This is a genomic window from Burkholderia sp. Bp9004 (genome assembly GCF_003858025.1).
GTDB lineage: Bacteria > Pseudomonadota > Gammaproteobacteria > Burkholderiales > Burkholderiaceae > Burkholderia > Burkholderia diffusa.
Window position 1 is genome coordinate 56,767 of the sequence record NZ_QTQD01000002.1, and the last position, 224,659, is coordinate 281,425.

Consider the following 224,659-nt stretch of genomic DNA (forward strand, 5'->3'; position numbering starts at 1 on the left):
TCCGTTCTTCCCGGTCTACCAGACGCCTGCCGTGCTCGCCGAACTGGTGAAGCAGGGCGCGCTCGGCCAGAAGACGGGCGGCGGCTTCTACAAGAAGGAAGGCAAGGCGATCAAGGTGCTCGACGCGAAGACGGGCACTTACGTCGATTCGGGTGCGAAGGCGGACGAAACCGTCGGCCGCATCCTGAAGCGCCCGCCGGCGGAACGCCTGAAGCTGCTGCGCGAGACGGACCATCCGCACGCGCAGTTCCTGTGGTCGATCTTCCGCGACGTGTTCCACTACATCGGCGTGCATCTGGAGTCGATCGCCGACAATGCGCGTGACGTCGACCTCGCGATCCGCTGGGGCTTCGGCTGGAACGAAGGCCCGTTCGAAGGCTGGCAGGCTGCCGGCTGGAAGCAGGTTGCCGAGTGGGTGCAGGAAGACATCGCGGCCGGCAAGGCACTCGCGAACGTGCCGCTGCCGTCGTGGGTGCTCGAAGGCGCGGTTGCCGAGAAGGGCGGCGTGCACACGGCCGAAGGCTCGTGGGCGCCTGCTTCGAAGCGCTTCGTGCCGCGTTCCGACCTCGCCGTCTACGGCAAGCAGGTGTTCCGCGCGCCGCTCGTCGGCGAAGCCGGCGCCGATCCGAAGACGTACGGCAAGACGCTGTTCGAAACCGACGCGGTGCGTGCATGGGTCGACGACCGTGCGGGCGAGGACGACGTCGTGATCGTGTCGTTCAAGTCGAAGATGAACACGATCGGGCCGAGCGTGATCGACGGCCTCGTGCAGGCGATCGAGCTCGCGGAGAAGGACTACAAGGGCGTGGTGATCTGGCAGCCGACGTCGCTGAAGCTCGGCACGCCGGGTGGCCCGTTCTCGGCCGGTGCGAACCTCGAAGAGGCGATGCCCGCGTTCATGATGGGCGGCGCGAAGGGCATCGAGCCGTTCGTGAAGAAGTTCCAGGAAGGCATGCTGCGCGTGAAGTACGCGAACGTGCCGGTCGTTGCGGCCGTGTCGGGCATCGCGCTCGGCGGCGGGTGCGAACTGATGCTGCACAGCGCGAAGCGCGTCGTGCACGTCGAGAGCTACATCGGTCTCGTCGAAGTGGGCGTCGGCCTCGTGCCGGCCGGCGGCGGCCTGAAGGAAGCGGCGCTGCGCGCGGCGGATGCGGCAACGGCCGCGAACGCGACCACCGACATCCTGAAGTTCGTCACGAAGTCGTTCGAGAACGCGGCGATGGCCAAGGTTTCGTCGTCGGCGCACGATGCACGCGCGATGGGCTACCTGAAGCCGTCCGACACGATCATCTTCAACGTGTTCGAGCTACTCGACACCGCGAAGAAGGAAGCACGCGCGCTGGCGGCCGTCGGCTACCGTGCGCCGCTGCGCGCGAAGGACGTGCCGGTCGCAGGCCGCTCGGCGATCGCGACGATCAAGGCATCGCTCGTCAACATGCGTGACGGCCGCTTCATCAGCGACCACGACTACCTGATCGCGAGCCGTATCGCCGAAGCCGTGTGTGGCGGCGACGTCGAAGCCGGCAGCCTCGTCGACGAGCAGTGGCTGCTCGCACTCGAGCGCCGCGCGTTCGTCGAGCTGCTCGGCACGCAGAAGACGCAGGAACGGATCATGGGCATGTTGCAGACCGGCAAGCCGGTGCGTAACTGAGCGAGCGACAAGGCAAGGAGTCTGAAATGAGCAAACAACTGCAAGACGCATACATCGTCGCCGCAAGCCGCACCCCGATCGGCAAGGCTCCGCGCGGTGTCTTCAAGAACACGCGCCCCGACGAGCTGCTGGTTCACGCGATCAAGTCGGCGGTCGCGCAGGTGCCCGGCCTCGACACGAAGGTGATCGAGGACGCGATCATCGGCTGCGCGATTCCGGAAGCCGAGCAGGGCCTGAACGTCGCCCGCATGGGCGCGCTGCTCGCGGGGCTGCCGCAGACGGTCGGCGGCGTGACGGTCAACCGCTTCTGCGCGTCGGGCATCACGGCGCTGGCGATGGCGGCGGACCGCATCCGCGTTGGCGAATCGGACGCGCTGCTCGCGGGCGGCTGCGAATCGATGAGCATGGTGCCGATGATGGGTAACAAGCCGTCGATGTCGCCGCACATCTTCGATCGCAGCGAGGATTTCGGCATTGCATACGGGATGGGCCTGACCGCCGAGCGCGTCGCCGAGCAGTGGAAGGTGAGCCGCGAAGACCAGGACGCGTTCTCGGTCGAATCGCACCGCAAGGCGCTCGCCGCCCAGCAGGCCGGCGAGTTCGGCGACGAAATCGCCGCGTACACGATCACCGAGCGTTTCCCGAACCTGGCGACGGGCGAAGTCGACGTGAAGACGCGCGAGATCAAGCTCGACGAAGGTCCGCGTGCGGATACGTCGATCGAAGGCCTCGCGAAGCTGCGCACGGTGTTCGCGAACAAGGGCTCGGTCACGGCCGGCAACAGCTCGCAGACGTCGGATGGCGCGGGTGCGCTGCTCGTCGTGTCGGAGAAGGTGCTGAAGGAGTTCAACCTGACGCCGCTCGCGCGCTTCGTGAGCTTCGCGGTGCGTGGCGTGCCGCCGGAAATCATGGGCATCGGCCCGAAGGAAGCGATTCCGGCCGCGCTGAAGGCCGCAGGCCTGAAGCAGGACGATCTCGACTGGATCGAGCTGAACGAAGCGTTCGCCGCGCAATCGCTGGCGGTGATGCGCGATCTCGGCCTCGACCCGTCGAAGGTCAACCCGATGGGCGGTGCGATCGCACTCGGCCACCCGCTCGGCGCGACCGGCGCGATCCGCGCGGCGACCGTCGTGCACGGCCTGCGTCGCCGTAACCTGAAGTACGGGATGGTCACGATGTGCGTCGGCACCGGCATGGGCGCCGCGGGCATCATCGAACGCCTGTAAGCGGGGCGGGACAAGAGCGACGACGGTGCGCGGGCCACGAGCTCGCGCACCGTTTTTTCATTCCGATAGAGGAAAGTCAAAGGAGACGGTTGTGGCCGAAATTCAAGTGGAACGCGCCGACGGCGTGATGACGATCACGATCGCGCGCCCGGCGAAGAAGAACGCGCTGACGGCGGCGATGTACCAGACGATGGCCGATGCGCTCGCCGACGCGCAGGAAGACAAGGCGGTCCGCGTGATCCTGCTGCGCGGCAGCGACGGCAACTTCAGCGCGGGGAACGATCTCGAGGATTTCCTGAAGGCGCCGCCGAAGGACGAAAACGCGTCGGTATTCCAGTTTCTCGCGCGGATCAGCAGCGCGACCAAGCCGATCGTCGCGGCGGTGCCGGGCATCGCCGTTGGCGTCGGCGTGACGATGCTGCTGCACTGCGATCTCGTCTACGCGGCCGACACCGCGGCGTTCTCGCTGCCGTTCGCGCAGCTCGGGCTGTGCCCGGAAGCCGCGTCGAGCGTGCTGCTGCCGCGCCTGGCCGGCCATCAGGTCGCCGCTGAAAAGCTGCTGCTCGGCGAAGCCTTCGACGCGCTGGAAGCGCACCGCATCGGCATCGTCAATCGCGTGCTGCCGGTCGCGGAGCTCGACGCATTCGCGGCGAAGCAGGCCGCGAAACTCGCGGCGCTGCCGGCGTCGTCGCTGCGCGTGACGAAGGCGCTGTTGAAGGAGACGGGAGGCGTGGCCGTTGCCGCGCGGATGAGCGAGGAGGCCGGCCATTTCTCCGCGATGCTGCGCGCGCCGGAGGCACGCGAGGCGATGACGGCGTTCTTCGAGAAGCGCAAGCCGGATTTCCGTCAGTTCGACTGACGGCACGGCCCGACGGCATCAGGCCGTGCCGTAATCGACGTGGCCGGTTTCGCGGCAGAAGCAGAGCAGCCGGAGGCCGGCCGCCTTCGCGATCTCGATCGCGAGCGACGACGGCGCTGAGATCGTCGCGACCATCGGGATCCCGACCCGCGCCGACTTGCGCACGAGCTCGTAGCTCGCGCGGCTCGACAGGAACACGAAGCCGTCGGTCGCGTCGGCGCGCGACAGCACGAGCGAGCCGATCAGCTTGTCGAGCGCGTTGTGGCGTCCGACATCCTCGAACGCCATCCGGATCGCGCCTGTTGCGTCGCACCACGCGGCCGCATGCAGGCCACCGGTGAGTCTCGTGAGCGCCTGGTGCGCCGGCAGCGCGTGGGCCGCGCGCGCGAGCGCGTCGGGCGCGAGGCGCGCGAGAAAGCCGGTATCGGGCACCCGTTCGGGCGCGAGGTCGAGCAGGTCGATGCTCTCGATCCCGCACACGCCGCAGCCGGTGCGCCCCGCGAGCGCGCGGCGGCGGTCCTTCAGCGCGGCGAACGCCTGCTGGACGACCTCCAGATGCACCTCCGCGTGCGGCAGCGACGCGTCGGCGTGGAGGATCACCTCGATGTCCTTGATGTCGCTGCCGCGTTCGACGATCCCTTCCGAGATCGCGAAGCCGACCGCGAACGCCTCGAGGTCGCGCGGCGTGCACATCATCACCGCGTGCGAGATGCCGTTGAAGACCAGCGCGACCGGCCATTCCTGGCCGACGTAGTCGTGCGCGGTTTCGACGGCGCCGCCGCGCGTGCGGCGCACGGACAGCTCGATTGCGCCGCGCGGTTCTTCTGTTTCAGTCGGATTCACGAGCACTCCCGTTGATTCGAGGCAGGGCGGCGACGATCGTGTCCGCCGCTCGCGCGCAGAGGTTCTAAAATACCTCAGGCAGGCCGGCCGCGCCGGCATCCGCCACTCAGGTAACGACCATGGGACTCAGCGACGCTCCGCTGCTATTCAATTTCGAACACGATTCGTCGGAAAACCTGACGTACATCCCGATGATCGTGCGTTTCAATCTCGACCGTTTCGGTCTGCGGATTTCGCTGGAGCAGTGGCAACTGCTGCCGCTCGAGGACCGCAAACTGCTCGCGCGCTTTCCGGCCGACGACGACACCGCGATCGAGCCCAATTTCGATCACGCGCTGTTCGAAATGCTGCGCACGCACGCCGACCTCGAACCGTCGTGGTTCCAGCCGGACGAGCAGCCGAGCTGGCGCGCGACCGATTCGGTGCCGGACGCGCTTGTGCAGCAGAGCGCGCTTGCCGGGCTGCCGGCGCCCGCGCTCGCGCAGTGGCAGCGGCTCGCGCCGTTCCAGCGCTACGTGCTGATGAAGCTGTCGCGCAAGCCGAAGCTGAACCACGATTTCCTGCCCGCGATGCGGGAGTTCGGGCTGACGGCCACGCACTGAGGCGGCCGCGGGCCGGTGGAGGGCGCCGTCGCACGGCGCTCCGCCCGTCAGAGCGGCGGCAGTTGGCGCGGCTTGCGGTCAGTGCCGGTCGCGACGTAGGTGAGGGTTGCTTCGGTGACCTTCACGATTTCACCCATCAGGCGCATGCGCTGCGCGTACACCTCGACGTCGACCGTGATCGACGTGTTGCCGGTGCGCATGATGGTCGCGTAGAAGCTGAGCAGATCGCCGACGAACACCGGCTGCTTGAACACGAACGAGTTGACCGCGACCGTCGCGACGCGACCGTTGGCGCGCTGGCTCGCGGGGATCGAGCCGGCGATGTCGACCTGCGACATGATCCAGCCGCCGAACACGTCGCCGTGGACGTTCGCGTCGTGCGGTTGCGGGACGACGCGCAGCGCGGGTTGCTTTTGCGGGAGTTCGAGGGTCGAATCGGTCATGGCGGGGGCTTTCATCCTGTAATAAACATGCCGCCGCGCGCAGGCCGGCCGGCGAGGGCGCCGGCAGCGGCGCGAAGCGGCTTCTGCGACAATACAACGTTCGCAAATTGTACGAGAAAGTGACCAAGCCGGCCGCCGATGCACGCGCCCGGCGCCGCCGCCGATCCTTCCCCCATGCGCCGATTTCCTGCTTCCGGCGAGCCCGCGCCGGCTTCGACCGGGCCCCGCAACGACTGGCAGACCATCCGGTCGTTGCTGCCGTACCTGACCACCTACAAATGGCGCGTCGCGCTCGCGCTCGGCTGCCTGATCGGTGCAAAGGTCGCCAACCTCGGCGTGCCGGTCGTGATGAAGCGCATCGTCGACCACCTGTCCTACGTCCAGCAGATCACCGCGCTCGGCCGCGCCGAACAGTCGGCCGGCATCGTGCTCGCGGGCGGCGTGGGGCTGCTGGTCGTCGCGTATGCGCTCGTGCGGCTGTCGACGTCGCTGTTCACCGAGCTGCGTGAGATCCTGTTCTCGAAGGTCACCGAGAGCGCGGTGCGCCAGCTCGCGCTGCAGGTGTTCCGGCATCTGCACGGGCTGTCGCTGCGGTTTCACCTGGAGCGCCAGACGGGCGGCATGTCGCGCGACATCGAGCGCGGCACGCGCGGCATCCAGCAGCTGATTTCGTATTCGCTGTACAGCATCCTGCCGACGCTCGTCGAGGTCGGGCTCGTGCTCGGCTTCTTCGTGGTCAAGTACGAGGCCTATTACGCCTACGTGACGTTCGCGGCGCTGGTCACCTACATCGTGTTCACGGTGAAGGTCACCAACTGGCGCACGCATTTCCGCCGCACGATGAACGAACTCGATTCGCGCGCCAACTCGCGGGCGATCGATTCGCTGATCAACTACGAGACGGTGAAGTACTTCGGCAACGAGGAGTGGGAAGCGCAGCGCTACGACGAGAACCTGAAGCGCTACCGGAAGGCCGCGATTCGTTCGCAGAATTCGCTGTCGGTGCTGAACTTCGGCCAGCAGGCGATCATCGGCACGGGGCTCGTGTTCATCCTGTGGCGCGCGACGCAGGGCGTGCTCGCGGGCAAGCTGACGCTCGGCGATCTCGTACTGATCAACACGTTCATGCTGCAGCTGTACATTCCGCTGAACTTTCTCGGCGTCGTCTATCGCGAACTGAAGCAGAGCCTCACCGACATGGACCGCATGTTCGGGCTGCTGTCGGCGGCGAAGGAAGTGGCCGACCTGCCCGATGCGCGGCCGCTCGCGGTGGCCGGCGCGCAGGTGCGTTTCGAGCACGTAAATTTCGCGTACGAGCCGGCGCGGCAGATCCTGCACGACGTGACGTTTACGATCGACGCGGGCACGACGACCGCGGTGGTCGGCCACAGCGGCTCCGGGAAGTCGACGCTGTCGCGGCTGCTGTTCCGCTTCTACGATCTCGACCGGCAGACGGGCGGTGCGATCCGGATCGACGGCCAGGACATTCGCGACGTCACGCAGGACTCGCTGCGTGCATCGATCGGGATCGTGCCGCAGGACACCGTGCTGTTCAACGACTCGATCTACTACAACATCGCCTATGGCCGGCCGACCGCGACCCGAGACGAAGTGATCGCGGCCGCGCGCGCCGCGCACATCCACGACTTCATCGAGAGCTTGCCGAAGGGCTATGACACGCCGGTCGGCGAGCGCGGGCTCAAGCTGTCGGGCGGCGAGAAGCAGCGCGTCGCGATCGCGCGCACGCTGCTGAAGAATCCGCCGGTGCTGCTGTTCGACGAGGCGACGTCGGCGCTCGATTCGCGCTCGGAGCGTGCGATCCAGCACGAACTCGACCAGATCGCGCGGCACCGCACGACGCTCGTGATCGCGCACCGGCTGTCGACGGTCGTGCATGCGCAGCAGATTCTCGTGATGGACCACGGGCGGATCGTCGAGCGCGGCACGCACGACGAACTCGTGCGCGCGGACGGGCTGTATGCGCAGATGTGGGCGCTGCAGCAGCAGCGCGCGGCGGCGGGCGGGGAAGCGGCCGAGGCCGCGTGAGCGTGGATGTTGCGCCGGGCGGTGCGGGAACGGTCCGTTCGCCGGCCGTTCGGCATCGGGCGGCGTTGCGCCGTCACGGCCCGGCGCTGCGGTGCAGCGTTCGCGGCATTTGATCCAGGCGCGGCCTGCCGGCGATCGGCCGGGCCGTCATCGGCCTTTCGGGCCCTTGGCCGCCACGCCGGGTGGCCCGACGGTCAGCCGCGAATCAGCTCAGCCCGCGGCGGCACGCAGCCGCGCATCCAGTTCGCCGAGCTGCGCGGGCGTGCCGACGTTCTCCCAGATACCTTCATACAATTCGCCGCTCGCGCGGCCGGCCTCGATGGTCGCCTTGAAGTACGGCGTCAGCGGCCGGTGCGTGCCGGGCACGATGTCGCGGAACATCCGCGTGTCGTACACGCCGATGCTGCCGAACGTGACACGCGGCGCGCCGGCGAGTGCCAGCCGGCCGTCGTCGCGGAGCACGAAATCGCCGTCCGGATGGAACGGCGGGTTCGGCACCATCACGAGATGCATCGCGGGCGCGTCGAGCGCGGCCATCCGCGCGGCGTGGGCGGCGAGCGTCCGGTAGTCGAATGCGCAGTACACGTCACCCGCGACCGCCGCGAACACCGTCGGCTGGCCGTCGCGCTCGAGCAGCGGCAGCGCCTGCGCGATGCCGCCGGCGGTTTCCAGCGCGTCGCCTTCGGCCGAATACGCGAGCCGCACGCCCCAGCGCGAGCCGTCGCCGAGCGTTGCCTCGAGCTGTTCGCCGAGCCACGCGTGGTTGATCACGATCGTCTCGATGCCCGCGCGCGCGAGCGCCTCGATCTGCCAGACGATCAGCGGCTTGCCGCCGACTTCGAGCAGCGGCTTCGGGCGGGTGTCGGTCAGCGGGCGCATCCGTTCGCCGCGTCCGGCGGCGAAGATCATCGCCGTGGTCAGGGTAGTGCTCATGTTCGGCTGAATGTGAGGGCGGTCAGAACGTATAGCCGACGTCGGCCGCGCCCTTGCCCTCGAGCTCGTCGAGCAGCTTCGCGAACGGCACGAGCGGGCGGTAGCGCAGCGCGACCTTGCGCGCATACGCGAGGAAGCGCGGCAGGTCGTTCAGGTAATGCGGCTTGCCGTCGCGGTAGTTGATCCGTGCGAACAGGCCGAGGATCTTGATGTGGCGCTGCAGCCCCATCCACTCGAGCTGGCGGTAGAACTCGCCGAAGTCCGGATCGACCGGCAGGCCGGCCTTCTTCGCCTTTTCCCAGTAATACGCGAAGCAGTCGAGCTCGAACTCCTCGTCCCAGCTGATGAACGCGTCGCGCAGCAGCGACACGACGTCGTACGTCAGCGGACCGTACACGGCGTCCTGGAAGTCGAGCACGCCGGGGTTCGGCTCGCAGACCATCAGGTTGCGCGGCATGAAATCGCGCAGCATGAAGCCCTGCGGCTGCGCATGGGCGCTCGCGACCAGCAGCGCGAAGGTGCGGTCGAGCGTGCCGCGCATCGCGTCGGTGACGGGCTTGCCGAGGTGCCGGCCGACGAACCATTCGGGCAGCAGCTCCATCTCGCGGCGCAGGAATGCCTCGTCGAACGGCGGCAGCACGTCGGGCTTCGAGCTCAACTGGAAGCGGATCAGTGCGTCGAGCGCGTCGCGCATCAGCGGGCGCGCCGCGACCGGGTCGGCCGGATCGAGCACCGAGATGTACGACGTGCGGCCGAGGTCGGTCACGAGCATGAAGCCCGCGTCGAAATCGTGGACCAGCACGTCCGGCACGTGGTCGCCGGCCGCGGCGAGCAACCGCGCGACCTGAACGAATTCGCGACACTTCTCGGGCGGCGGCGCGTCGACCGCGACCAGCGAGCCGCCGGGGCTCGTGGCCGACGCGACGCGGAAATAGCGGCGGAAACTGGCGTCCGACGACGCGGGTGCGAGGGTCGACAGGTCGAGGGCGAAGCGCTCGGCGAGCGGGCGCAGCCACGCGGTCAGTGCGTCGAGACGGGCGTCGGGCTGGGATGCGGCGGATGGGGGTGTCATGAAACTCGGCGGAGGGGGGAACGTCTTGCCATATAATACCCCACGACTTTTTTGACGCGCCCCGCGTCAGCTTCCGCCGTGCAGGCCCGCCGCCTGTCGCGCCGTCCGTCCGCCCGCTCGCCTCCCCGGTTTGCGCTCAGCCGCAGTCGCGGTGCGACGGCGCGGCCCGCCGTGCGCGAATGTGCCGTGCAGGTGCGGTTGACAAGGGGCGATTCGCCAAACGATAGATGCCGCCCAAACCGCTATTCCCGAATGTCTTCCCCGGTGACGGGGCGCCGCGCAAAAGGCGGCTCGCGCTCGCGCTCCTGGCCGTGCCCGGCCTCGTGCCGGCCGTGTCGTACGCGCAGCTGTCGGGTGCGGCCGCGCAGCCGCAGCCGCTCGACTCGCCGTGGGACCTGCGTCTCGCCCCGCAACTCGAGGATCATCCGCTGAAGGACGGCGCGAAGCCGGCCACCTTCGTGATTGCCGACCATACGAGCGGCACGGCCGATCAGGACCTCGCCGCGAAGGGTTCGGCCGAGCTGCGCCGCGGCGACGCGGTCGTGAAGGCCGACGCGATCCACTACGATCAGGATACCGACATGGCCGATGCGTACGGCCAGGTCAAGGTGATCAACGGCGGCACGTCGTTCGCGGGCCCCGAGGCGCATCTGAAGGTCGAGGCGAACCAGGGCTTCATGACGGCGCCGAAGTACCACTTCAACGTGACGGGCGGGTCCGGCAGCGCGGAGCGCGTCGACCTGCTCGACAGCGAGCGCTCGGTGTTCGTCAACGGCACCTACACCGCGTGCCAGTGCTCGACGAACCCCGCGTGGTACATCAAGGGCAGCCGTTTCGACTTCGACACGGGTGCCGACGAAGGCACCGCGCGCAACGGCGTGCTGTTCTTCCAGGGCGTGCCGATCTTCGCGAGCCCGTGGATGACGTTCCCGCTGTCGGGCGAGCGGCGCAGCGGCCTCTTGCCGCCGACGTTCTCGATGAACTCGAACAACGGGTTCGAGCTGACGCTGCCGTACTACTTCAACATCGCGCCGAACCGCGACCTGACGCTCACGCCGCGCATCATCTCGCGGCGCGGCGTGCAGACCGAAGCGACGTTCCGCTATCTGTCGCCGACGTATTCGGGCACGTTTACGGCCAATTACCTGCCGGATGACCGGCTCGCTCACCGCGACCGCTACGCGATCTACTGGCAGCACCAGCAGAACTTCGGCGGCGGTTTCGGCGGCTACGTCTACTTCAACAAGGTCTCGGACAACACGTATCCCGAAGACCTTGGGTCGATGAACCAGTTCGTCAACGGGACGCAGACGCTGTACCAGCAGGAAGCCGGGCTCACGTACAACAACGGCCCGTGGTCGGTGCTCGCGCGCTACCAGCACTGGCAGACGCTGCCGCCGTCGATCGCGCCGTACAGCCGCGAACCGCAGTTGAACGTGAAGTACACGAAGTACAACGTCGGCGGCTTCGACTTCGGCGCGGAAGCCGACTATTCGCGGTTCCGCATCACGACCGCTGATGCGACCGAAGGCGACCGGATCGTCTTCAACCCGTACATCGCGTACGGCGTGTACGGCCCCGGCTACTTCGTCGTGCCGAAGGTCCAGTATCACTTCGCGTCGTACGACCTGAACTACCTGTCGTCGAGCACGCCGAACAACCCGAAGCGCTTCACCGAGTCGATCCCGACCGTGAGCTTCGACACGGGCCTGATCTTCGACCGCTCGGTGCGCCTGTTCGGCCAGGACTTCATCCAGACCCTCGAGCCGCGCCTGTACTACGTGTACACGCCGTATCGCGACCAGTCGAACGCGCCGCTGTTCGACACGGCGGAATCGGACTTCGGCCTCGCGGAGATCTACCAGCCGAACACGTTCGTCGGGAACGACCGGATCGCGGACGCGAACCGGATCACGGCCGGCCTGACGTCGCGCTTCATCGATCCGCGCACCGGTGACGAACGCGCGCGCTTCGTGGTCGCGCAGCAGTACTATTTCGCCGACCAGCGCGTCACGCTGAACTCCGGCCAGAGCGCCGTGCTGGCGCGCCACTCGGACTTGATCGTCGGCGCCGCGCTGAAACTCGGCTCCGGCTTCATGTCGGAGACGGCGTTCCAGTACAACCAGAACAACAACCAGCTCGTGAAGTCGAGCGTCGGTTTCGGTTTCAGCCCGGGCGAGCGCCGCGTGATCAACGTCGGCTACCGCTATACGCGTGCGAACACGACGCTCGACAACCAGCCGATCAACCAGTTCCTGGTGTCCGCGCAATGGCCGCTCACGCGACGCCTGTATGCGATCGGCCGCTTCAACTACGACCTGGCCGCCGACCGGATCGTCGACGGTCTGCTCGGCTTACAATACGACGCGGATTGCTGGGCGCTCGGGGTCGGTGTCCAGCGGTACGCAAACGGCGTGAACACATCGGGGCAGCAGAATTCGTCGACGCGAGTCATGATGCAGCTGACGTTGAAGGGGCTCTCGAGCGTCGACAATGGTCTCGTGGCCGCATTCCGCGCCGGGGTGCCGGGCTACACGCCGCTGCCGTCCACGCCGCCGCCGATGTCCCGCTTCAGCAACTACGAGTAACGCCGGCTTGTCTGCACCGGTCAGCACGATTTCAATGGAGTATCAGTGGCAATGAAGAAAACCCTTCGTTTCGCGGCAGTCGTGTCCAGCCTCGCCGCGTCCGCCGCGCTGCTCGCCGCCGCGCCGGCCGCGGCGCAGGCGCTCGGTTCGCAAGGTGCGCAGCTCGCCGACGAAGTCGTCGCGGTCGTCAACAACGACGTGATCACGGGCCGCGAACTCGACCAGCGCGTCGGCCTGATCTCGCGCCGGCTGCAGCAGCAGAACGCGCCCGTGCCGCCGGCCGACCAGCTGCGCGCGCAGGTGCTGAACCAGATGGTGCTCGAACGCATCCAGGTGCAGAAGGCCAAGGACGACGGGATCCGCATCGACGACGCGACCGTGCAGTCCACGTTGCAGCGCCTCGCGCAGGCGAACGGGATGACGCTCGAGCAGTACCGCGCGCGGATCGTGGCGCAAGGCGTGCCCTGGAGCGTGTTCACGAGCGATGCCCGCACCGAGCTGATGCTGTCGAAGCTGCGCGAGCGCGAGGTCGACGGCAAGATCACCGTGTCGGACGCCGAGGTCGCGAACTACATCGCGAGCCAGCGCGGGCCGAACGCATCGCAGCAGCAGGACCTGCGCTTCCAGCACATCTTCATCAAGGCACCGACCAACGCGCCGCAGGCCGACATCGAAGTCGCACAGAAGAAGGCTGAGGCGCTGCTGCAGCAGGCCACGTCGGGCGCCGATTTCGAGAAGCTCGCGAAGAACAATTCGGAAGCGAATGACGCGAAGAAGGGCGGCGACCTCGGCTTCAAGGCGCCGGGCGCGCTGCCGGCCGACGTCGTCGAAGCCGCATCGAAGCTGCGCCCGGGCCAGGTCAACCCGACGCTGATCCGCGTGCCGGACGGCTTCGAGATCGTGCGCCTCGTCGACCGCCGCCAGAGCCAGGGCGCGACCGCCGCGGCACCGAAGATCGTCCAGACGCACGTGCGCCACATCCTGTTGCGTGTCGGCGAAGGCAAGTCGGAAGGCCAGGCGCGCCAGCAGCTGCAGGACATCCGCCGCCAGGTCGAGGCGGGCGGCGATTTCGCGAAGTTCGCACGCACTTACTCGCAGGACGGTTCGGCGTCGCAGGGCGGCGATCTCGGCTGGATCAGCCCGGGCGAGACCGTGCCGGAATTCGAGCGCGCGATGAACAATCTGCAGGACGGCCAGATCAGCCAGCCGATTCGTACCGAATACGGCTACCACTTGATCCAGGTGATGGAGCGCCGCGAGGCGGAAGGCTCGGTGCAGCAGCAGATGGATATCGCGCGCCAGGCGATCGGCCAGCGCAAGGCCGAGCAGGCGTACGCCGACTGGCTGCGCGAACTGCGCGATTCGTCGTACGTGCAGTACAAGATCGGCGGCGTCGGACCGGCGAACTGAGCGAGCTTCACATGACGGCATCCGCGCTGCAGATCGCGATCACGACCGGCGAACCCGCGGGTGTCGGCCCGGAGCTGACCGTGCAGGCGTTGCAGGATGCCGCGCGGCGCTGGCCGGGCGCGCATTTCACCGTGCTCGGCGATGCCGCGCTGCTCGACGCGCGCGCGGCGGCGGTCAATGCCGACCGTGCGCTGCTTGCCGCCGGCGGTCCGGTGTCGGTCGAGCATCATCCGCTCGCCGTGCCCGCGCAGGCCGGCAAGCTCGATGCGGCCAACGGCCGCTACGTGCTCGCGCTGCTCGATGCCGCGATCGACGGCGCGATGGCGGGCCGGTTCGACGCGATCGTCACCGCGCCGCTGCAGAAGAGCACGATCAACGATGCCGGCGTGCCGTTCACCGGCCATACCGAATACCTTGCGGAACGCACGCACACGCCACGCGTCGTGATGATGCTGGCGGGCACGGGCGAGCGGCCGCTGCGCGTCGCGCTCGCGACCACGCACCTGCCGCTGAAGGACGTGTCGGCCGCGCTGACGATCGACGGGCTCGTCGAGACGCTGGCGATCGTCGATCGCGACCTGCGGCGCGACTTCGGCCTCGCGGCGCCGCGCATCCTTGTGACGGGGCTGAACCCGCACGCGGGCGAGAACGGCTATCTCGGGCGCGAGGAGATCGACGTGATCTCGCCGGCGCTCGCGCGCGCGCAAGCGCGGGGCATCGACGCGCGCGGCCCGTATCCGGCCGACACGCTGTTCCAGCCGCGCCATCTCGAGGATGCCGATTGCGTGCTCGCGATGTTCCACGATCAGGGCTTGCCCGTGCTGAAGTATGCGACCTTCGGCGAGGGCATCAACGTCACGCTCGGGCTGCCGATCATCCGCACGTCGGTCGATCACGGCACCGCGCTGGATCTGGCCGGCACGGGCCGCGCGGATCCGGGCAGCATGGTCGCCGCGCTCGATACGGCCGTCACGATGGCGCGCCATCGCCGCGCGGCCTGACGCGCACGGCCCCACGCCTCACTTCATTCGTCGTATTTTTCGTTTTTCTCAGTCGATGTCGAACAGCAGACAGCACCAAGGCCACTTCGCGCGCAAGCGCTTCGGGCAGAACTTCCTCGTCGATCACGGCGTGATCGACTCGATCGTCGCGACGATCGGTCCCACGCGCGGCCAGCGAATGGTCGAGATCGGCCCCGGCCTCGGTGCGCTGACCGAGCCCCTGATCGCGCGTCTCGCGACGCCCGAGTCGCCGCTGCATGCGGTCGAGCTCGACCGCGACCTGATCGGTCGTCTGCAGCAGCGCTTCGGTGCGCTGCTGGAGCTGCACGCGGGCGATGCGCTCGCGTTCGACTTCGGCTCGCTCGCGGCACCCGGCGACAAGCCGTCGCTGCGGATCGTCGGCAACCTGCCGTACAACATTTCCAGCCCGCTGCTGTTTCACCTGATGACGTTTGCCGGTGTGGTCATCGACCAGCATTTCATGCTGCAGAACGAGGTCGTCGAACGGATGGTCGCGGAGCCGGGCACGAAGGCGTTCTCGCGGCTGTCGGTGATGCTGCAGTACCGCTACGTGATGGAGAAGATGCTCGACGTGCCGCCGGAGTCGTTCCAGCCGCCGCCGAAGGTTGATTCGGCGATCGTCCGGATGATTCCGTACGAGCCGCACGAACTGCCGGACGTCGATCCCGTGCTGCTCGGCGAAGTGGTCACGGCTGCGTTCTCGCAGCGTCGGAAGATGCTGCGCAACACGCTCGGCGACTACCGCGAGACGATCGATTTCGACGGGCTCGGCTTCGACCTCGCGCGACGCGCGGAGGATGTGAGCGTGGCCGAATATGTTGGCGTCGCGCAGGCGCTTGCGAAGGTGCGCAAGGCCGCGGAGTAGCAGGATCACGCGGGCAACGCGCGTGGTGCCCGCCGGCTCGAGATTCATGAGGCTGCCCTGACGGGCGGCCTTTTTGTTTTTCCGTGCCGCTCTCGTCGAGGCCGGACCGCGCCCGGGCGGCGTTACGCGCGCCCGCGCGGCGGCGCGTTGACGAGCGCGATCCCGGTCAGCACCAGCGCGGCCGCGGACATGAAGCGCCAGCCGACCGACTCGCCGAGCAGCAGCACGCCGAACGCGACGCCGAACAATGGCGACAGGAACGTGAACACCGACAGCCGCGACGCGCTGTAGCGCGTCAGCAGCCAGAACCACGACAGATAGCTGACGAACGCGACGATCACCGACTGATACGCGAGGCTTGCGAGCGCGATCGGCGTGACCTGAGCGAACGACGTCTGGCCGAGCAGCGCGGCGAGCGCGATCAGCACGACGGCCGACACTGTGAGCTGGTAGAACAGCGTCTTGCTCGCGCTGGTCCGCGCGAGCGACGTCGAGCGCACGACGACCGTCGTGGCAGCCCACATCGCGCCGCCGAGGATGCCGAGCGCGTCACCGGCCAGCCCTGCCAGCACCGATGCGCCGGGCGCGCGCGGCTTGAGGAAGCCGTCCGCGAACGCGAGCGCGATGCCGGCGAACGCGAGGCCGACACCGGCCCACTGGACGCGCTGCAGCCGCTCGCCCGGCGCGAACAGGTGCAGGCCGAGCGCCGTGAAGCACGGTGCCGTGTAAAGAAAGATCGCCATGTGCGACGCGCTCGTCAGCGTCAGCCCCAGGAAAACGCAGACGAACTCGCCGGCGAACAGCGCACCGGCCGCGATGCCCGCGCCGAGCGTGCCGTCCGCGCGGAACAGCGGCGTGCCGCGCGAGCGGGCCCAGCCCCACAGCAGGAGCGCGGCGATCACCGAGCGCAGCCCGGCCTGGAACATCGGCGGGATCGCAGCGTTCGTGCTCTTGATCGCGACCTGCTGGAAGCCCCAGATCGCGCACAGCAGCAGCATTACACCGATGGCGCGCGTGTCGAGCGCGCGGCGCGCGTGTGTGCCGGCGAGCGCGGTCATCGGCGGACCTCGCCGATGCGGCGGGAAGGGGGCACGGGCATGGGCAGCGGCGGACGGATGTCGCGTCCGGCGCGCTCGATTCGGCGGTTTCGCACGGCAGGCTGTGTGGCTGAATGAGGGGGTGGTCGCGTTCAAGCGGCGGACGGCATGCCCGCTTTTGGTGCGAGGTGAGAGGATGTTACCCGATCGGTGGACTTGCCGGGGGCCGTCGGATCCGGTGATCACTGCCGCCGCACGGGCATCGGGCTCGCCGTCCGGAAGCCCGGTATCGGCCGAGGGCGGACGGGGCCGCCGGCGGCGGGATTCACCCGACTCCGGTAGAATTTCCGCTTCTGGAAAGTCCCCACAGGAGTACAACACATGCGTTTGCTGCATACGATGCTGCGAGTCGGCGATCTCGACCGCTCGATCAAGTTCTACACCGAATTGCTCGGCATGAAGCTGCTGCGTCGCGAGGATTATCCGGAAGGCAAGTTCACGCTCGCGTTCGTCGGCTATGAAGCCGAAAGCACGGGCACCGTGATCGAGCTGACCCATAACTGGGATACGCCGTCCTACGATCTCGGCAACGGCTTCGGCCACCTGGCGGTGGAAGTCGACGATGCGTACGCGGCCTGCGACAAGATCAAGGCGCAAGGCGGCAAGGTGACTCGCGAAGCGGGCCCGATGAAGCACGGCACGACCGTGATCGCATTCGTCGAGGATCCGGACGGCTACAAGATCGAGTTCATCCAGAAGAAGGCGCACTGAGCGCGGGATGAGCGGCGCGCGACGCACGATGGGCGTGGCGGGCAAGGAAAACGGGCGATGCGGAGGGATCCGCATCGCCCGTTCGTATTTTCGGTGCGGCCGATCGCGTTACAGCGACGGCAGCAGCTCGGGCGGGTGATGCTTGAGCGTGTGCCGCGCTTCGCGGAATTCCGGGAAGATCGATTCGACGGTGTGCCAGAAGGCCGGGCTGTGGTTCATTTCGCGCAGGTGCGACAGCTCGTGCGCGACGACGTAGTCGATGATCGACATCGGGAAGTGGATCAGCCGCCAGTTCAGCCGGATCTTGCCGTCGCTCGAGCAACTGCCCCAGCGCGTCGCGGCCGACGACAGCGCGTACATCGAATACGTGACGCCGAGCTTTTCCGCATAGACGACGAGGCGTTCGCCGAAGATTCGCTTCGCTTCGCCCTGCAGCCAGCCCTGCACGCGATCCTTGATCTGCTGCATGTCGGCTTGTGCGGGCAGCGGCAGCGACAGCCGCTGCGCATCGGCATCGAATGCGGCCGCACCGGCGCCGAGCGCGATCGTGATCGTCTTGCCGAGATACGGGAGTTGCGCGCCGTCGCGCCAGTCGATCTGCGGCAGCGCGCGCTGCTCGGTGCGGGTTTTCCACTCCGCGAGCTTCGCGAAGATCCAGCGCTGCTTCTCGGCGATGGCGGCTTCGATGTCGGCGAGCGTGACCCAGCGCGGCGCGGTGATCGACAGCCCGCTGCCGTCGATCGTGAAGCCGATCGTGCGGCGCGCGGAGCGTTTCAGCCGATATTCGAGCACACGGCTGTCGAGTGCGAACGTGCGGACGCGGGAGCGATCGGGCGCGGGGCCCGGATCGAGCGGCGCCGTGGGCACCGCGGGAGCCGCAGCCGCTTCAGGCGACGAGGGTGGTGCGGCGGGCGCCGACGGTGCCGGCGATGCCGCCGGCCCGTCGAAGAGCGGCAGGTCCATCTGGCGATGATCGAGGGCCACGACGGCAGGCCGTGGCCGCGGACGCTTTTTCATCAGTTCGCTTCGTTTCGTCGTTCGCAACGGCTGCAATCCGGGTGATTCAGACGCGCGCGGCATCGCGCGCGCCGGCACTGCCCGACTGGCGATAGGCTTCGGGATCGATGCGGCGCATTTCCGCTTCGATCCATGCTTCCACCTGCGAGTTCAATACGTCGGGCGTCTTGCCGTCGACGGGAATCGGCTTGCCGATCGACACGGTGACGACGCCCGGGAATTTCGTGAACGAATTGCGCGGCCACACGCGACCTGCATTGTGCGCGATCGGCACGACCGGCGTGCCGGTTTCGATCGCGAAGCGCGCGCCGCCCGTCTTGTACTTGCCCTGCTTGCCGACCGGCGTGCGCGTGCCTTCCGGAAACATGATCATCCAGGCGCCTTCCGACAGGCGCTTCTTGCCCTGGCGGATCACCGACGTGAACGCGTTCTTGCCTTCCTTGCGGTTGATGTTGACCATGTGCAGCAGCCCGAGCGCCCAGCCGAAGAACGGCACGTACAGCAGTTCGCGCTTGAACACATAGCAGAGCGGCTTCGGCATCAGCGCCGGAAACGCGAGCGTCTCCCACGCGGACTGGTGCTTCGACAGCAGCACGGCCGGGCCGTCCGGCAGGTTTTCCATCCCTTCGATCCGGTAGCGGATGCCGTTCAGCCAGCGCACGACCCACAGCGTCGATTTGCACCAGCCGGCCGCCATCCAGTAGCGTGCGTCGGGACGCATGAACGGGAACGCGATGAAGCACGCGGTGGCGTAAGGCACCGTGTACACGATGAAGTAGATCAGCAGCAGCAGGGAGCGGACGAAGCGCATCGGCGTGGGTCTGACAGTAGGGAGGATGCGCGCGGCAGCCGCATCACTCGTGTTCGTGTGAAAGGAAGTCGAGCGCGAATGCGCGCAGGTCGTCGTGGACCTTCGTGCCGTCCGGCAGATTCCCCGCGGCGAGCGTCTTCTTGCCCTTGCCGGTCAGCACGAGGTGCGGCTTGAAGCCGACCGCGACGCCGGCCTGCAGGTCGCGCAGGGAATCGCCGACGGTCGGCGTGTGACCGGGGTCGACCTCGAAGCGCTCCGCGATCATCTGCATCATGCCGGGCTTTGGCTTGCGGCAGTCGCAGTGGTCTTCCGACACGTGCGGGCAGAAGAACACCGCGTCGATGCGCGCGCCGACGGCGGCCGCCGCGCGATGCATCTTCAGGTGCATCGCGTTGAGCGCGGCCATGTCGAACAGCCCGCGGCCGATGCCGGACTGGTTGGTCGCGACGACCACGCGATAGCCTGCGTGGTTGAGTCGTGCGATCGCCTCGAGGCTGCCGGGCAGCGCGATCCACTCGTCGGGCGTCTTGATGAACGCGTCCGAATCGACGTTGATCACGCCGTCCCGGTCGAGGACGACGAGCTTGCGGTTGGGGCTGGTCGGCATCGTTCGGCCCTTATGCGGCGAGCTTCGAGATGTCGGCGACGCAGTTCATCTGCTGATGCAGCGCGGACAGCAGCGCGAGACGGTTCGCGCGCAGCGCGGGATCCTCGGCGTTGACCATCACGTCGTTGAAGAACGTGTCGACCGGCGCGCGCAGTGCCGCGAGCGCCGACAGCGCGCCCGTGTATTCACGCGCCTCGAGCTGCGACTGCACGCGCGGCGTCACGGCCGCGAGCTGTTCGTGCAGCGCCTTTTCGGCGGCCTCGACGAGCAGCGTCGGCTGCACCGCACCGTTCGCGCCGCCTTCCGACTTCTTCAGGATGTTCGAGATCCGCTTGTTCGCGGCCGCGAGCGCTTCGGCTTCCGCGAGGCGCGTGAATTCGCGCACCGCGTCGAGGCGCGCGACGAGATCGTCGACGCGCGTCGGGTTCAGGCTCAGCACCGCGTCGACTTCGCCTGCCGAGTAGCCGCGTTCGCGCAGCAGGCCGCGCAGGCGGTCCATGAAGAACGCGAAGATCGCATCGGTCGATTCGGCGACGCCCGGCACGCCTTCGAAGCGTGCGTGCGCCGTGCGCAGCAGCGAGACGAGATCGAGCGGCAGTTGCTTCTCGACCAGCAGGCGCAGCACGCCGAGCGCGTGACGGCGCAGCGCGAACGGATCCTTCTCGCCGGTCGGCGCGAGGCCGATGCCCCAGATGCCGACGATCGTCTCGAGCTTGTCGGCCAGCGCGACGGCGGTGGACACCGGCGTGGTCGGCAGCGCGTCGCCGGAGAAGCGCGGCTGGTAGTGCTCGGCGCAGGCGAGCGCGACGTCGTCGGCTTCGCCGTCGTGGCGCGCGTAGTACGTGCCCATCGTGCCCTGCAGTTCCGGGAACTCGCCGACCATGTCGGTCAGCAGGTCGGCCTTCGCGAGGCGCGCGGCGCGCTTCGCGTGCGTGGCGTCGGCACCGATCGCGGGCGCGATCTCGCCGGCCAGCACTTCGAGGCGCTCGACGCGCGCGAGCGCCGAACCGAGCTTGTTGTGATAGACGACGTTCGCGAGCAGCGGCACGCGCTCGGCGAGCGGCTTCTTCTTGTCCTGCTCGAAGAAGAATTTCGCGTCGGCGAGGCGCGGGCGCACGACGCGCTCGTTGCCTTCGACGATCTCGCCCGGCGTGTTCGTCTCGATGTTCGACACGATCAGGAAGCGCGAGCGCAGCTTGCCGGCGATGTCGGTCAGCGCGAAATACTTCTGGTTCGTCTGCATCGTGAGGATCAGGCATTCCTGCGGAACCTGCAGGAATTCGTCCTCGAAGCGGCATGGGTAGACGACCGGCCATTCGACCAGCGACGTCACTTCGTCGAGCAGCGATTCGGGCATCACGACGGTGTCGCCGTTCGCGTGCTCGTTCAGCTGCGTGCGGATCGTTTCGCGGCGATCGGCGAAGTGCGCGATCACGCGGCCCTTGTCGCGCAGCGTGTCGGCGTAGGCGCGCGCATGCTGGATCGCGACGAGGCCGTCGGACAGGAAGCGGTGGCCGAGCGTGGTGTCGCCGGCGTCGACGCCGAACGCGGTGACGGGCACGATGCGATCGTCGTGCAGCACGGTCAGGCGGTGCACCGGGCGTACGAACTTCACGTCGGAGCCGTCCGGGCGCTGATAGGTCATGACCTTCGGGATCGGCAGCTTCTCGAGCGTTTCGTCGAGCGCGGCCTGCAGCCCGTCGGCGAGCGTCGCGCCGGCGGCCGAGTAGTTGACGAAGAATGCTTCGGCCTTGCCGTCCTGCGCGCGCTCGAGATCGGCGATCGACAGGTTCGGATGGCCGAGCGCCGCGAGCTTCTTCGCGAGCGGGGCGGTCGGCTTGCCTTCGGCGTCCAGCGCGACCGCCACGGGCAGGACCTTTTCGCGGACCTGCTTTTCAGGCGCGACGGCGCGCACGTTCTGCACGACGACCGCGAGGCGGCGCGGCGTGGCGTAGCGTTCGAATACGAGTTCGCCTTCGACGAGGTCGCGCGCCGCGAGGCGTTGCGCGAGACCTTCGGCGAATGCGTCACCGAGGCGCGCGAGGGCCTTCGGCGGCAGCTCTTCGGTCAGCAATTCGACGAGCAGGGGGGCGGGATGATTGTGCGTCATGTCTGGAATAAATCTCGTCTCGTCAGTCCTGATCGATCTTGCGTTCGACCTTGAGCGGCGGCGCCCATGCCGGCTGGGCGGCGTCCTGGGCGTCGGTGGTGAGGCCCGGCACGCCCGGCGGGTTGCCGAGCATCGGGAAGCCGAGCTTCTCGCGCGAGTCGTAGTAAGCCTGCGCGACGAGACGCGACAGCGCGCGGATGCGGCCGATGTACGCCGCGCGCTCGGTGACTGAGATCGCGCCGCGCGCATCGAGCAGGTTGAACGTGTGGCCGGCCTTCAGCACGAGTTCGTACGCGGGCAGCGCGAGCTGCGCGTCGATCATCTTCTTCGCTTCCGCTTCGTAGCTGTTGAAGAACGTGAACAGCAGGTCGACGTTCGCGTGCTCGAAGTTGTAGGTCGACTGCTCGACCTCGTTCTGGTGGTAGACGTCGCCGTACGACAGGCGGCGCAGCTCGGGGCCGTTCGGGCCGTGCTCTTCCCACTCGGTCCACACGAGGTCGTACACGTTCTCGACCTTTTGCAGGTACATCGCGAGGCGCTCGAGGCCGTACGTGATTTCGCCGAGCACCGGCTTGCAGTCGAGGCCGCCGACCTGCTGGAAATACGTGAACTGCGTGACTTCCATCCCGTTCAGCCACACTTCCCAGCCGAGGCCCCACGCGCCGAGCGTCGGGTTTTCCCAGTCGTCCTCGACGAAGCGCACGTCGTTCTGCTGCAGGTCGAAGCCGAGCGCTTCCAGCGAGCCGAGGTACAGGTCGAGGATGTTTTCCGGCGCCGGCTTGAGCACGACCTGGTACTGGTAGTAATGCTGCAGGCGGTTCGGGTTCTCGCCATAGCGGCCGTCCTTCGGGCGGCGCGACGGCTGCACGTAAGCGGCGCGCCACGGCTCGGGGCCGACCGCGCGCAGGAACGTGTGAACGTGCGACGTGCCCGCGCCGACTTCCATGTCGATGGGCTGGAGCAGGGCGCAACCCTGCTTGTCCCAGTAGGACTGCAGCGTCAGGATGATTTGCTGAAACGTAAGCATGAAGAGCCTTCGTGGCGCTGGCGCTCCGTTGCGGGCGGCGCTCCGGGCGGGGCCCGGAGGGTCGGCTCGCGCGGCGGCGCGGCTTGTTAGTGTGCTGAAACGTGCAATTTTACCGGATCGGCGGGCGGATGCGGCTGGAACGCGGACGAAGGTGCCGCCGGCGGTGTTCCGGCGAGCCGTGCGCAGCCTGTGCGCGGCTCGCCCGTATGCGCGGTGCGCGCGCGCGTGCGGCGTCGCGATGCGCTTGTTGCACCGCGTGCCGCGCCGCTTTGCGCGGGCGTTAAGATGCGCGTATCGCGGTGCGTGCGACGCCTGTCGCGCGACCGATTTTCCACTCCGGACCGCATGGACGATTCGAACGATCTCCTCATTCCACTGATGCCGCCGCTGCTCGCGCTGCTCGGGCAGGCCGCCGACGCGCAAGCGCGCGGCGAGCACGACGCATACGCACGCTGGCTCGCCGCCGCCGGCCATCTGCACGCAGTCGACATGGCAGCGCTCTCGCTGCTCACAGTGACGCTCGTGGCGCGGCAGCGCACGGCCGACGCGCTCGCGCTGGCCGAGTGCGCGGCGCGCATTCATCCGGACGCCGGTGGCCATTTCAATCATGGCTACGCATTGCAGATGCTCGGTCGTCACGCGGATGCCGTCGCGCCTTACCGCGCCGCCTATGTGCTCGATCCACGCTGGCCGTCGCTGCGCAACAACCTGGCGATCGCGCTGCGGCTGTCGGGCGGCGACCGCCGCGAGGAAATCGCGCTGCTCGACGCGGCCGTGGAAGCCGACCCGCACGACGTGCAGGCGTGGATCAACCTGATCGTCGCGCGGCTTGCGACGCTCGACCTCGATGGCGCGCTCGCCTGTGCGGCACGGCTTGCGGAGATCGCGCCCGACAATGCGCTCGCGTCGAACAACATCGCGATGGCGATGAAGGAGGCGCAGCGCTGGGACGACGCCGAGCGCTACGCGGCGCGCGCGTGCGAGCTGGCGCCCGACGACGCGTCGTTCCGTTTCAACCTCGCGATCATCCAGCTCGTGCGCGGTAATTACGCGGCGGGCTGGCGCGGCCACGAAGCACGCTGGGACGGCGCCGGCGAGCTGCGCGGCCAGCGGCCGGTGCTGCCCGGCCCGCGCTGGCAGGGCGAGCCGCTCGCGGGCAAGACGCTGCTCGTCTGGGGCGAGCAGGGGCTCGGCGACGTGCTGCAGTTCGCGCGCTTCGTCGCGCCGCTCGCCGAGCGCGTGCACCGCGAGGGCGGCCGGCTCGCGTGGAACACGTTTCCGCAGGTGGGCACGCTGATGCGGCGCAGTCTCGGCGCACATGCGGACGCGTTCAGCGCGGGCGGCGGCGTCGACGCGCTGCCTGCCTTCGACTATGAAGTGCCGCTCATCGGCCTGCCGCTGATGCTCGGGATGGAGACGTCGACGCTCGGCGCATCGGTGCCGTACCTGCATGCCGATCCGCACGCGCGCGACGCATGGCGGGCGCGGCTCGCGGGCGACGGCCGGCTGAAAGTCGGGCTCGTGTGGACGGGCAGCGCGGGGCACCAGCGCAATCCGTTCCGGCGCGTCGGGCTCGAGCGCTATGCCGATGCGTTTCGCGGCATCGACGGCGTTGCGTTCCACTCGCTGCAGCCGGGTGCGGAAGCGGATGTCGCCGCGGCGCGCGCAGCCGGTTTCGCGATCGAGGACTTTACCGCCGAACTGAAGAGTTTCGATGATACGGCCGCCTTCATCGGCGCGCTGGATCTGGTGATCACGGTGTGCACGTCAGTCGCGCACCTGTCGGGCGCGCTCGGCGCGCGCACCTGGGTGTTGCTCGACGTGAATCCGCACTGGCCGTGGCTGCTCGAGCGCACCGACAGCCCGTGGTATCCGACCGCGACGCTGTACCGGCAGCCGACGTTCGGCGCATGGGCGCCGGTGATGGAGACACTCGGGCGGGATCTCCGCGCCCTGGCCGCGGACGCGAAGCGCAGGGGCTGAGCGGCCGCCGCACCGCGTGCGACGGCCGCCCGATGCGTCAGGCGTTCCGGTCGTCGCCGGCCTTCGCGCCGTTGCGGCGGCGCAGGCCCGGCCCGAACGTGAAGCCGAACGCGAGCAGCACCAGCGACACAGCGAGCACGATGTTGTTGCCGCTCGTCACGTAAGGCGTGAAGCCGCTCGTGCCTTCGATGCGCACGTCGAGCGAGCCGATCGTGAACGGCTTGAGCTGGCCGAGCACGCGGCCGTGCGCGTCGATCGCGGCCGTCATCCCCGTGTTGGTCGAGCGCAGCATCGGCCGGCCCGTTTCGAGCGCGCGCATCCGAGCAATCTGCAGATGCTGGTCGAGCGCGATCGTGTCGCCGAACCACGCGAGGTTCGTCACGTTGACGAGCACACCGGGCGGCTGCGGGTTGTCGCGGATCGTCGCGGCGATTTCCTCGCCGAACAAGTCCTCGTAGCAGATGTCGGCCATCACCGGCTGGTTGTGCACGAGGAACGGCTTCTGCACCGGCGCGCCGCGCGCGAAGTCGCCGAGCGGCATCTTCATCAGGTCGACGAACCACCGGAAGCCCCACGGGATGAATTCGCCGAAGGGCACGAGATGGTGCTTGTCGTAGTGATAGATGTCGCGCGAATGCGGCGTCACGCCGTACAGGCTGTTCGTGTAGTCGACGTAATGACCGTCCGGCGTCACCGACGCGCCGACCGCGCCGAACAGCACGGCCGAGCCCGTCGTGTCGCTGAACTTGCGGATCGCGACGGCGAACGGCTCGGGCAGCTCCTGGATCATCACCGCGATCGCGGTCTCCGGCGTGACGATCAGGTCGGCGGGCTTCTCGACGATCATCTGCGTGTACATCTTGATCGCCGCGTCGATGCCTTCCTGCTCGAACTTGATGTCCTGTTTCACGTTGCCCTGCAGCAGCCGCACCGTGAGCGGCGCGTTGGCGGGCACGGTCCACGTCGCCTGCGACAGCCCGAGGCCGGCCGCGACGAGCGCGACGGCGATGCCGACCGGCGCGACGACGCGCACGCGCGCGTTGCCGGCACCGCCGGATTCCGATTCGAATTCGGGCGACCGGCGGCCGGCGACGAGCGCCTGCACGACCAGCGCGGCGAACAGCGCGAGCACCCAGGCGACCCCGTACACGCCGACGACCGGCGCGAAGCCCGCGAACGGGCCGTCGACCTGCGGATAGCCGCTCGCGAGCCACGGAAAGCCGGTAAACACGGTGCCGCGTAGCCATTCGCCGAGCGCCCATGCGCTCGCGAAGGCGAACGCGCCGTGCCAGCTCGGCGAGAACGGCCGCGGATCGGGTGCGCGGCGATGCCACGCATGGCCGGCGCAGAACGACCAGAGCCCCGCCGAGAACGCCGGGTACAGCGACAGGTAGAGCGAGAACAGCACCAGCGCGCCGCCCGCGAGCGGCGCGGCCATCTCGCCGTACACGTGCATGCTGATGTACAGCCACCAGATGCCGCTGATGAAGTTGCCGAAGCCGAACGCGCCGCCGGTGAGCGCGGCGCCGCGCCAGCTCGACGTGCGCGTCAGCTGCGCGAAAAACCAGACGAATACGGCGAGCTGCAGCCAGCCGCCGTGCGGGGTCGGTGCGAAGCTGAGCGTATTGGCCGCGCCGGCGAGCAGTGCGGCCGGATAGTGCCAGCGCGGCAGCGTGCGGCCGGGGGCCGGCGCGAAAAGGCCGCCAGCCGGGCGGGACGGGATCGGATCGTCCATGTGAAGCGAAAGAGGGCGAGCGGTTGAAGGAGACGCGGCCGGCGCGAGACGGTCAGTCCTCGTGCGAGGTTTCGGCGCGGCGGCTCGCGAGCGGGTTGCGGCGCACCAGCAGCACGTGGACCTGGCGCGCATCGCCGCGCTGGATCTCGAACACGAGGTTGCCGAGTTGCAGCTTCTCGCCGCGGTGCGGCACGCGGCCGAAGTGATGGGTGATCAGCCCGCCGATCGTGTCGACCTCGTCGTCGGGGAAGTCGGTGCCGAACGTCTCGTTGAACTGCTGGATCTCGGTGAGCGCGCGCACGCGGTAGCGGCCGTCCGGCCCAGAGATGATGTTGCCGGCTTCCTCGTCGAAGTCGTATTCGTCCTCGATGTCGCCGACGATCTGTTCGAGCACGTCCTCGATCGTGATGAGGCCAGCGACGCCGCCGTATTCGTCGACGACGATCGCGAGATGGTTGCGGTTCACTCGGAAGTCGTGCAGCAGCACGTTCAGGCGCTTCGATTCGGGAATGAACACGGCGGGGCGCAGCATCCCGCGCACGTCGAATTCATCTTCGGCATAGAAGCGCAGCAGGTCCTTCGCGAGCAGCACGCCGATCACGTTGTCGCGGTTCTCCTCGAACACGGGGTAGCGCGAGTGCGCCTTCTCGAGGACGAACGGGATGAAGTCTTCGGGCTTGTCGGCGATATTGATCGCGTCCATCTGCGCGCGCGGCACCATGATGTCGCGGGCGCACAGGTCGGACACCTGGAACACGCCTTCGATCATCGACAGCGAATCGGCGTCGATCAGGTTGCGTTCGTGGGCGTCCTGGAGAATTTCCAGCAACTCGGTCCGGGATTCCGGCTCGGGCGAGATGAAGTCGGTCAGGCGCTCGAGCAGCGAGCGCTTTTCTTGCGGTTTGTCGGTGAGCTTACGACTGGGATACGAATCGTTCATGGTGGTGCGCCCGGGTCATGCCGGAGCGCGCGGTCACGGAGTAGGCAAGGATACACCAAGGACATGGCGCGGCCGTGTCGCCCCGGCCGTCCGGCCAAGGGCATGCGGCGCGCGCGAGCCCCGCTCGGGAACAGCCGCGCCGGGCGCGGCGCCGTCCTTCGTCTCCATCCTATCTCAGAAAGGGGCGGCGGGGCAGCGATGGCAAAAAAGCGGGCGGCCGACCTGTCGGTGTCGGCGGCATTTCGTCGCGAGCGCGACAAGCCGAGCCGACGTTCGGGCCCTCAGAAGCGCATGCCGGCAGAGCAGCCGCCGGCAGCCGCGCCGTTGGTCGCGGCGCCGCCGCAGCCGAGGATGCCGCAGCCGGACAGCGCGACGCTCGCAGCGACGAGCAGCGCGGCCAGCGTCATGCGCGATTTGCGTGCCGGTTTCATGGGCGTCGTGCCGCCTTCGCGTGCACGGGCGGTGCGGCCGGCCCTGTCGAGCGTCACCGGCATCGCGCGAGCAGCCCTTCCAGCGCGCGATCGGGGATGCCGCTCGCACGCAGCGCGTCCACGGTGCGGCTCACGTAGTCGAGCGTCGTGCCGTAGCGGCCGGCCGCGCAGCTGAACACTTCCTTGACGACGGGGTCGGTAAGCTTGCCGGTGTAAGTGGGCACGTCGCGGCGCATCACGAATGCGAGTGCGCGCACGCGTTCGCCGGTTTCGAGCGAGCACGGCAGCCACGCGGGCCGGTACGACCCCATCGGCATTTCGCGTTTCCACAACGTCTCGAGATGCGGCTGCGCCGTCGGGCCCGCGAGCCGGAATGCGATGCCCGAGCACGAGCCGCCGCGATCGAGCGCGAGCACGAGGCCCGGACGTTCGGGCGTGCCGCGGTTCACGCGCGACCACAGGTAGAGCCCACGATGATAGCCGTGCACCTTGCCGCGCACGGCGGAGACGGTCGGCAGCCCGGGGTTCCAGATCAGCGAGCCATAGCCGAACAGCCAGAGATCCTGCCGGCCATCCCAGTCGCGCATCGTGTGCGCGAGCGACGCGGCGAGCTCATCTTCCGTCAGCAGCCGCCCCTCGCCGATCGACGGCGGGTAGGCAGGCGACATCATCGCGGCGTGGTGCATGGTGCGGACGGCTTTACTGGTACGGGTTCGGAAAGCCCAGTTTCGCGAGGATGTCGACTTCGAGCGCTTCCATTTCGGCGGCGTCCTCGTCGCTCGTTTCGTGATCGTAGCCCTGCGCGTGCAGCGCGCCATGCACCAGCAGGTGCGCGTAGTGGGCGGCGAGCGGCTTGCCCTGGTCGTGTGCTTCCTTCTCGACGACCGGGCAGCACAGCACGAGGTCGCCGATCACGGTGCCGTCGGGCGCCGGGTCGTACGCGAAGGTCAGCACGTTGGTCGGGTAGTCCTTGTGGCGGTAGCCGGCGTTCAGCGTGCGGCCCTCTTCCTCGCCGACGAAGCGCACGGTGAGCTGCGCGCTCGCGAACAGCGCCGGCTCGATCCATTCGGCGATCAGCTTGCGCTTGGGAAGCGTCTTGCGGATGTCGCCGGTGATTTCGTCACCGTACTGCACGGACAGGTCGAGCTCCAGCTCGCGCACCTCGTTCGCCATTTCCGCGATTTCCTCGTCGCGCGGCGCGGGTTCGGCACCCACGTGCAGCGTGACGCTGTCGTAGTGCTCGGGCTGCAGCGCAAGCTTCGCGCGCATCGCAGGATCGTGGTGCTGCGCAACGATCGCAACGGCCGCCTCGCCCGAACTGCCCGACAGGTCGAACATCAGGCTGCGGCCGTCGGGGAAGTCGATTCGAAGCCCTTGCGCGCTGACGGTCCGGGCCTTGCCCTTCGCATCGAACAGCGAGAGACGGGGGAAATCGGGCGCGGCGGACTGGTCGCGCCCGGACTTGCGGGAACGGGAAGATTTCATGACGGGTGCGGCGATTGGAACGCGTTGAGGATACACCAAACGGCCGATCGCTCCCGAATTCGAAACGGCCGCGCGCGGGTGAAAAAAAGCCCGGCGCGCCGTCGGGCGGGCCGGGCCGGCAGGCCGGGGCAGCGCGTGGGCACCGCCGGTCAGCCGTCCTGATGCTGCGCGTGGAACTCGTCGTACGCCTCGACGATGCGCGCGACGAGCGGATGGCGCACGACGTCCGCGCTCGTGAAGCGCGTGAGCGCGATGCCGCGCACGCCGCCGAGCACCTGCTGCGCCTCGACGAGGCCGCTCTTGTGCCCGCGCGGCAGGTCGACCTGGCTCGTGTCGCCGGTGACGACGGCCTTCGAGCCGAAGCCGATCCGCGTGAGGAACATCTTCATCTGCTCGGGCGTCGTGTTCTGCGCCTCGTCGAGGATGATGAACGCGTGGTTCAGCGTGCGGCCGCGCATATAGGCGAGCGGCGCGATCTCGATCATCTGGCGCTCGAACATCTTCGCGGTCTTGTCGAAGCCGAGCAGGTCGTACAGCGCGTCGTACAACGGCCGCAGGTACGGGTCGACCTTCTGCGCGAGATCGCCCGGCAGGAAGCCAAGCCGCTCGCCGGCCTCGACGGCCGGGCGCGTCAGCACGATCCGCTTGACCTGGTCGCGCTCCAGTGCGTCGACCGCGCATGCGACCGCGAGGTAGGTCTTGCCGGTGCCGGCCGGCCCGATGCCGAACGTCACGTCGTGCGACAGGATCTGCTTCAGGTATTCGCGCTGCGCGGGCGTGCGACCGCGCAGGTCGGCGCGCCGCGTATAGAGCTTCGGCGCGGGCTCTTCGTCCGGCGTGTCCGCGTCGAGCTGCACGACGGGCTCGTCGAACGGATGGTCGGGGTCGCCGCGAAAGCGCACGTCGATCGTGTCCTGGCGGCCGTTGCCGGACGTGTGGCGCACTTCGACCAGCGCGAGCTGGATATCGTCGACCGACAGCGGATCGCGCGCGCGGTTGTAGAAGTTCTCGAGCGCCGCGAGCGCGAGCTTCGCGCCGCGCCCGCGGATCGTGATCCGGTGGCCGCGCCGCGCGAGCGTGACGTCGAGCGCCTGTTCGATCTGCCGCAGGTTCTCGTCGAGCGGGCCGCAGAGGTTGGCGAGGCGCGCGTTGTCGTCGCGCGGCGCGGTGAATTCCAGTGCTTGGACGGTCTTCAAAGTAGCGTCGGGCTCCTGTTGAACGTCAGTCGGTCAGGTCAGTGGGTGGCCGCGCTCGCGTCGTCGCTCACGAGCAGGAGCTCGCCGCGCAGCGAGTGCGGGTACGCATGGTTGATCTTCACGTCGATCATCTGGCCGATCAGGCGCGGGTGCGACGCGAGCGGCGCCGGGAAGTTCACGACCCGGTTGTTCTCGGTGCGGCCCGACAGTTCGTTCGGGTCCTTGCGCGACGGGCCCTCGACGAGGATCCGCTCGACCTTCCCGACCATCGACTGGCTGATGCGCGCGACGTTTTCCTCGATGGTCGCCTGCAGATGTTGCAGGCGTTTGAGCTTGACCTCGCGCGGCGTGTCGTCGTGCAGGTTCGCGGCCGGCGTGCCGGGGCGCGGGCTGTAGATGAACGAGAAGCTGGTGTCGTAGCTCATCTCGTGCACGAGCGCCATCATCTTGTCGAAATCTTCCTCGGTCTCGCCGGGGAAGCCGACGATCATGTCGGTCGACAGCGACAGGTCCGGGCGGATCGCGCGCAGCTTGCGGATCACCGACTTGTATTCGAGCACGGTGTAGCCGCGCTTCATCGCCATCAGGATGCGGTCGGAGCCGTGCTGGACCGGCAGGTGCAGGTGGCTCACGAGCTTCGGCACCTTCGCATAGGTGTCGATCAGGCGCTGCGTGAATTCCTTCGGATGCGACGTCGTGTAGCGGATTCGCTCGATGCCGGGGATGTCGGCGACGTATTCGATCAGCGTCGCGAAATCGGCGATCTCGGTCGAACCGGCCGTCAGCGCGCCGCGATACGCGTTCACGTTCTGGCCGAGCAGCGTGACTTCGCGCACGCCCTGGTCGGCGAGGCCGGCCACTTCGGTCAGCACGTCGTCGAGCGGACGCGACACTTCGTCGCCGCGCGTGTACGGCACGACGCAGTAGCTGCAGTACTTCGAGCAGCCTTCCATGATCGACACGAACGCGCTCGGCCCCTCGACGCGCGCGGGCGGCAGGTGGTCGAACTTCTCGATCTCGGGGAACGTGATGTCGACCTGCGCGCGGCCGCTTTGGCGGCGCGCGTCGATCATCTGCGGCAGGCGGTGCAACGTCTGCGGGCCGAACACGAGGTCGACGTACGGCGCGCGCGACACGATCGACGCGCCTTCCTGGCTGGCGACGCAGCCGCCGACGCCGATCAGCAGGCCCGGCTTCGCTTCCTTCAGCTCGCGCACGCGGCCGAGGTCGGAGAACACCTTTTCCTGCGCCTTCTCACGCACCGAGCACGTGTTGAACAGGATGATGTCCGCGTCTTCCGGGGTATCGGTCTTTTCGAGGCCTTCGGCCGCATTGAGCACGTCCACCATCTTGTCCGAGTCGTACTCGTTCATCTGGCAGCCGAAGGTCTTTACGTAAACTTTCTTGGTCATGGGGATTCGCCGTTCGCAGTGGTTGACCTGGGGGCGTCGTCAAGGGTGAATCGGGACGGCTGCTGCCGGTGCAGCGTGGCGGACCGGGGCGCGCGGTGCGCGTCGAGCGAGCATGTCGCGAATACTCGCGCATGCATGAAGAGCCGTCGGGAAAGCTTTCCATTATAGCTTTACGCGCTGCTCCGGGCGGGCGGCAGGTTGCTGCCGCGCGACGCCTTTCATTGAACTCCGACCCCGATATGGCGGCGCGGCAACCTTCAGCGGCACGCGTTCAGCAGGTCGTCGAGCGCCGCTTCCTCGCGCGCGAAGCGTTCGGCGAGGAAGTCGAGCAGCACGCGCACGCGCGGCGCCATGTAGCGCTTGCCGTGATAGAGCGCGTGCAGCGGCGCGTCCTGGTGTCGCCAGTCGGGCAGTAGCACGCGCAGCCGGCCGGCGCGCACGTCGTCGGCGATGTCCCAGAGCGACTTCAGCGCGATGCCGTGGCCGCGCAGCGTCCATTCGCGGGTGAGGCCGCCGTCGTTGGTCTCGAAAGCCGTCGACACCGGCACCGTGTGGGTCTGTACCTCGTCGCCGCGCGTGAAGCGCCACGTGTTCATCGGGCCCGACGCGATCGTGATCACGTTGCAAGGAAAGCGGGCCAGATCGTGCGGATCGGCCGGCACGCCGTGGCGCTCGACGAACGACGGCGCCGCGCACAGCACGCGCCGGTTCGCGGCGAGCCGGCGTGCGATCAGCGCGCCGTCGGGCGGGGCGGCGAAGCGGATCGCGAGGTCGATTTCGTCCTGCCACAGGTTCGACGACGAATCGGACGCCGTCAGCGAGAACGTGACGCCCGGATGCAGCGTGGTGAATTCGTCGAGCCAGTCGAGCAGCTGATTGCGGCCGAAATCGGACGTCGACGACAGCCGCACCTTGCCGGCCACCACGTTGCGGCCTTCCTGCAGTAGCGCGTGCGCGTCGTCGAGCGCCTGCAGCGCCTGCCGGCAGCAGTTCAGGTAGAGCCGGCCTTCGTCGGTGAGGCGCAGCTGCCGCGTCGAGCGCTCGAACAGCCGCGTCGCGACCTTCGCCTCGAGCTTCGCGAGGCGCGCGCTCGCGGCGGCCGGCGTGAGGTTCAGCTTGCGCCCTGCCGCGGACAGGCTGCCCAGTTCCGCCGCCTCGACAAACAGCCGGATGTCGCCCAGTCGATCCATTGGATTTTCCACAATCTTTTGAAAATGGTTCAAATGCCGCGCCAATTATCAAAGATAGGCGTATTCGGGACAATGCGCGCACATCCCGCTTTTTGTGCGGTGCGGTACCGACCGGATGCCGCGTCCGCCGCCTTTTCGGAGAACGTCATGCCCATACCGTTACTGGCGCTCGCGATCAGCGCCTTCGCCATCGGCACCACCGAATTCATCATCATGGGACTCCTGCCCGAAGTCGCGCACGACCTCGCCGTGTCGCTGCCGTCGGCCGGCCTGCTGGTCACGGGCTACGCGCTCGGCGTCGCGGTCGGCGCGCCGCTGCTCGCGGTGCTGACGAGCCGCATGCCGCGCAAGGCCGCGCTGCAGCTGCTGATGGCGATCTTCATCGTCGGCAACGTGTTGTGCGCGACCGCGTCCGGCTACGCGATGCTGATGGTCGCGCGCGTCGTCACGTCGTTCGCGCACGGCTCGTTCTTCGGGATCGGCGCGGTGGTGGCCGCGTCGCTCGTGCCGGCCGACAAGCGCGCGAGCGCGATCGCGCTGATGTTCACGGGCCTCACGCTGTCGAACGTGCTCGGCGTGCCGTTCGGCACGTTCGTCGGCCAGCTGCTCGGCTGGCGCGCGTCGTTCTGGATCGTCGCCGCGCTCGGTGTGCTGTCGCTCGGCGGCGTCGCCCTGCTGGTGCCGAACCGCCACGACAGCGGGCCCGTCGGCCTCGGCCACGAAGTGCGGGTGCTGAAGGAGCCGCAGGTGTGGCTCGCGCTCCTGATGACCGTGCTCGGCTTCGGCGGCGTGTTCGTCGTGTTCACGTACATCGCGCCGATCCTCGAAACCGTCACCGGTTATTCGCCGCGTGCGGTCGCGTTGATCCTCGTGCTGTTCGGCGCGGGGCTGACGGTCGGCAACATGCTCGGCGGCAGGCTCGCCGACCGCGCGCTGATGCCGTCGCTGATCGCGATCCTGGTAGCGCTGATGGCCGTGATGGCCGTATTCGCGAAGACGAGCCACCTGCCGGTCGCGGCCGCGGTGACCGTATTCGTCTGGGGGATCGCCGCGTTCGCGACGGTGCCGCCGCTGCAGGCCCGCGTAGTCGAAAAGGCCGCGAGCGCGCCGCATCTCGCGTCGACGCTGAACATCGGCGCGTTCAACGTCGGCAACGCGGGCGGCGCGTGGCTCGGCGGTCTCGCGCTGGGGCACGGCTTCGCGCTCGATGCGTTGCCGTGGGTCGCTGTCGCGGTGACGTTCGCGGCGCTCGTCGTCACGTGGCTCGCGATGCGGCTCGATGCCCGCGCACCGGCGCGCTGCGCGGCACCGGCCGCGCATTGAGCGGTGCACCGGGCGGCGGCGTGCCGGCGCTATGGCGACACGAAAAGGTTCGCGAGAAACGCTTTCCTCCGCGATGCTGATAACGGTGTGAAGATAACTTCGTTTGCCGGGTCGGGGCCGGGTGATAGCGTCTCGATACGCGCCGTTCGTGGCGCAACCCGATTCCGGCTAACCCCATTCGCAGGGCCGCGCGGCGGCCCGGAGGCCATGTTATGTCTTCACCCCTGGCGCTGGTGCGCGGCGTGTCTTCCTTCGAGTCCGGCAATGCCGCCGACGCGCGGACGTCCGCGTCGCTCGACGTCCTCGAGCAGGTCGTCGGCGTGAATCTCGCGCGCTTGCGCGCCGAGCGGCAGCTGTCGCTCGATGCGCTCGCGCGGCTGTCCGGCGTGTCGCGCGCGATGCTCGCGCAGATCGAATCCGCGCGCAGCGTGCCGTCGATCAAGGTGCTCTGCAAGATCGCCGCGGCGCTGAAGGTATCGGTCGCCGCGTTCCTGCGCCGTCATGCGGTGAACGGCTTCGAGCATCTGGCGGCCGAGCGCGCGGCGCGCGTCGTCAGCTCGAACGGCCGCTTCTCGGCGCGCGCGCTGTATCCGGAAGGCGAGCCTGCCGCGGCCGAATTCCACGAGCTGCGGATCGCGCCGCTGCACACGGAACCCGGCACGCGCCGCGCGCCCGGCACGACGGTCAACCTGGTCGTCAGCGAAGGCACGCTCGAAGTCGGCGTGCACGATCGGCGCCAGCTGCTCGCGACCGGCGACGCGATCGTGTTCGACGCCGACCAGCCGTACAGCCTGCGCAATCCGGGCGACAGCGAGGCGCGCGCGTTCCGCGTGACGGTGAGCCCCGAGGTGCCGCCGCGCTGGCTCGTGCCCGACGCCGCGCACGCGGCCGGCTGAACGCGCGGCTCGCAGGGCCGGCGCCGGTTCCGTTCAGGACGGCGTGCAGGCCCGGTGTCGGCCGTTCGGACGATGCCGTTAGACGGAGTCGTCAGTAAGGTTTTAAGTGTGGTTCGCTGCGCCGCGTGCGCAGCTGATGTATGCTTGGCCCGCCGGTTTCGGGGTAGACCCCGGCCGGTAATCAGTGCGTCTTCAGGGCGGGGCGAAATTCCCCACCGGCGGTAGGCTGGCGTTAGCCGGCGAGCCCGCGAGCGCTCGCGCATCCGCGCGGGGTCAGCAGATCTGGTCGAATGCCAGAGCCGACGGTCACAGTCCGGATGAGAGAAGATGTGCAGATAGTCATGTCCGTCAGGGCCGCTTTGCCATGCGTGCGAAGCGGGTTGTCGTTCTGTCTGTTTGCAATGCCCTGAAACGTTTTTCGCCCAAATCGTAATTGCGAGGAGCGTTTCACATGTCCTTCATGTCCGTTTCGTCGGCACCCGCCGACGCCTTTGCCGATCTCCCGTTGCTCGATTCCGAACCGGTGCCGCCGCGCATCGCCGCCGCGCTCGACGCGTTGCGCGCGGGCCGCGCGGTCGTGTTGCAGGACGATCACGACCGTGAAAACGAGGCCGACCTGATCGTCGCCGCCGAGCGCATCACGCCCGAGACGATGGCGCTCCTGATCCGCGAGTGCAGCGGCATCGTGTGCCTGTGCCTGACCGACGACAAGGTCCGCGCGCTCGAGCTGCCGCCGATGGTGCAGACCAACGAGAGCCGCAACGGCACCGCGTTCACCGTGTCGATCGAGGCGCGCGAAGGCGTGCATACCGGCGTGTCCGCGGCCGATCGCGTGACGACGATCCGCGCGGCGATCGCCGACGATGCGAAGCCGTACGACATCGTGCGCCCCGGCCACGTGTTTCCGCTGCGTGCGCAACCGGGCGGCGTTCTGGCGCGCCGCGGTCACACCGAAGGGACCGTCGACCTGTCGATCCTCGCTGGCCTGAAGCCGGCGGGCGTGCTGTGCGAGCTGATGAATCCGGACGGCACGATGACGCGCGGCGAGGATGTCGAGCGTTTCGCGCAGCAGCATGGGTTGCCGATGTTGACGATCGCGGAACTCGTCGAATTCCGCGAGGCGCTGGCGGCCGCGCGCGAGCGCTGCTGCGAGCCGGCCTGAGCGAGGAGGGAGCGGGCGCGTTCGCGCGCTCCTCTCCGATACGGCGTGCGTGAACCGGCGCACGCCGGGCCGGGCTGATCCGGCCTGTATGAAAGTCAGGACTGCACGTCGCCGAATTCGCCGCGCAGGCCGGCTTCGACGAGCGCCGGCAGTTCATTCATCCTGCGCATGATCCGCGTGATGCCCATCGCGCGCAGCGCATCCGCGTAGTTGTCGGGGATGTGGCTCGCGCCGACGAACGCGATCGTCTTCATCCCCGCCGCACGCGCGGCATTCAACCCCGATACGCTGTCCTCGACGACGACGCAGCGCGCCGGCGCCACACCGAGCGTCTGCGCCGCATGCAGGTAGACGTCGGGGTAGGGTTTCGGCCGTGCGACCTGCTCGGAGCTGAACACGCGATCGCCGAAGATTTCGGTGAGCGACGCGCGCTTTAGCGAGTTGCGCACACGCACGAGCCGGCTGTTCGACACGACGGCGGCCGGCAGGCTGACCTTCAGCAGCGCGTCGCGCACGCCGGTGATCGGCGCGAGCGATTGCGCCAGCGCGATCTCGATGTTGCGCTCGATGGTCTCGATGAAGTCGTCGGGCATCTCGACCCCGAAGCGGGATTCGAGCCCCGTGAGGAAACGCGACGTCTGCTGGCCGAACGCCGACTTCGCGGCGGCTTCGAAATCGATGTGCGGAAAGGTGGCGGTGAGCGTGTCGAGCAGCACGCGGTCGGCGATGACTTCGCTGTCGACGAGCACGCCGTCGCAGTCGCAGATGAGGTGATCGAGCATGATGGTGAAAAAGCGGGATATCGGCGACGCCGATCGATTCGCCATGATACGTGCTTTCACGCGCATGCCGCGCGACGTTTCGGCAAATCTGCCCGATGCGGCCGTGCCGTCGCAGTATTTCGTACAGGTGTGCTGCCGATCATGCGACGATGGCGGCCCGCTTGCACGGGCCGCTATCGCTTGCGTCACATCTCGATCACGCGCCCCGTTTTCCACGACGTCATCGCGGCCTCGGCGAGCTCGAGCGCGGCGAGCCCGTCGTCGATCGTCGTCCTGACCGGCGTGCAGTCGCGCAGCGCGTCGACGAAGTGCGCGATCTCGGCCGCATACGCATGCCGGTAGCGCTCGAGGAAGAACGGCTCCGGCACGTCCGACGCGATGCCGCCGGCCAGCCATGCGCCCACCTCGGTCGGCCGCACGTTGCCGGCCTGCAGCATCCCGTTGCTGCCGAGCAGCTCGAAGCGCTGGTCGTAGCCGTAGGCCGCGCGCCGCGACGTGTTGATCTGGCACAGCAGCCCGCGCCGCGTGCGGATCGTCACGGCGGTCGAATCGATGTCGCCGGCATCGAGCACGGCAGGGTCGGTCAGGCAACTGCCCGTCGCGTGCAGCGTCTGCGCTTCGTCGCCGAGAATCCAGCGGAACACGTCGAAATCGTGGATCAGCATGTCCTTGAAGATGCCGCCCGAGCTGCGGATGTAGTCGACGGGCGGTGCGCCCGGGTCGCGGCTCGTGACGATCAGCATCTCCGGTGCGCCGATCTCGCCGCGTTCGACACGCGCCTTCAGCGCCGCGAAGGTCGGGTCGAAACGGCGCTGGAAGCCGATCATGCAGGTCACGCCGGTGCGCCGCACGACGTCCGCGCATGCGCGCGAGCGCTCGACGGTCAGATCGACCGGCTTCTCGCAGAACACGGCCTTGCCCGCGTTCGCCGTCGCGACGATCAGGTCCGCATGCGTGTCGGTGCTCGACGCGATCACGACCGCCTGCACGGCCGAGTCGCCGAGCGCTCGCTCGATATCGGCGACCTGCGCGCCGTGCGCATGCGCCAGCGCTTCGGCCGACGGCGCATGCCGGTCGACCACATACTTCAGCTTCGCGCCCCGATGGCGCGCCAGATTCGCCGCATGGATCTTGCCGATTCTTCCCGCGCCGAACAAAGCGAATTCGATCATTCTGTTCTCCTCTTCCCTTGAGTTCGTTGTCTTCTTCCTGTCAGGCCCGCGCCTGGCGCGCACATCGAGTGCATGGCTGCACGCGTCGTCGCGTGTACGGGTCGTCACGCCGGCCGCGCACCGCGGCGACGCTCAGCAATCCGCCAGTTCGCGCCGCACATAGTCGATGCTTGCCCGCAGCCGGTCTTCGATGTCGTCGGCTTCGGCGATTTCGTTCGCGAACGGCTCGAACGAGAACGCGCCGCGGTAGCCGCGCGCGAGCAGTTCGCGCAACTGCCGGATGTTGCCGAGCCGGTCGGCGCCGCCGACCAGCACGCGATGGCCGTCGCGCATCCGGTCGACCGGCAGGTCGTCTTCGTCTTCGTCGACGCCCGAGATGTGCACGAGGCCCGTCAGGTTCGGGAAGAAGATGTCCTCGCCCGACAGATGATGATGGAACGTGTCGTGCACGAGCCGGAAGACCTGTTCGCCGGCCGCGTCGTAAATGCCTTTCACCGCGTCGGACTTGCGGCGCAGCGCGCACTCCTCGAAGCCGAGCGGCTCGATGAAGCCGAGCAGGCCGCGCGCTTCGAGGATCGGCTTGAGCGCCTTCAGTGCTTTCACGAGATCCGCATGGCGCGCGTCCGCGCCGCGCGTGTCGCCGCGGCTGTTGGTCGGGCACAGCACCAGCGCACGCGCGCCGCACCGCGCCGCGTAGTCGGCCAGCACGGTCGCTTCGTCCGCGCGCTCGGCAGTCCATTGCTCGAAGCGCTGCAGCGCGTTGATCGTCAGGATCGTCGCGCCGCCGGCTTCGGCCGTCGCGCGCACGGCGGCGGCCGGTGTGCCGTCGGCGATCTCGACGCCGTCGAGATCGTTGCGGATCTCGATCGTGTCGATGCCGAGGCGCCGGCACAGCGCGACATAGCGGTCGAGCGGCAGGCGCGGCGCGCTCATCCTGTTCAGCGAAAAGTGGAATGCTTGTGTCATCGTTCTGTCCTTGCGTGTCGAGTGGGGGCGGGGGCCGGATCAGGTGCCGGTGCGAGCGGTGCCGCCGGCCGGCGGGTTTGCCGGCGGCGCGGCGAGTGCGTGCCACGTGTCGCGCAGCCAGTGCGCGCACGCGACGTTGTTGTCGAAGATCGAATAGCGTGCGCCGCCGCCGTAGTCGGGAAACGGGATGAACTCGCAACTGATCTGCTCGAGCCGCGCCGGCCAAGCGTGAGCCTGCGATTGCAGCAACTGGCGCAGTGCGGTTTTCCACGTGTCGAGCAGTGCCGCGCGCCATTCGCCGTGATAGGCGCCCGTTGCCGGCGCGACGAACGGATACTGGATGCCGCGGCCGGACCGGCCGTCCGCGCGGCGCATCCAGCGGTTCTCGGGATTGTTCGGAATCACGCTGCGCGCATGCGCGTGCCGAACCCAGCCGCGCGCGATCCAGTCGGCGTAGATGGCGGCCGGCGACGCAGGGTCGAGCACGAGGCTGCCGCTGTCGACCCGTTCGCGAATGCCCGATGCGTCGAGTTCGGCGCGATTGCCGATCTTGAACAGCAGGTGCGAATGATCGAGCGTGATCCGGAACGGCGCACCGGCCTGCTCGACATGCTGCGCGACCCGCGCGACGCGCGTGAAGTCCTCGCTCCACATGTCGACGTGTACTTCGAGGCTCGGCAGGCAGCCGACCGGCTCGCCGTGTTCGTACGTACGCAGGTAAAAATCGGCGACTTCGCGGTCCGACAGCGGATGGCCGTCCGCGTGATGCGCGTACAGCTGGCAGTTGAGCACCGTGCTGCCGAACCGCGCGCCGGCATCGACGATTTCGGCGGCATGCGCTTCGTCGCGGCCCGCGCACCAGATGCCGCCGATCACGCGAATCGGCAGCGCGTGGCGTTCGACCAGCGCGAAATATGGCGACAGATCTTCGCCGCGCGCCGGGTTCTTTTCGACGTAGTCGAACACGCCGGCGCCGGCGACCATCCGGAAGCGTTCGGCTGGCGCGGGCAGCGGCAGGCCGTCGTGTTCGAGCACGCCGTCGAGGTTCACGCCGATGAGGATCGGTTTAGCCATCGTCTCCTGTCCGTTGTTGTGCTGGGGATGGCTGTCCAATGTACGGATGCGCCGCGCGGGCTGCATGACAAACGTTGACGAAAAATCGCCAATGCGCCGGTCGATTTTTTTCGCCACGCGCATGCATCGCGATGCGCGGCGACATTCAGGGCTGCAAGTAGGCGCTCGTCCTCACGTTCGCTGCACAGAACACGCGGAATTCGACCGGGTCGCGCGGCGGCGGCTGTTCGACGATCCCGCATGCATGTAACACGTGCTGCAGCGCGGAAATCGCCTGTCCGTCCGGATCCTGGTCGATCGCGAGATCCATCGCGCCGGCGTCGATGAAGGTGCGGTGCTCGTCGAGCATCTCGTGCCCGATCCAGACCACGCGGCCGGTCGCGCCGGCCTTGCGCAGCGCCGCTTCGATGCCGGCCGAGCCGGCGCCGCTGTTGTAGATCGCGACCACGTCGTCGTGTGCCTGCAGTGCCTTCGTCACCGCGCGGTAGCAGCGGTCGTCCTGGTCGAGCGTCTCGACCGGCTCGCCGTCGCAGCGCAGCGTGGCGAACGCGTCGGCGAGCTGGTCCCGGCAGCCGGCCATCCGGTCGGCATGCGCGCGGTAGCCCATGCGGCCGCCGAGCAGCAGCACGCGGCCGGGGCGTGCCGCCAGGCGGCCGACGTAGTAGCCGGCCGTGCGCCCGGCGCGGTAGTTGTCGATGCCCGCGTAGTGCACGCGATCGATGCCGCCGATGTCGGTGACCATCGTAACGACAGTTTCGCCGCGCGCGATCGCGCCGGCCAGTGCATCGCGCACGCGGGCGGTGTCGCGTGCCGTGACGATCAGCGCCGCGCGCCGGTATGCGGGCCGTTCGATCAGCGCGGCGGCGCGTTCGTCGTCCGCGGCGGGCAGGATCGTCCGGTGCACGACCACGCGCCGGTCGAGCATCTGCAGCGAGCGCTGCAGCGCCTGCTGCAGCCGCCGGAAGAACGGCGCGTCGGTGTCCGGCAGCAGCACGTCGACGTGGATCAGCCCGTGCCGCGTGTCGGGCAGTTGCCGCGGCACGCCGAGCTGCCGCGCCGCCGCGACCACGCGCTCGCGGGCCTGCGCCGACACGCTGCCGCGCTCGTTCAGCACGCGGTCGACGGTGGTCGTGCTGACGCCCGCGAGCGCCGCGATCTCGTCGAAGCGCGCGGTGCGCTTGCGCCAGCGCGGCCCGGATTCACCTGCCATGGTCGTCTCCAACGTCGTGGTCGCCATCATCGGGTGCGTGGCGCTGCCAGGAACGCTAAAACGATGGCGAAATTTCGTCAACGTTTCGATTGAGCGGGGGCGGCCGGTCGCCTAATTTTGGTTCCATGGGGGACGCGCTTGCAGCGCTTCCCGCGCACAGGCAAACCAGGAGACACGAGTGGCCCATACCGACGACCAGGCGCGCGATCGCACGGCGGCGCGCCGTCAGGAATACCGAATGATCGGCGGCGCCAGCGAGCGCGCGCACGCGGCGGGTCTCGTCAACGCCGAGTGGTACCGGTGCGCGATGCCGCGGCCGCTGATGAAGCAGTTGATGCAGCGCAGCGACGCGCGTGCGATCCGCGACACGCTGATCTGGTATGCGGCGATCGCGGCCAGCGGCGTGCTCGCGTGGCTGGCCTGGCGCGCGCATTCGGCGTGGGCGATCCCCGCGTTCTTCGTATACGGCACGCTCTACTGCAGCCCGGCCGACTCGCGCTGGCACGAATGCGGGCACGGCACTGCGTTTCGCACGCGCTGGATGAACGACGCGCTGTACCAGGTCGCGTCGTTCCAGGTGTTCCGCCGTGCGACGGCGTGGCGCTGGAGCCATGCGCGCCATCACACCGACACGCTGGTCGTCGGGCGCGATCCGGAAATCGCCGCGCCGAAGCCGACCGACTGGCTCGCGCTCGCGCTGAACGTCGTCGCGCTGAAGCATGTGGCCGGCGAACTGCGCAAGATGATTGCGGCCGCGTTCACCGGCCGGCTTGACGACGAGGAGCGCACCTACGTGCCCGAGTCGGAATGGCCGAAGGTCGTGCGCGAGGCGCGCATCCATATGGCGGTCTATGCGCTCGTGGCCGGTGCGTCGCTGTACTGGCACACGCTCCTGCCGCTGCTCTACATCGGCTTGCCGAGCCTCTACGGCGCGTGGCTGTACCTGTACTTCGGCCTCACGCAGCACGCAGGCATGCCCGAGAACGTGCTCGATCACCGGCGCAATTGCCGCACCGTGATGATGAATCCGGTGTTCCGCTTCCTGTACTGGAACATGAACTACCACGTCGAGCACCACATGTTCCCGATGGTGCCGTTCCACGCGCTGCCGAAGCTGCACGAGGCCGTGAAGGCCGACATGCCGCCGCCGTACCGCAGCACGCTCGCCGCGTATGCTGAGATCGTGCCGGCGCTGGTCCGGCAGACGCGCGACCCGTCCCATTACGTCGTGCGGCCGGTGCCGGACGCGGCGCGCGCGTGATCGACATCGAACAACCCAATCAAGGAGACACGCATCATGACGCAATGGATCGACACAGGCGCGCTCGACGACATCGACGACGAGGACGTCGCGCGCTTCGATCACGCAGGCCACACATACGCGATCTACCGGATCGACGGCCAGGTTTATGCAAGCGACGGCCTGTGCACGCACGAGAACGTGCATCTCGCGGACGGGCTTGTGATCGACCACGTGATCGAATGCCCGAAGCACAACGGCCGCTTCGATGTGCGCGACGGCCGGCCGCTGTCCGCGCCCGCATGCGAGAAGCTGCGCACGTACCGTGCGAAGATCGAGGGCGGCCGCGTCCTGATCGAGGTGTGATGCGATGACGAACCATCGTGTGATGGCGATCGTCGGTGCGGGCCATGCGGGCGGCCGCGCGGCGCAGGTGCTGCGCGAGTCCGGCTGGCACGGGCGCATCGTGCTGATCGGCGCGGAGTCGCACCTGCCGTACGAGCGGCCGCCGTTGTCGAAGGGCGTGCTGACGGGCGAGCGCAGCGCGGCGCAGTGCCGGTTGCGCGATCCGGACGCATGGGCGGCCGACGGCATCGAGCTGGTCGTCGCGACGGTCGAGCGCATCGATCCGCACGCACGCGAAGTGCGCGTATCCGGCGACCGGGTGTTCTTCTACGACGCGCTGCTGCTCGCGACCGGCGCTCGCGCGCGCCGCCTCGCGATTCCGGGCGCGGCGCTCGACGGCGTGTTTGCATTGCGTACGCTCGACGACGCGGCGGCACTCGGCACGCGTCTCGTGCCCGACGCACGGATCGTGCTGATCGGCGGCGGCTTCATCGGTCTCGAAGTCGCGGCGTCGGCGCGGCTGCGCGGCTGCCGCGTGACCGTGCTCGACGCGGCGCCGCGCCTGCTCGGGCGCGCGGTGCCGGAGTCAATCGCCGCGCGCGTGCAGGCGCTTCACGAGGAGCAGGGCGTGGCGATCCGCGTGAACCGGAAACCCGTTGCGATCGAGCGGACCTCGGGCGGCGCGCTGGCCGTCGTGCTCGACGACGGCGACACGCTGATTGCCGATACGGTCGTGGCGGGCATCGGCATCGAAGCGGCCGACGAGCTGGCGCGCGACGCGGGCCTCGCGGTCGATCGCGGCATCGTCGTGAACGCTCGGCTCGAGACGTCGGCGCCCGGCATCTATGCGGCCGGCGACGTCGCGGTGTTTCCGAGCGCGTTGTCGGGGCGATCGGTCCGGCAGGAGACATGGCACGGCGCCGAGACCCAGGCACGCGCCGCCGCGCGCAACATGCTCGGCGCCGACGAACCGTATCGAGCGATGGCATGGTTCTGGTCGGATCAATACGATGCGCAGTTGCAGGTGGCAGGGGAGCCGGCGCTCGGTGAACGGTCGGTTGCGCGCGTGCTCGGCGACGATGCGGAAATCCACTTTCATTTCGACGCGGGCGGACGGCTCGTCGCAGCGAGCGGTTTCGGCCGCGCGTCAGGATTCGTCAAGGAGATGAAGCTGGCGAGGATGCTGGTCGAACGCGGCGCCGCGGTGGTGCCCGCGGTGGTCGCCGACGCGAACCTGAAGCTGAAATCGCTGTTGCCGGCGTCGGCCTGCGGGTAGGCGGAACGTGCAATGAAAAACAGCCCGCGGCCTTCCGGCACGCGGCCTTCCGGCACGCGGGCTGTGTTGCTTCGTCGATGGACGGGCCGCGTCAGTGCGGCACGTGCAGTTGCAGATAGAGCACGGCTGCGAGCGAGCCGCCGATCAGCGGGCCGACCACCGGGATCCACGCATAGCGCCAGTCGCTGTCGCGCTTGCCGGGAATCGGCAGCAGCGCGTGCATGAGGCGCGGCGCGAGGTCGCGCGCGGGGCTCATCGCATAGCCGGTCGGGCCGCCGAGGGAGATGCCGATGCCGAGCACGAGCAGGCCGACGGGCAGCGCGTCGAGTGCGCCGAGGCCGACCTGCGGCGATGCGAGATACAGCACGCCGAGGATCAGCACGAACGTGCAGATCGCCTCGGTCAGCACGTTGTGCCGGACGCTGCGAATCGCGGGCGCCGTGCAGAACACCGCGAGCTTCAGGTCCGCATCGGCTTCCTTCGCGAAGTGCTGGCGATACGCGAGCCACACGAGCAGTGCGCCCGCCATCCCGCCGAGCATCTGCGCGAGAATGTAGCCGCCGACTTTCGACCACGCGAACTTGCCCGCGAGCGCGAGGCTGATCGTCACGATCGGGTTCAGGTGCGCGCCGCTGAACGACGCGGTCACGTAGACGGCGACGAATACGGCCATCGCCCAGCCCCACACGATCACGATCAGGTCCGCGCCCTTGCCCTTGGTCTTGGCAAGCAGCACGTTGGCGACCGCGCCGTTGCCGAGCAGCACGAGGATCGCCGTGCCGATGAATTCTGCAATATAAGGTGACATGCTTGTCTCTCGTATGTCGCGGCGGACTCGCGCGTCGCGCGGTCCGCCGGTGTTGTTTTAATTCGTTCGGATTGCTTCTGGTTGCCGCGGGTTACTGCTTGTCGTCGGCCCACGCCTTGGCGGCGCGCACCGCGCGTTGCCAGCCGGCCATGCAGCGCTCGACCTGCTCCTTCGGCATCGACGGGGAGAAGCGGCGATCGAGCTGCCACTGGCTGCGCACTTCGTCGAGGTTCTTCCAGTAGCCGATCGCGAGGCCCGCGAGGTAGGCCGCGCCGAGCGCGGTCGTCTCGGTGATCTGCGGTCGCACCGCGTCGACGCCGAGCAGGTCGGCCTGGAACTGCATCAGCAGATTGTTCGCGCTCGCGCCGCCGTCGACGCGCAGCTCGCCGATGCTGATGCCGGAGTCGGCTTCCATCGCGGCCAGCACGTCGAGCGACTGGTAAGCGATCGCGTCGAGCGCCGCGCGCGCGAGGTGCGCGGACGTCGTGCCGCGCGTGACGCCGAACACCGAACCGCGCGCCCGTGCGTTCCAGTGCGGCGCGCCGAGGCCCGCGAACGCCGGCACGAGATAGACGCCGTCGGTATGCGGCACGCTCGCGGCGAGCGCTTCGATCTCGGCGGCCGACTTGATGATGCCGACACCGTCGCGCAGCCACTGCACGACCGCGCCCGCGATGAAGATGCTGCCTTCGAGCGCGTACTGCACGTCGTCGCCGATCTGCCAGGCGATCGTCGTGACGAGGTTGTTCTTCGACTCGATCGGCTTGTCGCCGGTGTTCATCATCAGGAAGCAGCCGGTGCCGTAGGTGTTCTTCACCATGCCCGACGTCGTGCACATCTGGCCGAACAGCGCCGCGTGCTGGTCGCCGGCGATGCCCGCGAGCGGGATCTTCGACGCGAACACCGTGGTTTTCGTATGGCCGTAGATTTCCGACGACGCCTTCACTTCCGGCAGCATGCTGCGCGGGATGTCGAGCAGTTCCAGCAGCTCGCTGTCCCACTCGCGCGTGTGGATGTTGAACAGCATCGTGCGCGATGCGTTGGTCACGTCGGTCACGTGCAGTTCGTGCTTCGTGAAGTTCCACACGAGCCAGCTGTCGACGGTGCCGAACGCGAGCTTGCCCTGGCGCGCCTTGTCGCGCGCACCCGGCACGTTGTCGAGGATCCAGCGGATCTTGGTCGCGGAGAAGTACGAGTCGATCGGCAGGCCGGTCTTCGCGCGCACCTTCGCTTCGAGGCCCTGCTTCTTCAGCGCATCGCAGAAGTCGGCGGTGCGGCGGTCCTGCCACACGATCGCGTTGTAGACGGGCTGGCCCGTCTCGCGATCCCAGACGATCGTCGTCTCGCGCTGGTTGGTGATCCCGATCGCGGCGATCGACGTGCCGTTCAGGCCCGTGCGCGTGACCGCTTCGGCGGCGACGCCCGCTTGCGTCGACCAGATTTCCTGCGGGTCGTGCTCGACCCAGCCGGGTTGCGGGTAGATCTGTTCGAATTCCTTCTGGGCGATCGATACGATGTTGCCCTGGCGATCGAACAGCATCGCGCGGGAGCTCGTCGTGCCCTGGTCAAGCGCGAGGATGTACTGATCCTGCATGTCTCTCATCTCCATCCGTGGATTGGCGTAGTTGTGATGCGCGCCGCATGTTACGCGGCGCGTCGGTGAATCAACATCGGTCAGGCAAATGCAACTGCAAACGAATCATGCGTGCGGCGCATGTACGGCGGCGAACCACGCGTCGACCGCGGCCGTCACTGCGTCGAGCGTGCCCGGCGCGACGTGCAGGCCGAGCTTGGAGCGGCGCCACAGCACGTCCTGCGCGCAGGTCGCCCATTCGGCGTCGCGCAGGTAGCGCAGTTCGGCATCGTGGATGCCCGGCGCGATCTCGGCGCCGAGGTCGGCGAGCGACGTCGCGCCCTCGACCACGCGTTCCGCGCGCGTGCCGTACGCGCGCGCGTAGCGGCGTGCGAGTGCGGCGGGCAGCCACGGATGGCGCTTCGCGAACTGCGCGGCGAACGCGTCGAACTTCGCATCGGCGATGTCGCCGCCCGGCAGCGCGACGCCGGCCGTCCAGGTCTTCGCGTCGCGGCCGAGCGCGCGGCACAGCATGTCGCCGGCTTCTTCCGCGAGCTTGCGGAACGTCGTGATCTTGCCGCCGAACACCGACAGCAGCGGGGCGCCCGCGCCGTCGTCCAGCTCGAGGCGGTAGTCGCGCGTGACGGCCGATGCGTTCGCGGCGTTCTCGTCTTCCAGCAGCGGACGCACGCCCGAGTAGGTCCAGTGCACGTCGGCCGGCGAGATCTTGCGCTTGAAGTAGCGGTTGATCGAGTCGCACAGGTACTGCGTCTCGTCGCGATCGATCGCGACCTTCGCGGGATCGTTCGTGTATTCGACGTCGGTCGTGCCGATCAGCGTGAAATCGTGTTCGTACGGAATCGCGAAGATGATTCGCTTGTCCGGGTTCTGGAAGATGTACGCGTGGTCGTGATCGAACAGGCGGCGCGTGATGATGTGGCTGCCCTTCACGAGCCGCACGCTGTGCTGCGCGCCGCGGCCGAGCGCGCCGTGCAGCACTTCGCCGACCCACGGGCCGGCCGCGTTCGCGATCGCGCGCGCATGCACGACGCGGATCGACCCGTCGGCGTGCTGCAGCCGCGCTTCCCATTCGTCGCCGCGGCGTTCGGCGGACACCAGCTTCGTGCGCGTCAGGATCTCGGCGCCGCGCTCCTTCGCATCCATCGCGTTCAGCACGACGAGGCGCGCGTCGTCGACCCAGCCGTCCGAATAGACGAAGCCGCGCTTGATCGAGTCGATCAGCGGTGCGCCGGCCGCATGGCGGCGCATGTCGATGCCGCGCGAGCCGGGCAGCAGTTCGCGTTTCGCGAGGTGATCGTAAAGGAACAGGCCGATGCGGATCAGCCAGGCCGGACGCAGGTTCGGCATGTGCGGCATCACGAAGCGCAGCGGCCACATGATGTGCGGCGCCGCGCGCAGCAGCGTCTCGCGCTCCTGCAGCGCCTTGCGCACGAGCCCGAACTCGTTGTATTCGAGGTAGCGCAGGCCGCCGTGAATCAGCTTCGTGCTGGACGACGACGTGTGCGACGCGAGATCGTCCTGCTCGCAGAGCATGACCGACAGGCCGCGGCCGGCCGCATCGCGCGCGATGCCAGCGCCGTTGATGCCGCCGCCGACGACGAGCAGATCGTAGCGATTCGGTTGGGTCACCTGCTGTCCTTATCGTCTGAGGGAAATGGGCGAACAAGAAATGTTCGAATTCGAAATTTAACGAACGAAATCGAAAAAGTAAAGTTCGAAAAAGCGGGGCCAGTAGCGCGCGACACGATCCCGGACGATACTGGCGGAATCGACCGTTTCACGAGGTGAATCATGCGTATTGGGATGTGGGCCGGCGTGTGCGCCGTCCTTCTGGCGGGGTGCAGTGCCGGCATGCCGCCGCTCGTCGGCAACTGGCGCACGCCGTCGTTCGTCGACCTGCAGACGTCGTGCGGCGGCACGGCGCGCGACTGGGGCGCGGACGCGCAGCCGGTCTACGCGACGCTGTACGACGCGTATGTGGCGAAACGGTATCGTGGGCTGACCGAAGCGAACTATTGTGCGTTCGTAAACGAACTTTCGACGTACTATGCGGCGCCTGATGCGGCGGCGCGTGCCGGCTGGATTGCGTATTTCAACGGCGCGCGTGCGCAGGCCATCAGCTGGCGGGCGGCGGTCGATCCGACGTTGCGCGGCGGCTGAAGCAGGCCGCGGCGGGCTGGCGGCGGGTGCGGGAACGGCCGCGCGGCCCGGAATCCGGGCCGCGCGGTCAGGTCAGGAACGGTGTGGTTTTACGAATATCGGTATTTGATGGATCGCAGCGCGGCGTCGCCGGTTTCGGTCACGCAGTATTTGCGCCCCGATCCGAGTGCTTCCAGGCGAACGAGCTGCTGTTCGAGCAGTGCGTCGATCTCGTCCCGATCCATGTTGGTTTGATCGGGGGCGTCTTTCACAAGCAATAGCGTGGCGAATTCATGCGGACTCAGCATCGTTCTCTCCATGGCGACCAGTCAGCCCGCGCGGCCGGCGTAAAAGCCGACGCGCGATACCCATCGGGATATGGCTTGGGGGGAAAGCTGTATTCGCCGGCCATGCCATTCGTCCGCGCCTTGGCACAGGCGGAACGGTCGAACGGGCCGGGGAACTGGAGTCTAGTCGAGCGCGCGGGCAACGACAAATCGTGCCCCGTTAATTTTCCCTTTGACAGCCGGGCCGCGCGCAAGCGGTTTGCTTGCGACGCCAACTTCTTGATTTCACTTGAAGTTTCGGGTGCGGTGCAGCATCGGCGCGGTCATTCCGCGACGTACACCTGGGTGCCGGCGGCCGCCACCGTATCGGCCATCTCGGGGGGTAGCGGCTTGTCGGTGAAGAGCGCGTGCACCTGGCTCAGATGGCCCTGGCGCACCAGCGCGGGGCGGCCGACCTTCGAATGGTCGGCCACGAGGTAGACCGTGCGCGCATGCTGCATGATCGCCTCGGCCACGCGCACCTCGCGGGTGTCGAAGTCGCGCAGCGTGCCGTCGGCCTCGATCGCCGACGTGCCGATGATCGCGTAGTCGACCTTGAACTGGCGGATGAAGTCGATCGCGAGTTCGCCGACGATCCCCTTGTCCCACGGCCGCACGATGCCGCCCGTGATCAGCACCTCGCAGTCGGGGTAGCCGCTCATCATCGACGCAACGTTCAGGTTGTTCGTGATCACGTGCAGCCCATGGTGGCGGTTCAGCGCGCGCGCAACTTCCTCGGTGGTGGTGCCGAGGTTGATGAACAGCGATGCCTGGTCGGGTATGTGCGACGCGGCGAGCGCCGCGATGCGCCGCTTCTCGTCGTGGAACATCCGCTGGCGCGCGGTGTACGACACGTTCTCCGAGCTGGTCGGCAGGCTCGCGCCGCCGTGGTAGCGGCGCAGCAGGTTCAGGTCGGCGAGCCAGTTCACGTCGCGGCGGATCGTCTGCGGCGTGACCGCGAAGTGCGCGGCGAGATCGTCGACGGTCACGAAGCCGTCACGCTGCACCCATTCGAGCAGTTCCTGCTGGCGCGCGTTGAGGGTGAGGCGGGGATCTCGGGTCATGGCTCGGCGGTCATCGTGAGGCGGAGCGGGTATTGTAAGGGCGGGAAGCGCGTTCGACCGGCTTCCGGCATATCACTGTGCGGAATTCATGCGTAAAGCACATGTATTCATGTGACAAATGAATTTGTGCGATCGCGCGGATCGCGCTGCAATGGCGGACTGTCCGCGCGCACCGGTCGTGCGTCCGGCGCGTTCATTCAGCTTTCGACGAGGTGCAACCGATGACTGGCTTCAACTGGCACAACCCGTATCCGACGACCCGCATTCCGGTGTTCGCGCGCAACGTCGTGTCGACGTCGCACCCGCTCGCGGCGCAGGCCGGTCTGCGGATGCTGTGGAAGGGCGGCAATGCCGTGGATGCGGCGCTGGCCGCGGCGGCCGCGATCACGGTGGTCGAGCCCGTGTCGTGCGGGCTCGGAGGCGATGCGTTCGCGCTCGTGTGGGACGGCGAGCGGCTGTCGGGGTTGAATGCATCGGGCGTCGCGCCGGCCGCGTGGAACCCCGAATACTTCCGCCAGCGCCACGGCGAGGACGCACGCGGCATCGCGAACAAGCCGACGCGCGGCTGGGACACCGTCACGGTGCCGGGCGTGATCGCGGGCTGGGAAGCGCTGCACGCGAAGTTCGGTTCGCTGCCGTTCGCGGACCTGCTCGAGCCGGCGATCGAGATCGCCGAGCGCGGCTACTCGGTGTCGCCGATCGTCGCGCACAAGTGGGCGGCCGCGGTGCCCGAGCTGCAGGCGCTGCCGGGCTTCGCCGATACCTTCATGCCGCGCGGGCGCGCGCCGCTCGTCGGCGAGCGCATGTGCCTGCCGGGCCACGCGCGGACGCTGCGCACCCTCGCGAAGGACGGTCCGCGCGCGTTCTACGAGGGCGCGCTCGCCGGGCAGATCGCGGCATTCGCGCGCGAAGGCGGCGGCGCGCTGACCGAAGCCGACCTGCGTGCGTACCGGCCGGAATGGGTCGAGCCGATCGGCAAGCGCTTCGGCCGCCACACGATTCACGAGATTCCGCCGAACGGGCAGGGCATCGCGGCGCTGATCGCGCTCGGGATCGCCGAACATGCGGGCGTGGCCGAATGGCCGGTCGATTCGGCCGACTCGCAGCACCTGCAGATCGAGGCGATGAAGCTCGCGTTCGCGGACGTCTATCGCTACGTCGCCGATCCGCGCGCGATGGACGTGACGCCCGCGCAGATGCTCGACGACGCGTATCTCGCGGAACGCGCGAAGCTGATCGATCGCGCGCGCGCGACGCACTTCGCTGCCGGCCGGCCGCATTCGGGCGGCACGATCTATCTGTCGGCGGCGGACGAGCGCGGGATGATGGTGAGCTTCATTCAGTCGAACTACATGGGTTTCGGTTCGGGGCTCGTCGTGCCGGGTACCGGCATTGCGTTGCAGAACCGCGGGCACGGCTTCTCGATGGACCCGGCGTCGCCGAACGTGGTCGCGGGCGGCAAGCGGCCGTTTCATACGATCATCCCGGCGTTCGTCACCGAGGAAGTCGATGGCCGCACCGAGGCGGCGATGAGTTTCGGCGTAATGGGCGGCGACATGCAGCCGCAGGGCCACCTGCAGACCGTCGTGCGGATGTTGGGCTACGGGCAGCAGCCGCAGGCCGCCTGCGACGCGCCGCGCTGGAAGGTCAATCGCGACTTCACGCTCGACGTCGAGTCGACGATGAATCGCGAGACGGTCGATGCGCTCGCCGCGCGCGGTCATACAATCAAGTCGATCGACGATCCTTACATGGATTTCGGCTCGGGGCAGTTCGTGTGGCGGCTCGATCGCGACGATCCCGAGCGCGGCTACGTGGCCGCGAGCGACAGCCGCCGCGACGGTCTCGCGGCCGGTTTCTGACGGAACGCTTCCGGTCTTGCGCTCGACGGGCGGCCGGATGGCCGCCCGTTTTGCTTGACGCAGCGCATCTCATCGAACGCGCGCACCCGGTTCGAACAACTCATCTAACGAACCGCAGCATGCGCGGTGGAACTGCGCCCGTCGGCTATGGTCAGTGCTTTGAAGCACGAACATAAAAGTCCGGCTAAGATGCCAGAATGGTTCGGCCGGACCAACTCACTAAAAATGCAAGCAAAACGTCGCCTGCGGGCGCGCCGGGCCTGTGCCGAAGATCGGGGCCGGCCGGCCGCGCGACGACTGGGAGCGCACCACCATGCCTACTGAAACGACGCATGTCATGCCGTGGCGTATCGAGGACATCGACCTGAACCGGATCGATCGTCAGCGCGCCGCCGCGAATGAGGATCTGCTGCTGTTGCTGTGCGCGTCGTCGTTCATCGAAAGCGGCTCGGATCTCTACACGAGCAACCTGAGCGAGTTCTTCAACGACGATCCGGAAGTGTCCGCGTGGCTCAACAATGCGTGGGAGCACGAGGAACTGCAGCACGGGCGCGCGCTGAAGGCGTACATCGCGCACGTGTGGCCCGAGTTCGACTGGGATACCGCTTTCGCGAATTTCTTCGCCGAGTATTCGAAGACCTGCTCGGTTGACGCGTTCGAGAAGACCCGTGCGCTCGAGATGGTCGCGCGCTGCGTGGTCGAGACGGGCACGGCCACGCTCTATCGCGCGATCAACGAATGCTCGGACGAGCCGGTGCTGAAGGAAATCACCGACAACATCCGCACGGACGAAGTGCGTCACTACAAGCACTTCTTCAAGTTCTTCAAGAAGTACAACAAGCTCGAAGGCAACGGCCGGCTCGCGGTGCTCGGCGCGCTGATGCGCCGTGTGATGGAAATCAAGAACGAGGATTCCGAGATCGCGCTGCGCCACGTATTCGCGATCCGCTACCCGGATCGTGTCGGCGACAATCAATACAACCGCGAGCGCGCTGCGCGCATCAGCTCGCTCGTGCGTCGCAACCTGTCGGCCGACATGTGCGTGAAGATGCTGCTCAAGCCGCTCGACCTGCCCGCGAAGATCCAGCCGAGTGTCCACTATCCGCTGACGAAGATCACGCGGCACGTGTTCATGCGCTGAGTGTCACCGCGCGGTCCGGCGGCGCGCGTATGCTTCGGCATCATCGTCTGCTTCTCACCGGGGCCGCCATCATGACCGATACCCATCGCCACGCGCTCGAACAATGGACGTTCGACGCGTGGCCGCCGGCCGTCGTTGCGCTGTTCGACGGCACCGCGCTCGAACGCCATGCCGACTTCGCCGCATCGCTGATCGTCGCGACCGACGATGGCCAGTTGCGCACGACGCTGCTCAGCGTCGGCGAGATTCATGCACGCGACGCGCGCACGCTGCTGCTTGCGCTATGGCCGCAATCGCGCGCGGCGCGCGCGCTGGCGCAACGGCGCGCGGCCGCGTTGACGCTCGTCGCGGACGGCGCATTCTTTCAGGCACAACTGAGCATCGAGCCGCTCGAAGGAGACTTCGGCGGACTGGCCGGGTTCGCCGCGACGATCGCGCATGGCGATGCGCAGCGGGTCGGCTATGCGCGTCTCGCGACGGGTATCACGTTCGCGCTGGAAGGGGAGGCGCGCGCCGAGGTGCTCGCGCGCTGGCAGCGCCAGGTCGAGCACCTGCGGCGCGCGGCCGCGCGGCTTCAGTGACCGCGCTGGCCGCTGCGCGACGAACGGTTGCGGTTCGCGTGCGCGGCATTGCCGGTCGCCGGACGCGCGCCGTTGCCGCCTGACGGGCGACCGCCGGCGCCGGCGTTGCCGCTCGCGCCGCCGGCCGTGCGCGGCTTGGCCGCCTTCGCGGCCTTCGGCTGCGCATTGCCTTCGCGCTTCGCGGCCGGCTGGCCGGAGCCGCCTGCACGCGGCTGGCGATTGCCGCCACCACCACCACCGCCGCGCGGCTGCTGCTGTCCGCGGCGTTGCTGGATCGGCTCCGGCTTCACGTTCGGATCGGGTTCGAAGCCCGCGATCACCTCCTGCGGAATCTCGCGCTTGATCAGCCGCTCGATGTCGCGCAGCAGCTGCTTCTCGTCGACGCATACGAGCGACACGGCTTCGCCCGTCGCGCCCGCGCGGCCCGTGCGGCCGATCCGGTGCACGTAATCTTCCGGCACGTTCGGCAGGTCGAAGTTGACGACGTGCGGCAGCTGGTCGATGTCGATCCCGCGTGCGGCGATGTCGGTCGCGACCAGCACCTGCAGCGTGCTGTTCTTGAATTCCGCAAGCGCGCGCGTGCGGGCCGACTGGCTCTTGTTGCCGTGGATCGCCATCGCGCTGATGCCGTCCTTCGTCAGCTGTTCCGCGAGCCGGTTCGCACCATGCTTGGTGCGCGTAAACACGAGCACCTGGAACCAGTTGTGTTCGCGGATCAGGTGCGTGAGCAACTCGCGCTTGCGATCGCGGTCGACCGGGTGGATCTTCTGCGCGATGCTTTCGGCGGTGGTATTGCGGCGCGCGACCTCGATCAGTGCCGGCGAATCGAGCAGGCTGTCGGCGAGCGACTTGATCTCGTCGGAGAAGGTGGCCGAGAACAGCAGGTTCTGGCGTTGCGGCGGCAGCTTCGCGAGCACGCGCTTGATGTCGTGGATGAAGCCCATGTCGAGCATCCGGTCGGCTTCGTCGAGCACGAGGATGTCGAGATCCGACAGGTCGATCGTCTTCTGCTGCATGTGGTCGAGCAGACGGCCCGGCGTCGCGACGACGATGTCGACGCCGCGCTTGAGCGCATCGATCTGAGGATTGATGCTGACGCCGCCGAACATCACGGTCGAGCGCAGCTTCAGGTACTTGCTGTACGCGCGCACGCTTTCCTCGACCTGGGCGGCGAGTTCGCGCGTCGGCGTGAGGATCAGCGCACGCACCGCGCGCTTCGCGCCGCGATGCTCGGCGTAGAAGGTGTGCAGGCGCTGCAGGATCGGCAGCGTGAAACCGGCGGTCTTGCCTGTGCCGGTCTGTGCGCCGGCGAGCAGGTCGCCGCCGCCGAGGACGGCCGGGATCGCCTGCTGCTGGATGGGAGTCGGCGACGTGTAGCCGAGCTCGTTGACTGCCCTGACGAGCGGTTCGGCCAGGCCGAGAGATTCGAAAGACATAGATACCACTCTTGAGTTTTATGATCGGCGACGCCTCGCGCGGCCCGCGCGGGGACTGGCGTCGCAAAAAGCAAAGGGGCGCGGAACGCAGGTCACTCACCTGTTGCGGCGAGATCGGCGTACCGTTGTTGCCCCAGGACATCCGGATATACGTTACAACGGCTGCGACTTCCTGGTTCGACAGCGATTGCGCGAACGGCGGCATGCCGTACGGACGCGGATTCTTGAACGTGCTCGGCGGATAGCCGCCATTCAGCACCATGCGGATCGGGTTGACTGCCGATTCCATCACGATCGAATGGTTGCCCGCGAGCGGCGGATACGCCGGCGGCTTGCCCGCACCGGTTTCGGCGTGGCAGGTCGCGCAGTTGTCCGCGTAGATCTTCTTGCCCTGGTCGAACAGCGCGTTGCCGAATTGCTTCGACGGCTCGTACTGCATGTTCTTCGGCGCTTCAGCCTTCTGCGGGATCGACTTCAGGTACGTCGACATCGCGCGCGTATCTTCGTCGCTCATGTACTGCAGGCTGTTGTGAACGACGTCGGCCATCGGGCCGAACACCGCACCCTTGTTCGACACGCCGGCCTGCAGCAGGTCCGACAGCTCCTGCACGTGCCAGTCGCCGAGGCCGAGTTCCTTGTCGTTCGTCAGCGACGGCGCATACCAGTTCTGCAGCGGGATCAGGCCGCCCGCGAAGGCCGCCGAGCTCACCGGGCCGCCCATCATGTTGATCGACGTGTGGCACATCGAGCAGTGGCCGAGGCCTTCGACGAGGTACGCGCCGCGGTTCCATTCGACCGACTTGGTCGGATCCGGCTTGTATTCGCCTTCCTTGAAGAACAGCGTGCGCCAGCCGATCAGCAGGTTGCGGTTGTTGAACGGGAACTTCAGTTCATGCGGACGGCTCGGCACCGAGACCGGCGGGACCGAGCGCAGGTACGCGTAGATCGCGTCCGAGTCGGCGCGCGTGACCTTCGTGTAGCTCGCGAACGGGAAGCCCGGGTAGAGCAGGCTGCCGTCCTTCGAACGGCCGGTGTGCATCGCGCGGTAGAAGTCGTCCGACGTCCACTTGCCGATACCGTCCTTGTCGTCCGGCGTGATGTTCGGCGTGTACATCGTGCCGAACGGCGTCGCCATCGGCAGGCCGCCCGCGAACGACTTGCCGCCGCGCACGGTGTGGCACGCGATACAGTCGCCGACGCGCGCGAGGTATTCGCCCTTCTTGATCAGCGCGGCCTGGTCGGCCGGCGTGGCCGCGACGGCAGCGTTGCCGTGCAGCGTGTCGTTGCCCGGCCACAGGACCGGCACGAGGGCGGCAGCCGCGACGATCGCGACGGCCGAGAGTGCAAACAGGGACTTGCGTTTCATTGTGTCTGTCTCCCTTGCCTTATTGCGGTTCGCTGCCGCAGGCGAGCGGAGTCTTCATCGAACGCGCCGGGGCCGGCACGGGGTTGGCGGGCGCCGGTTGCGCGGCGAGCCATGCGGTCACGGCCGTCACGTCTTCGTCGGACAGCTTCGACGCGATTTCGTGCATGCAATCCGGTGCCTTCGCGTGGCGGTTGCCCGAGCGCCATGCGCCGAGCTGTGCGCTCAGGTAATCGGCGTGCAGGCCGACGAGGCCCGGGATCGCCGGCTGCATGCCGGTCAGGCCCGCGCCGTGGCAGGCCACGCAGGCCGGCAGCTTGCGCGACGGATCGCCTTGCGTGACGAGCTGTTTGCCGCGCGCGAGCGTGGCAGCCGGCAGCGTCGGCTTGGCCGGCGTCGGGTACGGCGGGCGCTCGGCCGAGAAGTGCTCGGCGATCTCTTTCAGGTAATCGTCGTTCAGGTACGTCAGCAGATAGTTCATCGGCGGGTACTTGCGCCGGCCATCACGGAAGTTGACGAGCTGGTTGTACAGGTACTCCGCCGGCTTGCCGGCAAGCCGCGGGAAATAGTCGTTGTCCGTACCCTGGCCGTGAACGCCATGGCATGCGGTACAGCCGCGCACACGCTCGGCCATGGTATCGGGTGCCTTGAGCGGCGCCTGCTGGGCGTGCGCTTGCTCCGTGGGCTTGGTCTGCGCTTGGGCAGCGCTCGTAAGGCCCGCGCCACCGATCAGGAGAACGGCAAGCAACGGACGGAAGAGGCGTCTTGAAGACACACGAGACTCCATGTTTATTCGTCGGGGACCTGTCCGGGCTACGATCGGCTCGGCGCATGGACGGCAGGACAGCCGGGCTGCTGCGACGCGGCATTCTATCATCGATGGGTAATGACGGCTATTTGGCAAAAGGACATCGGTTCCTGCCTGATTGCGACTTGCGACAATTTGACGCGCTTTGTGCGCGGGTTGTGTGAACCGGCGTGCGCTTTGACCATCGAAGACCTACACTCGCGGGTCGCGCGGCGCCGCCTTCGCCGCAGACCCAGTCATTTCTCCCGTTTCCGGATTCATCGATGACGTTCCCTACCATGCCGTTGCCGTCTTCCCGCTGTCGTTCCATTTGCCGCCGCACCGCAGGCCGGCCGTTCCCGGGAGGGCGCGCGCGATGAGGATCGACAGCTTGTGGATCGGGCAGGTCGCGTTGGCGGCATTGATGGACGCGACGTTCGCGATGGCCGTCGGCTCGGCGCTGCTCAAGGCGTGGCTCGGCAAGGACGGCGCGCGGCCGGTCGTCGCGCCGGCGCATCCCGCGTGGCTGCGCGCGCAACATTCGCTGGTCGCGGCGGCGCTGGCACTCGTGCTCGCCGATCTCGGCTGGCTGGTGTACGAAGCCGCGTCGATGAGCGGCGCGGGGCTCGGCGGCGCGTTCGCCGCGATTCCCGTCATGCTCGCGCAGACGCACACGGGCTTCGCATGGAGCGTCGCGTTCGCCGGCGCCGTCGTGCTCGCGATCGTCGCGCTGGCGAAGCCGGAGGGCCCGGTCGCGCACGCGGTGCTGTGGTTCGCGGTGATCGTGGTCGCGGCCGGCAAGGCGTCGCTCGGCCATGCGGCCGATACCGGCCCGCTGTCCGCGGCGGTCGGCGTGCAGACGCTGCACCTGCTCGCCACCGCGGTGTGGGGCGGCCTCGTGCTCGCGGGCGGGCTCGCGGTGCTGCCGGTGCTCGGCTCGTCGGTCGCGCGCGGCGCGCTGATCCGGATCGGCCAGCAACTGTCGCGCACGTCGGCGATCGCGGTCGTGTTCGTGCTCGGCACGGGCGTGCTCAACGCGCTGCGCGGGCTCGGCGGCTCGCTCGCGCCGCTCGACGGCAGCACGTGGGGGCGCGTGCTGTTGCTCAAGCTGCTGCTCGTCGCGCTCGCGCTCGTGCTCGGCGGGTTGAACCGCTTCTCCGCGCTGCCGCGCCTGCGCCGTACCGCGTCGACCGAAGACGCGCACACGTTCCGCAACATCCTGCACCTCGAGGCGCTGACGATGGTCGGCGTATTCGTCGCGGCCGCCGTGCTGTCGTTCAGCGTACCGGGGTTCGCGGCGCTCGGCTGACGGCCGGGGCGGCGCGGTGCCGGGCCGGATGCCCGCGCGTCGCGTGCGTCAGATGCACAAACGGCCGCCTGTCGGGCGGCCGTCTCGAAGCCGTGCGCGGCATGCGCGCCGCGCAACGCACCTCATCTCACGCCCTCATCACCACTCGGCGACGCTGCCGTCCGCGTGACGCCACACCGGGTTGCGCCAGCGATGTCCCGTCTTCGCCATCTCGCGCACTTTCTCCTCATTGACGTCGATGCCGAGCCCCGGGCCCTGCGGGATCGCGACGAAGCCGTCTTCGTAGCGGAATACCTCGGGGTTGCGCAGGTAGTCGAGCAGGTCGTTGCCCTGGTTGTAGTGGATGCCGAGGCTCTGTTCCTGGATGAACGCGTTGTAGCTGACTGCATCGAGCTGCAGGCACGCGGCCAGTGCGATCGGGCCGAGCGGGCAGTGCAGCGCGAGCGCGACGTCGTAGCTTTCCGCGAGCGTCGCGATCTTGCGGCACTCGGTGATGCCGCCCGCGTGCGACGCATCGGGCTGGATGATGTCGACGTAGCCGCCCGCGAGGATGTGCTTGAAATCCCAGCGCGAGTAGAGCCGCTCGCCGAGCGCGATCGGCGTGTTGGTCTGGTTGACGATGTCGCGCAGCGCCTCGGCGTTTTCCGACAGCACCGGCTCCTCGATGAACATCAGCTTGTACGGATCGAGCTCCTTCGCGAGCACCTTCGCCATCGGCTTGTGCACGCGGCCGTGGAAGTCGACGCCGATCCCGACGTGCGGGCCGACCGCGTCGCGCACCGCCGCGACGTTCGCGATCACCTGCTCGACCTTGTCGTACGTGTCGACAATCTGCAACTCCTCGGAGCCGTTCATCTTCACGGCCTTGAAGCCGCGCTCGACCACCGCGCGCGCGTTGTTCGCGACGTCGCTCGGTCGGTCGCCGCCAATCCACGAATACACCTTGATGCGGTCGCGCACCTGGCCGCCGAGCAGCGCGTGCACGGGCACGCCGTGATGCTTGCCCTTGATGTCCCACAACGCCTGGTCGACACCCGCGATCGCGCTCATCGTGATCGGGCCGCCGCGGTAGAAGCCGGCGCGGTACATCACCTGCCAGTGATCCTCGATCAGCAGCGGATCCTTGCCGACCAGATAGTCGGCGAGTTCGTGCACGGCGGCTTCGACCGTGTGCGCGCGGCCCTCGACGACCGGTTCGCCCCAGCCGACAATCCCTTCGTCGGTTTCGATCTTGAGGAACAGCCAGCGCGGCGGGACGACGAAGGTTTCGAGGCGGGTGATTTTCATGTCGCGAGTCTCCAGGGTTGACCGGCGCGGACATGCAGATGCGGCGCCGGTCGAATGCGTGACGGTTATCCTAGCGTAGCCCGATAAAAAATAGTATTAATAGCACTATTGTGCAGATAGTGGGCAGCCGCCCGCGCACCCGGCCACCGGAGAACGATCATTCAACGCGACCTGCATGGACAGACGGCCTTCCGGCTGGCGACGGCGATCCTGCGCGGCGACTATCCGCCCGAGTCGCTGCTGCCGCGGGAGCCGGACCTGATGGAGATGTTCGGTGTGAGCCGTACGGTGATGCGCGAGGCGCTGCGCACGCTGACGTCGAAGGGGCTGGTCGAATCGCGGCCGAAGGTCGGCACGCGCGTGCGGCCGCGCCGCGCATGGAACCTGCTCGACGCCGACCTGCTCGACTGGTACGCGCGCGTCGCGCCGCCGCTCGCGTTCGCGCTGAAGCTGCAGGAGATGCGCGAGATGATCGAGCCGCATGCGGCCGCGCTGGCCGCGCGCGCGCACGGGCCGGGCGCCTTTGACGCGATCGAGGACGCGGTGCGCGCGATGGCCGCCGCCCGCAACATAGACGAATGGGTGCGCGCGGACCTGCGCTTTCACCTGAGCGTGCTGGAGGCCGGCGGCAACGAGCTGCTGGTGCCGCTCGGCGCACTGATCGATCGGACGCTCGAGGCACAGCTGCATCTGAACGCGCGCCGGGCGCATGTGTTCAACGCGTCGCTCGCGGAGCACGTGGCCGTCAGCGATGCGATTCGCGTGCGCGACGAGGACGGCGCGCGCCGCGCGATGGCGTCGCTGCTCGCGGTGACGCGCGCGCGGATCGAGATGTCTTGACGGGGAGGGCGGTGCAGGCCTTCAGTGGTTCGCGCAGCCGCCAGGTTTCAGCACGCGTTGCGTCGACGCCGGATATTTCGCGAGCAGGCTCGCCGGGCGGCGCGGCCGCACCACCAGATCGCCGCCGCAGTTCGGGCAGCGGCCCTTCAGCACGTCGTCCGCGCAGGTCGCGCAGAACGTGCATTCGAAGGTGCAAATGCGTGCGTCCGGCGAATCGGGCGGCAGGTCCTTGTCGCAGCATTCGCAGCCGGGGCGCAGTTCGAGCATGGCGGTTTTCCTCGTGGTCGGCGTGGGTGGGGCGGGCGCTGTCGCACAATGCGCGCGACGCGGTGCGCGCTACTGTACGCGCTTGAATCGGCCGCGCCAATGGTGTCCGGTCAGGACATCGCCGACGCGCGCGCCGCCCTCAGGACGGCTCGACCGGCGCGGCCTGCGGCGCCGGCGTTTCCGCCTGCGGCGCCGGGCCCGTCGTGCGCGTGCCGGCCGTGACGGGACGCTCGATCAGCGGCGCGAGCGCCGGCGCCATCGACTTCAGCAACTGCACGGCCATCGCGCTCGTGAAGTCGTAGCGTGCAGCGTACGGTTCGTGTGCGGTCGCCGTCAGCACACCGAAGAAGCGGTCGCCGAGCACGAACACGAACGTGCCGCTGCGATTGACCTTGCGCGATTCGATCAGCCGCGCGCCGCGCGCGTAGACATTGAAGCGCTGGTCGCCCGTCCCGGTCTTGCCGTACACCTGGAGCGTCTTGCCGTCGGGCAGCGTGAAGCCGCCCGCGAGACGCCGCGCGGTGCCGTTGAGCACGACGTCGCGCAGCAGCGTGCGCGCCACGTTGACGATCTCCGGTGACAGCATCGGCTGCGGCTGCGCGACCGCGCGCACGAAGCGCGTTTCGTACGGCGTGCCCTTCGCGAAGTCGAGGCGCGTGATCGTCTCGGTCGGCGCTTTCTGGCCGCCGTTCGCGATCAGGCCGATCAGTTTCGCGAGCGCGTCGGGCTGGTCGCCCGATGCGCCGATCGCGGCCGCGTATGACGGCGTGACTTCCGCGAACGGGTAGCCGAGCGCACGCCACGCTTTCGTGATCTCCCCGTACGCGCGCAGCTCGACCATGTGGCGAATGCGCCGGTCCTGGGTCGCGTGGTAGCGCGTCTTGTACAGCCACGAGTACGTGTAGAAGCGCGCATCGCGGCTTTCGCGCTGAACTTCGCCGAGCGGCGCGTTCGGGTGCGCGCGCAGATAGTTGAGCGTCCACAGCGCGAGCGGGTGGACGCTCGCGATATAGCCGCGATCGTTGAGGTTGAACCGCTCGATCGCGTACTTCGCGTAGAGCGCGGCGAGATCGTCGTCCGAAAGCGTCGCGGCCGGCGTGCCCTTCAGATGCGCGCGCATCTGCGCGCTGAACCACGCGAGCGATTCGTTCGGCGCGACGCTGCGCAGCACCGTCGCGATCTTCGGCGGCGACTTGCGCACGTCCTGCAGCATCAGCGCGAGCGCGTCGTCGGGCGCCTTGCCCGCATAGCGCGTGTAGTAACGCTTCACGTAGACCTTGCTTTCGCCGTCGACGAACTGCTCGAGGTAATGCTTGCGCTGCTCCGGATCGCCGAGCCACGACGACGACGGGCCGGCTGCCTGCAGCATCTCGTAATGGACGATGTCGCGCATCAGCCGCACGAACACGAGGTTGACCGAGTGCTCGAACGCCGCATGCAGCGTCAGGATGCGGCCGTTGTCCGACTTCTCGAAGTTCGAGAACACCTGCGCGCCGCCTCCCGTGTAGAACACGTCGGGGCTCGCCGAGTACTTGCGTTCGACCGCCGCGTCGAGCATCGCCTGCAGCGAGCGATCGCGCGTATGCGACAGGTAATCGAGCGCCCAGCGCGACAGCCCGTCGATCGGGTCGGGCTTCACCTTCGCGAGTTGCGCGTTCGACAGGTCGCCGTAGCGCGCATGCAGGTCGGAGACGATCTGCAGGTAGGTGATCAGCGTGCGCAGCTTCGCGGTCGAGCCGAGGTTGATGCGGCCGCCGCGGTTCACGTCGAACGGCTGGTTCACGCTGTCGGTCTGCACGCGCAGCATGTTCGCGCCGTTGCGGTGCTCGTACAACGTGAAGCTGTACGTGAGGTGCGATGGGTCGTCCTTCGGGGCGAGCATCTCGAAGCCGTACAGGCCGGCGGCCTGCGCGCCGTCGCGGGTCGACGCCTGCGCGAGCCGTTCGGCGACCGCCTGCTGCACGCCGTTGTCGAGCGTGCTGGTTGCTTCGAGGTCGAGCTGGTCGAGCTGGTACAGGTCGCTGATCCCCAGTGCCGACAGCAGCGACGCGCGCGCGGACGATATGGCCTTGCGCGACACGAACGACTGCACGTGCGCGGCGGCCGGCGGCGCGCTGCGCTCGATCTGCGCGGCGAGCGCCGCATCGCGCAGCGCGGGCGAGATCACGCCGCCGTTCGACAGGAGCCGCAGATAGCTGTCGGTCAGCTTCTGCAGCGCCGGATAGCCGCGATTCAGGAAGTACGACGGCGCGCGCTGCGCGATGATCAGCGACAGCACCTCGCGGAACGTCTTGCCCTGTTCGTCGACGTTGTCGCCGCTCGTCGGCGCGGACAGAATCCGGTTCACGTCGTTGAAGTCGCGGCCGTACCACGCGGCGAGACCGTCGCCGATGCCGGTGATTTCACCCACGTGCGGCCGCGCGGCGAGCGGCACCGAGTTCAGGTAGCGCACCAGGATCGCGCGCCGCGCGAGCATCGTCTGCGGACCATTCAGGTACGCGAGGACCGACGCGGACGCGATCTGTCGCAGCTTCTCCGGCGGCGTCGCGGTGCGGCCGTCGGGCGAATGGCGGAACTTCTCGATCTGCGTCGCGAGCGTGCTGCCGCCCGGACGCGCCTGGTGATGGTTGACGACGTGCATCGCCTGGTCGGCGAGCGCGCGGCTGAAGCGTCCCCAGTCGATCGCCGGGTTGCGGTTCGGCTGGTTCGCGTCGAGCAGGTAGCGATCCTCGATGAACAGCAGCGAATCCGCGATCACGCGCGGCACCGTGTCGAAGTCGGCATAGACGCGCTGCGGGAACACGGTCGCGAACAGCGGCGCGCCGGTCGAATCGAACAGCATCAGCCCGGCCTGGTCTTTCTCTTCGTAAGGCAGGAACAGGCCGTGATCGGCGAGCGACAGCATGCGTTGCGAATCGCGCGCCTGCTTGCCGACGACGAAGCCGCGCGCGAGCAGATGCTGCTGGAACGCGGGAATCATCGAGTAGCCGAGGCGCTGGTCGTACGGCCCGTTGGCGGGGAAGCGGATGTGGTCGCTTGCGCCGGCCTCGACGGTGTAGCCGACGTCTCGGGTGAGCTCGGACAGGTAGTGCGCCTGCAGGCGCGACGTCTCGATCTCGGTCATCACGAGTCGCGCGATGATCGCGATCGCGATCACCAGCGCGGCCAGCAAGGACCACTTGATCCACGTCCAGACCGAGGCACTCCCGGTCACACGCGGCAGGATGCGATTCAGCGGCCGATTCATGGCGGCGTCTCCCTGAAGGCGCAGGCTCCGGCCGCACCTCATTAAGGATTAGTGTAGTCCTCCGCAGCGGGCTGCCAAGGGCGGTTCAATACCGAGATGCGTCGACGCAACGCACATGCCCGTGACATGCGGCATCGGCGTTGCGGTGCGGTGGCATGTGTCGCCGTGGAGTAACGTTTGCGCGCACCGCTGGCACGCCACGAGCGACGGCGGCAGGCCGCGCCGGCCGCTCACGCACCGGGTTTGTGCATTGCTGCCGTATCGATCGCAATTCGGGTCCGATCCTCTCCGTGGCCGGTGCGTGAGGACGGTACGGGTTTCCGCGATAGCCGGGTGCACCGGCTGCAGGTACGATCGGCGGATGTGCGGCGCGTGACCGCTCTCACCGGGGGTGCCATGTCGATCCATCCCGTCGCGCTCGTTTGCACGACGATCCTGGGATTGCTGCTGTTCGGGCTCGGCCTGATCGTGTCCGTTACGCGCTTCCGGCACACCACCGGTTCCGGGTGTGCGTCCGATCCGACCGACGGGTTGCACAAGATCGTGCGCGCGCACGGCAACACGGCCGAATACGCGCCGTTTCTCGCAGTGCTGTTTCTCTATTTCGGCGCACACGACCCGTCGCGCGCGATCGTCTCGTTGATCGTCGCGGCAACCGCGTGCCGCTGTCTGCTCGTGATCGGACTGCTTGCGTGGCCGACGATGGGCAAGCCGAACCCCCTGCGTTTCATCGGCGCGCTCGGCACGTATCTGTGCGGCGCCGCGCTTTGCGTCGCGTTGTTCGTTTGAGCGCGTCGCTATCGCCCTGGCCGCTTCGTGCGATCGTGCCGGCGCACGGCTTCGACGAAGCAGTGAATCCGGTAGTCGCACGCGATCGTGTTCAGCGCATTGCGCCGCGTGAGCACGCCGGCCGACAAGGCCGGGATCGACTCCTTCACGTCGATCGTGACCATCCGCTCGCGCATCCAGTCGATCTCCATGAAGTGCTTCCGCGCGCACGACACGGTGTCGGTGCATAGAGACAGTGCGAACGCCGCGCTGAACGACGTGCATTCGACGATCGGCTGCGCGGTGATATCCTCGCGAAACGCCCGCGACCGACGGGCGGATACCGACTGCCCGCGCGCGGCCTGACGCCGCGCTGCGCGGCGTTTCCGAGGGAGAGCCGAAGCATGAGCCGCAAATTCATCCTGAAGGGCGACACGACCGACCATGGCGGTGTCGTGCTCGACGGAATCGCCAATTCGTCGTTCGACGGCCGCGAACTCGCCTATCTCGGCGCGCCGGTGTTCTGCGCCGCGTGCAAGACGCAGGGCGTGATCGTGTCCGACGGCGGCGAGCGGACGATGACCGTGATGGGCAAGGTCGTCGCGCTCGAACACGACCTGTGCCAGTGCCTGTGCACGCCGCAGCCGAAGCTGATCCCGTCGCAGGGGACGGGCACCATCGCGGGCTGAGGCCCGTCGTCAGTCGCTGCCCTCGGTCTCGATCACGAGGATGCGCGCTTCGCCGAGCGGGTGTGCGACGTGTTCGGTGCCGATCGTCGCGTGAAATACGTCTCCCGTTTCGAGCACCGTCGCGTGCTCGATACCTGCTGCGCGGTAGCGCATCTCGACGCGGCCGTCGAGCACCGCGAAAACTTCCTCGCCGTCGTTCACATGCCAATGGTATGGCCGATCGGTCCAGTGCAGGCGGACCGTGATGCCGTTCAGGTTCGCGATGTCCAGCGCGCCCCACGGGCATTGCGCGGTGAATGCGGTGCTGCGGATGATGTTCATCGGTAGGTCCGGTCCGTCAATGCGCTACGGAGGTCGGGCAGGCTGCGTGGCCGTGCGGCTCGCCCACCCTTCGGTTTTCGTGTGCCCGTTTTCAGCGCGACATCGCGCGCAACGCCGCGTCGATCGTCTGCCTGCGCTTCTCCAGCCCTGCCGCCGAGCGCTCGGTCACGCGCTTCAGCACCGACGCCGGCGCGGTATCCGGCGAGCCCGCATCGAACGGCGGCGCGGGCGCATATTCGAGCGCCAGCTGGATCGACTGCGCCTCTTCGTCGCCGACGAGTTCGGCGGCGATCGTCAACGCGAAGTCGATGCCGGCCGTCACGCCGCCGCCGGTGATCAGGTTGCCGTCGCGCACCACGCGCTCGCGCACGGGCACCGCCCCGAGCGGCGCGAGCAGCGAATGAAATGCCCAGTGCGTCGTCGCGCGGCGGCCGCGCAGCAGGCCGGCCACGCCGAGCAGCAGCGCACCCGTGCAGACCGACGTCACGTAGCGCGCGGCGGCCGCGCGCTGCTGCACGAACGCGATCGTTTCGGCATCGAGCAGCAGGTCGTTGATGCCGATCCCGCCGGGCACGCAGATCACGTCGAGCGGCGGGCAATCGTCGAACGTGCAGGTTGGCGCGAGCGCGAGGCCGCTGCTCGACGCGACGGTGCCGCGCGATTTCCAGACCAGATGGACGGTCACGTCGGGCAACGACGCGAACACGTCGTGCGGGCCGGTGAGATCGAGTTGCTGGACGCCCGGAAACACGAGAAGGCCGATATGCAGGGTCATGCGAACGCTCCGAAGGGAAGGGGATGCGCCACGGTCGGCGCACGATGGACAGATCGATTCTAGGCGCGTAGTGTTTGGCGAAATTGCCATATCGCCCACGTTTTCAGCCAATCGCCATGCCTGCCGCTCCGCGCTCGATCCTCGTCCTCGCGTTTCCCCGTGCGCAGTTGCTCGACGTGTCCGGGCCGCTGCAGGTGTTCGCATCCGTCAACGAACTCGCGCAGGAGCGCGGGCGACCCGCACCGTACGCGCCACGTGTCGTCGCCGCGGAGGCGGGGCCGGTCGAGACGTCCTCCGGCCTCGTGGTGATGGCCGACTCGCTGCGCTCGGCCGGGTGGCCCGATACGCTGATCGTGGCCGGCGGCAAGGGCGTGCACGCCGCGTCGCAGGATGCGCGGATGGTGCGGTGGGTCCGGCAGCAGGCGCAGCGCGCGCGACGCGTGGCATCGGTCTGCACCGGCGCGTTCCTGCTCGCCGAGGCCGGCCTGCTCGACGGGCGGCGCGCGGTCACGCACTGGGCGCGCTGCGACGAATTCTCGGCGCGCTATCCGAACGTGCGCGTCGAGCCCGATCCGATCTTCATCCGCGAAGGCGCGCTGTGGACGTCGGCCGGCGTGACGGCCGGCATCGATCTCGCGCTCGCGCTGGTCGAGGAGGATCTCGGGCGGGCGGTCGCGCTCGACGCCGCGCGCGAGCTCGTCGTGTTCCTGAAGCGGCCGGGCGGGCAGGCGCAGTTCAGCACGATGTTATCGATGCAGCGTACCGACGACCGCTTCGGTGAACTCCATGCTTGGATCGCTGAGCACCTGACGGCCGACCTGTCGGTGCCGGCGCTCGCCGAGCGCGTCAGCATGAGCGAGCGCAGCTTCGTGCGTCACTATCGTGCGGAAACCGGCCGCACGCCCGCGCGCGCGGTCGAGCAGATTCGTGTCGAGGCCGCGCAGCGTCTGCTCGGCGAAACCGCGTGGCCCGTCAAGCGGATCGCCACTCGGTGCGGATTCGGCTCGGAAGAGACGCTGCGGCGCAGTTTCGTGCGCGTGCTCGGCGTGTCGCCGCAGGGCTATCGCGAGCGGTTCGTGCGGTAACGTGCCGGCGAACGGCGAACGGCGAACGGCGAACGGCGAACGGCGAACGGCGAACGGCGAACGGCGAACGGCGAACGGCGAACGCGCCGCGCATGGCGACCGGGGACGGAGCTGCCGCGTCTGGAACTGCACGAATCCGTATCACTTTTCAGTCCGAAACGCTTCAACTATTCAGGCGGGGCAAACAATAGACGGGGGCTTGTGCCGCGCGGGTTGCGCGCTCTATTCTGTTCCGTTGGCGATTCGAAGGGGGCGCAGCATGGACCGCATTCAGGCAATGGAAGTTTTCACCCGCGTGGTCGACGCGAACAGCTTCACGCGCGCGGCCGACACGCTCGCGATGCCGCGCGCGTCGGTGACGACCATCATCCAGAATCTCGAGGCGCTGCTCGGAGTGCGTCTGATGCACCGGACGACGCGCCGGCTGTCGCTGACGCCGGAGGGCGCCGCGTATTACGAGCATTGCATGAAGATCATCTCGGAGATCGCGGAAGCCGACGCGAGTTTCCAGACCGGCAACCGCAAGCCGAGCGGCGTGCTGCGCGTCCACATGCCGAGTTCGCTCGGGCGGCGCGTCGTGTTGCCGGCGCTGTCGGTCTTCCGGCAGCGTTATCCGGACATCACGCTCGACCTCGGCTTGTCGGACCGCTACGTGGATCCGGTCGAGGAGGGCATCGACTGCATGATCCGGGTCGGGCCGCTCGAGGATTCGTCGATGGTCGCGCGGCGGATCGGGATGCTCAAGCGCGTGACCTGCGCGTCGCCCGACTATCTGGCGCGTCGCGGCGAGCCTCAGGAGATCGCCGACCTGGCCGACCATCATGCGGTGAATTTCCGCGCGAGCCACGGCGCACGGGCGATTCCGTGGGTGTTCATGATCGAGGGCAAGCCGGTCGAGGTGCGGATGAACGGCAGCGTCACCGTCAACGATTCGGATGCGTACGTGACGTGCGGGCTCGAAGGGTTCGGGATGATCCAGCCGACGCTGTTCATGGTGCTGCCGCACCTGCGCGACGGCTCGCTGGTCGAGGTGCTGCCCGACTGCAATCCGAAGCCCAAGCCGATCTCGATCGTGTATCCGCACAATCGGCATCTGTCGCAGAAGGTGCGCGTGTTCGCGGACTGGATCGCGGAGCTGTTCGAGTCGACGCCGGCGCTGGAGGGCGGGGAGAACTGGCGGGGGCGGGTGGGGGCGCAGGCGGCGAAGCTGCAGCGAGGGGCGGTGGCGGTGTGAAGTGCCGGGGCGCGGCCGGGGTAGCCGTGTCGCCGGCCATCACAGTTTTGGCGTCCCGGAAAAGCCGAGCGTCGATACCGCGGCTTCAATTGCGGGATTGATCCGGTGCAGTGCCTCGCGTCGCGCGATCGCGCAACGCGGCGGGCAATTTCCACAGCATCAGTTCGCGCGTGCCGATGGCCCACAGCGCTGAACCGTTCCACGAAAAGGCCAGCGCTTCGATCTCGCTGTCTTTGGGTAGCGACGATGCGTCGAGCTGCACGGGCGTGCGGCCCTGTGCGACGTCCCAGAGCGCCACGTGATGCTTCCTGCCGCCTGTCGTGTAGGTCGTGCCCATCGCTAGGAGGCGTCCGTTTGCCGAACGGGCGGCGGCCTTGAATGTATCGGCCTTGCCCAGCAGTGCCGACAGCACGTGCCCGTTCTTTAGATCCACCACGTGCATGCCGACGAAGCGCGCCCGTTTCGGGCCAGGGTACTTCACCGGAGGAGGCATGCTGCCGTCGTCGTCGAGCAGCAGCACGAAGCCTGTCGCGATCCATTGACCCTGCGGGGAGCCTAGCGGTTTGGGCACCCATTGCGCGATGCCGGCGGCGTTGACGGAGTCCGGGGTGCCGAAGCGCTGGGGTAAGGCGATCGTACGCAGCGCGCGGCCGGTGCGGGCGTCCAGCTCGGCGAGCCCTTGCGAATCCTCAGTCCAGTAGGTTCCGGAAGGCCGCCAGCGTACCGGCCAGATCAGCGCATTGCTGCCGTTGCTGATCTCGTCCATCAGCGACTGTCGTACCGACGACAGCGTGGTGACGAACGGCCATGGATCGTCGGCGCCCGGCGGCGGCGACGCCGGGCGCTGCACGGTCAGGAACTGGGAGCCGACCGGATTCGCGTCCTGCTCGCCATGCCGGAGGTCGTGCCAGAAATTGGCCGGCAGATCGTCGTCGAGGATCCAGTACATATCGCTCATCTGATGATCTCGCCAATCGATCTCGACCGGCCAGACGATTTCATGACGATCGACCTTGCGGCTCGCGATGTCATATCGGTACAGGCATGGCTTGCTCTTGGCGTCCGGCTGGCCGTCGAACCAGACGGCACTGCCGTCGCCGTTGATCATCATCCGTCGCGGGCCGTCCTTGCCATGCCAGACCTCGTCCGCCTGCAACGCGCCGTTGGCCGCGTGCAGCCACCACACGTACTCGTTCCAGCCACGGTTGTCGGCCATCTGGGCGCTGAACAGCAGGCTGCCGTCCGGCAGGCCGAGGATGTCGTGCGGATATAGCAACGTGCGTTGCGACGGGGCGGTCACGAACTTGTCCCAGCGGATGATCGAGGGCTTGATTACCGGGGCACTCTGGTCGGGCACAACCAGCTTGATTGCGGGGGGCGGCATCGATGGTGTCGAGGGTAACTGCCATGCAGCGGGCGACGTGGCGATTTCCAGCTTGGCCGGCAGTGCGGATAACGCGTCGGTCAATGCCGTGAATACGTCGCCCGGGACGACGGAGATGCCTGTCCTGCGGGATTGGGTCCGGTTGCCGCTGAACAGGTCCAGGTCCTGAAGTGTCAGTGCTTTCCACAGGCTGTAGTCAGGATTGGGTCGGGAGTCGACGCGACCGAACTGAACGACCGTCGACGGGTGTCCGAATATGGCGCTGACGTCCTGCACCCTGACGAACAGCGCGCTCCGGTACTGACCGGTGATGCCATCGGTGTGGTCCTGGCGTGCCTCCCAGAATGCATAGGTGGTCTGCAGCGCTGGCAGGCCGGAGCCCTGGAACAGCCGGTCGACGCGTGCCCGAGCCTGATCCATGCGCCAGTCCAGTTCCTGCCGGGTGATCGCGCCTTGTTGCAGCGCCTGCTGCAGTTTCGGCAGCGACGCGTGGTCGGCGATGGCCGCGCGCAGGTCCGGCCGTCGCGACAACAGCACGGCGCTCCAGGGATCCGGCAAATTCTGCAGTTGCCAGCTATTGGCACTGGCATTCACCGGACTCGTCCGTTGCAGCACCCGCTGCACCAGCGGCTGCACCTGATCGTAGGGAGCAGAGACCAGCATGAACACGGCTTGCGCATAAGCTTGCCGGTTCTTGTCGTTGTCCCAGACCAGGACCTGTTCGCCTCGGCGGGCGGCGACTTCGTAATCGTCGTCGTGTCCGGTATCGTGCAGCCGCTCGAATCTCCAATGCAGGCCCTCGACGGTGGTGTCGGGCAGAGGGGCGGCCTGGCAGGCGAGCGAAATTGCGATGCCGATCAGAATCGGCAGGAAGCATGCGAGGCGTTTTTTCATCGACGTTATGCCCGGACGCAGCAGAAATTTGGACGTACCGATTCTAAGTGCGGTGTAGCACTCATGCCGCGATGAACCGGGTGCCATTGCGCGAGGTATCAATTTTTGCGCCGTTCGGCATCGCCGCATACGGACATCGGCGAGAACCGCGGCCGTTTGGCGCGACCGCTCGCGTCGGCGAATTCAAGTCGCAGATCGACTTCGATCGGAAGTTTGCAATTGACGATAGCCGAATGATTGTCGCGTTCGACCGGGGTTGGGGGCTCGCTGGGTCGACGCGATGTGACGGCGTATGTTTTGGACGGAACAAATGAAAAAGCCGCTGTTTCTCTCGAAACAGCGGCTCTCGCATTTGGTGGCGAATCAGGGACTCGAACCCCGGACCTGCGGATTATGATTCCGTCGCTCTAACCGACTGAGCTAATTCGCCGAAGACTTGAATTATGTAGATGTACCGCCGGGCTGTCAACACCTTTTTTCACTTTCCTGAAAAAAAGTGCCGGGGCCGGCGCCGGCCCCGGTTGCGGGCGGGGATGCCGCCCGCGCCCGACCTACCTCAATCCTGCGCGTAGATGTTCGAGTCCTTCGTCTCCTTGACGAACAGCAGGCCGATCACGAACGTGGCCAGCGCGATCACGATCGGATACCAGAGCCCCGAGTAGATGTCGCCCTTCGCCGCGACGATCGCGAACGCGGTCGCCGGCAGGAAGCCGCCGAACCAGCCGTTGCCGATGTGATAGGGCAGCGACATCGACGTGTAGCGGATCCGCGTCGGGAACATCTCGACCAGCATCGCGGCGATCGGGCCGTAGACCATCGTCACGTAGATCACGAGGATCGTCAGGATCACGATCGTCATCGGCCAGTTGAGCTGCGCCGGGTCGGCCTTCGCCGGGTAGCCGGCCGCCTTCAGCGTTGACGCGAGCGTCTTGTCGAACGCCGCGCCCTGCGCCTTCGCGTCGGCCGCCTTGCCGTCATACGCGGGGATCACCGTATCGCCGACCTTGATCTGCGCGGTCGCGCCAGCCGGCGCCGCGACGTTCTCGTAGTTCAGGCCGGCCTTCGCGAGCGCGCTCTTCACGATGTCGCACGAGCTCGTGAACTTCGACGTGCCCACCGGGTTGAACTGGAACGAGCAGGTGGCCGGATCGGCGAGGACCGTGATCGGCGCCTTCTGCGTCGCGAGTTCGAGCTGCGGGTTCGCGTAGTGCGTGAGCGCCTTGAACAGCGGGAAGTAGGTGAGCGCCGCGATCAGGCAGCCCGCGAGGATGATCGGCTTGCGGCCGATCTTGTCCGACAGCGAACCGAAGAACAGGAAGAACGGTGTGCCGATCAGGAGTGCGATCGCGATCAGGATGTTCGCGCTGGCACCGTCGACCTTCAGCGTCTGCGTGAGGAAGAACAGTGCATAGAACTGGCCCGTGTACCACACGACGGCCTGGCCGGCCGTCAGGCCGATGAGCGCGAGGATCACGATCTTCAGGTTCTTCCACTGGCCGAACGCTTCGGTCAGCGGCGCCTTCGACGTCTTGCCTTCCGCCTTGATGCGCAGGAACACCGGCGATTCGTTCAGCTGCATCCGGATCCACACCGACACCGCGAGCAGCAGGATCGACGCGACGAACGGCACGCGCCAGCCCCAGCTGCCGAACGCTTCCTCGCCGATGAACGTGCGCACGCCGAGGATCACGAGCAGCGACAGGAACAGGCCGAGGGTCGCGGTCGTCTGGATCCACGCGGTATAGAAGCCCCGACGGTTCGCCGGCGCATGCTCGGCGACGTAGGTCGCTGCGCCGCCGTACTCGCCGCCGAGCGCGAGGCCCTGCAGCAGCCGCATCGCGATGAAGATCACGGGCGCCGCGATGCCGATCGATGTGTAGCCGGGCAGGAAGCCGACCACGAAGGTCGAGATGCCCATGATCACGATCGTCACGAGGAACGTGTGCTTGCGGCCGACGAGGTCGCCGAGCCGGCCGAACACGATCGCGCCGAACGGACGCACGGCGAAGCCCGCCGCGAAGCCGAGCAGCGTGAAGATGAATGCGGCGGTCGGATTGACCCCGGAGAAGAAGCTCTTGCTGATGTAGGCCGCGAGTGATCCGGCCAGGTAAAAGTCGTACCACTCGAACACGGTGCCGAGCGACGACGCGAAGATCACCTTCTTCTCTTCGCCCGTCATCGGCGAGTGCGAAATTTGCTCGCCTAACGTTGCCATGAATCGTCTCCAAGTCCCTTGATATAGATATGCGGCCGCCTTGGGTGGGCGGGCCTGTCGACGATTATTGGCACGGAAACTTACGGCGCACTGACTCGCGGGCACAAATCGACTGCGCGTTAACCCGCGCCGAATCGGTCGTTTCGCGTTCCGATCGTGTCGCGATCGGGTGGTAAAGCGCCGGTTTCGATGCGATCGCGGCGCGGTACGGACTCGCGCGTATCAGGATTGGTCCGGCGCGGTGTCCGACAGCGGCAGGCTGATGCGCACGAGCGTGCCCGCGAGGCGAGGTGCGCTTTGGTAGACGTGATCGTCGAGCGTCAGCGTGCCGCCGTGCTGGGCGGCGATCTCGCGCACGATCGCAAGTCCGAGCCCGCTGCCGTCGCCTTCGCGGCCGAGGATCCGGTAGAAGCGTTCGACCACGCGGTCGCGTTCCGCGGCCGGGATGCCGGGCCCGGTGTCCTCGACTTCGAGATGCACGCGCCGCGCCGCACGCTCGGCCCGCACGCGCACGGTGATGCGGCCGCCTTCGGGCGTGTAGCGGATTGCGTTGTCGACCAGGTTGCCGAGCATCTCGCGCAGCATCACGGGATTGCCGTCGACCTCGAGCGGTGCGTCGTCCTCCGGACCTTCGTAGCCGAGGTCCATGCGCTTCGCGAGCGCGGCCTGCACCCAGTCGCGCACCGTGCGGCGTGCCAGCGCGGCGATCTCGACCGGCTCGAACGTCAGCCCGCTCGCGCGGTTCTCGGCGCGCGCGAGCGCGAGCAGTTGCGTGACGAGTCGCCCGGCCTGCTCGGAGCTCGTCGCGATCTGTTCGAGCGAACGCTGCACGTCGGGCGGCACGGGGTGGCGCAACGCGAACTCGGCCTGGGTGCGCAGCCCCGCGAGCGGCGTCTTCATCTGGTGCGCGGCATCGGCGATGAAGCGCTTCTGCAGCGCCATGCTCTGTTCGAGACGCGCGAGCAGGTCGTTGAACGACGTGACGAGCGGCTCGATCTCGGGCGGCGCGCGCTGCGCCTCGACGGGCGACAGGTCGTCGGGCCGCCGTGCACGGATGTGCGCCTGCAGCGCGTTGAGCGGCGCGAGCCCTCGCGACAGCCCGAACCAGACGAGCAGGATCGCGAGCGGCAGGATCACGAACTGCGGCAGGATCACGCCCTTGATGATGTCGTTCGCGAGCGCGTTGCGCTTGTCGAGCGTCTCGCCGACCTGCACGAGCACGGGCTGTGCGCTGTTCGACTCGGGCAGCGCGACGGTCGTATACGCGACGCGCACGTCGTTGCCGCGCAGCAGGTCGTCGCGAAATACGACGACGCCCGGCGGCGGGCGGTCCTCGTCGCGCGGCAGCGGCATGTCGGCCTCGCCCGCGACCAGCTCGCCGCGCGTGCCGAGCACCTGGAAGTAAACGCTGTCGACGTTGTCCGCGCGCAGGAAGTCGCGCGTCTGCTGCGGCAGCGTCAGCTCGGCGACGCCGTTGACCGGATGGATCTGCCGCGCGAGCACGTACGCGTTGGTCTCGAGCGCGCGGTCGAACGGGCCGTTCGCGATCGTCTTCGCGACGAGATAGGTGACGGCGATGCTCATCGGCCACAGCAGCAGGAGCGGCGCGAGCATCCAGTCGAGGATTTCGCCGAACAGCGAGCGCGGACGCGCGGCCTCGGACGTGTCGGTTTCGTCGGGCGGCGCGAACGGGTTCTCGTAGCGCGCGTCGCGCGCGACGTCGGCGGCGGACGGTTGATCGCCGGTCGGATGGCGGGAATGGGCCGGCGTGGCCATCGCGGCGACGGCCTGGGTCAGCGCAGCGGCGTGCCGGCCGCCGCGGACTGGGGCGCGGCCGAGTCGGCCGGCGCCGCGGGCGCGACTTTCTCGAGGCAGTAGCCGAGGCCGCGCACGGTGGAAATCCGCACACCGCTCGGCTCGATCTTCTTGCGCAGCCGGTGCACGTACACTTCGATCGCGTTGTTGCTGACTTCCTCGCCCCATTCGCACAGATGGTCGACGAGCTGCTCCTTCGACACGAGCCGGCCGATGCGCTGCAGCAGCACTTCGAGCAGCCCGAGCTCGCGCGCGGACAGATCGAGCACGCGGTCGTTCGCATAGGCGATGCGGCCGACCTGGTCGAACGCGAGCGAGCCGTGGCGCACGACGGTCGGACCGCCGCCCGCGCCGCGCCGGGTCAGCGCGCGCACGCGCGCCTCGAGCTCGTTGAGCGCGAACGGCTTGGCCATGTAGTCGTCCGCGCCGAGGTCGAGCCCCTTCACGCGCTCGTCGACGCTGTCGGCGGCGGTCAGGATCAGCACGGGGAGATTGGAATTGCGCGCGCGCAGGCGCTTGAGCACGTCGAGCCCGGACATCTTGGGCAGCCCGAGATCGAGGATCAGCAGGTCGAAGGACTGCATCGACAGCGCGGTATCGGCCTCGACGCCGCTCTTCACGTGGTCGACGGCATAGCCCGATTGGCGGAGTGACCGGGTGAGGCCGTCCGCGAGTATGCTGTCGTCTTCGGCGATGAGAATTCGCATGTTGCTGACCGATGGCCGGCGGGGCGTTCGCGCCGGCGCGGCTGTCTCCGAAGTTATCCGTGTACAACGCAGCCTGCATTGCGGGCTTGCATAAAACACTGTTTTTTTATACAGTGTCTGCATTCGTGGGCAGCGCTTGAAAGCGGGCGCGCCTCTGACAGACGCTGCTCATCATAGCAAAGGACGATTCATGGAAGATAGCAAGAAGGGCTCCGGGATGACCGCCGAGAAGAGCAAGGCGCTGGCGGCCGCGCTCGCGCAGATCGAGAAGCAGTTCGGCAAGGGGTCGATCATGCGGATGGGCGACGGCGAAGCGGCCGAAGACATCCAGGTCGTCTCCACGGGCTCGCTGGGTCTCGATATCGCGCTCGGCGTCGGCGGCCTGCCGCGCGGCCGGGTGGTCGAGATCTACGGTCCGGAATCGTCCGGTAAAACCACGCTCACGCTGCAGGTCATCGCCGAACTGCAGAAGCTGGGCGGCACGGCAGCCTTCATCGACGCCGAGCACGCGCTCGACGTTCAATATGCAGCGAAGCTCGGCGTGAACGTGCCGGAGCTGCTGATCTCGCAGCCGGACACCGGCGAGCAGGCGCTTGAAATCACCGACGCGCTGGTACGCTCGGGCTCGATCGACATGATCGTCATCGACTCGGTCGCGGCGCTCGTGCCGAAGGCCGAAATCGAAGGCGAGATGGGCGATTCGCTGCCGGGCCTGCAGGCTCGCCTGATGTCGCAGGCACTGCGCAAGCTGACGGGCACGATCAAGCGCACGAACTGCCTCGTGATCTTCATCAACCAGATCCGGATGAAGATCGGCGTGATGTTCGGCAACCCGGAAACCACGACGGGCGGCAACGCGCTCAAGTTCTATTCGTCGGTGCGTCTGGATATCCGCCGGATCGGTTCGATCAAGAAGAACGACGAGGTGATCGGCAACGAAACCCGCGTGAAGGTCGTCAAGAACAAGGTGTCGCCGCCGTTCCGCGAAGCGATCTTCGACATCCTGTACGGCGAAGGCATTTCGCGTCAGGGCGAGATCATCGATCTCGGCGTGCAGGCGAAGATCGTCGACAAGGCGGGTGCCTGGTACAGCTACAACGGCGAGAAGATCGGCCAGGGCAAGGACAACGCGCGTGAATTCCTGCGCGAGAATCCGGAAATCGCGCGCGAGATCGAAAACCGCATTCGCGAATCGCTCGGCGTTGCCGCCATGCCCGATGGTGCAAGGGTCGACGAAGCCGAGGCGATGGACGAAGAAGAGTGATGGTCGGGCGCCGAGGTCAGGCTGGCGAACCGGAACCGAGCGACGCGTCCGACACGGCGGGTCGCTCCGGCCGGCAAGCCGAATCCTCGGGGGCCAACCGGCGGAGCGCGGGCAGTCATGCCGCGAGCCGCACCGCGACGAGGGCATCCGAGGATGCCCTCGTTTCGTTTGAGATGACCGTGCCGGTCGATCCGTTCGACGACGACGAATCGTTCGACGCGCACGACCGGTCGCGCCGTCGCGTGTCCGGTGTCAACTTTCCGGGCGAGCGCGCGGCTGATGTGTCTGCGTCGGTCAAGGAAGATGTGTATACGCGCAGCAGCCAGCATCCGCGTCGCACGCGCCGTGCGTCCAGCGGTTCAGCCGACGCTGCTTCCGGCGACGAATCCGGTGCCACCGAGCGCAAGTCGTCGAAACCGCCGCGTTCGCTGAAGGGCCGCGCGCTCGGCTATTTGTCCCGGCGCGAGTACAGCCGGGCCGAACTCGCGCGCAAGCTCGCGCCGTACGTCGGTGAGGACGAATCCGTCGAGCCGGTGCTCGATGCACTGGAAAAGGAAGGCTGGCTGTCCGACGCACGCTTTGCCGAGAGCCTCGTGCATCGCCGCGCATCGCGCGTCGGCGTCGCGCGCATCGTCAGCGAACTGAAGCGTCATGCGGTTGGCGACAGTCTCGTCGAGGAAGTGAACGCGCAATTGCGCGAGACCGAGTGGGCACGCGCGCAGGCCGTCTGGCGCAAGAAATTCGGTGCACTGCCGCAAACGCCCGCCGAGCGCGCGAAGCAGGCGCGCTTCCTTGCCGCGCGCGGCTTCTCGAGCTCGACCATCGTGAAGTTGCTGAAGGTCGGCGACGATTTCTCGATCGACGACTGACCGGTCCGGTCGCGCGCGCTGCGCGCGATTTTGCTGCAATGCAACCGTTTCCGGACAGGCGGGAATACCCGCCGTCGCGGCCGGATGCCTCAAATACCCAATATGCTAAAATCCACGGGTTTTCCTCTTCGGCCTCAACCTCCAGCATGCCGCTATCCGAGCCCGTGCCCCGTCAGTTGCGACATCGACGCGCAATCCGAGCGGAAGCCTACGAGCGCGGCGACGGCTTGTGGGACATCGAAGCCTGCCTGACCGACCACAAGCCGCGCGATGTCGCGCTTGCGTCGGGCATCCGGCCCCAAGGCCTGCCGATCCACGAACTCTGGCTGCGCGTGACTATCGATCGTGACCTCAACGTCGTCGACGCCGAAGCGTCTTCGGAGTGGGTTCCCTATCCCGGTCACTGTCAATCCGCCCCTCCCGCCTATCGGGCCCTCATCGGGCTCAATCTCTTCCGCAATTTCCGCCGCAACGCGAACCGGCTGCTCGCCGGCGTCGCAGGCTGTTCCCATCTCACCGAACTGTGTGCCGTGCTGCCGACGGCAGCGATCCAGGCGTTCGCCGGTGACGTGTGGAACGTGCGCGAGGAGGGAGGCGAAGGACCGGACCATGACGGCGAGCACGCCGAACCGCCTTTCCAGCTCGGTCGCTGCCGGGCATTGCGGTTCGACGGCGAGGTCGTGCGGCAGTACTACCCGCGCTGGTATGGCACGAACCGGCCGGACTTGCCCGGTGAGGGCAGCACGAAGGAATGAACGGAAATCATTCGAAGAAGCGTCTTAAGCGACATTTCATCCAACTCTCAGACTGAAGGGAATCACGCATGAAGATTCACGAGTACCAGGGTAAGGAAATCCTGCGGAAATTCGGAGTCGCGGTACCGCGCGGCAAGCCGGCGTTCTCGGTTGAAGAGGCCGTCAAGGTGGCAGAAGAGCTGGGCGGCCCGGTGTGGGTCGTGAAGGCTCAGATTCACGCGGGTGGCCGTGGCAAGGGCGGTGGCGTGAAGGTGGCGAAGTCGATCGAGCAGGTTCGCGAATACGCGAACCAGATCCTCGGCATGCAGCTCGTCACGCACCAGACCGGTCCGGAAGGCCAGAAGGTCAACCGTCTGATGATCGAAGAAGGCGCCGACATCAAGCAGGAACTGTACGTCAGCCTCGTCGTTGATCGCGTGTCGCAAAAGATCGTTCTGATGGGTTCGAGCGAAGGCGGCATGGACATCGAAGAAGTTGCCGAAAAGCACCCGGAACTGATCCACAAGGTCATCGTCGAGCCGTCGACGGGCCTGCTCGACACGCAGGCCGACGACCTCGCCGCGAAGATCGGCGTGCCGGCTGCTTCGATTCCGCAAGCGCGCGCCATCCTGCAAGGCCTGTACAAGGCATTCTGGGAAACCGACGCGTCGCTGGCTGAAATCAACCCGCTGAACGTCTCGGGCGACGGCAAGGTCATCGCACTCGACGCGAAGTTCAACTTCGACTCGAACGCGCTGTTCCGCCACCCGGAAATCGTCGCGTACCGCGATCTGGACGAAGAAGATCCGGCTGAAATCGAAGCGTCGAAGTTCGATCTCGCGTACATCTCGCTCGACGGCAACATCGGCTGTCTCGTGAACGGCGCGGGCCTCGCGATGGCGACTATGGACACCATCAAGCTGTTCGGCGGCGAACCGGCGAACTTCCTGGACGTCGGCGGTGGTGCGACGACCGAGAAGGTCACGGAAGCGTTCAAGCTGATGCTGAAGAACCCGGACCTGAAGGCGATTCTCGTGAACATCTTCGGCGGCATCATGCGCTGCGACGTGATCGCGGAAGGCGTGATCGCCGGTTCGAAGGCCGTGAACCTGAACGTGCCGCTCGTCGTGCGCATGAAGGGCACGAACGAGGACCTCGGCAAGAAGATGCTGGCCGATTCGGGCCTGCCGATCATCTCGGCGGACAGCATGGAAGAGGCTGCGCAGAAGGTCGTCGCGGCTGCCGAAGGCAAGTAACGCTATCGAATACGCATGGCGGCGCGGCAGATACGCGACGCCAATCGAACAGAGGTCAAAATACATGTCGATTCTGATCAACAAGGACACGAAGGTCATCACGCAGGGCATTACCGGCAAAACCGGTCAGTTCCATACGCGCGCCTGCCGTGAATATGCAAACGGCCGCGAAGCATTCGTCGCGGGCGTGAACCCGAAGAAGGCCGGCGAAGACTTCGAAGGCATTCCGATCTACGCGAGCGTCAAGGAAGCGAAGGCAGAAACCGGCGCGACCGTGTCGGTCATCTACGTTCCGCCGGCAGGCGCAGCCGCTGCGATCTGGGAAGCGGTCGAAGCCGACCTCGATCTCGCGATCTGCATCACGGAAGGCATTCCCGTCCGTGACATGATCGAAGTGAAGGACCGCATGCGTCGTGAAGGCCGCAAGACGCTGCTGCTCGGGCCGAACTGCCCGGGCACGATCACGCCGGACGAGCTGAAGATCGGCATCATGCCGGGTCACATCCACCGCAAGGGCCGCATCGGCGTCGTGTCGCGTTCGGGCACGCTGACGTATGAAGCCGTTGCACAGCTGACGGCGCTGGGCCTCGGCCAGTCGTCGGCAGTCGGCATCGGCGGCGACCCGATCAACGGTCTGAAGCACATCGACGTCATGAAGATGTTCAACGACGATCCGGATACGGACGCGGTCGTGATGATCGGTGAGATCGGCGGTCCGGACGAAGCCAACGCCGCTCAGTGGATCAAGGACAACATGAAGAAGCCGGTCGTCGGCTTCATCGCTGGCGTCACGGCGCCTCCGGGCAAGCGCATGGGCCACGCCGGCGCGCTGATCTCGGGCGGTGCGGATACGGCCGAAGCGAAGCTGGAAATCATGGAAGCGTGCGGCATCACCGTCACGCGCAACCCGTCGGAAATGGGCCGCCTGCTCAAGAAGGCGCTGTAATTTCCGCGTGGTTCGTCCTGCAAAAAACGCCGGCCTTGCCGGCGTTTTTTGTTATGCTCTCGCAATGAATTTGTAAGCCCCCGGCATGCGCGATGCATGTCCCGGCGTTCACCCGGCACGTCTGTCCGACAGCCGTTACCCCGCACCCGATACCGCTCATGCTTGAATTCCTGACCTCGCTCCACTGGGGCGCGGTGTTTCAGATCGTCATCATCGACATCCTCCTCGGCGGCGACAACGCGGTCGTGATCGCGCTCGCGTGCCGCAACCTGCCGGCCAACCAGCGGCTGCGCGGCGTCGTGTGGGGCACGGCCGGCGCGATCCTGCTGCGGGTCGCGCTGATCGCGTTCGCGGTCGTGCTGCTCGACGTCCCGTTCCTGAAGTTCGGCGGCGGCCTGCTGCTGTTGTGGATCGGCGTCAAGCTGATGGCGCCCGACGCCGACGCGCACGACAACGTGAAGCCGGCCGACCGGCTGTGGGACGCGGTGAAGACGATCGTGATCGCCGACGCCGTGATGAGCCTCGACAACGTGATCGCGATCGCCGGCGCGGCCGAGCAGGCCGATCCGTCGCACCGGCTGGCGCTGGTGATCTTCGGGCTCGTCGTCAGCGTGCCGATCATCGTGTGGGGCAGCACGCTGGTGCTCAAGCTGCTCGATCGGTTCCCGATCGTCGTGGCGCTCGGCGCCGGGCTGCTGGGCTGGATCGCCGGCGGGCTGATGGTGCACGACCCGGTCGGCGACCGCTGGCCGGTGCTCGATACGCCGGCGGCGATCTACGGCGCGAGCATCGCCGGCGCGCTGTTCGTCGTCGCCACCGGTTACGCGCTCCGGCGACGCCGCAGCGCCACGCACGCGTGACATTGGCCGTCCGGCCGACTGCCGGGGCCGCGGCCCGCTGGCTACGATCGAAACGCCTGCCTGATTCGGCAGGCGTTTTTCGTTTCCGGAGCCAGTCATGTTCGAAGCCTTTTCCGTTTCCCTGTTCCGTCGCATCGCCGCCGATCTGCGGCGCGCGAGCCGGCCGTTGCCGCGCTGCCGGCCCGCCGGCTTCACGCTGATCGAGCTGATGATCGTGCTCGCGATCGTCGGCGTGATCGCGGCCTATGCGATTCCCGCGTACCAGGATTACCTCGCGCGGTCGCGTGTCGGCGAGGGGCTCGCGCTTGCTTCGTCCGCGCGGCTCGCAGTGGCCGACAACGCGGCGAGCGGCGCGGGCTTCGACGGCGGCTACAGCCCGCCGGCCGCTACCCGCAACGTCGAATCCGTCGCCATCGACGGCGACACCGGCCAGATCACGGTGGCGTTCACCGCCCGCGTCGCCGCGGCCGGCGCGAATACGCTCGTCCTGGTGCCGTCCGCCCCGGACAAGGCCGACACGCCAACCGCGCGCGTGCCGCTGAAAAAGGGCGCGATGCAGGCGGGTGCGATCGCGTGGGAATGCTTTGCCGCCGGCAAGTCTGCGTCGTCGCTTCCGGCGCCGGGCGCGGGCCCGTTGCCGGCGGAGGCCGCGACTTTGCCCGCGCAATATGCGCCCGCGGAGTGCCGCGCGTAGTGTCGGGGGCATGCCGGCAAGTCCGTGGCCGCGTGCGCGGCGCGGCGCCCGCGGGCCGGCTGCGCCCGCCCCGGCGCGTGGGCGATGGCACGACGGGCCCGCACAGAGGGGGGAAAGTTTTGTATAGTGCGCCGGTTGCTGACATCCGGTTCGCTCATGCCTTCTACTTTTTCCCGTTCGTTGCCGCTCGTTGCGCTGGCTGTCGCCCTGATCGTGCCGTACTCGATCACGAATCACACGTATCCGATCCCGACCTTCTATTCAGAGTTTGCCGCGCTGGTGCTGTATCTGCTGGTGGGGCTCTCCGTCGTGCTGCTCGCACGCACGGGCCGCCCGGCCGAGCCGTTCGCCGCGCCGGCCGCGTTCGTCGCGCCGCTCGGGTTCGCGGCGGTGCTGATCGCGCAGGTCGCGCTCATGCCGCTCAAGGTGCCGTCGATGAACTGGCTGGCGGTCGGCTACCTGGCCGCCGCGCTGGTCGCGATGCAGGCCGGCTACACGCTCGCGCGCGAGGGGCTCGCCGAAGCCGCCGCGCAAATGATGTCCGGCGCGCTGCTGCTCGGCGGGATGCTCGCGGTCGCGAGCCAGGTCGTGCAGTTGTTCCATCTCGAATCCGCGGTGTCGCCGTTCGTCGTGGTCTACAACATCGCGGTCGATCGCCGTCCGTACGGCAACATGGCACAGGCGAACCACCTGGCGACCTACATCGCGTTCGCGCTCGCGGGCGCGCTGTATCTGGTGCAGACGCGCCGGCTGGCGGTATGGGCCTGGCTCGCGCTGTCGATCGTGCTGTCGGCCGGGCTCGCGCTGACGGTGTCGCGCGGCCCGTGGCTGCAGGTTGCGGTGCTGGTCGTCGCGGGCTTCTGGATGGCGTGGCTCGAGTCGCGCCGCGCGCCGGGCAACCGCCGCGCATGGGTGATGCCGGTCGCGCTCGCGGTGGCCTTCGTCGCGGTGAACGTTGCGGTGCGCTGGGCCAACGTGCATTTCCATCTGGGGCTCGCCGAGTCGGCGGCCGACCGGATGCGCGACGCGGGGCAGATCGCGCCGCGCCTCGCGCTCTGGAAGTACGGGCTCGCGATGTTCCGCGAGCATCCGGTGCTCGGCGTTGGCTGGGGCGAGTTCCCGTCGCACCAGTTCGCGCTCGTGCGCACGCTCGGCGGTGTCGAGATCGCGAACAACTCGCACGACATCTTCATCGACCTGCTCGCGAAGTCCGGCCTCGTCGGCCTCGGCGTGCTCGTCGTCGCGCTCGTGACGTGGTTCGTGCGCGCGGTGCGCGCGCCGCAGTCGAGCTCGCGCGTGTTCGGCCTCGCGCTGATCGGCATCCTGTTGATGCATGCGCTCGTCGAATATCCGCAGCAGTACATGTTCTTCCTGCTGCCGGCGATGTTCGTGATCGGCCTGCTTGAGGTGAAGCCGTTGCGCATCCTGCCGGGGCGCGCGGCGTTCGGGCTGTTCGCGGTGCTGTCGTTCGGCGGCGTGCTGGCGGCGGTGCCTGTGCTGCGCGACTACCAGCGCGCGGAAGTGCTGTATTACGGCAGCGATCCGGCCGCACAGTACCGCGATGCGCCGTCGCTGTTGTTCGGCGCGTGGGGCGATTACGGGGCGGCCACGCTGCTGGCAATTTCGCCGGACAACCTGCCGCTCAAGCTCGTCGCGCATGAGCGCGCGATCGCGCTGCTGCCCGGCGAGACGGTGCTGCGCCGCTATGCGGTGCTGCAGGCGCTGGCCGGTCGCGAAGCCGACGCCCTCGATACAGTCGCGCGCCTGCATGTGTTTGCGAAGGAGTTGAAGGACTGGCCGCAGCAGCTCGCGTCGTTGTACAAGCTGTGCGACCAGCAGCCGGAGCTGAAAGCGTTCAAGGCGGCCGTCGTCGCGAAGTACGGGGAAGTCCCGGCCGAAGCGGACGACGACTCGGACGACGATTCCGAGTGATGCCGCGCCGCGCCGGGCGGGGAATCCCGGTGCTGGTCGGATCGCGGTGAGGCAGGCAAGCGGCGGCGGCCCGGGACGGTGCGGCGATTGCTTCCCGCAGAGAATGGATGCGCACCGAATCCGGCGCGATTCGCGTCAACCATTGTCAAATCACCGCCACGCGCGAGGCGGCGCGTGCACAATGCGCGAAAGCGTTCGCATGCAAGGTCGCCCGGTGTGGGCCGCCGGCGCGAACGCAGCCCCCGGGTCTCCGGGAACCAGCCACGCAGGATCGCGACCTGGCAGCCCCCCGTCGCGCGGCCGTAACGGGGCGCCGGTCCGATGGCCGCGGCGCGGGGGCAATGCCTGCGATCCGGCCGGACGATATCGGCCGGCGTGCGGCGCTCGGCGCTCCTCCAGAACAGTGTTCAAGAACGATATTCGACCATGGCTATTCGCTCGACCTACCTGATCCTGCCCGCCGTCGCCATGCTGTTTTCCGGCTGCGCGATGATGTCGTCCTCGCAGGACAGCAAGCTGACGTGCCACATTCCGCGTGCCGTCTACCCCGATACCGCGAAACCGCTCACGCGTCCCGTCACCGTGCTCGTGCGCGCGCTGATGACGACGTCGGGCGAAGCGCAGAACGTCACCGTGACGACGAGCAGCCGCAATGCGGCGGCAGACCGCGCGGCCGTCGACGCAATGACGCACGCGACCTGCGCGCAGACCGGCGCCACCGCGAATCCGTTCCTGCTCACGCAACCGTTCGTGTTCGAGCCGCGACGCGGCGAGTGACGCGAGGCATCGTGGCCGGTGATGCGGCCGAGGCCGTCGTGCGCGGGACAGGTCGCTGCGGTCACGCGATCGTCACGATCGCGAACCGCAGCGAGAGCCGGCCACCGAGGCGTCCGGCGCGCCGTCAGAAGGTCCGTTTCTTCAGCGTATAGGCATGCAGCCAGTACAGCGTGTTGGTCTGCGCGTCGAAGTAGCCGCCCTGTGCGGTCTTGTCGGTCGATTTATTCCACGATTTGCCGGCGTCGGTGCTGCTGAACGTCAGGTCGATCGGTGCGCCGCCGCCGGTGCCGCCGCTTCCGGAGTTCGGATCGGTTGCATAGACGAGCAGGAGGCCGTTGCGACCGATGCTCATGCTGTCGAGTGTGAGCTTCTCGTCGAACGTGCGCAGTTGCTGCACGGCCTCGGGATGGTCGTTCGTCCACGTGAAAATGGCGCCCGTCCGGCGGCCGTTGTCGCGACCCTCGCCGTTTTGCGGCTTGTCGAGATGCGTCAGCGCGTACAGCGAATAACGTGATCCCGATTCCGGCGTGGTGTCGAGCGCAGTGACGACCTGACCTGGCAGCACGGTATCTGTCACGAATGCGTGCTGCCCCCAGTCGAGCCGGTCGACCACGCTGTGAGCGGGTGCTTCGGCAGTCTGTGCGACATGGTAGGCGATCCGCAGAACACCGTCCGGGCCGAGGCTGATTGCATTGAAATCCTGGCGCGTCTCGCTGCCGACGTGTGCATCGGCCGGCACGTCGATCGCTTGCCACGTGTTTCCGCCGTCGGAAGTTCGCCATACGCGGGGCCCCCAGCCGGCTGCGTAGCCGCGCTGCGGATCGAGAAAGAGCAGGCGGCCGATGTTCTGGCTTTCGGGCCATTGAAGTTGCGACCATGTCTGGCCGCCATTACTCGATTTCCACAGCTTGGTGGTTTGCGGCGCGTCGCCACCTTGCGCTTCGGGAGCCTTGTAGTTCATCCATGACGTGCTGATGAACTGAACGGTCCAGTCTGGCGAGTACCACCAGGCGGCATTCTGGCCGACCTGTTGGAATTGGCGCTTCATCCCGCCGTCGATGGTGCCGCGGAAGAAGCCGATCGTCATGCGGTTCAGCAACTCGCCGGTGTCGTTCATCCATGCTTCGGTCGGCTCGGGCCGCTGCGGCTCGTTCGATTCGGGCTGGGGCTTGAACGTTACGACGGGATTGGCGAGCTTGACGCTCATCACGTCATTGCCCTTGATGCGGAAGCTGCCGCCGCCGTATGGCGTGTCGTCCCGCATGAAGTGTGTCGAAATCGTCTCCCGATCCATCGTGGCGCGGATATAACTCAATGTCGCCACGACCAGGACGGCGAGGCTCACGACGAATCCTATCCGGCGAGTGTGTTTTTGCATGTCATTGGATGCGCGGTCACCCCGAGACATGACCGACCCGGCAGGACCGGTATCCGACGGTTCTGGCAGGCGTCGCGTCGCGATTGTGCGGTCGGGCCCCGCATTGCCCGGCCATTTCGGATCGGCCGCAGGCCGCGGAGCCGACGCCCGAATCGCGACGGGGGCCCCGCGGTAATCGCATCGGAACCGTCAGAACTGCCGCTTCTTGAGCGTATAGGCAACCAGCGAATACAGCGTGTTCGTCTGGGCGTTGAAATATCCGCCCTGAGTCGTCTTCTCTCTGCTCGAGTTCCAGGTCTTTCCCCCGTCGCTGCTGACGAACGTGAGATCGAGCGGTGTGCCGTTGCGGCTGGCGTCGGTTGCGTAGACGAGAAGCAACCCGTCCCGGCCGACGCTCAGGCTATCGAGCGTCAGCGTGTCGTCAAACGAATGCAATTGCCGCACCTGCTCGGGTGCGCCGTTCGTCCAGGTCGAAATGGCGCCGACGCGTTTTCCCTTGTCGGCGGGATTATCGAAATTGCGCGGTTCGCCGAGGCGCGACAGCGCGTAAAGCGCATAGTGATCCGACGCGGTCGGTGACGAGGACAGGCTGACGATCACTTGTTCGGGCAACACGGCGTCCAGGGCGAACCCGGATTGTTCCCAGCCGAGCCGATAGACGACGCTTCCGGCGGAAGCATGCTCGGATTTCTCGACGTGGTATGCCACGCGCAAGGTACCGTCCGGGCCCATGTCGATGCCGTCAAAGGTGCGGTGGGGTTTGCCGGCGTCGGCGGCACCCGGCGGCAGTTCGATTTCCCGCCACGACTGACCGCCGTCGGACGTGCGCCACACGTGCGGGCCCCAACCGATCGCATAGCCGCGCTGCGGATCCAGAAAGAGCAGGCGACCGATGTTCCGGTCTTCGGGCCACGCGAGCTGCACCCAGTCGCGTCCGCCGTTGGACGACTTCCAGAGCTTGGTCACTTGCGGCGTCAGCCCGTCGGCAGGCTGAGGCGACTTGTAGTCCATCCAGCCGGTGCTGATGAATTCGACCGTCCAGTCCTTGGCGTGCCACCAGGCGGCGGTCTGGCCCACCTGCTTGAAATGGCGCGTCATGTCTCCGTTCACCGGGCCGCGCCAGAATTCGACCGACGTCCGGTTCAGCGTTTCGCGACTGTCGTTCATCCACGCTTCGGCCGGCTCGGCTTTTTCCTTGTCCTTCCATTCGGCATATGGCTTGAACGTGATTTCAGGATCGCTGATCTTCAGCGTGATCGCCTCGTTTCCCGATATCACGAAGTCGCCTCCGCCGTAAGGCTTGCTGTTCTTCATGAAAGTGTTGGAAACGACCTGCCAGTCATTCGACATATACGAGAACCCGACAATCAAAACAATGAGCACGACTGCCGCAGCCAGCGACAGCTTCAGGAATTTTTTCGTCATTTCATTTCGGCATCAGTTTTTCGAGTGCCTGTGCAACAGGGTCGATGACATGTTCGTTGACGGCATCACCGGCCTTTTTCGCATATTCCACGGTATTGTCGACGTACTGTTTGCCCACGCCGACACCGCTGTCGAATGCCTGGGAGAATGTCCTGAGATCCCCCCATTCCTGGGCGTTGGGTTGCTTCAGGATGTAATACATATCGACAGGCCCGAGCCCGGCCAGACCGCCGTCGAGATAGGCGAGAGGGTGGGTCTTGAACGCGTACGTCTTGAAGGTGTCGTCATCCAGTTCGAGCGCGTACTGCGGCACGTTCATCACGCAGCTGCCGCTGTTCGGCTTCTTGCCCCTGATCGAAATGGTGTCGCCGCGCATGTTCTGCTGCAAACCCTGTTCCAGATAATGCTGCAGGAACCAGCGTGCGCTCGCAAGCCACGCTTTGCCCTTGTCGCTCAATTCCGGCAGCAGGTATTTGCCGTAATTCGAGCAGTAGTAGTAACCGTAGCTGACGTAATATCCCGGCGGCTTATGCCCGCACCCGATATGACGCATCATGAAATTGCCGTGGCGGGACCAGTCGGAATCGGTGCTTTCCGCTTGTATCAGGTTTTCCCGCCGATGCAGCAGTTCACGGGCAACTTTCGTGTCTTTCCACGGATCCCATGACGTCGCGAATTTCTTGACGGTCGTCCAGATACTCGACGTGCTGACTTTTTCGACCGTTTCCCAGTACTCGCCGTGCAGCGGCCGGTAGTAGTACGGGCACGTTCCGATAATGGAATCCGCCGCCGGCGTCACATGCTTGTCGCAGATGTTGATCTCCACCTTCGGCCGATCCTTGTACCCTGTCGGCGTCAGCATCCCCGCGCCGATGCCGAGCACCTTGTCCTGTTGTCCGTCAGCCATTCGATTTCCCTAGAAACTTGACGACGACGTCGTGCGGCACGTGGCTCTGCGTGAGCCCCGTCTCACCTGCCGCATTGGTGACGCCTTCCGAGAGCAGCTTGCCGTTCGAGAACATCTGGTATCGCGTGTTCGCTACCGGAATGTCGGTGCCGGCCCAGTGCGCGATGAACGCCTGATCGTAGTTGCCGGTCGAGTTCGGCAGGGTCGGTATCGTCTGCGACAGGTGCGTGGGGCCGCTGAACGCGTGCTGCGCCCCCTTGATGTCGATCTTGCCGGGTGCGTGCACTTCGATGTTGCCGTTCGCGATGCGGATGTACGCGCCGCCGGAGGTCAGCAGGATTTCCTTCGCCGCGGCGCCTTCGATCGACTCGGTTACCGCCATCAGCTTCAGCGCCTTCTGGGCCGTCAGCTCGATGTTGTCCGCGTGCGCCTGCACTTCGACCTTGCCCTTGCCGGCGAATAGCTTGATCCCGGAGTTCTGCGCGAACAGGCTGATCCGGTCGAGGACGCTCGCGATCAGCGACTTTCCGGCGGCCACGTGCGTGCTTTGCCCGCTGACGAGGTTGACGTGCTGGTCCGCGGCAAGCTGCACGGACTGTTGCGTGGACATCCCGATACCGGCCGGGCTGCCGAACAGCATCACCGGCTCCTTGAACGCGTTGGCCGTGCCGGTTCCGCCGCCCGCGGTCCTGCCGCCCGACGTGCCGCCGCTCACGCTGTTCTGCGTCGCGTCGGTGAACTGCTTCAGCGCCGAGTGGCCGTGGTCGAGCGGTTCGGCCTGATGCTGCGCGCCGACCTCCGACATGGCCTCCATCAGGCCTTCTGCACGGACGAGCTGCTGTTGCGTTTCCTGAACGTCGAGCGGCTGGCTCGCCGGCTGCTTCGGGTGCGTCGTGACGTACAGCCCGCGGCTCGCGCGTACGGCGCCGTACGCGTCCGAGCGCAGGTCGAAGCCGCTGCCGAGATAGCTGCCGCGGTTGTTGCCCGCATGGTCGATCAGGTAACCGAGATGCAAGTGCGCGTTGGTCTGGCTGCTGTAGAGGTGCACGCGGTTCTGCGAGGTCGCGTCGTCGAGCACGAGCTGGTTGTAGCCGGCGCCCGCATATTCCTTGGACCGGTATCCGGACAGGATCCCGTTGCTGTGCCACTGCGGGCTCGTCGCGCCGTTGTACAGCTTGCCGACGATGATCGGGCGATCGCAGTCGCCGCCGAGGAAATCGACCAGCACCTCCTCGCCGCTGCGGTGCGGGTGAACGGCCCCATAACCCTTGCCCGAATCCGACGCGGTGGCACGCAGCCAGCACGACGCCTTTTCGTCGCCGTCGTTCAGGCGGTCCCAATGGAAGCGAACCTTGACCCGGTTGAGCGCGTCGGTGTGGATTTCCTCGCCTTTCGGTGCGACGACGATCGCCGATTGCAGGTGCATCGGCGGCTTCGCGTGCTCGAACGGGCTGCGGAACGGTACGGTCGTGCGCTGGGCTTCGACGCGGATCTGAAAGAAGCCTTCGCTGCCGTCGGGATGACGCACGCGCGACTGGGCCGTATCGGTTGCCTGCACGATGCTGCCGACCTCGGCGCGCAGGCTGTGCGGGAAAACCGCCTGTTCGTCGGCAACGGGCAGATTGTTGACGATGACCCACGCCGTCTCGATCACGGTGAATTCGCGCTGCCCGGCATCGTCCTTGTCGTGTTCGGGGTGATCCGCCAGCTCGAAGGTCCGCCCGGCATCCATGCGCCGCACGCCGCCGACGCCATGAAAGCGTTTCGCGCGCGACTCCTGTTCCTCCATCCATATCTTCGACAGATGGTCACCACGGGACTGTTCGAGGTACGTGTACGCACCGGTGTATTCGTAGACCTCGAGCTGCGGCGGCAGGTCACCCTGATTGGCGATCGTCGGCGTATGGGTCGCCTTCGGATTCGCCGCGCTCGGCGGCTGCTTGTAGTCGAACGTGCGTGTGGCGCGGGCGACACTTCGCAGCGTGCGCGTGCCGGAGAACTGGACGAACGTGTCGGCCTCGTCACCCGTGCCCGCATGATGAAAGCGCACCGTTCGCGGCGACAGCGCGGGCAACGCGTCGACGCGGTCGACGACGACGAGCCGGTGCGACTTGCCGTCCTGGTCCTGTTCCCAGAAGCCATACAGGCCTTCCGATTCCATCAGGCGATGCACGAAATTCCAGTCATCCTCGTACTGCATGCAGAACGAGCGGAGCGGCAGCGGCTGGTGGAGCTTGAAGGTGAAGCGACCCTTGGCCTGCGGATGCTGGTTCAGCACGTCGGCAATGATGTCGTCCGCGGACTGGTCCTGCCAGATTCGCTGGTCGCGGCGGAACTTGAGAAAGTGCAGGAACGAAGCGAAGGCGATCTGGTAGTGCGTGACGCCGCTGTCCGAGCCGAGCCGGCGGGCGCAATGCACGTAGCCGTGGTGAGGCGCATAAGACTGATCGGCCTGCAGGATCCACAGCGTCACCGGCTGCGCGATCAGCTTCTTGAGCTCGAGGTTATCGGACACCGACACGGTATCGGCCGTGAACTCGAAGTGACGTCCGAGCCGCGATCGGCCGATGACGCGATGCGGCAGCAGCACGTCGGGGCCCAGCGGCGTATCCAGTTTGACAAGGCGCTCGTGCTGAACCGGTCCGGCCAGCAATGCGCTTCTTAACATTTGCGAATTCATCACCCGTGCTCGCTTTTTTTGTGCTGGGTCGCACGCTCTCCCGTGCGGAATCCGGTAATTGTATGAGATAAACGGGCGATATCCCGAATTTACCGGCCGACAGAGTGCCGACCGGTCAGCCGGCGGTGTCCTCCGCCTTCCAGTCCCCCGACTTCCCGCCACGCTTCTCCCTCACGCTCACCTCGGTGATCACCATCCCCCGGTCGACCGCCTTGCACATGTCGTACACGGTCAGCAGCCCGACCTGCACGGCGGTCAGCGCTTCCATCTCGACACCGGTGCGCCCGAACGTCTCGACCTGCGCGACGCAGTGCACGCCCGGCAGCGCGTCGTCGAGTTCGAAGTCGACGGCCACGCGCGTCAGCGCGAGCGGATGACACAGCGGAATGAGGTCGGCGGTGCGCTTGGCACCCTGGATCGCGGCGATGCGCGCGACGCCGAGCACGTCGCCTTTCTTCGCCTTGCCGTCGCGGATCAGCGCGAACGTCGCCGGCAGCATCCGGATCGTGCCGCGCGCGATCGCGATGCGTTGCGTTTCCTGCTTGCCGCCGACGTCGACCATGTGCGCGTGGCCGGCGGCGTCGAAATGGGTAAGTCCTGACATGTCCTGCTCCGATCTCTTGTGTCGCGGCCGGTCGATCCACCGCGTCGGGCACCGTGCCGCAACCATCTGCAACGTTTCAACGGGCGCCTATCATAGCAGCGGCCTGCACGACGCCGGGCGTGCAGACGGCGCATCCGCCGCAGCGAACAGTCGCGATCCCGCCGGTACAATGACCAGGATCTTCAGACCAAACGCCGCGATGCGCGCCCGGCGCGCGGGACGCGTCGTCCTCATCCTGCCATGCGTGTCAAACAGTTGCTTGCCGTGTTGCTGTCGACGGCGCTCGTGCTGCCGCCGAGCGGCCATGCACAGCGCCTGTCCGCGCTGCCGCTCGAGCCGGCGGCCGGCGCTTCGCCGTCGATTTCCACGGTGCCTTCCGGCATCGCGACCGGCGTATTCGGCACCTACGGCGGCGCGGAAAGCCGGTTCTCCGGCGGCGACGGCGCGTCCGCGCCGGTCGCGAGCCTGCGTGCACCGCTGCGCGCGCTGGAACTGCCCGACCTCGGCGACGGCTCTGGCGGTTCGCTTACGCCGCAGGCCGAGCGCCGTCTCGGCGAGCGCGTGATGCGCGAGGTGCGGCGCGACCCGGACTACCTCGACGACTGGCTCGCGCGCGACTACCTGAACGCGATCGCGAAGCGGCTCGCGGCTGCCGCCGCGGCGCGCTACATCGGCGGCTACACGCCGGACTTCGAGCTGTTCCCGGTGCGCGATCCGCAGATCAACGCATTCTCGATGCCGGGCGGTTTCATCGGGATCAACAGCGGGCTGGTCGTCACGACGCAAACGGAATCCGAACTCGCATCGGTGGTCGGCCACGAGATGGGCCACGTGCTGCAGCGGCACATCGCGCGGATGATCGGCGCGAACGAGAAGACGGGCTACACCGCGCTCGCGACGATGCTGCTCGGGGTGCTGGCGGGCGTGCTCGCGCGCAGCGGCGATCTCGGCAGCGCGATCGCGATGGGCGGGCAGGCGTTTGCGGTCGACAACCAGCTGCGCTTCTCTCGCTCGGCCGAGCGCGAGGCCGATCGCGTCGGTTTCCAGCTGCTCGCGGGCGCCGGCTACGATCCGTACGGGATGCCGGGCTTCTTCGAGCGGCTCGAGCGCGCGTCGATGGGCGACGCGGGCGTGCCGGCCTATGCGCGCACGCACCCGCTGACGGGTGAACGGATCGCCGACATGGAGGATCGCGCGCGCCGCGCGCCGTACCGGCAGCCGCGCCAGTCGGCCGAATACGGCTTCGTGCGCGCGCGGCTGCGCATTCTGCAGAACCGTGCGCCGAACGACATCGCGGCCGAGGCGCGCCGGATGCAGCTCGAGATCGACGATCGCACGGCGCCGAACGTCGCGGCGAACGAGTACGGGATCGCGCTCGCGAACACGCTGCTCGGCCAGTACGACGCGGCCGACAAGGCGCTCGCGTCGGCCCGCGCCGCCTTCGACGCGCGCGAGCGGCGCGCGGACGATCCGCAGACGAGTTCGCCGAGCCTCGACGTGCTCGCCGCCGACCTCGCCCGCCGCGCGGGCCGGACCGACGACGCGGTGCGGCTCGCGGCGCTCGCGCAGCGGCGCTGGCCGGCGTCGCACGCGGCGATCGTCGCGCACCTGCAGGCGCTGATCGCCGCGCGCCGCTTCGCCGAAGCACAGACGCTCGCGCGCACGGAGGCGCAAACGGATCCCGAGCAGCCGGACTGGTGGGACTATCTCGCGAAGGCGAGCGACGGCCGGGGCGACGTGCTCGCGCGGCGCCGCGCGCTCGCGGAGAAGTTGGCGCTCGACGGCGCGTGGCCGTCGGCGATACGTCAGCTGAAGGAGGCGCGCGACGCGAAGGACGTGTCGTTCTACGACCAGTCGATCATCGGCGCGCGGCTGCTGGAATTCGAGGCGCGCTACAAGGAAGAGCGCGAGGAGGAGAAGAACGGCCGCGGATAACGGTCGTCAGGCGGGCAGGGTGAGTTGCGCGTCAGCCCTCGACGCTGCCGTCGCCGCCATCCGATGCGGCGCGGCGAGCCCGCTGCGCGGGACTCGAGACGAAGCCGAACGTCGCCGGCACGTCGGCGCAGGCGAGATTGCCGAGCGACAGCGTGCGCCCGTCGCGCCAGCGCAGCGCGGGTGGCGTCGCGTCGAAGTCCGCGTGATCGGCGAACAGGCCCAGGTCGTGGTCGTGCAGTGCCGCGACGCGCGGCGGCGAGCCGGCTGCGCGAAACAGCACGCCGCCGGCGTCGTCGAGCCACGCGGCGTCCGGTTCGAACGGTGCGCCGGTCTGGTCGGCCAGCGCGAGTTGCCCGTCGCGTTCGGCCAGGCGAACGACCCACGGCGTATAGGCGAGCTCGACGTACACGCGCTGCGGCCCGTTCTGGAAGAACCACTGGCCGTGCGCATCGCAGTCGTAGTTGCGCCCGATGAACGCGTTCAGTGCCGCATGCCGGACCGGCGAGCCGAGTTCGCCCGCGGCCTGCGCGGCCTCGTCGCGCAGCCGCCACTCGCCGCGCCGGTCGAGCAGCAGCCAGCCGGTGCAGTGCGGCACGTTCGGCCATTTGGCGAGGGCCTGCCTGACGATGTCATCCATGGTCGACGAATTTCGAGCAATAGCCGAACACCCGCGCCGACAGCCAGTCGAGGCGGCCGGGGAACGGCCCGGTCATGAATCCCGCGTGGCCGCCGTCCGCGGGCTGGTCGAGCTCGACGGCCGGCGACACGTCGGCGGCGCTGGGCAGCGCGGATTCGGGCAGGAACGGATCGTTGCGGGCGTTGAGGATCAGCGTCGGCACGTCGATCGCGGGCAGCAGCGGGCGCGTCGTGGCCTGGGTCCAGTAGTCGTCGGCGTCCGCGAAGCCGTGCAGCGGCGCGGTCACGACTTCGTCGAAGTCGCGCATCGTCACGGCCCGGAGCATTGCGTCGCGGTCGAACAACCCCGGATATTGGTCGAGCTTCGCGAGCGCCTTGCGCTTCAGCGTCTTCAGGAAGCTGCGCGTGTAGACCATCGCGAAGCCCTGCGACAGCGCGCGGCCGCCCGCATGCACGTCGATCGGCGTCGAGATCGCGGCGGCCGCGTGCACGATCGACGTGTCGCTGCGGTGCTCGCCGAGCCAGCGCAGCAGCACGTTGCCGCCGAGCGACACGCCGGCCGCGACGACCGGCCCGCGATGCTGCGCGGCGAGCCGGCGCAGGATCCAGTCGACCTCGGCGCTGTCGGCGAGATGGTAGAAGCGCGGCTGCCGGTTGAGCTCGCCGCTGCAACTGCGAAAGTGCGGGACGACCGCGTGCCAGCCCTTCGCGCGCGCGGCGGCCATCATCGCCAGCGCGTAATGCGAGCCGGAACTGCCTTCGAGGCCGTGGAACAGCACGAAAAGCGGTGCGTCGGGCGGCGGTGCGGCACTGTCGAGATGCGCGACCCAGTCGAGATCGATGAAGTCGTGGTCGGGGGTTTCCCATCGCTCTCGTCGGTACGCGACCGCCGGACGCCGTGCGAACAGCGCGGGCACGATGGTTTGGGCATGGCTGTTCGGCAGCCAGCGCGGTGCGCGATAGCGCAATGAATCGTCGTCGGGGGCCGGGGCCCCGGTCAGCGGCGAGGTGGGCGGAGAAGCCGTACTCATGATCGCCCCGCTAATGCGTTGCTTCGTTCTTCGTCAGTGCAGCGGACCCTGCCCGTGACGGATCTTCGCGGCGAATTGTCCGGCCGCTTGTTCGGGAATCGGGCTCGCGTGAATATGCGCGATGCGCCACTCGCCGCGTTCGTGAATCATCACGTACGTGGCGAAAACCATGTCCGGTTCGGCCGTCAGGTCGGCCTGCTGATGCGCTTCGGCGATCGTGTAGACGACGGTGCCGAGACTGTCGTATACGCGGATGTCGAGCGGTTCGATCGTCACGGGACGCGTCGCGAGGCGGTTCGCCAGCCCGCTGCGGATCTGGTCGAGGCCGTGCAGATGCTCACCGTCGGCCCAGACGCAGCTGGCGAAGTCCTCGTCGATCCACAACCCCAGCAGCGCGTCGAGATTGGCATCGGCGACGGCCTGGTAGTAAGCGTTCAGCGTATCGGCAGCGGCTTCGAAAAGGCGGGCAAAACGTGGCATCGGGGTTATCTCTCGCGCGCGTCGCGCGCCGTATTCAGCACGGCGGCCCGGATGGAGCCGCCGTACACCGGTGAATCGGATTGCCCGGCGCGTCGTGCGACGCTGCCGGTCAGGGTCAGCGCTGCCCGACGAGCATGCCGCGCAAATCGCCGAATACCTGCTCGGGACCGAGTTCGCGCAGGCAGTTCAGATGGCCGAGCGGGCACTCGCGTTCGAAGCAGGGACTGCATTCGAGATGCAACCATTGTACCTTCGCCAGCTCCGACAGCGGAGGGGTGTGGCGCGGATCCGTCGAGCCGTACAGCGCGACGAGCGGCCGGCGCAAGGCGGCCGCGACGTGCATCAGCCCCGAATCGTTGGTCACGACCGCGTTCGCGCGCGCGATCAGCGCGCACGCCTCTGACAGCGACGTCTGCCCGCACAGGTTACGCACGTTCGGCGCGTGGTCGGCGATCGCCTGCGCGGCGGCGGCGTCCTTCTGCGAGCCGAGCGCGACGATCTGCGTGTACGGGAACGACTGGTGGACGATCGTCGCGAGCGTCGCGAAGTGCTCGGGCGGCCAGCGCTTGGCCGGGCCGTATTCCGCGCCGGGGCAGAACACGACGAGCGGCTTGCGCGTATCGAGATTGAAACGTGCGGACACGCGCGCCGTCTCGTTCAGGTCGGCGTCGAGGCGCGGGGCGGGCAGCGTCTTCATCGACTCGGGCAGCTTCGCGCCCGGCGCATATGCGAGCGCCGCGTAGTGGGTCGTCATCGGCGGACGCTCGGCCGACTTGTCGGGGTTCGCGTGCCGCACGTTCAGCAGGCCGTAGCGGTGCTCGCCCGTGTAGCCGATCCGCAGCGGGATGTTCGCGAGCCACGGGATCACCGCGGACTTCAGCGAATTCGGCAGCACGTACGCCGCGTCGTAGCCGACGTCACGCAGGTCGGTCGCGAGCTGCCAGCGGCGCAGCGGCTGCAGCTTGCCGTGCGCGAGGTCGGTCGCGTAGACATCGTGGATCTCGGGCATCCGCTCGAGCACGGGCGCGACCCAGGTGGGCGCGACGGCATCGATCGCGATGCGGGGATGGAGCTTTTTCAGCAGCGCAAAAAGCGGCTGCGCCATCAATGCGTCACCGATCCAATTCGGTGCGATAACCAGCGCTCGACGCATCAGGTCGACTTCCGATGTCGTAATGAAGCACGGCGCGCATGCGCCGCGTTCGGGTTGTCAGAACAGGAAAAGGGCGGCGCACCGGGTTCCGGCTGCGCCGCCTCGTGTGCGGCGGGCCCGCGGGCCCGGCCGGCCGGGGCTCAGTGGCCCTTGACCACCTCGCCGTCGCGCAGCTTGTAGCGCGTGCCGCAGTACGGGCAGCGTGCCTCGCCGTGCGACACGTCGATGAAGACGCGCGGGTGCGCACTCCAGCGCGCCATGGCCGGGTTCGGGCAGTAGGCGGGGAGATCCTTGGCCGTCAGCTCGACCAGCGGCATTTCCTTGATTTCACTCATGAGACTTTCTCTTATCACTCTTTTGTGGGGCGGTCGGTGGCGCGGCGCGCTCAGACTTTCGTCAGCCAGTGCGCGTACTTCGCGTTCTTGCCCGACACGATATCGAAAAATGCCGACTGGAGCTTTTCCGTGACCGGGCCGCGGGCGCCGCTGCCGATCGTGCGGTTGTCGAGCTCGCGGATCGGCGTGACTTCGGCGGCCGTGCCCGTGAAGAACGCTTCGTCGGCCGTGTAGACCTCGTCGCGCGTGATGCGCTTCTCGATCACCTCGATGCCGGCGTCCTTCGCGAGCGTGATGATCGTGTCGCGCGTGATGCCGTCGAGGCACGACGACAGGTCCGGCGTGTACAGCTTGCCGTTGTTCACCAGGAAGAAGTTCTCGCCGGAGCCTTCCGACACGTAGCCGTCAACGTCGAGCAGCAGCGCTTCGTCGTAGCCGTCGGCGGTCGCTTCCTGGTTCGCGAGGATCGAGTTCACGTACCAGCCCGACGCCTTCGCGCGCACCATGGACACGTTCACGTGGTGGCGCGTGAACGACGAGGTCTTCACGCGGATACCCTTCGCGAGGCCGTCCTCGCCGAGATATGCGCCCCACGGCCATGCGGCGATCGCGACGTGGATCGTGTTGCCCTTCGCCGACACGCCGAGCTTTTCCGAGCCGACCCAGATGATCGGGCGCAGGTAGCACGACTCGAGCTTGTTCTCGCGCACGACTTCGAGCTGCGCGGCTTCGAGCGTTTCGCGGTCGAACGGCACGTCCATCTGGAAGATCTTCGCCGAATTCAGCAGACGTTTGGTGTGCTCGCGCAGACGGAAGATCGCGGTGCTGCCGTCGGCCGTCTTGTACGCACGCACGCCCTCGAAGACGCCCATGCCGTAGTGCAGCGTATGGGTCAGGACGTGGATCTTGGCGTCGCGCCAGTCGATCAGCTTGCCGTCCATCCAGATCTTGCCGTCGCGGTCGGCCATTGACATAGGATTCTCCTGGGAAGCGGTTGTACAGCGGGTTGTGTGCAGCATTGAGCCGGAAAGACGCTTATTTTAGCGTCATTTGAAGGCGATCCGGTCGGTCGGCACAGGGCCGGCGCTATAATCGCCCGGTACCGATTCCAATAACGACGGGTCGTACCGGCAGGAGGCGCCGGCGGCCCGACGAACCGCCCGCCGCGGCCCGTTTCCCATGCTCGCTCGATTCTCCGCCACCGACCGCTTCGCGCTGATCCAGGGCGCGCGCGACTATTCCCCGACACTGATGGCGATCCTGTCCTGGGGGCTCGTCACCGGGGTCGCGATGAGCAAGTCGGTGATGACGCTCGGGCAGGCGAGCGCGATGTCGATCTTCGTCTACGCGGGCTCGTCGCAGCTCGCGGTGCTGCCGCTCCTCGTCGCGAAGCTGCCGATCTGGACGATCCTGCTCACGGCCACGATGGTCAACATGCGCTTCGTGATCTTCAGCGCCGGGCTTGCGCCCCATTTTTCCTACCTGCCGCTGTGGCGGCGCCTCGCGATCGGCTATTTCAACGGCGACGTGATCTACCTGCTGTTCCAGAAACAGGGCTTCGCGTACGGCCACGTGCCGGGCAAGGAGGCCTATTTCTGGGGGATGGCGCTCGCCAGCTGGGCGTCGTGGCAGGTGTCGTCGCTCGCCGGCATCCTGCTCGCGAGCTTCTTTCCCGCGAGCTGGGGGCTGGAGCTGGCCGGCACGCTCGCGCTGCTCCCGATCATGGTGTCGGCGGTCGCGAACCGCTCGACGCTCGCGGCCGTCGTGGTGGCGGGCATCGTGTCGCTGATCGCGTTCGACCTGCCGTACCGGCTCGCGCTGCCGATCGCGGTGCTGGCCGCGCTCGCGGCCGGGTGCACGGCCGATTTCTTCGTCGAACGCGCCGACTGGCGCCGCATCCGTACCGAAACCGTGCACGAAAAGGAAATCGAATGAGCGCGACGGAAATCTGGATCGTGATCGTCGGGATGACGATCGTCACGGCCGTCACGCGCGCGCTGTTCCTGATCGGCGGCGAACGCACCGTGCTGCCCGAGCGCGCGCAGCGCGCGCTGCGCTACGCGCCGGCCGCCGCGCTCGTCGCGGTCGTGCTGCCCGACGTGCTCGAAACGCCCGCCGGGCTGTCGTTCGCGCTGTCCAACCATCCGTTCTACGCCGCGCTCGCGGGTCTCGGCTGGTTTTTGTGGCGGCGCAGCATGCTCGGCACGATCATCGTCGGGATGCTCGTCTTCACCGTGCTGCGGCTGATCTTCTGACGAATCTCCGTGCCCGCCCACCGGGTGCCGGCCGCTGGCGAGCACCTATTGTTGCGTTGCGGAAACGTGTTGACGGCCGTGCGCGATCCCAAATAGGCGGAATTCGCCGCCGCACGGGTCAGTCTGCCGGGTGGATCGGCTAGAATGCCCGTTCGAGATTTTTTACCCGTGCGCGTCATGCGAACCGCCAGCCACGGCCGCATCCGGCGCCCTTTCGCGGCAGCCCGCGCACGTCCAGCGTGAACCCCCTTTCCCCATCCACTACTTCAATCTGTTCAACATGAGCCAAGTCAAGCGTCTTACCGACCTGATCGCCGCCGGCCAGCTCGCCGGCAAGCGGGTGTTCATCCGCGCCGACCTGAACGTCCCGCAGGACGATCACGGCAACATCACCGAAGACACGCGCGTGCGCGCGTCCGTGCCGGCCATCCAGGCCGCGCTCGACGCCGGCGCGGCCGTGATGGTCACGTCGCACCTCGGTCGTCCGACCGAAGGCGAATTCAAGCCGGAAGATTCGCTCGCGCCGGTCGCGAAGCGCCTCGCCGAGTTGCTCGGCCGCGACGTGCCGCTCGTCTCGAACTGGGTCGAGAACGGCGTGAACGTCGCGCCGGGCCAGGTCGTGCTGCTCGAGAACTGCCGCGTGAACAAGGGCGAGAAGAAGAATTCGGACGAGCTCGCGCAAAAGATGGCGAAGCTCTGCGACGTCTACGTGAACGACGCGTTCGGCACCGCGCACCGCGCGGAAGCGACCACCCACGGGATCGCGAAGTATGCGCCGGTCGCGTGCGCGGGCCCGCTGCTGGCCGCCGAACTCGACGCACTGGGCAAGGCGCTCGGCAACCCGGCTCGCCCGCTGGTGGCGATCGTCGCCGGTTCGAAGGTGTCGACCAAGCTGACGATTCTCAAGTCGCTGGCCGGCAAGGTCGACCAGCTGATCGTCGGCGGCGGCATCGCGAACACGTTCATGCTCGCGGCCGGCCTGTCGATCGGCAAGTCGCTCGCGGAAGCCGATCTCGTCGCCGAGGCGAAGGCGATCATCGACGAAGCGCGCGAGCGCGGCGCGTCGGTGCCGATCCCGACCGACGTCGTGACGGCCAAGGAATTCTCGCCGACGGCCGCGGCCACGGTGAAGCAGGTCGCCGACATCGAAGCGGACGACATGATCCTCGACATCGGCCCCGATACGGCCAAGGCGCTCGCGAGCCAGCTCGAGAAGGCCGGCACGATCGTGTGGAACGGCCCGGTCGGCGTGTTCGAGTTCGACCAGTTCGGCAACGGCACCAAGACGCTCGCGGAAGCGATCGCGAAATCGTCCGCGTTCTCGATCGCGGGCGGCGGCGACACGCTCGCGGCCATCGCGAAGTACGGCATCCATGACCAGGTCAGCTACATCTCGACGGGCGGCGGCGCCTTCCTCGAGTTCCTCGAGGGGAAGAAGCTGCCGGCGGTGGAAGTGCTGGAAACGCGGGCGGCCTGAGCGTGGCGGCGCGCGCAGGGGTGACGAGGGCCGCGCGCTCCGCGAAAGCGGAGCAGCCGGCCGGCGCGGGCAAGCGCAAACGCGCGCCCGCGCGGGCGAACTCGACCCCGCGCGCTCCGGCGGCCGCCGGCGACGCGGCCGTGCAGCACCACGAAATTCAGAACAAAGCGATGCCGGGCGCAAGCACCGGCACGCCCCCCGGAACGGCCGCCGCTGGGCCCGCCGATTCCGGCTCTCGCAGCGTTTCACCCAGCGCATCCACCTTGATCCAGATGAGGAGTTTCATGCAGCGCGCCACCAAGATAGTCGCCACGATCGGCCCGGCTTCCAGTTCGCCGGAGATTCTGCTGCAGATGATGCAGGCGGGCCTCGACGTCGTGCGGCTCAACTTTTCGCACGGCACGGCCGACGATCACCGCCAGCGCGCCGAGATGGTGCGCGAGGCCGCCCGCAAGGTCGGCCGCGAGATCGCGATCATGGCCGACCTCCAGGGCCCGAAGATCCGCGTCGGCAAGTTCGAGAACGGCAAGACGACCCTCGTGCCGGGCCAGGCCTTCATCCTCGACGCGGGCTGTGAGCTCGGCAACGACGAGCGCGTCGGCCTCGACTACAAGGAACTGCCGCGCGACCTGAAGCCGGGCGACCTGCTGCTGCTGAACGACGGCCTGATCGTGCTGACCGTCGAGCGCGTGCTCGGCGAAGAGATCCACACGATCGTCAAGGTGGGCGGCGAGCTGTCGAACAACAAGGGGATCAACCGCCAGGGCGGCGGCCTGTCGGCACCAGCGCTGACCGCGAAGGACATGGAGGACATCCGCACGGCGATGTCGCTCGGCGCGGATCTGGTCGCGGTGTCGTTCCCGAAGAACGCCACCGACATGGAAATGGCGCGCCAGCTCGCGAACATCGCGGGCGCGCCTTACGGCATCAAGCCGAAGATGATCGCGAAGATCGAGCGCGCCGAGGCGATTCCGGCGCTGCAGAGCATTCTCGACGCGTCCGACGGCATCATGGTCGCGCGCGGCGACCTCGCGGTGGAAGTCGGCAACGCGGCCGTGCCGGCGCTGCAGAAGCGGATGATTCGGATGGCGCGCGAGTCGAACAAGCTCGTGATCACCGCGACGCAAATGATGGAGTCGATGATCCACGCGCCGGTGCCGACCCGCGCGGAAGTGTCGGACGTCGCGAACGCGGTGCTCGACGGCACCGACGCGGTGATGCTGTCGGCTGAGACGGCCGCCGGCAAGTACCCGGTCGTCACGATCGAGACGATGGCGGCCGTGTGTGTCGAGGCGGAAAAGTCGGAACACGTCGAGCTGGACAAGGATTTCCTCGACCGCACGTTCACGCGGATCGACCAGTCGATCGCGATGGGCGCGCTGTTCACCGCGTATCACCTGGGCGCGAAGGCGATCATCGCGCTGACCGAATCGGGCGCGACCGCGCTGTGGATGTCGCGCCACTACACGCACGTGCCGATCTTCGCGCTGACGCCGCGTGTCGGCAGCGAGCGCACGATGGCGCTGTACCGCAACGTGACGCCGCTGCACGTCGACTTCAACAGCGATCGCGATTCGGCGCTGCAGGCGGCGCTGGAGCTCGTCGTCAAGCAGGGCTACGTGCAGCACGGCGACATGGTCGTGCTGACCGTCGGCGAGCCGATGGGTCAGGCGGGCGGCACCAACACGCTGAAGATCGTGCGGGTCGGCGAGCATTATTGAGCGCCGGCATGCATCGGGCCGGTCCGTTGGCCGGCCCACCGGCCGCCCGAGCCGATCGGGCACCATTTTTTTTGACGAAAGCCGCGCGGGGTCCGATGCCCCGCGCGGCTTTTTTTCTGTTTTTTGCCCGGATTGTGCCGTGCGAAGGTAACAAATTGCGAGTACGCGCCACCGGCCGGTCGGAATCGGAGGCGCTTCGCGATAAAATGCGGCTATTCGACGCTCAGCCGCGCCGTGCCGCCCCGGTTTCGACGGGGAGCGAGCGCCGCGCCGGCGTCAGGGCGCACCGGTTTTCATTCCAAGGAGTTCCACAATGCCTCTCGTATCAATGCGTCAATTGCTGGACCACGCGGCAGAGCACGGTTACGGCCTGCCGGCCTTCAACGTGAACAACCTGGAGCAGGTCCAGGCGATCATGGCGGCGGCGGATCAGGTCGGCGCGCCCGTGATCATGCAGGCATCGGCCGGCGCGCGTAAGTACGCTGGCGAGCCGTTCCTGCGCCACCTGATCGAAGCGGCGGTCGAGTCGTACCCGCACATCCCGGTCGTGATGCACCAGGACCACGGCCAGTCGCCGGCCGTGTGCATGGGCGCGATCCGCAGCGGCTTCACCAGCGTGATGATGGACGGTTCGCTCGAAGCCGACGGCAAGACGGTCGCCTCGTACGAATACAACGTCGACGTGTCGCGCAAGGTCGTCGAGATGGCGCACTCGATCGGCGTGACGGTCGAAGCCGAACTCGGCGTGCTCGGCTCGCTCGAGACGATGAAGGGCGACAAGGAAGACGGCCATGGCGCGGAAGGCACGATGACCCGCGAGCAACTGCTGACCGATCCGGAGCAGGCCGCCGACTTCGTGAAGCTCACGCAGTGCGACGCGCTCGCGATCGCGATCGGCACGTCGCACGGCGCGTACAAGTTCTCGAAGAAGCCGACGGGCGACATCCTGTCGATCCAGCGCATCAAGGAAATTCACGCACGCATCCCGAACACGCACCTGGTGATGCACGGTTCGTCGTCGGTGCCGCAGGAACTGCTGGCCGAGATCCGAGAATTCGGCGGCGACATGAAGGAAACCTACGGCGTGCCGGTCGAGGAAATCCAGGAAGGCATCAAGCACGGCGTGCGCAAGATCAACATCGACACCGACCTGCGTCTCGCGATCACCGGCGCGATCCGCCGCTACCTGTTCGAGAACCCGGGCAAGTTCGATCCGCGCGACTACCTGAAGCCCGCGCGTGAAGCGGCGAAGCAGGTGTGTGTCGACCGCTACCTCGCGTTCGGCTGCGAAGGCCAGGCCGCGAAGATCAAGCCGGTGTCGCTCGACAAGATCGCCGAGCAGTACAAGTCCGGCGCGCTCGCGCAGGTCGTGCGCTGAGATGTAGTACGATTGCCGCGCCGAAAGGCTGAGGCAAGGCTGTCCGGCCGGATTTGATCCGGCCCCGCAGCCGCTCCGTCCGGCCGAACGAGGGCCGGCCGGCAACCGCCCGGGCGCTGTCGCCCGCCGGTTCGCCGACGCATTGCAAGACCGCCGTTCCCGCCTGCCGCGGGGAACGGCGTTTCCCTTTTTGTTTGGCTCCTTATCTGCGAAAAGACGATGTCTACCCTTTACGAATCCACGCTCCGCTCGCTGCCGCTCCTCGGTCGCGGCAAGGTCCGCGACAACTACGCGGTCGGCAACGACAAGCTCCTGATCGTCACGACGGATCGCCTGTCGGCATTCGACGTGATCATGGGTGAGCCGATTCCGAACAAGGGTCGCGTGTTGAACCAGATGGCGAACTTCTGGTTCGACAAGCTCGCGCACATCGTGCCGAACCACCTGACGGGCGACGCGCCGGAAGCGGTTGTCTCGGCGGACGAGGTCGAGCAGGTCAAGGGGCGTGGCGTGGTCGTCAAGCGCCTTGAGCCGATCATGATCGAGGCGGTCGTGCGCGGCTACCTGGCCGGCAGCGGCTGGAAGGAATACCAGGCGTCGGGCGCCGTGTGCGGCGTGAAGCTGCCGGAAGGCCTGCAGAACGCGCAGAAGCTGCCCGAGCCGATCTTCACGCCGGCCGCGAAGGCCGAGATGGGCGAGCACGACGAGAACATCACGTTCGAGGAAACCGAGCGCCGCATCGGCACCGAGCTGGCCGCGACGATCCGCGACATCTCGATCCGCCTGTACAAGGAAGCGGCCGATTACGCGGCGACGCGCGGCATCATCATCGCCGACACGAAGTTCGAATTCGGCCTCGACAATCACGGCAAGCTGTACCTGATGGACGAGGTGCTGACGGCCGATTCGTCGCGCTTCTGGCCGGCCGACCAGTACCAGGTCGGCACCAACCCGCCGTCGTTCGACAAGCAGTTCGTGCGCGACTGGCTCGAGGCGCAGCCGTGGGGCAAGACCGCGCCGGCACCGGCACTGCCGGCCGACGTCGTCGAGAAGACGGCCGCGAAGTACCAGGAAGCGCTCGAGCGCATCACCGGCCAGCCGCTCGCCTGAAGGAAGGAACGCACGAAATGAGTCAAGTCCAGACTGCCCACACGCACAGCGCGCCGCTCGTCGGCGTGCTGATGGGTTCGAGTTCCGACTGGGACGTGATGAAGAACGCGGTCGCGATCCTGCAGGAATTCGGCGTACCGTACGAAGCGAAGGTCGTGTCCGCGCACCGGATGCCCGACGAGATGTTCGACTATGCGGAGAAGGCGCGCGAGCGCGGACTGCGCGCGATCATCGCGGGCGCCGGCGGTGCCGCGCACCTGCCCGGCATGCTGGCCGCGAAAACCACGGTGCCGGTGCTCGGCGTACCGGTCGCGAGCAAGTACCTGAAGGGCGTCGATTCGCTGCACTCGATCGTGCAGATGCCGAAGGGCGTGCCGGTCGCGACGTTCGCGATCGGCGAGGCCGGCGCTGCGAATGCCGCTCTGTTCGCGGTGTCGATCCTGTCCGGCACGTCGGTCGACTACGCGAACCGGCTCGCCGCGTTCCGCGTGCGACAGAACGAAGCCGCGCACGCGATGGTGCTGCCGCCGCTCGCATGACGGCGCACCGGCGGCCGCACTGCCATTCGCGCGGCCGCCTGATCCTCATCACTGCGGCGGGCGGCGCCCGCCGCGACCGAACACTGACATGACCGCAACTCCTGATTCCGTTTCCCCGATCCTGCCCGGCGCGTGGCTGGGCATGGTCGGCGGTGGCCAGCTCGGCCGCATGTTCTGCTTTGCCGCCCAGTCGATGGGCTATCGCGTCGCCGTGCTCGATCCCGATCCGACGAGCCCCGCCGGCGCGGTCGCCGACCGTCACCTGCGCGCGGCCTACGACGACGAAGCGGCGCTCGTCGAACTGGCCGCGCTGTGCGCGGCCGTGTCGACGGAATTCGAGAACGTGCCGGCCGCGAGCCTCGAGTTCCTCGCGCGCACGACGTTCGTTGCGCCGGCCGGCCGCTGCGTCGCGGTCGCGCAGGACCGGATCGCGGAGAAGCGTTTCATCGAGGCGTCGGGCGTGCCGGTCGCACCGCACGTCGTGATCGAATCGGCGGCGGCGCTCGCCGCGCTCGACGACGCCGCGCTCGACGCGGTGCTGCCGGGCATCCTGAAGACGGCGCGTCTCGGTTACGACGGCAAGGGCCAGGTGCGCGTGAGCACCGCGCGGGAAGCGCGCGACGCGCATGCGTCGCTCGGCGGCGTGCCGTGCGTGCTCGAAAAGCGCCTGCCGCTGAAATACGAAGTGTCCGCGCTGATCGCGCGCGGCGCGGACGGCCGCTCGGCCGCATTCCCGCTCGCGCAGAACGTGCATCACAACGGCATCCTCGCGCTGACCGTCGTGCCGGCTCCGGCCGCCGATGCCGCACGCGTCGAGGAGGCGCAGCAGGCAGCCGTCCGGATCGCCGATACGCTCGGCTACGTCGGCGTGCTCTGCGTCGAATTCTTCGTGCTGGAAGACGGCTCGTTCGTCGCGAACGAAATGGCGCCACGCCCGCACAACTCCGGCCACTATACGGTCGATGCGTGCGCAACGAGCCAGTTCGAGCAGCAGGTGCGCGCAATGACGCGCATGCCGCTCGGCAACCCGCGCCAGCATTCGCCGGCCGCGATGCTGAACATCCTCGGCGACGTGTGGTTCCCGAACGGTGGCGCAGCCGAGGCCGTCACGCCGCCGTGGGACACGGTCGCCGCCATGCCGGCCGCGCACCTGCACCTGTACGGCAAGGAAGAAGCGCGCGTCGGGCGCAAGATGGGCCACGTGAACTTCACGGCCGAGACGCGCGACGAAGCCGTCGCTGCCGCCACCGCGTGCGCGCAGCTGCTGCGCGTGCCGCTCGACTGAGGCGCCAGCCGATGTCCATCGATCTCCCGACCTCCGTGACGCCCGCGCAGATCGACGCGGCTGCCGCGCTGCTCGACGCGGGGCAACTCGTCGCATTCCCGACCGAAACCGTGTACGGGCTCGGCGGCGACGCGGCGAATCCCGAGGCCGTCGCGCGCATCTACGCGGCGAAGGGGCGCCCGGCGAACCATCCGGTGATCGTGCACCTGCCGCCCGGCGGCGATCCCGGTTACTGGGCCGAAGACCTGCCGGCCGATGCGCAGGCGCTGATCGATGCATTCTGGCCGGGCCCGCTGACGCTGATCCTGAAGCGCCATGCGCGCATTCCGGACGCCGTGAGCGGCGGCCAGGATTCGGTCGGCCTGCGCTGTCCGTCGCATCCGGTCGCGCAGGCGCTGCTGGCCGCGTTCAGCGCGCGGCGCGGCGGCCACGGCGGCGTCGCCGCACCGTCCGCGAACCGCTTCGGCCACGTGAGCCCGACCACCGCTCAACACGTGCGCGACGAATTCGGCGACACCGTGCACGTGCTCGATGGCGGCCCGTCGGAAGTCGGCATCGAATCGACGATCCTCGACCTGTCGCGCGGCTTCCCGGCGCTGCTGCGCCCGGGCCACGTGACGCCGCAGCAGATTGCCGACGTGCTCGGCCGCGCGCCGCGCCTGCCCGACGGCAGCGACGCGACCGCGCCGCGCGCGTCGGGCACGCTGAAGGCCCATTACGCGCCGCGCACGCCGCTCGCGCTGCTGCCGTTCGATGCACTCGAGCCGCTGCTCGCTGCCGCGCAGACCGACGGCGAACGTGTCGCGCTCGTCGCACGCGCGTCGCGCGCGGGACGCTGGGCGCACGCCGACGGCGTGCATTTCGTCGCGGCGCCGGAAGATCCGCAGGCGTATGCGCGCGACCTGTACGGCATGCTGCGCGCGCTCGACCGCGCGCAGGTCGCACGTATCCTCGTCGAGAAACTGCCCGAGACCGTCGAATGGATCGCGGTCAACGATCGCCTCGGTCGTGCGGCCGCCGCGTTCGAAGCGCGCGACTGACGCAGCCGTTCGTATCCGCTCGTGAAATGAAAAACGCCCGACCGGCGAACCGGTCGGGCGTTTTCGTTTGTGCGCGTGGCGCTCGGCTTACTTGCCGACGCCCGAGGCCGCGATCTGCTGCTCGACGTACTGCGCGAACAGCGCGTGCAAGCGCGTCGTCGGGTGGACCAAGTCGGCGAACATGTAAGTCTGGTCCGCGTTGGCGGTCGTGTAGGTCTGCGGCGAGCAGAACAGCGACGAGCCGAAGGCGGTTGCATCCGCGACGCCGTACTGGGTCGCCGCCGCGACCATCGCCTTCAGGTTGCATGCGGTGTCGGTGTTCGACACGCTGAAGCCGTTCGCCTGGTAGTTGGCCGCGATGCCGTCCTGCCACTTGAACGCGTCGACCACGGCGTACTTCGTCGTGTCGACCTTCAGCGCGGCGAGCGTGCCGACCAGCGTCTGGTTGAACAGCCCCGACAGTTGCGTGAATGCGGCCTGCGTCTGCGCGCCGCCCTGCAGCGCGAGCGGCGTGCCGCCGATGTCCGGCACCGTCGCGACGAACACGTGCGACGCGCCCGCCGCGACGATCTGCTGGACGATGCCGCCGAGCTGCTGCGCGGCGAGGCCGATCGCCTGCGCGGCCGCGAGCTGCGCGGCCGGCGTGTTGCCCTGCGCCTGCGCGACCTGTGCCTGATAGAAGATGTCGTTGGCGCCGCCGTTGACCAGCACGATCTGGCCCGCGTTGAAGCTGCCGTGCTGCGTCAGGTATTGCTTGACCTGGTCGGCGATCGGCGTCGTCGTGGCTTGTGCGTAGTCGGCGTTCGGCACGCTCGAGGCCGCGTGGCCGAGACCCGGTTGCTGCGTCACGCGCGAGCCGCCCTGCGCGTAGCCGAGGCCGCCCGTGGCCTGCAGCGGAATGCCGAAGCCACCCTGGTTCGCGGGCTGCAGCGTGTCGCCGTAATACTGCGCGACGTTCTGCGTCCACACCTGGCCGGGGTTGGTCGTGAAGCGGCCGCCGCCGAAGCCGAGCTTGATCTGCGAGTAGGTGCCGGCGTCCGACAGGCTGTCGCCGAACGACACGACCTGCATCTTCACGCCGGACGGCGGCGTGTTCGACGCGCTGCTGTTGTTGTCGTCACCGCCGCCGCACGCGGCGAGCAGGGCGAGCGCTGCGCCCGCGATCGCGACCTGCACGGTGCGCAGCAGGCGTTGACGGTTGCGCGACGGGAATTGTCGTTGTGACTGCATCGTTCGATCTCCTCGTAGATATGGCCCGATGTGTTTCTCATCTGCCGCGCGCCTGCCCGGATCCGGGCTGCGCGGCGGCCGTTGGCTGAAACGGTTATTGGTCGCGCACGGCCGCAAGCGGCACGGTGCGCGGATCGTGGTTTGCGGCCTCGGCAATCTGCGCATGATAAGCGCTCGCCCATTCGGGCGGGCCGAAAATCGCGCGCAGCTTGTTGCGCCATCCGTGGACGCGCAACGCGTCGGCCGCCATCGACACCCACTCGTGAAACGTCGCGACGAGCGGGTTGTTCGAGCCGAGCGGCTCGACGATTCCGTATTGCGGCGGATCGTCGGGCGACTCCTCGACGTAGCTGCCGAACAGGCGGTCCCAGATCACGAGCACACCTGCATAATTGCGGTCGATGTAGCGGGGGTTGCGTGCATGGTGCGCGCGATGGATCGACGGCGTGTTGAGCACGTATTCGAGCCAGCCGAGCTTGCCGATCGCCTGCGTGTGCACGAAGAACTGGAACGCGAGGTTGATCAGCACGATGCCGACGATCTGCTGCGGCGGAAAGCCGACGAACGCGAGCGGCAGCCAGAACGCCCACATGCCTGCGACGGGATACATCAGGCTCTGCCGGAACGCGGTCGAGAAATTCATCCGCTCGGACGAGTGATGCACGACGTGCGCGGCCCACAGCCAGCGCACGCGATGGCTCGCGCGATGGAACACGTAGTAGAGGAAGTCCTGGCCGACGAACAGCACGGCGAACGACAGCCAGCCGTCGTGCCACGTGAACAGCCGGAAATGTGCGTAGCAGTACGCATAAACGGGAATCACGAACAGCCACGCGAGCTTGTCGGCGCCCTGGTGCATCAGTGCGAGCGCCGCGTTGCACAGCGTGTCGCGCCACGCATAGACATGGTCCTGCGCACGCGTGCGGGCGAGGTGCCAGGCTTCCCACGCGATGCAGAGCAGGAAGACGGGCGCCAGCGCGAGCAGAAGCAATTCGACGTCGAATCGCATGGACGTGTCTCCTCCTTTCCCCTGCAAGCCGTGAGGCCGGGCGTACGGCCCGTTGTAGATATCGGTCAGGCCAACAGCCTACGCAATCGCCACGCGCTAGGCGAGGGGGCAGCGTAGAGGGTTCCCTCTGAGGACAGGGTTTCTACGGAAGTCATGCGGAACGGGGCCTCGCGGTGCGGCCCCGTTTTGCGGGCACATCCGGCGGGCCGTGCGCGGCGCGCCGGCGGCCGAGGCCGTTTCAAACCGCACAGGGCGAAATCCCCGAGGACGGGGCGCCCGATGCACGGTGTCTCCCCGCGATCGACGCAAGCCGACGCCGTGGCATGCGTGCGCCGCGCCGCGGCGAGTGCGTCGTCAGTGCGCGCCCGCGTAGATCCATTCGAGCAGCGTGTCGTGCGCGGCGCGCGCGGCTTCCGCGTGATCGTCGTTGATGAAACTGACGACGACGTAGCTCTGGCCGTCGGCGCCCGCGACGTAGCCCGCGATCGCGCGCACGTCGCGCAGCGTGCCGGTCTTGATGTGCGCGTTGCCGAGCACGCCGGCGTTGGTCAGGCGGTTCTTCATCGTGCCGTCGATGCCGGCGATCGGCAGCGAATCGATGAACGCCTGCGCGACGGGGCTCGCGTTCGCGGCCTGCAGCAGCGCAGCGAGCGACTGCGCGCTGACGTGCTCCTCGCGCGACAGGCCCGAGCCGTTCTCGAGGTCGAGGTCGGGCATCGCGATTCCGCTCTTCTGCAGGAACGCGTGAATCGCGTGGCTCGACTGCTCGGGGTTCGCGGGCGGCTTGCCGGCGGCCGCGCCGATCGTCAGGAACAGGTTGCGCGCCATCACGTTGTTGCTGAACTTGTTGATGTCGTAGACGATGCTGCCGAGCACGGGGCTGTGATGGACGGCGAGCGGGCGCGCGGTGGTCGGCACCTTGCCTTCGCTGACGGGGCCCGCGATCGTGCCGCCGTCCTGCTGCCACAGCGCGAGGAAGCCGCGCGCGAAGAACGTCGTGTGATCGAGGATCGCGAGGTTGGTCGTGTGCGCGCCGCAGCGCAGCGGATAGTCGCCGGCGAACGACGCGGTCATGATCCCGCCGCCGGCCGACAGCGTCGGACGCGCGGCGGCCGCCGCCGCACCGCACGACCCGTTGCCTTCGACCAGCTGGTTGTCGATCGAAAGGTTCGCGAGCGGCGGCAGCACGTCGACGGCGACCTTGCCGTCGTCGCCCGGCGTGACCGTGAACGACACGGCCTTGAACGCGTACAGCAGCGGATCGGGGCCGACGTTGTACGGTGCGCTCGCGTCGTCGTCGAACGACGGCAGGTCGCGCGTCGACGCGGCGAAATAGCTCTTGTCGAGCACGAGGCCGCCGGCCACGCGCTTGATGCCGGCCTTGCGGATCTTGTCGACGAGGTCGATCAGTTCCTCCGGTACGAGCTTCGGATCGCCGGTGCCCTTGATGTACAGGTTGCCCTGCAGCGTGCCGTCCGGATCGACCGGGCCGTCCGCGTACGCGGTGGTGCGCCAGCGGTAGTCGGGGCCGAGGATCGACAGGCCCGAGAAGGTCGTGACGAGCTTCATCGTCGACGCCGGCATCATCGGCCGGTTCGCATTCCATGCGATCAGCGGCTCGGGATCGCCGACGCGCTCGACCACAACGCTCATCGCCGAGGCCGGCACCTTCGCGCGCTGCAGCGCCACGAGCACGGACGCCGGCAGGCCGGCCGCCCGCGCGGCGGGCGACACGACGGCGGTCTTGCGCGCCTCCTTGTGGGACTTCTTGCGGGCCTGCGCGGACGGTGCGAACGCAAGGGCCGTGCAGGTGGCGACGACGGCGGCCGCGCGCAGGAAGGGGCGGGCGCGGGGGGCGAACCGGGCGGAAAGATCGGAAATCGGCATGGGCGAATACGGGAAAAGCACGGGATTCGGGCAGAGCGCGCGCGGCGCCGGAGCGCACATTGTAGAGACAAGTGCGGACACGCTCCCGGCGATCTGTCTTTCTGTTGCATTGCACGGGGCGCACGCGATTCGCGGCGCTACAATGGTCGCCATGTTTCACTCGCCCGATGGGTTCCAGCTCCGATGCGGATTCTGCTTGTTGAAGACGATCGAATGATTGCCGAGGGCGTACGCAAGGCGTTGCGCGCCGACGGCTTCGCAGTCGACTGGGTGCAGGACGGCGACGCCGCGCTCACGGCGCTCGGCGGCGAGACGTACGACCTGCTGCTGCTCGACCTCGGCCTGCCGAAGCGCGACGGCATCGACGTGCTGCGCACGCTGCGCGCGCGCGGGCTGTCGCTGCCGGTGCTGATCGTCACCGCGCGCGATGCGGTGGCCGATCGCGTGAAGGGGCTCGACGCGGGCGCCGACGACTACCTCGTCAAGCCGTTCGACCTCGACGAACTGGGCGCGCGGATGCGCGCGCTGATCCGCCGCCACGCGGGGCGCAGCGAGTCGCTGATCCGTCACGGCGCGCTGACGCTCGATCCCGCGGCGCACCAGGTGACGCTCGACGGCGCGCCCGTCGCGCTGTCCGCGCGCGAGTTCGCGCTGCTCGAGGCGCTGCTCGCGCGGCCCGGTGCGGTGCTGTCGAAGAGTCAGCTCGAGGAAAAGATGTACGGCTGGGGCGAGGAGATCGGCAGCAACACGGTCGAGGTCTACATCCACGCGCTGCGCAAGAAGCTCGGCTCGGACCTGATCCGCAACGTGCGCGGGCTCGGCTACATGGTCGTCAAGGAAAGCTGACGCGTGAGGTCGATTCGTCATCAATTGCTGATCTGGCTGCTCGCGATCGTCGTCGCGGGCGTGGGCGCCGCGGGCTGGCTCATCTACCGGCAGGCGCTCGCCGAGGCGAACGAATTGTTCGACTACCAGCTGCAGGAAATCGCCGCGGCGCTGCCGTCCGAGCCGTTCTCGCAGGTGTTCGGTTCGCGCACCAACGGCGACGAAGGCATCGTGATCCAGATCTGGAACCGCAACGGCGTGCTGATGTACTTCTCGCATCCGCGTGCGCCGATCGCGCCGCGCGCGGAGCTCGGCTTCTCGACCGAGCGCACCGATCGCGGCGAATGGCGCGTGTACGGCGCGATCGTCGGCGACAACGTCGTGCAGCTCGCGCAGCCGCTGTCGGTGCGCAACCGGCTCGCGGCGAACGTGGCGCTGCGCACGCTGTGGCCGCTGATCGTGCTGCTGCCGTTCCTCGGCGCGGCGGTCTGGGTGATCGTCGGGCGCGGGCTCGCGCCGCTCGGCCGCGTGACGCGCGCGGTCGAGACGCGCCGGCCCGAAGCGCTCGATCCGCTACCCGATGCGCGCCTGCCGCTCGAGGTGCAGCCGCTCGTGCGTGCGCTGAACGGGCTGCTTGCGCGGCTGTCGGCGGCGCTCGACACGCAGAAGGCCTTCGTCGCCGATGCCGCGCACGAACTGCGCACGCCACTCGCGGCCGTGCAGATCCAGGCGCAGCTCGTCGCGCGCGCGAAGGACGATACGTCGCGCCGCGAGGCGGTCGCCGATCTGCAGGACGGCGTCACGCGCGCGACGCGCCTCGCCGAGCAGTTGCTCGCGCTGGCGCGTGCCGAACCGGACGGCGCCACGATGCGCGAGCCGGTCGACCTGCAGGCGCTGCTCGTCGAATGCGTGGCCGCGCATGCACCGCTCGCGCAACGGCACAGCATCGATCTCGGCTTCGAGGAGAGCTGCGCGGCGACCGTCGTCGCGGATGTCGGCGCGCTGCGCGTGATGTTCGGCAACCTGCTCGACAACGCGGTGAAGTACACGCCGGACGGCGGCCGCATCGACGTGTCGCTGACCCGCGACGCGGCCGGCCGCGTATGCGTGCAGATCGGCGACAGCGGCCCCGGCATCCCGGCAGACGAGCGCGAGCGCGTGTTCGACCGCTTCTACCGGGACAGCTCCGCGCGGGCGCGCGCCGACGTGTCGGGCAGCGGGCTCGGGCTGGCGATCGTCAAGCGCGTCGCGGCGCAGCAGGGCGCGACGGTGACGCTCGGCGACGCGGCCGCGGGCGGCCTGCTCGTGAGCGTCGTGTTCCGAGACGCCGAGATGCCGGCGCAGGCGCCGCAGGTGTCCGAATCCGTATGACGAACCACGCGGGTGGCGGCCTAAGCCCCGTTTAAGGTCGATTAAGCCTCCTTTAAGTCAGGGTCGTTACGCTGCGTCCTAACAACGAGGAGGTCCTACGATGAACACCCGATTCCTTGCGCGCGGCGCCGTCGCGGTCGCCGTGGCGGCTGCCCTGTCTGCCGGCTATGTCGCAGGCACCCGCCGCGCCGATCCGCAGATCATCACGCCCGCGCAGGCCGCCGCGCTCATGCCGGCCGAGGCCGCGGCGAAGACCGGCATTCCCGATTTCTCCGGGCTGGTCGAAACTTACGGCCCGGCCGTCGTGAACATCAGCGCGAAGCACGTCGTGAAGCAGGTGTCGCGGCGTGTGCCACAGCCGCAGCTGCCGATCGATCCGAGCGATCCGTTCTACCAGTTCTTCAAGCACTTCTACGGCCAGGTGCCGGGCATGGGCGGCGACACGCAGCCGGACGACCAGCCGAGCGCGAGCCTCGGTTCGGGATTCATCGTCAGCGCGGACGGGTACATCCTCACCAACGCGCACGTGATCGACGGCGCGAACGTCGTCACGGTCAAGCTGACCGACAAGCGCGAGTACAAGGCGAAGGTCGTCGGCGCCGACAAGCAATCCGACGTCGCGGTGCTGAAGATCGACGCGAGCGGCCTGCCGACCGTGAAGATCGGCGACCCGGCGCAGAGCAAGGTCGGCCAGTGGGTCGTCGCGATCGGTTCGCCGTACGGCTTCGACAACACGGTCACGTCCGGCATCATCAGCGCGAAATCGCGCTCGCTGCCCGACGAGAACTACACGCCGTTCATCCAGACCGACGTGCCGGTGAACCCCGGCAACTCGGGCGGCCCGCTGTTCAACCTGCAGGGCGAGGTGATCGGCATCAACTCGATGATCTACTCGCAGACGGGCGGCTTCCAGGGCCTGTCGTTCGCGATTCCGATCAACGAGGCGATCAAGGTCAAGGACGAGCTCGTGAAGACGGGGCACGTGAGCCGGGGCCGCCTCGGGGTCGCCGTGCAGGGGCTGAACCAGACGCTCGCGAGCTCGTTCGGACTGCAGAAGCCGGACGGCGCGCTCGTCAGTTCGGTCGACCCGAACGGCCCGGCCGCGAAGGCGGGCTTGCAGCCGGGCGACGTGATCCTCGCGGTCAACGGCTCGCCGGTCGCCGACTCCACGTCGCTGCCCGCGCAGATCGCGAACCTGAAGCCGGGCTCGAAGGCCGATCTGCAGGTGTGGCGTGACAAGTCGAGGAAGTCGATCAGCGTGACGCTCGGCGCGATGACCGATGCGAAGCTGGCCTCGAACGACGGCGGCCCCGTCGAGCAGGGGCGCCTCGGCGTCGCGGTGCGTCCGCTCACGCCGCAGGAGCGCAGCGCAACCAGCTTGTCGCACGGGCTGATCGTGCAGCAGGCCGGCGGCCCGGCGGCCAGCGCGGGCATCCAGCCCGGCGACGTGATCCTCGCGGTGAACGGCCGCCCGGTCACGAGCCCCGAGCAGTTGCGCGACGCGGTCAAGGGAGCGGGCAACAGTCTTGCTCTCCTGATCCAGCGCGATAATGCACAGATCTTCGTGCCGGTCGACCTGAGCTGACCGGCGGCCGCTGCGGGCCGGCCTCGCCGGCCTTGGCGGGCGCCGCCGGCGTTCGGCCCGTGGTGCTGTGTTCCGACCCGAAAGGAGGGAGCCATGCAATATCTACGCAACGTGTCCCGATTTGCCGCCGCCGCGGCGCTGGCCGCCGGCTGCGCCGTCGCCGCGTCCGGCGCGTACGCACAATCGGACGGCTTGCCCGCGGCGAGCCAGCAGGGCGATGTCAGCTACGTGTCAGGCGGCATCGGCAAGGATCAATCGACGGCATTCGAGCAGAACGAGGCGGCGTGGCCGCTCGCACTGCGCTTCACCGGCAAGGGCGGCGAATACCTGGCCGACGTCCATGTGCGGATCGTCGACAGCAAGGGCACCGAGCTGCTGACGACGGATGCGCGCGGGCCGTACATGCTCGTCAAGCTGCCGCCTGGGCGCTACACCGTGCATGCGGCGTACCAGGGCAGCGACGAATCGCGCGCGGTCACGGTCGGTGCGAAGGGCGGGGCGAAGGCCGCGTTCCAGTGGAGTGCGCAGTAGCGCATCGCGCGCGGGCGCGGTCAGGCCGCGCAATCGGAGGCGGTTTCGCCCATAATGAGAGCCACGGCACCTGTGCCGTGGCTTTTTCGTTTCCTGCGCCCGGCTTGCCCGCCGGGGCCGCCGTCCGGAGGAGAAACGATGTCCGATGCTGCCGACCCTCGCCTGGAAATCGTACCGAACCGCCATCGCGTGCGCGTGATCCATCGCGGCATCACGTATGCCGATTCACACGGCGCGCTGACCGTGCGCGAAACGGGCCTGCCGGACATCCATTACCTGCCGCGCGGCGACGTCAACATGCACAGGCTCGTGATGTCGAGCGTCACGACGGATTGTCCGCTGAGGGGCCGTGCCGTGTATTTCAACCTGCAGACGGAAGACGGCGTGATCGAGAACGCCGCATGGAGTTACGAGGAACCGGGGGAGACCGCGTCCGCGCTTGCGCACTACGTCGCCTTCGATGTCGCGCGGGTCGACAGTCTCATCGAGACGTCCTGATGCGGCGCGTGTTCATCGGGGAGGCATCATGGAACTGAACGACACGTTGCGCGTACCGCTCGCGCCGACCGTCGTGCGGGAGGCACTCGAGGATCTCGCGTTGCTGCGGGCGAGCTTCGACCATTGCGAATCGTTCGTGAAGCACGCGCACGGCGAGTTCGCGCTGACCATCACGGTGCCGCTCGGCCCGCTGCGTGCCCGCTACGACGTGCGTGCGCATCTGGCGAGCGAGCAGGGCGACGCGGAAGGCCAGCCGCGCCGCGTGCTCAACTTCAAGGCGCGGGCCGACGGCCTCGGCGCGGTGCGCGGGCAGGTCGAGCTGGTGCTGCGGCCGGACGATGACGACGCGGCCGCGACCCGTATCGAATACGTGGTGTGGGCGACGGCGAGCGGCCCGCTTGCCGAACTGCCGGCGCGGCAGATCGAGAATGCGCTGTTCGCGTGGACCGACGATTTCTTCCGCGAATTCTGCGCGGTCGTGCAGGCGAAGCACGGTCTCGTGCCGAACCGCGCGCGTTCGCGCCCGCAGCGTCGCCAGCATGTGTTCCTGCGGCCCGCGTCGCTGATGGCCGCGGCGAAGCGTCCGCTGCCGCCGCACCTTGGCGGCGCGCTGAGCGGCCGCGTCGCGAGCGCCGTGCATCATCGCGAATCCGGCCCGCTGCCCGTCTGGGCGTGGGCGGCGATCGTCGTGTTCGTCGCGCTGCTGCTGTATGCGGCGCGCTGGATCAACGGCGTCTGAGCGGCCGGCGTGCCACCGCGTTACCCGGCCGGACGCCGGCGGCGCGGCGGCCATTAGCGCCGCGCATCGGGCCCGGCGCCGCGAAATTCCCTCCGATAGGCCGATGGCGACGTGCCGAGCGAGCCCGCGAAATGCTGGCGCAGCGATACGCTCGAGCCGTAGCCGGCCGCCTGTGCGATCGCGTCGATCGATTGTCCCGTGGTTTCCAGCAGATGCTGCGCGCGCGTGAGCCGCTCGGCCTGCAGCCACGCGGTGACGGTCGTGCCCGTCGCCTGGCGGAAGTGGCGCGTGAACGTGCGCCGGCTCATCAGCACGCGTTCGGCGAGCGAATCCACACTGTGCGCGATGTCCAGATGCGCGCGCACCCAGTCGAGCAGGCCCGCGAGCCGCGCATCGCGCGGGTGCGCGGCAACCGGCTGCGGCACGTATTGCGCCTGCCCGCCCTGGCGGTGCGGCGGGATCACGAGGCGGCGCGCGATCCGGTTCGCGGCGTCCGAGCCGAAGCGCCGCCGCACGACGTGCAGGCAGCAGTCGAGCCCCGCGGCCGTGCCGGCCGACGTCATCAGGTTGCCGTCGTCGACGTACAGCACATCGGGGTCGAGCTTCACGCGTGGAAAGCGCTGCGCGAAGTCGTCGGCCCACGCCCAGTGCGTCGTGGCCGGGCGTCCGTCGAGCAGCCCGGCCGCGGCGAGCACGTACGCGCCGAGGCACAGGCCGACGACCTGCGCGCCGCGCGCGGCGGCCGCGCGCACTGCATCGACCAGCACGTCAGGCGGTGCTTCGTCAGGATCGCGCCATGCCGGCACGATGACGATGTCCGCGTCGTCGAGCGCATCGAGCCCGTACGGCGCGGTGATCGTGAAGCCGCCCGTCGTCGACAGCGGGCCGCGCTCGGCCGAGCACACGCGAAACTCGAACGCGGGCATCGCGGCCGCATCGCGTTCCTTGCCGAACACGACGGACGGCACCGACAGGTGGAACGGGCTGATGCCGTCGTACGCGATCACGGCGACGACGGTCGGGGCAGGGGCAACGGACGACGCGGCGGCGCGCATGACGGGCTCCGGAATGGCGATGGCCCGATTCTATCGAAGAATGGCTATCGGGCCACTGTCCGTCTGCGCGATGCGATCCGACAATGCATCGCATCGCGCTGCTGGCCGCCCCGTTCCGGAGCGGGGCGGCGCTGCCGAAACCGGAGCCTGCCATGTCGAATGCCATATTGCCTTCCGCTTCCCGCCGCGCGCTGATCGTGATCGATGTCCAGAACGAATACGTAACGGGCAACCTGCCGATCGAATATCCGCCCGTCGACGCATCGCTGGCGAACATCGGCCGTGCGATCGACGCCGCGCACGCGGCGGGCGTGCCCGTGATCGTCGTCCAGCACGTCGCGCCGGCGGGTGCGCCGATCTTCGCGCCGGGCACGGACGGCGTCGCGCTGCATCCGGTCGTCGCCGACCGGCCGTATGCGCACCTGATCGTGAAGGCGCAGGCCAGTTCGTTCGCCGGCACCGATCTCGCCGCATGGCTCGACACGCACGGCATCGACACGCTCGCGGTCGCCGGCTACATGACGCACAACTGCAATGCGTCGACCGTCTATCACGCGGCGCACGCGGGGCTCGTCGTCGAGTATCTGGCGGACGCGACCGGCGCGTTGCCGTACGTGAATGGCGCGGGTGCGGCGAGTGCCGAAGAGATTCACCGCGCGTACACGGTGGTGTTTCAGTCGAATTTCGCGGCCGTGATGTCGACCGATGAATGGATCGCGGGACTCGGCGGCGCGGCGATGCCGGCGCGCGATTCGGTGGCCGCGTCGAACCGGCGGGCCCGCGCGCAACGCGCGAAGGCCGCCTGAGCGAATCGGGGAGGGCAGGGGGCGACCGGGCGGAGCGGCGCCGCCGTCTGCGCGTGGCCGGATCGACCGGCCGGTCGCGATGACACGGCCTGCGGCGCGCCGGCGGAGGGGCCGTCGGTCAGTCGCTCGTCTTCAGCATCGCCGGGCTGTAACGCATCATGTCGAAGCAGCCGTCGACGAGCTGTTCCGCATGCTGCTCGGCATCGATCTCGTCGGGCAGCATCAGCATGTCACGCACGAAACCGCTGACGAGCGTGTGCAGCATCAGGGTCGCGCGCCATGTGTCGAGCCGCTCGGGCAGCAGCTTGAGCCGCACGGCGCCCGCGAGATCGGCATCGATCGCGTGCAGCGCCTCGCTCATCCCCGCACGGTTGCGCTGCAGCAGCGGCTCCATGTCCGCGACGTACTCGCACTTCATGAACAGGATGCTGAACACGCGCCGCAACTGCGAGTCGCGCTGTACACCGAGCAGGCACCAGATCAGGATCTTGCGGATTTTCTCCAGCGGATTGCCGCCGGGCGCGTCGAGCGGCATCCGCTTGAGCTCGTCGATCGGCAGGAACACGCGGTCGAACATCGCGTCGAACAGCTCGCTCTTGTTCGCGAAATGCCAGTAGATCGCGCCGCGCGTCACGCCGGCGTGCTGGGCGATGTCGGCGAGCGACGTGTGCGACACGCCCTTCTCGAAGAACACGTGTTCGGCGGCGTCGAGAATGCGGTTGCGCGTCTCGAGCGCCTCCTCCTTGGTGCGTCTGACCATGTGCAGGCCTGAATGGATCGATCGTAGGTGAATATAGGGTCGGCAACCCTCGTCGTCGCTGTGCGGACGGGCTATGCTTGCGACTGGTAATAATTCGTAAGACCTAGCGGTTGGCGACGGGCGAGCGGGCTTTTTACATACATTCGTGAATGTATATACAATACCACCCTACGATCGAATGACCAAAGTGGCAATCAGTTAATATCCCACTCTGCTGATTCCCGCCAAAGTACCAGTCCGCAGTTCGCGGCATCTCGTCGGCATGGAGGTCTCGTGCCGACTTGCTGTATCCAGTAGTCCAGTAATTCAGGTGTTCGATCTGCGCCGCGAGGCGCATCCGTGTTGCGCTCCCGTCGGGTGCTGCACTTATTCCATTGGTTATACACAGAGGTCGCTCCATGCGCGTCGAACGGGTTCCATACCGCTTGATCACTGTCGCGGCAGCCGCGGTTTTTCTGGCTGCATGCGGAAAAAAAGAATCGGCACCGCCGCCGCAAACGCCGGAAGTCGGCGTCGTCACCGTCCAGCCGCAAGCCGTGCCGGTCTTCAGCGAACTGCCGGGCCGTACCAGCGCATTCCTCGTCGCGCAGGTCCGCGCACGGGTCGACGGCATCGTGCTGCGTCGTGAGTTCACCGAAGGCACCGACGTCAAGGCTGGCCAGCGTCTGTACAAGATTGATCCGGCGCCGTACATCGCGGCATTGAACAGCGCGAAGGCGACGCTCGCGAAGGCGCAGGCGAACCTCGTCACGCAGAACGCGCTGGTCGCGCGCTACAAGGTGCTCGTGGCCGCGAACGCGGTCAGCAAGCAGGACTACGACAACGCGGTGGCCACCCAGGGGCAGGCCGCGGCGGACGTCGCGGCCGGCAAGGCGGCGGTCGATACCGCACAGATCAACCTCGGCTACACGGACGTGGTCTCGCCGATCACGGGCCGCGTCGGCATTTCGCAAGTGACGCCGGGCGCCTACGTGCAGGCGAGCCAGGCGACGCTGATGTCGACGGTGCAGCAACTCGACCCCGTGTACGTGGACCTCACGCAATCGAGCCTCGAGGGCCTGAAGCTGCGCCAGGACGTGCAGAGCGGCCGCCTGAAGACGAGCGGCCCGGGCGCGGCGAAGGTGTCGCTGATCCTCGAGGACGGCAAGACGTATTCGGAAGTCGGCAAGCTGCAGTTTTCCGACGTGACGGTCGACCAGGCAACCGGCTCGGTGACGATCCGCGCGGTCTTCCCGAACCCGGGCCGCGTGCTGCTGCCGGGGATGTTCGTGCGTGCGCGTATCGAGGAAGGCGTGAACGAGAACGCGTTCCTGGTGCCGCAGATCGGCGTCACGCATGACCAGAAGGGCCAGGCGATCGCGATGGTGGTGAACGCGAGCAACAAGGTCGAGCCGCGTACGCTGAAGACGTCGGGCATGCGCGGCCAGGACTGGATCGTCGAAGGCGGTCTGCAGGCGGGCGACCACGTGATCGTGCAGGGCGGCGAGAAGGTGCGTCCGGGCGCGACCGTGAAGTCGGTGGCGGCACAACTCGCCCCGGCGGCCGGTGCCGCATCGGGTGTCGCCGCTGCCACCGCCGCGCCGGCTGCCGCCGGTTCCGGCGCCGCCGCCGCGTCCGGTGCCGCCGCATCGGGCGCCGCGCCGGCGAGTGCCGCCGCTGCTTCGAGCGCGCAATAACAGGGAGCCTGTTTCATGGCAAAGTTTTTTATCGATCGCCCGATCTTCGCGTGGGTGATCGCCATCATCCTGATGCTGGCCGGGGTCGCGGCGATCTTCACGCTGCCGATCTCGCAGTATCCGACGATCGCGCCGCCATCGATCCAGATCACCGCGAACTACCCGGGCGCTTCCGCGAAGACGGTGGAAGACACGGTGACGCAGGTGATCGAGCAGCAGATGAGCGGTCTCGACAACTTCCTGTACATGTCGTCGACCAGTGACGACTCGGGCAACGCGACGATCACGCTGACGTTCGCGCCGGGCACCAACGCCGACATCGCGCAGGTCCAGGTGCAGAACAAGCTGTCGCTCGCGACGCCGGTTCTGCCCCAGGTCGTGCAGCAGCTCGGCCTGTCGGTGACGAAGTCGAGCAGCAGCTTCCTGCTGGTGCTCGCCTTCAACTCCGAAGACGGCAGCATGAACAAGTACGACCTCGCGAACTTCGTGGCGTCGCACGTGAAGGATCCGATCAGCCGGCTGAACGGCGTCGGCACCGTCACGCTGTTCGGCTCGCAGTACGCGATGCGGATCTGGCTCGACCCGACCCGCCTGACGAACTACGGCCTCACGCCGGTCGACGTGAGCTCGGCGATCACCGCGCAGAACGTGCAGATCGCGGGCGGCCAGATCGGCGGCACGCCGGCCAAGCCGGGCACCATGCTGCAGGCGACGATCACCGAATCGACGCTGCTGCAGACGCCCGAGCAGTTCGGCAACATCCTGCTGAAGGTCAACCAGGACGGCTCGCAGGTTCGCCTGAAGGACGTCGCGCAGATCGGCCTCGGCGGCGAAAACTACAACTTCGACACGAAGTACAACGGTCAGCCGACCGCGGCACTCGGTATCCAGCTCGCGACCAACGCGAACGCGCTCGCGACCGCGAAGGCCGTGCGCGCGAAGATCGACGAGCTCGCACCGTTCTTCCCGCACGGCCTCGTCGTGAAGTATCCGTACGACACGACGCCGTTCGTGAAGCTGTCGATCGAGGAAGTGGTCAAGACGCTGCTCGAAGGTATCGTGCTCGTGTTCCTCGTGATGTATCTGTTCCTGCAGAACCTGCGGGCGACGATCATCCCGACGATCGCGGTGCCGGTGGTGCTGCTCGGCACGTTCGCGATCATGTCGCTCGTGGGCTTCTCGATCAACACGCTGTCGATGTTCGGCCTCGTGCTCGCGATCGGCCTGCTGGTGGACGATGCGATCGTGGTGGTCGAAAACGTCGAGCGCGTGATGGCGGAAGAGGGCCTGTCACCGAAGGAGGCGACCCGCAAGGCGATGGGCCAGATCACCGGCGCACTCGTCGGCGTGGCGCTGGTGCTGTCGGCGGTGTTCGTGCCGGTCGCGTTCTCCGGCGGTTCGGTCGGCGCGATCTATCGTCAGTTCTCGCTGACGATCGTGTCGGCGATGGTGCTGTCGGTGCTGGTCGCGTTGATTCTGACGCCCGCACTGTGCGCGACGATCCTGAAGCCGATCCCGCAAGGGCATCACGAAGAGAAGAAGGGCTTCTTCGGCTGGTTCAACCGCACGTTCAACAACAGCCGCGACAAGTACCACGTCGGCGTGCACCACGTGATCAAGCGTTCGGGCCGCTGGCTCATCATCTACCTGGTCGTGATCGTCGCGGTCGGCCTGCTGTTCGTGCGCCTGCCGAAGTCGTTCCTGCCGGATGAAGACCAGGGCCTGATGTTCGTGATCGTGCAGACGCCGTCGGGCTCGACGCAGGAAACGACCGCGAAGACGCTCGCGAACATTTCCGACTACCTGCTGAAGGACGAGAAGGAAATCGTCGAATCGGCGTTCACGGTCAACGGCTTCAGCTTCGCGGGTCGCGGCCAGAACTCGGGTCTCGTGTTCGTGCGACTGAAGGACTACTCGCAGCGTCAGCATGCGAACCAGAAGGTGCAGGCGCTGATCGGCCGGATGTTCGGGCGCTACGCGGGCTACAAGGACGCGATCGTGATCCCGTTCAACCCGCCGTCGATTCCCGAACTCGGCACGGCCGCGGGCTTCGACTTCGAGCTGACGGACAACGCCGGTCTCGGCCACGACGCGCTGATGGCCGCGCGTAACCAGCTGCTCGGGATGGCCTCGAAGGATCCGACGCTGCAGGGCGTGCGCCCGAACGGCCTGAACGACACGCCGCAGTACAAGGTCGACATCGACCGCGAGAAGGCGAATGCGCTCGGCGTGACGGCGGATGCGATCGACCAGACGTTCTCGATCGCGTGGGCATCGAAGTACGTGAACAACTTCCTCGACACCGACGGCCGGATCAAGAAGGTGTACGTGCAGGCCGACGCGCCGTTCCGGATGACGCCGGAGGACATGAACATCTGGTACGTGCGCAACGGGTCGGGCGGGATGGTGCCGTTCAGCGCGTTCGCGACCGGTCACTGGACGTACGGTTCGCCGAAGCTCGAGCGCTACAACGGCGTGTCGGCGATGGAAATCCAGGGTCAGGCCGCGCCGGGCAAGTCGACCGGCCAGGCGATGACCGCGATGGAAGGGCTCGCGAAGAAGCTGCCGGTCGGTATCGGCTATTCGTGGACCGGTCTGTCGTTCCAGGAAATCCAGTCGGGTTCGCAGGCGCCGATTCTGTACGCAATCTCGATCCTCGTCGTGTTCCTGTGTCTCGCGGCGCTGTATGAAAGTTGGTCGATCCCGTTCTCGGTGATCATGGTGGTGCCGCTCGGCGTGATCGGTGCACTGCTCGCGGCGACGATGCGCGGCCTCGAGAACGACGTGTTCTTCCAGGTCGGCCTGCTGACCACCGTGGGCTTGTCCGCGAAGAACGCGATTCTGATCGTGGAATTCGCGCGCGAACTGCAGATGACGGAGAAGATGGGGCCGATCGAGGCCGCGCTGGAAGCAGCGCGCCTGCGGCTGCGTCCGATCCTGATGACGTCGCTCGCGTTCATTCTCGGCGTGATGCCGCTCGCGATCAGCAACGGCGCGGGTTCGGCGAGCCAGCACGCGATCGGCACGGGCGTGATCGGCGGGATGATCACGGCGACGTTCCTCGCGATCTTCATGATCCCGATGTTCTTCGTGAAGATCCGCGCGATCTTCAGCGGCGAGAAGGAAGACGTCGACCAGGCGCTGCGCCTCGCTCAGGAGCACTCGCACCACGAAGAGAAGCCGGGCAACGGCGACGAAGGCAACAAGGGACAGTGATGATGCAAAAACACGCTTTGACTGCAATCGCGGTCGCGCTCTTTGCCACGGGCTGCACGATGGCGCCGCATTACAAGCGGCCCGACGCGCCCGTCGCACAGGCGTACCCGGCCGGCGGCGTCTATGCGACGCAGCCGGGCGCTGCCGGCGCGCGCAGCGCGAACGGCCAGGCGGCGACCGCCATCGGCTGGCGCGAATTCTTCGTCGATCCGCGCCTGCAGCGGCTGATCGAGATCGCGCTGAAGAACAACCGCGACCTGCGCGTGTCGGTGCTGAACATCGAGGCGGCGCGCGCGCAGTACCAGATCACGCGCGCGGGCCTGTTCCCGACGCTCGACGGCACGGGCACGGGCAGCATCCAGCGCGTGCCGCAGGGCCTGTCGCAGACGGGTGCGCCGTATATCTCGCGCGCCTACAACGTCGGCGTTTCGGCGTCGTGGGAACTCGACCTGTTCGGCCGCGTGCAGAGCCTGAAGGACCAGGCGCTCGCGCAGTACCTGTCGACGTCGTATGCGCGGCAGGCTGCCGAGATCTCGCTCGTGTCGCAGGTCGCGGACCAGTACCTGACGCTGCTGTCCACCGATGACCTGTTGCAGGTCACGGAGAACACGCTGAAGACGGCACAGGCGTCGTACGACCTGACGAAGCTGCAGTTCGACAACGGCACGGGCTCCGAGCTCGAGCTGCGTCAGGCGCAGACGGTCGTCGAGACGGCGCTCGCGAACCAGCAGGCGCAGGCGCGTGCGCGTGCGCAGGCGCTGAACGCGCTGGTGCTGCTGATCGGCGAGCCGCTGCCGGACGATCTGCCGGCGGGCATGCCACTCGATGCGCAGAACCTGCTGACGGACGTGCCGGCCGGTCTGCCGTCCGACCTGCTGACGCGTCGTCCTGACGTGATGCAGGCCGAGCAGACGCTCCTGGCCGCGAACGCGAACATCGGCGCGGCACGCGCGGCGTTCTTCCCGCGTATCTCGCTGACGGGCGCGTTCGGCACCGGCAGCCCGACGCTCGGCGGCCTGTTCAAGGCAGGCACGGCGGCGTGGTCGTTCGCGCCGCAGATCACGATGCCGATCTTCGAAGGCGGGCAGAACATCGCGAACCTGAACCTCGCGAACGTGCAGAAGCGTATCGAGATCGCCAACTACGAGAAGGCGATCCAGTCGGCGTTCCGCGAAGTGTCGGACGGGCTGGCTGCACGCGGCACGTACGATCAGCAGATCGCCGCGCTCGAGCGAAACGAGCACGCGCAGCAGCGTCGCTTCGACCTGTCGGACCTGCGCTACAAGAATGGCGTCGACAGCTACCTGTCGGTGCTGACTGCGCAGACCGACCTGTACTCGGCGCAGCAGTCGCTGATCAGCGCGCGTCTGGCACGCTGGACGAACCTGGTCACGCTTTACCGCGCATTGGGCGGCGGCTGGATCCAGCGCGCCGGCGAGACGCCGCGCGCACCGGACGAAACGGTCGACTACGACAAGGCGGCCGCACCGGCGCCCGCGTCGGCAGCGGCGACGAACGGGTAAGCACGAAGGCGGGCAGGGGCGGGCGACCGCGCCGGTTCGCCGAGGTCGCGGTTCCCGGAATGCGACAACGCCACGGACGAAAGTCCGTGGCGTTTTTTTGCGGCCAGTTTGGTTTGCAGCGACCGCGGATCGTCATCACCGGCACCGCCGGCACCACCGCTGTCGTCGCCCAACCACTCGCCACAAAGCAAAACGCCACGGCAAGCCGTGGCGTTTTTCCTCTACCGTATCGCGCCATGTTCCGGCGCATCCCGGGCGGATCGATCAGTGATGCACGTCGGCCGGGCGTCCGTCGAAGTCGTGCCCTGCGCGGCGAATCTCGCAACGTGCGTCCTTCTCTGCCTTCACGCCGTTGAACACGATGTTCAGGATCACGGCGGTGGCGGACGCGAGCAGGATGCCGCTGTGCAGGATCGGCGCGAGCGCGGGCGGCAGCTTCGAGAAGAAGTGCGGCGACACGACCGGCACGAGGCCCATCCCGACGCTGACGGCGACGATGAACAGGTTGTGCGAGTTGTCGACGAAGTCGACCTTCGACAGCACCTTGATGCCGTTCGCGGCCACCATCCCGAACATCACGATGCCCGCGCCGCCGAGCACGAACGGCGGCACCGATGCGACGACCTGCGCCATCTTCGGGAACAGGCCGAGCAGCACCAGGATCACGCCGCCCGTCGCGCAGACGAACCGGCTCTTCACGCCCGTCACGCCGATCAGGCCGACGTTCTGCGAGAACGACGTATGCGGAAACGAGTTGAAGATGCCGCCGATCAGCGTGCCGAGGCCGTCGACGCGCAGGCCGCGCACGAGACGCTCCTGGTTGACCGGGCGATCGACCATGTCGCCGACCGCGAGGAACATGCCGGTCGATTCGATGAACGTGACGAACATCACCGTGACCATCGTCGCGATCGACAGCGGGTCGAAGTGCGGCAGGCCGAAGTGGAACGGCATCACGAAACCAACCCACGGTGCGTGCGCGACGCCGTCGGTATTCACGCGACCGATCGCGAATGCGATCACGAAGCCGGCGACGATGCCGAGCAGCACCGAGATGTTCGCGATGAAGCCGCGGCCGAACTTGTTGATCAGCAGGATCAGCGTGAGCACGAGCAGCGACAGGCCGAGGTAGACGGGGCTGCCGTATTCGGGGTTGCCGACGCCGCCCGCTGCCCAGTTGATCCCGACTTCCATCAGCGACAGCCCGATCACCGCGATCACGGTGCCGACGACGACCGGCGGAAAGAACCGCAACAGCTTGCCGATCATCGGCGCGAGCACGATGCCGATGATGCCGGCCGCGATGGTCGAGCCGAAGACGTCGAGAATGCCGAGGCCGGGGTTGGTGCCGATCGCGATCATCGGGCCGACGGCCGCGAACGTGCAGCCCATGATGACGGGCAGGCGGATCCCGAAGATCCACAGGCCGAGCGTCTGGATCAGCGTGGCGATACCGCACGAAAACAGATCGGCGCTGATCAGGAACGCGATCTGGTCTTTCGGCAGCTTCAGCGCGCCGCCGACGATAAGCGGCACGGCTACGGCGCCGGCGTACATGACGAGGACGTGCTGCAGACCAAGCGTTACAAGCTTGCCGGTCGGCAGCACCTCATCGCACGGATGGACCGTGTTCGATTGCATCTGTCTCACTCCATGATCTTGTTTTCGGGGTGATACGAAGTTATGCGGAATGGAACATTGCAACAAGAGCACTGCGTTCTATTCCGTTCTTTGCTGGTTCGATATGCCATTTCGGCATGAAACAGGGTGTCGATCATCGGGAAACTGCCGCTGGAGTGAGGTTCCCCGGTTTTATAGCCCTTCAAAATAGTGCATGCCGCCATGTCAAATATCGGCGGCTTTATGGTGTGTATCGCGACCGTGGCATAGTGGAAAAAACGACCGGTGGAAAATCGCGCCGGGTTAACCCGCTGGCGGCAGTTCTGGCGCGTAACGCGTGGCCGGGTGAAACCGATGGTGCGCGGCTGCGTTTTCACGTCGCCAGGGTGTCAAAAGCGCCGAGCAAGTCGGGCCGCATGTCGCGATCCCGCTATCATCGATATCCGTTCACTCGAATACGCCAACCCGTCATGCGCCTGCTCGGAATCGACCTCGGTACCGGCTCCGTCAAACTCGTCACGCTCGATGCCGATGGCGTCGAGCGCGCGGTTGCGAGCCAACCCTATGCATTGTCGTCGCCGCAGCCGGGCTGGGCCGAAATTGCCCCCGACGTGTGGTGGCAGGCGCTCGTGCGCGCCGCTGCGCGGCTGCCGGCCGGTGAGCGCGCGCAGGTCGCGGCGATCGGCTTCTCCGGCCAGATGCATGGCGTCGTGCTGATCGACGCGGCCGGGCAGCCGGTGCGGCCCGCGCTGTTGTGGCCCGATACGCGCGCGGTGCGCGAAGCGGACGCGGCCGACTGGCCGGACGCGCCGAATCCCGTCGCGCCCGGCATGGCGGGCCCCCTGTTGCGCTGGCTGGCCGCACACGAACCGCACGTGTTGCGGGACGCACGCTGGGCCGTGCAGCCGAAGGACTGGCTGCGCGTCGCGCTGGGCGGCGAGATCGCGGCCGATCCGAGCGATGCATGCGCGACGGCGCTCGCGACGCCGGACGGCGCGTGGGATACGGCGCTGATCGACGCGCTGGGCTTGCCCGTCGACCGGTTCGCACCCGAGCGGGCGTCGGGTGCGCGCTGCGGTGTGCTCGATGCGACGGCGGCGGCGGCACTCGGGCTGCCGGCCGGCGTGCCGCTCGCGACGGGGGCGGCCGATACGGCGTGCGCGGCGCTCGGCAGCGGGCTCGTCGCGGCCGGCGACGCGCTGCTGACCACCGGCAGCGGTGGCCAGATCGTCGTGCTCGCGGACAGGTTGCCGCCCGCACGGCGCGGGCTGCATCGTTATCGCACGGCGGCGGGCGGCGGCTATTACACGATGGCCGCGATGCAGAACGTCGGGCTCGCGCTCGAAGCCGTGCGCGGCTGGCTCGGCTATCCGGGCTGGCCGGATGCGTACGACGACGCGTTCGCCCGGCCGGCGTCGGAGCGGCTCTGCTTCCTGCCGTACCTGACGGGCGAGCGTTCGCCGTGGATGAATCCCGACGCGCGCGGCGGCTGGCTCGGTCTCGGGCTCGGCGACACGCGCGGCGCGATGATGCGCGCCGCGTTCGAGGGCGTCGCATTCGCGTTGCGCGCGGGGCTCGATGCGATTCGCGATGCGAACCGGGTCGATCCGGTGACGACGCTGCGCCTTGCCGGTGGCGGCTCGGTCGATCCGCGCTGGCGTCAGTTGCTCGCGGATGCGCTCGGCGCGTCGCTCGACGCGGTCGATTGCCCGAACGCCGCGACGCGCGGCGCCGCGCTGCTCGCGGGCGTCGCGATCGGACACTGGCGCGAAGACGCGCTGCGCACGCTGGCGCCGACCGCGTCGCCGGTCGCCGCACCGCACGACGATCGCGCGCTGGCCGCACGCCATGCGCGTTTCGTCGATCTGTATGCGCGAACGGATGCGTGGTTCACGACCGGCGTTTAAACTCGGGCACGTGTCCTGTCGCGCCAGCGGTGACGCGTCGCGGCAAGCCGGCGGCTGTTTCCCGCACGCGACGGGCGGCGGGATCGGGGATCATGACGGGCACGCTCCGGTATCGCCGTGTCGCGCGGCACGGCCCGACCTGATCACGCACGCGCTGCCGCTCGAGACGCTCCGCGGCGGCGCCGACCCGATGAAGACGGGCGAATCGATTCGCCCGATCGTGCTGTATTGAACGGAAGGGAACCCCATGCTCGAACTCGTTACTTCGCATGCTTGCCACGGTGGCGAGCAACGCTTCTATCGCCACGATTCGAAGGCGATCGGCCTGCCGATGAAGTTCTCGGTGTACCTGCCGCCGCAGGCCGCGCACGGTCGCGTGCCGGCGCTGTTCTATCTCGCGGGGCTCACGTGCACCGAGGAGACGTTCGCGATCAAGGGCGGCGCGCAGCAGTACGCGGCGCAGCACGGCCTCGCGCTCGTGATGCCCGATACGAGCCCGCGCGGCGCGGGCGTGCCGGGCGAGGCCGAAGCATGGGATTTCGGCGTCGGCGCGGGTTTCTATGTCGACGCGACGCACGCTCCGTGGTCGACGCATTACCGGATGGAATCGTACGTGACGGGCGAGTTGCGCGAGCTTGTCGCGGCCGAGTTGCCGATCGACGGCACGCGGCTCGGGATCTTCGGCCACTCGATGGGTGGGCACGGCGCGCTGACGCTCGCGCTGCGTCATCCCGACCTGTACCGATCGGTGTCGGCGTTCGCGCCGATTGCCGCGCCGACGCGTTGCCCGTGGGGCGAGAAGGCGTTCTCGGGCTACCTCGGCGACGATCGCGACGCGTGGAAGCAGCACGACGCGAGCGAACTCGTCGCGCGCGCGGATGCGCCGAAGTTCGCGGACGGCATCCTCGTCGACCAGGGCCTCGCCGATCAATTCCTCGCGAACCAGCTGAACCCGGACGTATTCGAAGCCGCGTGCGCGAAGGCCGGCCAGCCGCTGACGCTGCGCCGCCATGCGGGCTACGACCACGGTTACTACTTCATCTCGACGTTCATCGCCGATCACATCGCGCATCACGCACGCGTGCTCTCACTGTGAGCGGGGTGCGGCACGCGTGACCCGCGGTGCGCGCCGCACGTCGCGCGCGCATGCAAAAACGCCGGCGGCCTTTCGGCTACGCCGGCGTTTTGGTTTTCGCCGCTCGACGATCAGTGGCGCCGCAACAGGCTCGCGCCATATACGAGCGCGGACAGCGCGGTGATCCAGAAGCTCGTCGGCCAGTCGGTGTGATACGCGAGCGCGATCCCGGCCCACGCTTCGAACAGCGCGAACAGCGCGGCGAGCAGCACACCGGTCGACAGCCGCGTCGACACGTTTTGCGCGGCCGCGGCCGGCCCGACCAGCAGCGTGAACACGAGCAGCACGCCGACGATCTGTGTTGCCGCCGCCACCGCGAGCGCGCACACCGCGAGGAACAGTACCGACACCGTGCGCAGCGACACGCCCTTGGCTTCGGCCAGCTCAGGCTGCAGCGACGCGAACAGCAGCGGCCGCGCGATCAGCGCGAGCGCGACGAGGCTCACCGCGCCGATGCCGGCCAGCACCGCGAGCGTGTCGCGGCTGACCGCGAGCACGTTGCCGAACAGCAATGCGGTGACCTGCGTTGCGAACGACGTATAGAAGTGCAGGAACAGCAGGCCGAAGCCGAGCGCGCCGGACAGGATCACGCCGATCGCGACGTCGCGGCCCGCGAGTTTTTCGCCGAGCGCACCCATGCCGATCCCGGCCGCGAGCGTGAAGCCGACCATCCCCCAGATCGGCGAGATGCCGAGCAGCACCGCGCCCGTCGCGCCGGTAAAGCCGACGTGCGACAGCGCATGGCCGGCGAAGGTTTGTCCGCGCAGCACCAGGAAGTAGCCGACGATGCCCGCGAGCACCGCGACGATTCCCGATGCGGCGAACGCGTTGATCATGAAGTCGTATTCAAACATCGTGCGAATGCCCGGGATGAGCGTGTCCGTGGTGGTGATGGCCGTGTCCGCCGCCACCGCCGTGCGAGTGGCCGTCGTCGTCCTCGTGTTCGTGGTCGTGGTCGTGCTTCTCGATCTCGACGTCGCCCGACATCACGAAGATCTTGCCGTTCACGCGCATCACGTCGATCGGCGAGCCGTAGAGCCGCGACAGCACCGGCCTGGTGATGACCTCGTCGACGGTCCCGAGCGCCGCGACGCCGTTGCCGAGATACAGCACGCGGTCGAGCGCGTTCAGCAGCGGATTCAGTTCGTGCGCGGAGAACAGCACGGTGATGCCGAGCTCGCGCTGCACGTTGCGCACGAGTTCGACGACGCCGCGCTGGTGGTTCGGGTCGAGGCTGATCAGCGGTTCGTCGAGCAGCAGCAGTTGCGGATTGCCGAGCAGGCATTGCGCGAGCAGCAGGCGCTGCCGCTCGCCGCCCGACAGCTCCGACAGCGGCCGGCGCGCGAGCGTCTGGCCGCCGACGAGGTCGAGCACGCGGTCGACGTCGCGCCGCGTCGCGGCGTTCGTGTGCGGCAGCCCCCAGCGGTGGCCGTCGGCGGCCATCGCGACGAAGTCGTAGCCGCGCATCCGGCGATTCGCGAGGCCGCTTCTGATCTGCGGCATGTAGCCGATCGACGCGTTGCCGCGCGCGACCGGCACGCCGCCGACCGACAGCGTGCCGCCCGTGACGGGCACGAGACCGAGCACCGCGCGCATCAGCGTCGTCTTGCCCGCGCCGTTCGGCCCGAGCACGCCGACGAATTCGCCGGGCTCGATCGAGAAACTCACGTCGCGAAGGATCGTGCGTCCGCCCAGTTCGAGCGTGACGCGATCGAGTGCGAGTGCGTGGGGAGTGTCGGTCATGGTGTTGACTGGGTCACTTCTTGCTGGCGGAAAGCGCGGCCGCGAGCGCGTCGAGCTGGCCGGCCATCCATTGCTGGAAGGTCTTGCCGGCCGGCTGCGTCTCGGTGACGCTCACGCCCGGCACACCGCTGTCGCGCGCGATCTTCAGCAGGCGCTTGGTCATCGGCGCTTCGGCCTGGCTGTTGTAGATCAGCACGCGCACCTGTTTCTTGCGCAGGTCGTTCTCGAACGCGGCGACGTCCTGCGCGCTGGCTTCGGTGTCGTTCATCGTCGCAAGCTGGAAGCGCTGGTTGCGCATGTCGAGGCCGATCGCGTCGGACATGTAGCCGAACACCGGCTCGGTGGCCGTCACCGGCACGCCCTTGTATTGCGCGCGCAGCGCGGCGACCTTGTCGTCGACGGGCTTCAGCGACGCGACGAACTTCTGCAGGTTCGCGTCGTAGTCGGCCTTGTTCGCCGGATCGGCACGGCCGAGCTCGGCCGCGATCGCGCGCGCGGCGGCCGGCATGGTCGCCGGGTCGTACCACAGGTGCGGGTTGTCGCCGGCCTTCTTGCCGACGAGATCCGCCACGACGATCGTCGCGCGCTTCGCCTGCTTCGATGCGCCGAGCAGTTTGCCCATCCACGGATCGTAGTCCGCGCCGTTGTAGATCACGACCTGCGCGTGCTGCAGCGCGCGCGCGGTCTTCGGGCTCGCTTCGAACAGGTGCGGATCCTGGTCGGGATTGCTGAGGATGCTGGTCACCGCGACATGGCGGCCGCCGATCTGCGATGCGACGTCGCCATAGAAATTCTCGGCGGCGACCACATTGACGGTCGCGGCCTGCACGAAGGCGGGTGAGGCGATCGACAGCGCGGCGGCCGCGGCGGCGAACAGACGAGCAAGCGGCAGGGCACGCCGCGGCGCGCGCTTCAGGGCAATGGACATGAAACTCCTCGTTGGAAGGGGCGGCGCGTGCGCCGCGCGTGTGCGGTGTCAGCGTTGCGCGGGCTTGCCCTTGCAGTGCCCGCACAGGCCGTTCAGCTCGACGACCTGGTGGTGGACTTCGAACCCGTGCGCGGGCGCGCTCGCGGACAGCTGTTTCGCGAGGTCGCTACCCGGAATCTCGACGGTCTCGCCGCACGAGTCGCAGATCAGGAACTGGCCTTCGTGCGGCACGCCGATCTCGCAGCACGCGAAGAACGCGTTCTTCGATTCGATCCGATGGATGAAGCCGTGCTCGACGAGGAAATCCAGCGCGCGATAGACGGTCGTCGGCGGCACGCGGCCGCGCTGCGGCTCGAGCTCGGCGAGCAGGTCGTACGCGCCGATCGGGCGCTGCGCGGCCAGCACGCGTTCGTAGACCTGGCGGCGCAGCGGCGTCCACGCGAGCCCGTGCTCGGCGGCGAATGCGTCGGCCCGGGACAGCCGGGCGTCGATGTGCGATGAGGTGGCCATGGCGTGGAGCTGGCAATGAGACGAAGTATCGCGATGATATAACGTATCTTCTCGTCGTGCAGCCCGAATTCTGCCCCGCGCACCGGCTGTGTCCCCTTCATCGCCGTTTCAGCCGCGCCGCACCCAGCGCGCCGCGCCTTGCCGGGCGCGGTTCTCCGCGCGCCGCTCGGCGCAGTCGTGCCGCAGCGCATCATCGAAAGCCGCCGTGTCGCCTTGACAGCGTGAATCGCGTATCCGATCATTCGACCAACAAGAGAGCAATTGATCGGTCGGCGAGCGTTCGCTCACCTCGCGGCCTTCGTGCAGCAGAACGAACCGGAGACAACCAGTGAGACTGGAAGACAAGGTCGCGATCCTGACGGGTGCGGCCAGCGGCATCGGCGAAGCGGTCGCGCAACGCTATCTGGACGAGGGCGCGCGCTGCGTGCTGGTCGACGTGAAGCCCGCGGGCGGTTCGCTCGCACGGCTGATCGAGGCGAACCCCGGCCGCGCGGTGGCCGTCACCGCGGACGTCACGCGACGCGACGATATCGCGCGGATCGTCGCCACCGCCGTCGAGCGGTTCGGCGGCGTCGACATCCTGTTCAACAACGCGGCGCTGTTCGACATGCGCCCGATCCTCGACGAATCCTGGGACGTGTTCGACCGGCTGTTCGAGGTCAACGTGAAAGGGCTGTTCTTCCTGATGCAGGCCGTCGCGCAGCGGATGGTCGAACAGGGGCGCGGCGGCAAGATCGTCAACATGTCGTCGCAGGCCGGGCGTCGCGGCGAGGCGCTCGTTTCGCACTACTGCGCGACCAAGGCCGCGGTGATCAGCTACACGCAGTCGGCCGCGCTCGCGCTCGCGCCGCACCGGATCAACGTGAACGGCATCGCGCCGGGCGTGGTCGACACACCGATGTGGGAGCAGGTCGATGCGCTGTTCGCGCGCTACGAGAACCGGCCGCTCGGCGAGAAGAAGCGGCTCGTTGGCGAAGCCGTGCCGCTCGGCCGGATGGGCGTGCCGGGCGACCTGACGGGCGCCGCGCTGTTCCTCGCGTCGGCCGACGCCGACTACATCACCGCCCAGACGCTGAACGTCGACGGCGGCAACTGGATGAGCTGACATGACGACGCTCGCACGCGCAACCTGGGCGTCCGCGCCGCGTGCGGCCGCCGCCGCACGAGGGCACGCATGATGGCCGAGATCGTCGTGGCCGGCGAACTGCTGGCCGAATTCGTCGCCGCCGAGCGTGGCCAGGGTTTCGACACGCCGGGCCTGTTCGCGGGCCCGTTTCCGAGCGGTGCGCCGGCGATCTTCGCCGACCAGGCCGCGCGGCTCGGCGCGCGCGTCGCGTATGCGGGCTGCGTCGGCCGCGATGCGTTCGGCGACGCGATCGTCGCGCGGCTCGAGCGCGACGGCGTCGACGTCGCGCGCATCCGTCGTGTCGCGCGTCCGACCGGCACCGCGTTCGTCGCGTATCGCGACGATGGTTCACGCAGCTTCGTGTTCAGCCTGTCGACCAGCGCGGCCGCGTGCGTCGACGCATCCGACGTCGACACCGCGATGTTCGACGGTTGCCGCTACTTCCATGTGATGGGCTCGTCGCTGACGAGCGAATCGGCGATCGCGGCCGTCCAGCGCGGCGTGATCGAAGCGGCGCGCGTCGGCGCGAAGGTGTCGTTCGACCCGAACGTGCGGCCCGAGATGCTGAGCTTCCGTCCGATGCGCGCGGCGCTCGACACGATGCTCGCCGCTTGCCATCTGTTTCTGCCGAGCGAGGCCGACCTGCCGTTCTTCTGCGGGCCGCAGCCGGCCGAGCGCGCGATCGCCGGGCTGCTCGCGACGCATCCGCTGCTCGAGCGCGTCGTGCTCAAGCGTGGCGCGGCCGGCAGCGCCGCGTTCGACCGTGCGAGCCGTGTGGACGTGCCGGCCTGGCCGGTCGACGAACTCGATCCGACCGGTGCCGGCGACTGCTTCGGCGGCACGTTGGTCGCGAGCCTCGTCGCCGGCCTGCCGATCGACGTCGCGCTGCGCCGCGCGAACGCGGCCGGCGCGATCGCGCGGCGCAGCGCGGCCCGATGGAGGGCAACAGCAGCGCGACTGAAATCGACCGTTTCCTGACCGAACGAGGTATCGCATGTCCGGCCTGACCCCCGTCGCCGAACGCCCGCGCAACGCGCACGCCGACGCCGTGCTGCGGATGATCTTCGATGCGAACCGCGCGGATGCGCAGCGCGGCATCTATTCGATCTGCAGCGCGCACCGGCTCGTGCTGGAGGCCGCATGCGAGGCCGCGCGCGCGGACGGCTCGCCGCTCCTGATCGAGGCGACCTGCAACCAGGTGAACCATCTCGGCGGCTACACGGGCATGACGCCCGCCGATTTCCGGCGCGACGTCGATGCGATCGCGCAGCGCTGCGGGCTCGCGCCGTCGGCGCTCGTGCTCGGCGGCGACCATCTGGGCCCGAACCCGTGGCGGCACCGTCGCGCGGCCGATGCGATGCGCGAAGCGGCCGCGATGGTCGCCGCGTATGTCGAAGCCGGGTTCGAGAAGATCCACCTGGACGCGAGCATGGCGTGCGCGGACGATCCGGAGCGGCTCGACGACCGGACGATTGCCGCCCGCGCGGCCGAGCTGTGCCGCGCGGCCGAAGACGCGGCGGCGCGCGCCGGCGTTGCGCCCGTCTACGTGATCGGCACCGAGGTGCCGACGCCGGGCGGCGAAGTGGCCGGCGACACGGGCGGCGATGGGATCGCGCGGATCGCGGTCACGCGCAGCGACAGCATCGCCGCGACGCTGGACGCGCATCGCGGCGCATTCGCGGCGACCGGGCTCGACGACGCATGGACGCGCGTGGTCGCGATTGTCGCGCAGCCGGGCGTCGATTTCGACGATCGCCACGTGCTCGACTACGACAGCGCGAAGGCCGCGTCGCTTGGCGCGAGCATCCTGCGCACGCCGCGCCTCGTGTTCGAAGCGCATTCGACCGACTACCAGACCGAAGGCGCACTCGCCGCGCTCGTGCGCGACCACTTCGCGGTGCTGAAGGTTGGGCCCGCGCTGACCTTCGCGTTGCGCGAGGCGCTGTTCGCGCTCACCTTCATCGAGGACGCGCTGATCGTCGACGTCGCGCAGCGCTCGCGGTTGCGCGACGTGGTCGACGCCGCGATGCGCGCGCAACCCGAGCACTGGGCGCCGTATTACCGCGGCGACGAAACCGAGCAGCGGCTCGCGCGCCAGTTCAGCTACAGCGACCGGATCCGCTACTACTGGCTGCAGCCGGCCGTCGCGGCGGCGGTCGAGCAGTTGTTCGACAACCTTGCGCGGCAGCCCGTGCCCGAGACGCTCGTCGCGCAGTGGCTGCCGGACGTGTACGCGGCTTGCCGCGCGGGCGGCCTCGCGAGAGAGCCGCGCGCATGGGTGCGCCACCGGATACGCGACGTGATCGCGCACTATGCGCGCGCGTGCGGGATGCAGCGGCCGTCGTGACGGGCCGCGAAGGAAACACGGCAACACGAAACAAGCAACACGCAATACGCAACACCGACGACAGTTCGAACAATCACAGGAGACATGCCATGCAACGAAAGATGCTCGATGCCGCCGCACGCTGCTTCGCCGGAGCCGCGCTCGCGACGGCCGCCTGCGCGGCGTCGGCCGGCGCGCTGACGATCGCGACGCTGAACAACCCGGACATGATCGAGTTGAAGAAGCTGTCGCCGGCGTTCGAGAAGGCGAACCCGGACATCAAGCTGAACTGGGTGATCCTCGAGGAAAACGTGCTGCGCCAGCGCGCGACCACCGACATCACGACCGGAAGCGGCCAGTTCGACGTGATGGCGATCGGCACGTATGAAACGCCGCAGTGGGGCAAGCGCGGCTGGCTCGCGCCGATGACCGGACTGCCCGCCGACTACGACCTGAACGACATCGTGAAGACCGCGCGCGACAGCCTGTCGTACAACGGCCAGCTGTATGCGCTGCCGTTCTACGTCGAAAGCTCGATGACGTTCTACCGCAAGGACCTGTTCGCGGCGAAGGGGCTGAAGATGCCCGACCAGCCGACCTACGACCAGATCGCCGAATTCGCGGACAAGCTCACCGACAAGTCGAAGGGCACCTACGGCATCTGCCTGCGCGGCAAGGCCGGGTGGGGCGAGAACATGGCGTACGTGTCGACGGTCGTGAACACGTTCGGCGGGCGCTGGTTCGACGAGAACTGGAACGCGCAACTGACGTCGCCGGAATGGAAGAAGGCGATCAATTTCTACGTGAACCTGCTGAAGAAGGACGGCCCGCCGGGAGCGAGCTCGAACGGCTTCAACGAGAACCTGACCCTGACCGCATCGGGCAAGTGTGCGATGTGGATCGACGCGACGGTCGCGGCCGGGATGCTCTATAACAAACAGCAGTCGCAGGTCGCCGACAAGGTCGGCTTCGCGGCCGCGCCGGTCGCCGCCACGCCGAAGGGCTCGCACTGGCTGTGGGCGTGGGCACTGGCCGTGCCGAAGACGTCGAAGCAGCAAGATGCCGCGCGCAAGTTCATCGCATGGGCGACGTCGAAGCAGTACATCGAGATGGTCGGCAAGGACGAAGGCTGGGCGTCGGTGCCGCCGGGTACGCGCGCGTCGACCTACCAGCGCCCCGAGTACAAGGCCGCCGCGCCGTTCTCGGACTTCGTGCTGAAGGCGATCGAGACGGCCGACCCGAACGATCCGTCGCTGAAGAAGGTGCCGTACACGGGCGTGCAGTACGTCGGGATTCCTGAATTCCAGTCGTTCGGCACGGTGGTCGGGCAGGCGATCGCGGGTGCGGTGGCCGGCCAGATGACGGTCGACCAGGCGCTCGCCGCCGGGCAGGCCGCCGCCGATCGCGCGGTGCGCCAGGCCGGCTACAAGAAGTAACGCGGCCCCCGCCGTGCGCGCCGCCGCGCACGGTGCACGTCGCCGAAGCAGACAGGGCGGGCGGCCATTCGCGCCCGCGCCTCAACCGGAGGGACTCCGATCATGCGTCATTTGCGTCTTCCCCTGAGCCACGCGCCGTCGGTCGGCGATGCGTCGTCGCCGCCGGGCGCGCCGCGCCGCGCGCGCGGCGGCGCCAGCTGGCTGGTGTCACCGTCCGTCGCGGTGCTGCTGCTGTGGATGTCGATCCCGCTTGCGATGACGATCTGGTATTCGTTCTCGCGCTACAACCTGCTGAACCCGGACGTGAAGGGCTTCGCCGGGTTCGACAACTACCGCTTCCTCGCGACCGATCCGTCGTTCCTGCCCGCGATCTGGCACACGCTCGTGCTGATCGGCGCGGTGCTCGCGATCACCGTGGTCGGCGGCGTGCTGATGGCCGTGCTGTTCGACCGCAAGTTCTACGGGCAGGGCGTGGCGCGCCTGCTCGTGATCGCGCCGTTCTTCGTGATGCCAACGGTCGCCGCGCTGATCTGGAAGAACATGATCCTTCATCCGGTGTACGGGCTCGTCGCGAACGCGATGCGTGCGTTCGGGATGACGCCGATCGACTGGTTCGCCGACTACCCGCTCACCGCCGTGATCATCATCGTCGCGTGGCAGTGGCTGCCGTTCGCATTCCTGATCCTGTTCACCGCGATCCAGTCGCTCGACCAGGAGCAGAAGGAAGCCGCGCGCATCGACGGCGCGGGCCCGATCGCGATGTTCTTCTACATCACGCTGCCGCACCTGAAGCGCGCGATCGCCGTGGTCGTGATGATGGAGACGATCTTCCTGCTGTCGATCTTCGCGGAGATCTACACGACGACGGGCGGCGGCCCCGGCAACGCGACGACCAACCTGTCGTACCTGATCTATGCGCTTGGCCTGCAGCAGTTCGACGTCGGCCTCGCATCCGCGGGCGGGATCATCGCCGTCGTGGTTGCGAACGTCGTGTCGTTCTTCCTGGTGCGGATGCTCGCGCGCAACCTGAAGGGAGAGTACGAGAAATGAGTGACCTGACCTTCGAAGGCCGGCGCGCGCCGGCCCCGTTCGACCGCGTGCGGCGCGCGCTGCCCGGCGCGCTCGCGTGGCTGCTCGCGCTGCTGCTGTTCTTTCCGATCTTCTGGATGGCGATCACCGCATTCAAGACCGAGCAGCAGGCGTATGCGTCGACGCTGTTCTTCATGCCGACGCTCGACAGCTTCCGCGAGGTGTTCGCGCGCAGCAACTACTTCGCGTTCGCGTGGAATTCGGTGCTGATTTCGGCCGGCGTCACGGTGATCTCGCTGCTGTTCGCGGTGCCGGCGGCCTACGCGATGGCGTTCTTCCCGAACCACCGCACGCAGAAGGTGCTGCTGTGGATGCTGTCGACGAAGATGATGCCGTCGGTCGGCGTGCTCGTGCCGATCTACCTGCTGTGGAAGAACGCGGGGCTGCTCGATACCGTGTCGGGCCTCGTGATCGTCTACACGCTGATCAACCTGCCGATCGCGGTCTGGATGACCTTCACGTACTTCAACGAAATCCCCAAGGACATCCTCGAAGCGGGGCGTATCGACGGCGCGTCGACGTGGCAGGAGATCGTCTACCTGCTGATGCCGATGGCGCTGCCGGGTCTCGCGTCCACCTCGCTCCTGCTCGTGATCCTGTCGTGGAACGAGGCGTTCTGGAGCATCAACCTGTCGAGCTCGAACGCCGCGCCGCTGACCGTGTTCATCGCGTCGTATTCGAGTCCGGAGGGGCTGTTCTGGGCGAAGCTGTCCGCAGCTTCGTTGCTGGCCGTCGCGCCGATCCTGATCGTCGGCTGGCTGTCGCAGAAGCAGCTCGTGCGCGGGCTCACGTTCGGGGCGGTCAAATGAGCGCGGCCGGCGAAGGCATGGGCGGAAAAGGCGCGGTCGGCCACGGGATGAACGTGTTGATCTGCGATTGCGACGGCGTGCTGATCGACAGCGAGGCCGTCGCCGCCGATGTGATCGTGCGCGAGCTGGACGCGCGCTGGCCGGGCGTCGACGCGCGGCCGGCCGTGATGCCGCTGCTCGGGCTGCGCATCGAGCGCGTGCTGGCCGGCGCGAGCGAGGCGGTCGGCCGCACGCTGACGGCGGGCGACGTCGACGCGATCCGCCGCGCGGTCGAGGCGGCGGCCGTCAACGCGCCGATGGTCGACGGCATCGATGCGGCACTCGCCGCGATCGGTCTGACGACGGCATGCGCGAGCAACAGCTACCGCGCATACGTCGAGGCGGCGCTCACCCGCACCGGCCTCGCGCGCTTCTTCGGCGACCGGCTGTTCTGCGCGGACGCCGTCGCCAGGCCGAAGCCCGCGCCCGACGTGTATCTCGCGGCCGCACACGCGCTCGGCGCGGTGCCCGCGCAATGCCTCGTCGTCGAGGACAGCGTGACCGGCATCACCGCGGCCGCCGCGGCCGGCATGACCGTGCTCGGCTTCATCGGCGGCGGGCATGCGTCGGCCGCGCAGATCGACGCGCTGCGCGGGATCGGCGCGCGTCACGTATTCGACGACATGCACGAGCTGCCCGGCTACGTCGCGCGCTGGCAGGCGACGGGTGCCGTGCTGCCGAACTAACCTGGCAAGATTGCGCGCCGCGTCGAACGCGGCGCATCACGAACGAACGGAGACAGATCATGGCAAGCGTGCTCCTGCGCAACATCGCGAAGCGCTACGACGACACCGAAGTGCTGCGCAACGTGAACCTCGACATCGCCGACGGCGAATTCGTCGTGTTCGTCGGGCCGAGCGGCTGCGGCAAATCCACGCTGATGCGGATGATCGCCGGCCTCGAGGACATCTCGAGCGGCGATCTGCTGATCGACGGCGCGAAGGTCAACGACGTGCCGAGCGCGAAGCGCGGCATCGCGATGGTGTTCCAGTCGTATGCGCTGTACCCGCACATGACGCTGTACGACAACATGGCGTTCGGCCTGAAGCTCGCGGGCGCGAAGAAGCCCGAGATCGACCAGGCGGTGAAGCAGGCCGCGAAGATCCTGCACATCGATCACCTGCTCGACCGCAAGCCGAAGCAGCTGTCGGGCGGCCAGCGACAGCGCGTCGCGATCGGCCGCGCGATCACGCGCAAGCCGAAGGTGTTCCTGTTCGACGAGCCGCTGTCGAACCTCGACGCGGCGCTGCGCGTGAAGATGCGGCTGGAATTCGCGCGGCTGCACGACGAGCTGAAGACGACGATGATCTACGTGACGCACGACCAGGTCGAGGCGATGACGCTCGCCGACAAGATCGTCGTGCTGTCGGGCGGCGCGGTGCAGCAGGTCGGCACGCCGAACGCGCTGTATCACGCGCCGGCGAACCTGTTCGTCGCGGGCTTCATCGGCTCGCCGAAGATGAACTTCCTGAAGGGCACTGTCGAGTCGGTCGATGCGACGGGCGTGCTCGTGCGTTTCGACAGCGGCGAGACGCAGCGCGTCGCGGTCGATGCGGCCGGGTTGCAGCGCGGTGCGGCAGTGACGGTCGGCGTGCGGCCCGAGCACCTTCTGGTGGGCACGGCGGCCGCGGGCGTTGCCGCGCGGACGATGGCCGTCGAGTCGCTCGGCGATGCCGCGTATCTGTACGCGGAGTCGGCTGTCGCGCCGGACGGGCTGATCGCGCGGATTCCGCCGCTCGACACGTACCGCACCGGCGAGGCGCTGCACGTGCACGCGCAGGCCGAGCACTGCCATCTGTTCGACGAGCACGGGCAGGCGTTGCGCCGGCTGAGCGCGCACGCGAAGGCGGCGTGACGGTCGACTTCGGTCAGAGGTGCAGGTGCGCGGCCATGTAATCGACGAATGCGCGCAGCTTCGGCGTCGGATGGCGGCCTGACGGCCACAGCGCGTAGAACGGCGTGCGGCTCGCGACGTGTCCGTCGAGCACCGCGCGCAGCGCGCCGTCGTCAAACCGCGCATGAAGAATTCGGGCAGGCATGCGTTTCTGGCGCCGCGCGCGGCCTGAACGTTCGACCGCGGCGTCAGTCCGCCTTCGCGTCGAGCGCCGCGCGCGCGCAGGTCTCGTCGGTGACGAGCCCCGACAGCCAGCCGCCACGCAACGCGGCGATCACGGCGTCGCGCTTCTTCGGGCCGCCGGCGAACGCGATCGTCGGGCGCTTCGGCGGCGTGTCGAGCGCGACGCTCGTGACGCGCGCGCTGGTCGACACGTCGACCAGCTTGCCCTGCGCATCGATCGGCACGCCGAGCAGTTCGGCCACCGCGCCGCGCGCGGTCATCTCGTCGCGTTCCTGTTCGGTGATGAAGCCGTCCTCGTAGAGCGGGCAGTGCGGGCCGATGTTGCCGATCCCGACGAACGCGACGTCGGCCTGCGCCGACAGCGCGTCGACGATCCGGTACAGCCGGTGATTGCACCATTGCGCGCGCTCGGCGTCGCTGTCGGCGAACAGCGGCGCGGGCAGCAGGAAGTGCTTGCCGCCGGTTTTTTCGGAAATGTACTGCGCGACGTCGTAGCGGTTCGACGAACCGTCGGCCGCGATCGCGCCGACCATCGACACGAGCCGGTGCTGCGGCCGCTCGATCTGCGCGATCTGCGCGACTACGGCCTTCAGCGTCCGGCCGCTGCTGACGGCGATCACCATCGGTCGCGTCTCGTTCAGGTAGCGCTCCATCACCTGCGCGCCGGCGACCGCGAGCTTGCGGTCGATCGCTTCCGGCGCGTCGGCATCGACGGGCACGACTTCGCACATCGCGAGCCCGTAGCGCTTCGACAGCTGCGCGCCGAGGTCGAGACAGTCGGCGAGCTGATGATCGACGCGCACGCGGATCAGATTCTTCTCGACCGCGAACGCGACGAGGCGCTGCGCGACCGGGCGCGACACCTGCAGCTTCTCGGCGATTTCGTTCTGCGTGTCGCCCGAGACGTAGTAGAGCCACGCGGCACGCGTGGCGAGATCGAGTTTTTCTGAGGACTTGGACACGATAGCGGTTCGGTTCGGATCTGGGCCGGCCGTCGGGCGGCGCAACGGGCATCCACTGTAACGCATGCCGGGTGCGCGGCCGACGGCCGCTGCGCGTCGCCGCTTACGCGAGCCGCGCGCGCGACGGTTCGTAAAGCGGGCGCACGTGGCGATACAGCGCGCGGAACGCGTCGAGGCGCTCGCGCAGCAGCGTATGACGGCCGGCATCGGGCGCGTATTCGGCGCGCACCGGCGGCTTGGTCAGCACGGCATGCGGATCGCCGCCGACGGCGAGCCAGCCCAGGCGTGCAGCGCCGAGCGCCGCACCGGTTTCACCGCCACCGTGCTGGCACGTCCGTACGTTCAGTGCGTCGGCGATCAGCTGCGCCCAGAACGCGCTGCGCGCGCCGCCGCCGATCAGCGACAGACGGTCGGTTTCGACGCCGGCCGCATGCAGCGCGTCGAGGCCGTCCGCGAGGCCGAGCGTCACGCCTTCGAGCACCGCGTAACCGAGGTGCGCGCGTTCGGTTGCATGCGTCATCCCGAAGAACACGCCCTGCGCATAAGGATCGTTGTGCGGCGTGCGTTCGCCGGACAGGTAGGGCAGGAACAGCGGCGCCGTCGCGAGCGCGTCCGCGTCGAGCGCCTCGATTTCGGCGAGCAGCGCCGGCTCGTCCGTGCCCGTCAGCTTGCAGACCCAGCGCAGGCAGCTCGCGGCCGACAGCACGACGCTCATCAGCTGCCAGCGATCGGGAATCGCGTGGCAGAACGCATGCACGGCCGATGCGGAGTTCGGCATGAAGCGGTCGCCGACCACGCTCAGCACGCCCGACGTGCCGAGCGACACGAAGCCGTCGCCCGCGTGGATCGCGCCGATGCCGAGCGCGCTGGTCGCGTTGTCGCCGCCGCCGCCTGCCACCACGACGGCCTCCGACAGCCCAAGCTCGCGCGCGAGATCCGCGCGCAGCGTGCCGGACGGCGCGTTGCCTTCGACGATGCGCGGCATCTGCCCGCGCGTCATGTCGCACGCGGCAAGCAGCGCGTCGGACCAGTCGCGGCGCGCGACGTCGAGCCACAGCGTGCCGGCCGCGTCGGACGGGTCGGACACCTTCGCGCCGGTCAGACGGAAACGCAGGTAGTCCTTCGGCATCAGCACGCACGCGGTCGCCGCGAACACGTCGGGCTCGTGCTTCGCGACCCACAGCAGTTTCGGCGCGGTGAAGCCGGGCATCGCCAGGTTGCCGGCCAGTGCATGCAGATCGGGGGCGCGTTCGGTGAGCAGCGCGCATTCGTCGGCGCTGCGCATGTCGTTCCACAGGATCGCGGGGCGCAGCACGCGGTCGTCGCGGCCGAGCAGCACCGCGCCGTGCATCTGGCCCGACAGGCCGATCCCGCGCACCTGCGCGAATGCCTGCGGATGCCGTTCGCGCAGCGCCGCGAGCGCGGCGAGCGTGCCTCGCCACCAGTCCTCCGGATGCTGTTCCGCCCAGCGCGGGTGCGGCCGCGACACGCTGAACGGCGTGCCCGCGGTGCCGACCACCGTACCGTCCGGGGCAAGCAGCAACACCTTCACTTCCGAGGTGCCGAGGTCGATGCCGAGATACATGAGCGATCCGTTCCGTCAGTGGGGAGCCGCTACTTTAGCCGCACGCATGCGTACCTGCCAACGCAGGTTCGCCCGGATGCGCGGCCGCGGGCCGTCGCGCTTCAGCGCTGCGCGAGCCATGCGTCGACGCGGGCGAGCCCGGCGCGCAGTGCTTCGAACAGCGCCGCGTTGCCGGCGAGCGAGCCCCACAGCGCGCGGCTTGCGCACAGCGCGACGACCGGGTCGTCGGCTTCGACGATCGCGCGCGCGGCGCCGTCGTCCATCACGCCGTCCTGGTACGCATACGGCAGCAAGCCTCGCGCCCAGCGTTCGAGAAAGCGCAGGAACAGCGCCGGCAACACGGCGGTGGCGACCGGCGCCGCGCCGCGTGCGAGCGATTCGACGAACGTCGGCGCGATGAAGCCGGGAATCTTCGAGAAGCCGTCGGCCGCGACGCGCTGGTTCGTGTCGAGCACGTACGAATTGCCGAAGCGTTCGAGCACGACGTCGCGGTAGCGTTCGAGATCGAGCGGGCTCGGGCTGAGACACGGGATCACGTCCTGCGTCACGTAGTCGTGCGCGAACCGGCGGATCGCCGCGTCGTGCGTGCCCTCGTGGATGTACGTGTAGCCCGCGAGCGTGCCGGCCCACGCGATGCAACTGTGCGTCGCGTTGAGGATGCGGATCTTCGCTTCCTCGTACGGGTGCACGTCGTCCACCAGCTCCGCGCCGGCCAGCTCCCAGCGCGGCCGGCCGGCCGCGAAGCGGTCCTCGATCACCCACTGGATGAACGATTCGCCCATCACCGGGCATGCGTCGTCGACGCCGGTGGCCGCGCGCACGCGCTCGCGCACGTCGGCGGTCGGGCGCGGCGTGATGCGGTCGACCATCGCGCTCGGCGTCGCGACGTGCGCATCGAACCACGCGAGCAGGCCGTCCTCGCCGCGCCGTTCGAGGAATTCGCGCATGCCCGCGCGAAAGCGCGCGCCGTTGTTGCGCAGGTTGTCGCAGCTCTGCAGCGTGAGCGGGCCCGCGCCGCGCTTCACGCGCTCGGCAAGCAGCGCCGCGAGCGCGCCGTACAGCGTCGTGCGCGCGCCCTGCAGGTCGGCCGCGAGATCGGCGTTCGCGAGGTCGAGCCGGTTGTGTTCGTCGAGGTAGTAGCCGCCTTCGGTCACGGTGAACGACACGATCCGGCATGCCGGGTCGGCGCCGGCGTCGATCAGCGCGGCGAGGTCGATCGACCACGGCAGCACGCGCGAGATCGCGCGGACCGTCTCGTATGCGCGCTCGCCCTGCGGCGTGACGGTTTCGAGCGTGTACGCGCCGTGCTGCGCGGCGAGCGCGTCCATCGTCGCGCGCATGTCGTCGCGGATGTTGCCGACGGTCAGCGACCAGCGTTCGTCGGCCGGCACGGCCGCGTTCACGCGATGCAGATACCACGCCTGGTGCGCGCGGTGGAAAGAGCCCGCGCCGATGTGCAGCAGCACGGGCGCGCGGGCGGAGGACGATTCGCTCATCCGGTGTCTCCTGTTCGTGCCAGTCTTTCCTGTTGAATACGATCATTTGCTCTTTGTGTGAGCGAATGATCGTATTCGGGCGAACGAAAGTCAAGGCGGGACACGGCATTTCGATGGTGCGCTGCGGCGGCGCGCGCGGCGCGAAAGGGGGAGCGGGATCAGCGCCCTTCGCGTGTGAGCGCGACGAGTTCGTCGAGCAGCTTGCCGGCCGGCCCCGGCAGGATCCCGTGGCGGCGCCGGAACGCGGTGAGCGTGCGCACCGCGACGACCTCGCGCACCGGCAGCGTGTCGATTGTGCCGGCGCGCTGTTCGGCGCCGTACATCGGTTCGGCCATCCAGCTCAGGAAGCCCGCATGCGCGACGAGGCTCTTCAGCGTCGTGACCGAGCGTGTCTCGACCGCGATGTCGGGCAGGGCAAGCCCGTGCGCGTCGAAGGTTGCGCGCATGTGGTCGAACGGCGCGGTGCCGCGCGGCGGAATCGCCCAGCGCGCGTGCAGCGTGTCGGCGAGCGTCGGCGCGCGGCCGAGCGCGCGCAGCGGATGGTGCGGCGCCGCAACGATATGGCTGCGATCTTCCCAGCGGCACTCGGGAATCGCGACGATCTCGTCGGTGTCGGGCCCGTGCGCGGACAGCGCGAGATCGATCTCATGCTTGTTCAACCCTTCCGCGAGCCGATCCCACACGCCTTCGAGAATCTCGACACGCAGGTTCGGCCAGCGGTCGAGCACGCGGCCGACCGCGACCGGCAGCACGAGGCTCGCGATGCTGCCCACCGCGCCGACCTTGATCGTGCCCTTCGCGAAGCCGCGCATCGCGTCGAGCTCCTCGCGCGCATGCTCGGCCTCGTGCTGGAGCAGCGTCGCGTGCGGCAGCAGCGCCTCGCCGAACGCCGTCAGCTGCACGCCTTTCGAATGGCGCTCGAACAGGGGCGCGCCGACCTGGTCCTCGAGCCGCTTCAGGATCCGGCTCAGCGCCGGCTGGGTCACGTGCAGCGCGTCGGCCGCGCGGCCGAGGCTGCCGCACGCGACGATGGTCGTGAATGCCCGCAATTGCCGGAGATCGAAAGTCATGCCGAACCGTAATGGCTTTTCGCAAAAAATACAGTATCCGTGAATGGCTCGCGCTTCGATACTGTGGAAACCGCCAAGCCACCGAGGAGACGCCCGAGCATGTCCGGCACCCCGTCACATTCCGCCACACCGGCCGCCCCGATCACCGTCCGCGATGCCGTCATCGACCTGTTTCGCCAGTTCGGCATCGATTGCGTGTTCGGCAATCCTGGCTCGACCGAGCTGCCGATGTTCCGCGATTTCCCCGCCGATTTCCGCTACGTGCTCGGCTTGCAGGAGGCCGTCGTGGTCGGGATGGCGGACGGTCATGCGCAGGCCACCGGCAATGCGGCGGTCGTCAACCTGCATTCGGCGGCCGGCGTCGGCAACGCGATGGGCAACCTGTTCACCGCGTTCAGGAACCGCACGCCGCTGATCGTCACCGCGGGCCAACAGGCACGCGCGATCCTGCCGTTCGATCCGTTTCTCGGTGCGACGCAGGCCGCCGAGCTGCCGAAGCCGTACGTGAAATGGAGCATCGAGCCCGCGCGTGCGCAGGACGTGCCGGCCGCGATCGCGCGGGCGTACCGGATCGCGATGCAGGAGCCGCGCGGGCCGGTGTTCGTGTCGATCCCGGTCGACGACTGGGACCAACCGGCCGAGCTGCTGCCGCGCCGTGACGTGAGCAGCGTCGTGCGGCCCGATCCCGATGCGCTCGCGCGGCTCGGCGACGCGCTCGATGCCGCGCGGCGTCCCGCGCTGGTGGTCGGCGCGGCCGTCGATCGGGCCGGTGCGTGGGACGACGTCGTGCGGCTCGCCGAGCGGCACCGGGTCAGCGTGTACGTCGCGCCGATGTCGGGGCGCTGCAGCTTTCCCGAGGATCATCCGCTGTTCGCCGGCTTCCTGCCCGCGATCCGCGAGAAGATCGTCGCGCGGCTCGACGGGCACGACCTCGTGTTCGCGTTCGGCGCGCCCGCGTTCACCTATCACATCGAGGGCTGCGGCCCGCACATGCCACCGGGCGCCAAGCTCGTGCAGCTCGTCGACGATCCCGGCATCGCCGCATGGACGCCGTCGGGCGACGCGGTCGTCGGCAACCTGCGGCTCGCGGCACGCGATCTGCTGGCCCGGCCGGCGCCGCGCGAGCGGCCGATGCCCGCGCAGCGGCCGATGCGCCCGCGCGCCGAAGCGCCGGCCGCCGGCGAGCGGATGTCGGTGGCATTCGCGCTGCAGACGCTCGACGACGTGCGCGACGCACACGACATCGTCGTCGAGGAAGCGCCGAGCGCGCGGCCGGTGATGCAGGCGCACCTGCCATTCACGCGCAGCGGCACGTTCTACACGATGGACAGCGGCGGGCTCGGTTACGGGATGCCGGCCGCGGTTGGCGTCGCGCTCGCGCGGCCGGGGCGGCGCGTGATCGGGCTGATCGGCGACGGGTCGAGCCTCTATTCGATCCAGGCATTGTGGAGCGCCGCGCAGCTGAAGCTGCCGATCACGTTCGTGATCCTGAATAATCGGCGCTATGCGGCGCTGCAGGATTTCGCGCCGGTGTTCGGCTTCGGTCCTGACGATCCGGTGCAGGGCACCGATCTGCCCGACCTGGATTTCGTCGCGCTCGCGCAAGGGATGGGGTGCCGCGGCATCCGCGTCGCCGATGCCGCTCGCCTGCACGAAACGCTGACCGACGCGCTGCGGGCCGATACGCCGGTCGTCGTCGACGTCGAAGTTGCCTGACGCGCGTTGCGCGTCCTTCCGGAGAATCCATGCAAACCGTATCGATGCTGATCGGCGGCGAACGCCGCCAGTCGTCCAGCGGCGCGACCTTCGTGCGCCGTAACCCACTCGACGGCGAAGTCGCGTCGGTCGCGCCCGCGGGCACGGTCGACGATGCGCGCGCGGCGGCCGACGCGGCCGCTCGCGCGTTTCCTGAATGGGCCGCGCTCGGCCCCGGCGCGCGCCGCGCGCTGCTGCTGAAGGCTGCCGCCGCGCTCGAGGCGAAGCACGAGCAGTTCGTCGCCGCGATGGCGGCGGAAACCGGCGCGTCGGCGCTGTGGGCAGGCTTCAACGTGCACCTTGCCGCGAGCGGGCTCGTCGAGGCCGCGTCGCTGACCACGCAGACCGGCGGCGAGCTGATCCCGTCCGACGTGCCCGGCTCGCTGGCGATGGGCGTGCGGCAGCCGGCCGGCGTGGTGCTGGGCATCGCACCGTGGAACGCGCCGGTGATCCTCGCGGCCCGTGCGCTCGCGCTGCCGCTCGCTTGCGGCAACACGGTCGTGCTGAAGGGCTCCGAGCTGTGCCCCGTCACGCACGGGCTGATCGTCGAGGCGCTGCAGGAGGCCGGGCTGCCGCCGGGCGTCGTCAACTTCGTGACGAACGCGCCCGAAGACGCGGGTGCCGTCGTCGATGCGCTGATCGCACATCCGGCCGTGCGCCGCGTGAATTTCACCGGCTCGACGCGCGTTGGGCGAATCGTCGCCGAAGCGTGCGCGCGTCATCTGAAACCGTCGGTGCTCGAACTCGGCGGCAAGGCGCCGTTCGTCGTGCTCGACGATGCGGATCTCGATGCGGCGGTCGCGGCGGCGGCATTCGGCGCATTCGCGAATTCCGGACAGATCTGCATGTCGACCGAGCGGATCGTCGTCGATGCGTCGATCGCCGACGCATTCGTCGCGAAGCTCGCCGCCAAGGCCGCGTCGCTGCCGCTCGGCGATCCGCGCCAAGGGCCGGTCGTGCTCGGTTCGCTGATCGACATGAAGGCCGTCGAGCGCTGCAACGCGCTGATCGACGATGCGCTCGCGCACGGCGCGACGCTGCTGTGCGGCGGCAAGTCGGACAGCACGCTGTTCCCGGCGACGCTGCTCGATCACGTGACGCCCGCGATGCGGATCTACGCGGAGGAGTCGTTCGGGCCGGTGAAGGGCATCGTCCGGGTCGACGGCGAGGCGGCCGCGATCCGCTGCGCGAACGACAACGCGTTCGGGCTGGCTTCGGCCGTGTTCAGCCGCGACGTCGCCCGCGCGATGCGGGTCGCGGCGCGCATCGAATCGGGCATCTGCCACGTGAACGGCCCGACCGTGCACGACGAGGCGCAAATGCCGTTCGGCGGCGTGAAGGACAGCGGCTTCGGCCACTTCGGCGGCAAGGCCGGCATTGCCGCGTTCACGGACCTGCGCTGGATCACCGTGCAGACCGCGCAGCGCCAGTATCCATTCTGAGAGGCCGCCGACGATGAAGATTGCGATTCTCGGTGCCGGTGCGATGGGCTCGCTGTTCGGGGCGCTGCTGGCGGAGCACGGCGAGGCCGTCACGCTGATCGACGTGAACGATGCGCATCTCGATGCGATCCGTCGCGACGGGCTGCGCATCGACGACGATCGCGGCGAACGCAGCATCCGCGCGCTGCAGGCCGTCCGGCCAGAAACGGCGAATGCGCAGGCAAGTGCATCGCCCGACATACCGTTCGATCTGCTGATCGTTTTCACGAAATCGCTGCACACGCGTGCGGCGCTCGAAGGCGTGCGCGCATTACTGACCTCACGTACGTACGTGCTGACGCTGCAGAACGGCCTCGGCAACGTCGAGACGCTGAACGCGTTCGTGCCGCTCGAACGGATTCTGGTCGGCGTCACGACGTGGCCGGCCGACTTCGCCGGCGCCGGACACGTGCGCTCGCACGGTGCCGGCGCGATCCGCATGATGACGGCCGACGGCGCGGCGCGCCCGTTCGCGGCGGCCGTGGCCGACACGCTGTCGCGCGCCGGGCTCGCGTGTTCGCTCGATGCCGACGTGTGGGCCGCGATCTGGGAAAAGGTCGCGTTCAACGCGGCGCTCAACACGCTGTGTGCGGCGACGGGCTGCACGGTCGACCAGCTCGGCCGTGAACCTGACGGCCCACGGCTCGCGCTCGCGATCGCGGCGGAGACGGCCGCCGTCGCGCGTGCGAAAGGCATCGCGGTGGACGGCGAACGCATCGCGCGCAACGTCGAGCACGCGATCCACGCGCATCGCGGCCATCGACCGTCGATGCTGCAGGACGTGCTCGCGGGCCGCCGCACCGAGATCGATGCGATCAGCGGCAAGGTCGTCGCAGCCGCGCGCGAGACGGGCATCGCGGTACCGCATACCGATACGCTGCTCGCACTCGTCAGGCTGATCGACGCGCGGCGCGACTGAGCATCACGCCGGCGGCGGGCTTGCGCCGCATGACGATACGGCCGCGCCGCATGCAGCCGATGTCGCCGGATCGGGTTGGATTGGACAAGACGCGGGGGCGGCGCCGATGCACGGACGCCGACTGACCCTGCAGCACGAGATCCGGGCACGCGCAAGCGCCAGCCCGGGCAACTGGAGACGCCATGAAAGTCATCGAATGCCGTTGCCTTGCCGCGCGCCGTGCGCGCCCCTTGCCGCCGACGCGTGGCGCACGGGAGGCCGCATGAGCATGCGCGACGGATTGCAACCGCCCCCGGTCGACATCGGCGCGACGCTTGACGACGGACCGTTCACGACGATGCAGCGTTGCGTGGTGCTGCTCGCCGCGCTTGCGATCGTGCTCGACGGCTTCGACGGGCAGTTGATCGGTTTCGCGATTCCGGTGCTGATCCGCGAATGGGGGATCACGCGCGGCGCGTTCGCGCCGGCGGTGGCCGCCGGGCTGATCGGGATGGGCATCGGGAGCGCGTGCGCGGGCATCGTCGCGGACCGTTTCGGGCGCCGCCAGGCCGTGATCGGCAGCGTGTTCCTGTTCGGCATCGCGACCTGCGCGATCGGCTTCGCGCCGGATGTCGCGACGATCGCGATGTTGCGCTTCTGCGCGGGGCTCGGGATCGGCGGCGCGCTGCCGACGGCCACGACGATGACGGCCGAATACACGCCTGCGCGGCGCCGCACGATGATGGTGACGGCGACGATCGTCTGCGTGCCGCTCGGCGGCATGCTGGCCGGGCTGTTCGCGCACGAGGTGCTGCCGCGCTATGGCTGGCGCGGGCTGTTCTTCGCCGGCGGCGCGCTGCCGCTCGTGCTCGGCTTCGTGCTCGTGCGTGCGTTGCCCGAATCGCCGCGCTTCCTGGCACGCCGCCCCGCGCGCTGGCCGGAACTCGGCGCGCTGCTCGCGCGCATGCAGCGGCCGGTCGCGCCCGACGCCACGTTCACCGATCTGCGCGATGCACGCGCGCCCGGCGCACGAGGCGGGTTCGGCGCGCTGTTTGCCGCCGGCCAGGCGCGCGACACGATCGCGCTGTGGTGCGCGTTCTTCATGTGCCTGCTCGCCGTGTATGCGGCGTTCAGCTGGCTGCCGACGATGCTGGCCGCGAGCGGGCTGAGCGTGTCGGTCGCGGGCTCTGGGCTCACCGCGTACAACCTTGGCGGCGTGATCGGCGCGCTGCTGTGCGCATGGGCGATCACGCATGCGGGTTCGCGCTGGCCGCTCGCGCTATGCAGCATCGGCGGCGCGGCGAGCGCGGTGTGGCTGATGGGGGTCGATGCGGGGCGCCACACGGGCTGGCTGATCGTCGGGCTCGGTCTGCACGGGCTGTTCGTCAACGCGGTGCAGTCGACGATGTATGCGCTGTGCGCGTACATCTACCCGACGGCGGTTCGCGCGACCGGCACCGCGAGCGCGCTCGCATTCGGCCGGCTTGGCGCGATCCTCAGCGCGTTCGCGGGCGCGATGGTGATCACCGCGGGCGGTGCGACGGCGTACCTGACGATGCTGGCCGCCGCGATGAGTGTGGTGTGCGTCGCGCTGCTCGCGATGCGGCGGCACATTCCGCGGCTCACGCGCGAACGCGCGTTGCCGCGCGAAGGGGAGGAACTGGCCCGCACGTCGTCGTGACGCGCGGGCGCATGACGCACGCGTACGTTACAGCGTGGTGCGTACGTGCCAGAGCTCGGGGAACAGCACGACGTCGAGCATCTTGCGCAGGTACGGCGCGCCGCTCGTGCCGCCGGTGCCCTGCTTGAAGCCGATGATGCGCTCGACGGTCGTCACGTGACGGAAGCGCCACTGGCGGAACGCGTCCTCGAGATCGACGAGTTCCTCGGCCATCTCGTAGAGCTCCCAGTGCTGCTGCGGGTGACGGTAGACCTCGAGCCACGCAGCCTCGACGGTCTCGTCGTGCCGCATCGGCTGCGTCCAGTCGCGCTCGAGCCGCTCGGGTGCGATCGGGAAACCGCGCCGCGCGAGCAGGCGCACGACCTCGTCATAGAACGACGGCGCCTCAAGCGTCGCGCGCACCTGTTCGAGGATGTCGGGCCGGTGCGCATGCGGCTGCAGCATCTGCACGTTCTTGTTGCCGAGCAGGAATTCGAGCTGCCGGTACTGATACGACTGGAAGCCCGACGACTGGCCGAGGTACGGCCGCATCGCCGAATACTCGGACGGCGTCATCGTCGACAGCACGTTCCACGCCTGCACGAGTTGCTCGAGAATGCGCGACACGCGCGCGAGCATCTTGAATGCGGGCGGCAGCGCGTCGCCACGCACCGCGTCGAGCGCGCCGCGCAATTCGAACAGCGCGAGCTTCATCCACAGCTCGCTCGTCTGATGCTGGATGATGAACAGCATCTCGTTGTGATCGGGCGACAGCGGATGCTGCGCGTCGAGGATCGAATTCAGCGACAGGTAGTCGCCGTAGCTCATCGACTTCGAAAAATCGAGCTGCGCGTTGTGCCAGCCGGCATCGCCCGAGGCATCGCCCGGCACGTGCGGTGCTTCGTGTGCCGGTTGGGCCGCGCGCGCGCCCGAGAACGGGCAGCCCGCCGGCGCATCGTCGCCGGGTGGCTGCATGTGACCAGAATTCACGACTCTCTCCAGAATTGAATGACGGGGGGCGCGGCGCGCAATCCGCATGGAACCGCGGCGCGCGCCGGGCAAAAAGCCGATCAGGTCACCGCGCCGCGCTCGGCGAACTCGGGTGCCTTCCACGCATCGGTGGCCAGGATGTCGCGCAGCGTCTCGACGGCATCCCACACGTCGACGAAGCGCGTATAGAGCGGCGTGAAGCCGAAGCGCAGCACGTACGGCTCGCGGTAGTCGCCGATCACGCCGCGCGCGATCAGCGCCTGCATCACCTCGTAGCCGTGCGGGTGCTCGAAGCTCGCTTGCGAGCCGCGCTGGTGATGCGCGCGCGGCGTGACGAGCTTCAGCGACAGGCCCGCGCAGCGTGCCTCGACGAGTGCGATGAACGCATCGGTCAGCGCGAGCGACTTGCGGCGGATCGCGTGCATGTCGGTCTGCAGGAACACGTCGAGCCCGCATTCGACCATCGACATCGACACGATCGGCTGCGTGCCGCACAGGAAGCGCGCGATGCCCGGATCGGGCGCGAAGCCCGGCTGCATCGCGAACGGCGCACGGTGGCCCCACCAGCCCGACAGCGGCTGGGAGAAGTGCGCGTGATGACGGTGTGGCACCCACACGAACGCCGGCGAACCGGGGCCGCCGTTCAGGTACTTGTACGTGCAGCCGACCGCGCCGTCCGCATGCGCGCCGTTCAGGTCGACCGGCACCGCGCCGGCCGAATGCGCGAGATCCCACAGCATCAGCGCGCCCGCGTCGTGCGCGAGCTGCGTGACGGCCGGCATGTCGTGCATATAGCCGGTGCGATAGTTCACGTGCGTGATCATCGCGACGGCCGTGTCCGCGCCGAGCGCGTCGGGCAGGTCCGCCGGATCGTCGATCAGGCGCAGCTCATAGCCGCCGCCGAGCTGTTCGATCAGCCCTTGCGCGATGTACAGGTCGGTCGGGAAGTTCGAGCGCTCCGACACGATCACGCGGCGTTCCGGCGCGCGCTCGGCCTGATGGCGCAGCATCGCCGACAGCAGCTTGAACAGGTTGATCGAGATGGTGTCGGTCACGACGGTCTCGCCTGGGGCGCCGCCGATCAGCGTCGCGAGCTTGTCGCCGAGGCGGCGCGGCAGCGCGAACCAGCCGGCGGTGTTCCAGCTGCGGATCAGACCTTCGCCCCATTCGGCGCCGATCACCTGTTGCGCGCGGGCGGCCGACGCGCGCGGCTGCGCGCCGAGCGAGTTGCCGTCGAGATAGATCACGCCGTCGGGCAGCGCGAACTGGTCGCGCAGCAGGGCGAGCGGGTCGTCGCGGTCGAGGGCGAGCGCGTCTTCACGGGTCTTGATCATGATGTCGGGTCAGTGGTTCTCGGGTCAGTGGTTCGGTGAATCAGGAAGATCGGCCGGGCAGCGCACGCAGCACCGCACGCACGGGGCTCGCGTCGAGCGTCGCGAACTTCAGCGGCAGCGCGATCAGTTCGTAGTCGCCGGGCGGCACGTCGTCGAGCACGATCCCTTCGAGGATCGCCATCCGGTGCGCGCGCACGCGGTGATGCGCATCCATGGTCTTCGATTCCTGTGGGTCGAGCGACGGCGTGTCGATGCCGATCAGCTTCACGCCGCGCGCGGCGAGCAGGTCGACGGTTTCGGGCGCGACCGCGCAGAAGCCGCTGTCCCATTGCTCGACGCTGGCACGCGCATAGGTGCGCAGCAGCACGCGCGGTGGCACGCCGTCCAGCGCGGCCTCGATGTCGGCCGGGCGCACGACCGGCGAGGCGCCGATGCAGTGGATCACGCGGCACGGGCCGAGATAGGTGTCGAGCGGCACCGCGCCGATCGGCGCGCCGTCGGCGTCATAGTGGAGCGGCGCGTCGCAGTGCGCGCCCGTGTGCGGCGACAGCGTCAGGCGCGCTACGTTGACCGGTGAGCCGGCCTCCATCCGCCAGACGCGTTCGACGGAAACCGCCGTGTCGCCCGGCCATACGGGGGTGGAGGGGCTGACGGGCGGCGAGATGTCCCAGAGTGTGTCCATGGCATGACGAATCGGTGAATCGATGCTTCGAATGATAGGCGGACGCTCGCAGAAAGTGCTTGCGAAATAAACATGGACAATCCGCCGGATTGGCAGATAATTCGACTCAGAGGGAAAACGGGGACCAAAAATGCACGCGATCACGCTTGATGCCACCGACTGCCGGATTCTGGCGGTACTGCAGGAGGAGGGCAGAATCAGCAATCTCGACCTGGCGGAACGGATCTCGCTTTCGCCGTCCGCCTGTCTGCGCCGGATGCGCCTGCTCGAGGAGCAGGGCGTGATCGAGCACTATCGCGCGTGCCTGAGTCGCGAGAAGCTCGGCTTCGAGCTCGAGGCGTTCGTGCAGGTGTCGATGCGCAACGAAGAGAATCAATGGCACGAGCGCTTCGCGGAAGCGCTGCGCGAATGGCCGGAGGTGGTCGGCGCGTTCGTCGTGACGGGCGAGAGCCACTATCTGCTCCGGGTGCTCGCGCACAACCTCAAGCACTATTCGGATTTCGTGCTGAACCGGCTCTACAAGGCGCCGGGCGTGATGGACATCCGTTCGAACATCGTGCTGCAGACGCTGAAGGACGAAGCGGGCGCGCCGGTCGGGCTGGCGCGCATGGGGTCGATCAAAGCGGTGTGAGGCCGTGGAAGCCGCCGCCGTGGAACACGAGCGGCGCTGCGGCATCCGATGCGGCACGCACGCCGCAGCGTTCCACTTCGCCGACGAAGATCACATGGTCGCCTTCGTCGTAGCGGCTGCGGTTGTGGCATTCGAACCACGCGAGCGCGCCGTCGAGCACCGGCATGCCCGAGTTGCCGGCCGCGTGCGCGATCCCTTCGAAGCGGTCGCCCTTGTAGGTCGAGAAGCGCTTGCACAGGTCGAGCTGCGACGCCGCGAGTACGTTCACCACGTAATGGCTGTTGTTGCGGAACACCGGGGTCGACGCCGATTTGTGCGCGAGGCTCCACAGCACGAGCGGCGGGTCGAGCGACACCGAGTTGAACGAGCTCGCGGTGATGCCGATCAGTTGCCCGGACGGCGCACGCGTCGTGATGACCGTGACGCCGGTCGCGAACTGCCCGAGCGCCTGGCGAAAGGCGGCCGAGTCGAAATCCGGCGGGGTGGCGTGGTTCATCGGGCGGCCATCCGGAACGAAACGGACGGGCGCGGCGCGCGGCGGCTGCAACGGGCGCGGCGGACGAAAGGCGACAAGGCCAGGGCGGTCGATTGGGAAGTGGTGCGCATGGCCCGATTTTAGCGGAATCGCGACCGCCGGACCCGTGCGGACGGCGCATCGCGGGGCTAGCGTGAGGTAGCGAACACTGTCGCGCGGCACCGGCGTCGTGCTGGAACGGTCGTTCTCGCGTCTTTCGTTGCGCGCCGTCCGAGGCCGCTCCGCGAGCCGGGCGCTATCGCGCCGCCGCCAGGCTGAGCGACAGCGCGCCCGTCAGGATCAGGCTGGACGCCCACACCGCATCGAGATTGAACCAGCTCCGCGCGACGAACTTCAGCCCGAGATAGCGGTACACGAGCCACGCGAGCACGCCGCCCGCGCCGAACATCGCGGCTGCGTGCGCGGTCGCGACGACGAGTGCCATCCCGAGATGCGCATCGACGAGCGTGGTCGCCGCGCGATGGCCGGCGTCCCGGTCGAACCCGCAGAGCCCGAGGTAGATCGGCACCAGCATCAGCCCCGCGCCGTGCGCGAGCGCAACCGCGAACGACCATAGTCCGAGCCGCGCGGGCGGTATCCGCGCGAGCGCACGCGGATGCCGCCGCCGGATCAGCAGCACCACGCCGAAGCCGATCACGAGCACGCTCGCGCCGATCCGGATCGCCGACTGCCACGCAAGCAGCGCGGCAAGCAGCCCGAACGGCAGCATCACCATGAATACCGCGAGCGCATGGCCGAGCGCGAGATAGCCGAGCGCCGCAACGAGCGCGCCGCCGCGGCGCGTCATCAGCGCGTTCGACACCGCGAGCGGCCAGCCCATCGCCGGATTGAGCCCGTGATAGACGCCGCTCGCGAGCACGGCCGCCCACAGCGCGAGCGGCGCGGAGAGGCCGGCGGTCAACGCTTGACCGACGGATAGCAGAACGAGTCGGTCGAGCAGTCGCCGCCATCGAGCCGGATCTGGTGCGCGCGATAGCCGTCGGGGAAGTCGACCCAGTAGTCGTCGGCGAGCGTCAGCCCGCCGTCCGGCCCCGCATGCGCGAGCACCTGCGCGGCCGGCACGCCGTCCGGATAGAACTGGTCGTCCCACGTCGAGTAAAGCGAGTTGGTCCAGTACACGCGCCGGCCGTCGCGGCTGATTTCCACCATCTGCGGGCCGCCGGCGAACGCGCGGCCGTTCGTGTGCGGCGCGCGGCGCACGATCCCGCCGATACGCACCGACCCCGCGAGCACCGGATGATGCGGATCCGACACGTCGTACTGGCGCATCTCGCCGGTGCCCCAGCACGACACGTACAGAAAGCGGTCGTCGAGCGACAGGTCGATGTCGGTCACGAGCGGCGGCACCGCGCCGAAACCCTGGAGCAGCGGCGGCAGTTCGTCGGCCGCGGCCGGCTCGGGCGGAATCGTCGCGGTCTTCTTCACATGAAACTGGCCGCCTTCGCGCCACCAGGTCCAGATCGAGCCTTCGAGATTGGTCGTGTCGACCACGACGCCGACGAACCCGTATTCGCGCACCGGATCGTGCGCGGGCCGCACCTCGAGCGCCATCTGGTGCTGCGCGCCGAGATCGATCGTCTGCACGTTGCGCCGCGCGCGCAGGTCCCAGAAATGCAGCCGGTGCCCGTACTTGTTCGCGAGCAAGTCCTCCGGCACGATGCCGTTCTCGAATTGCGGCGGCAGCGCCCATTCGCTCGACACCATGTAGTCGCGCGGCAGGTTCCACCAGAAGTCGTAATGCTTGTCCTGCGAGCCGCGGTCGATCTCCCAGCGGCCGAGCACGTCGAAGGTCTCGCAGTCCATGATGAAGATGCCGGGCGCGCCGTCGGTGCCGTCCTTGCCCGCGCCGCCGAGCGTGCTCACGTAGATGCCTTCGGGGCCGCAATGAACCGTATGCGGCCGCGAATAGCCGGTCTTGGCGAACACCTCGTCGGGCTCGATGATCTTGTGGATGCGCGCCTGAGTCGGGTGCGGCTTCGTGTCGATCACGTAGATCCGCGACGAACGCAGACCCGGGATGATCAGGAAGCGGCGTTCGAGAAATGCGTGGCCGGTCAGCGGCGACAGCGACGACGAACACGCATTCCAGCCGAAGTGGTGGAATTCGTCTCCGGTGTTCGGCATCGTCACCGTGTGCACGATCTTGCCGTAGGTCGCCGAGCCGGGTTTCACGTCGATCACGGCGAGCGCGTCGGGTCTGGAAAAATCGGGGCTCAGCAACAACGTATAGGCAAATTCCTCCGCCGGCGCCTGCATCGCAAGTTCCGGCGAAGCGTGAAATGTCGGGTCAGGCCGCATGCTCATCGTAGTGCCTCTCTCGGTCGTATCGGATCACGGGTGCACGGACGTTCGCTGCGAACGTGCGGGTCGAACAGGTTGCGTGACGGCAATGCTCTGGCGGCCGCGCGATGGAGGACGCGCGGTGCGGTGCATCAGGTCGGGAAAGCAGGGAAACGCGGTGCGCCGGATCGCCGCGCATGCGGCGCAATGGGCGCACGGCGGCGCGAGGGTGCGGTGAAAGCGACGGCGGTCGGGCCCGCAATGCGGGCGCTTTCTGCTGAGGCGTGCATATCGATGTTCCGGCAGATGATGTTGGCATCAGGACGGGCATGCATCGGACGCTGCGCGCAGCCGGACGGTGTGCCGTTGCGGCGAGGCGTGCCTAAGTGTAGACGAGAAACGCGCGGCCGGTGGTGCGCGGCACGCATGCGGTTCTGCCGGATTTGCGCACGAGTGAGATACTTGGACGCTGCCGCTGCGCGCCGGGTAACCGGGCCGCGGCGATACGGACCGGCGACGCCGCCGCGTGCCCGCGTGCCGGCCGTTGTCATCAACGAGGTAATGATTTCATGGTGAACGAGATGCTTGAAACCGCGACTGTAGGCGGCGGGTGCTTCTGGTGCACGGAGGCCGTGTTTCTCGACGTCGACGGCGTGACGGCCGTCCAGTCGGGCTATGCAGGCGGCCACACGCGCAATCCCGGCTATCGCGACGTATGCGACGGCGATACCGGTCACGCGGAGGTCGTGAACGTGACGTTCGATCCGGCGCGCATCGGTTATCGCGAGATCCTCGAGATCTTCTTCGCAACGCACGATCCGACCCAGCTGAACCGGCAGGGCAACGACGTCGGCACGCAATACCGTTCGGTCGTGTTCACGCATTCGGACGCGCAGCGCGACGTCGCGCTCGACGTGATCCGCGAACTGGAGCGCGAGCAGGTGTTCGGGCAGCCGATCGTCACGCAGGTCGTGCCGCTCGACGATAACTACTGGCCGGCCGAGGACTATCACCAGAACTATTACGCGCGCAATCCGGGGCAGGGCTACTGCTCGGTCGTGATCGGGCCGAAGCTCGCGAAATTCCGCCAGAAGTTCTCGCACCGGCTGAAGTCGCTGCGCGGCGCGTAACCGGTTCGCCGACGCGCAAGCGGCGCCCGCGCCGCGATGCTTACGCCGCCTCGCTGCGCCACTGCGCGCACGCTGCGGCGATCTCGCGCGCGAGCGCGAGGCACGACAGCGGCGCGGAGCCTTCCGCCTTGTTGTTGATCGTGATGATCACGGGCTGTCCGGCCAGCGCGTAGCGCGCGGCCAGTTCGGCGAGCGCCGAGCGTGTGGCCGGATCTTCGTCGACGAGCTTGTCGAACGGCTCGTATTTCGCTTTTGCCTGTTCGTACTTGAAGCCGCCATGCAGGCTCCAGCGCACGATCAGCGGGCCCGGTGCATCGCCGTCGAGCAGCGCGAGCGCGGCTGCCTGGCGCAGCGGGTCGGGCATCCGCGCATGCAGGCCGACGCAATAGCGCACGCCGAGCGTCGCGAGCGCGCGGATGAAGCGCGGCGTGAGCAGGCTCGCGTCGCGGATCTCGATCGCGTAGCGCGTGCCGTCGGCGTCCGGCGGCAGCGTCGGCAGCGCCGCGAAGAATGCCGACAGCCGGTCGATCAGCGCGGCCGGTTCGGCGAGCAGTTGATCGGGCATCGGAGAAAACTGGAACACCAGCACGCCGGCCTTCCTGCCGAGCCCTTCGAGGCACGGTTGCACGAATTCGCGAGTGGCGAGCTGCGCGTCGAGAAAGGTCGGGTTCGGGCCCGACGGCTCGCCGCGCCGGCCGCGCACGACCGCATCGGTGACGGACGCGGGCGCCTTCACGACGAAGCGGAAGTCGTCCGGCACCTGTTGCGCGTAGCGCAGGTAGTCGGCCACCGACAGCGGCCCGTAGAACGACCGGTCGAGGCTCACGCTCTTCAGCAGCGGATGCGCGCCGTACGCCTCGAGCCCCTCGCGAGACAGCTTCGTCTGCGCGAAATCGCCATCGTAGACGATGCCGTCCCAGCCGGGGAAATACCACGACGATGTGCCGAGGCGCACGTTCGGCGGCAGCGCGGCCGCCGCGTCGGCGACTTCCGCGGAAACCGGTGCTGGCGGCACGCCGCGCCGACGCCGGGCCTTCTTCGGCGGCGCGGTCGGCGGCGACGGTTCGTCCCACAGCAGGCCGGAAGCAGGGGACGGTTCCGGTTCCTGGTCGGCGCCAGCGCCGGGCGATGCGCGGCCGGTGCGCGCGGGCGACTTTGCCGGTCGCGCAGCGTCGTGTTCGTCCGGCGTCGCGCGTTCGCCGGCGCCTGCAGGGTCGTCGTCGTTTGCGGGCGCGGCCGCGCGCGCGTCGTCGGGCGACGCGCCGAACAGGTCGAACTGCCCGTCGGCGTGCGACCCGTCCGCTTCGTCGCGCTGTTGTCGTTGCGGCGGCGTGCTGCGCCGCGTCCTGCCGTCACCCATGCATGCCCAGCGTGAAGTGCCGCCTAGCGCGGCAGCGTGTGTTCGTACATGTAGCGCCTCGACCACGGCAGCGTTTTCGCGCTGCGTCCGGCCTTGCGGCACACGATCTGAAAGATCGACACGTCGTCGTGCTCGAACGCATACGCGCAACCGGCGAGATACACGCGCCAGATGCGGAATTTTTCGTCGTCGACTAGCGTGCGCGCCTCTTCCGCCTTCGCCTCGAAGTTCTCGGTCCAGATTTCGAGCGTGCGCGCATAGTGCCGCCGCAGGCTTTCGACGTCAATCGCCTCGAGCCCGCCGCGCTGCGCCGCTTCGAGCGCGAGGCTGATGTGCGGCAGCTCGCCGTCCGGGAACACATAGCGGTCGATGAATTCGCCGCCGCCGAGCGCCGTTTCGCCGCTTTCCGCGTCGGTCGACGTGATCCCGTGGTTCATCGCGATGCCGTCGTCGGTCAGCAGGTCGCGCACGCGCGAGAAATAGAGGGGCAGGTTCTTGCGGCCGACGTGCTCGAACATCCCGACGCTCGTGATGCGGTCGAACTGTCCCTCGATCTCGCGGTAGTCCTGCAGGCGGATCTCGATCTTGTCCTCGAGCCCGGCGGCTTTCACGCGCGCGGTCGCGAGATCGAACTGGTTCTGCGACAGCGTCACGCCCAGGCACGTCGCGCCGAACTTCTGCGCGGCGCGCAGCACGAGCGCGCCCCAGCCGCAACCGATGTCGAGCAGGCGCTGGCCGGGTTCGAGCCGGATCTTGGTCAGGATATGGTCGATCTTCTTGATTTGTGCGGTCGCGAGATCCTCGTCGCCGTTCTCGAAGTACGCGCACGAGTACACCATGTTTTCGTCCAGCCACAGCTGGTAGAACGCGTTCGAGACGTCGTAGTGATACTGGATCGCCTTCTTGTCGGTGTTTTTCGTGTGATTGAAGTAGCGCTTCACGCGCGCGAGCTTGCTCGCACTGGTGACCGTGCTGCGCGCGAGCGAGTAGCTGATGTTGATGATGTCCGACAGCCTGCCCTCGATGTCGATCTTGCCCTTCACGTACGCCTCGCCGAGATTGTCGAGGCTCGGTTCGAGCAGGAGCGGCAATGCCGACGCGCTGTTGACCTTGAGCGTGACCTGCGGCGCGCTGAAGGTGCCGAAATCGAGTTGATCGCCGTTCCACAGCACGAGTCGCGCCGGTATGTTCGCTTTCGCCCGTACTTCGTCCGCCCACTGTGCCAGCTTCTTTTCCCAGAACATTTGGATTCTCCGTTTGTTCGTTGAATCGAATACAGCCAAGTATCTTGACCGGCGCACGCCCCTTGCGAGGCGGGCGCCCGGATGCAACACGAGACACGGCCGGCGCGCGCCGGCACCACGGCAGCCGCGCTTACGGCGACAGGCGCGAGATCGTCCAGCCCGACCCTGCCGCGTCGTCGCGCGTATAGAGCAGGCGGTCGTGCAGCCGCGACGGGCGGCCCTGCCAGAACTCGATCGCGTCGGGCACGACGCGGTAACCGCCCCAGTGCGGCGGGCGCGGCGGGTTCTCGCCGTAGCGTTCGGTCACGGCCTTTTCACGCGCTTCGAGCGTCGCGCGGCTGTCGATCACGGCGCTCTGATCGGACGCCCACGCGCCGATGCGCGAGCCGAGCGGGCGCGACGCGAAATAGCGGTCGCTTTCGTCGGCGCTGGTTTTCTCGATCCGGCCTTCGATGCGCACCTGGCGCTCCAGCTCGATCCAGTAGAACAGCAGCGCCGCGTGTGGATTGGCGGCGAGATCGCGGCCCTTGCGGCTTTCGTAATTGGTAAAGAAGACGAACCCGCGTTCGTCGACACCCTTGATGAGCACGATGCGGGCCGACGGCCGGCCGTCGTCGCCGACGGTGGCGAGCGTCATCGTGTTGGGCTCGGGGAGCTTGGCGGCGAGCGCCTCCTTGAACCAGCGATCGAACTGGGCGAAGGGGTTCGGGGCGGCGTCGGCTTCGTCGAGCGAAGCACGCGAGTAATTGATGCGGAGATCGGCGAGAGTCGTCATGTTATGCAAACGCTTCAATCTGGGGCCAGTATAGCGAACGCGCGAGAATCGTGCGTGCACAGGGGCGCGTGCCGGCGGGGAGTTCAGGCAAAATAGAGGGCTGCACGACTTACGTTTTCCTTGCTGCCATGCCCGCTGCCGACACTGCCCCGCACAGTTCTTCTGATCTTACCCCGAGCCCGACAATCCAGCTTGACGTGGATCGCGAGCGCCGCTTCGGCGGCATCGCGCGCTTGTACGGCGCGCCCGCGCTCGCGGCGTTCGAACGCGCGCACGTCGCCGTGATCGGCATCGGCGGCGTCGGGTCGTGGACGGCCGAGGCGCTCGCACGCAGCGCGATCGGCACGCTCACGCTGATCGATCTCGACAACGTCGCGGAAAGCAATACGAACAGGCAGATCCACGCGCTCGACGGCAATTACGGCAAGCCGAAGGTCGACGCGATGGCCGAGCGGATCGCGCTGATCGATCCCGCTTGCCGTGTGAACCGGATCGAGGATTTCGCGGAACCCGACAACTTCGACGCACTGCTCGGCGGCGGCTTCGACTACGTGGTCGACGCGATCGACAGCGTACGCACGAAGGTCGCGCTGATCGCGTGGTGCATCGCAAAAGGGCAGCCGCTCGTCACGGTCGGCGGCGCGGGCGGGCAGCTCGACCCGACACGCATCCGCATCGACGATCTCGCGCTGACGATCCAGGATCCGCTGTTGTCGAAGGTGCGCGCGCAGCTGCGCAAGCAGCACGGCTTTCCGCGCGGGCCGAAGGCGCGCTTCAAGGTCAGCGCCGTGTATTCGGACGAGCCGCTGATCTATCCGGAAGCGGCCGCGTGCGACATCGAGGACGGCGCGGAGCCGTCCGCCGCCGCGCATGTCGCGGGGCTCAACTGCGCGGGGTTCGGTTCGAGCGTATGCGTGACCGCGAGCTTCGGCTTCGCGGCCGCCGCGCATGCGCTGCGCGCGATCGCGGCGCGGGCCGCGGGCTGATCGGGGAACCGGTCGACGCGCAAGGCAATGTCGCGGCGCGGCAGACCTGCCGCGCGCGGCAACGCGATTCGGCCAGGCCATCGCGGCCCGGCCGGTCGTTCGTTCGTCAGTTGAGCGCCATGCTCAGCTTCCGCCGCCATGCGGCGACGAGTTCGGGGCGATCGCCCGCCAGCTCGAACACCGAGATCATCGTGCGGCGGCCGAGGTCGTCGCCATACGCGCGGTCGCGCAACACGATTTCCAGCAACTGCTCGAGCGCACCTTCGTATGCGCGTCGCGCGATCAGGCTCTGCGCGAGGTCGAAGCGTGCCTCGAGATCGGCGGGGTCCGCCGCGATGCGCGCTTCGAGCGCGTCGGTCGGCGGCAGGTCGGCCGTCGCGTCGAGCGCATCGAAACGGGTCTTGATCGCCTGATAGCGCGGATCGGCGCTTTGTACCGTCTGCGGCGACAGGCGCTCGGCCTCGGCGCGCGCGGTGTCCACCTGGTTGTTCGCGAGCAGCAGTTCGATCAGGTCGAGCCGTGCGTCGTCGAAGCCGGGGTTCAGCGCGAGCGCCGCTTCGAGGTGGGTGAGCGCATCGTCGTAGCGCGATTCGGCGATCGCATATTGCGCGGCGCGGCGTTCGGCTTCGTCGGGCGCCGGCAGCAGCCGGTCGAGGAACGCGCGCAACTGGCCTTCCGGCAGCACGCCGATGAACTGGTCGACGGGACGCCCGTCGGCGAACGCGATCACGTGCGGGATGCTGCGCGTCTGGAAGTGCGCGGCGAGTTCCTGGTTTTCGTCGACGTTCACCTTCACGAGCTTCCAGCGGCCTTCGTAGTCGGCTTCGAGCTTTTCGAGCAACGGACCGAGCGTCTTGCAGGGGCCGCACCACGGCGCCCAGAAGTCGACCAGCACGGGCGTGTCCAGCGACGCCTCGATGACGTCTTTCTCGAAAGTGGCAAGCGTGGTGTCCATGTCGTTCTCTTCCGTTCGAATGTCGTCAGGATGGGGGCAGCGTGCCCCTTTTTCAACGCGGCTTCGATTCGGGCAGCGGAATCCACTCGGTTTCGCCGGGCACCTTGCCCATTTCCTGGTTCGTCCACGCCCGTTTCGCGCGCTCGATCGCGTCGCGGCTGCTGGCGACGAAGTTCCATTCGATGAAGCGCTCGCCGTCGATCTTCTCGCCGCCCAGCAGCATCGCGCGCGCGCCGCTGCCGCTCGCGAGTGTGACGGTGGCGCCGGGCGCGAGCACGGCCATCTGTTCGGCCGGCACCGGCGTGCCGTCAATCGAGAGGTCGCCGTCGACCACGTAGACCGCGCGCTCCTCGTGCGACGCGTCGAGTTCGAGGCGGCCGCCGGCCGCGAATTCGGCGGCCACGTACAGCGTGCGCGAGAACGTCTTGACGGGCGAGCGCAGGCCGAACGCGTCGCCGGCGATCACCGTCAGCGACACGCCGTTCTCGTCGCGCTTGGGCAGCGTGTCGGCCGCATGGTGCTCGAACGACGGCTCGGTGGTCTCGTGGGCGACGGGCAGCGCGACCCAGGTCTGGATCCCGTGCACCGTGTGGCCGCTCGCACGCTGAGCGTCGGGCGTGCGCTCCGAATGGACGATGCCGCGACCGGCCGTCATCCAGTTCACGTCGCCCGGCACGATCTCCTGCAGCGAGCCGAGGCTGTCGCGGTGCAGGATCGCGCCGTCGAACAGGTAGGTGACGGTGGCGAGCCCGATGTGCGGGTGCGGGCGCACGTCGAGCCCGGTGCCGGCCGGCAGCGTCGCGGGCCCCATGTGATCGAAGAAGATGAACGGACCGACGAGGCGCGCGGCGAGCGCGGGCAGCGTGCGGCGCACCTGAAGGTTGCCGATGTCGCGGATGTGCGGCTTGAGCAGGGCTCTGATCGAATCGGTCATGGCGGCCTCGTGGGCAACGGCTGGAATGCCGGTCATTGTACTGGCGGCGCGGTGGCGACGCGCGTGTCGAGGGCGCGTGCGAAATGATTCCCGCGTGATGCTGACGTGCGGGCACGAGTCGTGCGAGCGCCATGTCGTTGTGCCCGTCGCCGATTCCATGCGCGCCGCGCGGGTATCGGGCCGCACGGCGAAATTCGGTAGACTGATCGGCTTCAGGAAACCATCCGACAATTGAGGAGACGCCGATGATGGCCACGAAGGACTTGCTGCTCGCGCTGGTCGTGATCCTGGCGTGGGGCGTGAACTTCGTCGTGATCAAGGTCGGCCTGCACGGCATGCCGCCCATGCTGCTCGGCGCGCTGCGCTTCACGCTCGCGGCGGTGCCCGCGGTGTTCTTCGTGCGCCGGCCGCAGATTCCGTGGCGGATGCTGATCCTGTATGGCGCGACGATCCAGCTCGGCCAGTTCGTGTTCCTGTTCACCGGCATGTACGTCGGTATGCCGGCCGGCCTCGCGTCGCTCGTGCTGCAGTCGCAGGCATTCTTCACGCTCGTGTTCGCGATGCTGTTCCTCGGCGAGCGGCTGCGTGTGCAGAACCTGATCGGGCTCGCGATCGCCGCGGGCGGGCTCGTCGTGATCGCGGCGCAGGGCGGCCGCGCGATGACGCTCGCGGGCTTCCTGCTGACCATCTGCTCGGCCGCGATGTGGGCGTTCGGCAATATCGTCACGAAGAAAGTCGGCAAGGCCAATCTGGTGTCGCTCGTCGTGTGGGCGAGCCTCGTGCCGCCCGTGCCGTTCTTCCTGCTGTCGCTCTGGTTCGAGGGGCCGCAGCGGATCGGGGCCGCGCTGGCCGGGCTCGACGGCGCGTCGATCTTCGCGGTCGTCTATCTCGCGTTCGTCGCGACGCTCGTCGGCTACGGCTTGTGGAGCCGCCTGATGTCGCGCTATCCGGCCGCGCAGGTCGCGCAGTTCTCGCTGCTGGTGCCGATCGTCGGGCTGGCGTCGTCGGCGCTGCTGCTCGACGAGCATCTGACGCACGCGCAACTGATCGGTGCCGCGCTCGTGATGGGCGGGCTCGCGGTGAACGTGTTCGGGGCAAAGCTGGTGCGCCGCTTCGCGGCGTCGTGACGCGCCGGCACGCAGCGCGTGCCGGCGGCGGGGAAGGCAGCCGGGTCAGGCCATCCGGTTCTTCGCGAGCGGCGGATTCGCGGCGAAGTAACGTTTGATGCCGCGGAAGATCGCGTCGGCCATCTCGTCGCGATAGCTGTCGTCGTTGAGCCTGCGTTCTTCGTCAGGGTTGCTGATGAACGCGGTCTCGACGAGGATCGACGGAATGTCGGGCGCCTTCAGCACCGCGAACCCGGCCTGCTCGACCGAGCCCTTGTGCAGCTTGTTGATGCCGCCGACTTCCTTCAGCACGTAATTGCCGTAGCGCAGCGAATCGCGGATCTGCGCGGTCGTCGACATGTCGAACAGCGCGCGGCTGACGGCCGCGTCCTGTGTCTTGATGTTGATGCCGCCGATCAGGTCGGACGAGTTCTCCTTGTTCGCGAGCCAGCGTGCCGCGGCGCTCGACGCGCCGTGGTCGGACAGCGCGAACACCGACGAGCCGCGCGCGGACGGCGTCGTGAACGCATCCGCGTGGATCGACACGAACAGGTCGGCGCCGACGCGGCGCGCCTTCTGCACGCGCACGTTCAGCGGCACGAAGAAGTCGGCGTCGCGCGTCATCATCGCGCGCATGTTCGGCGCGCCGTCGATCTTCGCGCGCAGCTTCTTCGCGATGTCGAGCGCGATGTGTTTCTCGTACGTGCCGCCGCCGCCGATCGCGCCCGGATCCTCGCCGCCGTGGCCCGGATCGATCGCGACCGTCAGCAGGCGCACGGTGCCGCCCTTGCCCGATTTCGGCGCGGTGAACTTGTAGGTGTCGCCGTCGTCTTCGCTGTCGTCGCGGCGTGCCATGACGGGCGGCGGCTTGATGGCCGGCTTCGCGGGCGTGGAAGGCGTCGCGGCGGCCGGCGGCGTGCGCGGCGTGGCCGGCGTGTTCTGCGCGAAGCGCTGGAAGAACGCGTCGCTGTTGTCGTTGCCCGCGACGGGCGGCGTCGCCGGCCCGTTCAGCGCGCTCGGCGCCTGCATCTGCTGCGCGCGCGCCGTGTCGTTGAGCGCCTGCTCCTTGCGCTCCGTCTGCGCGATCAGGTCGGTCAGCGGATCGGGCGCGACGGCCGGATACAGGTCGAACACGAGCCGGTACTTGTAGGTGCCGACCGGCGGCAGCGTGAACACCTGCGGCTTCACCGAACCTTTCAGGTCGAACACCATCCGCACGACGTGCGGCTGATACTGGCCGACGCGCACCGACTGGATCTGCGGATCGTTCGGCGCGATCTTCGACACGAGGTCGCGCAGCGCCTGGTCGAGATCGAGCCCGTTCAGGTCGACGACGAGCCGGTCGGGACCCTGCAGCAGCTGTTGGCTATTCTGCAGCGGCTGGTCGGATTCGATCGTGACGCGCGTGTAATCGCGCGCGGGCCACACGCGCACGCCGAGCACCGACGATGCGTGCGCGAGCCGCGGCGCGACGAGACCGAGCACGAGCGTCGACGCACCCGCGCGCAGGATCTGGCGGCGCCGCCAGTTGTGCGTCGCGGTGGCCGCCGATTCGATCGAGCGGAACGGTTTGATCAACATCTTTCGAGACATGCCTTTCCTGAAGCGCTGAACGCCCGGACGGTGAGGGCGCGGCCGTCGCCATCCACGTCGAGCGAGAAAACCAGATCGGGCACGCCGAGCAGGGTGCCCGCCTGTTGCGGCCATTCGACGAGGCAAATCGCGCTGGAATTGAAATACTCGCGAAAGCCGGCGTCGGACCATTCGGCCGGATCGTTGAATCGATACAGATCGAAGTGATAGACCTCAAGTTCCCCATCGTCGCGTGCGAATGCGTAAGGTTCGACGAGCGTGTAGGTCGGGCTGCGCACGCGCCCCGGGTGGCCGAGGCCGCGCAGGATCGCGCGCACGAGGGTCGTTTTGCCCGCGCCGAGGTCGCCGATCAGCTGGATTTGCAGCCCGTCGAACGCGTGTGCATGGGAAAGTTCGCTGCGTGCCGCGTCGAGCGCGTGCGCGAAGCGGGTGCCGAAGGCCTCGGTCGCCGCTTCGTCGGCGAGTGCGATCACGCGCTCCGCGAGCGGGACGGGCAGCGTGTCGGCATGAGGCGTATGGGACGTGGCTGGCATTCTCGTAAAATAGTGCGATGAACCGATTACCGGAACTCGCCGCATCCGACAGGCCTTCGACACGTGCCGAAGGCGCGGCACCGTGCGCGCTCGATGATGCGACGTTGACAGCGCTCGCCGCTCGCATCAGGGCGTGGGGGCGCGAATTGGGTTTCGGGGCGATCGGCATCAGCGATACCGATCTCTCGGATGCCGAAGCAGGCCTCGCCGCCTGGCTGGAAGCCGGGTACCACGGCGAAATGGATTATATGGCGAAACACGGGATGAAACGCGCGCGGCCGGCCGAACTTGTGGCCGGTACGCGACGCGTGATCTCCGCGCGGCTCGCCTATCTGCCGGCCGAAACGCTTGCCGCCGACGCGCCCGATGCGTCATTTGGCGCGCTCGTGCCGCACGACTGGCGCGCACGCGAGCGTGCGCGTCTCGACGATCCGCAGGCGGCCGTCGTGTCGATCTATGCACGCGGCCGCGACTATCACAAGGTACTGCGCAACCGGCTGCAGACGCTCGCGGAGCGCATCGAGCAGGAGATCGGCGCGTTCGGCTACCGCGTGTTCACCGATTCGGCGCCGGTACTCGAGGTCGAGCTCGCGCAGAAGGCCGGCGTCGGCTGGCGCGGCAAGCACACGCTGCTGCTGCAGCGCGACGCGGGTTCGCTGTTCTTCCTCGGCGAGATCTATGTCGACGTTCCGCTGCCGACCGACGCGCAAACCGCGCCCGACGTCGCGCCCGAGACACCCGGCGCGCACTGCGGCAGTTGCACGCGCTGCATCGGCGCGTGCCCGACCGGCGCGATCGTGGAACCGTATCGCGTCGACGCGCGCCGTTGCATTTCCTACCTGACGATCGAACTGAAAGGCAGCATTCCGGAGCCGCTGAGGCCGATGATCGGCAACCGCGTATACGGCTGCGACGACTGCCAGCTCGTGTGCCCGTGGAACAAGTTCGCGCAGGCCGCACCCGTCGCCGATTTCGACGTGCGGCACGGTCTCGACCGCGCGACGCTCGTCGAGCTGTTCGGCTGGGATGCCGAATCGTTCGACACGCGGATGCAGGGGAGCGCGATCCGGCGCATCGGTTACGAAAGCTGGCTGCGCAATCTCGCGGTCGGGCTCGGCAATGCGCTGCGCGCGCCGGCCGACCGGCTCACGCCCGATGCGCGCGACGCGATCGTCGCCGCGTTGCGTGCACGGGCCGACGATCCGTCGCCGGTCGTGCGCGAGCATGTCGAATGGGCGCTGCGTGCCGCGTGAAGGCGGCGTAAAGTGTCGGCGGCGCGCGGCGGCGCCGCGCGTTTCACCGGTGAGGAGAAGCTCATGTTCAACGCAGTCATCGACGCACCGTTCGGCAAGGTCGGCATTCGCACCGATGCCGCGGTGGTGCGCGAGATCGTCTATCTGCCAGAGTCGGTCAGATCGGTCGATCCGGACTCGCCACTCGCGAAGCGCGCGGTCGAGCAGATCGAACGTTATTTCGAGCGCGCGTCGGCGCGTTTCGACCTGCCGCTCGCCGACGTCGGCAGTGCTTTCCAGCATCGCGTGTGGAACGTGATCAGCGACATTCCGCCGGGCGCGGTGCTGACCTACGGGCAGGTCGCGAAGCGGATCGGCAGCGCGCCACGCGCGGTCGGTCAGGCGTGCGGCGCGAACTATTTCCCGCTCGTGATTCCGTGTCATCGCGTCGTGGCGGCAGGCGGCCTCGGCGGCTTCGCGAACCACGACGACAATGGTTATTACCAAAAAGTGAAGCGCTGGCTGCTGGCGCACGAAGGCGTGCCGTACTGATGAGTGAACCCTTGCTTTCCCCCGACCCCGCGCCCGGCGCCGACAGCGATGAGGCCGCGGCATCGCCCGCGCTGCTCGCGAGCCGCGCGTCGATCGACGTGTTCTGCGACGCGCTGTGGCTCGAGCACGGGCTCGCGCGCAACACGCTCGATGCGTACCGGCGCGATCTGATGCTGTTTTCGCAATGGCTGGCCGCGACCCACGACGCGTCGCTCGACTCGGTCGACGAAGCGATGGTGACCGGCTACATCGCCGCGCGCAGCGACGGCAAGGCGACATCGTCGAACCGGCGGTTGTCGGTGTTCCGTCGCTATTACGGCTGGGCCGTGCGCGAGCATCGCGCGAGCGCGGACCCGACGCTGCGCATCACGTCGGCGAAACAGGCCGCACGGTTTCCGTCGACGCTGTCCGAGGCGCAGGTCGAAGCGCTGCTCGGCGCGCCCGACATCGGCACGCCGCTCGGCCTGCGCGATCGCACGATGCTGGAGCTGATGTACGCGAGCGGCCTGCGCGTGAGCGAACTCGTCACGCTGAAGACCGTCGAGGTCGGGCTCAACGAGGGTGTCGTGCGCGTGATGGGCAAGGGCTCGAAGGAACGGCTCGTGCCGTTCGGCGAAGTTGCGCACGGCTGGATCGAGCGTTACCTGCGCGACGCGCGGCCCGTGCTGCTCGGCGCGCGCGCGGCCGACGCGCTGTTCGTGACCGGACGCGGCGACGGGATGACGCGCCAGCAGTTCTGGAACATCATCAAGCGCCACGCGCAGCAGGCCGACGTTCGCGCGCACCTGTCGCCGCATACGCTGCGGCACGCGTTCGCGACGCATCTGCTGAACCACGGCGCCGACCTGCGCGTCGTGCAGCTGCTGCTCGGCCACAGCGACATCTCGACCACGCAGATCTACACGCACGTCGCGCGCGAGCGGCTGAAGACGCTGCACGCGCAGCACCACCCGCGCGGCTAGCGCGGCGCGCGTCGGCCACATGCGGGATGCGGCCCGCACCCGCGCGTCACGCGAGTTCGCGCAGCTTGTGCTTCAGCACCTTGCCCGTCGATGCGGCGGGCAGCGCATCGAGCACGCGGATGCGCGCGGGCCGCTTGTAAGGCGCGAGCCGTTGTGCGCACCATGCCTGCAGCGCGTCCTCGGTCGCGGTCGCGCCCGGCACCAGCTCGACGAACGCGAGCACTTCCTCGTTGCCCTCGACCGCGCGGCCGACGACGGCTGCCTGCACGACGTCCGGGTGCGCGTTCAGCACCTGTTCGACTTCGACCGGATAGACGTTGAAGCCCGAGCGGATGATCAGCTCCTTGCTGCGACCCGCGATCGTCACCGAGCCGTCGGCTTCCTGGCGCGCGAAATCGCCGGTGCTCAGCCAGCCGTCCGGAGACACGGCCGCGCGCGTGGCGTCCGCGTTGCGGTAGTAGCCGAGCATCACGTTCGGCCCGCGCACGCGGATTTCACCCACTTCACCCTGCGGCACGTCCGTGCCGTCCGGCGCGACGATCCGCATCTCGACGCCCGGGATCGGCACGCCGACCGAGCAGTCGGCACGCGGCGCGTCGAGCGGCGTCTGCGTGATCGTCGGGCTGCTCTCGGTCATTCCGTAGCCGTTGTGCAGCGGCACCCCGTACATGCGCTCGACGCGCGCCTTCAGGTTGGCGTCGAGCGGCGAGCCGCCCGAATACGCGAAACGCAGCCGCGGCGCGTGCCACGCGTGCGCGTGCGTGTGCAGGTGCTCGAGGAGCTTCGCGTGCATCGCGGGTACACCCTGGAAGATCGTCACGCCTTCGTCGGCGAGCGCGATGCGCACGGCCTCCGGCGAGAAGCGCGGTGCAAGCCGCAGCGTCGCCCCCGCGTACAGGCTGCCGAGGCAGACCGACGCGAGCCCGTACACGTGCGACACCGGCAGCACCGTATAGACGACGTCGTCCGGCGACACGCGGCGCAGCGCGCTTGACGTCGCCGCGATGAACAGCAGGTTGCGGTGCGACAGCATCACGCCTTTCGGCGCACCCGTCGTGCCGGTCGTGTAGATCAGCGCCGCGCATTGCGCGGCGCCATCGGCCGCCACCGGTTCGTCGGGCGCGCTCGTGTCGACGCGGTACGACCACGCGCCGATGTCGACCGGCAGCGTGTCAGCCGGTGTCGCGTCGTGGCGTGCCGCGTGTGCGCGCGCATCGGGCGACGCCTCGGTCGCGAATGCGATCAGCTTCGGCCGCGCATGCGCGGCGATCGCATCGAGTTCGCCGGCCGACAGCCGGGCGTTCGACACGAGCGCCCATGCGTCGACGCGCGCGGCCGCGAACAGCAGCACGATCTGCGCGACGCTGTTTTCCGCGACGATCATCACGCGATCGCCGCCATGCACGCCGAGGCGCGCGAGCCGCTCGGCGGCCGCATCGACCGCTCGCGACAGCTCGCCGTACGACAGGCGGCGCGCGTCCTCGATCAGCGCCGGATGCGCTGGCGCTTGCGCGGCCCAGCGGGCGGGCACGTCGGCGATGCGGCCGGGCAAGGCGGCGAGCAACGCCGGGACGTCGAGCGGCGCGGATGAACGGACAGGCGAGGACATGGCGTCTCCAGAAGAAGGGCCGGGCGGCGGCGCGGCCAGTTTTGCGAACGATCGTGCCATGACGGCGGGCGCGCCACAATCGGTCAATCGGGCAATAGCGCTTCGCGATGTCCGCAATGATGACGGGCGGACGGACTGACGGACAGGCGCGCCGCGGTGACGGGTGCTCGCCCCGGATACCGGTGCAAAAGGGCCGCGAGTATACCGCCGGTGCGCGGCACGCCGCCGCGAAGACGAGACAGGGCGATCGTGGGTTGACGCCCGCCCGCCGGTCGTTCGCCATTAAAATGCCGCCATGAGCAAATCCAGACACGTGTCCGAGACACCCGCGACCCAGCTGCTGCGCCGCCACGGCGTCGCCTTCGGCGAGCATCCGTACGATTACGTCGAGCATGGTGGCACCGGCGAGTCGGCGCGCCAGCTCGGCGTCGACGAGCACTGTGTCGTGAAGACGCTGGTGATGGAGGACGAGCACGCGAAGCCGCTGATCGTGCTGATGCACGGCGACCGCACGGTGTCGACCAAGAACCTCGCGCGGCAGATCGGCGCGAAACGCGTCGAGCCGTGCAAGCCCGACGTCGCGAACCGCCATTCCGGCTATCTGGTCGGCGGCACGTCGCCGTTCGGCACGCGCAAGACGATGCCCGTGTACGTCGAGTCGACCATCCTCGAATTGCCGACGATCTACCTGAACGGCGGCCGCCGCGGCTATCTCGTCAGCCTCGCGCCGGCGGTGGTCACGACGCTGCTCGGCGCGACGCCCGTGCAGTGCGCGAGCGTCGACTGAGGGTTTCACCTTCGTGGCAGGCCGTGCTCGTTCGGTAGAATGGGCGCCGTTTCGGCCGGTCGGACCGCACGACCGGCCGAAACGGCCTCCCGGCGGTTCGCCGCGACGGCGCCCGCCGCAACCGGCCGGCATGCCGCGTCCGGCCGCCAATTCACCGATACGTTGAAAGAAGAGTTCTCCGCATGCAGATCCTGCTCGCCGCACTTGTTGCCTACCTGATCGGTTCGGTGTCGTTCGCCGTCGTCGTCAGCGCCGCGATGGGCCTGGCCGATCCCCGTTCGTACGGGTCGAAGAATCCCGGCGCGACCAACGTGCTGCGCAGCGGCAACAAGAAGGCCGCGATCCTGACACTCGTCGGCGATGCATTCAAGGGCTGGCTCGCCGTCTGGCTCGCGCGGCACTTCGGGTTGCCCGACGTCGCCGTTGCGTGGGTCGCGATCGCCGTGTTCCTCGGCCACCTGTATCCGGTGTTCTTCCGCTTCCAGGGCGGCAAGGGCGTGGCGACCGCGGCCGGCGTGCTGCTCGCCGTGCATCCGGTGCTCGGCCTGGCGACCGCGCTGACCTGGCTGATCGTCGCGTTCTTCTTCCGCTATTCGTCGCTCGCGGCGCTGGTGGCGGCCGTGTTCGCACCGGTGTTCGACGTGTTCCTGTTCGGCACCGGCCACAACCCGGTCGCGTGGGCCGTGCTCGCGATGAGCGTGCTGCTCGTGTGGCGTCACCGCGGCAACATCTCGAAGCTGCTGGCGGGGCAGGAAAGCCGGATCGGCGAGAAGAAGAAGGCCGCGTCCGACGGCGGCGCGCAGGACGGCGGGAAGGCCTGAGGAAGGGGGGGCTGCCGCCGCCCGCAGGGGTGCCCGGCATGCGGGGCCCGGCGGCGCGGCGTGACCGGCGACGCTGCCGTCGGTGGCGTCGATCAGTCGCGGAAGTTGTTGAAGTCGAGCGGGGTGTCGGTCACGTCCTTGCGCAGCATCGCGATCACGCTCTGCAGGTCGTCGCGCTTCGTGCCGGCCACGCGCACCGCGTCGCCCTGAATGCTCGCCTGTACCTTGATCTTGCTGTCTTTCACGAGCCTGACGATCTTCTTCGCGAGGTCGCCCGTCACGCCCTTCTTCACGGTGACGATCTGCTTGACCTTGTCGCCGCCGATCTTCTCGACCTTGCCATAGTCGAGGAAGCGCACATCGACGTTGCGCTTCGCGAGCTTGTTGATCAGCACGTCCTTGACCTGGCCGAGCTTGAAATCGTCGTCGGCGAACAGCGTCAGCTCGCGCTCCTTCTGTTCGACGCGCGCGTCGGAGCCCTTGAAGTCGAAGCGCGTCGAAATTTCCTTGTTCGACTGCTCGATGGCGTTCTTCACTTCGATCATGTTCGCTTCGGAAACGACGTCGAACGATGGCATGGCATTCTCCCTTGAGATGCGTGCGCCCGGCTCGCGCGCGGGCACTCGCTATAATTGCGGACTGTTTGCCATTTTACCGATGCCCTTCCGTTTGCCCAAGGCCGGCCGTAAGGCCGCCCGGCGGACGTGACCGCGAATGCCGATGCCTCCTGACGATTCCGCCCTGTCGCTGCTCCCCGACCATCCGCTTGCTGCGCACAATACGTTCGGCATCGCCGCGAAGGCGCGCTTTGCCGCGCGCATCACGCAGGCGGCGCAGTTCGAGGCGCTGCACCGCGACCAGCGCGTCGCGTCGCTGCCGCAGCTCGTGCTCGGCGGCGGCAGCAACGTCGTGTTCACGCGCGATTTCGACGGCGTCGTGCTGCTCGACGAGATCGCCGGCCGCCGCGTCGTGCGCGAGGACGACGACGCGTGGTACGTCGAGGCCGGCGGCGGCGAGACCTGGCACGCGTTCGTCGCGTGGACGCTCGAGCATGGGATGCCGGGCCTGGAGAACCTTGCGTTGATTCCGGGCACCGTCGGCGCCGCGCCGATCCAGAACATCGGCGCGTACGGCCTCGAGATGAAGACCTGTTTCGACTCGCTGGTCGCCGTCGAGCTCGCGACGGGGCGCAGCGAGCGCTTCGACGCCGCGCGCTGCGCGTTCGGCTATCGCGACAGTTTCTTCAAGCGGGAAGGGCGCGGCCGCTTCGCGATCGTATCGGTGACGTTCCGGCTGCCCAAGCGCTGGACGCCGCGGCTCGGCTACGCGGACGTCACGCGCGAGCTCGACGCGCGCGGCATCGCGCCGGACGCGGCAACGCCGCGCGACGTGTTCGATGCAGTCGTCGCGATCCGCCGCGCGAAGCTGCCCGATCCGCTCGTGCTCGGCAACGCGGGCAGTTTCTTCAAGAATCCGGTGATCGATGCCGCGCAGTTCGACGCGCTGCGCGCGCGCGTGCCGGACGTGGTGTCGTATCCGCAGCCGGACGGGCAGGTGAAGCTCGCGGCCGGCTGGTTGATCGACCGCTGCGGCTGGAAAGGGCGCGCGCTGGGGGCGGCGGCCGTGCACGACCGGCAGGCGCTCGTGCTGGTGAATCACGGCGGCGCGACGGGTGTCGAGGTCCTCGCGCTGGCGCGTGCGATCCAGGACGACGTGCGCGAGCGGTTCGGTGTCGAGCTCGAACCCGAGCCGGTGTGCCTGTAACGCGGTCTTTCGTACCGCGCATTTCATTCGCTTCCGCCGCGTACAAACAAAAAGCGCCGATCGACGATCAGCGCTTTTTTTGCATGCCGCCGGATGCCGGCGGCGCTCGGGTGCTGCGGGGTGCTGCGATCAGTGCTTGAGCCGGCCGAGCAGCAGGAACTCCATCAGCGCCTTCTGCACGTGCAGGCGGTTTTCCGCCTCGTCCCACACGACGCTCTGCGGGCCGTCGATCACGCCGGCCGTCACTTCCTCGCCGCGGTGCGCGGGCAGGCAGTGCATGAAGAGCGCGTCCGCGTTCGCATGGCCCATCATTTCCTCGTCGACGCACCAGTCGGCAAATGCCTGCTTGCGCGCTTCGTTCTCGGCTTCGAAGCCCATGCTCGTCCACACGTCGGTCGTCACGAGATCGGCGCCCTTGCACGCTTCGTTCGGATCGTCGAACACCTCGTAGAACGGCGCGCTGTCCGGCGACACGAGCTTCATGTCGAGCGCATAGCCCGGCGGCGTCGACAGGCGCAGCTTGAAGCCGAGGATCTGCGCGGCCTCGATCCACGTATAGAGCATGTTGTTCGCATCGCCGACCCACGCGACCGTCTTGCCGGCGATCGGGCCGCGGTGCTCGTAGTACGTGAAGATGTCGGCGAGCACCTGGCACGGGTGGTATTCGTTGGTCAGGCCGTTGATCACCGGCACGCGGGAGTTCTCCGCGAAGCGCTTGATGACCTCCTGCTCGAACGTGCGGATCATGATGATGTCAACCATCCGCGAGATGACCTGCGCGGAATCCTCGACCGGCTCGCCGCGGCCGAGCTGCGTGTCGCGCGTGCTCATGAACACCGCGTGGCCGCCGAGCTGGAAGATGCCGGCTTCGAACGACAGGCGCGTGCGCGTCGAGCTCTTCTCGAAGATCATCGCGAGCGTGCGGTCGTGCAGCGGGTGATAGGTCTCGTAGTTCTTGAACTTGCGCTTCAGGATACCCGTGCGTTCGAGCACGTACTCGTAGTCTTCCAGCGAGAAATCCTTGAACTGCAGGTAGTGACGAATGGTTTTGGCGGTCATGAAACGAAATACGGCGGATTGCACCCGGCAGCAAGGCCGGACGGCGCCGCCGTCGGGTGTGGATAACTCAAAGCAGCATAAAGGATTTTCTGTGCTTTGACGAGCCGCGCCGAAAACCGGGGCGCGATCGTGGCGCACACTGGAGGATGCCGGAAGAGGGGGCGCGAGACGACGCGCGATGTCGCGCTGCGGTATAATTCAAAAGTTTTCTCCAGCCCGGCAGGCAAGGCTCTTCGCGCTCTGCCGGACACAAGCCATGCGCTGCACAAATCCGGTGCGGCGCGTCGGCGGCACGCAGCGACGGCCTGTTTTCGGGATATCGGAGCGCGTCTGTCGTCGTCCACTCCAGCTTTGTGTTCGCGTATCCAGGCGCCGTCGCCTGGACATCGCCGGGCCGTCACTTGGGTAACCACATGGCTGAAACCCCTCCGACCGAATTCTTCATCCAGGGCATCACGAAAGACGGGAAAAAGTTTCGCCCGAGCGACTGGTCGGAGCGTCTGGCCGGCGTGATGGCCTGTTTCGGGCCGGGTGCGAGCGGGCCGAACGCGCGCCTGAAATATTCGCTGTACGTGCGCCCGACGATGCTCGGCGACCTGAAATGCGTGATCCTCGATTCCCGGCTGCGCGACATCGAGCCGATGGCGTTCGATTTCGTGCTGAACTTCGCGAAGGACAACAACCTCGTCGTCACCGAGGCGTGCGAGTTGCCGGACTACAACGAGAAGAAGTGAATTCGGCGGGCGAGGGGGCATCCCGCGCCCGCGCCTGACGGTCGCCCGGCGCGATGCGCAGGCGACGCGCAACAAAAAAGCCCGCCTAGGCGGGCTTTTTCGTGATCGCAGGAAACAGGAACGCCCGCGAGAGCGGGCGCGCCGGATTTACGCTGCTGCCTGCAGGCCCTTGACGGCTGCGGCGAGGCGGCTCTTGCTGCGAGCGGCCTTGTTCTTGTGAACGATCTTCTTGTCGGCGATCGTGTCGATCGTCTTCACGGCAGCCTTGAACAGCTCGGCAGCCTTTGCCTGGTCGCCGGCTTCAACAGCCTTGCGAACCGACTTGATCGCGGTACGGAATTTCGAGCGCAGCGCCGAGTTGTGCGAATTTGCCTTCGCGGCTTGGCGGGCGCGCTTGCGTGCTTGTGCGGAGTTAGCCATGACGGTTCCTTATCCTGTCCTGTTTCCAGAGCTTGGAGCCTGACGGCCAAGCGCTGCTTTTCGATCCGTCCCCTGAGAGCGATTGCCCAGGGGCGCATAAAAAACGGTGATTTTAACCGAGGCCGAGACATGAAAACGACAGGCGCCGTGCATGTAACAGGCTCAGAAACCGGCGATTATAGCAACAAAATCAAGCGCGTGGCAAGGTCAACGTGATGTCGGACGGACGGGGGCGCCGGCGACATGGGCCCTTTTCGGCATCCGTCCGTGCCGGGACACGCAACGTCCGTATAATAAGCGCCCCATGAATCTATTCCGAGCCCTGCTGACGGTCAGCGGCTTCACGCTGCTGTCGCGCGTGACCGGACTGGCCCGCGAGACGCTGATCGCCCGTGCGTTCGGCGCCAGTCAATACACCGACGCGTTCTACGTCGCTTTCCGCATCCCGAACCTGCTGCGCCGCCTGTCCGCCGAAGGCGCGTTCTCGCAGGCGTTCGTGCCGATCCTGGCCGAATTCAAGAACCAGCAGGGGCACGATGCGACCAAGGCGCTCGTCGACGCGATGTCGACCGTGCTCGCCTGGGCGCTCGCCGTGCTGTCGGTCCTCGGGATCGCCGGCGCGTCGTGGGTCGTGTTCGCGGTCGCGTCCGGCCTGCATACCGACGGACAGGCGTTCCCGCTCGCGGTCACGATGACGCGGATCATGTTCCCGTACATCGTGTTCATCTCGCTGACGACGCTCGCGTCCGGCGTGCTGAATACCTACAAGAGCTTCTCGCTGCCGGCGTTCGCGCCGGTGCTGCTCAACGTCGCGTTCATCGCCGCGGCCGTGTTCGTCGCGCCGCACCTGAAGGTGCCGGTCTATGCGCTCGCATGGGCCGTCATCGTGGGCGGCGTGCTGCAGTTCATCGTGCAGCTGCCGGGGCTGAAGAAGATCGACATGGTGCCGCTGATCGGCCTCAACCCGGTGCGCGCGCTGCGTCATCCCGGCGTGAAGCGCGTGCTCGCGAAGATGGTGCCCGCGACGTTCGCGGTGTCGGTCGCGCAACTGTCGCTGATCATCAACACCAACATCGCGTCGCGGCTCGGGCAGGGTGCCGTGTCGTGGATCAACTACGCCGACCGCCTGATGGAATTCCCGACCGCGCTGCTCGGCGTCGCGCTCGGCACGATCCTGCTGCCGAGCCTGTCGAAGGCGCACGTCGACGCCGATTCGACCGAATATTCGGCGTTGCTCGACTGGGGGCTGCGCGTCACGTTCCTGCTCGCGGCGCCGAGCGCGCTCGCACTGTTCTTCTTCGCGACGCCGCTCACCGCGACGCTGTTCAACTACGGCAAGTTCGACGCGCACACGGTCACGATGGTCGCACGCGCGCTCGCGACCTACGGGATCGGCCTCGTCGGCATCATCCTGATCAAGATCCTCGCGCCGGGCTTCTATGCGAAGCAGGACATCAAGACGCCCGTGAAGATCGCGATCGGCGTGCTGATCGTCACGCAGATCTCGAACTACGTGTTCGTGCCGCTGATCGGCGCTGCGGGCCTCACGCTGAGCATCGGCGTCGGCGCATGCCTGAACTCGCTGCTGCTGTTCCTCGGGCTGCGCAAGCGCGGCATCTACCAGCCGTCGCCAGGCTGGCTGCGCTTCTTCGTGCAACTGATCGGCGCGGCGCTCGTGCTCGCGGGTCTGATGCACTGGTGCGCGATCAGCTTCGACTGGACCGGCATGCGCGCGCAGCCGCTCGATCGCATCGCGCTGATGGCGGCATGCCTGGTGCTGTTCGCTGCACTATATTTCGGTATGTTGTGGGTGATGGGCTTCAAATACGCTTACTTCAGAAGGCGCGCCAAGTGATGACCGCAATGACCCGCGTCCTCGACTACTTCAGCACGCTCGTGGCGGACGACGACAGTCTGCCCGTCACGGAAGCCGCGCTGTCGCTGGCGCAGGACGCGTATCCCGACCTCGACCTGCAGGGCACGCTGGCCGAACTCGACATGCTGGCGGCGCGGCTGCGCCGGCGGCTCGCCGACGATGCGGACCTGAAGGGCCGCGTCGCCGCGCTGAACGACTTCTTCTTCCGCGAGCTCGGCTTCGCCTGCAATCACAACGATTACTACGACCCCGATAACAGCCACCTGAACGCCGTGCTCAAACGGCGGCGCGGGATCCCGATCTCGCTGTCGGTGCTGTACCTGGAACTCGCCGAGCAGATCGGCGTGCCGGCGCGCGGCGTGTCGTTCCCCGGCCACTTCCTGCTGCGCGTGACGCTGCCGGATGGCGACCTGATCATCGATCCGACCAACGGCCATTCGCTGTCCGAAGCCGAAATGGTCGAGATGCTCGAGCCGTACGTCGCGCGTGCGGCGGGCGCGGTCGACAGCGCGTTGCGCGCGCTGCTGCAGCCGGCCACGAGCCGCGAGATCATCGCGCGGATGCTGCGCAATCTGAAGACGATCTACCTGCAGACGGAACGCTGGCAGCGGCTGCTTGCCGTGCAGCAGCGGCTCGTGATCCTGCTGCCGGAACAACTCGACGAGGTGCGCGACCGCGGCTTCGCCTATGCGCGGCTCGACTATCTGCGCCCAGCACTCGAGGATCTCGAGCAGTATCTCGGCGAGCGGCCCGATGCGGACGACGCGACCGTCGTCGAATCGCAGGTGACCGAGTTGCGGCAGCGGATGCAGCGCGACGGCGAGGACTGAGCCGTCACGTCTCCCCGGAGCCCCGAACGTAAAAACGCCCGCATCGCGGGCGTTTTTCATTTGCAATTGCGTGGCCCTTACTTCGGCTGCATCCGGATCGCGCCGTCGAGGCGGATCACTTCGCCGTTGAGCATCGGATTCTCGACGATCTGGCGCACCAGCATCGCGTACTCGTCCGGTTTGCCGAGCCGCGGCGGGAACGGCACCATCGCGCCGAGCGCATCCTGCACGTCCTTCGGCATGCCGAGCAGCATCGGCGTCTCGAACAGCCCGGGCGCGATCGTCATCACGCGGATGCCGTGGCGCGACAGATCGCGTGCGATCGGCAGCGTCATGCCTGCGACGCCGGCCTTCGACGCCGCGTATGCGGCCTGGCCGATCTGGCCGTCGTAAGCGGCGACCGACGCGGTGCTGACGATCACGCCGCGCTCGCCGCCGTCGTTCGGCGCGGTCGCAGCCATCGCAGCGGCCGCGAGCCGGATCATGTTGAAGGTGCCGACCAGGTTCACGTTGATCGTTTTCGCGAATACGTCGAGCGGATGCGCACCGTCCTTGCCGACGGTCTTCGCGGCGGGCGCGATGCCCGCGCAGTTCACGAGGCCGCGCAGCGTGCCCGCGCGCGTCGCGGCGTCGACGGCCGCCTGCGCATCGGCCTCGCTCGACACGTCGCAGCGCACGAACACGCCGCCCAGCTCGCTCGCGAGCGCCGTGCCGGCCGCCTCGTTCAGGTCGGCGAGCACGACCTTGCCGCCGGCACGCGCGAGCATGCGGGCCGTCCCGGCGCCGAGGCCCGATGCGCCGCCCGTGATCAGAAAGACGTTGCCGCGAATCTCCATCACTGTCTCCTTGGTTGGGTCCGATGCCGGTCGATCGGAGGAAAGGCGGTGCGCCGGCCCACGCGGCGCACGCGTTCGATCGATTGTACGGGGCGCCGTCGTACGCCGGCCAGTGCGGCACGGTCGTGCGAATCCAGGTCAGACGAAACGGTCGCGGCAGACGAAAAAAAAGCCGCCCGGAAGGGCGGCTTGCGGTGCACGACGCGGTGCTTACTTCAGTGCGTCGAACGCACGCTCGCGGATTTCATCGACGCTGCCGAGGCCCGAGATCTTGCGATACTGCGGGGCTTTCAGGCCGTTTTCCTCGCCGCGCTGCGCCCAGTCGCCGTAATACTTGATCAGCGGCTTGGTCTGCGCTTCGTACACTTCGAGACGCTTCTTGACGGTTTCTTCCTTGTCGTCGTCGCGCTGGATCAGCGGTTCGCCCGTCACGTCGTCCACACCCTCGACCTTCGGCGGGTTGAACTTGACGTGGTACGTGCGGCCCGACGCCGGGTGCGTGCGGCGGCCGCTCATGCGCTCGACGATCTCCGAGAACGGGACGTCGATTTCGAGCACGTAATCGATCGCGACGCCAGCTTCCTTCATCGCGTCAGCCTGCGCGATCGTGCGCGGGAAGCCATCGAACAGATAGCCGTTCGCGCAATCGGCTTCCTTCAGGCGCTCCTTCACGAGACCGATGATCAGGTCGTCCGTCACGAGCTTGCCTTCGTCCATGAAGCGCTTCGCCTCGATGCCGAGCGGCGTGCCGGCCTTGACGGCCGCGCGCAGCATGTCACCCGTCGAGATTTGCGGGATGCCGAACTTTTCCTTGATGAAGTTTGCCTGGGTGCCCTTTCCCGCGCCGGGCGCGCCCAACAGGATCAAACGCATGGTGATATCTCCAGTATGTAGATTCGTGTGGCGAGACGCAAAAGCGTCGGCGACAACGTACGCGGGGCTTGCCTTGCACGCGGCGGGCCGGTCTGATGCGGCGCGTCGGCGAAAAGCGACGCGCGGCTGCCGGGGCGGGCCGTGGCGGGGTCAAGCGAGGACGCGCGGGTCGCGGACGGCTCGCACAATCGCCTGATTATGCCACGGGTTATTTTGAACCCGGCCGAAAAAGGGCCTGCACGCGTGCAAGATCGGCCGGCGTGTCGATGCCGGCTTCGGGCGCATGCTCGGTGATCAGCACTGCGATGCGCTCGCCGTGCCACATCGCGCGCAGCTGTTCGAGCTGCTCGGCCTGCTCGATCGGCGCCTGCGCGAGCGACGGATAGGTGCGCAGAAAACGCGCACGATACGCGTACAGGCCGATGTGACGATGGACCGGAAAGGCCGGCGCCGGCATGGCCGCGACGTCGGGCCAGTGCGGCTGGTACGCATCGCGGCTCCACGGAATCGGCGCGCGCGAGAAGTACATCGCGACGTTGCGCGCGTCGAGCGCGACCTTCACGATGTTCGGGTTGAACACATCGGCGGCGGCGTGGATCGGATGCGCCGCGGTCGCGATCGCGCAGTCCGGATGCGCGGCGAGGTGCGACGCTACGTCGCGCACGAGTGCCGGGTCGATCAGCGGTTCGTCGCCCTGCACGTTGACGACTACGGTGTCGTCGCTCCACCCGAACGTCGCGGCGACTTCCGCGAGCCGGTCGGTGCCGGACGGATGATCGGCACGCGTCAGCACGGCTTCGAAACCGTGCTCGCGGGCCGCGTCGAGCACGCTCTGTGCATCGGACGCGACGAGCACCTGCTGCGCGCCCGCTTCGCGCGCGCGCTCGGCGACGCGCACGACCATCGGCTTGCCGCCGAGATCGGCGAGCGGCTTGTTCGGCAGGCGCGTCGACGCGAGCCGGGCAGGAATGACGGCGATGAAGGGCTGCGGATGAGTCATCGGGGCTGGGCGGTGAGGAGGGCGGGGCGGGCGGCGCGTCGAAGGCAGGCCGCCCGGGGCAGGGGCCGGCACGCGGCCGCAGCGAACCGCGGCCAGGCGCCGGCGCAGCGGTGCGGCGTCAGCTGCCGGCCGGGCCGGCGGGGTCGACCGGCGTGCCTTCGACGGTCTGGCGTGCTTCGTCGACGAGCATCACGGGGATGCCGTCGCGGATCGGGTAGGCGAGCTTGTCCGCGTTGCAGATCAGCTCCTGCGCGGCGCGGTCATAGTGGAGCGGGCCTTTGCAGATAGGGCACACAAGGATTTCAAGCAGGCGAGCGTCCACGGAGTTTCTCCACAACGAGGGCAATGAGGCGAGGATCGAGCGCGGCTTCGACGGGGACGACCCACAGCCGAGCGTCGCGCCAGGAAGCGCCCAATTTTACTGCATCCTTCTCGGTGATCAGGATCGCATCGACCGCGTCGTCGACGAACGGATTGTCGGGGAACGCGTAGTGGTCGGGCAGCGCGCGCGTCGCCGGCGCGAGGCCGGCCGCGCGCAGCGTCGCGAAGAAGCGTTCCGGCGCGCCGATGCCGGCCGCGGCGAGCACGCGCTCGTTCGCGAACTGCGACAGCGGACGGCGCAGCGCCGGCTGGTCGAGGTGCCACGCGGCGCCCGGCGTGAGCGCGAGCGCATAGGTGTCGGGCCACGGCGGCAGCGCGCCGCTGTACGGATCGTTGACGAGCGTCGCGTCGCGGTGGCGCGACAGCGGCTCGCGCAGCGGCCCGGCCGGCAGCAGGAAGCCGTTGCCGCCGAGGCGGTGGTCGAACACGACGAGCTCGACCGTCCGTGCGAGACGGTAGTGCTGGAGGCCGTCGTCGCTGACGATCACGTCGACGTTCGGGTGCGCGGCGCGCAGCGCCTGCGCGGCCGCGACGCGGTCGGGGCACACCCAAACGGGCGCGCCGGTGCGGCGCGCGATCAGGAGCGGTTCGTCGCCGGCCGCGCTCGCGCGCGATGCGGGCGTGACCGCGATGGGGGCCTTCACGTTCGCGCCGTAGCCGCGCGACACGACGCCCGGCGTGAACCCGGCCGCGCGCAGCGCGTCGACGAGCGCGATCACGGTCGGCGTCTTGCCGGTGCCGCCGACGGTCACGTTGCCGACCACGACGACGGGCACACCGACGTCGACCGGTTGCTTCCAGCCCTGCGCGTAGGCCGTGCGGCGCAGCGCCGCGCACAGGCCGAACACGCAGGCGAACGGCGTGAGCGCCCAGGCGAGGGCGCCGCGTCGCTGCCATTCGCGCGTGAGGCGTGCTTCGAGCCGCGCGAGCGGGCCGCCGGGCGCGCTCATCGGGCCGGACGCGGCGCGTCGTGCGCCGCGGCGTGGGACGGATTCATCAAGACGGATTCTCCGTTGGGCGGCGCATGCCGCAAGGTCTTCGGAAGGCGGCACTCTAGCGCGCCGCACGCGGGCGCGGCAAGCGCGGCCGGGCGACGCATCCGATGGGGGCGGATCGGAGCGGGTTGTGGATAACTCTGTGAAAAACTCCCCGCCCGTTCGCGTCAAACGCCCGTCGGATGGACATCGAATCGGCGTCGAATCAAACTGCAAGGTTTAAAAATATATAAAAATCAATGCGTTATACGGAATTGTCTGGTTTTTTCCGAGGTTTTCAAGTGTTTTTGGCGGACGATTACCAGAGTGTGGACACCTTCAGCGTGTTGCAGTGCGGGCGGGCGGTGCTGGACGCCGCGCGCGTGTCGGACTATCGTGTCGCCGCCAGCATTCATCCGACCGCCCATGCTTTCCGACTCTCCTTTTTCCGCTCCCGGCGCGACTCGCGGCGGCGACGAAGTGATTCCCGTTTCGGCGCTTAATCGCGCGATTTCGACGATGCTCGAGCGCTCGTTCCCGCTGCTGTGGATCTCGGGCGAAGTGTCGAATTTCACGCGCGCCGCCAGCGGCCACTGGTATTTCTCGATCAAGGACCAGCAGGCGCAGATGCGCTGCGTGATGTTTCGCGGTCGCGCGCAGTACGCGGAATTCACGCCGCGCGAAGGCGACCGGATCGAGGTGCGCGCGGTCGTCACGATGTACGAGCCGCGCGGCGAAGTGCAGCTCAACGTCGAAGCCGTGCGGCGCACGGGCCAAGGGCGTCTTTACGAGGCATTCCTGCTGCTGAAGGCGCAGCTCGAGGCCGAAGGGCTGTTCGCAGCCGAGCGCAAGCGGCCGCTGCCGGCGCACCCTCGCGCGATCGGCATCGTCACGTCGCTGCAGGCCGCCGCGCTGCGCGACGTGCTGACCACGCTCGCGCGCCGCGCGCCGCACATTCCGGTGATCGTCTATCCGGCGCCCGTGCAGGGGGCCGGTTCCGCCGAAAAGCTCGTCGCGGCCGTGCAGACCGCGAACGCGCGGCGCGAGGTCGACGTGCTGCTCGTGTGCCGCGGCGGCGGGTCGATCGAGGATCTGTGGTCGTTCAACGACGAAGCGCTCGCACGGGCGATCGCGGCGAGCGAACTGCCGGTCGTCAGCGGCGTCGGCCACGAAACCGATTTCACGATCGCGGACTTCGCGGCCGACCTGCGCGCGCCGACGGCGACCGGCGCGGCCGAACTCGCGAGTCCGCAGCGCGCGTTGCTGTTGCGCGAGGTCGCCGACCGGCAGCGCGCGCTTGCGCGCAGCCTGGAGCGCGGGCTCGAGCAGCGTGCGCAGCAGCTCGACTGGCTCGCGCGCCGGCTCGTCAGCCCGGCCGAACGGCTGCAGCGGCAACGTACCCACGTCGAACAGCTGGCGGTGCGGCTCGCATCGGCGGCGTCGCGGCCGGTGCGCGACGCGCGTGCGCGTTTCGCGCTCGCGCAATTGCGCTGGCAGCGCGCGCGGCCCGACCCGGCGCAGGCGCGTCAGGCCCTTGCCGGACTGTCGCAACGTCTCGCGGTGGCGATGCAGCGCCGTCACGAGCGCGATACCGCGCGCGTGTCGGCCTGCGCGGCGCGGCTCGAGGTGCTGAGCCCGCAGCGCACGCTCGAGCGCGGCTATGCGGCGCTGATCGACGCGCAGACCGGCCGCGCGGTGCGGGCGCCGAGCGCGCTGAAGCCGCAGCGCCGACTCACCGTGCATCTCGCCGAAGGCTCGGCCGACGTGTCGCTCGCCGACGTGCAGCCGCGGCTGACCGACACGATCTGACGACGACTGCGTAAGCAAAACGAAGGTCGCGCGCCCGGCGTTCCGGATGTATCGAACGCCGGGCGCGGGAACGGATGCTGCGCATCGCCGTCTCGTCCTGCCGGATGAAGCGCCAGCGGCGATTTTCTGCATACCGCGGATAAATGCCCGTGAGTTTGCGGGGATATTCGGACTCGCCTACAATCGGACGCTCGGCAGCATTCAACACAGCCTCCCTACATACTCAACGAAGGAATCGCCATGGCTCATACGCTCCCGCCGCTCCCGTACGCTGAAGACGCACTCGCGCCGACCATCTCGAAAGAGACGATCGAGTACCACTACGGCAAGCATCACCAGGCATATGTGACGAACCTGAACAATCTGATCCCGGGCACGGAATTCGAAAACCTGTCGCTGGAAGAGATCGTGAAGAAGTCGTCGGGCGGCATCTTCAACAACGCCGCGCAAATCTGGAACCACACGTTCTTCTGGAACAGCCTGTCGCCGAACGGCGGCGGCGCACCGTCGGGCGCGCTCGGCGACGCGATCAATGCGAAGTGGGGTTCGTACGACGCATTCAAGGAAGCGTTCACGAAGGCCGCGGTCGGCACGTTCGGTTCGGGCTGGGCATGGCTCGTGAAGAAGGCCGACGGTTCGCTCGACATCGTCTCGACGAGCAACGCCGCCACGCCGCTGACGACGGCCGACAAGCCGCTGCTGACGATCGACGTGTGGGAGCACGCGTACTACATCGACTACCGCAACGCACGTCCGAAGTTCGTTGAAGCGTTCTGGAACATCGTGAACTGGGACTTCGCAGCGAAGAACTTCGCGTAAGTCCGGGCATCCCGCGCCTCTGCGGCGCGCGGCATCCCCCAAAAAAAGCCCTCGTCACGAGGGCTTTTTTGTTTTGATCGGGCATGAATCGACGCGCGGCATTCGCCCGATCAGACGATCATCCCCGACAACCAGCCGAGCGCCGCGCTCGCGATCACGACGGCCCACGGCGGCACGCGCCAGAACACGAGCGCGACGAACGCGACGAGCGCGGCAGCGAAGTCGCGCGGCGACACGATCGTGTCGCTCCACACCGGATGATAGAGCGCGGCAAGCAGCAGCCCGACGACCGCCGCGTTCACGCCCGCGAGCGCGGCCTGCATACGCGTGCTGCGACGCAGGCGTTCCCAGAACGGGGCGGTGCCCGCGACAAGCAGGAACGACGGCGCGAAGATCGACACCAGCGCGATCGTCCCGCCGAGCCAGCCGTTCGGCGCGTCGCGCAGCAACGCACCGAGGAAGGCCGAGAACGTGAAGAGCGGCCCCGGTACGGCCTGCGCGACGCCATAGCCGGCCAGGAATGCCGAGTCGCCGACCCAGCCCGGCGCGACGACCGCCGCTTGCAGCAGCGGCAGCACCACGTGGCCGCCGCCGAACACCAGCGCGCCGGTGCGGAAGAATGCATCGACGACGGCGAGTGTGTTCGAGTGGAGCGCGCTTGCCGCGACCGGCAACACGACGATCAGCGCGACGAACAGTACCAGCCACAGCAGCCCCGCGCGGCGCGACACGTGCAGCGGCAACGGCTCGTGGGCGCCGCGCTCGGGCTGCGGCAGCAGCATGAGACCGGCGGCGCCTGCCGCGACGATCACGACCACCTGCAGCCACGCGGCCGGGACGAGCAGCGCGATGCAGGTCGCGATCGCCATCAGCGTGACGCGGCGCGCATCCGGGCAAAGCGTGCGCGCCATGCCCCACACCGCCTGCGCGATTACCGCGACCGACACGATGCGCAACCCGTGCAGGGCGCCTGCCGCGACCGGCATGCCCGTCGCGTGGACGCCGAGCGCGAACAGCATCATCAGCAGCGCGGACGGCAGCGTGAAGCCGAGCCATGCGGCGAACATCCCCGCATAGCCTGCGCGCGACAGACCGATCGCCATCCCGACCTGGCTGCTCGCCGGCCCCGGCAGGAACTGGCACAGGCCGACGAGATCCGCATAGGCGCGCTCGGTCAGCCAGCCGCGTCGCGTGACGAACGCGTCACGGAAGTAGCCGAGATGCGCGACGGGGCCGCCGAACGACGTGAGGCCGAGCCGCAGGAATGCGACGAATACGGGCCACGCATGACGGGACGGAGTAGTGACGGTGGACGTGTTCAAGAGCGGATGCGGGGAGGGCGAACGAGCCGCCACGATAGCGCAATGCCATGACGGCGGGAATGCGGCGTTGCGACGATTTCGCGGCGGCGTCAGGGCGCCGTCACGGCGTACCGCCGGGCAGGCCGCTCGCGCGGCGCAGCGCGTCGACGTCGACGAGTTCGATTTCGCCGACATGCAGCCGCACGATGCCGTCGGCCTGCAGCGCCTTCAGCAGCTGGTTGGTGGTCTGCCGCGTGAGCGAGAGCATTGCCGCGAGCTTTTCCTGCGACATCCGGATGCGCGTGCGGCCGGCGCTGATCCCGCCGTAGCCGTCGGCGATCATCAGCAGTCGCGCGGCAAGCCGCTGCGCGGCCGGCATCACGCTCATCGATTCGACGGTCAGGAAGCTCAGCCGGAGCTTTTGCGCCATCAACAGCGCGAACTGCCGCCAGTATTGCGGTGTCGCGTCGAGCATCGCGACGAGCGCGGCCTGCGGGACGTGCAGCAGCAGCGTGTCGTCGAGCGCGATCGCGTCGTGCGTGCGCGGTTGGCCGTCGAACAGCGCGATCTCGCCGAACCACGTGACGGGGTCGGCGACCGTCAGCAGCGCTTCCTTGCCCTGCGGATCGACCGCGCCTATGGTGAGGGAACCGGCCAGCACCGCATAAAGCCCGCACGGCGGGTCGCCGCGGCGGAACAGCGCCTGGCCGGTCGGCAGGTGCCGCAACGCGGCGCGGGCGAGCAGCGCCTCGCGCAACGCGGGCGGCAGCGCGGCGAACCACGGGTGCGCTTCGATCTGCGGCAGGTACGGGGCGAGCGGCGAGGGCATGGGCACGCGATGTCGGGTAGCTGACAGAGGTTGTCGGGCGTGACGCGCATCATAGCGCTCGATGATCGTTCAGGAGACACCATGAAGACGCTCGAGGATCACCTTTCCCAGTATGCGGCCTACCATCGCGACGTGCGCAACATTGCGACGCATCTGGTCGGCATTCCGATGATCGTGTTCGCGGTCGAGGTGCTGCTGTCACGGCCGGCGATCGGCGCGCTGGCGGGCGTCGCGCTGTCGCCGGCGCTGCTGCTCGCCGTGGCGTTCGCGGCGTTCTACCTGCGTCTCGACCTGCGCTTCGGGTTGGCGATGACCGCGCTGTTTGCGCTCGGCCTGTGGGCTGCGCAGACGCTCGCGTTGCTGCCGACCGCGCAATGGCTCGGGATCGGCGTCGGCGCGTTCGTGGTCGGCTGGATCGTGCAGTTCGTCGGGCACTGGTTCGAAGGGCGCAAGCCCGCGTTCGTCGACGACCTGGTCGGCCTGATGGTCGGGCCGCTGTTCGTCGTCGCCGAAGTCGCGTTCTTCGTGGGCCTGCGCGGCGACGTGCGCCGTGAAGTCGAGCGGCGCGCGGGACCGGTCCACGGCGGCGTGCACTCGCATGTCTGACACGTCGGCCGCGCCGGTCTGCGTGTTCGGCGCGGGCGCGGTCGGCTGCTATCTCGGCGGCCGGCTCGCGGCGGCGGGGACGCCCGTCACGCTCGTCGGCCGCGCACGGATCGGCGACGCGATTCGCGCAAACGGGCTGACCCTGACAGACCGGCGCGGCCATCGCGCGACGCTCGCGCCGTCCGAGGTCGCATTCTCGACCGATCCGGCCGCCGCGGCCGCCGCGCGGCTCGTGCTTGTCGCGGTGAAGTCGGCCGCGACGCAGGACACCGCGGCGCAACTGGCCGACGTGCTGCGGCCCGGCACGGTCGTCGTCAGTTTCCAGAACGGTCTCTACAACGCCGACGTGTTGCGCGATGCGCTGCCGCAAGCGACCGTGCTGGCCGGCATGGTGCCGTTCAACGTGATCGAACGCGGGCCCGGCGCGTTTCACCAGGGCTCGGCCGGCGTGCTCGCGGCCGACGCGTCACCCGCGCTGCAGCCATTCGCCGGCGCGTTCGCCCGTGCCGGGCTACCGCTCGCGCTGCACCGCGACATGCGTGCCGTGCAGTGGGCGAAGCTGCTGCTGAACCTGAACAACGCGGTCAATGCGCTCGCGAACCTGCCGTTGCGCGACGAACTCTCGCAACGCGCGTATCGACGCTGCGTCGCGCTGGCGCAACGCGAGGCACTGCACGTGCTGGCGCGCGCCGCGATCCGGCCCGCGCGGCTCACGCCGTTGCCGGCTGCCTGGATTCCCGCCGTGCTCGACTCGCCCGATCCCGTGTTTCGCGCGCTGGGCGGCCGGATGCTCGCGATCGATCCGCTCGCACGTTCGTCGATGTCCGACGATCTCGCCATGCGCCGTGCAACCGAAGTCGAGTGGATCAACGGCGAGATCGTCCGGCTGGCCGCGCGCGTCGGTGCGCAGGCGCCGGTCAACGCGCGGCTGTGCGCGCTCGTTCACGACGCCGAAACTGCGGCATCGCGGCCAGCCTGGCGCGGCGATGCGCTGTGGGCCGAGCTGACCGCTCCCGCGCATCGCGCGGGCGACATGAGGGCGGCATAATCCCGCGCTACACCACGCGCGATGCGCAACGGCTAAGATGCGGGGTGCGTCGCACGACAGGACGCGTATGCGGAGCAATCGCCATGGTGGATCGCCCGACTCTCGATGCCTACGAAGCCCATGCAGCGCAATACGCGCAGGACTGGCTCGACCAGGCCGCCCCCGAGGACATGTATGCGCTGCTCGAGCAATATTTCTCGCCGGGGCCGACCGCCGACGTCGGCTGCGGCGCGGGGCGCGACACTGCGTGGCTCGCGTCGCAAGGATTCGACGTGCGCGGCTACGATGCGAGCGCGGCGCTGCTTGCCGAGGCTCGCTTGCGTCACCCGTCGCTGACGTTCGAACTGGCTGCGCTGCCGGCGCTCGCGGGCGTGCCGTCCGGCGCGTTTCGAAACGTGTTGTGCGAGACGGTCGTCATGCATCTCGAGCAGGCGGATGCCGCTGCGGCGGCCGCGCGCCTGGCTGCACTGCTGATGCCCGGCGGCACGTTGTACCTGAGCTGGCGGGTGGCCGGCAACGGCGCGTTGCGCGACGAGCGCGGCCGCTTGTACACACCGCTCGATTCGGCGCGCATGCATGCGGCGCTCGGCCCCGGCATGCACGTAATCGACGAGCACGAGGTGGTCAGCGCGTCATCCGGCAAGCGCGTGCATCGGCTGATCGCGCGCCGGGACGACGACGTCGATGGCGCCGCATGAGCGCGGCGCGCGAACTCAGTCGCGGTTGAGCGCCGCTTCCCAGTTGATGTCGACGCACAGCACCTGCATGCCGGTCGCGGCCGGCGCGGCGATCGATGCGGTCACGCACAGGTGCGCTTCGTTGATCGACAGGTACGGCGGCGTCAGATGCACGCGGCCCGGCGCGCGCATCGCATGGATGAAGTAGGGGCGGCGCTCCCAGCTCGCGCCTTCCGAATGCAGCAGCGGCCGGAAGCGTTTGGCCCGCTGCGACACGCTGCCGCGCGCGAGCACGTTGTCGCCGATCTGGCGGCCCGATGCATCGAGCAGGAAGCAGCGCGCGGTTTCCGGCAACCCGAGCACGGCGCCGGCGGCGTCGATCAGCGGTTCGCCCGCGACGAGCTTCTGGCTCGCCTCCTCCAGCGCGGCGACATACGGCGCGAGGCGTTCGGCCTGCGTGCGCTCGCGTTGCGCGACGCGCAGCCGCAACGCGGCCGACAGCGTATCCATGCAGCCCGCGGCGGCCTGCGGTTGCACGGGGTCGACGCTCGGCCCCGCGAAGTATTGCCCTTGCACGAAATCGACGTCACATTCGAGCGCGATCAGCGCGTCGCGCTCGGTCGAGAGCCCGCCCATCAGCACGAGCTGGCCGGATTCGTGCAGCAGCGACACGAGCCCCGGCAGCACGCGCTCGAGATGCGAGTGTTCGCTCGCCTGCGCGAGGATCCCGCGGTCGAGCGTGACAATGTCGGGATGCAGGTGCCACACGCGGTCGATGTTCGAATGTTTCGCACCGAAGCCGCCGAGCGCGATCAGGAAGCCGGCCTTGCGCAGGCCGTCGACGATCGCCGCATAGCGCGGCGTCTCGCCGCCGGCCTGCTCGGGCACTTCGAGCACCACGCGATGCGGCGGCAGGCCGAGCGCCTTCAGGTTCGCGAGCAGCGCGTCGCCGTAGACGGTGTCCATCAGCGCGGCCGGATGCAGGCTCAGGAAGAGCCATTCGTCGTGACTGTCGAACGCGTGGAAGTTGCCGAGATGCAGCGATTCGGCGAGCCGGCCGAGCTCGAGCAGGTCGCCGCGCCGCGCCGCCTGTGTGAACACCTCGTGCGACGCGACCTGGCGGCTGTCCTCGTCGTGCGCGCGCAGCGACGCGTGGTAACCGATCGCGCGGCGGTGCGACACCGAGAAAACGGGCTGGAACACGCTAAACACGGTGTACGCACCGTACAGCACGGTGCGCCGCTTCCCGTCGTCGCCGGCGACGGGGCGGGGCGGCTGAAAGCCGGGTGGATCGATGTCGATCATGCTCATGATGTCGGCCGAAGGAAGACTGCCAGTTTACCTAGAGAATAGGCCAGCAAGAAGCATGCACGGCATCGGGCCCCGTGCCACGCCCCGTCGCGGTCGCCGGGTGCCGCGCGGCGCAGCCATGCTGCACCGACATGGTGCGCGGCGCGCCGTCGTGGGGTTTCCCGGCACGGCGCGCGCGGTGCGTCACGCGCGCTCGGACGGATCGGTCTTGTGCTGCGCGCGGCCGCGGATCTCGGGCGCGAGCTGCGCGAAGATCCACGCGGACGCGGCCGTGATGATCCCGACGCAGACGAAGGTCGCATGGAACGCGGGCAGCGTGTTGCTCGGCGTCACCGTGCGCAGCATCCCGGTGAAGGTGGCCAACAGTGCGCCCGCGACCGTGACGCCGAGGCTCATCGACAGCATTTGCACGAGCGAGAACAGGCTGTTGCCGCTGCTCGCGCCGCCGGTGCCGAGGTCCTTCAGCGTCAGCGTGTTCATCGCGGTGAACTGCATCGAGTTGAAACCGCCGAACAGCGCGAGATGGATGACCTTCACCCAGACGGGCACCGAGTCGCGCATCAGCGCGAAGCTTGCCATCATCACGCCGACCATGATCGTATTCGCGAGCAGTACCTTGCGGTAGCCGTGCTGCGTGATCAGACGCGTGATGATCCGCTTCGAGAACATCCCGGCCGCCGCGACCGGCAACATCATCAGCCCGGCCTCGAATGCCGAATAACCGAGACTCACCTGCAGCAGCAGCGGAATCAGGTACGGCATCGCGCCGCTGCCGATCCGCGCGAACAGGTTGCCGAGCAGGCCCACGCTGAACGTGTGGATCTTGAACAGTTCGAGCGAGAAGATCGGCTGCGGCGCGCGCACCGCGTACAGCCCGTACGCGACGAAGCACGCAAGGCTCAGGATCAGCAGCACGAGCACGGCCGCGTGCTGCATGCCGAGATCGGCGAGCCCGTCGAGCGACAGCGAGATCGCGACCATCCCGATCGTCAGCAGCAGATAGCCCTTCAGGTCGAAGCGGCCGACGGCCGGGTTGCGCGAGTCGGGCATCGAGTAGAAGGTCGCGACGCAGCCGGCGATGCCGACCGGCACGTTGATCAGGAAGATCCAGTGCCACGACGCGATCTTCACGAGCCAGCCGCCAAGCGTCGGCCCGATCAGCGGACCGATCAGCCCGGGGACCGCGACGAACGACAGCGCGGCCAGGTAGCGCTCGGCCGGGAACGTGCGCAGCACCGCGAGCCGCCCGACCGGCAACAGCATCGCGCCGCCCACCCCCTGCACGACGCGGAACACGACGAGCTGCGACAGCGTATGCGCGTTCGCGCACAGCAACGACCCGAGCGAGAACACCAGGATTGCGCTGAAGAACACGCGCCGCGTGCCGAACGTGTCGGCGAGCCAGCCCGAGACAGGGATCATCACCGCCATCGTCAGCGAGTATGCGATCACGACCGACTGCATCCGCAACGGCGATTCGCCGAGGCTCGCGGCCATCGACGGCAGGGCCGTGTTGACGATCGTCGCATCGAGCGTCTGCATGAAGAAGCCCGTCGCAACGAGCCAGAGCATCACGGTGAGGTTCTTTTCGCCGGGAGCGGCGGCGGGCGGGCGTTGGAACATGGGGGCGGACCAGTGGCGCGGGACAGCCGCCATTGTAGGCAAAGCCGCCGTGCCGCGCAGGATCGGCGCGGGTGCGCCGGACGCCCGTCCGTCAGCCGACCGGTACAGTTCAGCCGAAAGTGTCTGCGGGCGTATCTGTCCGGGGGGCGACGCTGTCCGAAATACTGGTGTCCTCGAACCCACGCGACCCGGAGGCGGCCATGCGAGAACTGCGACTCTACGAGATGGACGGCAACGAGCCGGCCGGGCGGTGGCGCATCGTCGATCGCACCGCGCTGCAGGTCGCGGACGGCGACCTGTGGGTGACGATCGAGGGCCGGTCCGACGATCACTGGCTGCGCGCCGGCGAGACGCTGGCGCTGCTGCCCGGCATGCGCGTATGGATCAGCGCGGCGGCGGGCGGTGCGGTGTTCGCGTTCGGCCCGAAGGCGGCGCCGGACCTGCAGGCCGCGCCGATCGCGTGGCGACGGTTCGCCGCATGGCGCGGCGGCCGTGGTCAGGCAGCCGCGTCGCTGCCGACGTAGCGCGCGCGGGGCCGGATCAGCTTGCCGTCCGCATATTGTTCGAGCGCGTGTGCGATCCAGCCCGCGGTGCGGCCGGCCGCGAACAGCGTGAACGCGGCGCCCTCGGGTAGCGCAAGCGAGCGTTCCAGCACCGCGAGCGCGAAATCGATCGCCGGTCGCAGGCCGGTCGCCGCCTCGACGCGCGCGGCGAGCCCACGGGCCATGCGTAGCGGCGTCCGGTCGGGCAGCATCGCGTGCAGCGCGTCGAGCAACGCGCGGGCGCGCGGATCGCCGTCGGGATAGAGCGGGTGCGCGAAACCGGACAGCGCGGTGCGCGCACCGTCCGCCCGTTCGTCGTGCGCGACGCGCAGCGCGAGGTAGCGGTCGAGGTCGGCGGCACGCGCCGCTTCGTCGAGCAGCGCGCCCGCGCGGAACGTCTCGCCGCCGTGGCGCGGGCCCGACAGCGCTGCGAGCCCGCCCGCGATCGCACCGAACAGGTGGGTGCCGGTCGACGCGATGCAGCGCACCGCAAAGGTCGACGGGTTCAGTTCATGATCGGCGCACAGCACGAGGGCGCGGCGCAGCAGGTCGGCTTCGTCGCGTCGCCGGAGCCGCCATGCTGCGGCGAGCTGCCGATGCACGGGCGCGTCGCTCGGCGCGCTGCCGGCCAGCGCGGCCGTCGTCACGCGCAGCAGCAGCGTGGCCGAGTCGAGCTGCGCGTCGCGCCCTTGCGCCCACAGGCGCGGCAGCGAGGCGGCTGCGGCGGGGAGCAGCACCAGCGTGCGCTCGAGCGGCGCGAGATGTGCCCAGCGGCGAGCCCAGTCGTCCCACTGCGCGGCGTCGAAACCGGTCGACGCAAGCGATGCCGCGCCCAGCCGCGCGGGCGGACAATCCCACAGTCGTGCGGCCGTTTCCTCGAGCGTCGCGTCGTTCGCGAGCGCGATCGCATCGGCGCCGCGATAGTGCAGGCGGCCGCCGGCGATCTGCGTGATCCGTGATTCGAGCACGGGCACGCCCCAGTCGAGCGAGCGTTCGGCGACGCCGCCCGCGCGTTTTGCATCGGCGCGGCGGCGCGCGAGCAGGCGCACCTCGTCCGCGTCGTAGCGGCGGCGCTTGCTCGCGCCGTCCGGCAGCGAGCGCAGCAGGCCGCGGCTCACATACGCGTAAAGGGTGCTCACGCTGACACCAAGGATGCCGGCGGCTTCCGGCGCGCTGAGGGACGTCATGCCGATCGCTCCTGTCGGGGCGCATGGAGCGCGGCCCGGCTACAACTATTCGTTATGTATTGATTCGCGCAATCAAGATTGATCGCGCCCGTCGCGAATTCTAGACTCGAATCCGTCTCCTCAACGGCTCGCTTTCACCATGACACCCGAACTCGCATTGTCCCGCTTGTGGCAACTTGCACGCGGCGAACCCGGCGCGCTGGCCCGCGCGGCCGTGACGGGGCAGGACCCCACGCTGCCGTCGACGTTCCACGTCGGCACGCTCGCCGCGGCGACGATCGCGGCAGCCGGGCTCGCGGCGGCGGAATGCCACCGGCTGCGCACGGGCGTGGCGCAGCGCGTCGACGTGTCGATGCGCGACGCGCTCGTCGCATTTCGCAGCGAACGCTACCTGCGCGTGGACGACGGCCTGCCGCCCGAGCCGCGCCATCCGGTAACGGGTTTCTACGACACGCGCGATGGACGCTGGATCCAGCTGCATGCGAACTTTCCGCATCATCTGCACGGGATTCTCGACGTGCTCGGCTGCGGCCCGCAGCGTGACGACGTTGCGGCGGCGATCCGCACGTGGGACGGCGCGGCGCTGGATACCGCGCTGGCCGAGGCCGGCCTGTGCGCGGCATTGATCAGAACCCCTGACGAATGGGCGTCGCACGACCAGGCACGCGCGCTCGCGTCGCTGCCGTTGTTCGAGATCGAGCGGATCGGCGACGCGCCCGTCGAGGCGATCGGCCGCGGCGAGCCCGACCAGCCGCTCGCGGGCGTGCGCGTGCTCGATCTCACGCGCATCATCGCGGGGCCGGTCGCGGGCCGCACGCTGGCATCGCACGGTGCACAGACGCTGCTCGTCAACGGTCCGCACCTGCCGAACATCGCATCGCTCGTGATCGACAACGGGCGCGGCAAGCGCTCGACGTGGATCGACCTGCGCGAGGCGGCCGGCGTTGCCACGCTGCGCGAGCTTGCACGCGACGCCGATGTATTCCTGCAGGCCTATCGCCCAGGCGCGCTCGCGGCGCGCGGGTTCTCGCCGCAGGCGCTGGCGGAATTGCGGCCCGGCATCGTGTGCGTGTCGGTGTCCGCATACGGGCATGCGGGGCCGTGGTCGATGCGGCGCGGCTTTGACAGCCTCGTGCAGTCGGCGAGCGGTATCGCCTGGCGTGAGCAGCATGCCGCGCACGCGGACGGCCCGCGCCATCTGCCGTGCCAGGCGCTCGATCATGCGACCGGTTATCTCGCGGCGTTCGGCGCGATGATCGCGCTTGCGCGCCGTGCAACGGAGGGGGGGAGCTGGCACGTGCGGCTGTCGCTCGCGCAGACGGGACGCTGGCTGCAATCGTTCGGCACGGTGCCGGACGGCCTGCATGCGCCGGATTTCACGTTCGACGACGTGCGCGACCGGATCGACCGGACCGCTTCGCCGTTCGGCATGATCGATGCCGTGCGTCCGGCCGAACGTCTGTCGACGACCCCGCCGCGATTCACGCGGCCGCCCGTGCCGCTCGGCACGGACGAAGCGCGCTGGCAATGAGCGCCGGCGGCACCGTGCGCATTACTTGCGCAGCTCGACGACGAAGTCGTAGTAGTCGTTGCGGCAGTAGGTATCGGTGAGCTCGATCGCGCGCTGGTCGGCCGTATAGCCGATTCGCGTGATCAGCAGCAGCGCGTCGTGCGGCGCGATGCCCATCTGCTGCGCGATCTCGTCGGTCGCGTTGACCGCGCGGAAATGCTGCAGCGCGCGCACGATGGGCGTGCCGCGTGCTTCGAGATAGCTGTACAGCGAACCGCCGATCGCCTGCGGATCGGGAATCAGCGTGGCGGGGAACGTCGAGTTCTCGACGGCCATCACGATGCCGTCGGCGAGGCGCAGGCGTTTCAGCCGTGTAACCGATGCGGCCGGCGACAGGCCGAGCTGGATGACTTCGTCCCGGTTCGCCGGCTGAATCTCGCGTTCGAGCCACTGCGAGCTCGGCTTGAAGCCACGGCGCTCGAGCATCTCGCTGAAGCTCGACAGCCGCGACAGCGGATCCTCGTAGCGCGGCTGGATGAAGTTGCCGGCGCCTTGCGTGCGGCGGATCAAGCCCTGCTCGACGAGCAGCGCGATCGCCTTGCGCGCGGTGATGCGCGACACGCCGAGCGCTTCGGACAGCACGCGTTCGGACGGCAGCGCCTCGCCGGCCGCCCAGCGATTGTCGTGGATCGCGTCGCCGAGCTTGCGGGCGAGCTGCAGGTAGAGCGGCGTATCGTTCTCGGGGTCGGGGCGCAGGTCCTGCCAGCGGTCGTCCGTGGGTGCCTTCATGGAATGGGTATCGATCAGATTGCCGGCCATTCTAAGTCATCATGCGGCGCCGTTATATCCGGTTTTTGCCGTGCAGCAGGTGGACGCCGCGCCGATTGACTACACTGATGCGTCGTATTCGATGCTACGGCCGCGGGTGCGCGGCCACCAATCCGCAGCGAGGAGCGCATGACAGACACGATCGCCACGGTCGTCCTGCCGGACGGCGAGACGATTCCGAAGCTCGGCCTGGGCACTTGGGAAATGGGCGAGCGGCCCGCGCGTCGCGCGGACGAGATCGCCGCATTGCGTGAGGGTATCGCGCTCGGGATGACGCTGGTCGACACCGCCGAGATGTACGGAGACGGCGCGACCGAGGCGCTCGTCGGCGAGGCGCTGACCGGACTGCGCGACGGCGTGTTCCTTGTCAGCAAGGTGTATCCGCATCATGCGAGCAGGCGTGGCGTCGTCGCTGCGTGCGACGCGAGCCTCAAGCGTTTGCGTACCGACCGTCTCGACCTGTACCTGCTGCACTGGCGTGGTTCGGTGCCGCTCGAGGAGACGGTCGAGGGATTCGAGGCGCTGCGGCGCGCGGGCAAGATCCGCCATTGGGGTGTCAGCAACTTCGACACGGCCGACATGGCGGAACTCGTCGACGAGGCGGGCGGCAGCGCGTGCGCGACCAACCAGATCCTCTACAACATCGCGCGGCGCGGCCCGGAATTCGACCTGCTGCCATGGCTCGCCAAGCACCGGATGCCGGCGATGGCCTACAGCCCGGTCGATCACGGGCGGCTGCCGAAGCGTTCGCCGCTCGACGAGATCGCGCGGCAACGCGGTGTATCGGTGATGCGCGTCGCGCTTGCCTGGGTGCTCTCTCGGCCGGGTGTATTCGCGATCCCGAAGGCGTCGCGGATCGAACACGTCCGCGACAATCGCGCGGCGCTCGATCTCGAGTTGAGCGACGACGAGCGCGCGCAACTCGACGGCTACTTCCATCCGCCGCGCAGCAAGCGCGCGCTCGAAATGCTCTGACCGTGCCGGGTCAGGCGATGCATCGGTCAGTGGCCATGGCCACCGGCCGATCCACCGTTGCCGCCATTGCCGTTTCCGTTGCCGACACCGTTGGCACCGCCGTTGCCGGCGCCACCACTCCCGTTGCCATTGCCGTTGCCGCCGCCATTGCCGTGGCCACCGTTGCCGCCGTTGCCGCCGTTGCCACCGCTGCCACCGCTGCCACCGCTGCCGCCGTTGCCGCCGTTGCCACCGCTGCCACCGCTGCCACCGCTGCCACCGCTGCCGCCGCTGCCACCGCTGCCACCGCCGTTGCCGCCGCCGTTGCCGCCGCCGTTACCGTGACCGCCGTTGCCGCCGCCGTTGCCGCCGCCATTGCCACCGCCGTTACCGTGACCGCCGTTGCCGCCGCCGTTGCCGCCGCCGTTGCCGCCGCCGTTACCGCCGCCATTGCCGCCGCCATTGCCGCCGCCATTGCCACCGCCGTTGCCACCGCCGTTGCCACCGCCGCCGTGGCCACCATGACCACCCGAGGTACCGCCACCTGAGGTGCCGCCACCTGAGGTACCGCCACCCGAGGTACCGCCACCTGAGGTGCCACCACCCGAGGTACCGCCACCCGAGGTACCGCCACCCGAGGTACCGCCACCCGAGGTGCCGCCACCCGAGGTACCGCCACCCGAGGTACCGCCACCCGAGGTACCGCCACCCGAGGTACCGCCACCCGAGGTGCCGCCACCCGAGGTGCCGCCACCCGAGGTACCCCCACCGGAGGTACCGCCACCCGAGGTGCCGCCACCCGAAGTACCACCACCTTTACCCTCGTTGCCTGATGCACCGCCGCTACGACCTGTTCCGCTCGTACCACCGGATGTCGCCCCGGTCGATCCACCGACGCCAGCAGGCCCGACGGTGCCGCTTCCACCGCTTCCACCATTCCCGCTGCTACCTGGGCTGCTACCGCCAGAGGTGCTTCCGGCGCCGCTGCCCACAGCGCCTCGGCCGGCATATATGTGGACCGCGCAAGCAGCCGGACTGGCGGCACAGGACGCCGTGTCGTCGGCGAGCATCATGACGGGGTCTGCGCTGGCGGTCGGGTCGGACGCGACGTCGGGCATCGAATCCTGGGCAATCGCGTAAGAACAGCAGCATGCAAACGCGGCCGCGGCCAGCAGGGTCGTGCGATAGCACCATCCCGCCGTACGGGACAGTTGATTCGTTCTGCTCATTATTGATCTCCCCGATGCGCGCGATGCCTCGTCACGCGCGACCATCAACGTGTGATGCAGGGGACCAGCAACGATGCATTGTCGTATCGGCGGCCGATGCGTGTCGGACCGGCGTCAGAAGCCAGCCGGGAACACGAATCGGCACGCGGGCCCGCCGTGCGAATCCCTAACTGCGAGATTCGTGCCACCGACCGGCCGTGCCCGTGGCGCAAGGCGCGCACGTATCGCGCGACAGCGTGTGATACGCCGTCGTGAGCGTTTTGTTTCCGAAATGAAACGTCTGACTACGTCTATCGCGCCGTCGGGTCGGCAGCACGCGGCCAGCGATGGCAAAGGATCGACGCGATCCAGGCGACGAGAAACAGCGCGACGATGCCGTAACCGATCGCGCCGAAGCGCGCGCCGAGTGCGTCGAGCGCCTCGCGTACCGGTCCCGTCAGCGACAGCTTGTCGGCGAGCAGGCCGGCGGCCTCGATCCCGCCGACCGCCAGTGCGACGGCCGCGGAGAGCAGCGTGATGCTCGCGTTATAGAGCAGCTTGCGCCGCGGGTCGTCCATCGCCCAGCCGTACGCATGAATCATCAGCACGTTATCGGTAGAGTCGATCAGCGTCATGCCGGCCGCGAACAGCGCGGGAAACAGCATGACCGAATGGATCGGTAGCGCGTGGCTTGCCTGCGCGGCAGCGATCGCGAGCAACGCGATTTCTGTTGCAGTATCGAAACCCAGGCCGAACAGCACGCCGACCGGATACATGTGCCAGCTTTTCGACACGAACCGGAACAGTGGGCGCAGCAGCCGCGACACGAGGCCGCCCGCGCGATGCGCGTGCGCGGCACCGTGAGCCGCGTCCGGCGCGCCGCGATAACGCCGCCACACGTCGCGCAGGATCACGAGGTTCATGCACGCGAGCACGAGCAGGAAGGTTGCTGATACCGCCGTGCCGATCGTGCCTCCGATTTCGCGGAATGCGTCGAAGCGGTCGCGCAGCGCGAACGCGCTCAGCGCGATGCCGAGCGTCGCGACGACCACGATAGTCGAGTGGCCGAGCGAGAAGAACAGGCCGACCGTCACCGGACGCTGGCCGTCCTGCATGAGCTTGCGCGTCGCGACGTCGATCGCGGCGATGTGATCGGCGTCGACCGCATGACGCAGCCCGAGCCCGTACGCGATCGCCGCGGTGCCGAGCAGCAGCGGACGGTCGTGCAACACCGCGAGCGCCCACAGCCAGACGGCGACGTTCGCGGCGATCAGGCCGGCATACAGCATCAGCAGGCGGCGCAGGGCAGGGGTGGGCGGCATCGGGGTGGTTCCATCGGACGAATCGCGATGAATTGTGGCATGCGCAAAAATGGCCTGGCGTGCCGATCAAAAACGGTGTCGGGGCGTCGGCCACCCGCCGTGCTGCGCTGGACGGATAAAAAAAGCCCGTCCGGAACCGGACGGGCCTGAGGTCTGCGCGCAGCTGGGCGCGCATCCCGCGCTTACTTCACTTTCGCGTTGATCACGCCTTCCGACACGTTCGCCGGCGTTTCCGCGTAATGCTTGAACTCCATCGTGTACGTCGCACGACCTTGCGTCGCCGAGCGCAGCGACGTCGAATAGCCGAACATCTCGGCGAGCGGCACTTCGGCGCGCACCAGCTTGCCACCGCCGCCCGCGATGTCCTCCATCCCTTGCACGATGCCGCGCCGGCTCGACAGGTCGCCCATCACGTTGCCCATGAAGTCCTCCGGCGTCTCGACCTCGACCGCCATCATCGGCTCGAGCAGCACCGGCTTCGCGCGGCGCATCGCTTCCTTGAACGCCATCGAGCCGGCCATCCGGAACGCGTTTTCGTTCGAGTCGACGTCGTGGTACGAACCGAACGTCAGGTGCACCTTCACGTCGACGACCGGGTAGCCCGCGAGCACGCCGCTCTTGAGCGTTTCGGTGATGCCCTTGTCGACGGCCGGGATGAATTCGCGCGGAATCACGCCGCCCTTGATCTCGTCGAGGAACTCGTAGCCCTTGCCGGGGTTCGGCTCCAGCGTGATCACCGCATGCCCGTACTGGCCGCGCCCGCCCGACTGCTTGACGAACTTGCCTTCGACATCGGAGGCCGTCGTGCGCACCGTTTCGCGATACGCGACCTGCGGCTTGCCGACCGTCGCCTCGACGCCGAACTCGCGCTTCATCCGGTCGACCAGGATTTCGAGGTGCAGCTCGCCCATCCCCGAAATGATCGTCTGACCGGATTCCTCGTCGGTCTGCACGCGGAACGACGGATCTTCCTGCGCGAGTCGGTTCAGCGCGAGGCCCATCTTTTCCTGGTCGGCCTTCGTCTTCGGCTCGACGGCCTGCGAGATCACCGGCTCCGGGAATTCCATCTTCTCGAGGATGATCGGCTTGGCCGGATCGCACAGCGTGTCGCCCGTCGTCGCTTCCTTCAGGCCGACCGCCGCCGCGATGTCGCCCGCGCGCACTTCCTTGATTTCCTTGCGCTCGTTCGCGTGCATCTGCAGGATCCGGCCGAGCCGCTCCTTCTTGTCCTTCGTTGCGTTCAGCACCGTGTCGCCCGATTCGACGACGCCCGAATACACACGGAAGAAAATCAACTGGCCAACGAACGGGTCGGTCATGATCTTGAACGCGAGCGACGAGAACGGCTCGTCGTCGCTCGGGTGACGTTCCGCCGGCTTCTCGGGATCGTGGAAGTCGTGACCGAGGATCGCGGGCACGTCGACCGGCGACGGCAGGTAGTCGATCACCGCGTCGAGCATCGCCTGCACGCCCTTGTTCTTGAACGCGCTGCCGCACAGCATCGGCACGATCTCGTTCGCGATCGTGCGCTGGCGCAGCGCGGCCTTGATCTCGTCCTCGGTCAGCGATTCATGGTCGTGCAGGTACTTCTCGAGCAGTTCCTCGCTGGCTTCCGCGGCGGCTTCGACCATCTTCTCGCGCCATTCGTGCGCAAGCTCGACGAGATTCGCCGGGATCTCCTCGTACGTGAACTTCACGCCCTGGCTTTCGTCGTCCCATACGATCGCCTTCATCTTCACGAGATCGACGACACCCTGGAAATGATCTTCCGCGCCGATCGGAATCTGGATCGGCACGGCGACGCCCTTCAGGCGCTCGCCGATCTGGCGCTGCACGCGGAAGAAGTCCGCGCCGACGCGGTCCATCTTGTTGACGAACGCGATGCGCGGCACCTTGTACTTGTTCGCCTGGCGCCACACGGTTTCGGATTGCGGCTGCACGCCGCCGACCGAGTCGTAGACCATGCACGCACCGTCGAGCACGCGCATCGAGCGCTCGACCTCGATCGTGAAGTCGACGTGCCCGGGGGTGTCGATGATGTTGATCCGGTGCTCCGGATAGTTGCCGGCCATGCCCTTCCAGAAGGCCGTGGTCGCGGCCGACGTGATCGTGATGCCGCGTTCCTGCTCCTGCTCCATCCAGTCCATCGTGGCCGCGCCGTCGTGCACTTCACCGATCTTGTGGCTCACGCCGGTGTAAAACAGGATGCGCTCGGTCGTCGTGGTCTTGCCGGCATCGATGTGAGCGCTGATCCCGATATTGCGATAGCGCTCGATGGGGGTTTTGCGGGGCACGTGAACCTCCTGGTGGTTCGGATCGTAAGCGGGCCGGCTGCACCGGCCCGGGCTGAAACAAGCGAGATTTAAAGCATAGCGCTTGTCCGAGGCTTTTGCAGATGCGGGCAGCGTTGGCCGAATCAAGGCGCGCGTCGCCAGCGGCCGGCGAAAAAAAACCGGCGCCCAACAACGAATGATGGGCGGCCGGCTTCGGTCGACGTGCGGCGGCGCCGCAGCAATGGCCGTTACTGGGCCTTGGGCAGGCCTTCGAGCTTCATGCCCGGCTTGATGCCCTTCGCCGCGAACCAGCCCTTGCTCATTTCGAGCGCGTAGACGCCGTTGTTGCGCGGGCAGTGGTTGTCGGTCGTCTCGGCCTTCATCTCGTCGATGTCGGTGATCGTGCCGTCCGCGCGGATGAACGCGATCGACAGCGGGATCAGCGTGTTCTTCATCCAGAAGCAGTGCACGGCATTCTCGTTGAACACGAACAGCATGCCTTCGTTCGGTGCGAGCTGCGACCGGTACATCAGCCCCTGTTCGCGGTCGGCGTCGTTCGCGGCGACGGCCGCGTCGATCACGTACATGCCGGCGCGCAGCTTCGCGCGCGGGAACTCGCTCGGCTGCTTGGCGCCGGGCGGCATCTGCGCGTGGGCGGTCTGCATGCCGAGCGCGAGGACGGCGAGCGCGGCGGGAAACACGGCGGCGCGCGCAAGGCGGCCGAGCGACGAGCGCAGGGAGAATCGCACAGCAGGGCTCCTATCGGGAAAACGAGACCCGCATGGTACGCGAAGCGCGCCGGCGGGCACAAAAAAGAAAAAGGCAGATCGCCTCGCGGTGATCTGCCTTTCAACGCCGTAAGAACGGCAAGACTGCGTGTTCTTGACTGCGTTATTACAACCAGCTTTCTTAGTTCGAAGCAGCTGCCGGTGCTTCGGCTTCGCTAGCTGCCTTCTTAGCTGCGTGGTGCTTCTTCTTTGCGTGGTGCTTCTTGGCAGCGTGCTTTGCCGGTGCCGAAGCAGCTGCCGGAGCAGCAGCCGAAGCAGCTTCCGGAGCCGAAGCTTGTGCGAAAGCTGCCGTTGCGAAGAGGCCAGCGACCAGAGCGGCGATCAGTTTGTTCATGTTGTGTTCCTCAGCTTTAGTTAATTAACCAAATGACCCGGCAATAGGAGTCATGTCGTCTAACGGTGCCATCCACCTTTCGGTTGACAGACGCTTCGAGAAATTTCTCATTGCGCTGCGGGCGCCGAATCGTATTCGATAAAAACGTCGCTTTCGTGACGCAAACACGGGTTCGGCTGCCAATGCCGGATAGCTAAGGTTGGCATCTGCGTGGTTTAACGCGCGATCTTCGCAGGCGGTTGACGAAAAAGATGACGAAAAATTCGCGCGTCCGGAATGTGTCATTCGGCGCGTGCGAAACCGTCCCACGGGGCACGCGGTGGGAGCGCGATTGTTTCGCCCGGTGCAATGCCGAGCGCGAATATGTCGAGCGCGCCGATGCCGACGCGCACGAGACGCAACGTCGGGAAGCCGATAGCGGCAGTCATCCGCCGCACCTGCCGGTTCTTGCCTTCGGTGATCGCAAGTTCGATCCACGTGGTCGGGATCGCGGCGCGATAGCGGATCGGCGGATTGCGCGGCCACAGCGTGTCCGGCGGTTCGATGAATTCTGCGCGGCACGGGCGCGTCACGTAGTCGCCGAGATCGACGCCGCGCGCGAGCGCCTTCAGGTCGGCCGGGCCCGGCGCACCGTCGACCTGCGCCCAGTAGCGCTTGACGAGCTTGTGGCGTGGTTCGGCGATGCGCGCCTGCAGCGCGCCGTCGTCGGTGAGCAGCAGCAGGCCCTCGCTGTCCGCGTCGAGCCGGCCGGCCGGGTAGACGCCGGGTGCTTTTACCCAGTCGCCGAGCGACGGCCGCGTCTCGTGCGCGGAAAACTGGCAAATCGTGCCGAACGGCTTGTTGAGGGCGATCAGGGTCATGGCGGGCGTCCGCCCGGCGTGCCGCAGCGGAAGCGGGACGGGCGGTCTATGGCAAATGGCGGAATCTTAATGCATAATACGGAACGGCAAGTCCTCTGTCTTATATAAGACATAAGGGAAGACTTGATACGCAGCGTCGCGCTTCGTGCCGCCGGCCCCGGTTGGGGCGCTAGAATAGCGCTCGCTGTTGCCGTCACGAGGGTGGCAGGGCCACCTCGCCGCGCGCGCAGTTTCGACCAGCATCACCTGCTCAGCCACGTCACTGGAGTCGATCATGCCGTATCAGCACATCAAGGTTCCGGAGGGCGGTGACAAGATCACCGTCAACAAGGACTTCTCGCTCAATGTTTCCGATCAGCCGATCATTCCCTATATCGAAGGCGACGGTACGGGCTTCGATATCACGCCGGTGATGATCAAGGTCGTCGATGCGGCGGTCGCGCATGCCTACAAGGGCAAGCGCAAGATCCACTGGATGGAGATCTTCGCGGGCGAGAAGGCGACGAAGGTGTACGGTCCGGACGTGTGGCTGCCGGACGAAACGCTGCAGGTGCTGAAGGAATACGTGGTGTCGATCAAGGGGCCGCTGACGACCCCGGTCGGCGGCGGCATCCGTTCGCTGAACGTCGCGCTGCGCCAGGAGCTCGACCTCTACGTGTGCCTGCGCCCGGTCCAGTATTTCAAGGGCGTGCCGTCGCCGGTGCGCGAGCCGCAAAAGATCGACATGGTGATCTTCCGCGAGAACTCGGAAGACATCTACGCGGGCATCGAATGGGCCGCGGGCTCCGAGCAGGCGAAGAAGGTCATCAAGTTCCTGCAGGAAGAAATGGGCGTGAAGAAGATCCGCTTCCCGGAAACCTCCGGGATCGGCGTCAAGCCCGTGTCGACCGAAGGCACCGAGCGTCTCGTGCGCAAGGCGATCCAGTACGCGATCGACAACGATCGCAAGTCGGTCACGCTGGTGCACAAGGGCAACATCATGAAGTTCACGGAAGGCCTGTTCCGTGACGCCGGCTATGCGCTCGCGCAGAAGGAGTTCGGCGGCGAGCTGATCGACGGCGGCCCGTGGATGCGCGTGAAGAATCCGAAGACGGGCAACGAGATCGTCATCAAGGATTCGATCGCCGACGCGTTCCTGCAGCAGATCCTGCTGCGTCCGGCCGAATACGACGTGATCGCGACGCTGAACCTGAACGGCGACTACATCTCCGACGCGCTGGCCGCTCAGGTCGGCGGCATCGGGATCGCGCCGGGCGCGAACCTGTCTGATTCGGTCGCGATGTTCGAGGCGACCCACGGCACGGCACCGAAGTACGCGGGCAAGGATTACGTGAACCCCGGTTCCGAGATCCTGTCGGCGGAAATGATGCTGCGCCACCTCGGCTGGACGGAAGCGGCCGACACGATCATCGCCGCGATGGAGAAGTCGATCCTGCAGAAGCGCGTCACGTACGACTTCGCGCGCCTGATGGAAGGCGCGACGCAGGTGTCGTGCTCCGGCTTCGGCGAAGTGCTGATCGAGAACATGTAAGTCCCCTTCCGGGGCAGGCCGGCGGACCGCCGGCAGCCCCGGCGCCTACTGCCGGCGCCGGGGCGTTTCATGAACGGCAGGTTTGTTGGCAGGGCGGTCCGGCATGCGGGCCGCGGCGCCGCGATGCGGCCCGCATGCCCTGCAAGGTAGAACATGACGGCCCTCGCAACACCACCGCCCGGCTAGCCGGCACGCCCCTTTCGCGATCGACCCGGTCGCTCCCCGCCGATTACCGTCGGCGCCCCTCAGTCCCAAATTTTCACGTAGCAACGCATCGACCATGTCCACTTCGCCCAAGATCATCTACACCCTCACCGACGAAGCGCCGGCGCTCGCGACCTATTCGCTGCTGCCGATCGTCAAGGCCTTCACGCGCTCGTCGGGCGTCGCCGTCGAAACGCGCGACATCTCGCTCGCCGGCCGCATCATCGCGGCATTCGCCGACGTCCTGCCGCCGGAGCAGAAGGGTTCCGACGATCTGGCCGAACTGGGCCAGCTCACGCTGAAGCCGGAAGCGAACATCATCAAGCTGCCGAACATCAGCGCATCGGTGCCGCAGCTCAAGGCCGCGATCGCCGAACTGCAGGCGCAGGGCTACAAGCTGCCGGCGTACCCGGAAGAGCCGTCGACCGACGAAGAGAAGGCCGTCAAGGCCCGCTACGACAAGATCAAGGGCAGCGCGGTGAACCCGGTGCTGCGCGAAGGCAACTCCGACCGTCGCGCGCCGCTGTCGGTAAAGAACTACGCACGCAAGCACCCGCACAAGATGGGCGCATGGAAGGCCACGTCGAAGGCGCACGTCGCGCACATGAGCGAAGGCGACTTCTACGGCAGCGAGAAGTCGGCGCTGATCGCCGATGCCGGCAGCGTGAAGATCGAACTCACGACGGCCGACGGCGTGAAGAAGGTGCTGAAGGAAAAGACGGCCGTGAAGGCCGGTGAAGTCATCGATGCATCGGTGATGAGCCGCAAGGCGCTGCGCAGCTTCATCGAAGCGCAGATCGCGGACGCGAAGGCGCAGGATGTGCTGTTTTCGGTGCACCTGAAGGCGACCATGATGAAGGTCTCGGACCCGGTCCTGTTCGGTCACTTCGTGTCGGTGTTCTACCGCGACGCGCTCGCGAAGCACGCGGAGGTGCTGGCGCAGGTCGGCTTCAACCCGAACAACGGCATCGGCGACCTGTACGCGCGCCTGAAGGACCTGCCGGCCGACACGCGCGAAGCGATCGAAGCCGACGTCAAGGCCGAATACGCAGTGCGTCCGCGCCTCGCGATGGTCAACTCGGACAAGGGCATCACGAACCTGCACGTGCCGAGCGACGTGATCGTCGACGCATCGATGCCGGCGATGATCCGCGAGTCGGGCTGCATGTGGGGCCCGGACGGCGAACTGTACGACGCGAAGGCCGTGATTCCGGACCGCTGCTACGCGGGTGTCTATCAGGCCGTGATCGAGGACTGCAAGCAGCACGGCGCATTCGACCCGGTCACGATGGGCAGCGTGCCGAACGTCGGCCTGATGGCGCAGGCGGCCGAGGAATACGGTTCGCATGACAAGACGTTCCAGATCCCGGCAGACGGCGTCGTGCGCGTCACGGACGAAGCCGGCAACGTGCTGCTCGAGCACGCGGTCGAGTCGGGCGACATCTGGCGCATGTGCCAGACGAAGGACGCTCCGGTGCAGGACTGGGTCAAGCTCGCGGTGAACCGCGCCCGCGCGACCGGCGTGCCGGCCGTGTTCTGGCTCGATCCGGCACGTGCGCACGACGCGCAGATCATCGCGAAGGTCGAACGCTACCTGAAGGATCACGACACGAGCGGCCTCGACATCCGCATCATGACGCCGGAAGACGCCACTCGCTTCTCGCTCGAGCGCATCCGCGCGGGCAAGGACACGATTTCGGTCACGGGCAACGTGCTGCGCGACTACCTGACCGACCTGTTCCCGATCATGGAACTCGGCACCAGCGCGAAGATGCTGTCCATCGTGCCGCTGATGGCCGGCGGCGGGATGTTCGAAACGGGCGCGGGCGGCTCGGCACCGAAGCACGTGCAGCAGTTCGTCGAGGAAGGCTTCCTGCGCTGGGATTCGCTCGGCGAATTCCTCGCACTGGCCGCGTCGCTCGAACACCTCGGCAACGCGTACCAGAACCCGAAGGCGCTCGTGCTCGCGAAGACGCTCGACCAGGCGACCGGCAAGTTCCTGGACGAGAACAAGTCGCCGGCGCGCAAGGTCGGCGGGCTCGACAATCGCGGCAGCCACTTCTATCTGTGCCTTTACTGGGCGCAGGCGCTGGCCGAGCAGACCGAGGATGCCGCGCTGAAGGCGCAGTTCGAAGGCGTCGCGAAGTCGCTGTCCGACAGCGAAGCGCGCATCCTGGAAGAACTGTCGGCCGCGCAGGGCACCGCGCAGGCGATCGGCGGCTACTACCGTCCGAACGTCGAGCTGACGAGCCGGGCGATGCGCCCGAGCGCAACGCTGAACGGCATCGTCGACGCAGTCGCCTGACGCAGGCCGCGCTCCCGCGCGCGCCACGGCAACGGCAGCGGCCGATGCGGCTCGCCGTTCCGCCGAACATGAAAACGCCCCGGTCACCCGGGGCGTTTTTCGTTGCCGGCGTGCCATTCAGACGTGAACGATTTCCCACTCGGCGATTTCGTGCGGCACTTCGAGCGTGGCCGTATCCAGTTCGGACAATTGCTCGCAGTCGCCGCGGGAGATGTGGTCGGCCGCCACTTCCGGGCACGAGAACGCGCCGAGCAGGGCGTTGCCGAACGTCGCTTCCCAGCCGCCGTTACCCGGCAGGATATAGAACGACCCGAGCGCTGAACCAAAGCGAAATCCCTTCATTTCCGTTCTCCCTTTCTGATCACAAGCGATTCTGATGTGCCGCCCGCCGGCTCGTCCGGCTGTGGCCCGACTGGCTGCTTGCGCCGGGGTCCATATCGACCGTCGTGGCGAAGCGTCAGTGCATGGAACAAAGTCTACGTCCGGGGCGGCGCCCGATGGTGCGCGTAGAGCGCTTTCTCGAAACAAAAAATCTCTCGTAAAAACATAGGCTTATTGCACGCGTTTTGTATCGCGGAACGTTTTTTGGCATCGCGAAACAGCGAATTTGTGCCATGCACCACGAATTTTTATAACGCAGGGACTTGTTCCGCATCGTGAAAAATTGGCGGGTTCATGCGTGGGTGCCCCGCGGCATGCCGATCGCGGGATGAGCGGCAGGGGCGAACTGTCTCGACCGGGCGTGGCGAAAGCGATCGGCGAAGGCTGGCGGTCTGCTCCAATTGCGATGAATGCGGCGAGGTGCAGCAGCACCCGGCGACGATCGAAAACGCTCGATGATCGCAAGCCGGTCCATTCGTCCGACCGGCCGCCCGCCCTGCGTTGTATCGACGCTCGTCCGCTGCTGCCGTGCCTCAGCCGGGGGGCTGCGGTTATGATGACGCGGGCATCAGGATTCGCGTCGCGCACGAGCGCTTCTCCGTGCCCGCCGGCGCGAGTGTCGCGACGGCGGCGCGACGCAGCATGAATAACGAGGAACGATTGATGATACGGAGAACCTTCCTGTCGCACGCCATCGGTGTCGCGGCGGCATCGCTGTTTGCGCGCACCGCCTGGGCGCAGCATGCCAACCATGCGGGCATGGCAGGCATGGATCAGATGGACGACATGCCGGGCATGTCAGGGATGGCAGACCACGCGCAACACGCGAAACCGGCGCCGGCTGCGCTCGCGGCGGCCGATGCGCTGCCGGCCGGCGCGCCGCTCGCGCCGCTGCGCACGCTTGCGAACGAAAGCCGCGAGCCGGGCACTTTCCGCGCGACGCTGGTCGCCCAGCCGGTCGCGCGTCCGATGCTGCACGGTGCGCGTCCGACGACGTTCTGGCAGTTCGGCGCGGGCACGCAGGGGCCGGTGGTCGGCCCGCTGATCGACGTGCGCGAGGGCGACACGATCGAAATCCGCTTCGTGAACAAGCTGCCGCAGCCGTCGACGATCCACTGGCACGGCCTGCCGGTGCCGCCCGACCAGGACGGCAACCCGTCCGATCCCGTCGCGCCGGGTGCGTCGCGCGTGTATCGCTTCACGCTGCCGAAGGGGAGCGCCGGCACATACTGGTATCACCCGCATCCGCACATGATGACCGCCGAGCAGGTGTTCCGCGGGCTGGCCGGCCCGTTCGTCGTGCGTGCCGCCGACGATCCGCTCGCCGGCTGGCCCGAGCGCAATCTGTTCGTGTCCGACCTGAAGCTCGCGCGCGACGGCACGATTCCGCCGAACGACATGATGGACTGGATGAACGGCCGCGAAGGCCAGTTCGTGCTGGTCAACGGTGCGCGCCGGCCGCGGATCGACGTCGCGGGCGACGAGCGCTGGCGCGTGTGGAACGCGTGCAGTGCGCGCTACCTGCGCATTGCGTTCGACGACGGCCGCGCGTTCGAGCAGGTCGGCACCGACGGCGGGCTGTTCGATGCGCCGCGCCGCGTGACGTCGCTGCTGCTCGCGCCGGGCGAGCGTGCGGAACTGCTGGTGCGCGCCGGCGATCGCGCGTCACACGCGGTGCTGCAGGCGGCCGAATACGACCGCCGCAAGATGGCGATGTCGCACGACGGCGGCCACGGCAGCCTGCCGCCCGATCCGGCGCTGCCGCTCGCCGACGTCACGTTCGCACCGGCCGCCGCCCGTGCGCTGCCGGCCACGCTGCGCGCGGTGCCCGCCCTCGGCGAACCGGTCGCGCACAAGGAAGTCGCGTTCGGCGAAGAGATGGACATGGACGCGATGATGAACAGCCCGGCGCATGGTCGCCCGGCCGGGATGCGCTTCACGATCAACGGCGCGACCTACGCGCCGCACCGTGCGACGCTGACGAGCCGCAGAGGCGACGTCGAACGCTGGGCGATTCGCAACGCCACCGACATGGATCACCCGTTCCATTTGCACGGCACGCAATTCCAGGTGATCGAGCGCGCATCGGGCGGCACGCGCACGAGCGAACCGTTCCGCGCGTGGCGCGACACCGTGAACGTGCGCAGCGGCGAGACCGTGACGATACTCGTCATGCAGGACATGCCCGGCGAGCGCATGCTTCACTGCCATATTCTCGAACACGAGGATCTCGGCATGATGGGCACGCTGAAGGTCGTGTAACGAGTATTGAATATGTTTCACGCGTATGTCGGCATTCGATTTGCGCGTGAAACAGGACAATGCATGTTCAATTATCGGGATTGAACGAAAAGGCCTGCCAATCGAATTAACGCGTGGCTGGTCTGAAAAAAAAGAAACCCGGCGCAATGCCGGGTTTCTTCGTCTGATATCCGGTGCCTTTACGCGGCCTGGATGTTCGACGCTTGCTTGCCCTTCGGCCCTTGAACGACCTCGAAGCTCACCTTCTGGCCTTCCTTCAGGGTCTTGAAGCCCTGCATGTTGATGGCCGAGAAGTGCGCAAACAGATCTTCACCGCCCTCGTCGGGAGTGATGAAACCGAAGCCCTTCGCGTCGTTGAACCACTTAACGATACCAGTTGCCATTTTCCTACTTCCCCTGTCACACAGTCGCTGCTACTTACCACGAGCACGCTCGAAAAGCTAAACGACCGGAAAATACAGCCGTTCCCCCCTCACAAGCTCACCTTCGGCCTCTTTCATTTCGCCAACCGGCGAGTTGAAAAAAGTGCCAGCTTGATTGTTGGCGCTCTTTATTTGAGTGTCAAGCGGAATTTTTAGACGGTTAGAGGGCCGTTGTAAAGAACCCATTTTCAGGGTTTTTCCGGCTTTGCTTTGCAGCATGCCGCCGAGCGCGCGGACTTGAAAAGTCGCATAATCGGCTCATATACCAGGCTCGAGTGACACGCGATCGAGTCGTCCCGGCTTGTGGGATACTGGATGCGGATGCGACGTCCGGTGCGGTTTCCCCCTGACGGTTCGTGTTCCGCGCCACGCGTGAAAGCCGGCACCGCAGCCGGCTTTCGTATGGTGCGAAGACGATCGCGAGTCGTCGGGAACCAGGGAGGGCGCCGGCCGGTCGGTCGGGTAATGGCAGGATTGCGGGCCTGTCCGAGTTGTTTAGAATGGGTGTATGGCGATTATCCCGGACAAGCAGGACAGCACCGTCCTGGAACGCAAGCAGCAGAAGCTCAAGCCGCCTTCGATGTACAAGGTGGTGCTGCTGAACGACGACTTCACGCCGATGGAGTTCGTCGTGATGGTCGTACAGGAGTATTTCAAGAAGGATCGCGAGACGGCCACGCAGATCATGCTGAAGGTCCATCGTGAAGGGCGAGGGGTATGTGGGGTCTATACGCGGGACATCGCGTCGACCAAGGTTGAGCAAGTCGTTACCCATGCGCGGCAGGCCGGGCATCCGCTGCAGTGCGTGATGGAGGAAGCATGATTGCCCAGGAATTGGAAGTCAGCCTGCACATGGCGTTCATGGAAGCACGCCAGGCGCGCCATGAGTTCATTACGGTCGAGCATCTGTTGCTGGCCCTGCTGGATAATCCGACGGCAGCCGAGGTGTTGCGCGCGTGTGCGGCCAACATCGAGGACTTGCGTCAGAACCTGCGCAATTTCATCCACGACAACACACCTACCGTCCCGGGCACCGACGATGTCGATACCCAGCCGACGCTCGGTTTCCAGCGCGTGATCCAGCGCGCGATCATGCACGTCCAGTCGACGTCGAATGGCAAGAAGGAAGTCACCGGCGCGAACGTGCTGGTCGCGATCTTCGGCGAGAAGGACTCGCACGCCGTCTATTACCTGCAGCAGCAGGGCGTCACGCGCCTGGACGTCGTGAACTTCATTTCGCACGGCATCGCGAAGACGAACGGCGGCGAAGCCGCGAAGTCGACCGACGCGAACGCGGAAAGCGAAGACGCGAACGCGCAGAAGGAAACCCCGCTCGCGCAGTTCACGCAGAACCTGAACCAGATGGCGAAGGACGGCCGCATCGATCCGCTGATCGGCCGCGAGCCGGAGGTCGAGCGCGTCGTGCAGGTGCTGTGCCGTCGCCGCAAGAACAATCCGCTGCTCGTCGGCGAAGCCGGCGTCGGCAAGACCGCGATCGCCGAAGGGCTCGCCTATCGCATCACGCGCGGCGAAGTGCCGGACATCCTCGCGAACGCGCAGGTGTATTCGCTCGACATGGGCGCGCTGCTCGCGGGCACCAAGTATCGCGGCGACTTCGAGCAGCGTCTGAAGACGGTGCTGAAGGAGCTGAAGGAACGGCCGCACGCGATCCTGTTCATCGACGAAATTCACACGCTGATCGGCGCGGGCGCCGCTTCGGGCGGCACGCTCGACGCATCGAACCTGCTGAAGCCGGCGCTGTCGTCGGGCACGCTCAAGTGCATCGGCGCGACCACGTTCACCGAATATCGCGGCATCTTCGAAAAGGATGCGGCGCTGTCGCGGCGCTTCCAGAAGGTCGACGTGACGGAGCCGACCGTCGAGCAGACGGTCGCGATCCTGCGCGGGCTGAAGTCGCGCTTCGAGGAGCATCACGGCGTCAAGTATTCGTCGGGTGCACTGTCGGCCGCGGCCGAGCTGTCGGCACGCTTCATCACCGACCGTCACCTGCCGGACAAGGCGATCGACGTGATCGACGAAGCGGGCGCCGCGCAGCGCATCCTGCCGAAGTCGAAGCAGAAGAAGACGATCGGCAAGAGCGAGATCGAGGAAATCATCTCGAAGATCGCGCGCGTGCCGGCGCAGAGCGTGTCGCAGGACGATCGCAGCAAGCTGCAGACGCTCGATCGCGACCTGAAGAGCGTCGTGTTCGGCCAGGATCCGGCGATCGACGCGCTCGCGGCGTCGATCAAGATGGCGCGAGCCGGTCTCGGCAAGATGGACAAGCCGATCGGCGCGTTCCTGTTCTCCGGCCCGACGGGCGTCGGCAAGACCGAAGTGGCGCGCCAGCTTGCGTTCACGCTCGGCATCGAGCTGATCCGCTTCGACATGTCGGAATACATGGAGCGTCACGCGGTGAGCCGCCTGATCGGCGCGCCGCCGGGCTACGTCGGGTTCGACCAGGGTGGCCTGTTGACCGAAGCCGTCACGAAGAAGCCGCACTGCGTGCTGCTGCTCGACGAGATCGAGAAGGCGCATCCGGACATCTTCAACGTGCTGCTGCAGGTGATGGACCACGGCACGCTGACGGACAACAACGGCCGCAAGGCGGATTTCCGCAACGTCATCATCATCATGACGACGAACGCGGGCGCCGAGTCGATGCAGAAGGCGACGATCGGCTTCACGACGCGCCGCGAAACGGGCGACGAGATGACCGACATCAAGCGCCTGTTCACGCCGGAGTTCCGCAACCGCCTGGATGCGATCATCAGCTTCCGCTCGCTCGATGAGGAAATCATCATGCGCGTGGTCGACAAGTTCCTGATCCAGCTCGAGGAGCAACTGCACGAGAAGAAGGTCGACGCGCTCTTCACCGACGCGTTGCGCAAGCATCTCGCGAAGCACGGCTTCGACCCGCTGATGGGCGCGCGGCCGATGCAGCGGCTGATCCAGGACACGATCCGTCGCGCGCTGGCCGATGAACTGCTGTTCGGCAAGCTCGTCAATGGCGGTCACGTGACGGTCGACGTCGACGAAAATGACAAGGTGCAGCTGTCGTTCGACAAGCTGGCGAATCCGCCGCACAAGCCGAACGAAGAGACGGTCGAAGTCGAGTAAGCGATAATTCGTTGTTCATGCGAACGGCGCGGGAAGTTTTCCGCGCCGTTTCGTTTTATCTGGCGCCGGTGGCGCGATGGTGGTGCAGGGGAGTGGTAACGCGGTGACACAACAACAACGGTCGTTCGACAACATCGTCGCGCGCGAACAAGGGTTGCGCCATGCGCTGACGTCGGGGCAGATGGCGATGATCGCGATCGGCGGCGCGATCGGCACGGGGCTGTTCCTCGGCAGCGGGTTCGCGATCGGGCTCGCGGGCCCGAGCGTGCTGGTTTCGTACGCGATCGGCGCGCTGATCGCGCTGCTGTTGATGGGCGCGCTCGCGGAAATGACGGTCGCGCATCCGACGGCCGGCTCGTTCGGCGCGTATGCCGAGCACTACGTCGGCCCGCTCGCGGGCTTTCTCGTGCGCTATGCGTACTGGTTCGCGGTCGTGTTCGCGATCGGCACCGAAATCAGCGCGATAGCCGTCTTCATGAAGTACTGGTTCCCGGCCGTGCCCGGCTGGTACTGGGTGATCGGCTTCTCCGCGCTGCTGATCGCGGTGAATCTCGCGAGCGTCACGCTGTACGGCTCGGTCGAATATGCGTTCTCGCTGCTGAAGATCGCGGCGATCGTCGTGTTCATCGTGCTCGGCGCTTATTTCGTGTGGTCGGCGCCGACCGCATCGGGCATCGGCTTCGCGAACTACACCGCGCACGGCGGATTCATGCCGAAGGGGCCGTGGGGCACCTGGGTCGCGGTGATCGTCGCGATCTTCAGCTACATGAGCATCGAGGCGGTCGCGATCGCGGCCGGCGAGGCGCGCGATCCGCAGCACGCGGTCACGCGCGCGTTCCGCTCGACGGTATTCCGCCTCGTGCTGTTCTACCTGCTCACGCTCGCGCTGATGCTCGCGATCGTGCCGTGGACGCAGGCCGGCACCGACGAGAGCCCGTTCGTGAAGGTGATGGCCGCAACGCACGTGCCGTATGCGGCCGGCGTAATCAACTTCGTGCTGCTGATCGCCGCGCTGTCGGCGATGAACAGCCAGCTCTACGTGACGACGCGGATGATGTTCAGCCTGTCGCGCGCGCGGCTCGCGCCGGCCGTGTTCGGCCGGCTCGGCAACAACGGCGTGCCGCGTGCGGCGCTGTGGATCTCGACCAGCGGCGTCGCGGTCGCGGCCGTGCTGGTCGCGCTGTCGCCGGATACCGCGTTCACCGTGATGATGGCGATCGCGATGTTCGGTGCGCTGTTCACGTGGCTGATGATCTTCGTCACGCACCTGCGTTTTCGCACGCAATATCGCGGCCCGACGCTCCCGTTCCGGATGTGGGGGCACCCGTTCGGCAGCCTGCTCGGCGCCGGGCTCGTCGGCGCGATCCTGCTGACGACCGCGTTCACGCGCGAATTCCGGATGACGATGGTGGTTGGCGTCGTGTTCGTCGTGCTGCTGACGCTCGCGTATGCGCTGCACTACCGGCACGAACACGCACGCTGACGGTGCCCGCGCGGCCGCCCACGGCCGCGCTCGCCGGCCATACCGTTCTTCGCGTTCGCTAAGGTTTCGTTAAGCCGGCGGAGACTAGCATTCGATCCTGTCTGCAACGCGGGCCGGCACGCGCCGGCTCGCCGCTTTCCTGCATAAAGGGGTTCGAATGAACAAACTTCCTGAAATCACGCTCGCGTTCTGGATCATGAAGATCTGCGCGACGACGCTCGGCGAGACCGGCGGCGACCTGCTGTCGATGACGCTGAACGTCGGCTATGCGGTGAGCTCGATCCTGCTGTTCGGTTTCTTTCTCGTGACGCTGGGCGCACAGCTCAGAACGACGCAGTATCGCCCGGCGATCTACTGGGCCGTAATCGTCGCGACGAGCACCGCCGGCACGACGATGTCCGATTTCATGGACCGGACACTCGGCCTCGGCTATGCGGCCGGCTCGTCGATTCTCGTCGCGATCCTGCTGGCAATCTTCGCGGTGTGGCGCCTGAGCGGCGAATCGCTGTCGGTCGATCTGATCCGCACGCGCAAGGTCGAACTGCTGTACTGGATCGCGATCCTGTTCTCGAACACGCTCGGCACGGCGCTCGGCGATTTCCTCGCGGACAGTTCGGGCCTCGGCTTCGGCGGCGGCGCGCTGCTGATCGGCGGGCTGCTCACACTGATCGTTCTGGCCCACTATTTCACGCGCATTTCAGGCGTGCTGCTGTTCTGGGCCGCATTCGTGCTCACGCGGCCGTTTGGGGCGACGGTCGGCGACCTGTTGACGAAACCGGTTGCCAAGGGCGGACTCGCGCTCGGCACGGTCGGATCGTCGGCGGTGCTGCTCGGCGTGCTCGTCGCGATGGTGATCTATGCAAGCATCGCGCAGGCGCGGCGACGCGAGCTTGTGCCCGCGCGGATCGCGCAGACGGCCGATCGGTGAGCGGTAACGGAAAAAGGAAAGGGGCCGCGAGGCCCCTTTTTTGCATGGTGTCGTTCAGTGTCGGCCGGTGCTGCCGAAGCCGCCTTCGCCGCGATCGCTTTGCGCGAAGTCGTCGACGATATTGAACTGCGCCTGCACGACCGGCACGATCACGAGCTGCGCGAGCCGCTCGAACGGGTTCAGCACGAATTCGGTCTGGCCGCGATTCCACGTCGAGACCATCAACTGGCCCTGGTAGTCGGAATCGATCAGGCCGACGAGGTTGCCGAGCACGATACCGTGCTTGTGGCCGAGGCCCGAGCGCGGCAGGATCAGCGCCGCGTAGCCGGGATCCGCGAGGTGGATCGCGAGGCCTGTCGGCACGAGCGTCGTTTCGCCCGGCTGCAGCGTGACGGGTGCGTCGAGACACGCGCGCAGGTCGAGGCCCGCGCTGCCGGTGGTGGCGTAGGCGGGCAGGTAATCGCGCATGCGCGCGTCGAGAATCTTCAGATCGAGTTTCATGCGGTCGTCGAATCGGTCGGGAAGGGCGCGGCGGCGCGGGCCGCCGCGCGGGTGATCAGATCAGGCGGTTGTCCGGCAGGCGCTTCGCGATTTCCGCGACGAGCACGTGCGCGAGTTCGTCCTTCGGTGCGCGCGGCAGGCGCGTGAGGCCGGCC

Annotated in this window: 204 protein-coding genes, 1 tRNA gene, 4 pseudogenes and 1 riboswitch (2 of these 210 running past the window's edge); of the genes and pseudogenes, 100 read left to right on the forward strand and 109 right to left on the reverse strand. The window is 67.8% G+C overall.

Annotation, left to right across the window (positions count from 1 at the left end; translation table 11 throughout):
- The 3 genes from DIE08_RS02460 to DIE08_RS02470 form a co-directional block, all read left to right on the forward strand.
- Positions 1-1,651, forward strand: the 3' portion of a protein-coding gene (locus DIE08_RS02460) for a 3-hydroxyacyl-CoA dehydrogenase/enoyl-CoA hydratase family protein (RefSeq protein ID WP_124900921.1). The gene continues 785 nt to the left of window position 1, outside the view; only the last 1,651 of its 2,436 coding nucleotides appear in the window; its start codon lies off the left edge, out of view; the stop codon is at positions 1,649-1,651.
- Between the two features lie 26 nt (positions 1,652-1,677).
- Entirely contained in the window at positions 1,678-2,877 is a 1,200-nt protein-coding gene (locus tag DIE08_RS02465) for an acetyl-CoA C-acyltransferase (protein WP_059607650.1), read from the forward strand.
- A gap of 91 nt (positions 2,878-2,968) precedes the next feature.
- On the forward strand, positions 2,969-3,736 hold the full coding sequence (locus DIE08_RS02470) for an enoyl-CoA hydratase (protein ID WP_124900922.1): 768 nt from the start codon (positions 2,969-2,971) through the stop codon (positions 3,734-3,736).
- Between the two features lie 18 nt (positions 3,737-3,754).
- On the opposite strand, the gene fdhD is transcribed toward DIE08_RS02470, so the two are convergent.
- On the reverse strand, positions 3,755-4,585 hold the full coding sequence (gene fdhD / locus DIE08_RS02475) for a formate dehydrogenase accessory sulfurtransferase FdhD (protein ID WP_108064683.1): 831 nt from the start codon (positions 4,583-4,585) through the stop codon (positions 3,755-3,757).
- Positions 4,586-4,698: 113 nt separating this feature from the next.
- Between fdhD and DIE08_RS02480 the strand changes: the two genes are divergently transcribed.
- Positions 4,699-5,181 (forward strand): nitrate reductase associated protein, encoded by a 483-nt coding sequence (locus DIE08_RS02480; RefSeq protein WP_059528173.1) that lies wholly within the window; start codon positions 4,699-4,701, stop codon positions 5,179-5,181.
- A gap of 47 nt (positions 5,182-5,228) precedes the next feature.
- Here the strand turns inward: DIE08_RS02480 and DIE08_RS02485 are convergent, their stop codons facing one another.
- The gene (locus DIE08_RS02485) at positions 5,229-5,624 is read right to left on the reverse strand and encodes an acyl-CoA thioesterase (RefSeq protein WP_059607646.1); all 396 of its coding nucleotides are present in this window, start codon (positions 5,622-5,624) and stop codon (positions 5,229-5,231) included.
- 174 nt (positions 5,625-5,798) lie between these two features.
- Here DIE08_RS02485 and DIE08_RS02495 point away from each other — a divergent pair, with 174 nt between their 5' ends.
- The gene (locus DIE08_RS02495) at positions 5,799-7,670 is read left to right on the forward strand and encodes an ABC transporter ATP-binding protein/permease (RefSeq protein WP_124621303.1); all 1,872 of its coding nucleotides are present in this window, start codon (positions 5,799-5,801) and stop codon (positions 7,668-7,670) included.
- A 210-nt stretch (positions 7,671-7,880) separates the two neighbouring features.
- On the opposite strand, the gene murU is transcribed toward DIE08_RS02495, so the two are convergent.
- Positions 7,881-8,603 carry an N-acetylmuramate alpha-1-phosphate uridylyltransferase MurU gene (gene murU / locus DIE08_RS02500; RefSeq protein ID WP_124900924.1) on the reverse strand — a complete coding sequence of 241 codons (723 nt, stop codon included), beginning with the start codon at positions 8,601-8,603 and terminating at the stop codon, positions 7,881-7,883.
- A 22-nt stretch (positions 8,604-8,625) separates the two neighbouring features.
- Positions 8,626-9,675 (reverse strand): aminoglycoside phosphotransferase family protein, encoded by a 1,050-nt coding sequence (locus tag DIE08_RS02505; protein WP_124900925.1) that lies wholly within the window; start codon positions 9,673-9,675, stop codon positions 8,626-8,628.
- 227 nt (positions 9,676-9,902) lie between these two features.
- On the opposite strand from DIE08_RS02505, the gene DIE08_RS02510 reads away from it, so the two are divergent.
- From DIE08_RS02510 to rsmA, 4 genes are read left to right on the forward strand one after another with little or no spacing between them, the layout of a single operon-like run.
- Positions 9,903-12,263, forward strand: a complete 2,361-nt coding sequence (locus DIE08_RS02510; RefSeq protein WP_124900926.1) for an LPS-assembly protein LptD — start codon at positions 9,903-9,905, stop codon at positions 12,261-12,263.
- A 51-nt stretch (positions 12,264-12,314) separates the two neighbouring features.
- A complete protein-coding gene (locus DIE08_RS02515; protein ID WP_124621311.1) occupies positions 12,315-13,673 on the forward strand; it encodes a peptidylprolyl isomerase in 1,359 nt (452 codons plus the stop codon).
- Positions 13,674-13,684: 11 nt separating this feature from the next.
- On the forward strand, positions 13,685-14,674 hold the full coding sequence (gene pdxA, locus DIE08_RS02520; protein ID WP_124900927.1) for a 4-hydroxythreonine-4-phosphate dehydrogenase PdxA: 990 nt from the start codon (positions 13,685-13,687) through the stop codon (positions 14,672-14,674).
- Positions 14,675-14,729: 55 nt separating this feature from the next.
- Positions 14,730-15,560, forward strand: coding sequence for a 16S rRNA (adenine(1518)-N(6)/adenine(1519)-N(6))-dimethyltransferase RsmA (gene rsmA / locus DIE08_RS02525; protein WP_124900928.1), 831 nt, complete (start codon positions 14,730-14,732; stop codon positions 15,558-15,560).
- 122 nt (positions 15,561-15,682) lie between these two features.
- Here rsmA and DIE08_RS02530 read toward each other — a convergent pair whose 3' ends face one another.
- Complete coding sequence (locus tag DIE08_RS02530) at positions 15,683-16,618, reverse strand: DMT family transporter (RefSeq protein ID WP_124900929.1); 936 nt, start codon at positions 16,616-16,618, stop codon at positions 15,683-15,685.
- Between the two features lie 360 nt (positions 16,619-16,978).
- Here DIE08_RS02530 and gloA point away from each other — a divergent pair, with 360 nt between their 5' ends.
- On the forward strand, positions 16,979-17,368 hold the full coding sequence (gloA, locus tag DIE08_RS02535; RefSeq protein WP_011657880.1) for a lactoylglutathione lyase: 390 nt from the start codon (positions 16,979-16,981) through the stop codon (positions 17,366-17,368).
- A gap of 108 nt (positions 17,369-17,476) precedes the next feature.
- On the opposite strand, the gene DIE08_RS02540 is transcribed toward gloA, so the two are convergent.
- From DIE08_RS02540 to glyQ, 5 genes are read right to left on the reverse strand one after another with little or no spacing between them, the layout of a single operon-like run.
- A complete protein-coding gene (locus DIE08_RS02540; protein ID WP_059607747.1) occupies positions 17,477-18,385 on the reverse strand; it encodes a M48 family metallopeptidase in 909 nt (302 codons plus the stop codon).
- A gap of 46 nt (positions 18,386-18,431) precedes the next feature.
- Positions 18,432-19,196: a 1-acyl-sn-glycerol-3-phosphate acyltransferase gene (locus DIE08_RS02545; RefSeq protein WP_124621319.1), complete on the reverse strand. Its 765-nt coding sequence runs from the start codon at positions 19,194-19,196 to the stop codon at positions 18,432-18,434.
- A 43-nt stretch (positions 19,197-19,239) separates the two neighbouring features.
- Positions 19,240-19,803, reverse strand: a complete 564-nt coding sequence (gene gmhB, locus DIE08_RS02550) for a D-glycero-beta-D-manno-heptose 1,7-bisphosphate 7-phosphatase (protein WP_124621321.1) — start codon at positions 19,801-19,803, stop codon at positions 19,240-19,242.
- A gap of 10 nt (positions 19,804-19,813) precedes the next feature.
- Entirely contained in the window at positions 19,814-21,913 is a 2,100-nt protein-coding gene (gene glyS / locus DIE08_RS02555; RefSeq protein WP_124900930.1) for a glycine--tRNA ligase subunit beta, read from the reverse strand.
- Between the two features lie 22 nt (positions 21,914-21,935).
- Positions 21,936-22,940 carry a glycine--tRNA ligase subunit alpha gene (glyQ, locus tag DIE08_RS02560; protein WP_082729061.1) on the reverse strand — a complete coding sequence of 335 codons (1,005 nt, stop codon included), beginning with the start codon at positions 22,938-22,940 and terminating at the stop codon, positions 21,936-21,938.
- A gap of 345 nt (positions 22,941-23,285) precedes the next feature.
- Here glyQ and DIE08_RS02565 point away from each other — a divergent pair, with 345 nt between their 5' ends.
- A complete protein-coding gene (locus DIE08_RS02565) occupies positions 23,286-24,923 on the forward strand; it encodes a tetratricopeptide repeat protein (protein ID WP_124900931.1) in 1,638 nt (545 codons plus the stop codon).
- 37 nt (positions 24,924-24,960) lie between these two features.
- Here the strand turns inward: DIE08_RS02565 and lnt are convergent, their stop codons facing one another.
- From lnt to DIE08_RS35465, 9 genes are all read right to left on the reverse strand, one after another.
- The gene (gene lnt / locus DIE08_RS02570; RefSeq protein ID WP_124900932.1) at positions 24,961-26,658 is read right to left on the reverse strand and encodes an apolipoprotein N-acyltransferase; all 1,698 of its coding nucleotides are present in this window, start codon (positions 26,656-26,658) and stop codon (positions 24,961-24,963) included.
- A gap of 52 nt (positions 26,659-26,710) precedes the next feature.
- Positions 26,711-27,598: an HlyC/CorC family transporter gene (locus tag DIE08_RS02575; protein WP_059607622.1), complete on the reverse strand. Its 888-nt coding sequence runs from the start codon at positions 27,596-27,598 to the stop codon at positions 26,711-26,713.
- 281 nt (positions 27,599-27,879) lie between these two features.
- On the reverse strand, positions 27,880-28,029 hold the full coding sequence (locus DIE08_RS35460; protein ID WP_170296422.1) for a hypothetical protein: 150 nt from the start codon (positions 28,027-28,029) through the stop codon (positions 27,880-27,882).
- Between the two features lie 53 nt (positions 28,030-28,082).
- Positions 28,083-28,715 carry a gamma-glutamylcyclotransferase gene (locus DIE08_RS02580; RefSeq protein ID WP_124900933.1) on the reverse strand — a complete coding sequence of 211 codons (633 nt, stop codon included), beginning with the start codon at positions 28,713-28,715 and terminating at the stop codon, positions 28,083-28,085.
- A 13-nt stretch (positions 28,716-28,728) separates the two neighbouring features.
- A complete protein-coding gene (gene ybeY, locus DIE08_RS02585; protein WP_059607616.1) occupies positions 28,729-29,514 on the reverse strand; it encodes an rRNA maturation RNase YbeY in 786 nt (261 codons plus the stop codon).
- 149 nt (positions 29,515-29,663) lie between these two features.
- Positions 29,664-30,710 (reverse strand): PhoH family protein, encoded by a 1,047-nt coding sequence (locus tag DIE08_RS02590; protein ID WP_059607614.1) that lies wholly within the window; start codon positions 30,708-30,710, stop codon positions 29,664-29,666.
- A gap of 38 nt (positions 30,711-30,748) precedes the next feature.
- Positions 30,749-32,122: a tRNA (N6-isopentenyl adenosine(37)-C2)-methylthiotransferase MiaB gene (miaB, locus tag DIE08_RS02595; RefSeq protein ID WP_124900934.1), complete on the reverse strand. Its 1,374-nt coding sequence runs from the start codon at positions 32,120-32,122 to the stop codon at positions 30,749-30,751.
- 257 nt (positions 32,123-32,379) lie between these two features.
- Positions 32,380-33,312, reverse strand: coding sequence for a LysR family transcriptional regulator (locus tag DIE08_RS02600; RefSeq protein ID WP_059607610.1), 933 nt, complete (start codon positions 33,310-33,312; stop codon positions 32,380-32,382).
- Positions 33,313-33,341: 29 nt separating this feature from the next.
- Positions 33,342-33,527, reverse strand: coding sequence for a hypothetical protein (locus DIE08_RS35465; RefSeq protein WP_185715828.1), 186 nt, complete (start codon positions 33,525-33,527; stop codon positions 33,342-33,344).
- Between DIE08_RS35465 and DIE08_RS02605 the strand changes: the two genes are divergently transcribed.
- The 3 genes from DIE08_RS02605 (at position 33,460) to ribB (ending at position 36,693) form a co-directional block, all read left to right on the forward strand.
- On the forward strand, positions 33,460-34,635 hold the full coding sequence (locus tag DIE08_RS02605; protein ID WP_124621331.1) for an MFS transporter: 1,176 nt from the start codon (positions 33,460-33,462) through the stop codon (positions 34,633-34,635). The genes DIE08_RS35465 and DIE08_RS02605 overlap by 68 nt on opposite strands.
- Before the next feature lie 212 nt (positions 34,636-34,847).
- Positions 34,848-35,531, forward strand: a complete 684-nt coding sequence (locus DIE08_RS02610) for a helix-turn-helix domain-containing protein (RefSeq protein ID WP_124621333.1) — start codon at positions 34,848-34,850, stop codon at positions 35,529-35,531.
- A gap of 184 nt (positions 35,532-35,715) precedes the next feature.
- Positions 35,716-35,864: riboswitch (FMN riboswitch) on the forward strand.
- Positions 35,865-35,982: 118 nt separating this feature from the next.
- Positions 35,983-36,693: a 3,4-dihydroxy-2-butanone-4-phosphate synthase gene (ribB, locus tag DIE08_RS02615; protein WP_124900935.1), complete on the forward strand. Its 711-nt coding sequence runs from the start codon at positions 35,983-35,985 to the stop codon at positions 36,691-36,693.
- A 95-nt stretch (positions 36,694-36,788) separates the two neighbouring features.
- On the opposite strand, the gene DIE08_RS02620 is transcribed toward ribB, so the two are convergent.
- The 5 genes from DIE08_RS02620 to DIE08_RS02640 form a co-directional block, all read right to left on the reverse strand.
- Entirely contained in the window at positions 36,789-37,475 is a 687-nt protein-coding gene (locus DIE08_RS02620; RefSeq protein ID WP_124900936.1) for an HAD family phosphatase, read from the reverse strand.
- A 185-nt stretch (positions 37,476-37,660) separates the two neighbouring features.
- A complete protein-coding gene (gene iolG, locus DIE08_RS02625; protein ID WP_124900937.1) occupies positions 37,661-38,647 on the reverse strand; it encodes an inositol 2-dehydrogenase in 987 nt (328 codons plus the stop codon).
- A gap of 132 nt (positions 38,648-38,779) precedes the next feature.
- Complete coding sequence (locus DIE08_RS02630) at positions 38,780-39,613, reverse strand: TIM barrel protein (RefSeq protein WP_124900938.1); 834 nt, start codon at positions 39,611-39,613, stop codon at positions 38,780-38,782.
- A 39-nt stretch (positions 39,614-39,652) separates the two neighbouring features.
- Positions 39,653-40,687 carry a xylose isomerase gene (locus DIE08_RS02635; protein ID WP_124900939.1) on the reverse strand — a complete coding sequence of 345 codons (1,035 nt, stop codon included), beginning with the start codon at positions 40,685-40,687 and terminating at the stop codon, positions 39,653-39,655.
- Positions 40,688-40,832: 145 nt separating this feature from the next.
- Positions 40,833-41,897: a LacI family DNA-binding transcriptional regulator gene (locus DIE08_RS02640; protein WP_124900940.1), complete on the reverse strand. Its 1,065-nt coding sequence runs from the start codon at positions 41,895-41,897 to the stop codon at positions 40,833-40,835.
- A 178-nt stretch (positions 41,898-42,075) separates the two neighbouring features.
- Between DIE08_RS02640 and DIE08_RS02645 the strand changes: the two genes are divergently transcribed.
- Genes DIE08_RS02645 through DIE08_RS02655 form a run of 3 tightly spaced genes read left to right on the forward strand, consistent with a single transcriptional unit; the run spans position 42,076 to position 44,758 of the window.
- Entirely contained in the window at positions 42,076-43,158 is a 1,083-nt protein-coding gene (locus DIE08_RS02645; protein WP_124900941.1) for a fatty acid desaturase family protein, read from the forward strand.
- Positions 43,159-43,194: 36 nt separating this feature from the next.
- The gene (locus DIE08_RS02650; protein WP_124621349.1) at positions 43,195-43,503 is read left to right on the forward strand and encodes a non-heme iron oxygenase ferredoxin subunit; all 309 of its coding nucleotides are present in this window, start codon (positions 43,195-43,197) and stop codon (positions 43,501-43,503) included.
- Between the two features lie 4 nt (positions 43,504-43,507).
- The gene (locus tag DIE08_RS02655) at positions 43,508-44,758 is read left to right on the forward strand and encodes an NAD(P)/FAD-dependent oxidoreductase (protein WP_124900942.1); all 1,251 of its coding nucleotides are present in this window, start codon (positions 43,508-43,510) and stop codon (positions 44,756-44,758) included.
- A 91-nt stretch (positions 44,759-44,849) separates the two neighbouring features.
- Here DIE08_RS02655 and DIE08_RS02660 read toward each other — a convergent pair whose 3' ends face one another.
- The 3 genes from DIE08_RS02660 to glpD all read right to left on the reverse strand — a co-directional run bounded on the left by DIE08_RS02660 (position 44,850) and on the right by glpD (position 48,789).
- Positions 44,850-45,566, reverse strand: a complete 717-nt coding sequence (locus DIE08_RS02660) for an MIP/aquaporin family protein (protein WP_034178959.1) — start codon at positions 45,564-45,566, stop codon at positions 44,850-44,852.
- A 91-nt stretch (positions 45,567-45,657) separates the two neighbouring features.
- Positions 45,658-47,160, reverse strand: coding sequence for a glycerol kinase GlpK (glpK, locus tag DIE08_RS02665; protein WP_124900943.1), 1,503 nt, complete (start codon positions 47,158-47,160; stop codon positions 45,658-45,660).
- Positions 47,161-47,265: 105 nt separating this feature from the next.
- Positions 47,266-48,789: a glycerol-3-phosphate dehydrogenase gene (gene glpD, locus DIE08_RS02670; RefSeq protein WP_124900944.1), complete on the reverse strand. Its 1,524-nt coding sequence runs from the start codon at positions 48,787-48,789 to the stop codon at positions 47,266-47,268.
- A 162-nt stretch (positions 48,790-48,951) separates the two neighbouring features.
- On the opposite strand from glpD, the gene DIE08_RS02675 reads away from it, so the two are divergent.
- Positions 48,952-49,320, forward strand: coding sequence for a hypothetical protein (locus DIE08_RS02675; RefSeq protein WP_124900945.1), 369 nt, complete (start codon positions 48,952-48,954; stop codon positions 49,318-49,320).
- Between the two features lie 89 nt (positions 49,321-49,409).
- Here DIE08_RS02675 and DIE08_RS02680 read toward each other — a convergent pair whose 3' ends face one another.
- Both DIE08_RS02680 and DIE08_RS02690 read right to left on the reverse strand, forming a co-directional pair.
- Positions 49,410-49,607, reverse strand: coding sequence for a hypothetical protein (locus DIE08_RS02680; protein WP_059607743.1), 198 nt, complete (start codon positions 49,605-49,607; stop codon positions 49,410-49,412).
- 302 nt (positions 49,608-49,909) lie between these two features.
- Positions 49,910-50,689, reverse strand: coding sequence for a DeoR/GlpR family DNA-binding transcription regulator (locus DIE08_RS02690; protein ID WP_040141834.1), 780 nt, complete (start codon positions 50,687-50,689; stop codon positions 49,910-49,912).
- A 221-nt stretch (positions 50,690-50,910) separates the two neighbouring features.
- Between DIE08_RS02690 and DIE08_RS02695 the strand changes: the two genes are divergently transcribed.
- The 3 genes from DIE08_RS02695 (at position 50,911) to DIE08_RS02705 (ending at position 54,273) form a co-directional block, all read left to right on the forward strand.
- Positions 50,911-52,551 (forward strand): gamma-glutamyltransferase family protein, encoded by a 1,641-nt coding sequence (locus DIE08_RS02695; protein ID WP_124621359.1) that lies wholly within the window; start codon positions 50,911-50,913, stop codon positions 52,549-52,551.
- A gap of 313 nt (positions 52,552-52,864) precedes the next feature.
- Complete coding sequence (locus tag DIE08_RS02700; RefSeq protein WP_059684382.1) at positions 52,865-53,692, forward strand: ferritin-like domain-containing protein; 828 nt, start codon at positions 52,865-52,867, stop codon at positions 53,690-53,692.
- Between the two features lie 71 nt (positions 53,693-53,763).
- Entirely contained in the window at positions 53,764-54,273 is a 510-nt protein-coding gene (locus DIE08_RS02705) for a hypothetical protein (protein WP_124900946.1), read from the forward strand.
- On the opposite strand, the gene DIE08_RS02710 is transcribed toward DIE08_RS02705, so the two are convergent.
- The 3 genes and pseudogenes from DIE08_RS02710 to DIE08_RS02720 form a co-directional block, all read right to left on the reverse strand.
- On the reverse strand, positions 54,267-55,709 hold the full coding sequence (locus DIE08_RS02710) for a DEAD/DEAH box helicase (protein WP_124900947.1): 1,443 nt from the start codon (positions 55,707-55,709) through the stop codon (positions 54,267-54,269). The genes DIE08_RS02705 and DIE08_RS02710 overlap by 7 nt on opposite strands.
- 73 nt (positions 55,710-55,782) lie before the next feature.
- Positions 55,783-57,075 (reverse strand): annotated as a pseudogene (locus DIE08_RS02715) (c-type cytochrome); the annotation flags it as partial.
- 19 nt (positions 57,076-57,094) lie between these two features.
- A complete protein-coding gene (locus tag DIE08_RS02720; protein ID WP_059528087.1) occupies positions 57,095-57,859 on the reverse strand; it encodes a c-type cytochrome in 765 nt (254 codons plus the stop codon).
- Between the two features lie 376 nt (positions 57,860-58,235).
- On the opposite strand from DIE08_RS02720, the gene DIE08_RS02725 reads away from it, so the two are divergent.
- Positions 58,236-59,168, forward strand: coding sequence for a CopD family protein (locus DIE08_RS02725; protein ID WP_124900948.1), 933 nt, complete (start codon positions 58,236-58,238; stop codon positions 59,166-59,168).
- Between the two features lie 138 nt (positions 59,169-59,306).
- Here DIE08_RS02725 and dgoD read toward each other — a convergent pair whose 3' ends face one another.
- Positions 59,307-60,455, reverse strand: coding sequence for a galactonate dehydratase (dgoD, locus tag DIE08_RS02730; RefSeq protein WP_040144789.1), 1,149 nt, complete (start codon positions 60,453-60,455; stop codon positions 59,307-59,309).
- A gap of 156 nt (positions 60,456-60,611) precedes the next feature.
- Here dgoD and DIE08_RS02735 point away from each other — a divergent pair, with 156 nt between their 5' ends.
- Positions 60,612-61,295, forward strand: a complete 684-nt coding sequence (locus tag DIE08_RS02735; RefSeq protein WP_059607581.1) for a FadR/GntR family transcriptional regulator — start codon at positions 60,612-60,614, stop codon at positions 61,293-61,295.
- Positions 61,296-61,316: 21 nt separating this feature from the next.
- On the opposite strand, the gene DIE08_RS02740 is transcribed toward DIE08_RS02735, so the two are convergent.
- Positions 61,317-61,562: a DUF1272 domain-containing protein gene (locus tag DIE08_RS02740; RefSeq protein WP_059528077.1), complete on the reverse strand. Its 246-nt coding sequence runs from the start codon at positions 61,560-61,562 to the stop codon at positions 61,317-61,319.
- A gap of 139 nt (positions 61,563-61,701) precedes the next feature.
- A complete protein-coding gene (locus DIE08_RS02745) occupies positions 61,702-64,809 on the reverse strand; it encodes a biosynthetic peptidoglycan transglycosylase (protein WP_124900949.1) in 3,108 nt (1,035 codons plus the stop codon).
- A 396-nt stretch (positions 64,810-65,205) separates the two neighbouring features.
- On the opposite strand from DIE08_RS02745, the gene DIE08_RS02750 reads away from it, so the two are divergent.
- Positions 65,206-65,598: an MAPEG family protein gene (locus tag DIE08_RS02750; protein ID WP_124900950.1), complete on the forward strand. Its 393-nt coding sequence runs from the start codon at positions 65,206-65,208 to the stop codon at positions 65,596-65,598.
- 8 nt (positions 65,599-65,606) lie between these two features.
- On the opposite strand, the gene DIE08_RS02755 is transcribed toward DIE08_RS02750, so the two are convergent.
- On the reverse strand, positions 65,607-65,789 hold the full coding sequence (locus DIE08_RS02755; RefSeq protein WP_260436448.1) for a hypothetical protein: 183 nt from the start codon (positions 65,787-65,789) through the stop codon (positions 65,607-65,609).
- Positions 65,790-65,981: 192 nt separating this feature from the next.
- Between DIE08_RS02755 and DIE08_RS02760 the strand changes: the two genes are divergently transcribed.
- Entirely contained in the window at positions 65,982-66,266 is a 285-nt protein-coding gene (locus tag DIE08_RS02760; protein WP_059607570.1) for a PAAR domain-containing protein, read from the forward strand.
- 9 nt (positions 66,267-66,275) lie between these two features.
- Here DIE08_RS02760 and DIE08_RS02765 read toward each other — a convergent pair whose 3' ends face one another.
- Both DIE08_RS02765 and DIE08_RS02770 read right to left on the reverse strand, forming a co-directional pair.
- Positions 66,276-66,587: a cupin gene (locus tag DIE08_RS02765; protein ID WP_124900951.1), complete on the reverse strand. Its 312-nt coding sequence runs from the start codon at positions 66,585-66,587 to the stop codon at positions 66,276-66,278.
- Positions 66,588-66,678: 91 nt separating this feature from the next.
- Entirely contained in the window at positions 66,679-67,362 is a 684-nt protein-coding gene (locus tag DIE08_RS02770; RefSeq protein WP_124900952.1) for a DJ-1/PfpI family protein, read from the reverse strand.
- 116 nt (positions 67,363-67,478) lie between these two features.
- Here DIE08_RS02770 and DIE08_RS02775 point away from each other — a divergent pair, with 116 nt between their 5' ends.
- On the forward strand, positions 67,479-68,447 hold the full coding sequence (locus tag DIE08_RS02775) for a GlxA family transcriptional regulator (protein ID WP_124900953.1): 969 nt from the start codon (positions 67,479-67,481) through the stop codon (positions 68,445-68,447).
- 259 nt (positions 68,448-68,706) lie between these two features.
- The gene (locus DIE08_RS02785) at positions 68,707-69,681 is read left to right on the forward strand and encodes a LysR family transcriptional regulator (protein ID WP_124900955.1); all 975 of its coding nucleotides are present in this window, start codon (positions 68,707-68,709) and stop codon (positions 69,679-69,681) included.
- A gap of 85 nt (positions 69,682-69,766) precedes the next feature.
- Here the strand turns inward: DIE08_RS02785 and DIE08_RS02790 are convergent, their stop codons facing one another.
- From DIE08_RS02790 to DIE08_RS02810, 5 genes are all read right to left on the reverse strand, one after another.
- On the reverse strand, positions 69,767-71,959 hold the full coding sequence (locus DIE08_RS02790) for a WD40 repeat domain-containing protein (protein WP_124900956.1): 2,193 nt from the start codon (positions 71,957-71,959) through the stop codon (positions 69,767-69,769).
- Between the two features lie 353 nt (positions 71,960-72,312).
- Positions 72,313-72,389: transfer RNA gene (locus DIE08_RS02795), tRNA-Met, on the reverse strand.
- A gap of 126 nt (positions 72,390-72,515) precedes the next feature.
- Positions 72,516-74,174, reverse strand: coding sequence for an MFS transporter (locus DIE08_RS02800; RefSeq protein ID WP_124621380.1), 1,659 nt, complete (start codon positions 74,172-74,174; stop codon positions 72,516-72,518).
- Positions 74,175-74,396: 222 nt separating this feature from the next.
- Positions 74,397-75,950: a sensor histidine kinase gene (locus tag DIE08_RS02805; protein ID WP_124621382.1), complete on the reverse strand. Its 1,554-nt coding sequence runs from the start codon at positions 75,948-75,950 to the stop codon at positions 74,397-74,399.
- A gap of 17 nt (positions 75,951-75,967) precedes the next feature.
- Entirely contained in the window at positions 75,968-76,696 is a 729-nt protein-coding gene (locus DIE08_RS02810) for a response regulator transcription factor (protein ID WP_059607556.1), read from the reverse strand.
- Positions 76,697-76,886: 190 nt separating this feature from the next.
- Between DIE08_RS02810 and recA the strand changes: the two genes are divergently transcribed.
- The 9 genes from recA to DIE08_RS02860 all read left to right on the forward strand — a co-directional run bounded on the left by recA (position 76,887) and on the right by DIE08_RS02860 (position 86,028).
- Positions 76,887-77,960 carry a recombinase RecA gene (gene recA, locus DIE08_RS02815; RefSeq protein WP_059607555.1) on the forward strand — a complete coding sequence of 358 codons (1,074 nt, stop codon included), beginning with the start codon at positions 76,887-76,889 and terminating at the stop codon, positions 77,958-77,960.
- Positions 77,960-78,829, forward strand: coding sequence for a recombination regulator RecX (gene recX, locus DIE08_RS02820; RefSeq protein WP_059607553.1), 870 nt, complete (start codon positions 77,960-77,962; stop codon positions 78,827-78,829). Before recA ends, recX begins: the two co-directional genes overlap by 1 nt.
- A 146-nt stretch (positions 78,830-78,975) precedes the next feature.
- On the forward strand, positions 78,976-79,584 hold the full coding sequence (locus DIE08_RS02825; RefSeq protein WP_059528036.1) for a DUF2889 domain-containing protein: 609 nt from the start codon (positions 78,976-78,978) through the stop codon (positions 79,582-79,584).
- Between the two features lie 68 nt (positions 79,585-79,652).
- Positions 79,653-80,819, forward strand: coding sequence for an ADP-forming succinate--CoA ligase subunit beta (sucC, locus tag DIE08_RS02830; RefSeq protein WP_124900957.1), 1,167 nt, complete (start codon positions 79,653-79,655; stop codon positions 80,817-80,819).
- Between the two features lie 64 nt (positions 80,820-80,883).
- Positions 80,884-81,765, forward strand: a complete 882-nt coding sequence (gene sucD / locus DIE08_RS02835) for a succinate--CoA ligase subunit alpha (RefSeq protein WP_010090788.1) — start codon at positions 80,884-80,886, stop codon at positions 81,763-81,765.
- A 158-nt stretch (positions 81,766-81,923) separates the two neighbouring features.
- Positions 81,924-82,625, forward strand: coding sequence for a TerC family protein (locus tag DIE08_RS02840; protein WP_124621384.1), 702 nt, complete (start codon positions 81,924-81,926; stop codon positions 82,623-82,625).
- Positions 82,626-82,722: 97 nt separating this feature from the next.
- Positions 82,723-83,319 carry a pilin gene (locus DIE08_RS02845; RefSeq protein ID WP_124621386.1) on the forward strand — a complete coding sequence of 199 codons (597 nt, stop codon included), beginning with the start codon at positions 82,723-82,725 and terminating at the stop codon, positions 83,317-83,319.
- 156 nt (positions 83,320-83,475) lie between these two features.
- Positions 83,476-85,251 (forward strand): Wzy polymerase domain-containing protein, encoded by a 1,776-nt coding sequence (locus tag DIE08_RS02850; RefSeq protein ID WP_124900958.1) that lies wholly within the window; start codon positions 83,476-83,478, stop codon positions 85,249-85,251.
- A 426-nt stretch (positions 85,252-85,677) separates the two neighbouring features.
- Positions 85,678-86,028: a TonB family protein gene (locus DIE08_RS02860; protein ID WP_124900959.1), complete on the forward strand. Its 351-nt coding sequence runs from the start codon at positions 85,678-85,680 to the stop codon at positions 86,026-86,028.
- A gap of 124 nt (positions 86,029-86,152) precedes the next feature.
- Here the strand turns inward: DIE08_RS02860 and DIE08_RS02865 are convergent, their stop codons facing one another.
- From DIE08_RS02865 to moaC, 5 genes are all read right to left on the reverse strand, one after another.
- Positions 86,153-87,322 (reverse strand): glycosyl hydrolase, encoded by a 1,170-nt coding sequence (locus DIE08_RS02865; RefSeq protein ID WP_124901066.1) that lies wholly within the window; start codon positions 87,320-87,322, stop codon positions 86,153-86,155.
- Between the two features lie 273 nt (positions 87,323-87,595).
- The gene (locus DIE08_RS02870; protein WP_124901067.1) at positions 87,596-88,756 is read right to left on the reverse strand and encodes a glycosyl hydrolase; all 1,161 of its coding nucleotides are present in this window, start codon (positions 88,754-88,756) and stop codon (positions 87,596-87,598) included.
- Between the two features lie 76 nt (positions 88,757-88,832).
- Positions 88,833-89,738, reverse strand: coding sequence for a hypothetical protein (locus DIE08_RS02875; RefSeq protein ID WP_124900960.1), 906 nt, complete (start codon positions 89,736-89,738; stop codon positions 88,833-88,835).
- A complete protein-coding gene (locus DIE08_RS02880; protein ID WP_124900961.1) occupies positions 89,731-92,418 on the reverse strand; it encodes a type VI secretion system Vgr family protein in 2,688 nt (895 codons plus the stop codon). Before DIE08_RS02880 ends, DIE08_RS02875 begins: the two co-directional genes overlap by 8 nt.
- Before the next feature lie 115 nt (positions 92,419-92,533).
- Complete coding sequence (moaC, locus tag DIE08_RS02885; RefSeq protein WP_011657821.1) at positions 92,534-93,022, reverse strand: cyclic pyranopterin monophosphate synthase MoaC; 489 nt, start codon at positions 93,020-93,022, stop codon at positions 92,534-92,536.
- Positions 93,023-93,262: 240 nt separating this feature from the next.
- Between moaC and DIE08_RS02890 the strand changes: the two genes are divergently transcribed.
- Complete coding sequence (locus DIE08_RS02890) at positions 93,263-94,957, forward strand: M48 family metalloprotease (RefSeq protein WP_124900962.1); 1,695 nt, start codon at positions 93,263-93,265, stop codon at positions 94,955-94,957.
- A 31-nt stretch (positions 94,958-94,988) separates the two neighbouring features.
- On the opposite strand, the gene DIE08_RS02895 is transcribed toward DIE08_RS02890, so the two are convergent.
- The 6 genes from DIE08_RS02895 to DIE08_RS02920 all read right to left on the reverse strand — a co-directional run bounded on the left by DIE08_RS02895 (position 94,989) and on the right by DIE08_RS02920 (position 99,566).
- A complete protein-coding gene (locus DIE08_RS02895; protein ID WP_124900963.1) occupies positions 94,989-95,594 on the reverse strand; it encodes a DUF2946 family protein in 606 nt (201 codons plus the stop codon).
- Positions 95,587-96,624, reverse strand: a complete 1,038-nt coding sequence (locus tag DIE08_RS02900) for a hydrolase (RefSeq protein WP_059607929.1) — start codon at positions 96,622-96,624, stop codon at positions 95,587-95,589. Before DIE08_RS02900 ends, DIE08_RS02895 begins: the two co-directional genes overlap by 8 nt.
- 33 nt (positions 96,625-96,657) lie before the next feature.
- Positions 96,658-97,104: a nuclear transport factor 2 family protein gene (locus DIE08_RS02905; RefSeq protein WP_006749968.1), complete on the reverse strand. Its 447-nt coding sequence runs from the start codon at positions 97,102-97,104 to the stop codon at positions 96,658-96,660.
- Between the two features lie 115 nt (positions 97,105-97,219).
- The gene (gene waaF, locus DIE08_RS02910) at positions 97,220-98,257 is read right to left on the reverse strand and encodes a lipopolysaccharide heptosyltransferase II (protein ID WP_124900964.1); all 1,038 of its coding nucleotides are present in this window, start codon (positions 98,255-98,257) and stop codon (positions 97,220-97,222) included.
- Positions 98,258-98,397: 140 nt separating this feature from the next.
- Positions 98,398-98,592, reverse strand: a complete 195-nt coding sequence (locus DIE08_RS02915) for a zinc-finger domain-containing protein (protein WP_006749970.1) — start codon at positions 98,590-98,592, stop codon at positions 98,398-98,400.
- Between the two features lie 50 nt (positions 98,593-98,642).
- On the reverse strand, positions 98,643-99,566 hold the full coding sequence (locus DIE08_RS02920) for a branched-chain amino acid transaminase (protein ID WP_059447778.1): 924 nt from the start codon (positions 99,564-99,566) through the stop codon (positions 98,643-98,645).
- A gap of 205 nt (positions 99,567-99,771) precedes the next feature.
- On the opposite strand from DIE08_RS02920, the gene DIE08_RS02925 reads away from it, so the two are divergent.
- From DIE08_RS02925 to DIE08_RS02935, 3 genes are all read left to right on the forward strand, one after another.
- On the forward strand, positions 99,772-100,527 hold the full coding sequence (locus DIE08_RS02925) for an AzlC family ABC transporter permease (protein WP_124900965.1): 756 nt from the start codon (positions 99,772-99,774) through the stop codon (positions 100,525-100,527).
- Positions 100,524-100,847 carry an AzlD domain-containing protein gene (locus tag DIE08_RS02930; protein ID WP_014896165.1) on the forward strand — a complete coding sequence of 108 codons (324 nt, stop codon included), beginning with the start codon at positions 100,524-100,526 and terminating at the stop codon, positions 100,845-100,847. The genes DIE08_RS02925 and DIE08_RS02930 overlap by 4 nt, the downstream gene beginning before the upstream one ends.
- A gap of 280 nt (positions 100,848-101,127) precedes the next feature.
- Entirely contained in the window at positions 101,128-102,324 is a 1,197-nt protein-coding gene (locus tag DIE08_RS02935) for a phosphoglycerate kinase (protein WP_006481732.1), read from the forward strand.
- 157 nt (positions 102,325-102,481) lie between these two features.
- Here the strand turns inward: DIE08_RS02935 and DIE08_RS35990 are convergent, their stop codons facing one another.
- Entirely contained in the window at positions 102,482-102,610 is a 129-nt protein-coding gene (locus DIE08_RS35990; protein WP_256097633.1) for a hypothetical protein, read from the reverse strand.
- Here DIE08_RS35990 and pyk point away from each other — a divergent pair.
- From pyk to DIE08_RS02965, 6 genes are all read left to right on the forward strand, one after another.
- Positions 102,609-104,045: a pyruvate kinase gene (pyk, locus tag DIE08_RS02940; RefSeq protein ID WP_059607932.1), complete on the forward strand. Its 1,437-nt coding sequence runs from the start codon at positions 102,609-102,611 to the stop codon at positions 104,043-104,045. The two genes, DIE08_RS35990 and pyk, sit on opposite strands and share 2 nt — an antisense overlap.
- 313 nt (positions 104,046-104,358) lie before the next feature.
- Positions 104,359-105,423: a class II fructose-bisphosphate aldolase gene (fba, locus tag DIE08_RS02945; RefSeq protein WP_014896168.1), complete on the forward strand. Its 1,065-nt coding sequence runs from the start codon at positions 104,359-104,361 to the stop codon at positions 105,421-105,423.
- A 219-nt stretch (positions 105,424-105,642) separates the two neighbouring features.
- The gene (locus tag DIE08_RS02950) at positions 105,643-106,533 is read left to right on the forward strand and encodes a phosphoribosylaminoimidazolesuccinocarboxamide synthase (protein ID WP_059607933.1); all 891 of its coding nucleotides are present in this window, start codon (positions 105,643-105,645) and stop codon (positions 106,531-106,533) included.
- A 17-nt stretch (positions 106,534-106,550) separates the two neighbouring features.
- Positions 106,551-107,072: a 5-(carboxyamino)imidazole ribonucleotide mutase gene (purE, locus tag DIE08_RS02955; protein ID WP_124900966.1), complete on the forward strand. Its 522-nt coding sequence runs from the start codon at positions 106,551-106,553 to the stop codon at positions 107,070-107,072.
- Positions 107,073-107,160: 88 nt separating this feature from the next.
- Positions 107,161-108,357 (forward strand): 5-(carboxyamino)imidazole ribonucleotide synthase, encoded by a 1,197-nt coding sequence (locus tag DIE08_RS02960; protein ID WP_124900967.1) that lies wholly within the window; start codon positions 107,161-107,163, stop codon positions 108,355-108,357.
- Between the two features lie 11 nt (positions 108,358-108,368).
- Positions 108,369-109,397: an L-threonylcarbamoyladenylate synthase gene (locus DIE08_RS02965; protein ID WP_124621404.1), complete on the forward strand. Its 1,029-nt coding sequence runs from the start codon at positions 108,369-108,371 to the stop codon at positions 109,395-109,397.
- Positions 109,398-109,484: 87 nt separating this feature from the next.
- On the opposite strand, the gene DIE08_RS02970 is transcribed toward DIE08_RS02965, so the two are convergent.
- The 3 genes from DIE08_RS02970 to dacB all read right to left on the reverse strand — a co-directional run bounded on the left by DIE08_RS02970 (position 109,485) and on the right by dacB (position 113,523).
- Complete coding sequence (locus DIE08_RS02970; RefSeq protein ID WP_124900968.1) at positions 109,485-110,627, reverse strand: SGNH/GDSL hydrolase family protein; 1,143 nt, start codon at positions 110,625-110,627, stop codon at positions 109,485-109,487.
- Between the two features lie 94 nt (positions 110,628-110,721).
- Positions 110,722-111,636 carry a sterol desaturase family protein gene (locus tag DIE08_RS02975; protein ID WP_059607937.1) on the reverse strand — a complete coding sequence of 305 codons (915 nt, stop codon included), beginning with the start codon at positions 111,634-111,636 and terminating at the stop codon, positions 110,722-110,724.
- A gap of 354 nt (positions 111,637-111,990) precedes the next feature.
- Entirely contained in the window at positions 111,991-113,523 is a 1,533-nt protein-coding gene (dacB, locus tag DIE08_RS02980) for a D-alanyl-D-alanine carboxypeptidase/D-alanyl-D-alanine-endopeptidase (RefSeq protein WP_124900969.1), read from the reverse strand.
- 183 nt (positions 113,524-113,706) lie between these two features.
- Here dacB and DIE08_RS02985 point away from each other — a divergent pair, with 183 nt between their 5' ends.
- The 6 genes from DIE08_RS02985 to DIE08_RS03010 all read left to right on the forward strand — a co-directional run bounded on the left by DIE08_RS02985 (position 113,707) and on the right by DIE08_RS03010 (position 119,072).
- Complete coding sequence (locus DIE08_RS02985) at positions 113,707-114,369, forward strand: response regulator (protein ID WP_124900970.1); 663 nt, start codon at positions 113,707-113,709, stop codon at positions 114,367-114,369.
- A gap of 3 nt (positions 114,370-114,372) precedes the next feature.
- Positions 114,373-115,719, forward strand: coding sequence for an ATP-binding protein (locus DIE08_RS02990; RefSeq protein ID WP_124621410.1), 1,347 nt, complete (start codon positions 114,373-114,375; stop codon positions 115,717-115,719).
- A 100-nt stretch (positions 115,720-115,819) separates the two neighbouring features.
- Positions 115,820-117,304, forward strand: coding sequence for a DegQ family serine endoprotease (locus DIE08_RS02995; RefSeq protein WP_124621412.1), 1,485 nt, complete (start codon positions 115,820-115,822; stop codon positions 117,302-117,304).
- Between the two features lie 93 nt (positions 117,305-117,397).
- Positions 117,398-117,835 (forward strand): carboxypeptidase-like regulatory domain-containing protein, encoded by a 438-nt coding sequence (locus DIE08_RS03000; protein ID WP_124900971.1) that lies wholly within the window; start codon positions 117,398-117,400, stop codon positions 117,833-117,835.
- A 138-nt stretch (positions 117,836-117,973) separates the two neighbouring features.
- Entirely contained in the window at positions 117,974-118,333 is a 360-nt protein-coding gene (locus DIE08_RS03005; protein ID WP_124900972.1) for a DUF427 domain-containing protein, read from the forward strand.
- Between the two features lie 28 nt (positions 118,334-118,361).
- Complete coding sequence (locus tag DIE08_RS03010; RefSeq protein WP_124900973.1) at positions 118,362-119,072, forward strand: CoxG family protein; 711 nt, start codon at positions 118,362-118,364, stop codon at positions 119,070-119,072.
- Between the two features lie 53 nt (positions 119,073-119,125).
- On the opposite strand, the gene DIE08_RS03015 is transcribed toward DIE08_RS03010, so the two are convergent.
- Positions 119,126-120,127: a helix-turn-helix domain-containing protein gene (locus tag DIE08_RS03015; RefSeq protein ID WP_124621418.1), complete on the reverse strand. Its 1,002-nt coding sequence runs from the start codon at positions 120,125-120,127 to the stop codon at positions 119,126-119,128.
- A gap of 152 nt (positions 120,128-120,279) precedes the next feature.
- On the opposite strand from DIE08_RS03015, the gene DIE08_RS03020 reads away from it, so the two are divergent.
- Positions 120,280-120,933: a cysteine hydrolase family protein gene (locus tag DIE08_RS03020; RefSeq protein ID WP_124900974.1), complete on the forward strand. Its 654-nt coding sequence runs from the start codon at positions 120,280-120,282 to the stop codon at positions 120,931-120,933.
- Between the two features lie 118 nt (positions 120,934-121,051).
- Here the strand turns inward: DIE08_RS03020 and DIE08_RS03025 are convergent, their stop codons facing one another.
- Positions 121,052-121,693: a TetR family transcriptional regulator gene (locus tag DIE08_RS03025; RefSeq protein ID WP_059607945.1), complete on the reverse strand. Its 642-nt coding sequence runs from the start codon at positions 121,691-121,693 to the stop codon at positions 121,052-121,054.
- A 398-nt stretch (positions 121,694-122,091) separates the two neighbouring features.
- Here DIE08_RS03025 and DIE08_RS03030 point away from each other — a divergent pair, with 398 nt between their 5' ends.
- From DIE08_RS03030 to DIE08_RS03040, 3 genes are read left to right on the forward strand one after another with little or no spacing between them, the layout of a single operon-like run.
- Positions 122,092-123,369: an efflux RND transporter periplasmic adaptor subunit gene (locus tag DIE08_RS03030; protein ID WP_124621422.1), complete on the forward strand. Its 1,278-nt coding sequence runs from the start codon at positions 122,092-122,094 to the stop codon at positions 123,367-123,369.
- A 15-nt stretch (positions 123,370-123,384) separates the two neighbouring features.
- Positions 123,385-126,585: an efflux RND transporter permease BpeB gene (bpeB, locus tag DIE08_RS03035; RefSeq protein WP_124621424.1), complete on the forward strand. Its 3,201-nt coding sequence runs from the start codon at positions 123,385-123,387 to the stop codon at positions 126,583-126,585.
- Positions 126,585-128,108 (forward strand): efflux transporter outer membrane subunit, encoded by a 1,524-nt coding sequence (locus tag DIE08_RS03040; RefSeq protein ID WP_059607948.1) that lies wholly within the window; start codon positions 126,585-126,587, stop codon positions 128,106-128,108. Before bpeB ends, DIE08_RS03040 begins: the two co-directional genes overlap by 1 nt.
- Positions 128,109-128,372: 264 nt before the next feature.
- Here DIE08_RS03040 and DIE08_RS03045 read toward each other — a convergent pair whose 3' ends face one another.
- Positions 128,373-129,749, reverse strand: a complete 1,377-nt coding sequence (locus DIE08_RS03045) for a nucleobase:cation symporter-2 family protein (RefSeq protein ID WP_185633702.1) — start codon at positions 129,747-129,749, stop codon at positions 128,373-128,375.
- A 449-nt stretch (positions 129,750-130,198) separates the two neighbouring features.
- Here DIE08_RS03045 and DIE08_RS03050 point away from each other — a divergent pair, with 449 nt between their 5' ends.
- Both DIE08_RS03050 and fghA read left to right on the forward strand, forming a co-directional pair.
- On the forward strand, positions 130,199-131,635 hold the full coding sequence (locus DIE08_RS03050) for a xylulokinase (RefSeq protein WP_124900976.1): 1,437 nt from the start codon (positions 130,199-130,201) through the stop codon (positions 131,633-131,635).
- A gap of 247 nt (positions 131,636-131,882) precedes the next feature.
- Positions 131,883-132,731, forward strand: coding sequence for an S-formylglutathione hydrolase (gene fghA, locus DIE08_RS03055; protein ID WP_124900977.1), 849 nt, complete (start codon positions 131,883-131,885; stop codon positions 132,729-132,731).
- A 110-nt stretch (positions 132,732-132,841) separates the two neighbouring features.
- Here fghA and DIE08_RS03060 read toward each other — a convergent pair whose 3' ends face one another.
- The 5 genes and pseudogenes from DIE08_RS03060 to DIE08_RS03080 all read right to left on the reverse strand — a co-directional run bounded on the left by DIE08_RS03060 (position 132,842) and on the right by DIE08_RS03080 (position 136,296).
- Entirely contained in the window at positions 132,842-133,624 is a 783-nt protein-coding gene (locus DIE08_RS03060; protein ID WP_059607953.1) for a metal ABC transporter permease, read from the reverse strand.
- A gap of 373 nt (positions 133,625-133,997) precedes the next feature.
- A pseudogene (locus tag DIE08_RS36655) lies at positions 133,998-134,513 on the reverse strand (ATP-binding cassette domain-containing protein); the annotation flags it as partial.
- Between the two features lie 13 nt (positions 134,514-134,526).
- Positions 134,527-135,441, reverse strand: coding sequence for a metal ABC transporter solute-binding protein, Zn/Mn family (locus DIE08_RS03070; RefSeq protein WP_124900979.1), 915 nt, complete (start codon positions 135,439-135,441; stop codon positions 134,527-134,529).
- A gap of 48 nt (positions 135,442-135,489) precedes the next feature.
- Positions 135,490-135,951, reverse strand: a complete 462-nt coding sequence (locus tag DIE08_RS03075) for a Fur family transcriptional regulator (protein ID WP_059607956.1) — start codon at positions 135,949-135,951, stop codon at positions 135,490-135,492.
- Positions 135,952-136,059: 108 nt separating this feature from the next.
- Positions 136,060-136,296 (reverse strand): hypothetical protein, encoded by a 237-nt coding sequence (locus tag DIE08_RS03080; protein ID WP_124621432.1) that lies wholly within the window; start codon positions 136,294-136,296, stop codon positions 136,060-136,062.
- Here DIE08_RS03080 and DIE08_RS03085 point away from each other — a divergent pair.
- The 8 genes and pseudogenes from DIE08_RS03085 to DIE08_RS03120 all read left to right on the forward strand — a co-directional run bounded on the left by DIE08_RS03085 (position 136,280) and on the right by DIE08_RS03120 (position 144,631).
- A complete protein-coding gene (locus DIE08_RS03085; RefSeq protein ID WP_124900980.1) occupies positions 136,280-137,056 on the forward strand; it encodes an L-iditol 2-dehydrogenase in 777 nt (258 codons plus the stop codon). The genes DIE08_RS03080 and DIE08_RS03085 overlap by 17 nt on opposite strands.
- 72 nt (positions 137,057-137,128) lie before the next feature.
- A pseudogene (locus DIE08_RS03090) lies at positions 137,129-138,084 on the forward strand (sugar kinase).
- A complete protein-coding gene (locus DIE08_RS03095) occupies positions 138,072-139,424 on the forward strand; it encodes a D-tagatose-bisphosphate aldolase, class II, non-catalytic subunit (protein WP_124900981.1) in 1,353 nt (450 codons plus the stop codon). Before DIE08_RS03090 ends, DIE08_RS03095 begins: the two are co-directional and overlap by 13 nt.
- Positions 139,425-139,513: 89 nt before the next feature.
- Entirely contained in the window at positions 139,514-140,839 is a 1,326-nt protein-coding gene (locus DIE08_RS03100) for a sugar ABC transporter substrate-binding protein (RefSeq protein ID WP_124900982.1), read from the forward strand.
- 102 nt (positions 140,840-140,941) lie between these two features.
- Positions 140,942-141,889 (forward strand): carbohydrate ABC transporter permease, encoded by a 948-nt coding sequence (locus DIE08_RS03105; protein WP_059607960.1) that lies wholly within the window; start codon positions 140,942-140,944, stop codon positions 141,887-141,889.
- Positions 141,886-142,737 (forward strand): carbohydrate ABC transporter permease, encoded by an 852-nt coding sequence (locus DIE08_RS03110; protein WP_124900983.1) that lies wholly within the window; start codon positions 141,886-141,888, stop codon positions 142,735-142,737. The genes DIE08_RS03105 and DIE08_RS03110 overlap by 4 nt, the downstream gene beginning before the upstream one ends.
- Positions 142,734-143,462 carry an HAD family phosphatase gene (locus DIE08_RS03115; RefSeq protein ID WP_124900984.1) on the forward strand — a complete coding sequence of 243 codons (729 nt, stop codon included), beginning with the start codon at positions 142,734-142,736 and terminating at the stop codon, positions 143,460-143,462. The genes DIE08_RS03110 and DIE08_RS03115 overlap by 4 nt, the downstream gene beginning before the upstream one ends.
- 59 nt (positions 143,463-143,521) lie before the next feature.
- Positions 143,522-144,631 carry an ABC transporter ATP-binding protein gene (locus tag DIE08_RS03120; protein ID WP_124621443.1) on the forward strand — a complete coding sequence of 370 codons (1,110 nt, stop codon included), beginning with the start codon at positions 143,522-143,524 and terminating at the stop codon, positions 144,629-144,631.
- Positions 144,632-144,644: 13 nt separating this feature from the next.
- On the opposite strand, the pseudogene DIE08_RS03125 reads toward DIE08_RS03120, so the two are convergent.
- From DIE08_RS03125 to DIE08_RS03145, 5 genes and pseudogenes are all read right to left on the reverse strand, one after another.
- Positions 144,645-144,838, reverse strand: a pseudogene (locus tag DIE08_RS03125) (LysR substrate-binding domain-containing protein); the annotation flags it as partial.
- A gap of 20 nt (positions 144,839-144,858) precedes the next feature.
- Positions 144,859-145,815: a sugar-binding transcriptional regulator gene (locus DIE08_RS03130; RefSeq protein ID WP_124900985.1), complete on the reverse strand. Its 957-nt coding sequence runs from the start codon at positions 145,813-145,815 to the stop codon at positions 144,859-144,861.
- A gap of 103 nt (positions 145,816-145,918) precedes the next feature.
- A complete protein-coding gene (xylB, locus tag DIE08_RS03135) occupies positions 145,919-147,400 on the reverse strand; it encodes a xylulokinase (protein ID WP_124621446.1) in 1,482 nt (493 codons plus the stop codon).
- A 101-nt stretch (positions 147,401-147,501) separates the two neighbouring features.
- A complete protein-coding gene (dalD, locus tag DIE08_RS03140) occupies positions 147,502-148,896 on the reverse strand; it encodes a D-arabinitol 4-dehydrogenase (RefSeq protein WP_124900986.1) in 1,395 nt (464 codons plus the stop codon).
- 158 nt (positions 148,897-149,054) lie between these two features.
- On the reverse strand, positions 149,055-149,966 hold the full coding sequence (locus DIE08_RS03145; RefSeq protein ID WP_059607970.1) for a LysR family transcriptional regulator: 912 nt from the start codon (positions 149,964-149,966) through the stop codon (positions 149,055-149,057).
- Between the two features lie 99 nt (positions 149,967-150,065).
- Here DIE08_RS03145 and mdlC point away from each other — a divergent pair, with 99 nt between their 5' ends.
- The 4 genes from mdlC (at position 150,066) to DIE08_RS03165 (ending at position 155,781) form a co-directional block, all read left to right on the forward strand.
- Entirely contained in the window at positions 150,066-151,682 is a 1,617-nt protein-coding gene (mdlC, locus tag DIE08_RS03150; protein ID WP_124900987.1) for a benzoylformate decarboxylase, read from the forward strand.
- A gap of 29 nt (positions 151,683-151,711) precedes the next feature.
- Positions 151,712-153,163, forward strand: coding sequence for an aldehyde dehydrogenase family protein (locus tag DIE08_RS03155; protein WP_124900988.1), 1,452 nt, complete (start codon positions 151,712-151,714; stop codon positions 153,161-153,163).
- A 13-nt stretch (positions 153,164-153,176) separates the two neighbouring features.
- Positions 153,177-154,121, forward strand: a complete 945-nt coding sequence (locus DIE08_RS03160; protein WP_124900989.1) for a ketopantoate reductase family protein — start codon at positions 153,177-153,179, stop codon at positions 154,119-154,121.
- Positions 154,122-154,383: 262 nt separating this feature from the next.
- Positions 154,384-155,781, forward strand: coding sequence for an MFS transporter (locus tag DIE08_RS03165; RefSeq protein WP_124621456.1), 1,398 nt, complete (start codon positions 154,384-154,386; stop codon positions 155,779-155,781).
- Positions 155,782-155,808: 27 nt separating this feature from the next.
- Here DIE08_RS03165 and kynA read toward each other — a convergent pair whose 3' ends face one another.
- From kynA to kynB, 3 genes are all read right to left on the reverse strand, one after another.
- Complete coding sequence (gene kynA / locus DIE08_RS03170; RefSeq protein ID WP_124621677.1) at positions 155,809-156,735, reverse strand: tryptophan 2,3-dioxygenase; 927 nt, start codon at positions 156,733-156,735, stop codon at positions 155,809-155,811.
- A gap of 95 nt (positions 156,736-156,830) precedes the next feature.
- Complete coding sequence (gene kynU / locus DIE08_RS03175; protein ID WP_059607975.1) at positions 156,831-158,084, reverse strand: kynureninase; 1,254 nt, start codon at positions 158,082-158,084, stop codon at positions 156,831-156,833.
- 40 nt (positions 158,085-158,124) lie between these two features.
- Positions 158,125-158,766 (reverse strand): arylformamidase, encoded by a 642-nt coding sequence (gene kynB / locus DIE08_RS03180; protein ID WP_124621458.1) that lies wholly within the window; start codon positions 158,764-158,766, stop codon positions 158,125-158,127.
- Positions 158,767-158,896: 130 nt separating this feature from the next.
- Here kynB and DIE08_RS03185 point away from each other — a divergent pair, with 130 nt between their 5' ends.
- Positions 158,897-159,397: an Lrp/AsnC family transcriptional regulator gene (locus tag DIE08_RS03185; protein WP_059607977.1), complete on the forward strand. Its 501-nt coding sequence runs from the start codon at positions 158,897-158,899 to the stop codon at positions 159,395-159,397.
- Here DIE08_RS03185 and DIE08_RS03190 read toward each other — a convergent pair.
- The 3 genes from DIE08_RS03190 to DIE08_RS03200 form a co-directional block, all read right to left on the reverse strand.
- Positions 159,384-159,893: a flavin reductase family protein gene (locus tag DIE08_RS03190; protein ID WP_059465659.1), complete on the reverse strand. Its 510-nt coding sequence runs from the start codon at positions 159,891-159,893 to the stop codon at positions 159,384-159,386. The two genes, DIE08_RS03185 and DIE08_RS03190, sit on opposite strands and share 14 nt — an antisense overlap.
- 274 nt (positions 159,894-160,167) lie before the next feature.
- The gene (locus tag DIE08_RS03195) at positions 160,168-160,833 is read right to left on the reverse strand and encodes a hypothetical protein (protein ID WP_124900990.1); all 666 of its coding nucleotides are present in this window, start codon (positions 160,831-160,833) and stop codon (positions 160,168-160,170) included.
- Positions 160,830-162,236, reverse strand: coding sequence for a selenium-binding protein SBP56-related protein (locus tag DIE08_RS03200; RefSeq protein ID WP_124900991.1), 1,407 nt, complete (start codon positions 162,234-162,236; stop codon positions 160,830-160,832). The genes DIE08_RS03195 and DIE08_RS03200 overlap by 4 nt, the downstream gene beginning before the upstream one ends.
- Positions 162,237-162,781: 545 nt before the next feature.
- Between DIE08_RS03200 and msrA the strand changes: the two genes are divergently transcribed.
- Positions 162,782-163,342, forward strand: coding sequence for a peptide-methionine (S)-S-oxide reductase MsrA (gene msrA / locus DIE08_RS03205; RefSeq protein WP_059527848.1), 561 nt, complete (start codon positions 162,782-162,784; stop codon positions 163,340-163,342).
- 40 nt (positions 163,343-163,382) lie between these two features.
- Here msrA and DIE08_RS03210 read toward each other — a convergent pair whose 3' ends face one another.
- The 3 genes from DIE08_RS03210 to pdxH form a co-directional block, all read right to left on the reverse strand.
- Entirely contained in the window at positions 163,383-164,702 is a 1,320-nt protein-coding gene (locus tag DIE08_RS03210) for a DUF72 domain-containing protein (protein ID WP_124900992.1), read from the reverse strand.
- Between the two features lie 23 nt (positions 164,703-164,725).
- Positions 164,726-165,946 (reverse strand): cyclopropane-fatty-acyl-phospholipid synthase family protein, encoded by a 1,221-nt coding sequence (locus tag DIE08_RS03215; protein WP_124621470.1) that lies wholly within the window; start codon positions 165,944-165,946, stop codon positions 164,726-164,728.
- A 130-nt stretch (positions 165,947-166,076) separates the two neighbouring features.
- Positions 166,077-166,721, reverse strand: coding sequence for a pyridoxamine 5'-phosphate oxidase (gene pdxH, locus DIE08_RS03220; protein WP_059607983.1), 645 nt, complete (start codon positions 166,719-166,721; stop codon positions 166,077-166,079).
- Positions 166,722-166,849: 128 nt separating this feature from the next.
- On the opposite strand from pdxH, the gene tcdA reads away from it, so the two are divergent.
- Positions 166,850-167,707: a tRNA cyclic N6-threonylcarbamoyladenosine(37) synthase TcdA gene (gene tcdA / locus DIE08_RS03225; protein WP_124900993.1), complete on the forward strand. Its 858-nt coding sequence runs from the start codon at positions 166,850-166,852 to the stop codon at positions 167,705-167,707.
- A 106-nt stretch (positions 167,708-167,813) separates the two neighbouring features.
- On the opposite strand, the gene trxA is transcribed toward tcdA, so the two are convergent.
- Together trxA and DIE08_RS03235 are read right to left on the reverse strand one after the other, a co-directional pair.
- Positions 167,814-168,662: a thioredoxin gene (gene trxA / locus DIE08_RS03230; RefSeq protein WP_124621474.1), complete on the reverse strand. Its 849-nt coding sequence runs from the start codon at positions 168,660-168,662 to the stop codon at positions 167,814-167,816.
- A 52-nt stretch (positions 168,663-168,714) separates the two neighbouring features.
- A complete protein-coding gene (locus DIE08_RS03235; RefSeq protein ID WP_124900994.1) occupies positions 168,715-169,596 on the reverse strand; it encodes a pirin family protein in 882 nt (293 codons plus the stop codon).
- A gap of 248 nt (positions 169,597-169,844) precedes the next feature.
- Between DIE08_RS03235 and DIE08_RS03240 the strand changes: the two genes are divergently transcribed.
- The gene (locus tag DIE08_RS03240) at positions 169,845-170,723 is read left to right on the forward strand and encodes an EamA family transporter (protein ID WP_185715827.1); all 879 of its coding nucleotides are present in this window, start codon (positions 169,845-169,847) and stop codon (positions 170,721-170,723) included.
- A gap of 45 nt (positions 170,724-170,768) precedes the next feature.
- On the opposite strand, the gene DIE08_RS03245 is transcribed toward DIE08_RS03240, so the two are convergent.
- Together DIE08_RS03245 and tsaE are read right to left on the reverse strand one after the other, a co-directional pair.
- On the reverse strand, positions 170,769-172,295 hold the full coding sequence (locus tag DIE08_RS03245; protein WP_124900996.1) for an N-acetylmuramoyl-L-alanine amidase: 1,527 nt from the start codon (positions 172,293-172,295) through the stop codon (positions 170,769-170,771).
- A complete protein-coding gene (gene tsaE / locus DIE08_RS03250; protein ID WP_124900997.1) occupies positions 172,277-172,828 on the reverse strand; it encodes a tRNA (adenosine(37)-N6)-threonylcarbamoyltransferase complex ATPase subunit type 1 TsaE in 552 nt (183 codons plus the stop codon). Before tsaE ends, DIE08_RS03245 begins: the two co-directional genes overlap by 19 nt.
- A 17-nt stretch (positions 172,829-172,845) precedes the next feature.
- Between tsaE and queG the strand changes: the two genes are divergently transcribed.
- From queG to xerD, 3 genes are all read left to right on the forward strand, one after another.
- Positions 172,846-174,081 (forward strand): tRNA epoxyqueuosine(34) reductase QueG, encoded by a 1,236-nt coding sequence (gene queG / locus DIE08_RS03255; protein ID WP_124900998.1) that lies wholly within the window; start codon positions 172,846-172,848, stop codon positions 174,079-174,081.
- A 63-nt stretch (positions 174,082-174,144) separates the two neighbouring features.
- Complete coding sequence (locus DIE08_RS03260; protein WP_059608017.1) at positions 174,145-174,612, forward strand: methylated-DNA--[protein]-cysteine S-methyltransferase; 468 nt, start codon at positions 174,145-174,147, stop codon at positions 174,610-174,612.
- Positions 174,612-175,574: a site-specific tyrosine recombinase XerD gene (gene xerD / locus DIE08_RS03265; RefSeq protein WP_124900999.1), complete on the forward strand. Its 963-nt coding sequence runs from the start codon at positions 174,612-174,614 to the stop codon at positions 175,572-175,574. Before DIE08_RS03260 ends, xerD begins: the two co-directional genes overlap by 1 nt.
- Before the next feature lie 46 nt (positions 175,575-175,620).
- Here xerD and DIE08_RS03270 read toward each other — a convergent pair whose 3' ends face one another.
- Positions 175,621-177,183 carry a class I adenylate-forming enzyme family protein gene (locus DIE08_RS03270; RefSeq protein ID WP_124901000.1) on the reverse strand — a complete coding sequence of 521 codons (1,563 nt, stop codon included), beginning with the start codon at positions 177,181-177,183 and terminating at the stop codon, positions 175,621-175,623.
- A gap of 295 nt (positions 177,184-177,478) precedes the next feature.
- Between DIE08_RS03270 and DIE08_RS03275 the strand changes: the two genes are divergently transcribed.
- Both DIE08_RS03275 and plsY read left to right on the forward strand, forming a co-directional pair.
- On the forward strand, positions 177,479-177,970 hold the full coding sequence (locus DIE08_RS03275) for an aminoacyl-tRNA deacylase (protein ID WP_124901001.1): 492 nt from the start codon (positions 177,479-177,481) through the stop codon (positions 177,968-177,970).
- A 182-nt stretch (positions 177,971-178,152) separates the two neighbouring features.
- Positions 178,153-178,791, forward strand: coding sequence for a glycerol-3-phosphate 1-O-acyltransferase PlsY (gene plsY, locus DIE08_RS03280; RefSeq protein ID WP_124901002.1), 639 nt, complete (start codon positions 178,153-178,155; stop codon positions 178,789-178,791).
- 92 nt (positions 178,792-178,883) lie between these two features.
- On the opposite strand, the gene DIE08_RS03285 is transcribed toward plsY, so the two are convergent.
- Positions 178,884-179,369 (reverse strand): YajQ family cyclic di-GMP-binding protein, encoded by a 486-nt coding sequence (locus tag DIE08_RS03285; RefSeq protein ID WP_006762345.1) that lies wholly within the window; start codon positions 179,367-179,369, stop codon positions 178,884-178,886.
- Positions 179,370-179,505: 136 nt separating this feature from the next.
- On the opposite strand from DIE08_RS03285, the gene murB reads away from it, so the two are divergent.
- Positions 179,506-180,555: a UDP-N-acetylmuramate dehydrogenase gene (gene murB / locus DIE08_RS03290; protein WP_124621488.1), complete on the forward strand. Its 1,050-nt coding sequence runs from the start codon at positions 179,506-179,508 to the stop codon at positions 180,553-180,555.
- 129 nt (positions 180,556-180,684) lie between these two features.
- Here the strand turns inward: murB and argF are convergent, their stop codons facing one another.
- Positions 180,685-181,614 carry an ornithine carbamoyltransferase gene (gene argF, locus DIE08_RS03295; RefSeq protein WP_059607996.1) on the reverse strand — a complete coding sequence of 310 codons (930 nt, stop codon included), beginning with the start codon at positions 181,612-181,614 and terminating at the stop codon, positions 180,685-180,687.
- A gap of 413 nt (positions 181,615-182,027) precedes the next feature.
- On the opposite strand from argF, the gene DIE08_RS03305 reads away from it, so the two are divergent.
- Positions 182,028-182,348, forward strand: a complete 321-nt coding sequence (locus DIE08_RS03305) for a DUF3579 domain-containing protein (RefSeq protein WP_006762342.1) — start codon at positions 182,028-182,030, stop codon at positions 182,346-182,348.
- A 147-nt stretch (positions 182,349-182,495) separates the two neighbouring features.
- On the opposite strand, the gene rpsT is transcribed toward DIE08_RS03305, so the two are convergent.
- The gene (gene rpsT / locus DIE08_RS03310) at positions 182,496-182,768 is read right to left on the reverse strand and encodes a 30S ribosomal protein S20 (RefSeq protein WP_006482211.1); all 273 of its coding nucleotides are present in this window, start codon (positions 182,766-182,768) and stop codon (positions 182,496-182,498) included.
- 304 nt (positions 182,769-183,072) lie between these two features.
- Here rpsT and murJ point away from each other — a divergent pair, with 304 nt between their 5' ends.
- Entirely contained in the window at positions 183,073-184,623 is a 1,551-nt protein-coding gene (gene murJ / locus DIE08_RS03315) for a murein biosynthesis integral membrane protein MurJ (RefSeq protein WP_124621490.1), read from the forward strand.
- 8 nt (positions 184,624-184,631) lie between these two features.
- The gene (locus DIE08_RS03320) at positions 184,632-185,474 is read left to right on the forward strand and encodes a SirB1 family protein (protein ID WP_059608018.1); all 843 of its coding nucleotides are present in this window, start codon (positions 184,632-184,634) and stop codon (positions 185,472-185,474) included.
- Positions 185,475-185,551: 77 nt separating this feature from the next.
- On the opposite strand, the gene DIE08_RS03325 is transcribed toward DIE08_RS03320, so the two are convergent.
- The 5 genes from DIE08_RS03325 to lpxK form a co-directional block, all read right to left on the reverse strand.
- Positions 185,552-186,310 (reverse strand): SDR family NAD(P)-dependent oxidoreductase, encoded by a 759-nt coding sequence (locus DIE08_RS03325; protein WP_124621492.1) that lies wholly within the window; start codon positions 186,308-186,310, stop codon positions 185,552-185,554.
- A 210-nt stretch (positions 186,311-186,520) separates the two neighbouring features.
- A complete protein-coding gene (adk, locus tag DIE08_RS03330) occupies positions 186,521-187,183 on the reverse strand; it encodes an adenylate kinase (protein WP_059607999.1) in 663 nt (220 codons plus the stop codon).
- Positions 187,184-187,391: 208 nt separating this feature from the next.
- On the reverse strand, positions 187,392-188,183 hold the full coding sequence (gene kdsB / locus DIE08_RS03335) for a 3-deoxy-manno-octulosonate cytidylyltransferase (protein WP_059527793.1): 792 nt from the start codon (positions 188,181-188,183) through the stop codon (positions 187,392-187,394).
- A gap of 118 nt (positions 188,184-188,301) precedes the next feature.
- On the reverse strand, positions 188,302-188,505 hold the full coding sequence (locus DIE08_RS03340) for a Trm112 family protein (protein ID WP_006750935.1): 204 nt from the start codon (positions 188,503-188,505) through the stop codon (positions 188,302-188,304).
- Positions 188,486-189,514, reverse strand: coding sequence for a tetraacyldisaccharide 4'-kinase (gene lpxK, locus DIE08_RS03345; protein ID WP_059608000.1), 1,029 nt, complete (start codon positions 189,512-189,514; stop codon positions 188,486-188,488). Before lpxK ends, DIE08_RS03340 begins: the two co-directional genes overlap by 20 nt.
- A gap of 284 nt (positions 189,515-189,798) precedes the next feature.
- Here lpxK and DIE08_RS35470 point away from each other — a divergent pair, with 284 nt between their 5' ends.
- From DIE08_RS35470 to sodB, 3 genes are all read left to right on the forward strand, one after another.
- Positions 189,799-190,041, forward strand: a complete 243-nt coding sequence (locus DIE08_RS35470; protein WP_170296496.1) for a hypothetical protein — start codon at positions 189,799-189,801, stop codon at positions 190,039-190,041.
- Positions 189,965-191,347, forward strand: coding sequence for an exodeoxyribonuclease VII large subunit (xseA, locus tag DIE08_RS03350; protein WP_124901003.1), 1,383 nt, complete (start codon positions 189,965-189,967; stop codon positions 191,345-191,347). Before DIE08_RS35470 ends, xseA begins: the two co-directional genes overlap by 77 nt.
- Positions 191,348-191,587: 240 nt before the next feature.
- Positions 191,588-192,166 carry a superoxide dismutase [Fe] gene (gene sodB / locus DIE08_RS03355; RefSeq protein WP_044848579.1) on the forward strand — a complete coding sequence of 193 codons (579 nt, stop codon included), beginning with the start codon at positions 191,588-191,590 and terminating at the stop codon, positions 192,164-192,166.
- Positions 192,167-192,276: 110 nt separating this feature from the next.
- Here sodB and chrA read toward each other — a convergent pair whose 3' ends face one another.
- Positions 192,277-193,488: a chromate efflux transporter gene (gene chrA / locus DIE08_RS03360; RefSeq protein ID WP_124901004.1), complete on the reverse strand. Its 1,212-nt coding sequence runs from the start codon at positions 193,486-193,488 to the stop codon at positions 192,277-192,279.
- A 100-nt stretch (positions 193,489-193,588) separates the two neighbouring features.
- A complete protein-coding gene (locus tag DIE08_RS03365; RefSeq protein WP_124901068.1) occupies positions 193,589-194,296 on the reverse strand; it encodes a Crp/Fnr family transcriptional regulator in 708 nt (235 codons plus the stop codon).
- Between the two features lie 81 nt (positions 194,297-194,377).
- On the opposite strand from DIE08_RS03365, the gene DIE08_RS03370 reads away from it, so the two are divergent.
- The 3 genes from DIE08_RS03370 (at position 194,378) to DIE08_RS03380 (ending at position 196,648) form a co-directional block, all read left to right on the forward strand.
- The gene (locus DIE08_RS03370) at positions 194,378-194,902 is read left to right on the forward strand and encodes a DUF962 domain-containing protein (RefSeq protein ID WP_124901005.1); all 525 of its coding nucleotides are present in this window, start codon (positions 194,378-194,380) and stop codon (positions 194,900-194,902) included.
- On the forward strand, positions 194,895-195,950 hold the full coding sequence (locus DIE08_RS03375) for a 2-dehydropantoate 2-reductase (RefSeq protein WP_124901006.1): 1,056 nt from the start codon (positions 194,895-194,897) through the stop codon (positions 195,948-195,950). Before DIE08_RS03370 ends, DIE08_RS03375 begins: the two co-directional genes overlap by 8 nt.
- Positions 195,951-196,033: 83 nt before the next feature.
- Positions 196,034-196,648, forward strand: coding sequence for a bifunctional 2-polyprenyl-6-hydroxyphenol methylase/3-demethylubiquinol 3-O-methyltransferase UbiG (locus tag DIE08_RS03380; protein WP_124901007.1), 615 nt, complete (start codon positions 196,034-196,036; stop codon positions 196,646-196,648).
- Positions 196,649-196,663: 15 nt separating this feature from the next.
- On the opposite strand, the gene DIE08_RS03385 is transcribed toward DIE08_RS03380, so the two are convergent.
- Together DIE08_RS03385 and mdtD are read right to left on the reverse strand one after the other, a co-directional pair.
- Positions 196,664-197,938 carry an EAL domain-containing protein gene (locus DIE08_RS03385; protein ID WP_059608007.1) on the reverse strand — a complete coding sequence of 425 codons (1,275 nt, stop codon included), beginning with the start codon at positions 197,936-197,938 and terminating at the stop codon, positions 196,664-196,666.
- A gap of 183 nt (positions 197,939-198,121) precedes the next feature.
- Entirely contained in the window at positions 198,122-199,561 is a 1,440-nt protein-coding gene (gene mdtD, locus DIE08_RS03390; protein WP_059608008.1) for a multidrug transporter subunit MdtD, read from the reverse strand.
- A gap of 200 nt (positions 199,562-199,761) precedes the next feature.
- On the opposite strand from mdtD, the gene DIE08_RS03400 reads away from it, so the two are divergent.
- Positions 199,762-200,085: a DUF2917 domain-containing protein gene (locus tag DIE08_RS03400; protein ID WP_124901008.1), complete on the forward strand. Its 324-nt coding sequence runs from the start codon at positions 199,762-199,764 to the stop codon at positions 200,083-200,085.
- Here DIE08_RS03400 and DIE08_RS03405 read toward each other — a convergent pair.
- Positions 200,058-201,290, reverse strand: coding sequence for a citrate/2-methylcitrate synthase (locus DIE08_RS03405; protein ID WP_124901009.1), 1,233 nt, complete (start codon positions 201,288-201,290; stop codon positions 200,058-200,060). The genes DIE08_RS03400 and DIE08_RS03405 overlap by 28 nt on opposite strands.
- Positions 201,291-201,429: 139 nt before the next feature.
- On the opposite strand from DIE08_RS03405, the gene DIE08_RS03410 reads away from it, so the two are divergent.
- On the forward strand, positions 201,430-202,821 hold the full coding sequence (locus DIE08_RS03410) for a CoA transferase (protein WP_124901010.1): 1,392 nt from the start codon (positions 201,430-201,432) through the stop codon (positions 202,819-202,821).
- Positions 202,822-202,842: 21 nt separating this feature from the next.
- Here DIE08_RS03410 and DIE08_RS03415 read toward each other — a convergent pair whose 3' ends face one another.
- Positions 202,843-203,589, reverse strand: coding sequence for a GntR family transcriptional regulator (locus DIE08_RS03415; protein ID WP_059528318.1), 747 nt, complete (start codon positions 203,587-203,589; stop codon positions 202,843-202,845).
- A gap of 168 nt (positions 203,590-203,757) precedes the next feature.
- Between DIE08_RS03415 and DIE08_RS03420 the strand changes: the two genes are divergently transcribed.
- Together DIE08_RS03420 and DIE08_RS36660 are read left to right on the forward strand one after the other, a co-directional pair.
- Complete coding sequence (locus DIE08_RS03420; RefSeq protein WP_124901011.1) at positions 203,758-204,603, forward strand: aldo/keto reductase; 846 nt, start codon at positions 203,758-203,760, stop codon at positions 204,601-204,603.
- Between the two features lie 35 nt (positions 204,604-204,638).
- On the forward strand, positions 204,639-205,130 hold the full coding sequence (locus DIE08_RS36660; protein ID WP_185715826.1) for a hypothetical protein: 492 nt from the start codon (positions 204,639-204,641) through the stop codon (positions 205,128-205,130).
- 971 nt (positions 205,131-206,101) lie between these two features.
- Here the strand turns inward: DIE08_RS36660 and DIE08_RS03430 are convergent.
- From DIE08_RS03430 to DIE08_RS03450, 5 genes are all read right to left on the reverse strand, one after another.
- Entirely contained in the window at positions 206,102-207,112 is a 1,011-nt protein-coding gene (locus DIE08_RS03430) for a HoxN/HupN/NixA family nickel/cobalt transporter (protein ID WP_124901012.1), read from the reverse strand.
- 182 nt (positions 207,113-207,294) lie between these two features.
- Positions 207,295-209,406 carry an elongation factor G gene (fusA, locus tag DIE08_RS03435; RefSeq protein WP_124621530.1) on the reverse strand — a complete coding sequence of 704 codons (2,112 nt, stop codon included), beginning with the start codon at positions 209,404-209,406 and terminating at the stop codon, positions 207,295-207,297.
- Positions 209,407-209,633: 227 nt separating this feature from the next.
- Positions 209,634-210,134 (reverse strand): DUF192 domain-containing protein, encoded by a 501-nt coding sequence (locus tag DIE08_RS03440; protein ID WP_059465624.1) that lies wholly within the window; start codon positions 210,132-210,134, stop codon positions 209,634-209,636.
- Positions 210,135-210,294: 160 nt separating this feature from the next.
- Entirely contained in the window at positions 210,295-210,507 is a 213-nt protein-coding gene (locus DIE08_RS03445; RefSeq protein ID WP_072465376.1) for a hypothetical protein, read from the reverse strand.
- A gap of 281 nt (positions 210,508-210,788) precedes the next feature.
- Complete coding sequence (locus tag DIE08_RS03450) at positions 210,789-211,367, reverse strand: pseudouridine synthase (protein WP_059527744.1); 579 nt, start codon at positions 211,365-211,367, stop codon at positions 210,789-210,791.
- A gap of 274 nt (positions 211,368-211,641) precedes the next feature.
- Here DIE08_RS03450 and icd point away from each other — a divergent pair, with 274 nt between their 5' ends.
- Together icd and DIE08_RS03460 are read left to right on the forward strand one after the other, a co-directional pair.
- Positions 211,642-212,898 carry an NADP-dependent isocitrate dehydrogenase gene (gene icd / locus DIE08_RS03455; protein ID WP_044845581.1) on the forward strand — a complete coding sequence of 419 codons (1,257 nt, stop codon included), beginning with the start codon at positions 211,642-211,644 and terminating at the stop codon, positions 212,896-212,898.
- Between the two features lie 280 nt (positions 212,899-213,178).
- The gene (locus DIE08_RS03460) at positions 213,179-215,407 is read left to right on the forward strand and encodes an NADP-dependent isocitrate dehydrogenase (protein ID WP_124901013.1); all 2,229 of its coding nucleotides are present in this window, start codon (positions 213,179-213,181) and stop codon (positions 215,405-215,407) included.
- Positions 215,408-215,524: 117 nt separating this feature from the next.
- On the opposite strand, the gene DIE08_RS03465 is transcribed toward DIE08_RS03460, so the two are convergent.
- Positions 215,525-215,749 (reverse strand): hypothetical protein, encoded by a 225-nt coding sequence (locus tag DIE08_RS03465; protein WP_006490888.1) that lies wholly within the window; start codon positions 215,747-215,749, stop codon positions 215,525-215,527.
- Positions 215,750-216,451: 702 nt separating this feature from the next.
- Between DIE08_RS03465 and DIE08_RS03470 the strand changes: the two genes are divergently transcribed.
- The gene (locus DIE08_RS03470; RefSeq protein ID WP_124901014.1) at positions 216,452-218,050 is read left to right on the forward strand and encodes a multicopper oxidase family protein; all 1,599 of its coding nucleotides are present in this window, start codon (positions 216,452-216,454) and stop codon (positions 218,048-218,050) included.
- 179 nt (positions 218,051-218,229) lie between these two features.
- Here DIE08_RS03470 and DIE08_RS03475 read toward each other — a convergent pair whose 3' ends face one another.
- Positions 218,230-218,433 (reverse strand): cold-shock protein, encoded by a 204-nt coding sequence (locus DIE08_RS03475; protein ID WP_004196460.1) that lies wholly within the window; start codon positions 218,431-218,433, stop codon positions 218,230-218,232.
- Positions 218,434-218,490: 57 nt separating this feature from the next.
- The gene (locus DIE08_RS35475) at positions 218,491-218,691 is read right to left on the reverse strand and encodes a hypothetical protein (RefSeq protein WP_174906250.1); all 201 of its coding nucleotides are present in this window, start codon (positions 218,689-218,691) and stop codon (positions 218,491-218,493) included.
- A gap of 289 nt (positions 218,692-218,980) precedes the next feature.
- Here DIE08_RS35475 and clpS point away from each other — a divergent pair, with 289 nt between their 5' ends.
- The 4 genes from clpS (at position 218,981) to DIE08_RS03500 (ending at position 224,003) form a co-directional block, all read left to right on the forward strand.
- On the forward strand, positions 218,981-219,295 hold the full coding sequence (clpS, locus tag DIE08_RS03485) for an ATP-dependent Clp protease adapter ClpS (protein ID WP_006398529.1): 315 nt from the start codon (positions 218,981-218,983) through the stop codon (positions 219,293-219,295).
- A complete protein-coding gene (gene clpA, locus DIE08_RS03490) occupies positions 219,292-221,592 on the forward strand; it encodes an ATP-dependent Clp protease ATP-binding subunit ClpA (RefSeq protein ID WP_124621538.1) in 2,301 nt (766 codons plus the stop codon). Before clpS ends, clpA begins: the two co-directional genes overlap by 4 nt.
- A gap of 103 nt (positions 221,593-221,695) precedes the next feature.
- Entirely contained in the window at positions 221,696-223,075 is a 1,380-nt protein-coding gene (locus tag DIE08_RS03495) for an amino acid permease (RefSeq protein ID WP_124901015.1), read from the forward strand.
- A gap of 157 nt (positions 223,076-223,232) precedes the next feature.
- The gene (locus DIE08_RS03500) at positions 223,233-224,003 is read left to right on the forward strand and encodes a hypothetical protein (RefSeq protein WP_124621542.1); all 771 of its coding nucleotides are present in this window, start codon (positions 223,233-223,235) and stop codon (positions 224,001-224,003) included.
- A 54-nt stretch (positions 224,004-224,057) separates the two neighbouring features.
- Here DIE08_RS03500 and dut read toward each other — a convergent pair whose 3' ends face one another.
- Positions 224,058-224,504 carry a dUTP diphosphatase gene (gene dut, locus DIE08_RS03505; protein WP_057926079.1) on the reverse strand — a complete coding sequence of 149 codons (447 nt, stop codon included), beginning with the start codon at positions 224,502-224,504 and terminating at the stop codon, positions 224,058-224,060.
- A 55-nt stretch (positions 224,505-224,559) separates the two neighbouring features.
- Positions 224,560-224,659: the 3' end of a bifunctional phosphopantothenoylcysteine decarboxylase/phosphopantothenate--cysteine ligase CoaBC gene (gene coaBC / locus DIE08_RS03510; RefSeq protein WP_124901016.1), read on the reverse strand. 1,112 nt of this gene lie beyond the right edge of the window; the window shows 100 of its 1,212 coding nt (coding positions 1,113-1,212); its start codon lies beyond the right edge, outside the window — the gene reads right to left on this strand; the stop codon is at positions 224,560-224,562.

Excerpts from the sequence above, each read along its gene's own strand:
- DIE08_RS03045 (WP_185633702.1), bottom strand. The coding sequence starts at position 129,749 with ATGCAATCGAACACGGTCCATCCGTGCGATGAGGTGCTGCCGACCGGC.
- ribB (WP_124900935.1), top strand. The coding sequence starts at position 35,983 with ATGTCCTTCATGTCCGTTTCGTCGGCACCCGCCGACGCCTTTGCCGAT.
- DIE08_RS02495 (WP_124621303.1), top strand. The coding sequence starts at position 5,799 with ATGCGCCGATTTCCTGCTTCCGGCGAGCCCGCGCCGGCTTCGACCGGG.
- glpK (WP_124900943.1), bottom strand. The coding sequence starts at position 47,160 with ATGCAGGATCAGTACATCCTCGCGCTTGACCAGGGCACGACGAGCTCC.
- DIE08_RS02610 (WP_124621333.1), top strand. The coding sequence starts at position 34,848 with ATGTCTTCACCCCTGGCGCTGGTGCGCGGCGTGTCTTCCTTCGAGTCC.
- gmhB (WP_124621321.1), bottom strand. The coding sequence starts at position 19,803 with ATGCCGACCAGCCCCAACCGCAAGCTCGTCGTCCTCGACCGGGACGGC.
- DIE08_RS02740 (WP_059528077.1), bottom strand. The coding sequence starts at position 61,562 with ATGCTCGAACTGCGCCCCGGCTGCGAATGCTGCGACAAGGACCTGCCG.
- DIE08_RS02530 (WP_124900929.1), bottom strand. The coding sequence starts at position 16,618 with ATGACCGCGCTCGCCGGCACACACGCGCGCCGCGCGCTCGACACGCGC.
- DIE08_RS03095 (WP_124900981.1), top strand. The coding sequence starts at position 138,072 with ATGTCCGGCCTGACCCCCGTCGCCGAACGCCCGCGCAACGCGCACGCC.
- DIE08_RS02575 (WP_059607622.1), bottom strand. The coding sequence starts at position 27,598 with ATGAACGATTCGTATCCCAGTCGTAAGCTCACCGACAAACCGCAAGAA.
- DIE08_RS02875 (WP_124900960.1), bottom strand. The coding sequence starts at position 89,738 with ATGGCTGACGGACAACAGGACAAGGTGCTCGGCATCGGCGCGGGGATG.
- DIE08_RS02840 (WP_124621384.1), top strand. The coding sequence starts at position 81,924 with ATGCTTGAATTCCTGACCTCGCTCCACTGGGGCGCGGTGTTTCAGATC.
- DIE08_RS02725 (WP_124900948.1), top strand. The coding sequence starts at position 58,236 with ATGAGGATCGACAGCTTGTGGATCGGGCAGGTCGCGTTGGCGGCATTG.
- DIE08_RS02620 (WP_124900936.1), bottom strand. The coding sequence starts at position 37,475 with ATGCTCGATCACCTCATCTGCGACTGCGACGGCGTGCTCGTCGACAGC.
- DIE08_RS02660 (WP_034178959.1), bottom strand. The coding sequence starts at position 45,566 with ATGTCACCTTATATTGCAGAATTCATCGGCACGGCGATCCTCGTGCTG.
- DIE08_RS03005 (WP_124900972.1), top strand. The coding sequence starts at position 117,974 with ATGTCCGATGCTGCCGACCCTCGCCTGGAAATCGTACCGAACCGCCAT.
- recX (WP_059607553.1), top strand. The coding sequence starts at position 77,960 with ATGGTCGGGCGCCGAGGTCAGGCTGGCGAACCGGAACCGAGCGACGCG.
- icd (WP_044845581.1), top strand. The coding sequence starts at position 211,642 with ATGCCGTATCAGCACATCAAGGTTCCGGAGGGCGGTGACAAGATCACC.
- DIE08_RS03110 (WP_124900983.1), top strand. The coding sequence starts at position 141,886 with ATGAGTGACCTGACCTTCGAAGGCCGGCGCGCGCCGGCCCCGTTCGAC.
- DIE08_RS02930 (WP_014896165.1), top strand. The coding sequence starts at position 100,524 with ATGAGCGCGACGGAAATCTGGATCGTGATCGTCGGGATGACGATCGTC.
- tsaE (WP_124900997.1), bottom strand. The coding sequence starts at position 172,828 with ATGCCAGCCACGTCCCATACGCCTCATGCCGACACGCTGCCCGTCCCG.
- DIE08_RS03050 (WP_124900976.1), top strand. The coding sequence starts at position 130,199 with ATGCGCCTGCTCGGAATCGACCTCGGTACCGGCTCCGTCAAACTCGTC.
- DIE08_RS03445 (WP_072465376.1), bottom strand. The coding sequence starts at position 210,507 with ATGAACAAACTGATCGCCGCTCTGGTCGCTGGCCTCTTCGCAACGGCA.
- DIE08_RS02690 (WP_040141834.1), bottom strand. The coding sequence starts at position 50,689 with ATGACCCGAGATCCCCGCCTCACCCTCAACGCGCGCCAGCAGGAACTG.
- DIE08_RS02505 (WP_124900925.1), bottom strand. The coding sequence starts at position 9,675 with ATGACACCCCCATCCGCCGCATCCCAGCCCGACGCCCGTCTCGACGCA.
- iolG (WP_124900937.1), bottom strand. The coding sequence starts at position 38,647 with ATGATCGAATTCGCTTTGTTCGGCGCGGGAAGAATCGGCAAGATCCAT.
- DIE08_RS03470 (WP_124901014.1), top strand. The coding sequence starts at position 216,452 with ATGATACGGAGAACCTTCCTGTCGCACGCCATCGGTGTCGCGGCGGCA.
- DIE08_RS03015 (WP_124621418.1), bottom strand. The coding sequence starts at position 120,127 with ATGCGCGCCGCCGCGTCGTCCGTTGCCCCTGCCCCGACCGTCGTCGCC.
- DIE08_RS02895 (WP_124900963.1), bottom strand. The coding sequence starts at position 95,594 with ATGGATGACATCGTCAGGCAGGCCCTCGCCAAATGGCCGAACGTGCCG.
- murB (WP_124621488.1), top strand. The coding sequence starts at position 179,506 with ATGCCGATGCCTCCTGACGATTCCGCCCTGTCGCTGCTCCCCGACCAT.
- DIE08_RS02790 (WP_124900956.1), bottom strand. The coding sequence starts at position 71,959 with ATGAAAAAACGCCTCGCATGCTTCCTGCCGATTCTGATCGGCATCGCA.
- DIE08_RS02950 (WP_059607933.1), top strand. The coding sequence starts at position 105,643 with ATGTCTACCCTTTACGAATCCACGCTCCGCTCGCTGCCGCTCCTCGGT.
- DIE08_RS02770 (WP_124900952.1), bottom strand. The coding sequence starts at position 67,362 with ATGACCCTGCATATCGGCCTTCTCGTGTTTCCGGGCGTCCAGCAACTC.
- mdtD (WP_059608008.1), bottom strand. The coding sequence starts at position 199,561 with ATGTTCCAACGCCCGCCCGCCGCCGCTCCCGGCGAAAAGAACCTCACC.
- DIE08_RS03325 (WP_124621492.1), bottom strand. The coding sequence starts at position 186,310 with ATGGAGATTCGCGGCAACGTCTTTCTGATCACGGGCGGCGCATCGGGC.
- DIE08_RS03165 (WP_124621456.1), top strand. The coding sequence starts at position 154,384 with ATGAGCATGCGCGACGGATTGCAACCGCCCCCGGTCGACATCGGCGCG.
- DIE08_RS02985 (WP_124900970.1), top strand. The coding sequence starts at position 113,707 with ATGCGGATTCTGCTTGTTGAAGACGATCGAATGATTGCCGAGGGCGTA.
- DIE08_RS02720 (WP_059528087.1), bottom strand. The coding sequence starts at position 57,859 with ATGGAGTCTCGTGTGTCTTCAAGACGCCTCTTCCGTCCGTTGCTTGCC.
- DIE08_RS02965 (WP_124621404.1), top strand. The coding sequence starts at position 108,369 with ATGTCCATCGATCTCCCGACCTCCGTGACGCCCGCGCAGATCGACGCG.
- DIE08_RS02675 (WP_124900945.1), top strand. The coding sequence starts at position 48,952 with ATGCGTATTGGGATGTGGGCCGGCGTGTGCGCCGTCCTTCTGGCGGGG.
- DIE08_RS02515 (WP_124621311.1), top strand. The coding sequence starts at position 12,315 with ATGAAGAAAACCCTTCGTTTCGCGGCAGTCGTGTCCAGCCTCGCCGCG.
- DIE08_RS02510 (WP_124900926.1), top strand. The coding sequence starts at position 9,903 with ATGCCGCCCAAACCGCTATTCCCGAATGTCTTCCCCGGTGACGGGGCG.
- tcdA (WP_124900993.1), top strand. The coding sequence starts at position 166,850 with ATGCCCGCTGCCGACACTGCCCCGCACAGTTCTTCTGATCTTACCCCG.
- DIE08_RS02700 (WP_059684382.1), top strand. The coding sequence starts at position 52,865 with ATGCCTACTGAAACGACGCATGTCATGCCGTGGCGTATCGAGGACATC.
- DIE08_RS02970 (WP_124900968.1), bottom strand. The coding sequence starts at position 110,627 with ATGCAGTCACAACGACAATTCCCGTCGCGCAACCGTCAACGCCTGCTG.
- DIE08_RS02605 (WP_124621331.1), top strand. The coding sequence starts at position 33,460 with ATGCCCATACCGTTACTGGCGCTCGCGATCAGCGCCTTCGCCATCGGC.
- rsmA (WP_124900928.1), top strand. The coding sequence starts at position 14,730 with ATGTCGAACAGCAGACAGCACCAAGGCCACTTCGCGCGCAAGCGCTTC.
- DIE08_RS03155 (WP_124900988.1), top strand. The coding sequence starts at position 151,712 with ATGCAAACCGTATCGATGCTGATCGGCGGCGAACGCCGCCAGTCGTCC.
- DIE08_RS02760 (WP_059607570.1), top strand. The coding sequence starts at position 65,982 with ATGAGCCGCAAATTCATCCTGAAGGGCGACACGACCGACCATGGCGGT.
- DIE08_RS03405 (WP_124901009.1), bottom strand. The coding sequence starts at position 201,290 with ATGACGTCCCTCAGCGCGCCGGAAGCCGCCGGCATCCTTGGTGTCAGC.
- DIE08_RS03415 (WP_059528318.1), bottom strand. The coding sequence starts at position 203,589 with ATGAAGGCACCCACGGACGACCGCTGGCAGGACCTGCGCCCCGACCCC.
- DIE08_RS03460 (WP_124901013.1), top strand. The coding sequence starts at position 213,179 with ATGTCCACTTCGCCCAAGATCATCTACACCCTCACCGACGAAGCGCCG.
- DIE08_RS03320 (WP_059608018.1), top strand. The coding sequence starts at position 184,632 with ATGACCCGCGTCCTCGACTACTTCAGCACGCTCGTGGCGGACGACGAC.
- DIE08_RS03115 (WP_124900984.1), top strand. The coding sequence starts at position 142,734 with ATGAGCGCGGCCGGCGAAGGCATGGGCGGAAAAGGCGCGGTCGGCCAC.
- DIE08_RS03160 (WP_124900989.1), top strand. The coding sequence starts at position 153,177 with ATGAAGATTGCGATTCTCGGTGCCGGTGCGATGGGCTCGCTGTTCGGG.
- pyk (WP_059607932.1), top strand. The coding sequence starts at position 102,609 with ATGCAGCGCGCCACCAAGATAGTCGCCACGATCGGCCCGGCTTCCAGT.
- DIE08_RS02860 (WP_124900959.1), top strand. The coding sequence starts at position 85,678 with ATGGCTATTCGCTCGACCTACCTGATCCTGCCCGCCGTCGCCATGCTG.
- DIE08_RS02600 (WP_059607610.1), bottom strand. The coding sequence starts at position 33,312 with ATGGATCGACTGGGCGACATCCGGCTGTTTGTCGAGGCGGCGGAACTG.
- sodB (WP_044848579.1), top strand. The coding sequence starts at position 191,588 with ATGGCTCATACGCTCCCGCCGCTCCCGTACGCTGAAGACGCACTCGCG.
- DIE08_RS03270 (WP_124901000.1), bottom strand. The coding sequence starts at position 177,183 with ATGTCCTCGCCTGTCCGTTCATCCGCGCCGCTCGACGTCCCGGCGTTG.
- DIE08_RS02800 (WP_124621380.1), bottom strand. The coding sequence starts at position 74,174 with ATGGCAACGTTAGGCGAGCAAATTTCGCACTCGCCGATGACGGGCGAA.
- queG (WP_124900998.1), top strand. The coding sequence starts at position 172,846 with ATGAACCGATTACCGGAACTCGCCGCATCCGACAGGCCTTCGACACGT.
- DIE08_RS02710 (WP_124900947.1), bottom strand. The coding sequence starts at position 55,709 with ATGTCTTTCGAATCTCTCGGCCTGGCCGAACCGCTCGTCAGGGCAGTC.
- DIE08_RS03145 (WP_059607970.1), bottom strand. The coding sequence starts at position 149,966 with ATGACTTTCGATCTCCGGCAATTGCGGGCATTCACGACCATCGTCGCG.
- DIE08_RS02485 (WP_059607646.1), bottom strand. The coding sequence starts at position 5,624 with ATGACCGATTCGACCCTCGAACTCCCGCAAAAGCAACCCGCGCTGCGC.
- DIE08_RS02750 (WP_124900950.1), top strand. The coding sequence starts at position 65,206 with ATGTCGATCCATCCCGTCGCGCTCGTTTGCACGACGATCCTGGGATTG.
- DIE08_RS03030 (WP_124621422.1), top strand. The coding sequence starts at position 122,092 with ATGCGCGTCGAACGGGTTCCATACCGCTTGATCACTGTCGCGGCAGCC.
- DIE08_RS03000 (WP_124900971.1), top strand. The coding sequence starts at position 117,398 with ATGCAATATCTACGCAACGTGTCCCGATTTGCCGCCGCCGCGGCGCTG.
- DIE08_RS03400 (WP_124901008.1), top strand. The coding sequence starts at position 199,762 with ATGCGAGAACTGCGACTCTACGAGATGGACGGCAACGAGCCGGCCGGG.
- dgoD (WP_040144789.1), bottom strand. The coding sequence starts at position 60,455 with ATGAAAATCACCCGCCTCGAAACCTTCGTCGTCCCGCCGCGCTGGCTG.
- DIE08_RS02870 (WP_124901067.1), bottom strand. The coding sequence starts at position 88,756 with ATGTCGAATGACTGGCAGGTCGTTTCCAACACTTTCATGAAGAACAGC.
- DIE08_RS02635 (WP_124900939.1), bottom strand. The coding sequence starts at position 40,687 with ATGGCTAAACCGATCCTCATCGGCGTGAACCTCGACGGCGTGCTCGAA.
- DIE08_RS03235 (WP_124900994.1), bottom strand. The coding sequence starts at position 169,596 with ATGACCGATTCGATCAGAGCCCTGCTCAAGCCGCACATCCGCGACATC.
- clpA (WP_124621538.1), top strand. The coding sequence starts at position 219,292 with ATGATTGCCCAGGAATTGGAAGTCAGCCTGCACATGGCGTTCATGGAA.
- DIE08_RS03075 (WP_059607956.1), bottom strand. The coding sequence starts at position 135,951 with ATGGCCACCTCATCGCACATCGACGCCCGGCTGTCCCGGGCCGACGCA.
- DIE08_RS02810 (WP_059607556.1), bottom strand. The coding sequence starts at position 76,696 with ATGCGAATTCTCATCGCCGAAGACGACAGCATACTCGCGGACGGCCTC.
- msrA (WP_059527848.1), top strand. The coding sequence starts at position 162,782 with ATGGTGAACGAGATGCTTGAAACCGCGACTGTAGGCGGCGGGTGCTTC.
- sucC (WP_124900957.1), top strand. The coding sequence starts at position 79,653 with ATGAAGATTCACGAGTACCAGGGTAAGGAAATCCTGCGGAAATTCGGA.
- pdxA (WP_124900927.1), top strand. The coding sequence starts at position 13,685 with ATGACGGCATCCGCGCTGCAGATCGCGATCACGACCGGCGAACCCGCG.
- DIE08_RS03200 (WP_124900991.1), bottom strand. The coding sequence starts at position 162,236 with ATGAGCATGCGGCCTGACCCGACATTTCACGCTTCGCCGGAACTTGCG.
- DIE08_RS03260 (WP_059608017.1), top strand. The coding sequence starts at position 174,145 with ATGTTCAACGCAGTCATCGACGCACCGTTCGGCAAGGTCGGCATTCGC.
- DIE08_RS02745 (WP_124900949.1), bottom strand. The coding sequence starts at position 64,809 with ATGAATCGGCCGCTGAATCGCATCCTGCCGCGTGTGACCGGGAGTGCC.
- DIE08_RS03420 (WP_124901011.1), top strand. The coding sequence starts at position 203,758 with ATGACAGACACGATCGCCACGGTCGTCCTGCCGGACGGCGAGACGATT.
- xseA (WP_124901003.1), top strand. The coding sequence starts at position 189,965 with ATGCTTTCCGACTCTCCTTTTTCCGCTCCCGGCGCGACTCGCGGCGGC.
- DIE08_RS03025 (WP_059607945.1), bottom strand. The coding sequence starts at position 121,693 with ATGGTCAGACGCACCAAGGAGGAGGCGCTCGAGACGCGCAACCGCATT.
- DIE08_RS02905 (WP_006749968.1), bottom strand. The coding sequence starts at position 97,104 with ATGCCACGTTTTGCCCGCCTTTTCGAAGCCGCTGCCGATACGCTGAAC.
- DIE08_RS03305 (WP_006762342.1), top strand. The coding sequence starts at position 182,028 with ATGGCTGAAACCCCTCCGACCGAATTCTTCATCCAGGGCATCACGAAA.
- DIE08_RS03120 (WP_124621443.1), top strand. The coding sequence starts at position 143,522 with ATGGCAAGCGTGCTCCTGCGCAACATCGCGAAGCGCTACGACGACACC.
- DIE08_RS36660 (WP_185715826.1), top strand. The coding sequence starts at position 204,639 with ATGGCCACCGGCCGATCCACCGTTGCCGCCATTGCCGTTTCCGTTGCC.
- waaF (WP_124900964.1), bottom strand. The coding sequence starts at position 98,257 with ATGCGTCGAGCGCTGGTTATCGCACCGAATTGGATCGGTGACGCATTG.
- DIE08_RS02630 (WP_124900938.1), bottom strand. The coding sequence starts at position 39,613 with ATGACACAAGCATTCCACTTTTCGCTGAACAGGATGAGCGCGCCGCGC.
- xylB (WP_124621446.1), bottom strand. The coding sequence starts at position 147,400 with ATGTATCTCGGCATCGACCTCGGCACCTCGGAAGTGAAGGTGTTGCTG.
- xerD (WP_124900999.1), top strand. The coding sequence starts at position 174,612 with ATGAGTGAACCCTTGCTTTCCCCCGACCCCGCGCCCGGCGCCGACAGC.
- trxA (WP_124621474.1), bottom strand. The coding sequence starts at position 168,662 with ATGGACACCACGCTTGCCACTTTCGAGAAAGACGTCATCGAGGCGTCG.
- DIE08_RS03500 (WP_124621542.1), top strand. The coding sequence starts at position 223,233 with ATGAACAAACTTCCTGAAATCACGCTCGCGTTCTGGATCATGAAGATC.
- DIE08_RS02705 (WP_124900946.1), top strand. The coding sequence starts at position 53,764 with ATGACCGATACCCATCGCCACGCGCTCGAACAATGGACGTTCGACGCG.
- argF (WP_059607996.1), bottom strand. The coding sequence starts at position 181,614 with ATGACCGCCAAAACCATTCGTCACTACCTGCAGTTCAAGGATTTCTCG.
- DIE08_RS03375 (WP_124901006.1), top strand. The coding sequence starts at position 194,895 with ATGTCTGACACGTCGGCCGCGCCGGTCTGCGTGTTCGGCGCGGGCGCG.
- DIE08_RS35990 (WP_256097633.1), bottom strand. The coding sequence starts at position 102,610 with ATGAAACTCCTCATCTGGATCAAGGTGGATGCGCTGGGTGAAACGCTG.
- DIE08_RS02480 (WP_059528173.1), top strand. The coding sequence starts at position 4,699 with ATGGGACTCAGCGACGCTCCGCTGCTATTCAATTTCGAACACGATTCG.
- DIE08_RS03040 (WP_059607948.1), top strand. The coding sequence starts at position 126,585 with ATGATGCAAAAACACGCTTTGACTGCAATCGCGGTCGCGCTCTTTGCC.
- dalD (WP_124900986.1), bottom strand. The coding sequence starts at position 148,896 with ATGAGCGAATCGTCCTCCGCCCGCGCGCCCGTGCTGCTGCACATCGGC.
- moaC (WP_011657821.1), bottom strand. The coding sequence starts at position 93,022 with ATGTCAGGACTTACCCATTTCGACGCCGCCGGCCACGCGCACATGGTC.
- DIE08_RS03060 (WP_059607953.1), bottom strand. The coding sequence starts at position 133,624 with ATGTTTGAATACGACTTCATGATCAACGCGTTCGCCGCATCGGGAATC.
- DIE08_RS02755 (WP_260436448.1), bottom strand. The coding sequence starts at position 65,789 with ATGGAGATCGACTGGATGCGCGAGCGGATGGTCACGATCGACGTGAAG.
- murJ (WP_124621490.1), top strand. The coding sequence starts at position 183,073 with ATGAATCTATTCCGAGCCCTGCTGACGGTCAGCGGCTTCACGCTGCTG.
- DIE08_RS03240 (WP_185715827.1), top strand. The coding sequence starts at position 169,845 with ATGGCCACGAAGGACTTGCTGCTCGCGCTGGTCGTGATCCTGGCGTGG.
- DIE08_RS35460 (WP_170296422.1), bottom strand. The coding sequence starts at position 28,029 with ATGAAACCGGCACGCAAATCGCGCATGACGCTGGCCGCGCTGCTCGTC.
- fba (WP_014896168.1), top strand. The coding sequence starts at position 104,359 with ATGCCTCTCGTATCAATGCGTCAATTGCTGGACCACGCGGCAGAGCAC.
- fghA (WP_124900977.1), top strand. The coding sequence starts at position 131,883 with ATGCTCGAACTCGTTACTTCGCATGCTTGCCACGGTGGCGAGCAACGC.
- DIE08_RS02785 (WP_124900955.1), top strand. The coding sequence starts at position 68,707 with ATGGACCGCATTCAGGCAATGGAAGTTTTCACCCGCGTGGTCGACGCG.
- DIE08_RS03365 (WP_124901068.1), bottom strand. The coding sequence starts at position 194,296 with ATGCCCTCGCCGCTCGCCCCGTACCTGCCGCAGATCGAAGCGCACCCG.
- lnt (WP_124900932.1), bottom strand. The coding sequence starts at position 26,658 with ATGGACGATCCGATCCCGTCCCGCCCGGCTGGCGGCCTTTTCGCGCCG.
- miaB (WP_124900934.1), bottom strand. The coding sequence starts at position 32,122 with ATGACCAAGAAAGTTTACGTAAAGACCTTCGGCTGCCAGATGAACGAG.
- DIE08_RS03385 (WP_059608007.1), bottom strand. The coding sequence starts at position 197,938 with ATGAGCATGATCGACATCGATCCACCCGGCTTTCAGCCGCCCCGCCCC.
- dut (WP_057926079.1), bottom strand. The coding sequence starts at position 224,504 with ATGAAACTCGATCTGAAGATTCTCGACGCGCGCATGCGCGATTACCTG.
- DIE08_RS02925 (WP_124900965.1), top strand. The coding sequence starts at position 99,772 with ATGCTCGCTCGATTCTCCGCCACCGACCGCTTCGCGCTGATCCAGGGC.
- DIE08_RS03070 (WP_124900979.1), bottom strand. The coding sequence starts at position 135,441 with ATGTCCATTGCCCTGAAGCGCGCGCCGCGGCGTGCCCTGCCGCTTGCT.
- DIE08_RS02880 (WP_124900961.1), bottom strand. The coding sequence starts at position 92,418 with ATGAATTCGCAAATGTTAAGAAGCGCATTGCTGGCCGGACCGGTTCAG.
- DIE08_RS03465 (WP_006490888.1), bottom strand. The coding sequence starts at position 215,749 with ATGAAGGGATTTCGCTTTGGTTCAGCGCTCGGGTCGTTCTATATCCTG.
- DIE08_RS03245 (WP_124900996.1), bottom strand. The coding sequence starts at position 172,295 with ATGTCTCGAAAGATGTTGATCAAACCGTTCCGCTCGATCGAATCGGCG.
- gloA (WP_011657880.1), top strand. The coding sequence starts at position 16,979 with ATGCGTTTGCTGCATACGATGCTGCGAGTCGGCGATCTCGACCGCTCG.
- glyS (WP_124900930.1), bottom strand. The coding sequence starts at position 21,913 with ATGACGCACAATCATCCCGCCCCCCTGCTCGTCGAATTGCTGACCGAA.
- DIE08_RS02540 (WP_059607747.1), bottom strand. The coding sequence starts at position 18,385 with ATGAAAAAGCGTCCGCGGCCACGGCCTGCCGTCGTGGCCCTCGATCAT.
- DIE08_RS02655 (WP_124900942.1), top strand. The coding sequence starts at position 43,508 with ATGACGAACCATCGTGTGATGGCGATCGTCGGTGCGGGCCATGCGGGC.
- DIE08_RS02920 (WP_059447778.1), bottom strand. The coding sequence starts at position 99,566 with ATGTCAATGGCCGACCGCGACGGCAAGATCTGGATGGACGGCAAGCTG.
- kynA (WP_124621677.1), bottom strand. The coding sequence starts at position 156,735 with ATGCAGCCACCCGGCGACGATGCGCCGGCGGGCTGCCCGTTCTCGGGC.
- DIE08_RS02890 (WP_124900962.1), top strand. The coding sequence starts at position 93,263 with ATGCGTGTCAAACAGTTGCTTGCCGTGTTGCTGTCGACGGCGCTCGTG.
- DIE08_RS02465 (WP_059607650.1), top strand. The coding sequence starts at position 1,678 with ATGAGCAAACAACTGCAAGACGCATACATCGTCGCCGCAAGCCGCACC.
- DIE08_RS35475 (WP_174906250.1), bottom strand. The coding sequence starts at position 218,691 with ATGCTGCAAAGCAAAGCCGGAAAAACCCTGAAAATGGGTTCTTTACAA.
- glyQ (WP_082729061.1), bottom strand. The coding sequence starts at position 22,940 with ATGCTTACGTTTCAGCAAATCATCCTGACGCTGCAGTCCTACTGGGAC.
- DIE08_RS03210 (WP_124900992.1), bottom strand. The coding sequence starts at position 164,702 with ATGGGTGACGGCAGGACGCGGCGCAGCACGCCGCCGCAACGACAACAG.
- DIE08_RS02935 (WP_006481732.1), top strand. The coding sequence starts at position 101,128 with ATGAGCCAAGTCAAGCGTCTTACCGACCTGATCGCCGCCGGCCAGCTC.
- DIE08_RS02825 (WP_059528036.1), top strand. The coding sequence starts at position 78,976 with ATGCCGCTATCCGAGCCCGTGCCCCGTCAGTTGCGACATCGACGCGCA.
- DIE08_RS03380 (WP_124901007.1), top strand. The coding sequence starts at position 196,034 with ATGGTGGATCGCCCGACTCTCGATGCCTACGAAGCCCATGCAGCGCAA.
- DIE08_RS03190 (WP_059465659.1), bottom strand. The coding sequence starts at position 159,893 with ATGAACCACGCCACCCCGCCGGATTTCGACTCGGCCGCCTTTCGCCAG.
- pdxH (WP_059607983.1), bottom strand. The coding sequence starts at position 166,721 with ATGACGACTCTCGCCGATCTCCGCATCAATTACTCGCGTGCTTCGCTC.
- DIE08_RS02960 (WP_124900967.1), top strand. The coding sequence starts at position 107,161 with ATGACCGCAACTCCTGATTCCGTTTCCCCGATCCTGCCCGGCGCGTGG.
- DIE08_RS02650 (WP_124621349.1), top strand. The coding sequence starts at position 43,195 with ATGACGCAATGGATCGACACAGGCGCGCTCGACGACATCGACGACGAG.
- DIE08_RS02805 (WP_124621382.1), bottom strand. The coding sequence starts at position 75,950 with ATGGCCACGCCGGCCCATTCCCGCCATCCGACCGGCGATCAACCGTCC.
- DIE08_RS02565 (WP_124900931.1), top strand. The coding sequence starts at position 23,286 with ATGGACGATTCGAACGATCTCCTCATTCCACTGATGCCGCCGCTGCTC.
- DIE08_RS03410 (WP_124901010.1), top strand. The coding sequence starts at position 201,430 with ATGACACCCGAACTCGCATTGTCCCGCTTGTGGCAACTTGCACGCGGC.
- sucD (WP_010090788.1), top strand. The coding sequence starts at position 80,884 with ATGTCGATTCTGATCAACAAGGACACGAAGGTCATCACGCAGGGCATT.
- lpxK (WP_059608000.1), bottom strand. The coding sequence starts at position 189,514 with ATGAGCGCGCCCGGCGGCCCGCTCGCGCGGCTCGAAGCACGCCTCACG.
- DIE08_RS03475 (WP_004196460.1), bottom strand. The coding sequence starts at position 218,433 with ATGGCAACTGGTATCGTTAAGTGGTTCAACGACGCGAAGGGCTTCGGT.
- DIE08_RS02640 (WP_124900940.1), bottom strand. The coding sequence starts at position 41,897 with ATGGCAGGTGAATCCGGGCCGCGCTGGCGCAAGCGCACCGCGCGCTTC.
- purE (WP_124900966.1), top strand. The coding sequence starts at position 106,551 with ATGAGTCAAGTCCAGACTGCCCACACGCACAGCGCGCCGCTCGTCGGC.
- DIE08_RS02845 (WP_124621386.1), top strand. The coding sequence starts at position 82,723 with ATGTTCGAAGCCTTTTCCGTTTCCCTGTTCCGTCGCATCGCCGCCGAT.
- recA (WP_059607555.1), top strand. The coding sequence starts at position 76,887 with ATGGAAGATAGCAAGAAGGGCTCCGGGATGACCGCCGAGAAGAGCAAG.
- DIE08_RS02765 (WP_124900951.1), bottom strand. The coding sequence starts at position 66,587 with ATGAACATCATCCGCAGCACCGCATTCACCGCGCAATGCCCGTGGGGC.
- bpeB (WP_124621424.1), top strand. The coding sequence starts at position 123,385 with ATGGCAAAGTTTTTTATCGATCGCCCGATCTTCGCGTGGGTGATCGCC.
- DIE08_RS02545 (WP_124621319.1), bottom strand. The coding sequence starts at position 19,196 with ATGCGCTTCGTCCGCTCCCTGCTGCTGCTGATCTACTTCATCGTGTAC.
- DIE08_RS03370 (WP_124901005.1), top strand. The coding sequence starts at position 194,378 with ATGAAGACGCTCGAGGATCACCTTTCCCAGTATGCGGCCTACCATCGC.
- DIE08_RS03100 (WP_124900982.1), top strand. The coding sequence starts at position 139,514 with ATGCAACGAAAGATGCTCGATGCCGCCGCACGCTGCTTCGCCGGAGCC.
- DIE08_RS02580 (WP_124900933.1), bottom strand. The coding sequence starts at position 28,715 with ATGCACCACGCCGCGATGATGTCGCCTGCCTACCCGCCGTCGATCGGC.
- DIE08_RS03285 (WP_006762345.1), bottom strand. The coding sequence starts at position 179,369 with ATGCCATCGTTCGACGTCGTTTCCGAAGCGAACATGATCGAAGTGAAG.
- DIE08_RS03185 (WP_059607977.1), top strand. The coding sequence starts at position 158,897 with ATGCACGCGATCACGCTTGATGCCACCGACTGCCGGATTCTGGCGGTA.
- DIE08_RS02900 (WP_059607929.1), bottom strand. The coding sequence starts at position 96,624 with ATGAGTACGGCTTCTCCGCCCACCTCGCCGCTGACCGGGGCCCCGGCC.
- DIE08_RS03275 (WP_124901001.1), top strand. The coding sequence starts at position 177,479 with ATGAGCAAATCCAGACACGTGTCCGAGACACCCGCGACCCAGCTGCTG.
- DIE08_RS02695 (WP_124621359.1), top strand. The coding sequence starts at position 50,911 with ATGACTGGCTTCAACTGGCACAACCCGTATCCGACGACCCGCATTCCG.
- DIE08_RS02680 (WP_059607743.1), bottom strand. The coding sequence starts at position 49,607 with ATGCTGAGTCCGCATGAATTCGCCACGCTATTGCTTGTGAAAGACGCC.
- DIE08_RS35470 (WP_170296496.1), top strand. The coding sequence starts at position 189,799 with ATGCGTTATACGGAATTGTCTGGTTTTTTCCGAGGTTTTCAAGTGTTT.
- DIE08_RS02865 (WP_124901066.1), bottom strand. The coding sequence starts at position 87,322 with ATGGATCGGGAGACGATTTCGACACACTTCATGCGGGACGACACGCCA.
- DIE08_RS02850 (WP_124900958.1), top strand. The coding sequence starts at position 83,476 with ATGCCTTCTACTTTTTCCCGTTCGTTGCCGCTCGTTGCGCTGGCTGTC.
- adk (WP_059607999.1), bottom strand. The coding sequence starts at position 187,183 with ATGCGTTTGATCCTGTTGGGCGCGCCCGGCGCGGGAAAGGGCACCCAG.
- murU (WP_124900924.1), bottom strand. The coding sequence starts at position 8,603 with ATGAGCACTACCCTGACCACGGCGATGATCTTCGCCGCCGGACGCGGC.
- plsY (WP_124901002.1), top strand. The coding sequence starts at position 178,153 with ATGCAGATCCTGCTCGCCGCACTTGTTGCCTACCTGATCGGTTCGGTG.
- DIE08_RS02775 (WP_124900953.1), top strand. The coding sequence starts at position 67,479 with ATGCCTGCCGCTCCGCGCTCGATCCTCGTCCTCGCGTTTCCCCGTGCG.
- DIE08_RS03450 (WP_059527744.1), bottom strand. The coding sequence starts at position 211,367 with ATGACCCTGATCGCCCTCAACAAGCCGTTCGGCACGATTTGCCAGTTT.
- rpsT (WP_006482211.1), bottom strand. The coding sequence starts at position 182,768 with ATGGCTAACTCCGCACAAGCACGCAAGCGCGCCCGCCAAGCCGCGAAG.
- DIE08_RS35465 (WP_185715828.1), bottom strand. The coding sequence starts at position 33,527 with ATGATGATGAATTCGGTGGTGCCGATGGCGAAGGCGCTGATCGCGAGC.
- ybeY (WP_059607616.1), bottom strand. The coding sequence starts at position 29,514 with ATGAAATCTTCCCGTTCCCGCAAGTCCGGGCGCGACCAGTCCGCCGCG.
- dacB (WP_124900969.1), bottom strand. The coding sequence starts at position 113,523 with ATGCCGATTTCCGATCTTTCCGCCCGGTTCGCCCCCCGCGCCCGCCCC.
- kynU (WP_059607975.1), bottom strand. The coding sequence starts at position 158,084 with ATGATCAAGACCCGTGAAGACGCGCTCGCCCTCGACCGCGACGACCCG.
- DIE08_RS03105 (WP_059607960.1), top strand. The coding sequence starts at position 140,942 with ATGCGTCATTTGCGTCTTCCCCTGAGCCACGCGCCGTCGGTCGGCGAT.
- kdsB (WP_059527793.1), bottom strand. The coding sequence starts at position 188,183 with ATGACTCATCCGCAGCCCTTCATCGCCGTCATTCCTGCCCGGCTCGCG.
- DIE08_RS02995 (WP_124621412.1), top strand. The coding sequence starts at position 115,820 with ATGAACACCCGATTCCTTGCGCGCGGCGCCGTCGCGGTCGCCGTGGCG.
- DIE08_RS03020 (WP_124900974.1), top strand. The coding sequence starts at position 120,280 with ATGTCGAATGCCATATTGCCTTCCGCTTCCCGCCGCGCGCTGATCGTG.
- DIE08_RS03430 (WP_124901012.1), bottom strand. The coding sequence starts at position 207,112 with ATGCCGCCCACCCCTGCCCTGCGCCGCCTGCTGATGCTGTATGCCGGC.
- mdlC (WP_124900987.1), top strand. The coding sequence starts at position 150,066 with ATGTCCGGCACCCCGTCACATTCCGCCACACCGGCCGCCCCGATCACC.
- clpS (WP_006398529.1), top strand. The coding sequence starts at position 218,981 with ATGGCGATTATCCCGGACAAGCAGGACAGCACCGTCCTGGAACGCAAG.
- DIE08_RS02975 (WP_059607937.1), bottom strand. The coding sequence starts at position 111,636 with ATGCGATTCGACGTCGAATTGCTTCTGCTCGCGCTGGCGCCCGTCTTC.
- kynB (WP_124621458.1), bottom strand. The coding sequence starts at position 158,766 with ATGGACACACTCTGGGACATCTCGCCGCCCGTCAGCCCCTCCACCCCC.
- DIE08_RS02915 (WP_006749970.1), bottom strand. The coding sequence starts at position 98,592 with ATGAGTGAAATCAAGGAAATGCCGCTGGTCGAGCTGACGGCCAAGGAT.
- DIE08_RS03215 (WP_124621470.1), bottom strand. The coding sequence starts at position 165,946 with ATGTTCTGGGAAAAGAAGCTGGCACAGTGGGCGGACGAAGTACGGGCG.
- DIE08_RS03010 (WP_124900973.1), top strand. The coding sequence starts at position 118,362 with ATGGAACTGAACGACACGTTGCGCGTACCGCTCGCGCCGACCGTCGTG.